The organism is Paraburkholderia sp. GAS82 (assembly GCF_050436285.1).
In the GTDB taxonomy this organism is placed as follows: domain Bacteria; phylum Pseudomonadota; class Gammaproteobacteria; order Burkholderiales; family Burkholderiaceae; genus Paraburkholderia; species Paraburkholderia phenazinium_B.
Map to the genome: position 1 here is coordinate 1 of NZ_JBNDLX010000003.1, position 230686 is coordinate 230686.

General features: G+C 60.8%; 196 protein-coding genes, 3 tRNA genes, 3 pseudogenes and 2 riboswitches (1 of these 204 cut by a window edge). Of the genes and pseudogenes, 93 read left to right on the forward strand and 109 right to left on the reverse strand.

From position 1 onward, the window contains the following. A partial coding sequence (aqpZ, locus tag P3T17_RS10380; protein ID WP_429406507.1) for an aquaporin Z occupies positions 1-598 on the forward strand: 598 nt, incomplete at its 5' end. Positions 599-772: 174 nt separating this feature from the next. Continuing rightward, positions 773-1462: a histidine phosphatase family protein gene (locus tag P3T17_RS10385; protein ID WP_429406509.1), complete on the forward strand. Its 690-nt coding sequence runs from the start codon at positions 773-775 to the stop codon at positions 1460-1462. On the opposite strand, the gene P3T17_RS10390 is transcribed toward P3T17_RS10385, so the two are convergent. Together P3T17_RS10390 and P3T17_RS10395 are read right to left on the reverse strand one after the other, a co-directional pair. Continuing rightward, complete coding sequence (locus P3T17_RS10390) at positions 1459-2277, reverse strand: Cof-type HAD-IIB family hydrolase (RefSeq protein WP_429406510.1); 819 nt, start codon at positions 2275-2277, stop codon at positions 1459-1461. The two genes, P3T17_RS10385 and P3T17_RS10390, sit on opposite strands and share 4 nt — an antisense overlap. A 63-nt stretch (positions 2278-2340) precedes the next feature. Continuing rightward, positions 2341-3234 carry a BadF/BadG/BcrA/BcrD ATPase family protein gene (locus tag P3T17_RS10395; RefSeq protein ID WP_429406512.1) on the reverse strand — a complete coding sequence of 298 codons (894 nt, stop codon included), beginning with the start codon at positions 3232-3234 and terminating at the stop codon, positions 2341-2343. Positions 3235-3406: 172 nt separating this feature from the next. Between P3T17_RS10395 and P3T17_RS10400 the strand changes: the two genes are divergently transcribed. Together P3T17_RS10400 and P3T17_RS10405 are read left to right on the forward strand one after the other, a co-directional pair. Beyond that, entirely contained in the window at positions 3407-4003 is a 597-nt protein-coding gene (locus P3T17_RS10400; protein WP_429287750.1) for a DNA-3-methyladenine glycosylase I, read from the forward strand. A gap of 343 nt (positions 4004-4346) precedes the next feature. Then, entirely contained in the window at positions 4347-4772 is a 426-nt protein-coding gene (locus P3T17_RS10405; protein ID WP_074262889.1) for a hypothetical protein, read from the forward strand. 125 nt (positions 4773-4897) lie between these two features. Here P3T17_RS10405 and rpsU read toward each other — a convergent pair whose 3' ends face one another. After that, on the reverse strand, positions 4898-5110 hold the full coding sequence (gene rpsU / locus P3T17_RS10410) for a 30S ribosomal protein S21 (protein WP_074262890.1): 213 nt from the start codon (positions 5108-5110) through the stop codon (positions 4898-4900). Between the two features lie 237 nt (positions 5111-5347). Beyond that, positions 5348-6301, reverse strand: a complete 954-nt coding sequence (locus tag P3T17_RS10415) for an aldo/keto reductase (RefSeq protein WP_429407178.1) — start codon at positions 6299-6301, stop codon at positions 5348-5350. A 279-nt stretch (positions 6302-6580) separates the two neighbouring features. Here P3T17_RS10415 and P3T17_RS10420 point away from each other — a divergent pair, with 279 nt between their 5' ends. The 8 genes from P3T17_RS10420 to P3T17_RS10455 all read left to right on the forward strand — a co-directional run bounded on the left by P3T17_RS10420 (position 6581) and on the right by P3T17_RS10455 (position 17247). Beyond that, positions 6581-8053, forward strand: coding sequence for a flagellin (locus tag P3T17_RS10420; protein WP_074262892.1), 1473 nt, complete (start codon positions 6581-6583; stop codon positions 8051-8053). 175 nt (positions 8054-8228) lie between these two features. Further along, positions 8229-9746 (forward strand): flagellar filament capping protein FliD, encoded by a 1518-nt coding sequence (gene fliD, locus P3T17_RS10425; protein ID WP_429406515.1) that lies wholly within the window; start codon positions 8229-8231, stop codon positions 9744-9746. A gap of 12 nt (positions 9747-9758) precedes the next feature. After that, positions 9759-10085, forward strand: coding sequence for a flagellar protein FliT (gene fliT, locus P3T17_RS10430; RefSeq protein ID WP_254368724.1), 327 nt, complete (start codon positions 9759-9761; stop codon positions 10083-10085). Between the two features lie 256 nt (positions 10086-10341). After that, the gene (locus P3T17_RS10435) at positions 10342-13209 is read left to right on the forward strand and encodes a tetratricopeptide repeat protein (protein WP_429406517.1); all 2868 of its coding nucleotides are present in this window, start codon (positions 10342-10344) and stop codon (positions 13207-13209) included. 6 nt (positions 13210-13215) lie between these two features. Then, the gene (locus P3T17_RS10440; protein WP_429406519.1) at positions 13216-14106 is read left to right on the forward strand and encodes an NAD-dependent epimerase/dehydratase family protein; all 891 of its coding nucleotides are present in this window, start codon (positions 13216-13218) and stop codon (positions 14104-14106) included. Further along, on the forward strand, positions 14103-14879 hold the full coding sequence (gene rfbF / locus P3T17_RS10445) for a glucose-1-phosphate cytidylyltransferase (protein ID WP_074262895.1): 777 nt from the start codon (positions 14103-14105) through the stop codon (positions 14877-14879). Before P3T17_RS10440 ends, rfbF begins: the two co-directional genes overlap by 4 nt. Next, positions 14864-16006 (forward strand): CDP-glucose 4,6-dehydratase, encoded by a 1143-nt coding sequence (gene rfbG / locus P3T17_RS10450; RefSeq protein ID WP_429406523.1) that lies wholly within the window; start codon positions 14864-14866, stop codon positions 16004-16006. Before rfbF ends, rfbG begins: the two co-directional genes overlap by 16 nt. Before the next feature lie 17 nt (positions 16007-16023). Next, a complete protein-coding gene (locus tag P3T17_RS10455) occupies positions 16024-17247 on the forward strand; it encodes a class I SAM-dependent methyltransferase (RefSeq protein WP_429406524.1) in 1224 nt (407 codons plus the stop codon). Between the two features lie 18 nt (positions 17248-17265). On the opposite strand, the gene P3T17_RS10460 is transcribed toward P3T17_RS10455, so the two are convergent. From P3T17_RS10460 to P3T17_RS10490, 7 genes are all read right to left on the reverse strand, one after another. Continuing rightward, complete coding sequence (locus P3T17_RS10460) at positions 17266-17826, reverse strand: dTDP-4-dehydrorhamnose 3,5-epimerase family protein (protein ID WP_074262897.1); 561 nt, start codon at positions 17824-17826, stop codon at positions 17266-17268. Positions 17827-17868: 42 nt separating this feature from the next. Beyond that, positions 17869-19551, reverse strand: coding sequence for a hypothetical protein (locus P3T17_RS10465; RefSeq protein ID WP_429406525.1), 1683 nt, complete (start codon positions 19549-19551; stop codon positions 17869-17871). A gap of 265 nt (positions 19552-19816) precedes the next feature. Next, positions 19817-20794 carry a SphA family protein gene (locus P3T17_RS10470; RefSeq protein WP_429406527.1) on the reverse strand — a complete coding sequence of 326 codons (978 nt, stop codon included), beginning with the start codon at positions 20792-20794 and terminating at the stop codon, positions 19817-19819. A 107-nt stretch (positions 20795-20901) separates the two neighbouring features. Next, complete coding sequence (locus tag P3T17_RS10475; protein ID WP_429287740.1) at positions 20902-22377, reverse strand: DUF1254 domain-containing protein; 1476 nt, start codon at positions 22375-22377, stop codon at positions 20902-20904. A 27-nt stretch (positions 22378-22404) separates the two neighbouring features. Beyond that, a complete protein-coding gene (locus P3T17_RS10480; RefSeq protein ID WP_429406529.1) occupies positions 22405-23820 on the reverse strand; it encodes a DUF1254 domain-containing protein in 1416 nt (471 codons plus the stop codon). Between the two features lie 27 nt (positions 23821-23847). Continuing rightward, positions 23848-24642: a hypothetical protein gene (locus tag P3T17_RS10485; RefSeq protein WP_429406531.1), complete on the reverse strand. Its 795-nt coding sequence runs from the start codon at positions 24640-24642 to the stop codon at positions 23848-23850. Positions 24643-25217: 575 nt separating this feature from the next. Then, positions 25218-25361: a hypothetical protein gene (locus tag P3T17_RS10490; protein ID WP_429287738.1), complete on the reverse strand. Its 144-nt coding sequence runs from the start codon at positions 25359-25361 to the stop codon at positions 25218-25220. Between P3T17_RS10490 and P3T17_RS10495 the strand changes: the two genes are divergently transcribed. Continuing rightward, positions 25360-26292, forward strand: a complete 933-nt coding sequence (locus P3T17_RS10495; RefSeq protein ID WP_429406533.1) for an HAD family hydrolase — start codon at positions 25360-25362, stop codon at positions 26290-26292. The two genes, P3T17_RS10490 and P3T17_RS10495, sit on opposite strands and share 2 nt — an antisense overlap. Before the next feature lie 122 nt (positions 26293-26414). Here the strand turns inward: P3T17_RS10495 and P3T17_RS10500 are convergent, their stop codons facing one another. The 4 genes from P3T17_RS10500 to P3T17_RS10515 form a co-directional block, all read right to left on the reverse strand. Beyond that, on the reverse strand, positions 26415-27086 hold the full coding sequence (locus tag P3T17_RS10500; RefSeq protein ID WP_429406535.1) for an RraA family protein: 672 nt from the start codon (positions 27084-27086) through the stop codon (positions 26415-26417). A gap of 12 nt (positions 27087-27098) precedes the next feature. Next, complete coding sequence (locus tag P3T17_RS10505) at positions 27099-28121, reverse strand: amidohydrolase family protein (protein WP_429406537.1); 1023 nt, start codon at positions 28119-28121, stop codon at positions 27099-27101. Between the two features lie 7 nt (positions 28122-28128). Beyond that, positions 28129-29472, reverse strand: a complete 1344-nt coding sequence (locus P3T17_RS10510; RefSeq protein WP_429407180.1) for an MFS transporter — start codon at positions 29470-29472, stop codon at positions 28129-28131. 146 nt (positions 29473-29618) lie between these two features. Beyond that, positions 29619-30524, reverse strand: coding sequence for a LysR family transcriptional regulator (locus P3T17_RS10515; protein WP_074262903.1), 906 nt, complete (start codon positions 30522-30524; stop codon positions 29619-29621). 233 nt (positions 30525-30757) lie between these two features. On the opposite strand from P3T17_RS10515, the gene P3T17_RS10520 reads away from it, so the two are divergent. The 7 genes from P3T17_RS10520 (at position 30758) to P3T17_RS10550 (ending at position 39523) form a co-directional block, all read left to right on the forward strand. Continuing rightward, positions 30758-31648, forward strand: a complete 891-nt coding sequence (locus tag P3T17_RS10520; protein WP_429407182.1) for a LysR family transcriptional regulator — start codon at positions 30758-30760, stop codon at positions 31646-31648. A 268-nt stretch (positions 31649-31916) separates the two neighbouring features. Beyond that, positions 31917-33083, forward strand: coding sequence for a CaiB/BaiF CoA transferase family protein (locus P3T17_RS10525; protein ID WP_429406539.1), 1167 nt, complete (start codon positions 31917-31919; stop codon positions 33081-33083). Beyond that, positions 33080-33841: an enoyl-CoA hydratase gene (locus P3T17_RS10530; RefSeq protein ID WP_074262906.1), complete on the forward strand. Its 762-nt coding sequence runs from the start codon at positions 33080-33082 to the stop codon at positions 33839-33841. The genes P3T17_RS10525 and P3T17_RS10530 overlap by 4 nt, the downstream gene beginning before the upstream one ends. Positions 33842-33867: 26 nt before the next feature. Beyond that, the gene (locus P3T17_RS10535) at positions 33868-35172 is read left to right on the forward strand and encodes an MFS transporter (RefSeq protein WP_429406542.1); all 1305 of its coding nucleotides are present in this window, start codon (positions 33868-33870) and stop codon (positions 35170-35172) included. A gap of 451 nt (positions 35173-35623) precedes the next feature. Continuing rightward, on the forward strand, positions 35624-36364 hold the full coding sequence (locus P3T17_RS10540) for an SDR family NAD(P)-dependent oxidoreductase (RefSeq protein WP_074262908.1): 741 nt from the start codon (positions 35624-35626) through the stop codon (positions 36362-36364). Positions 36365-36767: 403 nt separating this feature from the next. Next, entirely contained in the window at positions 36768-37328 is a 561-nt protein-coding gene (locus P3T17_RS10545; protein WP_429406543.1) for a hypothetical protein, read from the forward strand. A gap of 446 nt (positions 37329-37774) precedes the next feature. Continuing rightward, positions 37775-39523, forward strand: a complete 1749-nt coding sequence (locus P3T17_RS10550) for an ATP-dependent nuclease (protein ID WP_429406545.1) — start codon at positions 37775-37777, stop codon at positions 39521-39523. A 510-nt stretch (positions 39524-40033) separates the two neighbouring features. Here P3T17_RS10550 and P3T17_RS10555 read toward each other — a convergent pair. The 3 genes from P3T17_RS10555 to P3T17_RS10565 all read right to left on the reverse strand — a co-directional run bounded on the left by P3T17_RS10555 (position 40034) and on the right by P3T17_RS10565 (position 42473). Then, positions 40034-40423, reverse strand: coding sequence for a response regulator (locus P3T17_RS10555; protein WP_429406547.1), 390 nt, complete (start codon positions 40421-40423; stop codon positions 40034-40036). Positions 40424-40640: 217 nt separating this feature from the next. Further along, complete coding sequence (locus P3T17_RS10560) at positions 40641-40991, reverse strand: response regulator (protein ID WP_074262914.1); 351 nt, start codon at positions 40989-40991, stop codon at positions 40641-40643. Positions 40992-40997: 6 nt separating this feature from the next. Beyond that, positions 40998-42473 (reverse strand): RAD55 family ATPase, encoded by a 1476-nt coding sequence (locus P3T17_RS10565; RefSeq protein ID WP_429406548.1) that lies wholly within the window; start codon positions 42471-42473, stop codon positions 40998-41000. Positions 42474-42645: 172 nt separating this feature from the next. Here P3T17_RS10565 and P3T17_RS10570 point away from each other — a divergent pair, with 172 nt between their 5' ends. Then, positions 42646-42894: a BrnA antitoxin family protein gene (locus P3T17_RS10570; RefSeq protein ID WP_429406550.1), complete on the forward strand. Its 249-nt coding sequence runs from the start codon at positions 42646-42648 to the stop codon at positions 42892-42894. 95 nt (positions 42895-42989) lie between these two features. Here the strand turns inward: P3T17_RS10570 and P3T17_RS10575 are convergent. Next, a tRNA-Arg gene (locus P3T17_RS10575) sits at positions 42990-43065 on the reverse strand. Between the two features lie 286 nt (positions 43066-43351). On the opposite strand from P3T17_RS10575, the gene P3T17_RS10580 reads away from it, so the two are divergent. Next, positions 43352-44263 carry a c-type cytochrome gene (locus P3T17_RS10580; RefSeq protein ID WP_429406552.1) on the forward strand — a complete coding sequence of 304 codons (912 nt, stop codon included), beginning with the start codon at positions 43352-43354 and terminating at the stop codon, positions 44261-44263. 148 nt (positions 44264-44411) lie between these two features. Here P3T17_RS10580 and P3T17_RS10585 read toward each other — a convergent pair whose 3' ends face one another. Continuing rightward, complete coding sequence (locus tag P3T17_RS10585; protein ID WP_074262917.1) at positions 44412-46496, reverse strand: UvrD-helicase domain-containing protein; 2085 nt, start codon at positions 46494-46496, stop codon at positions 44412-44414. 145 nt (positions 46497-46641) lie between these two features. On the opposite strand from P3T17_RS10585, the gene P3T17_RS10590 reads away from it, so the two are divergent. The 8 genes from P3T17_RS10590 (at position 46642) to P3T17_RS10625 (ending at position 58048) form a co-directional block, all read left to right on the forward strand. Continuing rightward, complete coding sequence (locus P3T17_RS10590) at positions 46642-47694, forward strand: oxidoreductase (RefSeq protein ID WP_429406554.1); 1053 nt, start codon at positions 46642-46644, stop codon at positions 47692-47694. Between the two features lie 229 nt (positions 47695-47923). Further along, positions 47924-48271, forward strand: coding sequence for a hypothetical protein (locus P3T17_RS10595; protein WP_074262919.1), 348 nt, complete (start codon positions 47924-47926; stop codon positions 48269-48271). 154 nt (positions 48272-48425) lie between these two features. Beyond that, positions 48426-48529, forward strand: a riboswitch (glycine riboswitch). Positions 48530-48575: 46 nt separating this feature from the next. After that, positions 48576-48737: riboswitch (glycine riboswitch) on the forward strand. Positions 48738-48821: 84 nt separating this feature from the next. Next, positions 48822-49940, forward strand: a complete 1119-nt coding sequence (gcvT, locus tag P3T17_RS10600) for a glycine cleavage system aminomethyltransferase GcvT (protein WP_429406556.1) — start codon at positions 48822-48824, stop codon at positions 49938-49940. Positions 49941-50004: 64 nt separating this feature from the next. Then, positions 50005-50385 (forward strand): glycine cleavage system protein GcvH, encoded by a 381-nt coding sequence (gene gcvH / locus P3T17_RS10605; protein ID WP_074262921.1) that lies wholly within the window; start codon positions 50005-50007, stop codon positions 50383-50385. A gap of 75 nt (positions 50386-50460) precedes the next feature. Beyond that, complete coding sequence (gene gcvP, locus P3T17_RS10610) at positions 50461-53391, forward strand: aminomethyl-transferring glycine dehydrogenase (protein ID WP_429406559.1); 2931 nt, start codon at positions 50461-50463, stop codon at positions 53389-53391. A 165-nt stretch (positions 53392-53556) separates the two neighbouring features. Then, entirely contained in the window at positions 53557-54651 is a 1095-nt protein-coding gene (locus P3T17_RS10615) for an alginate lyase family protein (RefSeq protein WP_429407184.1), read from the forward strand. A gap of 27 nt (positions 54652-54678) precedes the next feature. After that, positions 54679-56067, forward strand: coding sequence for an L-serine ammonia-lyase (locus P3T17_RS10620; protein WP_429406562.1), 1389 nt, complete (start codon positions 54679-54681; stop codon positions 56065-56067). Between the two features lie 268 nt (positions 56068-56335). Next, the gene (locus P3T17_RS10625; RefSeq protein ID WP_429406565.1) at positions 56336-58048 is read left to right on the forward strand and encodes a thiamine pyrophosphate-binding protein; all 1713 of its coding nucleotides are present in this window, start codon (positions 56336-56338) and stop codon (positions 58046-58048) included. Between the two features lie 57 nt (positions 58049-58105). Here the strand turns inward: P3T17_RS10625 and P3T17_RS10630 are convergent, their stop codons facing one another. Together P3T17_RS10630 and P3T17_RS10635 are read right to left on the reverse strand one after the other, a co-directional pair. Next, positions 58106-58726: a hypothetical protein gene (locus P3T17_RS10630; RefSeq protein ID WP_429406567.1), complete on the reverse strand. Its 621-nt coding sequence runs from the start codon at positions 58724-58726 to the stop codon at positions 58106-58108. Between the two features lie 8 nt (positions 58727-58734). Next, the gene (locus tag P3T17_RS10635) at positions 58735-59034 is read right to left on the reverse strand and encodes a hypothetical protein (RefSeq protein WP_429406569.1); all 300 of its coding nucleotides are present in this window, start codon (positions 59032-59034) and stop codon (positions 58735-58737) included. Positions 59035-59681: 647 nt separating this feature from the next. On the opposite strand from P3T17_RS10635, the gene P3T17_RS10640 reads away from it, so the two are divergent. Together P3T17_RS10640 and P3T17_RS10645 are read left to right on the forward strand one after the other, a co-directional pair. Then, positions 59682-62549 (forward strand): glycoside hydrolase family 19 protein, encoded by a 2868-nt coding sequence (locus tag P3T17_RS10640; RefSeq protein WP_429406570.1) that lies wholly within the window; start codon positions 59682-59684, stop codon positions 62547-62549. Positions 62550-62554: 5 nt separating this feature from the next. Beyond that, a complete protein-coding gene (locus P3T17_RS10645) occupies positions 62555-63049 on the forward strand; it encodes a hypothetical protein (RefSeq protein WP_429406572.1) in 495 nt (164 codons plus the stop codon). A gap of 295 nt (positions 63050-63344) precedes the next feature. Here the strand turns inward: P3T17_RS10645 and P3T17_RS10650 are convergent, their stop codons facing one another. Continuing rightward, the gene (locus P3T17_RS10650) at positions 63345-64493 is read right to left on the reverse strand and encodes a branched-chain amino acid ABC transporter substrate-binding protein (RefSeq protein WP_429407186.1); all 1149 of its coding nucleotides are present in this window, start codon (positions 64491-64493) and stop codon (positions 63345-63347) included. A gap of 88 nt (positions 64494-64581) precedes the next feature. After that, entirely contained in the window at positions 64582-68511 is a 3930-nt protein-coding gene (putA, locus tag P3T17_RS10655; RefSeq protein ID WP_429406575.1) for a trifunctional transcriptional regulator/proline dehydrogenase/L-glutamate gamma-semialdehyde dehydrogenase, read from the reverse strand. Between the two features lie 293 nt (positions 68512-68804). On the opposite strand from putA, the gene P3T17_RS10660 reads away from it, so the two are divergent. Beyond that, a complete protein-coding gene (locus P3T17_RS10660) occupies positions 68805-68954 on the forward strand; it encodes a hypothetical protein (protein WP_166660776.1) in 150 nt (49 codons plus the stop codon). Positions 68955-68963: 9 nt separating this feature from the next. On the opposite strand, the gene P3T17_RS10665 is transcribed toward P3T17_RS10660, so the two are convergent. The 4 genes from P3T17_RS10665 to hemE all read right to left on the reverse strand — a co-directional run bounded on the left by P3T17_RS10665 (position 68964) and on the right by hemE (position 74664). Further along, entirely contained in the window at positions 68964-69206 is a 243-nt protein-coding gene (locus P3T17_RS10665; protein ID WP_429406578.1) for a hypothetical protein, read from the reverse strand. After that, positions 69203-70648: a YeiH family protein gene (locus P3T17_RS10670; RefSeq protein ID WP_429406580.1), complete on the reverse strand. Its 1446-nt coding sequence runs from the start codon at positions 70646-70648 to the stop codon at positions 69203-69205. Before P3T17_RS10670 ends, P3T17_RS10665 begins: the two co-directional genes overlap by 4 nt. Positions 70649-70831: 183 nt before the next feature. Then, positions 70832-73096, reverse strand: a complete 2265-nt coding sequence (locus P3T17_RS10675; protein WP_429406583.1) for a primosomal protein N' — start codon at positions 73094-73096, stop codon at positions 70832-70834. Positions 73097-73551: 455 nt separating this feature from the next. Then, positions 73552-74664 carry a uroporphyrinogen decarboxylase gene (gene hemE, locus P3T17_RS10680; RefSeq protein WP_429406585.1) on the reverse strand — a complete coding sequence of 371 codons (1113 nt, stop codon included), beginning with the start codon at positions 74662-74664 and terminating at the stop codon, positions 73552-73554. Between the two features lie 193 nt (positions 74665-74857). Here hemE and P3T17_RS10685 point away from each other — a divergent pair, with 193 nt between their 5' ends. Beyond that, complete coding sequence (locus P3T17_RS10685) at positions 74858-75679, forward strand: transporter substrate-binding domain-containing protein (RefSeq protein ID WP_429406588.1); 822 nt, start codon at positions 74858-74860, stop codon at positions 75677-75679. 800 nt (positions 75680-76479) lie between these two features. Here the strand turns inward: P3T17_RS10685 and P3T17_RS10690 are convergent. The 25 genes from P3T17_RS10690 to P3T17_RS10810 form a co-directional block, all read right to left on the reverse strand. Beyond that, complete coding sequence (locus tag P3T17_RS10690; RefSeq protein ID WP_429406590.1) at positions 76480-78210, reverse strand: AMP-binding protein; 1731 nt, start codon at positions 78208-78210, stop codon at positions 76480-76482. Between the two features lie 296 nt (positions 78211-78506). Continuing rightward, positions 78507-78932, reverse strand: a complete 426-nt coding sequence (locus P3T17_RS10695; protein ID WP_074262935.1) for a F0F1 ATP synthase subunit epsilon — start codon at positions 78930-78932, stop codon at positions 78507-78509. Between the two features lie 200 nt (positions 78933-79132). Next, complete coding sequence (gene atpD, locus P3T17_RS10700) at positions 79133-80527, reverse strand: F0F1 ATP synthase subunit beta (protein WP_074262936.1); 1395 nt, start codon at positions 80525-80527, stop codon at positions 79133-79135. A gap of 85 nt (positions 80528-80612) precedes the next feature. Next, positions 80613-81497, reverse strand: coding sequence for a F0F1 ATP synthase subunit gamma (gene atpG / locus P3T17_RS10705; RefSeq protein ID WP_074262937.1), 885 nt, complete (start codon positions 81495-81497; stop codon positions 80613-80615). A gap of 187 nt (positions 81498-81684) precedes the next feature. After that, entirely contained in the window at positions 81685-83226 is a 1542-nt protein-coding gene (gene atpA / locus P3T17_RS10710; RefSeq protein WP_429406593.1) for a F0F1 ATP synthase subunit alpha, read from the reverse strand. A gap of 58 nt (positions 83227-83284) precedes the next feature. After that, a complete protein-coding gene (locus P3T17_RS10715; protein ID WP_074262939.1) occupies positions 83285-83824 on the reverse strand; it encodes a F0F1 ATP synthase subunit delta in 540 nt (179 codons plus the stop codon). Positions 83825-83826: 2 nt separating this feature from the next. Then, the gene (locus P3T17_RS10720) at positions 83827-84297 is read right to left on the reverse strand and encodes a F0F1 ATP synthase subunit B (protein ID WP_074262940.1); all 471 of its coding nucleotides are present in this window, start codon (positions 84295-84297) and stop codon (positions 83827-83829) included. 137 nt (positions 84298-84434) lie between these two features. Then, complete coding sequence (atpE, locus tag P3T17_RS10725) at positions 84435-84704, reverse strand: F0F1 ATP synthase subunit C (RefSeq protein WP_007180033.1); 270 nt, start codon at positions 84702-84704, stop codon at positions 84435-84437. Between the two features lie 94 nt (positions 84705-84798). Beyond that, the gene (gene atpB, locus P3T17_RS10730) at positions 84799-85650 is read right to left on the reverse strand and encodes a F0F1 ATP synthase subunit A (RefSeq protein WP_074265883.1); all 852 of its coding nucleotides are present in this window, start codon (positions 85648-85650) and stop codon (positions 84799-84801) included. A 154-nt stretch (positions 85651-85804) separates the two neighbouring features. Further along, on the reverse strand, positions 85805-86347 hold the full coding sequence (locus P3T17_RS10735; protein WP_074262941.1) for an ATP synthase subunit I: 543 nt from the start codon (positions 86345-86347) through the stop codon (positions 85805-85807). Positions 86348-86627: 280 nt separating this feature from the next. Then, a complete protein-coding gene (locus P3T17_RS10740) occupies positions 86628-87734 on the reverse strand; it encodes an SLC13 family permease (RefSeq protein WP_429287816.1) in 1107 nt (368 codons plus the stop codon). A gap of 58 nt (positions 87735-87792) precedes the next feature. Then, positions 87793-88680: a ParB/RepB/Spo0J family partition protein gene (locus P3T17_RS10745; protein ID WP_074262942.1), complete on the reverse strand. Its 888-nt coding sequence runs from the start codon at positions 88678-88680 to the stop codon at positions 87793-87795. Between the two features lie 38 nt (positions 88681-88718). Next, positions 88719-89489 carry a ParA family protein gene (locus tag P3T17_RS10750; RefSeq protein WP_074262943.1) on the reverse strand — a complete coding sequence of 257 codons (771 nt, stop codon included), beginning with the start codon at positions 89487-89489 and terminating at the stop codon, positions 88719-88721. A gap of 63 nt (positions 89490-89552) precedes the next feature. Continuing rightward, a complete protein-coding gene (gene rsmG / locus P3T17_RS10755) occupies positions 89553-90248 on the reverse strand; it encodes a 16S rRNA (guanine(527)-N(7))-methyltransferase RsmG (protein WP_429406595.1) in 696 nt (231 codons plus the stop codon). Further along, positions 90245-92212 (reverse strand): tRNA uridine-5-carboxymethylaminomethyl(34) synthesis enzyme MnmG, encoded by a 1968-nt coding sequence (gene mnmG / locus P3T17_RS10760; protein WP_429406598.1) that lies wholly within the window; start codon positions 92210-92212, stop codon positions 90245-90247. Before mnmG ends, rsmG begins: the two co-directional genes overlap by 4 nt. A 174-nt stretch (positions 92213-92386) precedes the next feature. Beyond that, positions 92387-93139, reverse strand: a complete 753-nt coding sequence (locus P3T17_RS10765; RefSeq protein ID WP_429407188.1) for an ABC transporter ATP-binding protein — start codon at positions 93137-93139, stop codon at positions 92387-92389. Positions 93140-93150: 11 nt separating this feature from the next. Beyond that, positions 93151-94935 carry an ABC transporter permease subunit gene (locus P3T17_RS10770; protein WP_429406601.1) on the reverse strand — a complete coding sequence of 595 codons (1785 nt, stop codon included), beginning with the start codon at positions 94933-94935 and terminating at the stop codon, positions 93151-93153. Positions 94936-94939: 4 nt separating this feature from the next. Further along, positions 94940-95995, reverse strand: a complete 1056-nt coding sequence (locus tag P3T17_RS10775; RefSeq protein WP_429406604.1) for a branched-chain amino acid ABC transporter permease — start codon at positions 95993-95995, stop codon at positions 94940-94942. 44 nt (positions 95996-96039) lie between these two features. Further along, positions 96040-97200: an ABC transporter substrate-binding protein gene (locus P3T17_RS10780; RefSeq protein ID WP_429406606.1), complete on the reverse strand. Its 1161-nt coding sequence runs from the start codon at positions 97198-97200 to the stop codon at positions 96040-96042. Positions 97201-97988: 788 nt separating this feature from the next. Next, positions 97989-98960 (reverse strand): branched-chain amino acid ABC transporter permease, encoded by a 972-nt coding sequence (locus P3T17_RS10785; RefSeq protein ID WP_429406608.1) that lies wholly within the window; start codon positions 98958-98960, stop codon positions 97989-97991. Further along, positions 98960-99844, reverse strand: a complete 885-nt coding sequence (locus P3T17_RS10790; protein WP_074262951.1) for a branched-chain amino acid ABC transporter permease — start codon at positions 99842-99844, stop codon at positions 98960-98962. The genes P3T17_RS10785 and P3T17_RS10790 overlap by 1 nt, the downstream gene beginning before the upstream one ends. A 153-nt stretch (positions 99845-99997) precedes the next feature. After that, positions 99998-101212 (reverse strand): ABC transporter substrate-binding protein, encoded by a 1215-nt coding sequence (locus tag P3T17_RS10795; RefSeq protein WP_429406610.1) that lies wholly within the window; start codon positions 101210-101212, stop codon positions 99998-100000. Between the two features lie 56 nt (positions 101213-101268). Then, a complete protein-coding gene (locus tag P3T17_RS10800) occupies positions 101269-102027 on the reverse strand; it encodes an ABC transporter ATP-binding protein (RefSeq protein ID WP_429406613.1) in 759 nt (252 codons plus the stop codon). Beyond that, on the reverse strand, positions 102024-102803 hold the full coding sequence (locus P3T17_RS10805) for an ABC transporter ATP-binding protein (protein WP_074262954.1): 780 nt from the start codon (positions 102801-102803) through the stop codon (positions 102024-102026). The genes P3T17_RS10800 and P3T17_RS10805 overlap by 4 nt, the downstream gene beginning before the upstream one ends. Before the next feature lie 245 nt (positions 102804-103048). Then, positions 103049-104755, reverse strand: a complete 1707-nt coding sequence (locus P3T17_RS10810; RefSeq protein WP_429407190.1) for a GMC family oxidoreductase — start codon at positions 104753-104755, stop codon at positions 103049-103051. 721 nt (positions 104756-105476) lie between these two features. On the opposite strand from P3T17_RS10810, the gene P3T17_RS10815 reads away from it, so the two are divergent. Both P3T17_RS10815 and P3T17_RS10820 read left to right on the forward strand, forming a co-directional pair. Next, the gene (locus P3T17_RS10815; RefSeq protein WP_429406616.1) at positions 105477-106376 is read left to right on the forward strand and encodes a LysR family transcriptional regulator; all 900 of its coding nucleotides are present in this window, start codon (positions 105477-105479) and stop codon (positions 106374-106376) included. A gap of 226 nt (positions 106377-106602) precedes the next feature. After that, positions 106603-107139, forward strand: coding sequence for a class IV adenylate cyclase (locus P3T17_RS10820; RefSeq protein WP_074262957.1), 537 nt, complete (start codon positions 106603-106605; stop codon positions 107137-107139). Between the two features lie 33 nt (positions 107140-107172). Here P3T17_RS10820 and P3T17_RS10825 read toward each other — a convergent pair whose 3' ends face one another. Continuing rightward, positions 107173-107682, reverse strand: coding sequence for an Lrp/AsnC family transcriptional regulator (locus P3T17_RS10825; RefSeq protein WP_074265885.1), 510 nt, complete (start codon positions 107680-107682; stop codon positions 107173-107175). 338 nt (positions 107683-108020) lie between these two features. On the opposite strand from P3T17_RS10825, the gene P3T17_RS10830 reads away from it, so the two are divergent. Beyond that, positions 108021-108320, forward strand: coding sequence for a 4a-hydroxytetrahydrobiopterin dehydratase (locus P3T17_RS10830; RefSeq protein ID WP_074262958.1), 300 nt, complete (start codon positions 108021-108023; stop codon positions 108318-108320). 86 nt (positions 108321-108406) lie between these two features. Here P3T17_RS10830 and P3T17_RS10835 read toward each other — a convergent pair whose 3' ends face one another. Then, complete coding sequence (locus tag P3T17_RS10835; protein ID WP_074262959.1) at positions 108407-108631, reverse strand: DUF3717 domain-containing protein; 225 nt, start codon at positions 108629-108631, stop codon at positions 108407-108409. A 121-nt stretch (positions 108632-108752) separates the two neighbouring features. Between P3T17_RS10835 and P3T17_RS10840 the strand changes: the two genes are divergently transcribed. Further along, positions 108753-109439, forward strand: a complete 687-nt coding sequence (locus tag P3T17_RS10840; RefSeq protein WP_074262960.1) for a response regulator transcription factor — start codon at positions 108753-108755, stop codon at positions 109437-109439. A gap of 152 nt (positions 109440-109591) precedes the next feature. Further along, positions 109592-111083: pseudogene (locus P3T17_RS10845) on the forward strand (sensor histidine kinase N-terminal domain-containing protein); the annotation flags it as partial. A 71-nt stretch (positions 111084-111154) separates the two neighbouring features. On the opposite strand, the gene P3T17_RS10850 reads toward P3T17_RS10845, so the two are convergent. The 7 genes from P3T17_RS10850 to mnmC form a co-directional block, all read right to left on the reverse strand. Next, positions 111155-111637, reverse strand: a complete 483-nt coding sequence (locus P3T17_RS10850; RefSeq protein WP_074265886.1) for an SET domain-containing protein — start codon at positions 111635-111637, stop codon at positions 111155-111157. A gap of 220 nt (positions 111638-111857) precedes the next feature. Continuing rightward, positions 111858-112970: an NADH:flavin oxidoreductase/NADH oxidase gene (locus P3T17_RS10855; protein WP_429406618.1), complete on the reverse strand. Its 1113-nt coding sequence runs from the start codon at positions 112968-112970 to the stop codon at positions 111858-111860. Positions 112971-113104: 134 nt separating this feature from the next. Next, positions 113105-113818: a glutamine amidotransferase gene (locus P3T17_RS10860; RefSeq protein WP_074262962.1), complete on the reverse strand. Its 714-nt coding sequence runs from the start codon at positions 113816-113818 to the stop codon at positions 113105-113107. 117 nt (positions 113819-113935) lie between these two features. Beyond that, complete coding sequence (locus P3T17_RS10865) at positions 113936-114574, reverse strand: MarR family winged helix-turn-helix transcriptional regulator (RefSeq protein ID WP_074262963.1); 639 nt, start codon at positions 114572-114574, stop codon at positions 113936-113938. Positions 114575-115195: 621 nt separating this feature from the next. After that, a complete protein-coding gene (locus P3T17_RS10870) occupies positions 115196-116311 on the reverse strand; it encodes a YbdK family carboxylate-amine ligase (RefSeq protein WP_074262964.1) in 1116 nt (371 codons plus the stop codon). Positions 116312-116451: 140 nt separating this feature from the next. Beyond that, entirely contained in the window at positions 116452-117654 is a 1203-nt protein-coding gene (locus P3T17_RS10875) for a cation:proton antiporter (RefSeq protein WP_429287696.1), read from the reverse strand. 866 nt (positions 117655-118520) lie between these two features. Then, a complete protein-coding gene (gene mnmC / locus P3T17_RS10880; protein ID WP_429406620.1) occupies positions 118521-120488 on the reverse strand; it encodes a bifunctional tRNA (5-methylaminomethyl-2-thiouridine)(34)-methyltransferase MnmD/FAD-dependent 5-carboxymethylaminomethyl-2-thiouridine(34) oxidoreductase MnmC in 1968 nt (655 codons plus the stop codon). Between the two features lie 445 nt (positions 120489-120933). Here mnmC and P3T17_RS10885 point away from each other — a divergent pair, with 445 nt between their 5' ends. Beyond that, positions 120934-121212: an HU family DNA-binding protein gene (locus tag P3T17_RS10885; protein ID WP_074262967.1), complete on the forward strand. Its 279-nt coding sequence runs from the start codon at positions 120934-120936 to the stop codon at positions 121210-121212. 66 nt (positions 121213-121278) lie between these two features. Here the strand turns inward: P3T17_RS10885 and P3T17_RS10890 are convergent, their stop codons facing one another. Both P3T17_RS10890 and P3T17_RS10895 read right to left on the reverse strand, forming a co-directional pair. After that, complete coding sequence (locus P3T17_RS10890; protein ID WP_429406622.1) at positions 121279-122574, reverse strand: GTP-binding protein; 1296 nt, start codon at positions 122572-122574, stop codon at positions 121279-121281. Between the two features lie 130 nt (positions 122575-122704). After that, positions 122705-123151, reverse strand: coding sequence for a lytic transglycosylase domain-containing protein (locus tag P3T17_RS10895; protein WP_074262969.1), 447 nt, complete (start codon positions 123149-123151; stop codon positions 122705-122707). A gap of 519 nt (positions 123152-123670) precedes the next feature. On the opposite strand from P3T17_RS10895, the gene gspD reads away from it, so the two are divergent. The 3 genes from gspD to gspF are packed head-to-tail and all read left to right on the forward strand — an operon-like array spanning position 123671 to position 128830. Next, positions 123671-126058: a type II secretion system secretin GspD gene (gene gspD, locus P3T17_RS10900; RefSeq protein WP_074262970.1), complete on the forward strand. Its 2388-nt coding sequence runs from the start codon at positions 123671-123673 to the stop codon at positions 126056-126058. Beyond that, a complete protein-coding gene (gene gspE, locus P3T17_RS10905) occupies positions 126055-127608 on the forward strand; it encodes a type II secretion system ATPase GspE (protein ID WP_429406624.1) in 1554 nt (517 codons plus the stop codon). The genes gspD and gspE overlap by 4 nt, the downstream gene beginning before the upstream one ends. Positions 127609-127612: 4 nt before the next feature. Further along, positions 127613-128830: a type II secretion system inner membrane protein GspF gene (gspF, locus tag P3T17_RS10910; RefSeq protein ID WP_074262972.1), complete on the forward strand. Its 1218-nt coding sequence runs from the start codon at positions 127613-127615 to the stop codon at positions 128828-128830. A 68-nt stretch (positions 128831-128898) separates the two neighbouring features. Here the strand turns inward: gspF and P3T17_RS10915 are convergent, their stop codons facing one another. Next, entirely contained in the window at positions 128899-129321 is a 423-nt protein-coding gene (locus P3T17_RS10915) for a type II secretion system protein N (RefSeq protein ID WP_254368734.1), read from the reverse strand. Between the two features lie 207 nt (positions 129322-129528). On the opposite strand from P3T17_RS10915, the gene gspG reads away from it, so the two are divergent. The 8 genes from gspG (at position 129529) to P3T17_RS10955 (ending at position 136187) form a co-directional block, all read left to right on the forward strand. After that, on the forward strand, positions 129529-129993 hold the full coding sequence (gspG, locus tag P3T17_RS10920; RefSeq protein ID WP_429406626.1) for a type II secretion system major pseudopilin GspG: 465 nt from the start codon (positions 129529-129531) through the stop codon (positions 129991-129993). A gap of 43 nt (positions 129994-130036) precedes the next feature. Further along, positions 130037-130612 (forward strand): GspH/FimT family pseudopilin, encoded by a 576-nt coding sequence (locus tag P3T17_RS10925; RefSeq protein ID WP_429406628.1) that lies wholly within the window; start codon positions 130037-130039, stop codon positions 130610-130612. Positions 130613-130625: 13 nt separating this feature from the next. Continuing rightward, a complete protein-coding gene (gene gspI / locus P3T17_RS10930) occupies positions 130626-131033 on the forward strand; it encodes a type II secretion system minor pseudopilin GspI (RefSeq protein WP_429407191.1) in 408 nt (135 codons plus the stop codon). Continuing rightward, entirely contained in the window at positions 131011-131688 is a 678-nt protein-coding gene (locus tag P3T17_RS10935) for a PulJ/GspJ family protein (protein WP_074262974.1), read from the forward strand. Before gspI ends, P3T17_RS10935 begins: the two co-directional genes overlap by 23 nt. Before the next feature lie 547 nt (positions 131689-132235). Further along, a complete protein-coding gene (gspK, locus tag P3T17_RS10940) occupies positions 132236-133453 on the forward strand; it encodes a type II secretion system minor pseudopilin GspK (protein WP_429406630.1) in 1218 nt (405 codons plus the stop codon). A 28-nt stretch (positions 133454-133481) separates the two neighbouring features. Further along, positions 133482-134885 carry a type II secretion system protein GspL gene (gspL, locus tag P3T17_RS10945; RefSeq protein WP_429406632.1) on the forward strand — a complete coding sequence of 468 codons (1404 nt, stop codon included), beginning with the start codon at positions 133482-133484 and terminating at the stop codon, positions 134883-134885. After that, the gene (gspM, locus tag P3T17_RS10950) at positions 134882-135385 is read left to right on the forward strand and encodes a type II secretion system protein GspM (protein WP_074262976.1); all 504 of its coding nucleotides are present in this window, start codon (positions 134882-134884) and stop codon (positions 135383-135385) included. Before gspL ends, gspM begins: the two co-directional genes overlap by 4 nt. Before the next feature lie 22 nt (positions 135386-135407). Next, positions 135408-136187 carry a type II secretion system protein N gene (locus tag P3T17_RS10955; RefSeq protein WP_074262977.1) on the forward strand — a complete coding sequence of 260 codons (780 nt, stop codon included), beginning with the start codon at positions 135408-135410 and terminating at the stop codon, positions 136185-136187. A gap of 133 nt (positions 136188-136320) precedes the next feature. Here P3T17_RS10955 and P3T17_RS10960 read toward each other — a convergent pair whose 3' ends face one another. Both P3T17_RS10960 and P3T17_RS10965 read right to left on the reverse strand, forming a co-directional pair. After that, on the reverse strand, positions 136321-137856 hold the full coding sequence (locus tag P3T17_RS10960; protein WP_429287688.1) for an efflux transporter outer membrane subunit: 1536 nt from the start codon (positions 137854-137856) through the stop codon (positions 136321-136323). Between the two features lie 208 nt (positions 137857-138064). Further along, the gene (locus P3T17_RS10965; protein WP_429287824.1) at positions 138065-138322 is read right to left on the reverse strand and encodes a hypothetical protein; all 258 of its coding nucleotides are present in this window, start codon (positions 138320-138322) and stop codon (positions 138065-138067) included. Between the two features lie 258 nt (positions 138323-138580). On the opposite strand from P3T17_RS10965, the gene P3T17_RS10970 reads away from it, so the two are divergent. Together P3T17_RS10970 and P3T17_RS10975 are read left to right on the forward strand one after the other, a co-directional pair. Further along, positions 138581-139102: a MarR family winged helix-turn-helix transcriptional regulator gene (locus P3T17_RS10970; RefSeq protein ID WP_074262980.1), complete on the forward strand. Its 522-nt coding sequence runs from the start codon at positions 138581-138583 to the stop codon at positions 139100-139102. 214 nt (positions 139103-139316) lie between these two features. Further along, on the forward strand, positions 139317-140879 hold the full coding sequence (locus P3T17_RS10975) for a DHA2 family efflux MFS transporter permease subunit (RefSeq protein WP_429406634.1): 1563 nt from the start codon (positions 139317-139319) through the stop codon (positions 140877-140879). A gap of 52 nt (positions 140880-140931) precedes the next feature. Here P3T17_RS10975 and P3T17_RS10980 read toward each other — a convergent pair whose 3' ends face one another. From P3T17_RS10980 to ada, 4 genes are all read right to left on the reverse strand, one after another. Next, on the reverse strand, positions 140932-141429 hold the full coding sequence (locus P3T17_RS10980; RefSeq protein ID WP_429406635.1) for a hypothetical protein: 498 nt from the start codon (positions 141427-141429) through the stop codon (positions 140932-140934). Positions 141430-141578: 149 nt separating this feature from the next. Continuing rightward, positions 141579-143195, reverse strand: coding sequence for a glutamate--cysteine ligase (gshA, locus tag P3T17_RS10985; protein ID WP_429406637.1), 1617 nt, complete (start codon positions 143193-143195; stop codon positions 141579-141581). A 250-nt stretch (positions 143196-143445) separates the two neighbouring features. Continuing rightward, positions 143446-144363 (reverse strand): DNA-3-methyladenine glycosylase family protein, encoded by a 918-nt coding sequence (locus P3T17_RS10990; protein WP_429287684.1) that lies wholly within the window; start codon positions 144361-144363, stop codon positions 143446-143448. Next, positions 144360-145574, reverse strand: coding sequence for a bifunctional DNA-binding transcriptional regulator/O6-methylguanine-DNA methyltransferase Ada (ada, locus tag P3T17_RS10995; protein ID WP_429287683.1), 1215 nt, complete (start codon positions 145572-145574; stop codon positions 144360-144362). The genes P3T17_RS10990 and ada overlap by 4 nt, the downstream gene beginning before the upstream one ends. Before the next feature lie 396 nt (positions 145575-145970). Here ada and P3T17_RS11000 point away from each other — a divergent pair, with 396 nt between their 5' ends. After that, positions 145971-146384, forward strand: a complete 414-nt coding sequence (locus P3T17_RS11000) for a VOC family protein (RefSeq protein ID WP_074262984.1) — start codon at positions 145971-145973, stop codon at positions 146382-146384. Positions 146385-146413: 29 nt separating this feature from the next. Here P3T17_RS11000 and P3T17_RS11005 read toward each other — a convergent pair whose 3' ends face one another. The 3 genes from P3T17_RS11005 to sap1 form a co-directional block, all read right to left on the reverse strand. Next, on the reverse strand, positions 146414-146968 hold the full coding sequence (locus tag P3T17_RS11005) for a YaeQ family protein (protein WP_429406639.1): 555 nt from the start codon (positions 146966-146968) through the stop codon (positions 146414-146416). Positions 146969-147207: 239 nt separating this feature from the next. Beyond that, on the reverse strand, positions 147208-148185 hold the full coding sequence (locus tag P3T17_RS11010; protein ID WP_074262986.1) for a LysR family transcriptional regulator: 978 nt from the start codon (positions 148183-148185) through the stop codon (positions 147208-147210). A gap of 339 nt (positions 148186-148524) precedes the next feature. Beyond that, a complete protein-coding gene (gene sap1, locus P3T17_RS11015; protein ID WP_074262987.1) occupies positions 148525-148866 on the reverse strand; it encodes a surface attachment protein Sap1 in 342 nt (113 codons plus the stop codon). Positions 148867-149367: 501 nt separating this feature from the next. Here sap1 and P3T17_RS11020 point away from each other — a divergent pair. Beyond that, positions 149368-150012, forward strand: coding sequence for a LysE family translocator (locus tag P3T17_RS11020; RefSeq protein WP_429406641.1), 645 nt, complete (start codon positions 149368-149370; stop codon positions 150010-150012). A 115-nt stretch (positions 150013-150127) separates the two neighbouring features. On the opposite strand, the gene speG is transcribed toward P3T17_RS11020, so the two are convergent. Then, a complete protein-coding gene (speG, locus tag P3T17_RS11025) occupies positions 150128-150670 on the reverse strand; it encodes a spermidine N1-acetyltransferase (RefSeq protein WP_429406643.1) in 543 nt (180 codons plus the stop codon). A gap of 318 nt (positions 150671-150988) precedes the next feature. On the opposite strand from speG, the gene P3T17_RS11030 reads away from it, so the two are divergent. Then, positions 150989-151153 carry a hypothetical protein gene (locus P3T17_RS11030; protein WP_167379356.1) on the forward strand — a complete coding sequence of 55 codons (165 nt, stop codon included), beginning with the start codon at positions 150989-150991 and terminating at the stop codon, positions 151151-151153. Between the two features lie 118 nt (positions 151154-151271). Here the strand turns inward: P3T17_RS11030 and P3T17_RS11035 are convergent, their stop codons facing one another. Further along, complete coding sequence (locus P3T17_RS11035; RefSeq protein ID WP_429406644.1) at positions 151272-151703, reverse strand: HIT family protein; 432 nt, start codon at positions 151701-151703, stop codon at positions 151272-151274. Between the two features lie 200 nt (positions 151704-151903). Between P3T17_RS11035 and P3T17_RS11040 the strand changes: the two genes are divergently transcribed. After that, a complete protein-coding gene (locus tag P3T17_RS11040) occupies positions 151904-152104 on the forward strand; it encodes a hypothetical protein (protein WP_074262991.1) in 201 nt (66 codons plus the stop codon). Between the two features lie 66 nt (positions 152105-152170). Here P3T17_RS11040 and P3T17_RS11045 read toward each other — a convergent pair whose 3' ends face one another. Then, positions 152171-152338, reverse strand: coding sequence for a hypothetical protein (locus P3T17_RS11045; protein WP_167379364.1), 168 nt, complete (start codon positions 152336-152338; stop codon positions 152171-152173). Between the two features lie 217 nt (positions 152339-152555). On the opposite strand from P3T17_RS11045, the gene P3T17_RS11050 reads away from it, so the two are divergent. Then, positions 152556-152714, forward strand: a complete 159-nt coding sequence (locus P3T17_RS11050) for a hypothetical protein (protein WP_167379365.1) — start codon at positions 152556-152558, stop codon at positions 152712-152714. Positions 152715-152753: 39 nt separating this feature from the next. Here P3T17_RS11050 and P3T17_RS11055 read toward each other — a convergent pair whose 3' ends face one another. The 3 genes from P3T17_RS11055 to mnmE form a co-directional block, all read right to left on the reverse strand. After that, positions 152754-152879, reverse strand: coding sequence for a hypothetical protein (locus P3T17_RS11055; protein WP_302050848.1), 126 nt, complete (start codon positions 152877-152879; stop codon positions 152754-152756). Positions 152880-153442: 563 nt separating this feature from the next. Next, on the reverse strand, positions 153443-154672 hold the full coding sequence (locus P3T17_RS11060) for a tyrosine-type recombinase/integrase (RefSeq protein ID WP_429406646.1): 1230 nt from the start codon (positions 154670-154672) through the stop codon (positions 153443-153445). 168 nt (positions 154673-154840) lie between these two features. Beyond that, positions 154841-156241 (reverse strand): tRNA uridine-5-carboxymethylaminomethyl(34) synthesis GTPase MnmE, encoded by a 1401-nt coding sequence (gene mnmE, locus P3T17_RS11065; protein WP_429406648.1) that lies wholly within the window; start codon positions 156239-156241, stop codon positions 154841-154843. 371 nt (positions 156242-156612) lie between these two features. Between mnmE and P3T17_RS11070 the strand changes: the two genes are divergently transcribed. After that, the gene (locus tag P3T17_RS11070; protein WP_122152983.1) at positions 156613-157020 is read left to right on the forward strand and encodes an XRE family transcriptional regulator; all 408 of its coding nucleotides are present in this window, start codon (positions 156613-156615) and stop codon (positions 157018-157020) included. A 132-nt stretch (positions 157021-157152) separates the two neighbouring features. On the opposite strand, the gene yidC is transcribed toward P3T17_RS11070, so the two are convergent. The 4 genes from yidC to rpmH form a co-directional block, all read right to left on the reverse strand. Then, the gene (gene yidC, locus P3T17_RS11075; RefSeq protein ID WP_429406650.1) at positions 157153-158808 is read right to left on the reverse strand and encodes a membrane protein insertase YidC; all 1656 of its coding nucleotides are present in this window, start codon (positions 158806-158808) and stop codon (positions 157153-157155) included. A gap of 30 nt (positions 158809-158838) precedes the next feature. Next, complete coding sequence (yidD, locus tag P3T17_RS11080; RefSeq protein ID WP_074262996.1) at positions 158839-159069, reverse strand: membrane protein insertion efficiency factor YidD; 231 nt, start codon at positions 159067-159069, stop codon at positions 158839-158841. Positions 159070-159190: 121 nt separating this feature from the next. Continuing rightward, on the reverse strand, positions 159191-159688 hold the full coding sequence (rnpA, locus tag P3T17_RS11085; protein WP_074262997.1) for a ribonuclease P protein component: 498 nt from the start codon (positions 159686-159688) through the stop codon (positions 159191-159193). 14 nt (positions 159689-159702) lie between these two features. Beyond that, a complete protein-coding gene (gene rpmH, locus P3T17_RS11090) occupies positions 159703-159837 on the reverse strand; it encodes a 50S ribosomal protein L34 (protein WP_004198824.1) in 135 nt (44 codons plus the stop codon). A 382-nt stretch (positions 159838-160219) separates the two neighbouring features. Between rpmH and dnaA the strand changes: the two genes are divergently transcribed. The 6 genes from dnaA to P3T17_RS11120 all read left to right on the forward strand — a co-directional run bounded on the left by dnaA (position 160220) and on the right by P3T17_RS11120 (position 171219). Beyond that, entirely contained in the window at positions 160220-161800 is a 1581-nt protein-coding gene (gene dnaA / locus P3T17_RS11095; RefSeq protein WP_429406652.1) for a chromosomal replication initiator protein DnaA, read from the forward strand. 305 nt (positions 161801-162105) lie between these two features. After that, on the forward strand, positions 162106-163209 hold the full coding sequence (gene dnaN, locus P3T17_RS11100; RefSeq protein ID WP_429406653.1) for a DNA polymerase III subunit beta: 1104 nt from the start codon (positions 162106-162108) through the stop codon (positions 163207-163209). Positions 163210-163323: 114 nt separating this feature from the next. Beyond that, complete coding sequence (gene gyrB / locus P3T17_RS11105; RefSeq protein ID WP_074263000.1) at positions 163324-165795, forward strand: DNA topoisomerase (ATP-hydrolyzing) subunit B; 2472 nt, start codon at positions 163324-163326, stop codon at positions 165793-165795. Positions 165796-166621: 826 nt separating this feature from the next. Then, positions 166622-169405 (forward strand): type VI secretion system Vgr family protein, encoded by a 2784-nt coding sequence (locus tag P3T17_RS11110; RefSeq protein WP_429406655.1) that lies wholly within the window; start codon positions 166622-166624, stop codon positions 169403-169405. A 3-nt stretch (positions 169406-169408) separates the two neighbouring features. Then, positions 169409-170812, forward strand: a complete 1404-nt coding sequence (locus P3T17_RS11115; RefSeq protein WP_429406656.1) for a LysM peptidoglycan-binding domain-containing protein — start codon at positions 169409-169411, stop codon at positions 170810-170812. After that, positions 170809-171219, forward strand: a complete 411-nt coding sequence (locus P3T17_RS11120; protein ID WP_429406658.1) for a hypothetical protein — start codon at positions 170809-170811, stop codon at positions 171217-171219. The genes P3T17_RS11115 and P3T17_RS11120 overlap by 4 nt, the downstream gene beginning before the upstream one ends. A gap of 80 nt (positions 171220-171299) precedes the next feature. Here the strand turns inward: P3T17_RS11120 and P3T17_RS11125 are convergent. The 6 genes and pseudogenes from P3T17_RS11125 to P3T17_RS11150 all read right to left on the reverse strand — a co-directional run. Beyond that, a pseudogene (locus tag P3T17_RS11125) lies at positions 171300-171455 on the reverse strand (IS21 family transposase); the annotation flags it as partial. A gap of 289 nt (positions 171456-171744) precedes the next feature. Then, on the reverse strand, positions 171745-172032 hold the full coding sequence (locus P3T17_RS11130) for a PAAR domain-containing protein (RefSeq protein WP_429406659.1): 288 nt from the start codon (positions 172030-172032) through the stop codon (positions 171745-171747). 96 nt (positions 172033-172128) lie between these two features. After that, complete coding sequence (locus P3T17_RS11135; RefSeq protein WP_429406661.1) at positions 172129-173121, reverse strand: hypothetical protein; 993 nt, start codon at positions 173119-173121, stop codon at positions 172129-172131. A gap of 87 nt (positions 173122-173208) precedes the next feature. Continuing rightward, on the reverse strand, positions 173209-174066 hold the full coding sequence (locus P3T17_RS11140; RefSeq protein ID WP_429406662.1) for a hypothetical protein: 858 nt from the start codon (positions 174064-174066) through the stop codon (positions 173209-173211). Beyond that, positions 174056-176878 carry a hypothetical protein gene (locus P3T17_RS11145; RefSeq protein ID WP_429406664.1) on the reverse strand — a complete coding sequence of 941 codons (2823 nt, stop codon included), beginning with the start codon at positions 176876-176878 and terminating at the stop codon, positions 174056-174058. The genes P3T17_RS11140 and P3T17_RS11145 overlap by 11 nt, the downstream gene beginning before the upstream one ends. A 72-nt stretch (positions 176879-176950) precedes the next feature. After that, positions 176951-179483: pseudogene (locus tag P3T17_RS11150) on the reverse strand (type VI secretion system Vgr family protein). A gap of 1079 nt (positions 179484-180562) precedes the next feature. Between P3T17_RS11150 and P3T17_RS11155 the strand changes: the two are divergent. The 4 genes from P3T17_RS11155 (at position 180563) to P3T17_RS11170 (ending at position 183648) form a co-directional block, all read left to right on the forward strand. Then, a complete protein-coding gene (locus P3T17_RS11155) occupies positions 180563-181297 on the forward strand; it encodes a hypothetical protein (RefSeq protein ID WP_429406666.1) in 735 nt (244 codons plus the stop codon). 9 nt (positions 181298-181306) lie between these two features. Next, positions 181307-181921, forward strand: a complete 615-nt coding sequence (locus P3T17_RS11160) for a DUF4123 domain-containing protein (protein ID WP_429406668.1) — start codon at positions 181307-181309, stop codon at positions 181919-181921. 76 nt (positions 181922-181997) lie between these two features. Further along, a complete protein-coding gene (locus P3T17_RS11165; RefSeq protein ID WP_429406670.1) occupies positions 181998-182492 on the forward strand; it encodes a DUF3304 domain-containing protein in 495 nt (164 codons plus the stop codon). Positions 182493-183066: 574 nt separating this feature from the next. Next, positions 183067-183648, forward strand: a complete 582-nt coding sequence (locus P3T17_RS11170; protein WP_429406671.1) for a hypothetical protein — start codon at positions 183067-183069, stop codon at positions 183646-183648. A 33-nt stretch (positions 183649-183681) separates the two neighbouring features. On the opposite strand, the gene P3T17_RS11175 is transcribed toward P3T17_RS11170, so the two are convergent. The 4 genes from P3T17_RS11175 to P3T17_RS11190 form a co-directional block, all read right to left on the reverse strand. Continuing rightward, positions 183682-185286 carry a tannase/feruloyl esterase family alpha/beta hydrolase gene (locus P3T17_RS11175; RefSeq protein ID WP_429406673.1) on the reverse strand — a complete coding sequence of 535 codons (1605 nt, stop codon included), beginning with the start codon at positions 185284-185286 and terminating at the stop codon, positions 183682-183684. 132 nt (positions 185287-185418) lie between these two features. Next, positions 185419-185730: an AtuA-related protein gene (locus tag P3T17_RS11180; RefSeq protein WP_429406675.1), complete on the reverse strand. Its 312-nt coding sequence runs from the start codon at positions 185728-185730 to the stop codon at positions 185419-185421. A gap of 1 nt (position 185731) precedes the next feature. Then, a complete protein-coding gene (locus P3T17_RS11185; protein ID WP_429406677.1) occupies positions 185732-187090 on the reverse strand; it encodes an acyclic terpene utilization AtuA family protein in 1359 nt (452 codons plus the stop codon). A gap of 15 nt (positions 187091-187105) precedes the next feature. Then, entirely contained in the window at positions 187106-188410 is a 1305-nt protein-coding gene (locus P3T17_RS11190) for a CitMHS family transporter (RefSeq protein ID WP_429406679.1), read from the reverse strand. Positions 188411-188509: 99 nt separating this feature from the next. Here P3T17_RS11190 and P3T17_RS11195 point away from each other — a divergent pair, with 99 nt between their 5' ends. Beyond that, complete coding sequence (locus P3T17_RS11195) at positions 188510-189421, forward strand: LysR family transcriptional regulator (RefSeq protein ID WP_429406680.1); 912 nt, start codon at positions 188510-188512, stop codon at positions 189419-189421. Between the two features lie 342 nt (positions 189422-189763). Here the strand turns inward: P3T17_RS11195 and P3T17_RS11200 are convergent, their stop codons facing one another. Then, positions 189764-190618 carry an AraC family transcriptional regulator gene (locus P3T17_RS11200; protein WP_429406682.1) on the reverse strand — a complete coding sequence of 285 codons (855 nt, stop codon included), beginning with the start codon at positions 190616-190618 and terminating at the stop codon, positions 189764-189766. Positions 190619-190947: 329 nt separating this feature from the next. Between P3T17_RS11200 and P3T17_RS11205 the strand changes: the two genes are divergently transcribed. Further along, positions 190948-192342 (forward strand): ethanolamine ammonia-lyase subunit EutB, encoded by a 1395-nt coding sequence (locus tag P3T17_RS11205; RefSeq protein ID WP_429406684.1) that lies wholly within the window; start codon positions 190948-190950, stop codon positions 192340-192342. Further along, on the forward strand, positions 192339-193133 hold the full coding sequence (eutC, locus tag P3T17_RS11210) for an ethanolamine ammonia-lyase subunit EutC (RefSeq protein ID WP_429406686.1): 795 nt from the start codon (positions 192339-192341) through the stop codon (positions 193131-193133). Before P3T17_RS11205 ends, eutC begins: the two co-directional genes overlap by 4 nt. A 20-nt stretch (positions 193134-193153) precedes the next feature. Here the strand turns inward: eutC and P3T17_RS11215 are convergent, their stop codons facing one another. The 3 genes from P3T17_RS11215 to P3T17_RS11225 form a co-directional block, all read right to left on the reverse strand. After that, positions 193154-193546: a DUF779 domain-containing protein gene (locus P3T17_RS11215; RefSeq protein ID WP_429287661.1), complete on the reverse strand. Its 393-nt coding sequence runs from the start codon at positions 193544-193546 to the stop codon at positions 193154-193156. A 66-nt stretch (positions 193547-193612) separates the two neighbouring features. Further along, positions 193613-195133 (reverse strand): aldehyde dehydrogenase, encoded by a 1521-nt coding sequence (gene adh / locus P3T17_RS11220; protein WP_429406688.1) that lies wholly within the window; start codon positions 195131-195133, stop codon positions 193613-193615. Between the two features lie 318 nt (positions 195134-195451). Next, positions 195452-197725, reverse strand: a complete 2274-nt coding sequence (locus P3T17_RS11225; RefSeq protein WP_429406690.1) for a heavy metal translocating P-type ATPase — start codon at positions 197723-197725, stop codon at positions 195452-195454. A 79-nt stretch (positions 197726-197804) separates the two neighbouring features. Here P3T17_RS11225 and cadR point away from each other — a divergent pair, with 79 nt between their 5' ends. The 3 genes from cadR (at position 197805) to dbpA (ending at position 199953) form a co-directional block, all read left to right on the forward strand. Continuing rightward, on the forward strand, positions 197805-198236 hold the full coding sequence (gene cadR, locus P3T17_RS11230; protein WP_429287658.1) for a Cd(II)/Pb(II)-responsive transcriptional regulator: 432 nt from the start codon (positions 197805-197807) through the stop codon (positions 198234-198236). A 97-nt stretch (positions 198237-198333) separates the two neighbouring features. Then, positions 198334-198519, forward strand: a complete 186-nt coding sequence (locus P3T17_RS11235; protein WP_074263018.1) for a hypothetical protein — start codon at positions 198334-198336, stop codon at positions 198517-198519. A 21-nt stretch (positions 198520-198540) separates the two neighbouring features. Next, entirely contained in the window at positions 198541-199953 is a 1413-nt protein-coding gene (dbpA, locus tag P3T17_RS11240) for an ATP-dependent RNA helicase DbpA (protein WP_429406691.1), read from the forward strand. A gap of 35 nt (positions 199954-199988) precedes the next feature. Here dbpA and P3T17_RS11245 read toward each other — a convergent pair whose 3' ends face one another. The 5 genes from P3T17_RS11245 to P3T17_RS11265 form a co-directional block, all read right to left on the reverse strand. Further along, positions 199989-200300, reverse strand: coding sequence for a hypothetical protein (locus P3T17_RS11245; protein ID WP_254368739.1), 312 nt, complete (start codon positions 200298-200300; stop codon positions 199989-199991). Continuing rightward, on the reverse strand, positions 200300-202012 hold the full coding sequence (locus tag P3T17_RS11250) for a methyl-accepting chemotaxis protein (protein ID WP_429407193.1): 1713 nt from the start codon (positions 202010-202012) through the stop codon (positions 200300-200302). Before P3T17_RS11250 ends, P3T17_RS11245 begins: the two co-directional genes overlap by 1 nt. Positions 202013-202221: 209 nt before the next feature. Continuing rightward, positions 202222-202626 carry a DUF2471 domain-containing protein gene (locus tag P3T17_RS11255; RefSeq protein WP_429406693.1) on the reverse strand — a complete coding sequence of 135 codons (405 nt, stop codon included), beginning with the start codon at positions 202624-202626 and terminating at the stop codon, positions 202222-202224. A gap of 39 nt (positions 202627-202665) precedes the next feature. Then, a complete protein-coding gene (locus P3T17_RS11260; RefSeq protein ID WP_074263022.1) occupies positions 202666-202944 on the reverse strand; it encodes a hypothetical protein in 279 nt (92 codons plus the stop codon). 296 nt (positions 202945-203240) lie between these two features. Next, a tRNA-Lys gene (locus tag P3T17_RS11265) sits at positions 203241-203316 on the reverse strand. 200 nt (positions 203317-203516) lie between these two features. Here P3T17_RS11265 and P3T17_RS11270 point away from each other — a divergent pair. Further along, positions 203517-203921 (forward strand): PaaI family thioesterase, encoded by a 405-nt coding sequence (locus P3T17_RS11270; protein ID WP_074263033.1) that lies wholly within the window; start codon positions 203517-203519, stop codon positions 203919-203921. A gap of 34 nt (positions 203922-203955) precedes the next feature. Next, the gene (locus P3T17_RS11275) at positions 203956-204822 is read left to right on the forward strand and encodes a patatin-like phospholipase family protein (RefSeq protein WP_429406695.1); all 867 of its coding nucleotides are present in this window, start codon (positions 203956-203958) and stop codon (positions 204820-204822) included. Between the two features lie 77 nt (positions 204823-204899). Here P3T17_RS11275 and P3T17_RS11280 read toward each other — a convergent pair whose 3' ends face one another. Continuing rightward, on the reverse strand, positions 204900-205913 hold the full coding sequence (locus P3T17_RS11280; protein WP_429406697.1) for a D-2-hydroxyacid dehydrogenase family protein: 1014 nt from the start codon (positions 205911-205913) through the stop codon (positions 204900-204902). Positions 205914-206288: 375 nt separating this feature from the next. On the opposite strand from P3T17_RS11280, the gene P3T17_RS11285 reads away from it, so the two are divergent. Beyond that, positions 206289-208145, forward strand: a complete 1857-nt coding sequence (locus P3T17_RS11285; RefSeq protein WP_429406699.1) for a phosphoenolpyruvate carboxykinase (GTP) — start codon at positions 206289-206291, stop codon at positions 208143-208145. A gap of 341 nt (positions 208146-208486) precedes the next feature. Further along, positions 208487-209584: a LysR family transcriptional regulator gene (locus P3T17_RS11290; protein ID WP_074263037.1), complete on the forward strand. Its 1098-nt coding sequence runs from the start codon at positions 208487-208489 to the stop codon at positions 209582-209584. A 157-nt stretch (positions 209585-209741) separates the two neighbouring features. On the opposite strand, the gene P3T17_RS11295 is transcribed toward P3T17_RS11290, so the two are convergent. From P3T17_RS11295 to dprA, 3 genes are all read right to left on the reverse strand, one after another. Then, a complete protein-coding gene (locus P3T17_RS11295; RefSeq protein WP_074263038.1) occupies positions 209742-212408 on the reverse strand; it encodes a DNA topoisomerase III in 2667 nt (888 codons plus the stop codon). 228 nt (positions 212409-212636) lie between these two features. Beyond that, positions 212637-213014: a thioredoxin family protein gene (locus P3T17_RS11300; protein ID WP_074263039.1), complete on the reverse strand. Its 378-nt coding sequence runs from the start codon at positions 213012-213014 to the stop codon at positions 212637-212639. A gap of 80 nt (positions 213015-213094) precedes the next feature. After that, positions 213095-214279: a DNA-processing protein DprA gene (dprA, locus tag P3T17_RS11305; RefSeq protein ID WP_429406701.1), complete on the reverse strand. Its 1185-nt coding sequence runs from the start codon at positions 214277-214279 to the stop codon at positions 213095-213097. Positions 214280-214535: 256 nt separating this feature from the next. Between dprA and def the strand changes: the two genes are divergently transcribed. The 14 genes from def (at position 214536) to P3T17_RS11375 (ending at position 227436) form a co-directional block, all read left to right on the forward strand. Then, positions 214536-215039 carry a peptide deformylase gene (gene def, locus P3T17_RS11310; protein WP_074263041.1) on the forward strand — a complete coding sequence of 168 codons (504 nt, stop codon included), beginning with the start codon at positions 214536-214538 and terminating at the stop codon, positions 215037-215039. 31 nt (positions 215040-215070) lie between these two features. Next, complete coding sequence (fmt, locus tag P3T17_RS11315; protein WP_429406703.1) at positions 215071-216048, forward strand: methionyl-tRNA formyltransferase; 978 nt, start codon at positions 215071-215073, stop codon at positions 216046-216048. Positions 216049-216242: 194 nt separating this feature from the next. Next, entirely contained in the window at positions 216243-216893 is a 651-nt protein-coding gene (locus P3T17_RS11320) for a LysE family translocator (RefSeq protein ID WP_074263043.1), read from the forward strand. Between the two features lie 106 nt (positions 216894-216999). After that, positions 217000-217857 (forward strand): zinc metalloprotease HtpX, encoded by an 858-nt coding sequence (gene htpX, locus P3T17_RS11325; protein ID WP_429406705.1) that lies wholly within the window; start codon positions 217000-217002, stop codon positions 217855-217857. Between the two features lie 256 nt (positions 217858-218113). After that, positions 218114-219541 carry a 16S rRNA (cytosine(967)-C(5))-methyltransferase RsmB gene (gene rsmB, locus P3T17_RS11330; protein ID WP_429406707.1) on the forward strand — a complete coding sequence of 476 codons (1428 nt, stop codon included), beginning with the start codon at positions 218114-218116 and terminating at the stop codon, positions 219539-219541. Then, positions 219538-220128, forward strand: coding sequence for a DUF4390 domain-containing protein (locus tag P3T17_RS11335; RefSeq protein ID WP_074265898.1), 591 nt, complete (start codon positions 219538-219540; stop codon positions 220126-220128). The genes rsmB and P3T17_RS11335 overlap by 4 nt, the downstream gene beginning before the upstream one ends. Continuing rightward, on the forward strand, positions 220118-222523 hold the full coding sequence (locus P3T17_RS11340; protein ID WP_429406709.1) for an ATP-binding protein: 2406 nt from the start codon (positions 220118-220120) through the stop codon (positions 222521-222523). The genes P3T17_RS11335 and P3T17_RS11340 overlap by 11 nt, the downstream gene beginning before the upstream one ends. Continuing rightward, positions 222524-223213 carry a response regulator transcription factor EsaR gene (gene esaR, locus P3T17_RS11345; protein WP_429406711.1) on the forward strand — a complete coding sequence of 230 codons (690 nt, stop codon included), beginning with the start codon at positions 222524-222526 and terminating at the stop codon, positions 223211-223213. It begins immediately after the preceding gene. 99 nt (positions 223214-223312) lie between these two features. Then, positions 223313-223388: transfer RNA gene (locus tag P3T17_RS11350), tRNA-Phe, on the forward strand. A gap of 408 nt (positions 223389-223796) precedes the next feature. Continuing rightward, entirely contained in the window at positions 223797-224531 is a 735-nt protein-coding gene (queC, locus tag P3T17_RS11355; protein ID WP_429406713.1) for a 7-cyano-7-deazaguanine synthase QueC, read from the forward strand. Positions 224532-224609: 78 nt separating this feature from the next. After that, on the forward strand, positions 224610-225242 hold the full coding sequence (gene queE / locus P3T17_RS11360; RefSeq protein WP_074263048.1) for a 7-carboxy-7-deazaguanine synthase: 633 nt from the start codon (positions 224610-224612) through the stop codon (positions 225240-225242). Between the two features lie 9 nt (positions 225243-225251). After that, positions 225252-225695 (forward strand): 6-carboxytetrahydropterin synthase QueD, encoded by a 444-nt coding sequence (gene queD, locus P3T17_RS11365; protein ID WP_429407195.1) that lies wholly within the window; start codon positions 225252-225254, stop codon positions 225693-225695. A 251-nt stretch (positions 225696-225946) separates the two neighbouring features. Further along, a complete protein-coding gene (locus P3T17_RS11370; RefSeq protein ID WP_429406715.1) occupies positions 225947-226729 on the forward strand; it encodes an HpcH/HpaI aldolase family protein in 783 nt (260 codons plus the stop codon). Then, positions 226726-227436 carry a tetratricopeptide repeat protein gene (locus tag P3T17_RS11375; RefSeq protein ID WP_429406716.1) on the forward strand — a complete coding sequence of 237 codons (711 nt, stop codon included), beginning with the start codon at positions 226726-226728 and terminating at the stop codon, positions 227434-227436. Before P3T17_RS11370 ends, P3T17_RS11375 begins: the two co-directional genes overlap by 4 nt. A 67-nt stretch (positions 227437-227503) precedes the next feature. Here P3T17_RS11375 and rodA read toward each other — a convergent pair whose 3' ends face one another. Together rodA and mrdA are read right to left on the reverse strand one after the other, a co-directional pair. Beyond that, positions 227504-228652, reverse strand: a complete 1149-nt coding sequence (gene rodA / locus P3T17_RS11380) for a rod shape-determining protein RodA (protein WP_074263052.1) — start codon at positions 228650-228652, stop codon at positions 227504-227506. Between the two features lie 10 nt (positions 228653-228662). Continuing rightward, positions 228663-230686: the 3' portion of a penicillin-binding protein 2 gene (mrdA, locus tag P3T17_RS11385; RefSeq protein WP_429406718.1), read on the reverse strand. 373 nt of this gene lie beyond the right edge of the window; only the last 2024 of its 2397 coding nucleotides appear in the window; the start codon falls outside the window, past its right edge; it ends in the stop codon at positions 228663-228665.

The window sequence follows — 230686 nt, forward strand, 5'->3', positions numbered from 1 at the left end:
TTGCGCACCTTCGACAAATCGCCCCATCTGCGCCTCTCATTCCAGCAGGTTGATTCAGTCTAGGCGATCATTAGAGTTTTTACACAGCCTCGGCCGCTTTCCGGCACGTGACCTCGTACCGTATATCGTTGCGCAGGTGGTCGGCGCCGTGCTCGGCGCCTTCGTGCTGTCGTTGATTGCCAGCGGCAAACCGGGCTTCGACCTCGTGTCGAGCGGCTTCGCCAGCAATGGCTACGGCGATCGCTCGCCCGGCCACTACTCGCTGATGGCGGCGTTCATCTGCGAAGTGGTCATGACCGGCTTCTTCCTGTTCGTGATTCTCGGCGCCACCGACAAGCGCGCGCCGGCTGGCTTCGCGCCGATCGCCATCGGACTGTGCCTGACGCTGATCCACCTGATCTCGATTCCAGTCACCAATACCTCCGTCAATCCAGCCCGCTCGACGGGTCCGGCGCTGTTCGTGGGTGGCGCAGCTGTCGACCAGCTCTGGTTGTTCTGGGTTGCGCCGATCCTCGGCGCTGTGATTGCCGGTCTCGTGTATCCGGTTGTCGCGGCAAGCCGTGCGCCGCTCGAGTCGCGCTCTGCGCTGGCCGATTGACGAATCCGTAGCGCCAAAGGGCGCATCTATCTGCAAAGCGGGCGCTGTGGCGCCCGCTTCTGCTTTACGGACGGCCTCACGCACAGGCGGCCCTCAGTGCGAGCGACGCGCGGCAAGGCGCAGCGCCACTGCTAGAATCGTCCGACTTTCACACGGCTCGCAAAGAGGCTCCCGATGAACCGTTCCCGTCGATTCCTGCAAGGCGTCGCATTCTGGCTCGCGGCCTCGTGTGGCACCGCCATGTTGCCCGTCACCGCGCATGCGGCCAGCAGCCAGGCGGCCGGCCCCGCCGTTGAAACGCTGGTGTTTGTCCGTCACGGCGAGAAGCCGGCGCAAGGGCTCGGTCAGCTCAATTGCCAGGGTCTCAACCGGGCGCTAGCATTGCCTGCGGTAATCGCCGCCAAGTTCGGCAAACCTGACGCGATCTTCGCGCCGGATCCGGGCGAGCAGAAAAACGACGGCGGCCATCCTTATTACTATGTGCGCCCGCTGGCCACCATCGAACCCACCGCCATCCAATTCCAGATGCCGGTGCAAACGCCTTATGGCCTGACGCAGATAGACCGGCTCAGCGCCACGCTGATCGATCCGGCATATCGCAACAAGCTGGTGGTGGTGGCATGGGAGCACAAGCTGATCGAGAAGCTGGTGCGCCAGATGGTGAGCGCTCACGGCGGCAACGCCGCAGACGTGCCGAAGTGGCACAGCGACGATTTCGACAGTATTTATATCGTCAAGCTCGACTGGCAGGGCGGCTCGCCGCGTGCGAGCTTCCAGCATAGCGACGAAGGGCTGAATGGGCGGTCTACGGATTGCCCGTGCGCGGCGTTGGCGCCCGCGGCGGCTTCAGATGCGGTGCATTAGGCAAGCTCATCGTCCATGGCGAACAGCTTGCGCAGGTGACGAGCGACGCCTGCTTCGAAGTTGTTGCCGATTCGCGGCACGTTCGGCAAGCGCGTGATCAGATCCGGGTTGGCGTTTTTCATCATGAACGGATGGCCAGCGGTTTCGAGCAGGTCGATGTCGTTCATGTTGTCGCCGAACGCGATACAGCGGCCGGTCTCTACGCCGAGGCGGTCGAGCACGAACTTCAGCGCACGGCCCTTCGACACGTTCGATGTCATGACCTCAAGGCAATCGGGCAGCGAGTAGGTGACATAGAGGGCGTCGCCGAACTCGCGTTGCAGATTGGCCGCGACCGGTGCGAGATCGGCCGGCTCGCCAATATAGAGCGCCTTTGCAATGCCTTCGCCGTGATGCCGACGCAGATCGGTCACTTCGTAGCTAAAGCCCGAATCCTTATGGAGACGCAAAAGTTCTGGCGCGTCCCGATCGATTAGCCAATCGTGATCTGCAAACAGATTGACGATCACCCGCCCATGCGCGCCCGCGATTTCCGGCTGCACGAGCCGGTGCACGGTGGCGGGCGGAAGATCGTCCCCGTAGATCATGGTGTCGTCCGGCGCATGCACGCGTGCGCCGTTTGACGTGACCAGGTACGGCCGGATGCCCAGCAGATCGCGGATGCCCGCCGCGTCGCGGTAATGGCGGCCGGTTGCGATGATGAATTGCAGGCCGTCCGCCTCCAGCCGCCGAACCGTGGCAACGGTGAATGGGTCGAGTTGATGGTCTCCGTCGAGCAGGGTGCCGTCGAGATCGGTGGCAATGACTTGGTACATGGTGTGAGCAGCCGGCAGCATCGAAGGCGCTATTTTATCGTTGCTTGCGATGCTTTCCCCGGATTAGCCCGCCAGATTCAAACCGAGCCGCGCGGCTTCCTGCTGCGCAAGCTGCCACGCACCGTGCGCCGAATCGCCCAGCGGCGCGCGCAGCCGGGCCTGTAAATGCTGCGGTACGTAGTCGCGCAACGGTTGGCCGAGGCCACCGCACAAGGCCACCGGCAGCTCTCCGGACGCGTCTAGCGCTGTAATCATCTTGCCAATTTCTTCTCCGGCCTCTTTGAGCAGGCGCGCGGCGAAGGGATGGCTGGCATGCGCGATGACGATGGGCGCGAGACTCGCGTAGGCGGTCTGATTGGCGTTGCAAAGCCAGACAATCAGGCCGTCGCGGTCCTGCGCGCCCACCCGTTCGAGCAGTGCCTGGGCCAGTGCATCCAGCGGCGCGCGGCCGTCCAGCGCCTGCTGCGCGTACACGACTATGCGCAAGCCGAGCCAGGCGCCACTTGCCTCATCACCAGACGGGAAGCCGAAACCGCTGGCGATCCGGTACTCGCCGACACCATCTGCCGCGGCAGCCACGCTGCCGGTGCCAAGCGCCACGATGACGCCGTGCGCCCCGCCGTGCGCGCCGAGCAGGGTCGTGTAGGCATCGTGTTCCACGGCGAGACCCGCTAGCTTCGGCGCCTGGGCGTGAAACGCAGCAAGCCAGTCCGGGTTGTTGAATCCCGCCAGCCCGCAGCCCAATACGCAACGCTCCCATTGCGGGGCGACCCCGGCCTGCCGGAAAGCCTCGGTGCAACCTGCCAGGATGGCCTGCCAGGCACGCTCGATACCGAGGCCCAGGCCGGACGGGCCACTCGCCGCCAGAGCCAGTTCGCGGCCGTGGGCGTCACCGAGTACGACACGCGTGCCGCTGCCGCCGCCGTCGACGCCGATCAGAAAGAGGTCTGTATTCATCAAGTGAGTGTGGGTGAAAAGAGTTGCCGAACCGGAATGCCGCATAGCGTGGCAGACCAGCGTGGATCCGGCAACTGGCCGAACGGCCGGCTTGCGATGCGCGGGCGTTCCGCTATGCTGGCAAAGCCCGGACGCGCCGGGATTTCGACACATCAAATGCAGGAGCCGGAACGTGACACAGCGATGCAACTGGGTATCGAGCGAAGCGCTCGCACACTACCACGACACCGAGTGGGGTGTCCCTTCGCGCGACGATCAACATCTCTTTGAAATGCTGGTACTGGAGGGCGCCCAAGCCGGTCTGTCATGGTCCACGATCCTCAACAAACGCAGCGGCTACCGTCGGGGATTCGCCAACTTCGATATCGACAAGGTGGCCCGCTTCACGCCAAAGCATGTCGACGCGCTGGTCGCCGATGAATCGATCGTACGGCATCGCGGCAAGATCGAAGCGGCCATTACCAACGCGCGCGCCGTGCAACAGATCCAGGCGGAACACGGGTCGCTGGCGCAGTTCATCTGGTCTTTCGTTAATGACACGCCCATCCAGAACGAATGGACCTCGTACCAGCACGCGCCGGCCTCAACGGAGATTTCCGACGCGCTGAGCAAGGGACTCAAGCGCTACGGCTGCAAGTTCGTCGGTTCGACGATCTGCTATGCATTTATGCAGGCTGTCGGCATGGTGAACGACCATCAGACCGACTGCGATTGCTACGCCCGCTGCGCCGCCCTCGGCAAAAAGGGGCGCAAGCGGAAGGCCGGCTGAGGCGCATCCGCGAGTTCCGAGGCCTAAGGTACGCCAGGCGCGTCGCCGGTCTCGGATCTGCGCCCCGGCCTCGTGTGGTTTTCGCCACACTTCGGACGCAAAACCCAGCGTCTGCGGGAAAGTCCTGAGCGCGCCCGTGCCGCCCCCTCACAGCCTTACCCAGCTTGGCTTTGCGGGCACTCCACCACCTGCAGATCTCTCGAATCGTGTCAAAATTGCGGACTTGCGCGCTGCACCGCTACGTTTTTACCTGATTCAGTCGTTATAACGATTGAAGGGACAACAACTGCGCTTGAACCACCCATGAATGACCGCTGCGCGTAGACGCAGGGGGAGAACAACCATGAAAAATCCAAACTTCCTGACGTATCAGGAGATTTTCGACAAAGCCGTCAGCCATCTTGACGGTCAGGGGCGCGCCGCACTTCTGCCGCGTGGCGGCGGAGCCTATCGGGGTTACTGCGGTGGCTGCCCGGTCGGCAGCTTTATCAAGCCGCGCGACTATATGACGGCAATGGAAGGCATTCCGGTGCGCTATATCGGCAAAACCCCGATCGAAGTGCCTGCCTATATGGATGTCGGAGTGGCCGCACTCAAGAAAGCGCTGCTGCGAGCCCATATCAATATCTTCGACCCCGCCACCATCGACCTGCTAAGTTGCCTACAAAACGTGCACGACGTATTCGGCACGTGGGAATGGCAGGAACGGCTGGTTTCGATTGCCCGTCAGTTCGGCTTGTCCACGGCGCAGCTGAAAACCGCCGCCTGAGCCGCCATAAGGCTTCCCAGAAACATCCTCGGAAGCCTCGCTGGAATTGCTCCCCCAAATACAAAACGGCGGTGTGGCTTCTTGCGAAGCTCACACCGCCGTTCGGCTGTGCTTGAAAAGCGTGCTTAGTGCAGCTTTTTCGGCAGTTGCTGGCTACGCAGGCGCTTGTGCAGGCGCTTCACAGCAGCGGCCTTCTTGCGCTTGCGAGCCGTCGTCGGCTTTTCGTACGATTGGCGTTCACGCAGTTCTGCGATCAGGCCATTCTTTTCGATTGCGCGACGAAAGCGGCGGATCGCCACTTCGAACGGCTCGTTTTCCTTCAGAAGAATCGTCGTCATGTAATTCCTAACTAAATCGCTGGATACGGGTAATTGCGCAGTGGTGTGTGCCACGTACGCGCCGGCCTCCGGTCATTTCGCAACATGGCCAATAACAGGCAAACGAAACCATGAACGAAACGAAAGGCAAAGCGGCCACGGAGGCCGGAAAAGAGAGGTGGGGAGTTCACCACGAAACAGGCAAAGATCTCAATTCACTCCCGATGATATCAGGAAAATACCGTGCCTACCACCATTTTAGCCATTCCGCCAGGCACTTGCGTCATCCAGCAGACGCATGTCCGAGCCGGTCAGCATCAGGTGGACTGACGCCGCAAGGCTCTCGAGTTGTTGCACGGAAGTCGCGCTGGCGATCGGCGCCGTCACGCTGGGACGGGCGATCAGCCATGCCAGCGCCACCGTGGCGGGCGTGGTGCCGTGCTGGTCGGCCACGGTATCGAGCGCATCGAGGATGCGCGTGCCGCGTTCGTTCAGATACTTTTTGATGCCGCCGCCACGCGCGCTTTTCGCCAGATCCGCGGTCGAACGGTACTTGCCCGACAGAAAGCCACTTGCAAGGCTGTAATACACGACCGCACTGAGGTGCTCTTCCAGAATGACTGGTTCGAGATCGGTTTCATAAGCCTCGCGGTCGTACAGATTATATTCGGGCTGAATAATCTGGTATTCCGGCAGACCGTGCTGCCGCGACACCGCCAGCGCCTCGCGAATACGCGCGCCGCTGTAGTTCGACGCCCCGATCACCCGCACCTTGCCGGCCTCGATCAGGCGCTGATAGGCGCCCAGCGTCTCGGCGAGCGGGGTATCGGCCGCGTCCTTATGCGAAAAATACACGTCGATGTAATCGGTTTGCAGACGGCGCAGCGAATCTTCAACGGCCGCCTGGATGTTGCCGGCGCTCAAACCCTTGCGCTCCGGGTGGTTGCCCACCTTGGTAGCCAGCACGATCTGGTCGCGCTTGCCGCTGCGGCGAAACCACTTGCCGAGAATCGTCTCGGACTCCCCGCCCCGATTACCGGGCACCCAAGCGGAATAAACGTCGGCGGTGTCGATAAAGTCCAGACCGGCGTCGACGAAGGCATCGAGGATCGCGAACGAGGTCGTCTCATCGGCGGTCCAGCCAAATACATTGCCGCCGAACATGACCGGCGCCACCTGCAATTCCGAATTGCCAATCCTGCGTCTTTGCATGATTTCTCCAGGGAATGCGATTTGGAAAGAAAAAGAATACGCCGACTTTTCAACCTCCGTCGTCGGCGCCAACAGCCTGCCAACAGGCCGCTTAAACCGGCTTTCGACCGTCCGGCACCGTAATTCCTGGTAAGACAATTAGGTCCGAGTTGAACAAAGTCCCTCAAGTTTTTTTTTCTCACGCCGACATCCTGCTCAGAGGCGGCCAGCAATGAACGAGTGCACCGCCCATGTCAACGTGGCAGTAACTTTAGGGCAACAGCCTCTTGGGAGATTTTCATGCTCAGCATTAACAGTAATATCAGCTCGCTGGTGGCTCAGGAAAACCTGAACAGCTCGGGCGATGCGCTCCAGCAAGCTATCACTCGCCTCTCGTCGGGTAAGCGTATCAACAGCGCGGCAGATGACGCTGCTGGCCTGGCAATTTCCACAACGCTGCAAACGGCAATCAACGGCCTGAACCAGGGCGTGTCGAATGCAAACGACGGCGTGTCGATGGTGGAAACGGCTTCGACCGGTTTGAGCCAGATCACGCAAAGCCTGCAAACGATCCGCTCGCTCGCCAACGAGGCAGCAGGTGGCTCGCTGTCGTCGACCAACCAGGCAGCCCTGCAACAGGAAGTGGCGCAGCAAGTTGCTGAAGTGAACCGCCTGGCTTCGCAAACGACGTACAACGGTATCAACCTGCTGAACGGTTCGGCTGGCCTGATCAACGTTCAAGTCGGCTCCAACGTCGGCCAGACTGTTGCCCTCGACCTGAGCCAAGGCGTGTCGGCTGCTTCGCTGGGTGGTGGTTTCGTGCAAGCCGGCAACACGCTCGGCACGATCACGGGTCTCGACCTGACCTCGACCGGCGCAGAAAACACCAGCGGTGCTGCTGGCGCGATCACGCAAATCAACGTGGTGTCGAACGGCACGGGCGGCTTCACGTTCACGGACCAGAACAACCAGGCTTTGTCGAGCACGGCTGTTTCGAACCTGTTCGTGACCACGACGTCGAGCAGCGGTATTCAGTCGCTTTCGCTGGCAACCAGCGCCGCCGCAACCAACGGCCTGAGCCTGACCGGCGAAATGACCGGCATTCAGACTGCTGCGGCTGCTTCGTCGTCGACGACGGCGGCTGGCACGGTGTTCGGCACGATTTCGGGCATTGACGTCGATCCGGACACGGGCCTTGACGCTGCAGCTGGCACGGCTAACGCAATCACCTCGGTTACGGTCGAAGCAAACGGCAACGGCGGCATCGAGTTCGTCGACCAGAACGGCAACCAGTTGACGACGGGTGCGACGGCCGGCCTGTTCACCACCAGCGGCACGGGCATCTCGTTCGCCACCACGCCGACCAGCACGTTCGGCAGCACGGCTTCGGGTACGGGTGTCGGCGGCGGTCAAACGTCCGGTACGCTGCTGTACAGCGTCAACGTCAACAACGCACCGACGTCGGTTTCGGCGATCAACATCAGCACGACGCAAGGCGCCAACCTGGCGATGGAAACGGTCGACAACGCACTGGCTACCATCAGCAACATTCAGGCAACGCTGGGTGCAGCACAGAACCGCTTCACCGGCATCTCGACGTCGCAGCAAGATGAGTCCACCGACCTGTCGAGCGCACAATCGCAGATCACCGATGCGGACTTCGCGCAAGAAACGGCTAACCTGAGCAAGGCGCAGGTGCTGCAACAAGCGGGTATCTCGGTGCTGGCACAAGCCAACTCCAACCCGCAGCAAGTTCTGAAGCTGCTGCAGTAATCGGTAAGTTAGCAATAGCGTGAAGCAGTAGACGCGGGTGAGCCGGTCGTTACACCAACCGGCTCATCCGCGAAAGCATTTGCAACGGGAGGCTTGTCCTCCCGCCTCGCATACGGACCCGACACCTTAGACACGACACCAGTCGCGTGGTCCACGCCACGTACGGAGTTTATTCATGTCAACTATTTCGAGCGCGACGTCTAGCGCATCCGCCGCCGCCTCCGCGGCCCTGGCAGAAGCGGGACAGTCGCTCATTTCCGGTTCGACGGGCAATTCCTCGCTGGATGTCAACTCACTCGTGTCGACACTCGTCAACGCGAAGGTTGCGGGTCAGACAGCAGCGCTGGAAACCGAATCGGCAAACGACACAGCTCAGCTGTCCGCGATCGGATCGCTCTCGGCCGTGTTGTCGGAACTGCAGATCGGTCTCGCGCCGCTCTTCAACGGCTCGCTGCAGTCGAGCTTTACCGCGACCGCGAGCGGCACGGGCATCACGGCAACTGCCGGCACCGGCGCCGCGGCCGGCACATACACAATGGTCGTGTCGCAGGTCGCAGCCTCGCAGAGCATGTCGTCAGGCGCCTTCAGCACCGACCAGGCTGCGGCCATGGGCACCGGGACGCTGGCCGTGTCGATCGGCGGCAAGTCGATGAACGTCAATATCACCTCGTCGGACGATTCGTTGAGCGGCATCGCTGCCGCCATCAACAGTCAGGCCTCGACCTCGGGCGTCGCCGTCTCGGCCTCCGTCGTCACCGGCTCGAATGGTTCCCACCTGGTGCTCAGTTCGACGGCGACGGGCGCATCGAACGTCATCAACGTCAGCGTCAGCAACGTGTCCGGCGACAATGGGATATCAAGCCTCGGCGTCACGTCGACCGCGGGCAATGACTCGGGTACCTCGTCGTCAGTTACCTCCGCGGGCAGCATTGCATGGACCCAGAATACATCCGCAGCAGACGCCGAGTTCACGATCAACGGGACTGCAGCCACTAGCGCCAGCAATTCGATCACGTCGGCCCTGTCCGGTGTGACGATCAATCTGACGGCCGCCGCAGCCGAGTCGGCTAACTCGACGCAAACAATCACCGTCGCAACGGACACGTCGACCCAGATAAGCGATATCGAGAACTTCGTCACGGAGTACAACAACGTCGTAAGCGCCATGTCGTCGCTGTCGTCGTTCTCGTCGGCTGGATCGAGCGCGAACGGGGCACTGGTGGGCGACTCGATGCTCACCACGATCCAGACCACGTTGGGCAATATCGTGAGCGGCACCACCGGGGGCTCGACGCTGGGCGCACTGGGCATTTCGCTGCAATCGGACGGCCAGTTGACGATCGACACGACCACGCTCACCAACGCGGTCACCAACGATCCCGCGCAGGTTGCGTCGGTTTTCAACGGGACGAACGGCATCGCCGAGCAGTTGAACACCAGCATCAACGCGTTCACGGGGACGAACGGCGTCATTGCCGACCGTTCGACCGAGCTCAGCGACGACATGACGAGCGTTCAGACCCAGCAGACGGCGTTGGCGGCTTACACGGCGCAATTGACCTCGCAGTACAACAACGAGTTCACCGCGCTGAACAACCTGATGGCGACGACCAACTCGGATTCGGAATACCTGACCCAGTTGTTCGGCGGTGCTAACAGCGCGGGCGCCATGGCAACCGCAAGCTCGGAGTAAAGGAGCCCTTAAATGACGGCAGAACGCAACGATATGGACCAGACCCAGCTCGTCGAGCGGGTCTACGAACTGACTCTCGCTATCGGCCATGCAGCGAGCCTCGCCGACTGGCAGGAAGCATCGCGTCTGGCCGACGTGCGCTCGCCGTTGTTGATGTCGATCCGCGCACAGCAGACCACGGCTTCGCTCGAACTGATCCGCCGGATCCAGTCTCTCGACAACGCACTGATGCAAGACGCCAGGTCATCGCGAGACGAAATGGAAACGGAATATCACGCGGCGATACAGCGCAGCCGTTCGGCGAGCCAGTATCAAAGGATGGCGCTGCTGCGGAGATAGAACAGCCGCTGTTCCATAGGGTTTTCCATCGCAGAATAACAACAACACGCTGTCGTTCAGGCGTGCTCGTTCGCCTCAAGCCCGCTTCGCGCGGGCTTTTTTTCGTCCTCCGTCAGCACGGCTGAAACAGGCGGGACCAGGCGCGAAAAGCGGGCAAATCTGCCCTTTACTCGCCGGATCGCAGAAACCGAAGATCTCTAGACTCTCTACATCAAGATCGCCGTACGACTGTTCGGGCGCGCCAGAAAGGGAAACAATGAGTACCGATGTCGACTTGCAGATAGCGGTGGTCCACCATCGAGCAGAGCAGTTCCCGGAAGCGGAACAGCTCTATCGCGCCATCCTCAAGACCCAGCCGAACCATCCGGAGGTGAACCATAACCTCGGGATTCTCGTCGTCCAGCTGAAGCGGCCCGCGGAGGGTCTGCGTTTCCTCGAAACCGCGGTTGCCCTGTGCCCTGAACGGCGCGACTACTGGGCCGCCTATGCCGATGCGCTGGTTCTCGCAGGACAACGCGAGCGGGCAGCTCAGGTGCTTGAATCGGCGCGGGAGCATGGTCTGGTATTCGACGCCATTGCCGCCGCCCCGGAGCAGTCTGGCGGTGAACCGGCCGCCGAACCGATGGATGCGGTCGCAAACGAATTCATTGCGACGCTCGAAACGCTTTCCGCCAAGGGACTCAACGACAGCGTCGAGCAACTCGCGCAACAGATGGTGCAGTTGCTGCCAGAGCACGGCTACGGCTGGAAGACGCTCGCTTATGCGCACCTGCGACGAGGCGACCTCGCCGGAGCACTGTTGCCGCTTACCAGAGCGACTTCCCTCCTGCCGTACGACGACGAACTCAAACGCTACCATCGGGCGGCCGCCGCGATGGAGGAAGGCCTGGCGCTCGACGCGAAGCGGGACTTCGTCAATGCCGGCAAATCCTTGCAGGAAGTACTCGCCGTCTATCCCGATCATCCGGATGCCAATCACAAGCTGGGCGTCATCGCCATCCGGCTGGGGCAAGCCGAGGCTGCTGTGCCTTACCTCGAGCGGGCGTTGGGAAGCGACCCGAACAAGATGCAGTATTGGGCCAATTACGTCGACGCCCTGGTGCAGGCCGGGCAGATGAAGGCGGCCTGGATGGCGTTGCAGATGGGACAGCAGCGAGGGCTGAGCGGCCCTGCAGTGGATCAGCTGATTGCGATCATGACGGCGATGTCGACGACGGGTTCCTACAAGATCCGGCCGACGCAGCCCTCCACGAATGCGGACACGGCTCCGGCTGCAGATGCCGCACCGGAATCCGGACCCACGCCCGAAGCCGCCTCGTCCTCAGCGCCGGAGGCTGTGCCAGACAGAAAAGAACTCGAGGGCTATGCCGCGCTCTACAACACCGGACGCACCGACGAAGCGCTCATCGCCGCGCGAGGACTCGTCAAACGCTATCCCAGCCACGGATTCGGCTGGAAGCTGCTGACCCTGATCCTGTACAGCCTCGGCAAGTACAACGAAACGATGGAATACATGCCCACGGCTCTCAAGCTGTGGCCAGACGACATCGATCTTCTGCAAGCGTCGGCCGCGATCCATGAGTCAAGAGGTAAGCACGTCGAAGCTGAAGCAGCGTTGAGAAGCCTGTTGAAGCTGGACCCGAATCATCTGGAAGGGCTTCGCGTGCTGAGCATCGTGCTGATGTCTCTCTCGCGCGTGCTGGAAGCGGAAGAGGTCTGTCTCAAGGCGATGCAGGTAGCGCCGAAATCCGCTCTTGCCCATTGCACGCTCGGCGTGCTCTATATCAAGCTCGGTCGACTCGTCGAAGCGAGCGACTGTTTCCGCCGTGCCATCAAGCTCGATCCGGATCACGATCTTTCGTACAACAATCTGGCGTTCTGTTACACCGCGCGGGAAGATGTCACGCCTGCCGAAGTATTTGCCGAACACATCCGCTTCGGCGACCACTTCGAGCGGCCGCTCAAGCCTCATTGGCCACAGCACGACAATTCGAAAGACCCCGATCGGCAACTTCGGGTCGGCTTTATCTCCGGTGACTTCTGTCACCACGCGGTCGCCAATTTTATCGAGCCGCTGCTGATACACCTTTCCAAAGACCCGAGTCTCTCGCTGTACGCGTACTCGAATACGCCGCGACGCGACCATGTCACGGAACGGATTTGCACACTCTTCGGCACCTGGTACGACCTCTTCGGTCAGAAAGACGATTACGTGACGGATCTGATTCGCGGGGATCAGATCGATATCCTTATCGATCTGTCCGGACACACGGCGAATAACAAGCTGCTCACGCTCGCACGCAAGCCAGCGCCCGTTCAGGTCTGCTGGATCGGCTATCCGGGCACAACGGGCCTGAGCGCGGTGGATTACTTCCTCGCCGACCGGTTCTGGGTACCCTCCGAGCAGTTCAGAAACCAGTTCACCGAGAAGATCGTGTATCTTCCCGCGGTCGCGCCGTTTCTGGCGGACCAAATGAGCCCGCCGCCCAACCTGCTGCCGGCGATGTACAAAGGGTATGTCACGTTCGGCAGCTTCAACCGTGTGGACAAGATTCGCCGCGAGGTGATCTCCCTGTGGTCCGAATTGCTTCACGCCGTACCCAACTCCCGGATGATGATCGGCGGTATGCCGGGCGACGGCAGCCGCGGCAAGTTCACCGAATGGTTCGCTGAGGACGGCATTGCGGCTGAGCGCGTCGAGTACCAGGCGCGTGCAAGTGTGCCGGTCTATCTTCAGCAGCATCATCATGTGGATATCTGTCTCGACAGCTTCCCGTACTCTGGCCTCACCACCGTCCTTCACTCGCTATGGATGGGTGTACCGACACTCACAATGCCCGGCCAGACCGTACCCGGTCGCAGCGGACTGACGGCAATGTCTCACGTCGGACTCGAAAACTTCATCGCGACCGACAAGCAGGACTATGTACGCCGCGGTGTCGCGCTGGCCTCGGATGTCGCGGCACTCGCCGTGCTGCGTTCGGGCCTGCGCGCGCGCTGCCAGCAATCGCCGATGTTCCAGCCGCAGATCATCGCCGAAAGTGCCACACGGGCACTGCGTGTGATGTGGCGGCGGTGGTGCGCCGGCCTGCCCGCGGAATCCTTCGACGTGTCCAACGTCTGACGCACGATGATCAAAGTCGCAATCACCGGCGCCACAGGATTTGTCGGCCGACACGTACTCACCGCACTCGCCGCGCATGACATCGAAGTCGTCGCGACAGTTCGAGGCGAGCGCCCGGATACGCCACAGATCCGCAACGTCAGATGGGTGACACTCGACGTCGCGTCGGCGCCGCCCAATGCATTTGAATTGCTTGGGAAGCCTGACGTATTGATTCACCTCGCGTGGGGCGGTCTGCCGAACTATCGCGCGCTGCGTCATTTCGAAGTGGAGCTCCCGGCGCACTATGCATTCCTTCGGCAACTGAGCGCGGCCGGCCTGAAGTCGTTGCTGGTTGCCGGCACGTGCCTCGAATATGGATTGCGCAGCGGCGCACTCAGCGAGACGGACCCGACATCGCCCATCACGCCGTATGGATTCGCCAAAGATGCGCTGCGTCGGCAGCTCGAATATCTGCAGCGCAATGGCGAGTCCAGCTTCGCGCTAACGTGGGCCCGTCTGTTCTTCATGCATGGCGAAGGGCAAGCCGCTACGTCCCTGCTTCCGCAACTCGAGAAAGCCGTTGCGCAAGGTGACGCAAGCTTCCGGATGTCGGGTGGCGAACAGTTGCGCGACTACCTTCCCGTGAATGAGGTCGCGGCAAAACTGGTCGCACTGGCGCTCAGGCAGCAGAACGTCGGAATCGTCAACGTCTGTTCCGGCACACCGCGTTCCGTGCGCAGCCTCGTCGAGCAATTCCTGCAGGAGCGCCAAGCGAAGATTGCGCTCGAACTCGGCCACTATCCTTACCCTGACTACGAGCCCATGGCTTTCTGGGGCGCGCGAGACAAACTCGAGCGCGCACTGAAGGACTCAGGTACGGCTCAATCGTCATTCTCATCAAGCGAACCAACATGAAAGTCGTGATTCTCGCTGGCGGGCTCGGCTCGCGACTGTCCGAAGAGACGCAGTCCCGGCCCAAGCCGATGGTAACCGTCGGCGACCGGCCGATTCTCTGGCACATCATGAAGATCTACGCCTCACATGGCATGACGGACTTCATCATCTGCTGCGGCTACAAGGGCTATGTCATCAAGGAGTATTTCGCCAACTACTTCCTGCATTCGTCCGACGTCACCTTCGACCTTGCGAACAACAGCATGGAGGTACACCAGCGCTACGCCGAACCATGGCGCGTCACGCTGCTCGACACCGGCGAACACTCGATGACAGGCGGCCGTCTGAAACGCGCATCGCACCTGCTGCGGGACGAGCAGGCGTTCTGCTTTACATACGGCGACGGCGTAGGCGACGTCAACATCACCGAACTGGTGCAGTTCCACAAGCGCCACGGCCGTCTCGCGACCGTGACCGGCGTGCAACCGCCGGGACGTTATGGTGTCCTGCAGTTCGCAGAAGACGAAAACGCCGTAGTCGGCTTCGCGGAAAAGCCGCAGGATGGCTCTTCGTGGATCAACGGCGGCTACTTCGTGGTTTCGCCGCGCGTACTCGACTTCATCGAAGGCGACTCGATGCCCTGGGAAGACAAGCCGATGCAACAACTCGCCTCAGCGGGCGAACTGCAGACGTATCGGCACGACGGCTTCTGGCAACCGATGGATACGCTGCGCGACAAGATGCAACTCGACGCGATCTGGGCGACCGGCAACGCGCCATGGAAGACCTGGTGATGATGACGCCGAGTTTCTGGTCCGGACGCAGGGTCTTCGTGACCGGCCATACCGGATTCAAGGGAAGCTGGCTGTGCCTCTGGCTGCAGCGGCTTGGCGCGCACGTGACCGGGTTCTCGCTCGATGCGCCGACGCAGCCGTCCCTTTTCGAAGAGGCCGAAGTCGCGCGTGAAATCGAACACATTGTGGGCGACGTGCGCGATGCGGCTGCGCTGCGCAACGCGATACAGCATGCGCGCCCTGAGGTCGTCTTCCACCTCGCCGCGCAGTCGCTGGTCCGGCAATCGTATGCGGACCCGGTCGAAACCTATTCGACGAATGTGATGGGCACCGTCCACGTGCTCGATGCCGCGCGTCATGTCGAGAGCGTGCTCGCCGTGGTCAACGTCACAACGGACAAATGCTACGAGAATCTCGAGACGCGCCGCGCGTATATTGAAAGCGACACGCTCGGCGGCCGCGATCCGTATAGCAACAGCAAGGCCTGCTCGGAACTCGTGACAGCGGCGTTCCGGCAATCGTTTTTCGCACACGGCCACGGCCACAATGACGGCACTGCAACGCGCGCTGGAATCGCTAGTGCGCGGGCCGGCAATGTCATTGGCGGCGGCGATTGGGCAGTCGACCGGCTGGTGCCGGATCTGCTGCGCGCGTTCGACCGTGGCGAACCGGCCATCGTGCGCCGCCCTCACGCAGTGAGGCCGTGGCAGCACGTGCTTGAACCGCTTGCAGGATATCTGGCGCTTGCCGAACGTCTGCATGCTCAGCCTGAGCACTACTCGGGCGCGTGGAATTTCGGGCCGCGTCCCGACGATATGCGAGCCGTCGACGAGATCGCCGAGGCATTGACCTCCGCGCTCGGCGAAGGCGCAAGTTTCGTCGTGCAGCCCGAGGCCGATGCACCGCACGAAGCCGGCCTCCTGCTGCTTGACGCCAGCAAGGCGCGCGGCGAGCTCGGTTGGGAGTCGCTGCTCAAACTGGAAGAAGCGCTCGTCTGGATTGCGCAGTGGCACCGCGCGCGGCAACGCGGCGAAAGCGTGCGACACATCACGCTCGAACAGATCGGGCAATACGAAGCCAGGATCGGCAGGATGACGGCCCATGGGGCCACGTTCGCTGCCGGGTAATTGCGAGGATTGAAGTCTTGAACTGCCGCCACTGTGGTCAACCCCTTACGTTCCCGTTTCTCGATCTCGGCTTCGCACCGCCTTCGAATGCCTATCTGACCGAGGCCGATCTGACGCGGCCGGAACGCTACTATCCGCTCAAGCTTTTTGTCTGCGACGCCTGCTGGCTCGTGCAGACGGAAGATTACGCCGCGCGCGAGGCGCTGTTCGATGCGGACTATGCGTACTTCTCTTCGGTATCGGAAAGCTGGCTGGCGCATGCGCGGCACTACGCTGCGTCGATCACCGAAGAGCTGTCGCTCGGCCGCGACTCGTTTGTGATCGAGGTGGCGTCGAACGACGGCTACCTGTTGCGCAATTTCGTCGCAGCGCAGATCCCTTGTCTGGGCATCGAACCGACCGCGAGTACAGCGGCACGCGCGGAGGAACTCGGCGTTCCGGTGCTACGCGAATTCTTTGGCGAGCAACTGGCGCGTACGTTGGTCGAACGTGGTCAACTGGCGGATCTGATCGTTGGCAACAACGTGTTCGCCCATGTGCCGGATGTCAACGACTTCACCAAGGGTCTGAAGACTGTTCTGAAACCCGGTGGCACCATCACGCTGGAGTTTCCGCATCTCGTCAACCTGATCGACGAAGTGCAGTTCGATACCGTTTATCACGAGCACTTCTCGTACTTTTCGCTGCAGGCTGTCGAACATATTTTCCGTGCGGCGGGCCTGCGCGTCTGCCGTGCCGATCAGCTGAAAACGCACGGCGGAAGTCTGCGCGTATTCGGTTGTCATGCCGACGATCCACGCGTGGATGACGTTTCCGTCGAACGCATTCGCGCGCTCGAACAGGAGCGCGGCATCACGCGGCTCGACACCTATCGGGATTTCCAGCAACGCGTCGACGAAGCCAAGAACGGTCTGCTACGCTTTCTGCTCGACTGCAAGGATGCAGGGACCAAAGTCGGCGCCTATGGAGCAGCAGCGAAGGGCAACACGTTCCTCAACTATGCCGGCGTAAAACCGGATCTGCTGCCCTATGTGTGCGATGCGGCGCCGTCCAAGCAGGGCAAATTCATGCCCGGCAGCCACATCCCGATCATCTCGCCGGCAGAACTCGCCCGAGCGAAACCGGAAGTGGTATTGATCCTGCCGTGGAATATCTCGGATGAGGTCGTCGCACAACAGAAGCCGGTGCTCGGTTCAGAGGTGCGATTCGCGGTAGCGTTGCCTCGCGTCAGGTATCTGTGACGCGAACGGTGCGGCGGCTTAGCCCGCCGCCTGACCGAATAACGTCTGCACCGTTGGCAGCGCGCGATCCCGATCCGACAGCAGCGTCACCTCGCGTGGCCATGCAATGGCGAGTTGAGGATCATCGAAGGCAACGCCCCGCTCGGCCGCCGGCTTGTAAAAGGCGGTGTGCAGATACAGCAGGCGGCTGTCGGGCTCGAGGCTCTGAAAGCCATGTGCGCATCCTTCCGGAATGAACACGGCCCGGCAATTCTCCGGGGACAGTTCCACGGCTTCCCATTGCATAAACGTGGCGCTGTCGGGGCGGAGATCGACGATCACGTCCCACACGCGGCCTTCTACGCACCGAACCCACTTCGCATCCGCGTCGGCACCGTGCTGAAAATGCAATCCCCTCACCGTGCCGGCCAGGGCCGTGTGCGACCAGTTGATCTGTACGATCTGCCGCGCACCGTGAGCCTCGGCGAAATCGTTCGCACAGAATAGCCGCATGAAACTGCCGCGGGCGTCGCCCCTTGGGGTGCTTTGGGCTACAAATGCGCCCGCTATGGACAGTGCGCTTAACGGGTTATCTGCCATACGTATGGTCTAAAGAGTGGCCGGAGGTTCGTTCGATCTGTTTCAAGCCACGTGCATGGTGCGGCGATCGCCAGTCACCAGGTTGAGCTGGCCAATGAACTTCTGCTCCCAGACCTTTGCGTCGTAGGTCGCGGTGAGATGTTTCAACAGAAGATAGCTACCTAGCCGTTCTGCGCAAAACGCCCAGGCGCGCGCCTGGTAACCCGGCCGCTTTCCAGGAAAGCGTGCGAAGCATGCCCGCACGACCGATTCGATCGACGTCATGGTGCGTACCCAGAAATCCATGGGAAAAACGCCCAGCTCGATGCCGCCTACGATGAACACCTCGCCATTAACGAACTTCGGCACATCGACCGGCTGCAGCACACCGAGTTCCACCGCCTCTGCCGCAAAACGCAGGAAGTCCTGCACGAGGTGAAATTTGTTGTACTGGTTCAGGCATCCGCCTTCGAGCAACGCGGGCCTCACAAGGAGGAAGTCGCGCTCGCCGGGCGCCATGAGTTCGGCAAGCGGCACATCGTCAAGCGCGTGACAGTCCCAGCTATCGCCCACCTGAATAGCCTTGCCAGGTGTCGCGTCGATCCGCGTCGCAGTGACAAATTTCCGGTACTGGCAAATGCCGACATGCCGCGCCTGAATCTGATTTTCGACGATATAGTTTTTCAGCGCGAAGCTGCCCGCAACCCCGCCTAGTTGCGGGTGATACGGTTCCCACTCGGGCGCGAGATCGCGCAGATTGGTCTTACCTGGCCCCTGAGCTCCGCCCAGAGAAAACGTCGAAACATACGAGGGGTACTCAACCGGCTTCGCCACGTGAGTGAAGCAGACATACAGCATATCGTGCGAAGCCCGCAGCGGGGTTTCCAGAAACCCGTCCTTCGCCCGTGCCAGCCGTTTGCCCTCGCACACCTGCAGGACGGCCCCTCGAAGTGCATAGAAACTGTCCAGCCGACTTTTCTCCGGTGCCGACTGATACTGCACCTTCAGGTCGTTGAGAAACACCAGTTGATCGTCATAAGTCCGATAAGCCGGATTCGACGAGGGCATCAGATTCGCGTCGTAGGCGCAAACCTTGATGTCTGGACACAACGTCAGCACGAGGGAGGCGATTCGCTCCATCAACAGCACCTGCATCGCAACCTGCGGACGATGCGGCACAAGTGCACGGAATTGCGCGCGGAACGTGGCGTCGTCGCCTTCGAAAAGGTCGTAGAGCTTTTCCGTGAGCGCAAACCATGTCCGCCAAAAGGACGGCCTGGCGACGAAATAATTGAAGTGCACCGTGGACCGCGAATCCATCGACAGCGTTCGCAGATCAACATCAAGGCCCACGGCCTGCAGATAGATTTCGGCCGCCTCGACGAGACCCGGGTAAAGACGATTACCCTGCTCGAACACATTCAGATAGCACGCGCTGTCCTGAAGGGATGGCGAAAAGGTGTACACCTCACCATCAGGATTGCTGCTGATAAATTCACGCACGCCCTGTGCGGTGAGTCCGGTTTTATCGGCGAAGTCCGGCGAAAGGAAACCGTAGAGTTCGTTCTCATCTACGGAGCGGTTCAGGAAGAAATCGCGGATGGCCGAGTACTCGCGCCAGTCCGGCTTGAGACTCGCGCTATTGTCCAGTTCGCTGAAACCATGATCCAGCCGTTGACGCTCAGACTCGTCATGGAAGACCTGAAAAATATTCGCGTTCATCTCCACCTGACCGTTCGTCGTCATTGTTGCTCCCCGCAACTCAATCAGCGACCGCTAACTGGAGCTTCCGCCCACGCGTCGCCAGCCCATACCAATCTGCATTCTCCGTAGTATGGCCGAGACCCAGGCGCTGCCAGTCGTCAAACTGACGGCAGATTTGGGTCCAATTTGGGCGATGAGACGAGAATGGGGGTGCTCTCCGATACGCCTTGCTGACGGGCGCAAATCATCGTAATTCGAGGCCCAGTCGTGCCCAGTCTGGATGTGGCGTACCGGCCCGCGGCCCCCCCTACTGGAACGTCGCATTCAACGACAATTCCACGGAATTCCCCTTCGGCCGGTTGCTCACATTGAATTCATTCACCCAGCGCAGCGTCGCGCCGACCGGGGTTTTGCTGATCTTGCCGTTCCACGTGACCATCGGCCCGATGCCCACCGAATGCCCTTCGGCCCCGCCCACGAAGTCCGCGATCCCGCCGCTGTCGTGACCGAACTGCTGAATATAGCCACCCACCACGCCGACACCCCAGCCCGAACCGAAGCGTTTGAGCGCCAGCAGATCGAGCACGCTGATCGGTGCGTTGTGATATTGCGTCTGGTTATTGACGGTGTAGAACTCGACCCCGTAATTCAACGACAGTTCGATGTTCTCTTTCGGCAGCAACCTGGTGTACGCGAAGGTCGGCGTGAACGTCCACGTATTCTGCCCGGCGTTGGCGAGCCGGCTGGTGTTGTACGCCCCGGTGGGCGCATAGATCTGCACGCTCAACGCGATGTGGTCGGTCTTGGTCAGGTGATAACCAGCCACCACCGGAGTAAAGAAGATATCGGCAAACTGCGTGGCGTGGTCATCGGGCAAGCGGCCGTGAAAGGAAGAAACATCGGTGTACTGCAGCGGCACGCCAAACGACGACGCAAAATTCCACCCCCCTGCGGTGATCCCCCAGGTCTTGATCGCGTTCACGATGTTGTACGAGATGTGGTAGTCGAGGCCGGCCGTGACCTTCCCGGCGATCGGCAACGTCTTGCTCGCGCCAAGCGAGCCCTCGTAGTAGATCGAGGTGACCGAGATGATCCAGTCGTCCGTGGGCGGCACGATACCGGCATACGGCGCGATCTGCATGCCGGTGATGGGGCGTCCGACACCGCCTTCAGTCGCCAGCGCCCGCGGTGAAAAAGCCAGGCCGGCGGCGGCAACAGCAAACGCGCCAGCAGAAAACCGCGCGGCAAGATAACCACCGCGAAACACGAGACGACGCTTATTCATGGCGATCCTCACAAATTTCGCCTGACCTCCCGTGGTCAGGACAGTTGCCCGCATCGTTATTGTTTACTTCGTATCCCTTATGGCATTTCCAACTTAAACCCGATCTACTACTGTGCTTCGTGCACAACGCCGGGTGGCGTCCACGTGCCATCCAGCGCCGCCGGTTCCGGCCAATAGGCCCGCACGTAAAGCGAAAAATCTTCGTTGGCCGGCGCTGGCAGCCAGTTGCCTTCCTTGCCGGCGCCCGGCGTCGAACTCTGCACGTAGATCGTCAGCGAGCCGTCGTCGTTGTACTGCAGGTTCTTGTTCTTGGTGCCCAGTGAATAGCGCTTCTGATCGTTCGGCGAGAAGAAGTGATGCGCGTTGTACAGCGTCAAGGACCAGAAGCCCTTGACCGGCGGCAGTTGCCCCTTCGGGAAAGTGACCGTATAGCGCTGCGCGCCGTTGAGGCGCGCGCCGGATGCGTCGGAGTCGGCATAGAAGTATTTCGTCTCGTTGGGCTTGTTGACGAAAATGTTCGACTTCGCCACCGCCGTGCGCGTGAAATAGTCCGTACCGAATTCCGCACCGTTGCTGATGGTGTTCCAGTGCGCAGGCAAAGGCTTGCCGAACGTGTTGAAGTTGAAGAGCGGCGCGACCAGCCTGGCGTCCGTCTGCGCAGCCTCGTCCACGATCGCGGACTTGATGGCAGGATCTTTCTGCGCGGCAGCCAGCAGCGCTTTCGCCTGGGCATACAACGCCTCCTCGCCAGGTTGCGGCGGGGTCTGCTCGAGCACCGTCGGCAGTTCGTCCCAGAACTTTGCAGGGTCGACCCATTTGATCTCTTCGGCACTCGCGTCACCCGAGCCGAAGCTCGGCAGCTTCGACCAGTCGGTCACCTTCATCTTGCCGTCGTACTCGCTCAGCGGGTACAGACCCACCTTGCTGATGACCGCCTGAACGGCCACCCGGTCTTCCGGTGTGTCGTCCATGAATACGCGCGGAATGAAGCTGCCCACCGCCGTGCCGGAGCGAAACACCTGGCGGATGCCCTTGGGCACCTGTCCATGCCAGTCAGGCCCGACGAACAGATAGAAGCCTGGCTTCGTACCGTACAGCTTGCCGAGACTGGCGAAGCCATCGGTACGCAAGTCAACGGCCTGATATACCCAGAAGCGCTCGCCGAAATCCGGCACCTGCACCACCACGGGCGTCTGGTTCAGATCGAAGATGGCCGAGCCGTACACCACATCCTGATTCGGACACGCGACGAAGCGCTCCTGCGGCTCGATATAGTCGTGCAGCATCGACAGGTGGTTAGGCGGCGCAACCGGCACGATTCCGCCATTCAGGCCCGACTGCGGCACCTTCTGCATGGCCAGCAGACGGTTGTAGACGTTGACCATCGGCCACGCCCAGAAATAGGTCTGGCGCGCCACCAGCCGGGCGTAGGCCTCCGAGATGGCATAGCCTGGAACCGGGCCCGGAACCGAGAGCGCGGTTGCAGCCTGCGCCTGCGAACCGCTCGGCGCTCGCGCGAGGATCGGGCTGGCGAGCGACGCCAGCACCGCCGCGGTGACCCACGTTGCAGCTTTCTTATTCATGTCGGGCTCCGACTCGTCCATTTGAGTTCATCGCTTTTGCGGTGCCGGGAATTTCCAGGTACCGTCGAATACCGACGCGTCCGGTCCATAGATGCGCGCAATCACGTTGTAGGCACCCTCGGGAGCGGGCAACCAGTTGGACTCCTTATCAGCACCGGGCGTGGTGTGCTGGACGTAGATATCGAGCGAGCCGTCGGGGTTGTATCTGATGCCCTTGGTACGGTCGCCGATCGAATAGCGGTTGATCGGGTTCGCCACCAGATGGCGCCCCGGCAGGTCGTACATCGTCATCGACCAGAAGAACTTCGCCGGCGGCAGGTCTTTCTTGTCGAAGTGGATAAGGTAAGGTTGCGAGCCCAGCAATTGCTCGTGATCGGCATTAACACGTGTGCCGACGTAGACCGCTTCTTCTTTCGTGTTGCCGTAAATGCCCATCCCGGCGGCTACCGCGCGTTTCATGTAATCGCCGTTCAGATCCTGCCGGCTGCCGAAGAGATCGTAAGAGCTGGTCGTGTGTTTCTCGGCGTCGGCCAGCGCCGCTTTGCCGTCGGCGACGCCCTGTTCGATGGCCTCGCGCGTCGCGGCAGGCAGCGCGGCGGGATCGAACGGCTCTCCCGGTGCGATGCCGATCTTCGCGAAGCGCTGCATCAGATCCACTTCAGATGGCGCCGTCGGCTGCGTGAACTGCAGCATGAAATTCAGGTACGAGATGAAATCGATCGAGGTCGCTTTCGCCTCATCCCACTTCGGGAACGTGACCTTCGGCGCGGGTGGCGGTGCGCTGGTATGTTCGAACGCGGAAAGCGGCGTGAGCTGGTATTGCTTCTGGATCGCCTGGACGTTCTTCACATCGGCCGGGCCACTCAAGGCAGTGCGGCCCAGGGTGAGGATGATGTCAGTCTCCGAGCGGAACACCTTGTCGATGCCCTTCGGGGTATCGCCGTGCCAGTCGGGGCCTGCAAACAGGTAATGACCCGCGCCGTTGCCCGTAGCGCGCGAGCCGACATAGGCAAAGTTATACGTGAACAGGTCGATCCACTGGAACACGTAGTAGCGGTCGTCCTTCACCGCCGGCACCGTCAACACCCAGGGCTCGCGACGCAGATCGAGCCACGCCCACGAGTACGGCGTGTCGTTGTTCGGCGTGACGATCTCCTTGTTCTCGGGACCGTACGGACGCGAATAGTTGCGAAATTTGCCGAAGCCACCTACGTAGGACTTCGAGCCAGGATCGAGTACCTGCTCGTACAGCGTCTTGTAGTTGAACAGCATCGGGTAGGCGTAGATGTACGCATCTTTGGCGATGCCGCGCGCCTCCTCGGGTGATGCGGTTATCGTCGCTGCAGCGGTACTCGCCTGAGCACCGGCGTACTGGTGCGACAGCGTCATGAGCGTCATCCCTGCCGATATCGCGCCAAGGCGCAGGAGCCTGGATATTTTCATGGATAGGCATCTCCCAGAGGGGGTTGGCTACTTGCCGAACGTCAGGTTGATTCCGGCAAAAATCGTCACTTGCGGCAGGCCCGCACCGGAATGGGCGACGGAATACTGCGGTTCGATGAACGCGTTGTAGATGGTCGAACCGCTCTTCCATGCCTTGCCCGCGCCAAGGCCGACGGGGATGTAGTACGTGCCGTGCTGCAGGTCGAAGCTCCAGATACCGGTGGAACGGATGTACCAGCCGCCGGGCAGGTTGAAGATGGCGAACGGCTGCGTGGTAAGCGACTGGGTAGTCGGCCGGCCGGTTTGACCGGCAAACGAGTGTTGCCACTGAACCAGCGCGCCGAGCAGATGCGCGGGGGTCGCATTGACGGCGACGGCTGCCAGACCGCCTTGCCATTTGCCGGTGCCGAGACTTGGGTCGGTGGCCGTGGGCGCGGTGATCAGTGGACCGACGCCAATCTGCACGTCCGATTGCGACAGCAGAAAAATGTCGAACAGGTTGATGTCGCCGAGGCCGGTGTTGTAGCCGCCGGTCGGGTCCGGGCGCGTGCTGATCGGCACCGTCGCGCGGAAAATCTCCGGCACTCCGATCGGTCCGAGCGGCCCCACCGGAACGGTCGGCCGCAGCAGCAGGTCGTTGGTGTGACCGCCGACGCCGAACAGGCTCGGGGTGTAGTAGTCCTGGATGTTGAATGAGGGCGCCAGATTCAGCGGGTTATTGCTCTTGTTGGCGTCGTCTGCCGAAGCCTGCGCATAAGCGCCTGACGAGAATGCCGCCGCCCACAACATCGTACTCGCTGCAAGACATCGCTTCGTGGTCATTGGATTTTCCGGCTTTAGGCAATGGACAAACGAGCGTATCCATTTGCATGACGCAAATAGAAGTCTGACTATTAAATCGGGTATTCGGTTAATACTGGATCAAGCGCTAATGGCCCCTTCTCACTTGCGCGTGGGGGAATGGTCTGAAAGCCAAAGCACGCCCCGTACGAGTCTCGCGGGGGCCAAAAATAGATGCCAGGAGTTGTAGTCGATCACTGTCATCGCCTGAAAATACTAGCAAACGTTTTCAAAAAATATGGAAATAAATTTGTAACACGAACGAAAGCCTGTCTTTCCAGTTTTTATTATGCTTAAAAACGGCCAAAACAAATCTCCTTTTGAAATAGCGACATCAATTTCAAGGAATTGATTCGAATATAAAAACAATTTGTCCCGGCGCGTGTGGCAACCCGGCCAGGGCGGGCGAACCAGGGTCTGAACTCGACGTGCAGGTGTCCACCGCCACCCGGCGTCGGCAAAATACGTGACAAACCGTTAAATAAACGCGCCGGATGTGCTATCTAGTAGGCGCGAAAAGACTAGCGGCGCACCGAGCGCCGCACGACATCACATACTCACGAGGCTTTCATGATTGGCTTGATGCGCAGATCCTGGATCGGCTTGACCGTCGTCGTTCTCTGCGCGTGCACGACCACGCCCCACCCGAGCGGGACGCAAGGGTCGCGTCCCGCCCGCGCGCCTTCCAGCAATTCGACCATGGCATCGTGGAACGACACCCCGGCGGAGCGTTCGATCATCGATTTCGTCACGCGCGTGACGACGCCCGAATCGAAGGACTTCGTGCCGCGCGCCGAGCGGATTGCAGTGTTCAATCTGGACGGCACGCTCTGGGTCGAACAACCCGCCTCCGTGCAACTCGTCTTCACCTTGCAACAGGTGAAGACGCTTGCGCCGCATCATCCTGAGTGGAAACGCCAGGAGCCGTTCCGGTCGATCCTGCGCGGTAATCTGAAACCGGTAGCAAGCAGCGGCAACGCCGGAGCGATGAAGCTGCTGGCTGCCACCCACGCGGGTATGACGACGGACACTTTCGCCTCGATGGTGCACGACTGGTTCGACACCGCGAGCGATCCGCGCTTCAACCGGCCCTATACGGCGCTCGCGTATCAGCCGATGGTCGAGTTGCTCGCTTACCTGCGAACCAACGGCTTCCGAACGTACATCGTCTCGGCCGACAGCGTCGAATTCGTTCGCACGATCTCGCAGAGCATGTACGGCGTGCCGCCTGAAGACGTGATCGGAAGCACGGTTCGTTATCAGTACGGGCTGACGAACGGCACGGCGACACTGACCCGGCTCGCGCAGGTCGATACGCTTAATGACGGCGCGATGAAAGTGCAAACCATTCAGGCTGTGATCGGGCGCCGGCCGCTAATGGCGTTCGGCAATGCCGACGGCGACCTGCCGATGCTCGAATGGACCACCTCGGGCAACGGTCCGCGTTTTGCGGCCCTGCTGCATCACACAGACGCGCAGCGCGAATATGCCTACGATCAGACGGCACGCAGCGGGAAGCTGGATAAGGGACTGCAGGAAGCGAATGTGAAGGGCTGGCTGCTGATCGATATGAAGGACGACTGGCGGACCGTATTCAAGGGCGATGCGGACGCGGCAGCAACGGGTAAATGAAGGGACGGTGATGGGCGGCGCCGCGCGCCGTACCCTACGCGATGCCGTACGCAATGACGCATCGGCACGCGCGGCCTGACCTGCCCGCCGCCGCGCCGCGTGCCGGGCGGTTTTTCCAAGGCTCAGCCGCCCATCATCCGCGTTTCATGCGGAACGACCCACGAGCGGTCGAACTCACCTCTCGCGATAGATTGCAGGGCCGCCTCCTCCTTCTCCCCCTGCTTCTTCGCCCCGGCAATCACCGCCTCGACTTCGGCAACGGGGATCGCCAGCACACCGTCTTCATCGCCGACGATGATGTCGCCGGGATGCACGACCATGCCACCCACCGACACCGGCACATTGATCTCACCAGGCCCGTTCTTGTACGGACCGCGGTGTGTCACGCCACGCGCATACACGGGGAAATCGCCCTGCCGAAGCGCGCCGACGTCGCGAATGGCACCGTCGATCACCAGACCTTGAACCCCCAGGCTCTCGGCAAAGCTAGACATGATCTCGCCCATCAGCGCCTGCGAAAGGTCGCCGCCGCCGTCGATCACCAGCACATCGCCCGGCCGGCAAAAATCGAAAGCGCGATGAATCGCGAGGTTGTCGCCACCGCGCGTGCGGACCGTCACTGCGGTTCCAGCCATCGGCCTGGGCCGGTGATAGGGCTGCAGCCCGACTGTGCCGCTCGCGCGCGCCATGTTGTCGCTCAGCAGCGAAACGGCCAGGCCACGCAACGTCTCGAGAATCTGCGGGCTGGCTTGCGGCGCGGATTCGTTGTGGTGCCATCCAATGGGGTTCGTCACAGGAGTCTCCTTTCAGGAAAGCTGGCGTTCGAGTTGACTGGACAGGCGCCCATACACCGCGCGCGCGTTGTCCTCGAAGATACGTTGCCGGTCCGCGGGCGTGAGCCACGGAATCGCGTCGATATAGCGCCGCGTGTCGTCGTAGTAGTGACCGGTCTCGGGATCGATGCCCTGCACCGCCCCGATCGTCTCCGAGGCAAACAGGATGTTCCCGACCGGAATCACCTTGGCGAGAAGCTCGGCCCCTGGCTGGTGATAGACGCACGTGTCGAAGAACACGTTTTTCATCAGGTATTCGGTGAGAAGCGGCCGCGTCATGTCCTGAGCAAGGCCGCGATAGCGTCCCCAGTGATACGGAACCGCGCCGCCGCCGTGCGGGATGATAAAGCGCAGCGTCGGGAAATCGGCGAACAGATCGGCGCTCAGCAACTGCATGAAGACGGAGGTGTCGCCATTGATGTAGTGCGCGCCCGTAGCGTGAAAATTCGGGTTGCACGATGACGACACGTGAATCATGGCCGGCACGTCGAGCTCAACCATCGCTTCATACAGCGGGTACCACGAGCGGTCGGTCATCGGTAAGCCGTTCCAGTGACCACCGGATGGATCGGGGTTGAGATTGCAGCCGATAAAACCCAGTTCCTCCACGCACCGACGCAACTCGACGATGCAATTTGCCGGCGCTGCACCGACCGCTTGCGGCAACTGGCAGACACCGACAAAGTTGCGCGGAAACAATCCGCACACGCGATGGATCAGGTCGTTGCATTCCTGCGACCAGCGCGCATTCGCGTCTTCCGTGCCCAGATGGTGGCCCATCCCGGCTGCGCGCGGCGAGAAGATGGTGAGGTCCGTGCCACGTTCGCGCTGAACGCGCAGCTGTCCGCGTTCGATACTCTCGCGAATCTGCTCGTCCGTGATGGCCGGACGGGGCGGCACCGGCGTGCCGTCCTTCAAGGCTGCGATCTGTTTGGCGCGCCAAGCTTCGTGCTCGGGCGGCGAGGTGGTGTAATGGCCGTGGCAATCGATAATCATTGCGGTTTTAAGTGTTGCGGCTGATGGGGAGATTTTCGGGGTGCGTGTCGCTGGGCGGCACCGAATCCAGATCGCTTTCACGCGGCGTCACGCGCATCACCAACGCGATGATCGTGGCGATCACGAGAAACGCGGCAATCGTCAGGAGTGCGAGATCGAATTTGCCCGTCGCGTTTCGCACGAGCCCAATGCTCCACGGACCGACCAGGCCGCCGACCTGCGCTACGGTGTTGATCAGCGCGATCGTCGCGGCGCCCGCAGCGCCGGAGCGGAACGACGAGGCGAGACTCCAGAACAGCGGATTACCCGCGTAAATGAAGAGTCCGGTTACGCAAAGCAGCACGTAGGCAATCACCGGATTCGGCGCATAGGCACTGCCGGCGATGGCGAGCGCGCTCATTCCATACACGAAAGCCAGATGCTTCTTCCGGTCGCCGGTGCGATCGGATCTACGGCTAATGAGGAAGGTGCCCAGTACGCCAAGGAGCGGCGGGACGGCAGACAGAAAGCCGACTTCGATATTGCTCAGGTGTCCGAGGCTTTTGACGATCTGCGGCAACCACAGGAACAGGCCGTAAATTCCGACGAGCGCGCAGCCGAACAGGCATGCGAGACTCCAGACGCGGATATCCCCGGCCACGCGCAGAAAGGAAAAATGCGTCTGTCCGCCAAGCGCTTCGCGCTCCGCTTCCAGCGTGGATTCGAGCCACTGTTTCTGTTCAGGTCTGAGCCACGCCGCCTCCGCCGGGCGCTCGGTCATGATGCGCAGCGTCAGCAGACCGAGCAGCATGGCAGGCACGCCCTCGAGAATGAACATCCACTGCCAGCCGTTGAGCCCTAGGATGCCGTTGCCGTAGGTCATCAGCGTGGTGGAGATGGGACCGCCCAGCACGGCAGAGAACGAGCCGGCAATGATGTATCCGCCCACCGCCCGGGCCCGGTAGCGCACCGGAAACCACTTGGTCAGATACACCGCCACGCCGGGCAGAAAGCCCGCTTCCATCACGCCCAGCAGGAAGCGCAGGATGTAAAAGCTGGAGTCGTTGAAAACAAATGCGGTGGCGGCCGCTACGGCGCCCCAGGTCAGCAGAATGCGCGCTATCCAGCGACGGGCGCCGACGCGATGCAGCAGCAGGTTGCTCGGAACCTCGAGCAGCATGTAGCCGAAGAAAAAGATGCTTCCGGCGAAACCGAACACGGCCGGGCTAAAGCCCAACTGCTTGTTCATGTCGAGCGCGGCGAAGCCGATATTGATCCGGTCCAGGTAGTTGAAGAACATCATCGCAAACAATAGGGGCATCAGCCGCCTATAGACTTTGCGCATGGTCTCCGCTTCGATCGCATCGGTCATCATCGTCTCCATCATGTTTCTGCGCGCCTGTTTATTCAGGCGTCGGTCGAACAACAGTACTACCTTGACGCGAGTCCAATCCCATCATAAGGAACCGGGCCAACGGGCGTCCAAGACGTGTTCCTTATTCTTGTATAAGTTTTTTCTTATAGTGCGACGTTTTCCTTGCTGTCGCACTCGGGCAGGCAATCGAGGAAAGCGCGCAGATGCGGCGAGGTGTCGTCCGTGCGAAAGCGTGCGGTGAGCGTGGTGATCTGCGACGAGACCGGCCCGTCAAGGTGACGATAGACCACGTCGGAGCGGCCATGCCGCGCGACGGATTCACCGATAAAGGTCACGCCGAGTCCTGCGGCAACGAGCGCGATGGCCGTCTGAATCTCGTACGCCCGATAGCCAACAGGCGGCGTAATGCCGGCGTCGCGGTACAACGATTCGACGAATCGCGAGAACTGCGCGTGCGGGTACTTCGGATACAGGATCAGCGGGGTGTCGGCGAGATCGGCGATGCGCACGGTTTCTGACGCGGCCAGCGGATGCTCGGGTGCAAGCGCGACCACTACGCGCTCATGCAGTAGCGGCAACGTTGTACATCCGGGGAGCACAGTGGCCTGTCTGCCGATTCCGATGTGAATCCGCTGATCGCGCAGCGCGTCGCCTTGCTCCTCGGTCAGCATTTCGAAGAGCTTGAGTTCGACCTGGGGATAGGCCTGGTGAAACGCTTTCAGCGCAGGCGGAAGCACGCTATACATCGTCGAACGCGTGAAGCCGATGCTGAGCCAGCCACGCGATCCAAGGCCAATTTCGCGAGTGCCAAGCGCGACCTGCTCACAGGATGCGAGGATCTGCCGCGCCTCTGTGCATAGATAGCTGCCGGCTTCGGTCAAGCGTAACGGCCGGCTGCCCCGGTCGACGAGCTGCGCGCCCAGTCGTTCCTCGAGGCTGCGAATCTGCTGGCTCAGCGCGGGCTGTGCCACATGCAGTCGCTCCGCCGCCCGGCTGAAATTCAACTCCTCCGCGAGGACGACAAAATATTGCAGGGCTCGGAGATTCATGGCGTAGGTATTCCTGTCCGGTTGGTCCGGCCCACGAACGCGGGTGAATGGTGCACCGCGCAACGGGCGGATGATTCTGGCCCAGCTTGGCATAGCGGCTCTTGAACGGTTTGGGCCGCTATGCCCAGAGCGGAGTTCAAATCACCGCCCTCTTGCAAAATGCTACTCTGCGACGTCCTATACCTGCGGCCACGGCTGAACAGGGCCGAACCGCTTCAGCAACTTTGACAACAGTGAAATTCGACACGACGACAGTCCGGCTGATTCTGGCCATCGCGGATGAAGGCAGCATTTCCCGGGCCGCCGACAAGCTCAGCCTTGCGGTGGCTGCTGCGTCCCGGCGCGTGTCGGATCTCGAAGCGCAACTGGGCATCAAACTGTTCCAGCGCGTGCCGCATGGCGTTGAGATCACCGAGTCCGGTACCAAGCTGCTGGACTACATCCGGCAGATCGACAACCTCATCGACCGACTTGAAGGCGATGCAGGGGCGCTCAACGAAGGGCTCGACGGGCGCATTATCATCGGCGCGCCCAAGGCGGTCGTCATCCAGTTTCTTGCTCGTGAGATTGCTGCGATCCAGCGCAAATTCCCGCGCATCTCGCTGAAGGTTGTCGAAGAGAACAGCAAGATCGTGCAACAGCTGCTGCGCGACAAGGTGATCGACGTGGGGATCTACGAGAACAAAAGCGGGTTCCTGGATCTGCCGAAATTTCCGTACCGGGAGGACCGGCTGGTTCTGGTCTATAGCCGCGCGCATTTCCGGTTTCGTGACGCGCCAGTTAGCATCGACGAGTTTCTCGATTTGCCCGTTGTGAGCCTCGGCAAGGGGTCCGCTGTGTTGTCCGCCGTGCAGCGCGCGTATCGCAGCCGCGGGCGGGAGTTTCCCAACAATTTCACCGTCACCGGCTTCGACACGATGCTGGCGCTTGTGCGCAATGGACTCGGTGTGGGATTGATGCCACCTGACGTATTGCGCAGTTTTCATCCTGAAGAGGCGCTGGCGTCGGTGGAACTTGTCGGCGACTGGCATCAGCGCAACTACGTTCTGTCCTGTCTCGAAGGGCATGCGCAACAGCAAACCCTTCACAACGTCGTGGACGAGCTTCTTCGCAAACCGGCGTAGTTCGACCTCCCCGGTTTCGCGAGGCGCGAAACCAGACATGATTCCCTCATCCTTGCGGCGGCTCCCCCGGTAGGCGACAGTGATCGCATAACGACTACCTGGAGACGAGATGCCATTGCGCGTCCTCATTGCGGCTATCGCCGCTGCCCAAACCTCTTTCTGACCCCTTGTTGCAGCTGTGGCTGGCGCTATGCGTGCCGCCGGGTTGCTGCTTCGCGCGGCTTTAACGCCGTGCCTCCACTGAACATTTTTTCCGAGGAAACATAAGATGACGCAATCGACGCATCTACCGCTGCAAGGCATCCGCGTGCTGGACGTCAGCCAGGTCATGGCGGGACCGTTTTCCTGCATGCTGCTCGCGGACATGGGCGCTGACGTGATCAAGGTGGAACCCCTCGAAGGCGACCAGACGCGCGGCGCGATGGGCTTCAAGATGAAGGGGCCAGACAGCATGGGCTTCCTGAACATGAACCGCAACAAGCGCTCGCTGACACTGGACCTCAAGAGCGACGAAGGACGTGAGTTCTTCTACGAGCTTGCCAAGACTGCCGACGTGATCGTGGAAAACTACCGGCCAGGTGTCGTGCAGCGGCTGCGCATCGACTACGAGACGATCAGGGAGATCAATCCCAAGATCGTGTACGCCAGCATTTCGGGCTTCGGTCAGAGCGGACCGTGGGCGTCGCGACCAGGCTTCGATCTGATGGCGCAGGCCATGTCGGGCGTGATGAGCGTGACCGGCTACAAGGGTGAAAAACCGGTTAAGGCGGGCGTGCCGGTGGCAGACATCGGCTGTGCGCTGTTTGCCGTGTACGGCGTGCTTTCGGCGTACATAGGCGCCCAGAAGACGGGCGTGGGACAGCATATCGACGCCTCGCTGTTCGATTCGGTGATGGCGTTCTCGATCTGGGACATGTCGGAATACTGGGGCACCGGTGTGCCGCCGACCCCGCTCGGCACCAGCAACAAGATGAGCGCCCCCTATCAGGCCGTAAAGGCACGCGACGACTACTTCGTGATGGGCGCGACCAACCAGAAACTGTGGAAGAAGCTGTGCGAGTTGCTGGAGCGTCCTGATCTGGTCAGTCATCCTGACTATGCGAGCGTGTCGTTACGATTGAAGAATCGCGAGGCGTTGATCGAAGCGCTGGAGCAGGAATTCGGCAAGCGCGACAGCGCGGAGTGGGTCGACGTCATGCTTGCCGCCGGCATTCCGGCCGGCCCGATTCTGTCTTATCCAGAGGCGTTCGAGAGCGAGCACGCCGTGCATCGTCGCATGTGCATGGAGATCGATCATCCGAACGAAGGCAAGGTCAAGAACATCGGGTTTGCCGTCAAGATGCTCGGCACGCCACAGACGGTGCGTCGTCATCCGCCGCTGCTAGGCGAGCACAACGACGAGATCTACGCCGAAATCAACGGGACCAAGCCATGAACGAACCCGTCAGATTGACCGTCCATGAGTCGGGGGCGGCTGAGATTGTGATCGACCGGCCTGAACGGCATAACGCGATGACGATCGCGATGTATGAATCGCTACTGGCGTTGGTCAGCGAGTGCGAAAGCGACGATGCCGTGCGCTGCATTCTGTTCCGTGGCGCGGGCGGTAAGTCGTTTATTTCGGGCACCGATATCTCGTACTTCAAGGACTTCCGCGATGGACGCGATGGCGTCGCTTATGAGGCGCTTGTCGAGCGGGTCATCGATGCGGTGGAGCGGATCCCGGTCCCTACGGTTGCTGTGATCGATGGGTGGGCCGTGGGCGGCGGCCTAGCGCTGGCGACGGCTTGCGATTTTCGCGTGTGCAGCGGTGCCTCGCGGTTTGGCGCGCCTATCGCCAAGACGCTTTCCAACACGCTGTCGTCGCGCAATATTGCGCGGTTGCACGCGGCTTTTGGCGTGCCCAGGGTCAAGAAGATGTTGATGCTCGCCGACTATCTCTCGGCTGAGGAAGCCTTGGCGTGCGGGTATGTCTATGACGTTTGCGGACAGGATGAACTGGGCAACGCTGCGCATGCGTTAGCGGAGCGGCTTATTGCGTTGTCGCCGGTTACGCAGAAAGCGGTTAAGGAGAGCCTGCGGCGCATTGTCGTCGAACAGCGGCTCGATGATGAAGACCTGATCGAAGAGGTTTACGGCAGCGCCCGCTTCAGGGACGCCGTGGTCGCTTTCACCTCGGGCTCAAAGAAATAACGACACGGAAACGTGAGGAGACCGACATGAAACGATTCCAGCTCAAGGCGACCACCACCGTCCTTGTGATGCTGTGCCTGATGTACTTCATCACCTACGTCGACCGCGTCAACATAAGTACCGCCGCCGGGCAGTTCAAGTCTGAACTTGGGCTAAGCAATACGCAGTTGGGTTTTGTCTTTTCGGCGTTTGCGTATCCGTATGTGGTGTTTCAGTTTATCGGCGGGTGGGTTAGCGATCGGTTTGGAGCCAAGCGGACGTTGATCGCCTGTGCCTTGATCTGGGCTGTGGCGACAACGCTGACTGGATTGGCGGGTGGGTTCGGGACACTTGTTGCGGCGCGGTTGCTGTTGGGGCTCGGCGAAGGGGCTACGTTTCCGGCGTCTACGAGTGCGATGGCTTCGTGGGTGACGCGCGACAGACGCGGGTTGGCTCAAGGGATTACTCACTCGTCGGCGCGGTTAGGGAACGCGGTGGCGCCGATGCTCGTGCTCGCGTTGATGACCGCGTTTAACTGGAGGTTTTCGTTTTATCTGCTCGGTGCGCTTAGCGCTGGGTGGTTGGTGCTTTGGTATGTGACTTATACCGAGAAGCCTGGGGATCATCCGCGGATTACTGCTGCCGAAATCAGTAGCTTGCCGCCGCCGACGGTTCGGCCCGCGGAAGTACCGGGGACATGGTTGCGGTTGTATCGGCGTTTGTTGCCGGTGTCTGGGGTTTACTTTTGCTACAACTGGATTCTCTGGCTGATGCTCGACTGGATGCCGCTTTACTTCATGCATAGCTTCCATCTCAACATCAAGAAGGCGGTGCTGTTTACTTCTGGGGTGTTCGTTGCGGGGGTGTTTGGGGATCTCGTGGGTGGGTTGGTCAGCGACCGGTTGCTAAGGCGTACTGGGAATCTGAAGCTGGCGCGCAGTTATATGGTTGCGGTTTGTATGTCGTTGACGGGGTTGTCGTTGCTGCCCGTGCTGCTGATACATGATCCGATGTATTCGCTGGTTTTTCTCGCTGCGGCGATGTTCTTCAATGAGATGAATATCGGGCCTATGTGGGCCGTGCCGATGGATATCGCTTATGACCGGTCTGGGACAGCGAGCGGGATTATGAGTGGGACGGGGTTCACAGCGGCGATTGTTAGTCCGGTTGTGGCGGGGTATCTGGTTGACCGGTCGGGGAGTTGGGATGTGACTTTTTTGCTTTCTATCGGAGTGATGGTTTGTGGGGTGGGGATGACGTTTTTTATGAGGCCGGGGGTGGTGTTTGGGGCGCAGCGCAGGAACGCGGGGCGAGTGGGGAGACGTGCTGCGCTGCCGCTTGTGGATGAGTAATGAGAAGGGGCGATGTGAGTCGCCGCCTTGTTTGGCTGGACCCTGCATACGCTGAAAGGACTTAAAAAAACACCGTCGGGTTCTGAGCGCTTGCGCCTGTCTCGCGGCTATCTATCACGGATATCGCCCGCTCCTGCTATGCCTGAAAGGCATGTCCCCCTACCCACAAGGTCTTTGTTGCGCCTTCTGCGGAAACCTATAGTCCTTGCACGGCCACCGGTTAAAGGTGGCGCTACAAAGCTCTTTGCCTGATTGCTGGAACCCTCGCGGACGAATGCCGTACTGCCGTCGACGTTCAAAGCGTACGAAGATGGTTTTCGTCGATCTCTGCGATGGTGCGGAGCCAGGAAGGTACTCGTTCTAAAAGTGCTCCGGGCGAAGATAACGGGCAATGAATCGTCAACCGAATCAGTGACGCGATGAGTCGCGTACGGACTCCTTAGGAAATGACATGTCTAACTTAGCTCACAAAGTGGCCCTCGTTACCGGCGGTTCACGCGGTATTGGTGCGGCAATTGCGAAACGCCTCGCCGCGGATGGGGCGAGCGTGGCCCTCACATACGCGAAGGACGCGAACGCGGCTTCGGCCGTGGTCAAAGAGATTGAACTCAGCGGCGGGAAAGCTATTGCGATTCAGGCTGACGCTGCTGATGTTAACGCTGTCGAGGCTGCGGTTGAAAAGACCTTTACGACCTTCGGCCGGCTTGATGTGCTCGTGAACAATGCCGGTACGGCCATTCCGAAAACGTTCGAAGACACGACGCTGGAGGAGATGGATAAAGTGATCGACATCAACATCCGCGGCGTATTCGCTACGACCAAGGCTGCGCTGAAGCGTTTGAGTGACGGTGGCCGCATCATCATGATCGGTTCGGCGGTGGGCGAGCGGGCTATTACGCCGGGGCTGGTGCCTTACGCCGCTACCAAAGCGGCTGTCAGGATGTTCACTCAGGCGCTTTCTAGAGAGGTTGGGGGCCGGGGTATTACGGTCAACAACGTTCAACCGGGGCCGATTGATACGGACCTGAATCCCGCTTCGGGCGATTGGGCTGTGCCGCAGAAGGCTGCCACGGCGCTTGATCGATATGGGCGCGCTGAGGAGATTGCTGCGATGGTGGCGTTCGTTGCTGGGCCGGAGGGGTCGTACGTTACCGGGACGAATCTTACGGTTGATGGGGGGATGAATGCTTGAGGTGGGGTAAGTGTTCAATGTCCGGGTTTGGGCAGGGTGATGGCCGTGTGGGCGGGATGGCGAGTCGATGGACCAACGGAGTCGGCTCCTCTCGGCGAGCGACCGCCGACAACACAAGCGGTTATTGAATGCAGCAGCTATTACAGGCTGCAGTCAACTTATGTGCAAGGCATATTCAGCCCATTGCCATCATTCGATTCGCCTGCGCACACCCGCCCTAAAAACTCTATGATTGTTTGCTCATGCATGGTCGGCCGCGGCCTCTCGGGCAGAGGGGACGAGCGTGGCAGAATGAATCAAGCGTAATTGCCCGTTATCGACAGGTGTGCGGCGCACTGGCACTCGCAACGGGTTATATCGTTGCAAACGGGTTACGGAGATTACGCAGCACTGGGGAAAGGACGTGAAAGAGGATTCTGATCCATCGTTTTCCCAAGAACTTGCTGGCCTAGCCGAGTGGGATCGAGCTTTTTGGCTCTCGCGCGCGTTCCTCGAAGCGAGTCGATGCTTGTGCGAAAGCATGTCCGAAGGTGGTTTCAGTTCTCAGTATTCCTCGAGTCGAGTCATATTGCACCTAGCTCGCCAAGGCGTTGAGTTGTTCCTGAAAGGAGCGATTGCCGCTGTTTCTGGGCAAGGCTCAGCGCCGAAGACCCACGACTTAAGCAGACTCTTCCTCGACTATCGTCGCCTTTATCCCGAGTTAAGGTTTTCTTTCAAAGTCCCACCCCGCTTCAGCGTCAGCCTAAACTTCGACCTATTTCCGGAGGATCAGGAGCGGTTCCATTCGACATTGGATCAGCGCCATAGATATCCCTCGGATCGAAAGGGCAACACGTTTGCCACCAAGGAGGTGTTTGATCCGATAGAGACGTTGAAGGAACTCGAAGAACTTGATCGCGAGTTGAAAGTCTTGGAGTGGGCACGCATTCGACCGCATTTACGTGGCGAACCCGAGATCAAGTAGAAATCCTGCGGCGCGGCCAGCGACTTTGGGTTAACAATCGAGACATCGTGGCCATGCGTATCGCAGGGCACAGTGCTGCCGCGCGGATACGCGGATCGGCACTCTGGTCGTCTCAACACCGGGTTCCCTGGACGAAAAAATCCCGCAACGCCCTATCTGGCGGTGATTTTTCAGGATTCAGGGAATAACCGTCCCAAACTTTGCTTTGCCCACGGAGCGGTTCTGCCGTGACAACCGGGGTGCCTGTCGGCTACTGCTGAGTGGCCGCGTGTCGTCTTGCACACCACCAAATCTTGCCGTGACTGCGCAGATGATTCTCGTCCAATTGTTCGTGGTCGTTGATTTCCCGGTCCTGCAACCACAGAATGGCTTCGCGGCTCCCCTCGACAAGTCGGGTGGATGAATTCCGCATTCCAAAAAACATCACAATATCTAATGAGGGCCATATGCGTTTAGAGGAAGTCGTAATCCATAACTATTGTTCATGCTCGTCGGTTCGAGTTTCCCTTTCCAGCTTTAATCCTATAATTGGATACAACAATTCTGGAAAATCAAATATATTGCGAGCTATCAGCTGGCTCCTTCGTAAATCCGTTCTGCCTACTGCCGCATTTCACAATTCCACAGTTCCGGTGATCGTGGAGGGACTAATATCTGCAGTCAATGTTAATCTACTCCCCCCAAACCAACGCAATCAAATCGATCCTTTTATAACACAAGGGCAGCTGCGATTTAGGCGACGTCAGGATATTCCAAATGCACCCGCAGGACAGATTAAAGTGGACGTACTCAATCCACAAACCGGACAATGGGATGCAAATCCAACAGGCCTAGACAATGCCATTGGTGTCTTGTTTCCCGATCCCCTTTATATAGAAGCAATGGACGACGCCGCCGACGATATCAGCCGCTTCGCAGCAAAAAATACAATAGGATTGCTTCTAAAATACACACTGGACCAAATCCGCGCGAATAATGCGGCAGCTTTAAATAACGTTTTAACAGATCTGCAATCCGTGGGTGCACACCTACATGGTCCCACCCGGATACAAGAAATAAATACCCTAGAAGGCGACGCAACTCAGGCGATCGACGATTTTTTTCCAGGACTTTCACTTCACTTGGATATTCAGGCGCCCTCTTTTGACGACTTAATCAAGAGCGCAACGATCTCACTCTCTGACGCTCCCGGACTTCAACGTCCATTCACTTCGTTCGGGCATGGTGCGCAACGCACGGTACAAATGGCGCTGATAAAATTGCTGGCATCGCAAATTAATCAGCAGGCTGCAGCAGGCTCAATTACTGTGTTACTTATCGACGAGCCCGAACTTTATTTACATCCACAAGCAATTGAGCTTCTACGAGAATCACTCAAATTACTTTCTCAGCAAAATTTTCAGGTTATTTTTTCAACGCACTCACCCCTACTCCTAGGCGCAGACGACGTGCTCAACACGAGCATGGTCTATAAAACGGTGGCTAGTGGAACCGTGGTTCGGGACAAACTAGCTGATGCGGCAACTACGATAGCTGCTAACCCACATCACACAAGTGTAGTTTTCGCAATTCAACACGCCACATATCTAATGTTTTCCGAGACGGTCCTTCTCGTCGAAGGAAAGACAGAAATGATGATTCTTCCGACGCTATACAAAGCGATCAAGGGAAGGACACTGGCTCAAGACAAAGCTTGTCTAGTCGATGGGTCAAGTAGCACCTCCATTCCACCAATGATGCACGTCTTGCGGGCTGTGGGTTTCTCACCAAAAGCCGTCGTCGACCTAGATTTTGTGTTTAGGGTAGGACTTCGCTCCGGTTTGATAACTAACACTGACGCGGACTTTGCCGCATGTCACGCTTGGTTCGCCGCAAATCAGCCAGCGCAAAACTTTCAACTCGATCCAGACGGCTTGCCGGCCAGAAGAAGCGCGGCGGGCGTAGTCGCAGCCGTCGGACCAGAGAAAGCGTTCGGTCTAATGGCGGCAGCAATGAGCGCTGAGGTGGCGCGTCTATCTGCCCACTTCCGCGCTCACGGGATCTGGGTGTGGGAGAGAGGAGCGATTGAGGCTCATCTGGGTATTCAGAAGAGTGATGCTGCCCGGATGGCCTTCATAGGGGCCTTGCAGGCAAATGGGGATGCTAATCACGCAACCCATGAGCAGGACCTTGTCGACTTCGTGGCTTGGATCTAAAGAAATCGGATAGAGGCGATCGAGGGCGCGTCAAAATGCATCAGCTCTCTGTCGCGGCACGTTCGTGATTTCCCCCTGGATCGCCTTAGTCGATTCGCTTTAGATGAATTGCCTGATGCATCAAAGCCAGCGGGTCAAGCGCAACTCGCAGGCGAGGAGGGGACTGCAAAAAAAGAAGAGCTATTTTTGAGTGATGGTGGCCGGCCCCTTCGGACCAACGATACGGTCACTAGCCTTTGAGCGCTACGCCGCTCCAGCAACACCGATCATCTTAGGCGTCCAATCGCCAGCCGACCTGTTTGAGCCAAAGGCCGCGGTCCCTCAAAAACCTCTCCTCCGCTCCGACGAGCTGACGGGCCGAAATAGGTAGGCTGCGGCGCTTCACATTCCGCAGCAGCTGGCGCTTTTTTGGAGAGTTGCAATCCGCGAATGCCGCGACTATTGTGGCCTTGTCTCCTCTCCATATCGCCTGCTGATATGGAATTGCCCGTCCTTGAGGCGGGCGTTTTTTTACAGGCTTTCGTCTGCACCGTCGGGATCCGTTAGAGGGCGCGTGCACAAGTCGCTAACGGTTGTAAGAAAGAGCGCCACGGCCACTGGCTTCTTTAAGCAGAGATCCCAGCCGGGCTGGAGAAAATCCGGTGGTGGCGTGGCTGACTGTCCGAGAATCGGGATATGTGCGAGATCGGGTCGAGCCCGAATCGCGCGGCTTAGGGTCAGCCCGTCCATCAATGGCATTATCCAGTCGGTGACAATGAGGTCGGGCACGTCGTGTTTGAGGCATTCGAGCGCCTCGATGCCATTGCTCGCGCAAGTCACCCTGTATCCTTCGTTGACAAGGATCAGGGACCAGACGGTGAGAAGCTGCGGCTCATCATCCACGAGCAAGATAGAGTACATCTGTGGCCACCGATTGGTCAGTTTTCGTTTTTCGCTGCCGCCACATTGCGCAAGAAACGGTCCCAAAGAGCGCTCGCCACCACAACGCTTGTTTGTGTCTCGCAAGTTTCTATATGCGAGGGGCGCGCAAACATAGGTGCCTACTTTGGGACGCTCTGCACGCGGTGGGGCGCGAGCGATCAATCGACCAATTCATGCCCTCGCCAGGGGCCCAGGCTCAAGGCAGCATTTTCTCGATGATCGGAAGCAGCATGTCGAGTGAGAGAGGCTTGCGGCAATAGGCGATCACGGGATTGGGCTGTCGCGGTATGTCAACGGCTGCGCTGCAAAGGATTATCGGGATTGACCGCAGGTCCGGATCTGCGAAGAGGGCAGCGCATAGCTCTGGGCCGGACATGACTGGCATCATGCAGTCACTGAGGATGAGGTCCGGCCTAGCCTTGCGGATCAGCTCAAGCGCGACCGCACCGTCGGGCGCTGTCATGACGGCATAGCCGACCTGTTCGAGCAGCAGGCTCCAGATAGTCAGAAGATCGAACTCATCATCCACGACCATGATCGTTTTCATGGCGCGTCAACTGTCGAGCCGGCCAACAACCCCTGCGGCGGCCCCGCGGCCACCGAGCAAACCCGCCGCACCCGGAAAAGCGTCGACAACATCGAGTCCCTTCTCGGTAATGACGAGCTCCCGAAGCGAAGAATCGTGCGCGCTTTCGCGCTGTTTGACCACGGAGATCATTCGATGCAGACCCGTGTCGGTTTCCGCATAGCGCAGCAAAATGAGATTTTCAGTCATGGCCGAGAGACGCATTCCGCGCATAACGGAGGGATCGGAATTGAACGGCACTTCTTCTGTGAGAAGCGTTGTCACCCCTGCGGCGCGTAACTGATGAGTCAATGCGTTGAGGAACAGACCAAACCGGCCAGTGCGCATTGCTGAATCACGAAACCCGTCGATACCGTCAAGCACAAGTCGCGTCGCGCCGGTCTGCTTCACCGTAGCGAGAGCGGTGGCTGCCAGTTCGTCTATTGCCAGTTCAATAGCCGGTTGCCACTGGACGGTCAGCCGCCCGTCGTCGCACGCCGCCTGCAACGGAATTGAAACGGATTCAGCCTTGCCGATGAGCCGTTGCGGCGACTCGTAAAAGCCAAGATAGACGGACTTTTCGCCGCGTTGCGCACCGGCCGATAGAAACTGCAGCCCAAGCAGCGTCTTGCCGATTCCCGATGCGCCCATCAGGGTGGTCGTGGAGCCCTTTATAAACCCTCCGCCGAGCAACTCATCAAGACGTGGAATACCCGATCCGAGGCGCGCCTTGAGGTCGGCCGGTCCAGGCTGCTCCGCACATCGTGCTTCCAGCCGTGGAAACATGACATGGCCGCTGTCCGTTATACGAAAGAAATGCTTGCCCAGCATGTGATCGCGAGCACGCATCTTGTGGACTTCAATTTCGCGCGTGCGACGCATGCCATCGCTGTAACGGTTGAGCTCAATCAGGCCGTCGACGAGCGTATGTTCGGGATGCGGCTCGTTACCCGACAAAGGAGCCAGCAGCAACGTTGTACAGTTCATGGCAGCAACCAGCGCGTTCAACTCATGGATGAATTTGGACAGCGAGAGGTCCGTTTCACTGAACTCGCGTGCGCTGCGAAAGCCATCGACGATGAGCAGACCCGGGCGGTACTGGTGGAGGCTCAAGGCAACCTGCTTGAGGAAGCCATCAAGTCCGCCCTGCATAAGCGCGTGATAGCCCGAGACGAAAAACATTTTCTCCGCGACCGCTTTCTCGTCAAAGAAGCTGAGTGCGCTCAAATGCCCGAGGAGTTTGTCGTGCGATTCAGCGATCAAGGTCATATACAGCACCTTCTCGCCCTGGAGGACACGATGGAAGCCGATCTGGCTCGACAGAATCGTCTTGCCCGCGCCAGCCATGCCTTCTATCAGGTACAAAGCGCCGCCGACCAGACCTCCGCCGAGAATGGTATCGAGGCCCGGTACACCCGTTTCGACGTTCGAATGGCGCGACGCTGGAGATGTGTGAGTTGTCATTTTTGAATCGTCTGCGAAGGTTCAAACAAGGGGCCGCCGCGGAATCAGCAAATCCCCCGATAGAAAGCAAACCGTGTACCTGACTCGCCGCGCCGACAGGAAAGCGCACCCGACAAGGTGCAACGAAATTTTACCTTCTCGGTATCGTTTGTGATGGTCGAAGCATGGAGAGATGGAGCCCGAGTCGTTGGCCCACTGGTGCGTTTTGCGCGCGCAAGTCGAGCATCACGACCGCTTTACATCACAGCGTGACGGTTGCCTAGACCGACTCAGGGATGGGAAGAGGTCGATCAGCTTCAAGGTCGCGGTAACGGTTCGGTACGACGCTGGGATTATCGATCGCTTCCGAGCAAGCGGGGACGGCTGGCAAACGCGGATGAATGACGCGCTGCGCGACTGGCTAAAGACGCACCGCGTATGACGCACACTCCACGCCATACGCGGGCGAGTGGGTGTAATTTAGGTGTAGTTCAGGAAAGCAGAAACAGGCAGATTCGCGAGAACCCCTGTCAAAATTGGTGCGCCCGGCTGGGATCGAACCAGCAACCCCTGCCTTCGGAGGGCAGTACTCTATCCATTGAGCTACGGGCGCATTGACACGAAAAGCGCCGTAAAACCGTGAAACCGGCACCAAATCGAGACCGAGAGGATACCCGGTTTCAGCCGACCCGTCCACCGACCGCCCGGCACACGCCACGGGCGATCCAGCCCATATCCCCCAGCCCAAACCGCCGATAGGGGTAAACGCCCGCTGAATACCCCCCGCCAGCCCTCGCCGCCGCTGAAACCTTCCGTCTATAATCGCCAGTGGCTATAAAGAATAAGGTCGTTGGCGTCACGCTGTACCGCTCACAATACCCACGGGAGACGAGACAAGCATGAGCGAAGCACCAAATCACGAAGCCCCGATCAAGACACCCGGGCAGCTCATTGCCGCCATCATTGCCGGTTTTGCTATTCCAGTTGTCATCATCGTCCTGCTCGCGATCTACGCGGACAACTGGACGCGCACCGGCGCCGGTACCGACAGTCTCTCCGACGCCGAGGTCAGCGCCCGCATCGCGCCGCTAGCCCAGGTCGACATTCGCGACGCCAACGCGCCGCGCGTCTACAAGACCGGCGAGGAAGTCTACAAGGCGGTCTGCTCGGCCTGTCACGCCACCGGAGCGGCAGGCGCACCGAAGTTCACCAACACCACGGACTGGGCGCCGCGCATCGCGCAAGGCTACGACACGCTCGTCCACACGGCCTTGACCGGCACGGGCGCCATGCCCCCGCGCGGCGGCACCAGCCCGGACGACTTTAGCGACTTCGAGATTGCCCGCGCCGTCGTCTATATGGCGAACAATTCCGGCGGCAATTTTGCCCAACCGGCGACCCCGACAGCAGCGCAAGCGGCCTCAGGCGCTGCCGCGGCGGCTGCACCCGCTTCCGGCGCCCCGGCTGACGCTGGCGCGGCAGCGGCGTCCCAGGCAGCGGCCGCGCTTGCCTCGATCGCCAGCGCACCGGCAGCCGCGCCTGGCGGAGACGCAGCGCAAAGCGCGGACGCCTCGCAGGCCGGCAAGGCGCTCTACACGCAGGTTTGCCAGGCGTGTCACGCCGCTGGCGTGCTGAATGCCCCGAAGTTCGGCGACAAAGCGGCATGGGCACCGCGTCTCAAGGATCCGATGGACACGATTTACAACTACGCCCTGCACGGCAAGGGTGCGATGCCGCCTAAAGGTGGATCGAACGCGTCCGATGCCGACGTGAAGGCAGCCGTCGACTACATGGTCAGTGCAGCGAAGTAAGCGGTAACCGGTGCGCAACCTGGGCATCGGTTAAACAAGCAAAACCAAAAGAAAAATCCCTGCACCGTGGCAACACGAGCAGGGATTTTTTACGTTCAGGCGCTGACTAGCGCTACAGCACCGGACGTCACAAAGGCCAAAACCGCCCTCAAGGCTTCTGCAACAACGCCTTCAAACTCGCCAACCTGTCCTTCGGCGTCATCGGCGCTTCCTCCGCCGTCGGCGGCGGTGCCTCGTCCAGTCCCATCTCAGGAATAAACCGCGACGGCTCGCACACCACCGTCTCCCGCGCGCGCTTTCTCTTCTTGCACCAGTTCAGATGCAAACTGCGCTGCGCCCGCGTAATCGCCACGTACATCAGCCGGCGCTCTTCCTCGATACGCGCATCGTCGATCGGCGCGTCGTCCGAGCCGCCGCGGTGCGGCATGATGCCTTCCTCGACGCCCACCAGAAACACGTGCGGATACTCGAGCCCCTTCGACGCATGCACCGTCGAAAGCCGCACCGCGTCCGGATCTTCCTCTTTACCTTCGAGCATCGACATCAGCGCCACCGTCTGGATCAGGCCCAGCAGGTTCTTGCCGGTATCTGCGAGACCGTCTGCGTTGTCGTAGCCGGTCGCCTCGGAGCCCGCTTCCGGCTCAGGCTTGGTGCCCTTGCGCTTCAACCACTCCACGAACTCCAGCACGTTCTGCCATTTCGACTGAGCCTGGCGCTCGTCGAACGCGTCGTAAAGGTAGGCCTCGTAGTGGATCGCGTCCATCAGGTCGTTGAGCACCTCGGTGGCCGGATCTTTTTCCGCGCGGTCGGTGAGGCGCTGCATGAAATCGCAGAAGGTGCGCAGCGGCTCGACCTGGCGCACCGACAGCCGCGCCTCGATCCCGCCCATATACACCGCCTCGAACAGCGACACCTTCGCCTGACCCGCGAACGACCCGAGCGCCTCGAGCGTCGTGTTGCCCACGCCGCGCCGCGGCGTAGTGATGGCGCGGATGAAAGCAGGATCGTCGTCCGCGTTGGCGATCAGGCGCAGATACGCGCAGATATCCTTGATCTCGGCCTTGTCGAAGAACGACTGGCCGCCCGACAGTACATACGGAATCCGCTCGCGCCGCAGCACCTGCTCGAAGATCCGCGCCTGGAAATTGCCGCGATACAGGATCGCGTAGTCGCGGAACTGCGCGCGCCGCTCGAACTTGTGCGCCGACAGGCGGAAGACCACGGACTCGGCTTCGTGTTCCTCGTCATTGCAGCCCGTCACGGTGATCGTGTCGCCCATGCCGTGTTCGGACCACAGCTTCTTCTCGAACAGCTTCGGGTTGTTCGCGATCACGTTGTTGGCGGCCGTCAGAATCCGCACTGTCGACCGGTAGTTCTGCTCCAGCTTCACCAGATGCAGTTTCGGAAAATCCTTGCCGAGCTGCGCCAGATTCTCCAGGGTCGCACCGCGCCAGCCGTAGATGGCCTGATCGTCGTCGCCCACCGCCGTGAATGCAGCACGCGGGCCGGCCAGCTGCTTCAGCAGCTCGTACTGGCAAGCATTGGTGTCCTGGTACTCGTCGATCAGCAGATAGCGCAGCTTGTTCTGCCAGCGGTCGCGCACCGCTTCGTTCTTCGCGAAGAGCTCGGCGGGCAGGCGGATCAGATCGTCGAAATCCACCGCCTGGTAAGCGTGCAGCGTGGCGACGTAGTTGCGGTAGACAATCGCCGCCTGGTGCTCGTCCTCGTTCGCAGCAATCGCCACCGCCTCTTCCGGCATGATCAGGCCGTTTTTCCACAGCGAGATGATCGACTGGATCTTGCGGATGAAACCCTTATCCGTCGAGCCGACCTGTTCCTGGATCATGCCGAAGCAGTCGTCCGAATCCATGATCGAGAACTGCGGCTTCAGGCCCACGTGTTCGGCCTCCTGGCGCAGAATCTGCACGCCGAGCGAGTGGAAGGTACACACCGTCAACTGATTGACGGGCACCTTGCGGCCTTCCTTACCGGGCGTGGTCAGCGTCTTGCCTTCGAGCAGCTTGCCGACGCGTTCGCGCATTTCCGCCGCCGCCTTGTTCGTGAAGGTAACGGCCGCGATATGGCGCGGCTCGAAGCCTTTGACTTCGATCAGGTGCGCAATTTTCTGCGTAATCACGCGCGTCTTGCCACTGCCTGCGCCGGCAAGCACAAGACAGGGACCATCGAGGTAGCGCACCGCTTCGTTTTGAGCGGGATTCAGGCCAGCGGACATCGTGTTTGGGCGGGGGGCGTTGCGGGTTGAGGGTGCGGGCAGGGATGCTAACACGAAGCCGGTGACGGCTCGGACATGCCACAATTACAGGCCGCGCGTCGTCGCCGCGGTGGCAAAGCGGCGCGCATTCTTGCAGGAAACTCACATGTCTGCACCGCTGAAAACAGGATTGATGGGTTACGGTTTTGCTGGCGCCACCTTCCACGCGCCGGTGATCGAGCACTGCGGCCGGGCCACGGTCGCTGCGATCGCGACAAGCAAGCCCGAGCCCGCTCGGGCTGACTATCCGCACGCCAAAGTCGTGCCCGATCTCGATGCGCTGCTCGCGCTCGACGACATCCAATGCGTGGTGATTGCCACGCCAAATGACACCCACTTCGACTTCGCCAAACGCACGCTCGAAGCCGGCAAGCACGTGGTGGTCGACAAACCGGTCACGCTGACGGCCACGGAGGCGCTCACGCTCGCCAACCTGGCGCTGGCGCGAGGCCTCACCTTCGCGCCGTTCCACAACCGTCGCTGGGACGGCGATTTCCTCACCGTTCGCGATCTGCTCGCCAGCGGTGAGCTGGGCCGTATCACCCACTACGAGTCGCATTTCGACCGCTTCCGTCCGGATGTGCGGCCGCGCTGGCGCGAGGAAGCGTCGCGCGGCGGCGGCCTGCTGTTCGATCTCGGGCCGCATCTGATCGACCAGGCGCTGGCGCTCTTCGGCACGCCCGCCACGGTGTCGGCCACCGTCAAAACGCATCGCGATGGCGGGGGCGCCACCGACTACGTTCATCTGCAGCTGGGCTACGCGGATCTCGAAGTCGTGCTGCACGCAACCACCCTCACCGCGCTCGCGCCGCCGCGCTTTGCAATCGACGGCACGCGCGGCAGCTATGTCAAGCGTGAACTCGACACCCAGGAAGATCAGTTGCGAGCAGGTTTGCGCCCGGGCGACGCCGGTTTTGCTGGCGGCAACCCGGCGGGTCTGCTGCGCGTACTGGACGCGAACAATCAGGAAACCGAACGCGCCGTGCCGACCCGCGACGGCGACTATATCGGCTTCTATCGCTCGCTGGCGGCAGCCATCCTCGATGGCGAGCGTTTCCCGGTTAGCCCTCAGGACGCCGTCGACGTCATGACGATCATCGAACTGGCCGCGCGCAGCGAAGAGGAAGGCCGGCGCCTGCCCTTCGAGCGAATCCGCTGAGATCGCCGCGCAAGTCGCAGCTTACATGCTGACAACCGCTGCTAACAGTTCCGAAAGGGACGCTCCGTTACAATATGTTTCTGAATTCAGGTCATCGTGTGGCTGCGGCTAGCCGTTGCTTCACGATATCGATCTAACCGTCGATCAAGACCACGACGACCGCAGGCAACTGCATGGGACCGGAGTAAGCGCTCAAGCGTTAACTCCGACCAACAAAAGGAGAGTACGCATGCAACGTTTCACCCGTGCGCTGGCAAGTCTGGCACTGGTTTCTTCGCTGGCCGCCTGTGTGGTCCCGCAACAGGCACCGCCCCCGGGACCTAACCCGCACGAAATCGCAGTTCAGCGCCTGAATCAGGTTTACGGCCGCGCTGACAACCTGAGCCGCCGCATCGACAATCACGTCAATCAAGGCTATTACCCGCCCCCGCAAGGTGGCGCGCTGCATCACCGCCTCGACGTGATCCGTCAGGAAGCGCGTGACATGTCTGCCCAGCATGGTGGTGGCCTGTCGGGTGAAGAGCAGCGCGTGCTGAACCAGGAACTCGACGGCGCAGCACACGCAATCGGCGAGTAAGCCGCTCAGTCAATCTGTTCAGCAATTCGCCGTGAAAGCACAGGCGCGGGGGTCATTCCCCCGCGCTTTTTTTGGCGCTCGCGCCGCCCGCTGCACCGCCGCATAGCTCTCCAGAGCCTTCATTTGACAAGCCTCGGGGCCTCGCGTACATTCGCCGCACGCGTCGGGAGAGAGCGTTGGCCGCCATGTTTTTTGCGGGCCGCGCCGCCGAAGGGGCACACCCACAAACTCTCAGGCAAAAGGACCGGCTGCGTCGAAGAACCCGTCTGATTCCGGCATCGTCCGAGCTTCATCAGGCACCGGTTTTTCGCACTCTGGAGAGCGGCAGTAGCCACCGGCATCGAACATCATCGAGCCAGGCAGGCTGCCCACCGAAGGGGCGCGCGTTTCACCGTGATGGCTTGCAGTCACTTGCAAACCCGCACGGCAGCGCAATCTCTCAGGTATCGAGGACAGAGGGGTCATGCATGGCATCGCTCGCAGGCTTTTGGCCGCGAGGAATGAAGCCGCATGGCCTTTTTGTTATCCGTCGAGATTGCCTGAGGCCCTGATGACCGAACTCAAACACACCCCGCTTAACGCCACCCATCGCGCGCTGAAGGCCCGCATGGTCGATTTCGGCGGCTGGGACATGCCCGTCAACTACGGCTCGCAAATCGACGAACACCACGCGGTGCGCACCGACGCCGGCATGTTCGACGTGTCGCACATGTGTGTGGTCGATTTCGCCGGTGAGCGCGTCCGCGCGTTTTTCGAACACGCAATCGCTAACAACGTGGGCAAGCTGCAAGCGCCGGGCAAGGCGCTCTACACCTGCCTGCTGAACCCGAACGGCGGCGTGATCGACGATCTGATCGTCTATTTCTTCTCCGAAACCCACTTCCGCCTGGTGGTCAATGCTGCCACCGCAGAAAAGGACATCGCCTGGTTCGGCAAGCTCAACGCCGAAGGCGGCTATGGCCTGACCATCACGCCGCGCCGCGATCTGTCGATCGTCGCCGTGCAAGGTCCGAACGCCCGCGAAAAGGTCTGGCAAGTCGCGCCGTCCACCCGCACCTCCACCGAACTCCTCAAGCCGTTTAACGCCGCCATCGTCGAGAACACGCCGTTCGGCGAGTTGATGGTTGCCCGCACCGGCTACACCGGCGAAGACGGTTTCGAAATCGTGCTGCCTTCCACGTCCGTCTGCGAGTTCTGGGACGCATTGGTGCGCCAGGGCGTGCGCCCGGCCGGTCTCGGCGCACGCGATACGCTGCGCCTCGAGGCCGGCATGAACCTGTACGGCCAGGACATGGACGACAATGTCTCGCCGCTTGACGCCGGTCTCGCCTGGACCGTAGATCTGAATTCGCCGCGCGACTTCGTCGGCAAGGCGAAGCTCGAAGCGGACGGTTGCCAGTGCGCTTTCGTCGGACTGATCCTGCAAAAGGAAAACGGCAAGGCTGCCGGCGTGCTGCGCGCCCATCAGAAGGTCGTCACGCCGCACGGCGAAGGTGAAATCACCAGCGGTACATTCTCGCCCACCATGCAGGAATCCATCGCCTTCGCACGCGTGCCGAAGGACGTGAAGCCCGGCGATGTCGTCCACGTGCAAATCCGTGACAAAGCCCTTCCCGCAAGCGTGGTAAAACTGCCGTTCGTGCGCAACGGCAAAGTTCTTGCTGCTTAAGCTTTCGTTGCGCGCGCTTCCTCCTTTTTAAGTTTTTACCGTACACACCGCACAGGAGCATCCGATGAGCATCCCGGCCGATCTGAAATACACCGAATCGCACGAATGGGTCCGCACCGAAGCAGACGGCACGCTGACGGTCGGCATTACCGACCACGCGCAAGAAGCGCTCGGCGACATCGTCTTCTTCGAGGTCCAGGAACTGGGCAAGACCGTTAGCGCCGGCGACACCGTCGCGGTCATCGAATCCGTGAAAGCCGCCTCCGATATCTACGCGCCGGTCTCGGGCGAAATCATCGAAGCCAACACGGCTGTCGCCGATACGCCTGACTCCGTCAACAGCACGCCGTATGACAGCTGGCTGTTCAAGATCAAGCCGGCAGCCGATGCGACGCATGACCGCCTGATCGACGCCGACGCATACAGCAAGTCGATCGGCGAGTAAGTTATTTCAAACCCGCTTTAACCGTCAGGTGCGGCGTCCGACGAACGCGGATGGCCGCACCGCCAGGAACACCCCATGAAGCTCGAACACCCGGATCGTCTGATGAACCGCACTCCTCTCTCGCTCGCCGCGCTCGAAGTGCATGACGCCTTCGCTGAACGGCATATCGGCCCGGATTCGGCCGACAGCCAGGCGATGCTCGAAGCCCTCGGCTTCGCCTCGCGCGCCGCGCTGATCGACGCCGTGATTCCGAAGACGATCCGCCGCACCGAAACGCTGCCGCTCGGCCCCTTCGCGCAACCGAAGAGCGAGGCCGAAGCGCTCGCCGCGCTGCGTGAGCTGGCCGACAAGAACCAGGTGTTCCGCTCGTATATCGGGCAGGGCTATTACAACGCGCACACCCCGACGGTGATCTTGCGCAACGTACTCGAAAATCCGGCGTGGTACACGGCTTACACGCCGTATCAGCCGGAAATCTCGCAAGGCCGTCTCGAAGCGCTGCTGAACTTCCAGCAGATGATCATCGACCTGACCGGCCTCGCCATCTCCAACGCATCGCTGCTCGACGAGGCCACCGCCGCCGCCGAAGCGATGACGCTGCTGCAACGCGTGGGCAAGCCGAAGTCGAACGTGTTCTACGTCGCCGACGACGTGCTGCCGCAAACCATCGAAGTGGTGAAGACGCGCGCTACGCCGGTGGGCATCGAAGTGAAGGTTGGCCCGGCTGCGGATGCCGCGAGCGCCAACGCCTTCGGCGTGCTGCTGCAATACCCGGGCGTGAACGGCGATGTGCGCGACTACCGTGCCCTGGCTGAAGCTGTCCATGCTGCAGGCGGCTATGTGGTGGTTGCCGCCGATCTGCTCGCGCTCACGCTGCTCACGCCGCCGGGCGAATGGGGCGCGGACGTGGCTGTCGGCAACACGCAGCGTTTCGGCGTGCCGGTCGGCTTCGGCGGTCCGCACGCGGCATATCTCGCCGTGCGCGACGAATTCAAGCGGCAAATGCCGGGCCGTCTCGTTGGCGTCACTGTCGACGCACAGGGCAAGCCCGCGCTGCGTCTCGCGCTGCAAACGCGCGAACAGCACATCCGCCGCGAAAAGGCGACTTCGAACGTGTGTACCGCGCAGGCGTTGCTCGCGATCATGGCCAGCATGTACGCGGTGTATCACGGCCCGCAAGGTCTGAAGACGATTGCCCAGCGTGTGAACCGCGTCGCCGCGCTGCTGGCGGCCGGTGCGAAAAAGCTCGGCTATACGCTCGTCAACGAAGCATTCTTCGACACGCTCACGTTCGAAACCGGCGCCCGCACCCAGGCGCTGCACGACGCGGCGGTCGCCAAACGCATCAACCTGCGCCGCGTGAGCGACACGCGCGTCGGCATCTCGCTCGACGAAACCACCAAGCGCAGCGACCTCGCCGATCTGCTGGCCGTGTTCGCGCAAGCGGCGTTCGTGAGCGAAGTGCCACAAATCGACGCGCTCGACGCCGAACTGCCCGCGGAAAGCTCCGTGCCGGCCGCGCTCGAACGCACCAGCGCGTATCTCACGCACCATGTGTTCAACCGTCATCATTCGGAAACGGAAATGCTGCGCTACCTGCGCAGCCTCTCCGACAAGGACCTGGCGCTCGACCGCTCGATGATCCCGCTCGGCTCCTGCACGATGAAGCTGAACGCGACCTCGGAAATGCTGCCGGTCACGTGGCCTGAGTTCGGTCAGATTCACCCGTTCGCGCCGGCTGAGCAAACTGTCGGCTACCGCGAAATGATCGATCAGCTCGAGCAGATGCTCGTGGCGGCGACCGGTTACGCAGCAGTTTCACTGCAGCCGAACGCCGGCTCGCAAGGTGAGTACGCGGGTCTGTTGATCATCCACGCTTATCACGCATCGCGCGGCGAAGGTCATCGCAACGTCTGCCTGATTCCCGCGTCGGCGCACGGCACGAACCCGGCGTCGGCGCAGATGGCCGGCATGCAGGTCGTGGTAGTCGCCTGCGATGCGCAAGGCAACGTCGATATTGAAGACCTGAAGGCGAAAGCCGCGCAACACGCGGACAAGCTGGCTGCGATCATGATCACGTACCCGTCGACGCACGGCGTGTTCGAAGCCAACGTGCGCGAAATCTGCGAGATCGTGCACGCACACGGCGGTCAGGTGTATGTGGACGGCGCCAACATGAACGCAATGGTCGGCCTCACGGCGCCGGGCCAGTTCGGCGGCGACGTTTCGCACCTGAACCTGCACAAGACGTTCTGTATTCCGCACGGCGGTGGCGGCCCGGGCGTCGGTCCGGTGGCAGTCGGCGCGCATCTCGCGAAGTTCCTGCCGAACCAGACGTCATCGGGTTACGAGCGTGCGCCGCAAGGCATCGGCGCCGTGTCGGGCGCGCCGTATGGCTCTGCTTCGATCCTGCCGATCTCGTGGATGTACATCGCGATGATGGGCGCGAAAAACCTCACGGCTGCGACCGAAACCGCGATCCTCAACGCCAACTACGTCGCCAACAAGCTGGCGCCGCATTATCCGGTGCTGTACTCGGGCCCCGGCGGACTGGTCGCGCACGAATGCATTCTCGACCTGCGCCCGATCAAGGAAACCAGCGGCATCACCGTTGACGACGTCGCCAAGCGCCTCGCCGACTACGGCTTCCACGCGCCGACCATGAGCTTCCCGGTGCCGGGCACGCTGATGGTCGAACCGACCGAATCGGAATCGAAGGAAGAACTCGACCGTTTCATCGAAGCGATGATTGCGATCCGCGAGGAAATCCGCGCCGTCGAAGATGGCCGCTCGGACCGTGAAGACAATCCGCTCAAGCACGCACCGCATACAGCGGCCGTGGTGATTGCGGACGACTGGAAGCATGCGTATGCGCGTGAAACCGCTGCGTATCCGCTGCCGTCGCTGATTGCGAGGAAGTACTGGCCGCCGGTTGGCCGTGCAGACAACGTGTATGGCGACCGCAACCTGTTCTGCTCCTGCGTACCCATCGCGGATTACGAGTAACCGCGTCGCATCCGCTGGCTTGAACCGCGCGCCACCTGACGGTGACGCGCGGTCCTGTCGTTCGTGCCCGGGAACGGCTAACATCACACACCAATCAGCCCAACGAAGGAGTGTCGCATGGTGCGAAAGGTGCTAATGATGGAAAGCCCGAGCTATTCACGGCGCATGCCGTCCTGGCAGGCCGCGGGCACGCCGCTCGCGACGCTGCTGCTGGTGTGCGGCGCCGTCATGCTGCCGGTGCGGCACGCCCGCGCAGCGATGAATTTCTGTGCAGCGCCAGCGCTGCAAACCAGCGAACGCACAAATGCCGATCCGGGCGTCAAGGCACTGGTCGCCAACGTGGAAGCGCATCTGAACGATCAGGCGCACGCGGTGGCGACCTTGCATACCGAAGGCACCTTACCGCACGAAGGGATCTACGATCAGAGCGTCGAAGCCGAGAAAGATCTGGACCTCCTGCGTGACGCGGCGCTCGCCTGGCGCGCCACCAGTGACGACCGCTATCTGAAACTGGTCGACCGTCTGCTGTACGCCTGGGTCACGACGTATCAGCCGAGCTTCAACCCGATCGACGAAACCCGTTTCGAAGGCTTGATCCTCGCCTACGACATGACCGCAAGCGCGTTGCCGGTGAAAACGCGCAACGCAGCGATGGCGTTTCTGACGAAGCTTGGAAACGGTTACATCGCGCAGATCGACGCGCAACCGCGCCCGCTAACCGGCTCGTTTCGCAATAACTGGCAGAGCCACCGGGTCAAACTGATAGCGATGGCCGCCTTCACGCTCGATAACCGCAAGATGATCAACGCGGCGCAGCGTCTGTTTGTCGAACATATTGGCGACAACATCGAGCCGGACGGTTCGACGATCGACTTTAAGGAACGCGACGCGCTGCACTACGTGACTTACGATCTGCAGCCGCTCGTGACCGCCGCGCTGGCCGCGCGCCGTCACAACCGCAACTGGTTGCCGGAGAAGGCCACCAACGACGCGACGCTGGGCACCGCGCTGAACTGGTTGACGCCCTACGCGTTGGGCACCAAAACGCATGACGAATTTGTGCATTCGGACGTCCCGTTCGATGCGAAGCGTCGCGAAGCCGGCTTGCCCGGCTATTCGGGTGACTGGGATCCGAAGAACGCGGCTGAACTGTTTCACCTGGCGGCGCGTCTCGATGGCCGCTATGCGCCGATCGCGCTGCGGCTCGCGCCGACCCCGCCCGCGTGGCTGGCCGTGTGCCTGCCGTTGCCGGCACGTTAACCCCGTTTTTTATATGCAGGAGCAGTAATGGCAGTCAGTGTGTTCGACCTTTTCAAAATCGGCATTGGTCCGTCCAGTTCGCATACGGTCGGGCCGATGCGCGCGGCGCTGATGTTCGTCCAGGGGCTCGAACGCGACGCACTGCTTGCGGGTACGGCTTCAGTGAAGGTGGATCTGTACGGCTCGCTCGGCGCGACCGGCAAGGGCCACGGCACCGATCGCGGCGTGATGCTCGGCTTGATGGGCGACGCGCCGGATACCGTCAATCCCGATACGATCGCGCAGCGTCTCGAAGCCGTGCGCACTTCGCGCTCTTTGCCGCTGCTTGGCACACACCCGGTGCCGTTCGTGCAGAAGGATCACATTTCTTTCTACCGGCAGGCGCTCGCCGAGCATCCGAACGGATTGAAGCTGCACGCGTTCGATGCTCAAGGTCAGACGCTGCGTGAGGCGACTTACCTGTCCGTCGGCGGTGGCTTTGTGGTCACTGCGGGGGCGCCGAATACCAAGGTGCTGAGCGCGGTCGATCAATTGCCGCATTCATTCCGCAGCGGCAATGAGCTACTAGCGCTGTGCAAGGCGACCGGCAAAAGCATCGCGCAACTGATGTGGGAGAACGAGCGCGTTTGGCATACCGAAGAGGAAACGCGCGCCGGCTTGATGAAGATCTGGGACGTGATGCAGTCGTGCGTGGCGCGCGGTTGCGGCATCGGCAATCCGGATGCGGATGGCAATCTCCCAGGTCCGTTCCAGGTGAAGCGGCGTGCGCCGCAGTTGTATCGCTCCCTGTCGGGAAATCCTGAACTGGCGTTGCGTGATCCGCTGTCGATGGTGGACTGGATCAATCTGTACGCAATTGCCGTCAATGAAGAAAATGCCGCCGGCGGTCGTGTCGTGACTGCGCCGACGAACGGTGCCGCCGGCATCATCCCCGCCGTGCTGCATTACTACACGCGGTTCATGTCCGGCTCGAACCAGCAAGGCGTGATCGACTTTCTGATGACCGCAGCAGCGATCGGCATTCTGTACAAGCTGAATGCGTCGATTTCCGGTGCCGAAGTGGGTTGCCAGGGTGAAGTGGGCGTAGCCTGCTCGATGGCCGCCGGCGCACTCGCGGCGGTGATGGGCGGCACGCCCGAGCAGGTCGAGAACGCCGCGGAAATCGGCATGGAACATAACCTCGGGCTGACCTGCGATCCGGTTGGCGGCATGGTGCAGATTCCGTGTATCGAACGTAATGCAATGGCGTCGGTGAAGGCGGTCAACGCGGCACGGATGGCATTGCGCGGCGATGGCAGCCACTATGTTTCGCTGGACTCGGTCATCAAGACGATGCGTGAAACCGGCGCGGATATGAAGACCAAGTACAAGGAAACTTCACGCGGCGGGTTGGCGGTGAATATTGTCGAATGCTGATTTGTGGCCGGGTCGCTTCGTTAGGTCGCTCGACCAGCAGCGGCTCGGTGACTTCATACAAGTCGTAGCCAACGCATCCCTTACAACGCGCCGCCGCTGCCACGCTGCGCGGCGTTGCCTTGGCAGCTTGTGCCAATAGCCCGATTAGCGGCCCGACATTGCCCTTTCCAGTGACACCGGCCGCCGAGTCGGCGTAAGCTGTCGAAGCCCGTCGGCCCCACGTGGCCGACCAGCCGACCGACGAGATCCGACTGGAGGCTTCACCGCAATGCCGCTGACGAATGTTCCCGCTTCCGCCACCACTACCGGTGCGCGCCTTGTAGTCGATGCCCTGCTGACGCACGGTGTCGAACGTGTTTTCTGTGTGCCGGGCGAGAGCTTTCTCGCCGTGCTCGACTCGCTGCACGACGAGACTGAACGGATCCAGACCGTTGTCTGCCGGCACGAAGCGGCCGCCGCCAATATGGCCGAAGCGGTCGGCAAACTGACCGGTCGTCCCGGCGTGGCAATCGTCACGCGCGGACCCGGCGCGACGCATGCGTCGATTGGCGTGCACACCGCGTTCCAGGACTCGACGCCGATGATCCTGCTGATCGGCCAATGCGCGCGCGAGCATCTCGATCGCGAGGCGTTCCAGGAAATCGACTATCGACGCATGTTCGGCCAGATGGCGAAGTGGGTCGCACAGATCGATGATCCGCGTCGCATTCCGGAGTATCTGAGTCACGCGTTCCATACTGCGACGTCAGGACGGCCAGGGCCTGTCGTGCTGTCGTTGCCGGAAGATGTCTTGAGCGACGCGTGTGCGGTGGTGCCAGGCGCGCCGGCTTATCACCGTGTGGCGGCATCGCCGTCTGCAGCGCAGATGGATGAGCTAAGGCAGTTGCTCGAAGGCGCACAGCGGCCGATGGTCATCGCCGGCGGTAGCGGCTGGACATCTGAGGCGAGCGCGGACCTGCAGCGCTTCGTCGAGAACTGGCAGTTGCCGATCGGTCTCGCGTTCCGCTTTCAGGACACGCTCGATAACGAGCATGCGAACTACGCAGGCGATGTGGGACTTGGCATCAATCCCGCGCTGGCCAAGCGCATCGCGGATGCGGATCTGCTGCTCGTGTTTGGCCCGCGAATGGGTGAAGCCACGACCGGTGGCTATACGCTGCTGGACATTCCGAAGACCAGGCAGACTTTGGTTCACGTGCATCAGGGCGCGGAGGAATTGGGCCGCGTGTATTCGGCAGATTTGCCGATCGTCTCCGGAATGCCTGAACTCGCGTCACTTCTCGCGGCCCTGCCGCCTCCTTCTTCAAAACCGGCATGGGCGGGAGCTGCGGAAGAGGCGCATCGCTCCTACCTCGAGTGGCGGGTGCCGCGGCAGATTCCTGGCGACGTGCAAATGGGCGAGGTGATTCAGCAGCTGCGCGCGCACTTGCCCGAGGACGCCATCGTGACCAACGGCGCAGGCAACTACGCGACGTGGCTGCATCGACACTTCTCATACCGGCATTTCCGTTCGCAGCTCGCACCGACCAGCGGCGCGATGGGCTACGGCGTGCCGGCGGCGATTGCGGCGAAATCGCTCTATCCGCAGCGCACGGTGGTAGCGCTGGCCGGCGACGGCTGCTTCATGATGTCGGCCCAGGAACTGGCGACGGCGATGCAATACGACCTGCACGTGCTGTTCATCGTCGTGAACAACAGCCACTTCGGCACGATCCGCATGCACCAGGAGCGGCACTATCCGAACCGCGTGCATGGCACCGGCCTCACCAATCCGGATTTCGCGGCGTTCGCGCGATCTTTCGGCGCACATGGCGAGACGGTGGAACGTACCGAGGATTTCCTGCCGGCGCTCGAGCGTTCGCTCGCGGCGAAACGCGCAGCGGTAATCGAGATTCGCATCCCGCAGGAAGCGAGCACGCCTGGCGCGACTCTGGAGCAGATTCGGGAGCAGGGGCGCAAGTTAAGGGGTGAAGGGAAATAGCTGACGTACGAATGACTCTGTCGGCGCGGCCGCTCGACGCTCTCGCGACGACGGCCGCTAGGCCGAGATCACAGCCAACGCGCCGAGCTCCTTCATCAAAGCCGGCTTGCGCCCCTCGATCACATCTATCTGAATCTGATAGATCACGGATTTGATCACTTCTGTCTGATTCATCTCCGTATCCTCAGTCAGCGTCTTGATGTCTTCGGCGATGCGCGGCGTGACCTTCATGGAGAGACGTCTGCGCGCGGCTCCGCGCTGCTCCTTGAAGCGCGCCACGGCTGAGCGATGCGCCCTCATCAACCGCTCCCGAGGATACTCGCCGGAGGCAAACCGATGCAGATACAAGATCATTAAAACCTTGCGAAACTCGGTTGAGCTCGCGCTATCGATTGTGTACGCAGCAAGATCAAGCATATCCAGATAAATAGCGGGCAACTGCGCCTCGATGGCCTTCACTTCCTTCTGACGGGTTTCGCGAATAGCCGGCGTGGACTGCGCGGGGATGGCGACTACTTCATCGCACACGTCGCAAACTGAGACGAGGATGTCCTTGACCTCACCCTTGCCGTCACTGAACGGCACATTGCGGCGCGCAAAGGTCGAATTCACGAGCTGCTGACAGCTGTGACAGATCGCCTTGCTCTTCTCGCCTTCTTCATACAGTTTTGTGTTCATGGTCCTGCTCACTGGTGAACGCTTATAAACATGGTGTCTGGATCGCCGACGAAGTAAAACTTCACGTACCAGCCACCTGACGCGATGACATGCACATCGATCGACGCGAACCTGTGATGCGGCGACGATACGTATTCAGTGTCATCACTCTTGACGATGACGCGTTCCACTAACTGCGGCGTCACCTCCCCCATAGCAAGAAGGTTTTTGACATCGACGTTACGACGCGACTCATGCTGAAACCTGCCGGACCTAAGCGCGGCGACGACCGCCTGCTTAACCTCGCGATATTTAACTGGTATCGTCAAAAGCACCCCCGAATTATACGACGTTTATCGTATTAAATGTCGATGTGACCGATTTCATACACCATCGCAATTGTTGAGGAGTTTTGATCGACCGACGAGTCATCCAAATGGCCAGGCGTGGAGAGACGAACCGGCAACGCCCGTCCGATGGACTCCAGAGTCGCGGCATCCGAACAGACGAGAGGACAGCAATGCTGGCATTGCGGATATTTTTGCGGACACCGTCTGTATGCGCGGCCAGGTTTGTTCGCCGGCCGAATTGCGCCTCGACTATCAACGACCAATTTGCAGACTTTTCTGCATTGAAGTGGGATGGCACGCGGGGTAAAAATCTTCAGGAGCTAAATAGGCTCCGCATCGCGGCCTCCTAACGTTTGCAGTCCTGCTGAATCAGGTCGCGCCTCTCAAAACAACCGCAGGGAGGCTAGGTCAATGACAGATCTGCAAGACGCACTGCAAGCCCTACCGGGTCGAGAGGCGTATCACCTCGACGTACCCGGCACAGACAGCGTAGAGACGCTCTCAGTCGTATCTTTCGAGGCCACCGAGAAGATGGGGGAGCCCCGACGCTCCCTGCTCCGAATCATCGGCCCGACCTGACGGCACATGCCTCGCGGTTTTCCGGCTAACTTCATCGAATCCGAAAAATGACCCTCCCCCAAAGCCATCCACCGGCCCCGCAGAACCATCCGGCTATCACTCCGGCTGCGCCCGCGGCTGCACCCCAGTCCGCATCGCCGCTGACCTGGCGCTATCCCTTTCCCGCAAGGGACGGTAAGGAGGCCGCCGATCCACAGGTGTTTTACAGCGCACTGGGCGCGATGAGTGACGGCTTCTTCCCTCTCGGTGTCAATGGTTTCCCACACGGCGGCGTTCATTTCGGCCCGGCCTCGGCCTCACGTCTGGAGCAGTCCAAAGGCGTACGCGTGATTGCCGACGGCGATATCGTCGCGTTCAAGCTCGACGATGCGTATCCGCATCTGCTTTTCTCGCAGGATCGTCGCTGGTCCATGTATTCGACCGGCTTTGTGCTGGTGCGCCACCAGATGACGATGCCGGCTGCACCGGGTAGTAACGCGGCGCAGCCCGCCGACGAGACGCTGACATTCTTCAGTCTCTATCTGCACATGGCAGACTGGAGCACCTATCTGTCGGACAGTAAGCTTGTGCGGCCAGGCTGGTGGCCAGGCGTGGACGCGTTCCGTATCGGGGCGAAAGACACGCAGAATGGCGGTGGCGCATCCGGTGCGTTCGTGTACACGGCTCCGACGGTAGGAAAGAACAAAAGCCGGTACATCAAGGGGGAGCGAGTTGGCTTTCTGCCAGAAGGCAGCGAAATCACAATCAGTGAAACGCGTGGGCCGTGGGGGCATATCAAGGAGATCACCGCAGGCAATATGGTTTCGCCCACGAGTGGTGGCGTTTTTGGGTCGGACGACCTGAATGTCCCATGGGTCCATCCAGACGACGACACAACTGGTACAGCACCCGTTACACCTGAAAACGACTGGGGGTGGATCTACCTGCACGATCAGCAGGCCGTGAAAGAGCCGATAGGTGTCGGCACGGTGATTACGCCGTCCGGGACCACGCCGATCCAAGTGAAGGCGGGAACATTGTTGGGCCAGCTTGGGGAATACATCGATTACGAAACCTCGACGCCTTTGCCGCCCGTCCCGAGTCGGCAGTTGCTGCATCTTGAAGTGTTTGCCGACGAAACACTAAAGAGTTTCATCGAAAAAAGTCGCGCACGGGCAACGCAACTGCCGGTAAGTGATCGAACCATCCTTGTTATCCAGGCGGGTGCGAAGCTTGTCGCAAAGCCGACTGACGCCGACCTCTACCTTGGCGCAGCGGTGCAGCTTGCCAAGCTCACCCTCACCTCTACCAGCCCGAAAACTGGGCCCTGGGTTCACGTCCAGCCGTGGATTAATGGTGCAGGTCATGCGCAGCAATACCAGAATCCCGTCTGGATTGCTCGTTCGGGGTTGAGCCGTCTCGATTCTCCGAACGGTCTCCCGGCCTGGAAATCGTTCCCGCTGCAATTGAGCCAGGTGGGTTCACCAGTCAATGCAGATCTGGTGGCATATCCAAGCACGGAGCTTGATTCACTCGGTGATGGAAATGTAGCTGTCGATGACAAGGGAGTAACCTGGTGGCGCCTCGAACTCGGCACGGGTTCGGGACAAACGGCATCGGGTTGGGTTTGTGGTGCGAAGCTGGGCAGTAGTGCAACCCATCCAGGCACACATTGGGAGAGTCCGTGGGCATGGCCGGGCTTTGAAATTGTGGACGCAACAGGGATCAACCTCACCGACGCCTTCAAACGAAATCTTTCGGTCACCGGTTCGGCGAATCCGAAAGAACAGAAAGCATTCGCGCCATCCACTGAGGCGGTAGGCAACAGTGCTCTCCTGTCAAAGCTTGAGCAGACTGTAAGTCGCTTGCCGTCGTCTCGTGGAGTAAAAGATGAACGAGGTAAGGACGGCAGCGTAATTGTGACGGCGGTCAAGTTACGGCAGGCACTTGGACGGCGATGGCTGGCAAGTGATCTGTGCCATGTCATCTTGAAATACGAGAGCGAATGGGGCGGTGGCATGAACCGCTGGGAAGCGCTTACGCCGCTCATGCGTAACGCGGCCGAGAACTGGAAATGCGAGCTGGAGCGGATCAAAAAGCTTCAGTGGTGGGATTCAGTGAAAGATAAGGTGGAAGGTTTTCCGTCCAGCCCAGTGGTGAATCACATACATCCGGTGGCTTTGATTGGGAATTTCTTGCGGTACGGCTTCCGATTCACGCTGGAAATGGTGCAACACATTTTCCCCACAGCGACCGTTGCAACGTTGCAGGTCGTCATAGACGAACTGAATACAAATATTGAATTGTTCAAGCTGGACACATCCCTTAGGCGAGAGCATTTTTTTGCTCAGGTCCGCCGGGAGGCGGGTCCGTCATTGGCGGTCCATGATGGCGAGAGTTTGAACTACCCGCCATCAAGATTGATACAAAAATTCTCGTATTTTCAGCAACATCCTAACGAAGCCGAACAATATGGGCGCACGAGCGCACACTCCGCCGATCAGGAAGCTATCGCGAACCGCGCCTACGGAGGCAGAAACGGCAACGTTCAGAATGGAGATGGGTGGAACTACCGCGGAAGAGGTTTGATACAGATTACTGGGAGAGCGCAATATGGGAAATTTTCAGCGTGGCATCGGCAGAATTCGCATGGATGGCCAAATGAGGCGAATTTAGATTTTCTAGATGATTTCCAATTGGTCGGACAGATCAAATACGCGACAAGGTCAGCGGCTGCCTATTGGGTAGACAACCAAATGTATCAAATTGCGGATGAAGGCACATCAAGCAACGTTGTAGACAATATCACTAAGGTGATAAATCCAGGGCTTTTTTCCCACCGTCTTGGCCAGCCTATTAACGCAGAAAACATGGCCGACATCGTCGATAGACAGAATAATTTTTCCGCCATTCACAGCTGGCAAGGATTGAAGTGATATCTATGAGGAAATCTATTTTTCTTACTTTCACGCTCTGCCTACGCGTCAGTGCGGCGAATGCACAAGTTCAATCTTTGCCAAGCGAAGATTCGCTTTGTCGTGAAGGCGAGGACATTTACTTCAGCTGCCCGCTGGAGAATGGGAAGACAATTTCAGTTTGCGCGAAAAATAACATCAGCCCGAACCAAGGTTACGTTAGATATGAATACGGAAATAAAGAAAGCAGTTTCAATTATCCCCTCGAAAATATGCCACCGGGTGATAGATTTGCGATATCTGACGTTTCCGAGGGAAGCATTCATCGCTTACACTTGAAATTTACGCGCGGAATGTACACTTACGTTGTGTCTTCAGTGTGGCCAGGAGAGCTGTATGTGTCCAAACGCGGGAATATTGCTTTTGACAAGGAGTGTCAAGCCTCGCGCTATAAAAGTTTCTCGAATAAAATTTTCGATGGAATAAGGCAGGTAGCGCCCTCCAAGGTTGATTTTCACTGAGTCAAATCATAGAAAGGTGGCAGACGTGAGCCGACGTCACCGGCGGCGCAGGCGCATTTTAAAAATTCCACCATTGGAATTTTTCCACCAAACGGGTGGCGGTAAGACCGACGTAGCGAGTGGATACTTTCCTAATATCCACCCATAGGGCTTGAGCCTGGCGTTTGCCTTTTCGGCAAAAAAATAAAGCCCTACGAGCCATGAGAGACCCGTAGGGCATAAACACCAAACCAGCCATTAACGCTTGAAAAATCAACTAAACCGAACCATCCTCAAGCGCCGCGAGGCAAAAAGCTCACTTCCCACCAACACTCTGCAAAGTCGTCCACTTCCCATCAACAACCTTGTAAAGCGTAATCCCACCATTCTTAAGATCACCCTTACCGTCATACTCAAGATGAGCCGCAGTAACAGCCGGCATATCCGTCTTGGCGAGGAACGGCAAATACTTAGCCGGATCGGTCGAATTAGCCTTCTTCATAGCAGCGAACATCGCCATAGCACCATCGTATGCATACGGCGAGTACGTCTGCACATCCTCATTAAAACGCTTCTTATACTTGCTGACATAGTCAGCACCACCAGGCATCTGATCAAGCGGCAGCCCAGCCAGCGAAGCAACAGTCCCATTAGCCGCATCGCCAGCGAGCGACAGGAACGTCGGCGTATGAACCATCTCACCGCCCATGAGCGGAGCCTTGATACCAAGCTCCCGCATCTGCTTGACCATCGGCGCAGCTTGCGAATCCGCACCACCGTAATAGATCAGATCCGGATTAACCGACTTCAACTTGGTCAGAATCGACTTGAAGTCAACAGCCTTGTCATTGGTGAACTCACGATCAACGATCGCCCCACCTGAAGCCTTGGCCGCCTTCTCGAACTGATCAGCCAACCCCTGCCCATAAGCCGTGCGGTCGTCGACAATAGCAATCTTCTTCATGCCAAGATTCTTCACCGCAAACGTCCCAGCAACCGAACCTTGCTGCGTATCGGACGTCATCATGCGGAAAGTCGTCTTGAAGCCTTGTTGCGTGTACTCAGGCGCCGTCGCCATGGCGATTTCGGGGATGCCCGCGTTCGCGTAGATGCGCGAAGCCGGGATCGTCGTGCCCGAGTTGAAGTGGCCGAGCATGCCCTTGATGTTGTCGTCCACCAGCTTCTGCGCAACGGTCGTGCCGGTGCGTGGATCCGCCTGGTCGTCCGCCGAATCGAGAACGAAGCGAACCTGCTTGCCGCCGATCATCGGCTTGCTTGCGTTTTCTTCTTCCACAGCCAGCGTGATGCCGTTCTGGAAGTCCTTGCCGTAGTGGGCCTGTGCGCCCGTCATCGGGCCGGCAAAACCGACCTTCACGTCTTCGACCTGCTGTGCGTTTGCTGTCCCCGCCAGCGACATGGCTGCGACGAGCGCGGCGCCTGCCAGCTGTTTCATCTTGTGTTGCATAGCTTCTCCTTGGTACCAGGTGTGAGTGGAGCGGTTTCGGGGTCGCCGTACCGCTTCCATTTAATTGAATCGACCGTTAAAGGTTCGCTCAACCGATCGTCATCAAATTCGCATTGCCGCCTGCGGCTGCGGTGTTTACGCTGACCGAACGCTCCGTCAGCAGACGTTCGAGCGCGTAGTCCTCTTCGCCGCTTTCCAGCGCGCGAGCCGCCACGCCCTGCACTGAGACGATCGGACCCACCCGCTTGGCCACTTCCTTCACCAGCGAAAGCAGTTCATCGCTGTCGCCTTCGAACAGCACGGCGTCGAAGGGCGTGTCGGCGCTCTTCTTCACGCTTGCATACGGCTTGAGTGCCGCAGGCAGCGCCGACACCAGTTGTTCGCCTGCAGCGCCGTCGAACAGCGCGCGGTTGCCCGTGGCAAGCGCCGCAGCAAACTGCACGCGTGCACCGCTCGCCGTCGACGCCACGCACAACACCGTGCCGCGTGCGCCGAGCGTGTAGGTATTGCGCTCGCCGGTCGGGCCAGGCAGCACCGCTGTGGCGCCCGCGAGGCCCTGCGACAGGTAACCGTCGCAACGCGCTGCCAGCGACGCCTGACGCTCGTTAATCAGCCAATCACGCAGCGCCGTCAGCGCCGAGGACGGATTGTCGCCGTTTTCCGTCGCCTGCGGGGCGTCGGCGATCAGCGACTGCGCCAGCGTCTTCGGCAGACCGGCCGGACGCGTCGCCAGCAGACGCTGCAGATAAAGCGCGCCGCCTGCCTTCGGACCCGTGCCCGACAGCCCTTCACCGCCGAACGGTTGCACGCCGACCACCGCGCCCACCACGTTGCGGTTCACGTAGATGTTGCCGACATGCGCGCGGCTGATCACATGCGCGATCGTTTCGTCGATGCGTGTGTGGATGCCGAGCGTCAGGCCGTAACCGGTCGCGCGGATCTGTTCGAGCAGCTTGTCAAGCGCGTTGCGGCGGTAACGCACCACATGCAGCACCGGCCCGAATACTTCGCGCTTCAGTTCGTCGATGCTGTCGAGTTCAATCAGCGTCGGCGGCACGAAAGTGCCTTGCGCGCCACCTTCCGGCATCGGCAGTTGCACGACCTTGCGGCCCTTCTCGCGCATCGCCGCAACGTGCGCGTCGATACCGCGCTTCGCATCGACGTCGATCACCGGACCGACATCAATCGACAAACGATCCGGGTTGCCCACCGCGAGCTCGCGCATCGCGCCGGTCAGCATTTCCAGCGTGCGATCGGCCACATCGTCCTGCAGACAAAGAACGCGCAGCGCGGAACAACGTTGACCGGCCGAGTCGAACGCCGAGTTCAGCACGTCCGCCACTACCTGCTCGGCGAGCGCCGACGAATCGACGATCATCGCGTTCTGCCCACCGGTCTCCGCGATCAGCGGAATCGGCTTGCCTTCTGCATCCAGACGGCTCGAAAGCGTCCTGTTGATCAGGCGTGCCACTTCGGTCGAACCGGTAAACATCACCGCTCGCGTGCGCGCATCGGCTACCAGCGCCGCACCGACGGTTTCGCCGTCACCTGGCAGCAGTTGCACCGCGCCTGCTGGCACACCCGCTTCGCGCAGGATGCGCACCGCTTGCGCCGCGATCAGCGGCGTCTGTTCGGCCGGTTTCGCCAGCACCGTGTTGCCGGCAGCTAATGCGGCCGCAACCTGACCCATGAAAATCGCCAGCGGGAAGTTCCAAGGGCTAATACAGACCACCGGCCCGAGCGGACGATGCGTGTCGTTCGAGAACTCGGTGCGGATCTGCGCCGAGTAGTAGCGCAGGAAGTCAATCGCTTCGCGAATCTCGGCGACGGCGTTCGGCAGCGACTTGCCCGCTTCGCGCACCACGAGACCCATCAACGTATGCATCTGCGCTTCGAGCAGATCGGCCGCACGCGCGAGGCAATCGGCGCGCGCTTCGACCGGCGTCGCTTGCCAGATCGGCGCGGCGGCCACCGCATTCGACAGCGCCGCGCTCACATGTTCCGGCGTGGCTTCGACAACCGTGCCGACGAGATCGCGATGGTCAGCCGGATTGCGTACATCGCGTGCGGTACCCACGGCGATTTCGTTGTCTTCGAGCATCGGCGTCGCGCGCCACGGATGATGCGCGCTCGCCAGCAGCGCCGAAGATAAGGACGCCAGACGATGTTCGTTCGACAGATCCAGTCCCATCGAATTGACGCGTTCCGCACCATACAGGTTGCGCGGCAGCGGGATCTTCGCGTGCGGCGCGCCGAGCGGCACGACCTTCGACGCTTCCTCGACCGGATCGGCCACCAGATCCTTGATCGCCACGTTTTCATCAGCGATGCGGTTCACGAACGACGTATTCGCGCCGTTTTCCAGCAGGCGTCGCACCAGATACGCGAGCAGCGTTTCGTGTGTACCGACCGGTGCATACACACGGCACGGACGATTCAACTTGTCGCGACCCGTGACTTCTTCGTATAGCGGCTCGCCCATACCGTGCAAGCACTGGAACTCATACTGGCCAGGATAGTAGTTCTGCCCCGCGAGGTGATAGATCGCCGAGAGCGTATGCGCGTTGTGCGTGGCAAATTGCGGATACACCGCGTCCGGCGCACCGAGCAGCTTCTTCGCGCAGGCGACATACGACACGTCCGTATAGATCTTGCGCGTGTACACCGGATAGCCTTCGAGGCCGTCCACTTGTGCACGCTTGATTTCGCTATCCCAGTACGCGCCCTTCACGAGCCGGACCATGATGCGATGACGGCTGCGGCGCGCCAGATCAATGATGTAATCGATCACGAACGGACAGCGCTTCTGATATGCCTGCACCACGAAGCCAATGCCATTCCAGCCCGCCAGTTCCGGATCGAAGCAAAGCGCTTCGAGCAGATCCAGCGAGATTTCGAGGCGATCGGCTTCTTCCGCGTCGATGTTCAGGCCAATGTCGTAGCGACGCGCGAGGATCGCGAGCGAGCGCACGCGCGGCAGCAGTTCGCTCATCGTGCGTTCGTATTGCGAGCGCGCATAGCGCGGGTGCAGCGCCGACAGCTTGATCGAGATGCCTGGGCCTTCGTAGATGCCGCGTCCGCCGGCCGCCTTGCCGATGGCGTGAATCGCCTGCTCGTACGACGCGTAGTAGCGCTGCGCGTCGGCTTCGGTGGTGGCCGCTTCGCCGAGCATGTCGTACGAGTAGCGGAAACCGCGCGCTTCGAATTTGCGGCTGTTGGCGAGCGCCTCGGAGATGTTCTCACCGGTGACGAACTGCTCGCCCATCAGGCGCATCGCCATATCGACGCCCTTGCGGATCAGCGGCTCACCGCCCTTGCCGATCAGCCGCGTGAGCGCCGACGACAGGCCCGTTTCGCTATTGGTCGTCACCAGCTTGCCGGTGATCATCAGCCCCCAGGTCGCGGCGTTGACGAACAGCGACGGCGCCTGGCCGACGTGTGATTTCCAGTCACCCTTGCTGATCTTGTCGCGAATCAGCGCGTCGCGAGTGGCGCGATCGGGAATCCGCAGCAGCGCTTCGGCGAGGCACATCAACGCCACGCCTTCCTGGCTCGACAGCGAAAACTCGTGAATCAGCCCTTCGACGCCGCCGCCCTTGCTCTTGCCACGCAGCGTTTCGACGAGCTTGCTCGCCATCGCCTGCACATCATTGGCGAGGTTTGCCGGCAGACGCGCCTGACCGAGCAGGAACGGCACGCATTCCGGCTCAGGACGACGGTAGGCCGCTGTAATCGCCGCGCGCAACACCGATTGCGGTTGCACGTTCTGCGCAAAATCCAGGAACGGGTGCGACGCCCCATCCTCTTCGGATTCGACGCTCGCGCCATCGGCCAGATCGGCCGAGCCGTGCGCGCCCGACAGCTCAGCGGGCAATTGACCGTGCTCGATCCGTTCGAGGTACGCGAAGATCGCCTGCTTGATCAGCCAGTGCGGAGTGCGTTCGAGACGGGTGGCGGCATCTTTCAGCCGGGTACGCAGGAGGTCGTCGACCTTGACGCCAAGGGTGGTGCTAGCCATGTTTCCTTCGTATGCCAGCCAAGCCGCGCCGGCCAAAGACTAAAAAGTTGGCCGAATCGTACGCCTCCCAATAAAAAGGTGCAACCACGCGGATGGCATGGTTGCACCATTGTCAAAACCTTGTGCGACCGGGGTTTGCGGGAGTTGGCGCACCTGCGAGCGATCCCGGAGCCGGATCGGTACTTTCCCCTACGAAATTCTTTTTTGGCGACCCTTATCGAAACGCAGAATCAGGCCGTTATACAGAACATGATGCGCACAAGCGCACGTAACGGGGTTACGGGGTGTTCGAAATGGAAAAGTGGCTGGTACTGGCAGCAATCTGGAGCATGTGCGCAACGTGCGCATATCTGTTCGTCCGCGGCGCGACGTACTCCGACACGCGCGAAGCAGAGGATGAGCTTGCAGTGATCGACAGCGCGCGCCGCGCGATCGGGAAATAAGCCTTCCCCTTACGCGTTTGGCGCGAACTGGTTGCAGGAGTCGTCCGGCGAGACCAGCTGGTCGTGCAGACGGCAGAGCCGGCTCGTGGCTACGCTCGCCCCAAACCCCGAACTGAATACCACGAGGCCCGGGATGCTCTGCTCAAGCGTGTGTCGATCGTCAGCGCGGTATCGGCAACCGGCGCAACTCGGCCGACGCGCACGCAGTGCGCGCGCCGCCGTCTCGGTCCGCTCCTCTGCGGGACTCGTCATGAGCCCTGCCCCAAACTATTCCAATACGATGCGAACACGTGCGCGGACAGCGCGTAGCCGATGGCGACATTGACGACGACGCCGGCCGTGAACGCGAGGAACGGCTTGATGCCGGTGGCCGTCAGCAGGCGCAACCGCGTGGTCAGCCCGATGCTCAGGAAGCAGAAGATGAAGGCCCAGGTGCGCAGCGCAGTAATCGGCGCGACGAACTCCGGTGTCACCACCTTACGGTAGTCCGCCAGCGAATAGTGGCTCGCGATCCACGTCACGAGCGCCGACGCAATCACAAAGCCAATCACGAATTTCGGAAAGCGCGCCCAGATCTCGCCCGGGTTTGCCTTCGACTTGACGCCACTTTCCTGGCTCTCCCAACGGGTCGAGGCGACGAACGCCAGCACGAACGCCCAGATGCCGATCCAGATGTCGCGCCCCACCACCTTCATCAGCGTGAACGCCTGCACGGAGGCTTCGGGCGCGCCGGCGATAGCGCCGCCAGCTTGCCTGGCCAGGTCGCCATAAGCCTGGGCGGCGGCGATGCCGGCCGCGTCCGCGAATTCAGAGGTGCCGATCCACGCGCCGCCGACCGCCGTCGAAAGCCCGAGCGAGCGCGAGGCGAACGGCAACACGAAGATCATGACGATGGCCCACAGGATCACCAGCGTGATCGCCACCGAAGCCTGTTCGCGTTTGGCGCGCACAGCGCCCGCAATCGCGATGGCCGCCGAAACGCCGCAGACCGCGCCGCCCACGCCCAGCACCGCCGCGAAGCGGCGGTCGAGGCCGAAAGCCCTGGCGACGAAGAAGATCACGAAGAACGTCACCAGCGAAACAATGCTTGCCTGTCCGACCGCAACCGGACCGGCCCACACAAGCAACGTCAACGGTAGCGTTGCGCCGAGCAGCACGATGCCCACCTTGATGTAAAACTCGACGCGCAACCCGGCCGAGAACCACTCGGGCAACCCGAACACATTCGAGACCACCAGACCGAGCACGAGCGCAACCAGCGGTGGTTCGAGGTTGTACCGGGAAGCACTGGCCCATGCGCCGAGCGTGAAAATCAGTATCGAGGCGACGAACAGGATCAGGAACGACGGCAGAAAATGCGCGAGCCGTTGCTTTAAAGCCGCGAGGCTGACGCCAAACAGCACCGCGAACACGACGAACAGCGCGGCATAGTTCGGCAGGTGTTTGAGCAGGTCTTGAGCCGCCAGGACCGGATCCGTCCATTTGACCGGCGCAACCGCGAGCCATTTGATGCTGCTACCCGAGGCAAAGAACCCCCACGCGACGACGATCACCAGCAGGCCGATCCACACGGCCCACCAGTCTTCGGTCGCGAACAGACCGCCGCCATGTTTGACGTCGGTGTCACGGTTGGAATCGGATCTGGCCGGTGCTGCTGCTGCGCCCGCCGGCAGGCTGTGATTGGTATCGCTCATCGCAAAGCCCCGAGAGTTGAGGTGCGTCGGCGCGGGAGAGGTTGGGATTGTTGTTAAAACTGCGCCGATTCTGGCGAAATATAGTTGAGCGGCTTTCGGAAATGAAACGACCTTTCGCTCTATGAATATGACTGAAAGGGATTTGCACGTCAGCCGGGTCCGGTAGGCCCGACGACGGCGGCCTCAGATATCGAGCGGGTCGACCTCGAGATTCCAGCGCAACACGCCCTTCAAGCTGCGCAAGACCGGCTGCCAGGCGCGCAGCGTGGCCTGTAGCGCGCCGCGCGAAGCGCTCTCGATCAGCAGTTGCGCGCGGTGCACGTGCATGACCTTGACGATGGTCAGCGGCACGGCGTCGTAGACCGTCACCCGTTCGGCGGACGGCATTTCCGCCAGCGCCACGGCGGCTTGCTGGAGGAAAGCGAGCGCCGCTTCGAGCGTGCGACCTTCGGCGCGCAACAGTGCCTGATAGACAAACGGCGGCAAATGGGCGTCGCGGCGTTCGGCCAGCGTCGAGTTGGCGAAGCCGCCGTAGTCGTGCCGCCCCAGCGCGTGATACAGCGCGTGCCGGGGATAGCGCGTCTGCACCAGCACCTCGCCAGGGAGTCCTGCCCGACCGGCGCGGCCGCTCACCTGCATCAGCTGGGCGAACAGGCGCTCGCCGGCGCGGAAGTCGTGCGAGAACAGCGCCGTATCGGCGTTAAGCACGCCCACCAGCGAAACGCGTTGAAAGTCGTGCCCCTTGGCGATCATTTGCGTGCCCACCAGGATGTCGACCTCGCCCGCGTGCACGTCCGAGAACAGCGCCTGCGCGCTGCCTTTGCGGCGCGTGCTGTCAGCGTCGATGCGCAGCACGCGCGCCCCGGGCACGGCGCTCGCCAGGGTCTCTTCAACGCGCTGCGTGCCACGTCCGAGCGGCGCAATGTCCACGTTGCCGCAGTCAGGGCACGAACGTGGAATGCGTGCTTCCCAGCCGCAGTGGTGGCAACGCAGCGCACGCTCCGGCTTGTGCAACACGACGTAGGCGCTACAGCGTGGACAGCCCGCCACCCAGCCGCAGGCGTCGCAGGCCAGTTGTGGCGCGTAGCCGCGGCGGTTGAGAAATACGAGGCTCTGTTCGCCGCGTTCCAGGCGGGTCTTCAGCGCCGCGATCAGCGGCCCGGACAGGCCTTCCACTGACGCCCGGCCACGTCGCCGTTCTTCTTCGAGATCGATCAGCTTGACGGTGGGCAACACCGCCTCGGCGACCGCCCGCCGCGCCAGCGTGAGTCGCGTGTAGCGTCCCTGGTCGGCCTGCCACCAGCTTTCCAGCGAGGGCGTCGCGGAGCCGAGTACCACCGGCAAATCCAGTTGCTTGGCACGCCAGATGGCCAGATCGCGCGCCGAGTAGCGCAAGCCTTCCTGCTGCTTGTAGGCCGGATCATGCTCCTCGTCGACGACGATGATCGCCAGCTTCGGCAGCGAGGCGAGTACGGCGAGCCGCGTACCGAGCACGATCCGGGCACGGCCGCTATGTGCCGCGAACCAGTTGCGCGCCCGTTCACCCTCGGCGAGGCCGCTGTGCAACGTGACGATCGAGGTGCCTTCGAGCGCCGCAAAGCGCGCGCGGAACGCGGCTTCGAATTGCGGCGTGAGATTGATTTCAGGCACGAGAACGAGCGCCTGGGCGTCGGGCCGCGCCGCCAGAATCGCGGCAAGCGCGCGCAGATACACCTCAGTCTTGCCGCTGCCGGTCACGCCGTGCAACAGGAACGGCGCGAAGCCGTTGGCGTCACGAATTGCTTCGACGGCTGCGGCTTGTTCATCGGTCAGGGTGGGCAGCGGCGGTGCGGCCCGCTGCGCCGCGCTGCCCGGCGACGGCGCGAGCAAAGCCAGTGCCGCCGCTTCGGTCACTTCCCGCTCTAGCCAGCCTTCGGCACGCCACGCCTCGAGGGTCGCGACGGCTTTAGGATGGACGGCGCGGGCGTCGGCGACAAGTAGCGCACCGGCCTCGGCGTCGATGAGCGCCTGCGCCAGTTTTCGTAATGCAGTCGCCCGCGCGGGTAACGCGTCGGGCAGCGCTGCCCGGCCGGCCGGCAACAAACGGTACAGCTCCTGGGGCGCGAGCAGGCGCGCCCAGCGCGACGGATCGCGCAACGCCTGCGGCAAAGCCGGCAATGCGACTTCGCCAAGGCCCCGCTGGTAGTAGTCCGCGGCAAAGGCGGCAAGCGCCAGCCATTCGGCGGACAAGGGCGGACAGGCATCGCATAAGCTGTCCACGGCGCGCAGTTTGTCGGCCGGCACATCACTGTGAGTGGTCACTTCACAGACTAGCCCGACCACCTGGCGCCTGCCGAACGGCACGCTGACGAGCGTGCCCGGCAGCGGCGGCTCGGCGGCGTCGCAGCGATAGTCGAACAAGGTCGGCAACGGATGATCGAGCGCGACGCGGACAAAAACGGGGCTCACGTAGGATTCAGGATCGCAATTGGGTCGGCGCAGGCACTTCGGTCATCGGACCGATGCCCGACGACGAGTCAGTCAACCGGGAGAAGTTAAAGTAAAACATCACTTCCGGCGCTAAGTTTTGGAATCTACTGAACAATTGGTGTTGGCCCGGATGTCCTGTGGATAACTTTGTTGAGAACTCGCTCTGGAAGGCCCGAAAACCGCGCCGTTGCTACGTTGTGTGGGGTACCGCACACTCCTCCCTGATCCGACGAAACCCTTGCCAGTCAAGGCCCTGATCGGATGCGCACGCAACTTGCAAGCAGATTGCCGCGACTAAACCCTCTACCGCGCCGCAGCGTGATGAATGTGTATAAGTCAAGTCTTGACAACTGCGGAAGCGCCGCCTGACGGCCCAGTTGACACTATTTTTCCCTTAGTCCGAGAGCCCACGTCGCCGCACCGCAACAAATCTGTCACGTGTTTGGCGCGGCTCCCGCTGCTCCGGCAGCGCGAATCGCGCGGCTGTGGCGATGGACTTCATCGACCAGTTCGGCGACGTTTTCCGGCGGCGTGAACTGCGAAATGCCATGACCAAGGTTGAAGACGTGACCGGGATGATTGCCGAAGCTGTCGAGTACCGCACGCGCTTCGATACGAATCGCCGAGGGCGGCGCGAACAGCACCGACGGATCGATATTGCCTTGCAGGGCCACCCGACCGCCGACCCGCTCGCGGGCGCGGGCGAGATTCACCGTCCAGTCGAGGCCAACCGCGTCGACGCCGGTGCCTGCAATCTCGTCGAGCCACAAGCCGCCGCCCTTCGTGAAGGTGATGACCGGGACTTTCTCGCCGTCGTGATCGCGTTTGAGCTGGCTTACAACCTGCGCGATGTAGTGCAGTGAGAAACGTTGGTAGATGCCGTCGGCCAATGCTCCGCCCCAGGTGTCGAAAATCATCACCGCTTGCGCGCCGGCTTCGATCTGCGCGTTCAGGTAAGCGGCCACGGACCTGGCGTTCACCTCCAGAATCCGGTGCATCAGATCTGGACGGGCGTACAGCATGGATTTCACTGTGCGGAAGTCGGCCGAGCCGCTGCCTTCCACCATGTAGCAGGCGAGCGTCCACGGGCTGCCGGAAAAGCCGATCAGCGGCACGCGCTGACGGCCTTGCGCATCCGTCAGCGCCTTGCGGATTTCGCTCACCGCGTCGGTCACGTAGCGCAGCGTGGCGCCGATATCCGGCACGGTGAGGCGCGCGACGTCGGCCTCAGTGCGCACCGGATGCGCAAAGCTGGGACCTTCGCCGGCCACGAACTCCAGCCCCAGGCCCATGGCGTCGGGCACCGTGAGAATGTCGGAGAACAGGATGGCCGCGTCGAGCGGATAGCGCTCGAGTGGCTGCAGCGTCACTTCAGTCGCGTACGCCGGGCTCTTCGCGAGGCCAAGAAAACTACCTGCACGAGCGCGCGTCGCGTTGTATTCCGGCAGGTACCGGCCGGCCTGACGCATCAGCCAGATCGGCGTGTAGTCGGTCGGCTGACGCAGCAGCGCGCGCAGGAAGGTGTCGTTGAGAAGGTTATGGGCCACGTTGCGTACGACTGAAGGCAAAGGGGCATTTTACCGGACGCAGCGGGACCGATCCCGCATCTTCGTTGATCGGGGCAATAACGGTCCGCTATGGCGTTGTCCCGCGACCGGCCGTCCGGCTAATGTTCAAGGGCGGACTGGCAGGCTATGATCAGCGGCCTTATGTGGCAATGACGGGATTCGAGGAGATCCGATGAGAAAGGCAGCATGGATTCTGGCTTTGGCGTTGCTCGCTGGTGCAACCGGGACGGCGAACGCGCAGAGCGCGGCGGGCTCGGCCGCGACGGTTGGCGGCAACAGTACGTCCACAGCACCCTCGCGCCTCGACGAGATTCTCGCGCGCGGTACGCTGCGCGCCTGCACGACCGGCGACTACCGGCCGTACTCCTTCTACAAGGGCGACGGGCAGTTCGAAGGAATCGACATCGACATGACCGAATCGCTCGCGAAATCGCTGGGTGTGAAGGCGGAGTACATCAAAACGTCGTGGTCCAACCTGATGAACGACTTTGTAGCGGAGTGCGATATCGCTGTCGGCGGCGTCTCGCCATCGCTCGAACGGCAAAAGCGCGCGTTTTTCACCCGGCCGTATATGGTCGACGGCAAGACGCCGATCGTGCGCTGCGATGACGTGAACAAATATCAGACCGTCGCCGAGATCGATCAGCCCACGACCCGCGTCATCGTCAACCCCGGTGGTACAAACGAGCGCTTCGCGAGGCAGTTTTTCCCGCACGCGAACCTTACCGTGTATCCAGACAACGTGACGATCTTCAAACAGATCCTCGCCGGCAAGGCGGATGTGATGGTGACTGACGCGTCGGAAACGTTGCTGCAACAGAAACTCAACCCTGGCCTGTGCTCGGTTCACCCTGACAAGCCGTTCCAGTACGGAGAAAAGGCCTGGTTGCTGCCGCGCGGCGACGTGGTGTTCCAGCAATATGTCGACCAATGGTTGCATCTGGCGCAAGCTAGCGGCGAATACCAGGCAATCTCCGATAAGTGGTTGAAGTAGCGCGGTCCAATAAGCGGCGCGCATCGACACAATCCTGTAACCGCGTATCTGCACGTAAGTCGATAGGGAATTGCGCGATTGACACCCTCGGCTGCGCGGTCCGACCCGCGCAATGAGCCGGCCGGATTTGAGCGCGCGCCGCGGCGTTACAGGTGCTTTCATCACGCAGGTGCCAAGGTTAATGGCGCCGCATCGGCCATCTGGCCGCTATCCGGCGGGCGTGGCGCGACCCCGGCGGTGGTTTCATGCGGTGAAGTCTGAATCAGTTGCGCTGCACGGAGCGCCGCGGAAGCATCAATTGAACCCGAGTAATGATGGTCAAAGGCATCGGTAGAAATTACGTTTTAAACAGCTTTCAATGGCAATAAGACCCGCGAAGCCTTATCTGGCGGGCGTTACAACCTGAAACACTTTGTTACCGTCATACCGGACTTATTCGCCCACAATGCTTTTCAACGGTTTCAACACGGATGTGGCTGGGTGCGTGGTGTGAGCGGATACGATGCACTTGCCGGTCGGCGTCACGCCGAAGCCCTGGAAAGGGGCATCCCTGCTGGGGCCGTGGTCGACGCGTAGAGCGTCCACCCAGTCGGTTCCTCCAATGGTCTCCTCGCGCTAACCCCGTAGCGTGTGGTTTTTAGCGGGCTCCAGGCCCGCTTTTTTTTTGTTTAGCCAAACGTTTGCGCGCTGCTCTGGTGAGCTCTGCCCGGGCTGCTGCTAGTCAGGTTTCGCGAACGGTTGCGCCTCCCCCCCTCAAACACGGCGGCCCCACGACAACGCGTGGCGCCGCCGTTGTCGTTTCAGGCGGTCTTGTCTTCCCGGATCTTCAACTCCTCGATCATCCGTTCGCGCATCACGAATTTCTGTATCTTGCCGGTGACCGTCATCGGCAGCTCATCGACGAAGCGGATGTATTTCGGCACCTTGTAGTGGGCTATCTGGCCACGGCAAAACTCCTGCACTTCCTCGGCGCTCGCCTGTTCTCCGGCGCGCAGCACGATCCACGCGCACACTTCTTCCCCGTACTTCGCGTCCGGGACGCCAAACACCTGAACGCTCTGGATCTTCGGATGGCGGAACAGAAACTCTTCGATCTCGCGTGGGTAGATGTTCTCGCCGCCGCGAATCAGCATGTCCTTGAGGCGGCCGACGATATTGCAGTAACCGTCGGCGTCGAGCGTCGCCAGATCGCCGGTGTGCATCCAGCCGTCGACGATGCTTTCGTGCGTCTTCGCCTCCTCGCCCCAGTAGCCCTGCATCACCGAGTAGCCCTTTGTACATAGCTCGCCGGTTTCGCCGACCGGAACGACGTTACCCAGCGCGTCGATGATCTTGACTTCGAGATGCGGCTGGATACGCCCCACCGTCGAGGTCCGCTTGTCCAGCGGATCAATCGTCGAACTCTGGAAAGAAACCGGGCTGGTTTCCGTCATGCCGTAGGCGATCGTGATTTCGGCCAGATGCATCTTCGACACGACCTTCTTCATGGTCTCGATCGGGCATGGCGAGCCGGCCATGATGCCGGTACGCAAACGCGTAAGATCAAAACGCGCGAACTCTGGATGATCCAGTTCTGCGATGAACATGGTGGGAACGCCATGCAACGCCGTGCATCTTTCTTCGGCGACGGCTGCGAGTGTCGCAGCCGGATCGAAGGCTTCGCCGGGAAAGACCATGTTCGCGCCGACCGACACGCAGGCCAGCACCGCCAGCACCATGCCGAAGCAGTGATAGAGCGGCACGGGAATGCAAAGGCCGTCCTCTTCCGAGAGCTCCATCGCCATTGCAATATAGCGTGCGTTGTTGACGACGTTGCGGTGCGTGAGCGTAGCGCCCTTCGGGTTGCCGGTCGTGCCGCTGGTGAACTGGATGTTGATTGGATCGTCCGCGGACAACGTGGCATCGATCGCATCCAGTTTTACGGAGTCGAGCGTGGCGCGGCCCTGCTCGATCACGTCGGAGAAACTCAGCATGCCCGGCGTCCCCTGGTCGCACATGCGGATCACGACACGCAACTCCGGCAAACGCACCGCACGCAGATTGCCGGGAGCGTGCGTGGCAAGTTCGGGCGCCAGTTCCTGCAGCATCTGCAGATACATCGACGACTTGAAACGTTCTGCGGCGATGATGGCCTTGCATCCGACCTTGTTTAGCGCGTACTCGAGTTCGGCCAGCCGGTATGCGGGATTGATATTGACCAGTACGGCCCCGATGCGCGCCGTCGCGAATTGCGTGAGTAACCACTCGACCCGGTTCGGCGACCAGATGCCGACACGGTCGCCTTTGCCGATGCCCAATGCGAGCAAACCGGCCGCGAGCACGTCGACCTCTTGCGCGAAAACCGCCCACGTCCAGCGGATGCCCTGCTCGCGGAACACCACGGCAGGTCGGCCGCCGAAGCGGCGCGCCGTGTCGCGCAGGAATCGTCCGACCGTCGCGTCGCTCAGCGGGATATCGGTCGAACCACGGACGTAGGAGAGCCCGTTCATTGGCTTGATGAGTGCGGCTCGACCTGACGCTTGCGTTGCCATGGCGTTGTCTCCGTGAACGGATGCTCGCTCTGTTATGCACCCCCATCAGGATTGCCGCTGCACGCGGGCCCGAGAGGGTCGGGAAATCTTCCGACGGCCTGGCGGTGTTTCTGCGATTTCTGCGAATGGTTGCTGCCGATTGTGCCACCGGGGTATGTCCGCGCGGCATCAAGTGTTACCCGCAGGCAAGCTCGTCGAGTCACGAGCCTGAGCTCGCTTCCCTTGCCGTAAACGTCAATCGCAGTCGAAAAAAAAGCAGCCTCTCGGCTGCTTTCCTTAATGCGCTTGCGACTCGCTTAATTCTGACCGCGCAACTTGCGCAGACGCTGGATCGCAGCGAGCTGCGCCGTCGCATACGCGAGCTCCGCCTGAGCGGTCGCGTATTCGAGGTTCGAGCCCGTGTTTTGCAGCGCTTCTTCTGCACGCTTGCGCGCGTCTTCGGCCTTGGCTTCGTCAAGATCCTTGCCGCGGATAGCGGTGTCGGCCAGAACCGTCACAGCACCCGGTTGAATCTCAAGAATGCCGCCGGCGACGAACACAAACTCTTCTTCGCCGTTTTCAGCTTCGATGCGCACCGCACCCGGACGAATCCGCGTGATAAGCGGCGTGTGGCCCGGCAGAATGCCGAGTTCGCCCGCTTCGCCAGGCAGCGCCACGAATTTCGCCTGGCCCGAGAAGATTTCCTCTTCCGCGCTGACGACGTCTACTTTAATGGTTGCCATATCGACTCCTGTGCCGACCAAAGTTAGCGCCTTAGCGCTTACTTCGGTCCCATGCAAAGCTCGACGAGGGTAGCGCCTTGGCGCTCGCTCTCGTCCCATGCAAGGCGGGTTGAGCGTATTACGAGGCGCCGGTTTCGCAAAAGCTACCCTGAAGGTAGTGCTTGCGGGCAAACCGGCGCCCGCTTCGTTACACCCGACCGTTACTGGATCTTCTTGGCCTTTTCGAAGGCTTCGTCGATCGTGCCGACCATGTAGAACGCCTGCTCCGGCAGATGATCGCACTCACCGCCCACGATCATCTTGAAGCCGCGGATCGTTTCCTTCAGCGGCACGTACTTGCCCGGCGAGCCCGTGAACACTTCAGCGACGTGGAACGGCTGCGACAGGAAACGCTGGATCTTACGAGCGCGCGCCACGGCGAGCTTGTCTTCCGGCGCCAGTTCGTCCATGCCCAGAATCGCGATAATGTCGCGCAGTTCCTTGTAGCGCTGCAGCGTTTGCTGCACGCCGCGCGTGATCGAGTAGTGCTCTTCGCCGATCACGTTCGGGTCGATCTGACGCGAGGTCGAATCGAGCGGGTCGACTGCCGGGTAGATACCCAGCGAAGCGATGTCACGCGACAACACGACGGTTGCGTCAAGGTGGCCGAAGGTCGTAGCCGGCGACGGGTCGGTCAAGTCATCCGCAGGGACGTACACGGCCTGCACCGACGTGATCGAGCCAGTCTTGGTCGACGTAATACGTTCTTGCAGCTTGCCCATTTCTTCAGCCAGCGTCGGCTGATAGCCCACTGCCGACGGCATACGGCCGAGCAGTGCCGACACTTCGGTACCGGCCAGCGTGAAACGGTAGATGTTGTCGACGAAGAACAGCACGTCCAGACCTTCGTCACGGAAATGCTCAGCCATCGTCAGACCCGTCAGCGCGACGCGCAGACGGTTGCCCGGCGGCTCGTTCATCTGGCCGTACACCAGCGCGACCTTGTCGAGAACGTTCGAGTCCTTCATTTCATGATAGAAGTCGTTCCCTTCGCGGGTACGCTCGCCAACACCGGCGAACACGGAGTAACCACCGTGTTCCTTGGCGATGTTGTTGATCAGTTCCATCATGTTCACGGTCTTGCCCACACCGGCGCCACCGAACAGACCCACCTTACCGCCCTTGGCGAACGGGCAGATCAGGTCGATAACCTTGATGCCTGTTTCGAGCAGTTCCGTGGACGGCGACAGTTCTTCGAACGCCGGAGCCTTCTGGTGAATACCGCGCGTCACGTCCGAGTTGATCGGACCGGCTTCGTCGATCGGACGGCCCAGCACGTCCATGATCCGGCCGAGGGTCGGCTTGCCGACCGGCACGCTGATCGGCTTGCCCGTGTTCTTCACCGTCGTACCGCGGCGCAGGCCGTCGGATGCACCCAGACAGATGGTACGAACGACGCCGTCACCCAGCTGCTGCTGGACTTCGAGAGTCAGTTCCGAACCGTCGAGAATGAGCGCGTCGTAAATCTTCGGCATGTGGTCACGCGGGAATTCCACGTCGATCACCGCGCCGATGCACTGTACGATCTTGCCTTCTACCAAAGCAGTAGTACTCATCGCTTTTCCTTTAGATACTCAATTCTTCACTCGCGCAAAGGCGCAGTTTGTAGCGCTCGCCCTGAGGCGCGCCTGACCGTGATGGTCAGACCGCCGCAGCGCCGCCGACGATTTCCGACAGTTCTTTCGTGATCGCTGCCTGACGGCTCTTGTTGTACACGAGCTGCAGTTCGTTGATGACCGTCTTCGCGTTGTCCGAAGCGGCCTTCATTGCGACCATCCGTGCCGACTGCTCCGACGCCATGTTTTCCGCGACGGCCTGATAGACCAGCGCTTCCACATAACGCACGAGCAACTCGTCCACCACCGCCTGTGCGTCCGGCTCGTAGATGTAGTCCCACGACGTGTTCGGCGTCGTGCCCTCGTCTTCCTTGCGCTCGAACTGGTCTGCCGACAGCGGCAGCAGTTGCTCGATCACGGCTTCCTGCTTCATCGTATTGACGAAGCGCGTGTACGCCAGGTACACCGCCGAGATCTTGCCTTCCGAGTACATGTCGAGCTGCACCTTCACCGCGCCGATCAGCTTCTCGAGGTGCGGCGTGTCGCCCAGCGCCACCACGTTCGACGCGACCTTCGCACGCAGGCGGTTCAGAAAACCGAGGCCCTTGCCGCCGATCGCCGTTGCTTCGATCGTCTTGCCCTGGCCTTCCAGTTCCTTGAACTTCTGCAGTGCGGCGCGCAGCACGTTCGTGTTCATACCGCCACACAAACCCTTGTCGGTCGTGACGAGGATCATGCCGGCCGTCTTCGCGCCGTCGTTCGACACCATGAACGGGTGACGATACTCGGGGTTCGAACGGCTCATGTGCGCAGCGATGTCGCGGACCTTGTCGGCGTACGGGCGAGCAGCGCGCATGCGCTCCTGAGCGCGGCGCATCTTCGATGCGGCCACCATCTCCATCGCTTTCGTGATCTTGCGCGTGTTTTGCACGCTCTTGATCTTGCCGCGAATTTCCTTCATTCCAGCCATTGCTTGCTCCTTTGTCGGCCCGAGTTACCGCTTTAGCGGTTACTCGGGTCCCATGCAAAGCTTCGGCCCGAGTCAGCGCTTTAGCGTTACCCGGGTCCCATGCAAAGCGATCGAAGCAGCGCGGGGGCATTCACATGCGGCCCGCGCCGCTTCAAGGTCCGTTTATGCCTTGCGGGTCACTCGCGGATCAATAAGCGCCGGACTTCTTGAAGTCTTTGACGGCCGTATGCAGCAGGCCTTCGTCGTCCTTCGAGAGTTCCTTGGTGTCTTCGATGCGCTTGATCAGGTCAGCGTGCTTCGACTTCAGGTAATCACGCAGGCCCTTTTCGAACGGCAGCACTTGCGCGACTTCCAGATCGTCGAGGTAACCGTTGTTAGCAGCGAACAGCGCGATTGCCAGTTCCCACACCTGCAGCGGCTGATACTGCGGCTGCTTGAGCAGTTCCGTCACGCGGCGGCCGCGTTCCAGCTGCTTGCGGGTGGCTTCGTCGAGGTCCGACGCGAACTGCGCGAACGCAGCCAGCTCACGATACTGCGCCAGGTCGGTACGGATACCGCCCGACAGCTTCTTCACGACCTTCGTCTGAGCCGCACCGCCCACACGCGACACCGACACGCCGGCGTTAATTGCCGGGCGGATACCTGCGTTGAAGAGGTCGGTTTCCAGGAAGATCTGGCCGTCGGTAATCGAGATCACGTTCGTCGGAACGAAGGCGGTCACGTCGCCTGCCTGCGTTTCAATGACCGGCAGTGCAGTCAGCGAACCGCTCTTGCCCTTCACTTCACCGTTCGTGAACTTCTCGACGTACTCTTCCGAGACGCGAGCCGCACGTTCGAGCAGACGCGAGTGCAGATAGAACACGTCACCCGGGTAAGCTTCGCGGCCCGGCGGACGGCGCAGCAGCAGCGAGATCTGACGGTATGCCCAGGCTTGCTTGGTCAAGTCGTCATAAACGATCAGCGCGTCCTGACCGCGGTCGCGGAAGTATTCGCCCATCGAGCAGCCGGCGTACGGTGCGAGGTATTGCATCGCAGCCGATTCCGAAGCCGAAGCAGCGACCACGATGGTGTATTCCAGCGCGCCGGTTTCTTCGAGCTTGCGGACCACGTTCATGATCGACGAAGCCTTCTGGCCGATCGCGACGTAGATACAGAAGAGGTTCTTGCCCTTCTGGTTGATGATCGCGTCGACTGCCACAGCCGTCTTGCCGCACTGGCGGTCGCCAATGATCAGCTCGCGCTGGCCACGGCCAACCGGCACCATGGCGTCGATCGACTTCAGGCCGGTCTGGACCGGCTCCGACACCGACTTACGCCAGATCACGCCTGGGGCAATCTTTTCGATTGCGTCGGTCTTCTTCGCGTTGATCGGGCCTTTGCCGTCGATCGGGTTGCCGAGTGCATCGACCACGCGGCCGAGCAGTTCCGGACCCACCGGCACTTCGAGAATGCGGCCCGTCGTCTTGACGATGTCGCCTTCCGAAATGTGTTCGTATTCACCCAGAATCACGGCGCCGACCGAGTCGCGCTCGAGGTTCAGCGCGAGACCGTAGGTGTTGCCCGGGAATTCGAGCATTTCGCCCTGCATCACTTCCGACAGGCCGTGAATACGCACGATACCGTCGGTCACGGAGATCACGGTGCCCTGGTTGCGAACGTCTGCGCTCGCATCAAGGCCCTGGATCCGGCTCTTGATCAGCTCGCTGATCTCAGAGGGATTGAGTTGCATTATTCGCTCCTGATAGTCAATTCTGTTGCGTGCCAGCCGCTTCAGCGCCTTAGGCGCTTCAGGCCGTCAGAGCCGTTTGCATGCTGGCAAGCCGCGCGCGGACCGAGGTATCGAGCACTTCATCGCCGACTGTCACGCGCACACCGCCGATCAGCGACGAGTCGACCTCGACCACCGGCTTCAGCTTGCGCTTGAACTTGCGTTCGAGACTGGCGACGAGTTCATCCAGCTGCGCGCCTTCGAGCGGGAATGCGCTGACGATCAACGCATCAGCCGCTCCTTCGCGCGCGTTCTTCAACTCTTCGAACTGCGTGGCGATTTCCGGCAGCAACGGCAGACGGTGGTTGTCCACCAGCATTTGCACCAGATTCTTCGCTTGCGCGTTGTCCTTGAGCGGCGACTTGACCGCGGCCAGCAGCAGATCGCTGACCTGGGCGCGGCTTACTTTCGGGCTCGTGGCGATCGACAGCACTTCGGGCAGATGCGCAACCTGTGCCAGCTCCTGCACGAACGTGGACCAGGCGGCGACGTCACCAGCTTCGGCCACGCCAAACAACGCTTCTGCGTACGGACGGGCGATGGTTGCAAGTTCGGCCATGATCAGAGCTCGGCTTTCAGTTGATTCAGCAGGTCAGCATGCGCTGCCTGGTCGACTTCGCGCTTCAGGATCTGTTCAGCGCCCTTGACCGCGAGAGCAGCGACTTCGCCGCGCAGCGCTTCGCGCGCCTTGACGACCTGTTGCTCCGCGTCCGCCTTCGCTTGCGCGAGGATACGAGCGGCTTCAGCTTGTGCCTGGGCCTTGATTTCGTCAGCCAGCGTCACTGCGCGCTTTTCGGCGTCAGCAATACGTTGCTGGCCGTCGTTGCGTGCCTGCGCCAGTTCCTGGTCGACGCGCTTGTGCGCGGCTTCCAGTTCTGCCTTGCCCTTCTCAGCAGCAGACAGACCTTCGGCGATCTTCTTCGCGCGCTCGTCGAGGGCGTTGATCAACGGCGGCCACACGAACTTCATCGTGAACCACGCGAGGATCAGGAACACGACCATTTGCGCAAACAGGGTTGCGTTGAGATTCACGGTGTTTCCTTAAACGTTGCTAGTTCGGAAAGTGAAACGGCAAGGCGCTCATCGATTCTGTATTCGATCAGCGCCAAGTGCCCGTTCCGCCCTGCGCCTTCACCAGTTATAGCTCAGGCGCAAACTTCCGAGGAACCTCAGCCTGCCAGCTTCGACAGCAGCGGGTTCGCGAACGCAAACAGCATTGCCACACCAACGCCAATCAGGAACGCCGCGTCGATCAGACCAGCCAGCAGGAACATCTTGGTTTGCAGCGGGTTCATCAGTTCCGGCTGACGAGCGCATGCCTCAATGTACTTGCCGCCCATCAGGCCGATACCGATACAGGCGCCGATTGCACCCAGGCCGATGATGATGCCGATACCGATGGCGGTCAGACCCTGGATGTTGGCGATGAAAGCTTGCATGATCACTCCTTTGTGAAAAGTCTTTTTGGAACTGGTTGGAACTAGGATTTAAAAAACTAAAAAGCTAAGGCAATTCGTTGTTCGACAGCGCAGGTTAGTGCGTATCGTGTGCCTGGCCGAGGTACACCAGCGTCAGCATCATGAAAATGAACGCCTGCAGCAGCACGATCAGAATGTGGAAGATTGCCCACACGCTGCCGGCGATCACGTGGCCGATGAAGCCAAGCACCGTCGTGTCCGCGCCGAAGCTCCAGATGCTGCCCAAGAGAGCAATCAGCAGGAACAGCAGTTCGCCCGCGTACATGTTGCCGAACAGCCGCATGCCGAGGGAAACCGTCTTTGCGACGAACTCGATGATGTTCAGTGCCAGGTTCGGGATCCACAGCAGCGGATGCGCGCCGAACGGAGCGGACAGCAGTTCATGAACGAAGCCGCCGGCGCCCTTGATCTTGAAGTTGTAGTAAATCATCAGCACGAACACGCCGAGCGCGATGCCGATGGTGCCGTTCAGGTCGGCCGTCGGCACGATGCGGTGGTGCGGGATGACTTGCGAAAGACCAAGCCAGCCGATCACGCGGCCCGGCAGGTCGACGGGGATGAAGTCGAGCGAGTTCATCAGGGCAACCCAGACGAACACGAACAGTGCGAGCGGCGCAATGAAGGTGCGGCTGCCGTGGATCATCGACTTGGACTGATCTTCGACCATCTCGACCAGCATCTCGATAGCGCACTGGAAACGACCCGGCACGCCGGCGGTCGCTTTACGTGCAGCGAGATGCAGGATGAAGATCGTGGCCAGACCGCAAACGATCGACCAGAACAGGGTGTCCAGATTCCAGACGTGAATATCGAAAATCGACGTCTGGTGCGCGGTGGAGAAGTTCTGCAAGTGGTGCGCGATGTACTCGGACGGATCCATCGCGCGCGTTCCTTCGCTAGCTGCCATATCGTTAATGCCACCCAAATTGTCGAAAATCAGTTCGGGCTGTTCCCGCCGCAACACTCTATTGCGGGAACACGCCGGCGCAGGTCATGTCATACCCGCGCGCCTTTTTGCCAGCGCCGCGCGCCAGCCAGTATTTTTTGCGTTACTTCACCGCTCACCGCCAGGCAAGCGCGATCCAGTATGTCTTCAATGCAATGAGGTAAGTCACGAGCAGCGGCACCCAGCGTACGTCGTGATACCAGAAAGCGATGGCTACAAACATCGCGATCGTTGTCCCCATCTTGAGCGCTTCGCCGATCATCCAGCTCATGACTGTTTCGGCGCCGCTCAGTGTTCTAAGGCGTGCCGCGAACATCGCGCCCGGCACCCAGCAGATCGCTCCCCCCAGGAACGCGGACAGCGCAGCAGCGCCCGGCGGCTTGTAGAACAGCCACCACACCAGCGTAGCACCCAGGGACAAAACCATTTGCGCCGCCACGACCTTGAACGGCGTGACGCGCGATGGACGACTCACATTCGGACCGAACAGCTTCTCTGCTTCAGCCCGCGTGAGCGGAACGATATTGTTATCTTGCTGCTCGGCATCCCACGCGTCGTCATGCGTAACGTGCTGGCCGGACGTGGCGGAAAACGTGCGTTCTGCGCGGCCTTCGTCGCGCCGATTTTGGGGCGCTTGATTCGACGTTTTAAGCGCCATCGCAGTATTCCGGAAGTCTCGTGCCGCCCGTCAGCTTACGTGAAGATTACGGGGTTGTCGTGCAATTAAATCCGGGCGATTGTAAGCGATAGTTGCAGGCAATTCAAGACTTTAGGCCTTTCAATAAAGCGCGTGAAACGGCCCGCCATGATGCGGGAAATGGCGCTTCGGAGGTAGGACGACTCCAACTGTAAGGCTGTCGGGGGGCCACGAAAAATGCGGCTTGAATTGCGCTGATTGGCGGTGCTTTGGCTACCATGTGGACGTCATGGCGTCCGTATCAAATATGCAACAGAAGCCAGCCACCTACTGCTCCGGCAGCGAGCCAGAAGGGTATGGCATAGAGATGAAACGGCAGCCACATACCGCGCTGTTTCGACAGACGCACTGCAATCAGATTCGCCAGCGAGCCGATCGCGAAACCGAAGCCGCCTACGCTGACGCCGTATGCGAGCGCACGCCAGTCCTTGGTGAACTCGGCGAGCATGATGGCTGCTGGAACGTTGCTGATGCCTTGCGACAGAATCGCCCCTGCGGCAAAAGCGCGCAGCGTCGTCGCGAGACCTAGTTGGCCGACGAACTGGTGTACCCACGGTAGCGCGGCCACACTACGCAGCACGATGAACATGAACACGAAGATCAGCAGCAGCAGCCAGTCGATCTTGAGGACGATCTCGCGGCGCCAGAGCAGGAAGCCGGCCATGATGCCCGCCAATCCGATGCCCGCATGATGCGTGTCGGCCAACAACACGAATGCGACGAACAGCACGGCCGCGACCCCGAGCAGGCGCCGGTCGACGTCGTAGGCACCGGCGTCTTTCGACAGATCCAGCGCCTTGCCGCGAAAGCTGAACGCCGCCAGCACGTAAAGCATCGCCATCAACGCGGCACACAATGGAGCCAAGGCCGCAACGAAGCCGCCGAAGGAGGCCCCACTGGTCTGCCAGAGAAACAGGTTCTGCGGATTGCCGAGCGGCGTCAGGATAGAACCTGCGTTCACCGACAACGCGATAAAAATCACAAGGCGCTTGAGCGGCAGCGGCGTGAGCTCATGCAGTGACAAGGTGAGCGGCACAACCACAAACAAAGCCACGTCATTGGTCAACAGCGTCGAGAGCGCAGCCGCGAGTCCGATCAGCAAAAACGCCAGACCGCGCTCCGAATGGATGTAATGGACCACGCGGTGCGCCATCCAAATCAGGAATCCTGATAATTCGATGGCCTTGGTCAGGATCAGAAGCCCCGCCAGCGTCAGGACGGTCTGCCAGTCGACGAGCCCCGGCAGCGAAAGCCACGGGCGCGGGTGCAGACACTGCAGCGCGACCAACGCGACGACCAGAACCGATAGAACCGGCTCTTTCGTCGCGAGGGCGATCAGCTTGTGCAGCGGATTGCTACTGGCGGTTTTGGTCGGGCGTTCGGCCGAGGTCAAAGCTATTGATCGCTCACGCGGTCGCGTTGCCGCGCAGGCGGGCAAGAATACCTTCGAGTGCGTCGAGGTCACCGAACTCCACCAGCACCTGGCCGCGTCCCCGGCGGCCGAGCTTGATCTTGACCGTCGAAGCCAGCAGATCCGACAACTCTTCTTCGAGGCGGCGCGTATCGCGGCCACCGTCGTTGTTCGCCTTTGCCTTTACCGCCGGCGCCGCTTTCGTCGTGGTGGTCACCAGCTTCTCGGTCTCACGCACCGACATGCGCTTGTTGACCACCTGGTTGGCCAGCGTGATCTGCGTAGCGGCGTCCACTGCCAGCAACGCGCGGGCGTGGCCCATATCGAGATCGCCGGCAAGCAGCATTGTCTGCACCGGCGCGGCCAGGTTCAACAGACGCAGCAGATTCGACACCGCGCTGCGCGAGCGCCCCACCGACTCAGCCGCCTGCTCGTGCGTAAAGTTGAATTCGTCGAGCAGACGCTGGATGCCCTGCGCCTCTTCCAGCGGATTCAGGTCTTCACGCTGGATATTCTCGATCAGCGCCATCGCGGCGGCGGCCTGATCGGGTACATCGCGCACCAGTACCGGCACTTCGTCCAGACCAGCCAGCCGTGCGGCGCGGAAGCGCCGTTCGCCGGCGATGATTTCGTATTTGTCCGCTGACACCGGGCGCACGAGGATCGGTTGCATCACGCCCTGCGCGCGGATGCTGGCCGCGAGTTCCTGCAGCGCGCCTTCGTCCATGCGCGTACGCGGCTGATACTTGCCGGCCTGCAGCTTGCCGAGCGGCAACACGTTAGGCGCGCCCTCGATCTTCACCGCCTCGGTGATATCCGCACTGCCGCCGAGCAGCGCTTCCAGCCCGCGACCCAATCCCTTCTTTCTTGCTACTGCGTTCATCGTGCTTCCTCGATCAGCTTGGGATGCATGGTCACGCGTCAGATCGCGCGCACCCGTTCAATCATTTCCGCGCCGAATTGCACGTACGCCTGTGCGCCACGTGAGGCCCGGTCGAACACCACACCCGGCAACCCGTAGCTGGGCGCCTCGGCCAGACGCACGTTGCGCGGAATGACGACGTCAAATACCTTGTCGCCGAAATGCGCTTTCAACTGGTCGGAAACCTGTTGTTGCAGCGTGATGCGCGGATCGAACATCACGCGCAGCAGGCCGATCACCTTCAGGTCGCGATTCAGGTTTGCGTGAACCTGCTTGATCGTATTGACGAGGTCCGAGAGCCCTTCGAGCGCGAAGTACTCGCACTGCATCGGGATCACCACGCCGTGCGCCGCACAAAGGCCGTTAAGCGTCAGCAACGACAAGGCCGGCGGACAGTCGATCAGCACGAAGTCGTACTCGTCCTGCACCGGCGCCAACGCGTCCTTTAATTGACGCTCGCGATTTTGCACACTCACCAGTTCGACTTCCGCACCTGCCAGTTCGCGGTTAGCCGGCACGACATCGTACGAAACCGCTTCAGGCCGCACCCGTGCATCTGCAACCGACACTCCATCCACCAGCACCTCGTAAATGGTATTGGTGCAGGCAGCCTTGTCGACACCGCTACCCATCGTGGCGTTGCCCTGCGGATCCAGATCGATGAGCAGAACACGCTGTCCCTGCGATGCGAGGCTCGCGGCGAGATTGACTGCTGTCGTCGTCTTGCCGACGCCACCCTTCTGGTTCGCAACGCAGAAGATTTTTGCCATCGTTGGTGTGTCCCTTTTTGCTGCCTGGATAAATTGGAATGCGCTTATGCCCGGTTCGCGGGGCTAACCAGCGGGATCCTGCTTCACCTCGACGAGGTGGCGCTCGGCATCGAGCGACGGCACCTTGAGCCGGATGATCTGCTTTGCGTGGGAGCCCGCGGGCAGCCGTTCGATCTCGCCGTCGGGTCGAACACCCTTCATGGCCCAGATCGCACCCTGCTCCGCTACCAGATGACGGGCCAGTGTAACGAAATCCGCGAGCTCTGCGAATGCACGCGAGACGATTACATCAAACTTTGCCGGTACTTCCACGCCAGGCTTCAGCGTTTCGACGCGGCCGGTCACCACCGACAGGTTGGCGAGCCCGAGCTCCGCTTTAGCCTGCGCCTGGAATGCAGTCTTTTTATGGACGATGTCATTGAGCGTGACGGTCCAGTCAGGCAAGACGATGGCCAGCACGATACCTGGCAGACCGCCGCCGGAGCCGACATCTAGTGCAGAAGATGGGCCGAGCCCGGAAAGGTGCGGCACGATCGAAAGCGAGTCCAGAATGTGCTGGATCAGCATCTGCCGCGGATCACGGATGGCCGTGAGGTTGTACACGGCGTTCCACTTGGCAAGCAAGGCAACGTAGTCGAGCAGCTTGCCGAGCTGAGCGTCGCTCAGGTCAAGGCCCAGCTCCTTGACGCCCTCGTCAAGCAATGCGGCCAATGCTTCCCTGCTGTCCGCGCCGCCAAACCCCTTCTGCCGTGCCGTCATTGCGTCACCGGCGTGGAGTCGGTGCCGCTATCGGCGGCTCCGGCTGGCTTGGTCGAGCGACGTCCGAGGCCGCGCTTCAGGTGAACCATCAGCAACGAGATCGCCGCTGGCGTGATACCTGAGATGCGCGATGCCTGGCCGATCGTCTCCGGACGGAACTGCGTCAACTTCTGGCGCGCTTCGAATGACAAGCCACGCACTTCGGCATAGTCCAACCCGTCGGGCAGACGCGTGTTTTCGTGCGACTCGTTGCGCTCGATTTCTCCAGCCTGACGCTCGATATAACCCTGATATTTGATGCCGATCTCGATCTGCTCCTTGATCTGAGCCAGCAAGACGTCGTCATCGGCAAGGATCTCGGCCGGTGCGCAAACACCTTCGCGCAAGCCACACACGCCGTCGTACGTCACGCCTGGACGGCGCAGCAGATCAGCAAGGCTGTACTCGTGGTCGATCGGCTTGCCGAGCAAGGCAGTGGCTTCGCCCGCGGACAGCGTCTTGGGATTCACCCAGGTCGTGCGCAGGCGCTCTGTTTCACGTGAAACAGCCTCGCGTTTGCGGCTGAATGCGTCCCAGCGAGCGTCGTCGACGACGCCCAACTCACGACCGAGCTCCGTCAGACGCATATCCGCATTGTCTTCGCGCAGGCTCAGACGATATTCGGCGCGGCTCGTGAACATCCGGTACGGCTCCGACACACCGCGCGTTACCAGATCGTCGACCAGCACGCCGAGATAAGCCTGATCGCGGCGCGGGCACCACGCGTCCCTGCCCTGCACATGCAGCCCCGCGTTGATACCAGCCAGCAGACCCTGCGCGGCAGCCTCTTCATACCCGGTCGTTCCATTGATCTGACCGGCGAAGAACAGCCCGTTGATAACCTTCGTCTCCAGCGACGCCTTCAGCCCGCGCGGATCAAAATAATCGTACTCGATCGCGTAACCCGGACGCAGGATGTGCGCGTGCTCAAGGCCAACCATCGAACGTACCAGGTCCAGTTGCACGTCAAACGGCAGGCTGGTGGAAATCCCGTTCGGATAAAACTCGTTGGTCGTCAGACCTTCCGGTTCAAGGAAAATCTGGTGCGATTCTTTCGACGCGAAACGATGAATCTTGTCCTCGATCGACGGGCAATAGCGCGGCCCCACCCCTTCGATGACGCCCGTGTACATTGGCGACCGGTCGAGCCCGCCACGGATGATGTCATGCGTGCGCTCGTTGGTATGCGTCACCCAACACGGCACCTGGCGCGGATGCTGTTCAACGCGGCCAAGGAACGAGAACACCGGCACCGGATCGAGATCGCCCGGTTGCTCTTCGAGCTTCGAAAAATCGATCGTGCGACCATCGATACGCGGCGGCGTACCCGTCTTCAGTCGGCCCTGCGGGAGCTTGAGCTCTTTAAGACGCGCCGATAACGACACCGCCGCCGGATCTCCCGCGCGGCCACCGGTGTAGTTGTTCAAGCCCACATGAATCTTGCCGTCCAGGAACGTCCCAGCCGTCAGCACGACAGCGCGCGAGCGGAAGCGAATTCCGACCTGCGTCACTGCGCCGACTACCCGGTCCCCTTCGACCATCAGGTCGTCCACTGCCTGCTGGAATAGCCAGAGATTCGGCTGGTTCTCGAGCCGATGCCGGATGGCCTGCTTGTAAAGCAGACGGTCGGCCTGGGCGCGCGTAGCCCGCACGGCAGGACCCTTCGATGAATTCAGGATGCGGAACTGGATGCCGCCCTCGTCCGTGGCTGCGGCCATCGCGCCGCCGAGTGCGTCGACTTCCTTCACGAGATGGCCCTTACCAATGCCGCCAATCGACGGATTGCAGCTCATCTGTCCGAGCGTTTCGATGTTGTGCGTCAGCAGGAGCGTCTTGTTGCCCATGCGCGCCGAAGCCAAAGCGGCTTCGGTGCCGGCATGACCGCCGCCAACGACAATTACGTCAAATTCTGTGGGATAAAGCATCGCGGATCTCACGCCGGGACACCGCGTGAACCTTCTAAGGAAAATGTATGGGCGAATTATAGCGGGTTCGCTTTTGGCCCGAATTTCGTCCGAATGGCCAAGGTATAAAAAAAGCGGTGTGTTTCACGTGAAACACACCGCCCGATACCGCTCAAACCATTGATAGGAAACGCTTTAGGCCACTCTCTTCGTCAAACCAAGATACGTTTCGATCACCCGTGGATTCTGAGCCAGATCGGCAGCAGGTCCCTCGATCGCCAGTTCGCCGGTCTCCAACACGTAGCCGTAGTCGGAAATCTGCAGCGCCGCCCGTGCATTCTGCTCGACCAGCAATATCGCCACACCTGTCTGACGCAACGCGCTGATGATGTGAAAAATCTCCTTCACGATCAGCGGTGCGAGACCGAGGCTAGGTTCGTCCAGCATCAGCAATTCCGGCTTGCCCATCAACGCGCGCCCTACCGCGAGCATCTGCCGCTCGCCACCGGACAAGGTGCCGGCCGCCTGCTTGCGACGCTCCTTCAACCGTGGAAACAAAGTAAAGACGGGCTCAAGCTGATCCAGATAACCGCGTTCGCCCGCCCGCTTGCGCCGGTAGGCGCCCAGCACCAGGTTGTCTTCCACGCTCATCGTCGCGAACAGTTCGCGCTTTTCCGGGACGAGACACATGCCGCGCGCCACCCGCTTTTCAACCGGCACCGCGCTGATATCCTCATTGTGATAAAGGATCCCGCCCTTCGCGCGACCGCTCACCGGCAGCGCACCCATAATCGCGTTGAGTAACGTCGACTTACCCGCACCATTGGGACCGATCACTGAAACGATCTGCCCCGGCCGCACCTTGATGCCGATGTCATGCAGCGCTTCGACCTTACCGTAGCGGACCGATACGCCCTCCACGTCCAGAATCGGCACAGCGGAATTCATCATCGTTCTCATCAGTCCACCCCGCCCAGGTACGCTTCGAGCACCGCCGGATCCTTTTGCACATCTTCCGGCAGCCCTTCGGCGATCCGCGTCCCGAACTCCATCACGATCAGCCGATCGGTCAGATTCATGACGAAATCCATGTCATGCTCGACCAGCAGCACGCTCATCCCCTCTGCCTTGAGCCTGCGCAGCAGGTCGGCGAGTTGCTGCTTTTCCTGGTAACGCAGGCCTGCAGCCGGCTCATCGAGTAGCAGCAGCGTGGGATCGCAGCACAGCGCGCGGGCAATTTCGAGAATTCGCTGCTGACCGAGCGCCAGGCTACCCGCCTCGTCATACATATGCTGTTCCAGCCCCACCCGGCGGATCTGCTGCGCCGCTTCCGCCATCAGCCGCCCTTCTTCCGCGCCATTCAGCCTGACAACGCTGCGCCACACGCCGGCGTGACCGCGCAGGTGTGCGCCGATCGCCACGTTCTCGAGCACGCTCATAACCGGCAATAGCTTGACGTGCTGAAATGTACGGCCAATTCCGCGTTTGACGATCTGACGTGAGGCGAGCGCATCGATCCGTTCGCCCCGGAAGGTGATCTCACCGCGAGTCGCCCGTAGCGCGCCGGTCACCAGATTGAAGGTGGTCGACTTGCCTGCACCGTTCGGTCCGATCAACCCGATGATTTCACCCGCCTTAACCTCGAAGCTGACATCGTTCACCGCAACTAGTCCACCGAACTCTTTGCGCGCCTTATCCACATTCAGGAGCGTTTCGCCGGCCGCCGGTTTGCTGCGCTGCGGCAATGGCTCGGCCTGCTCTGGCACATGAGCCTGCGGTCCGCGCGGAAACAGGCGCGCCACCAGCGGCCAGACGCCCTGCCGCGCATGCTGCAGCAGCAACACCATCAGCACACCAAAGACGATCACTTCGAAATTGCCGCTTTCGCCCAATAGCTTCGGCAGCAGCGTCTGCAAATAGTCCTGCAGGACAGTCAGGATCGCCGCTCCGAGCACCGCTCCCCAAACATGCGAGACACCACCCACAACCGCCATGAAAAGGAACTCGATACCGTGGTTCAAGCCGAATGGCGTCGGATTCACCGCACGCTGCAGATGCGCGTAGAGAAAACCGGAGATGGACGCCAGCACGGCGGCATAAATAAAGATCACCACCCGCATCCACGCGGTATTGACGCCCATCGCCTCGGCCATCGCCCCGCCGCTCCGCAGCGCTCGAATCGCCCGTCCCGGGCGGCTATTAAGCAGGTTCTGAACGGAGACGACCGCGCCAAGCACCACCAGCCAGATCAGGTAGTAGATATGCCGCCCCGACTCGAGGCTGACACCGAGCACGTTGAGCGCCGGAATGCCGTTGATGCCGTCGTATTTGCCGAGAATGTCGAGATTGCCAAACAGATAGAACAGCGCCAAACCCCACGCAATCGTGCCGAGCGGCAGGAAGTGCCCAGAAAGCCGCATAGTCACCGCACCGAGGATCAGCGCAATCAACGCGGTCAACACCACGCCTACGATCAGCGCGAGCCACGGTGACACGCCGTACTGCGTAGTCAGGAATGCGGTGGCGTACGCCCCTACGCCGACGAACGCCGCCTGCCCGAAGCTCGTCATTCCACCAATGCCCGTCAGCAGCACCAGACCGATCGCCACAATCGCATACAGCCCGATGTAGTTGAGCAGCGTCACCCAGTACTCCGGCAGATGCACCGGCTGCGGCAGCACCGGTAGCGCGAAGATCACCACGAGGAACAGCCCGAAGAGCGCGCTGCGCATGATACGTTTCATCGTGTCACTCCTCGTCCTCTTCCGCGTGCGGGCTGGCGAAACTGCGCCACAGCAGCACCGGGATGATCAGCGTGAACACGATGACTTCTTTATAGGCACTCGCCCAGAACGACGAATACGACTCCAGCAGGCCCACCAGCACGGCGCCCGCCGCCGCGAGCGGGTAGCTGACCAGTCCGCCGATGATGGCCCCCACGAAGCCCTTCAGACCGATCAGGAAGCCCGAGTCGTAGTAGATGGTGGTCAGGGGTGCAACGAGGGCGCCGCACAGCGCGCCGAGCCCTGCTGCGAGCGTGAACGCGAGCTTGCCGGCCTGGGTCGTGCCGATGCCGACCAGCCGGGCGCCAACGCGATTGACGGAAGTTGCCCGCAGGGCCTTTCCTGAGATGGAGCGGTCGAAGTACAGATAAAGCGCCGCGATCAACACCAGCGCCGCACCGATCACCCACAAGCTCTGTCCCGAGACCGACAGGCTGCCGACGTTGAAGGTGGCATCCGAGAAAGCATTGGTGCGCGAGCCCTCCGCGCCGAACATCACTAGCCCAAGCCCGACCATCGCAAAGTGCACCGCGACCGCAACGATCAGCAACAGCAGTGTCGTGCCTTCGGCGATCGGCTCGAAAGCCAGCCGGTAGACGAACGGTCCCATCGGGATGACGATCAGCAGCGTCAGGGCAATCTGCGCGAGCATCGGCAGCGGCTGTGCGAAGAGTTCGTGCGTCACCGCGTACACCGCGACCGGGAACAACAGATACTTCGCCACAAGCATCGCCAGCGTGCGCATCGCATGGGCGCGCCGCTCCGGATGCCCCACCATGCCCGCCGTCTCGACCACGAAACACGCCGCGCCCATCGCCATCAGCAGCCAGCAGGTAGCGGGAAACTTCTGCGACTGCACTGCGGCGAGCGTTAGCGCGCCGTACGAAACGAACTCGCCCTGTGGGATAAAGATGACCCGCGTGACGGAGAACACCAACACCAGAGCGAGCGCGAGCAGCGCGTAAATCGCCCCGGTGGTGATGCCGTCCTGCGCCAGGATCGCCGCGATAGATAGATCCATACTTCCTCGTCATGAACCGTCGAAACCTGGATGCTGCGAAGCCGTCACTCGTTCTGCAGCTTCCACTTGCCGTCGACAATCTCCACGATCACGCGCGCGCGCGTGTCGAGGCCGTTGTGATCGGTCGCCGTGGTATTCATGATGCCGTGCGCGAGCGGCAGTTCCTTGATGTTCGCGAGCGCATCGCGCAACGCCACACGGAACGCTTCAGTGCCCGGCTGCCCCTTCTTCAGCGCTTCGGGAATCGCCCGCTGCAGCATCTGGCCGGCGTCCCATGCATGGCCGCCGAACGTCGATACCGAACCCGCGCCGTAGGCCTTTTCATAGGCATTTTTGTATCCCTCGGACGACTGCTTCACCGGGTTCGAATCGGGCAACTGATCGGCCACCAGGATCGGACCGGCTGGCAGCAGTTCGCCTTCGCAATCTTTGCCGCACACGCGCAGGAAGTCGTTATTGGCAACGCCGTGGGTCTGATAGATAGTGCCCTTGTAGCCACGCTCTTTCAGCGTCCTGGCCGGCAGCGCCGACGGCGTGCCCGCGCCCGCGATCAGCACGACGTCCGGATTGGCGGACATCGTCTTCAGCACCTGGCCAGTCACGGATGCATCGGTGCGGTTGTAGCGCTCATTGGCGACGACCTTCAGATGATGTGCGGCCGCGGCGGTGCTGAACACGTTGTACCAGCTCTCGCCATACGCGTCCGAGAAGCCGATGAAACCTACCGTCTTCACACCGTGCTTCTCCATATAGCCAGCAAGCGCGTCAGCCATCAGGCTGTCGTTTTGCGGCGTCTTGAAGGCCCACTGGCGCTTTGCATCCATTGGCGCGATGATTTCCGCCGAAGCCGCCAGCGAGATCATCGGCGTCTTGGCCGCCGAGACCACGTCGAGCATCGCCAGCGAATTTGGCGTCGCCGTTGAACCAACAATTGCGTCGACGTGATCTTCATCGATCAGCTTGTGAGTGTTCTGCACAGCCTTGCTGGTGTCGGTCGCATCGTCGAGCACGATGTACTGCACGCTCTTGCCGGCAATTTGCTGCGGCAGTAAAGCGATGGTGTTCTTCTCAGGAATCCCGAGCGATGCGGCCGGACCCGTCGTCGACAAGGTCACGCCAATTTTCACCTGCGCTACGGCCGTGCCCGCGCCGCATACCAACGCAAGCGCGATGGCCGCGCCTACCCACTGCTTCGTTTTTTTCATTGCGAATCTCCGAACGCTTGACGCGCCCATTTGTTATCCGGTTTATCAGCCGAATGCCTGAATCTGTGACCGGTCCAACGTGACTGCCGTTATTTTCTCTGCCGGTCCCGCCTACGACGATCTGCGATTATGCGCGAGCGACAAAAAAGGCGCGTAACTGCTCGCGCCCTCTCGTTAGTTCAATAGCAGAATTTAACGCGGCATTCATTCCGCGCAATGCCGAATTCATCCTGCTCCGCGCTCGATCGTGCAACTCGCTCGAATGGAACCGGCCAATCTGAATCCCAGCCCGACGCGCGGTGAATGACGAGTGTAGAGGACGCGAGCCGCCTGCGACAAGCGTTGCGCGTGCATCAGCCCGGCGACGAAACACCCAACTGCGGCAGAACCAGCTCACTCGATCAAGCGGAAAATGTGCAAAACTGAATGAGAAAAGCCGCAAGAAAACGCACAGACAAGGCGTAGGACAAATGCGCAAAACGGGTAAATGAATTTCCGAAACCGCAAATAAAAAGCGCTGTTGGATCAATATCCAACAGCGCTTTCGTCTGGGCACTTAGTGCCTCATGTCTCCTCGTTCTCCACCTGCAAATTCGGTGTTCATCAGAACTGCGTGAAGATTAAACAACCGCCCCCATCCGGACAACTAGCATTTACCCTAGTGGTGCATCGCAGCACTGTATTGGGGCACATTTTAAACATTGCGATGCAGCCCTCGCGGCGCAGGCGATTTTGCCTCTTTTACCGATTTGCATCGGACACCGAAGCATCTCGCGATCGCACGCCTGTTACGCGCGCAGCGGGCGAACCCGCGCCACAATCTCACCGACGATGCCACGCCGAAACGCCAGCACGCAGGCGATAAAGATCACGCCCGTCACAATGGTCGCCGACTCGCCCAGCGAATTGAACCACTGCACCCCAGTCGCCGATGCGAGCGCACCGCCGATATCGCCAAGCCGGTCCTCGAGCGCGACGATCAGCGCCGCACCGAGCAGCGGCCCGAACAAGGTGCCCATGCCGCCGACCAGCGTCATCAGAATTACCAGACCCGACATGGTCCAGTACGCGTCGCTCAAGGTTTCGAAACCGAGCACCAGTACCTTCAACGATCCCGCCAGTCCCGCAATCCCCGCCGACAACACGAAGGCCAGCAGCTTGAAGCGATCGGTGTCGTAGCCGAGCGAGACAGCCCGCGGCTCGTTCTCCTTGATCGCTACGAGCACCTGTCCGAAAGGCGAGTGAACGATGCGTACGATCAGCAGGAACATCAGTACCATTACCACCAGGATCACATAGTAAAGCGTGATATCCGACGACAGGCTCAGCAAGCCAAACAGCTTGCCGCGCGGCACGCCCTGCAGGCCATCTTCGCCGTGCGTGAACGGCGCCTGCAGAAACACGAAGTAGACCATCTGCGCGAGTGCGAGCGTCACCATCGCGAAGTAAATGCCCTGCCGGCGGATAGCAAACAGCCCGACGACCAACCCAAGCAGTGTCGCCGCCGCCGTGCCAGCGAGCACGCCCACTTCCGGCGGATAACCGAGGGTCTGGATGGCGTAGCCGGTCGTATAACCGGCCATCCCCAGAAACATGGCGTGCCCGAACGACAACAGGCCCGTGTAGCCGATCAGCAGGTTAAAGGCCGCAGCGAACAGCGCGAAGCACAGCACCTTCATCACGAACAACGGATAGACGCCGATGAACGGCACGGCAATCAACGCGAGCAGCAGCAGCCCGTACAGCGCTTTTCTTTGCATCACTTTTCCTTGCCGAAAAGACCCGCCGGGCGCACCAGCAGAACGAGCGCCATGATGACGAAGACGACCGTCGCCGAGGCTTCCGGGTAGAACACGCGCGTGAACCCTTCGATCACGCCGAGCAGCAAACCGGTGAGGATCGAGCCCATGATCGAACCCATCCCGCCGATCACCACCACCGCGAACACGGTGATGATCATGGGCTGCCCCATCAGCGGCGAGACCTGGATCACAGGTGCGGCGAGCACGCCGGCAAATGCAGCGAGCGCCACGCCGAAGCCGTAGGTGAGCGTGATCATCAACGGCACATTGACGCCGAACGCCTCCACCAGTTTCGGGTTCTCCGTGCCGGCGCGCAGGTAGGCACCGAGGCGCGTCTTTTCGATCACGAACCACGTGGCGAAGCACACCACCAACGAGGCGAGCACCACCCACGCGCGGTAATTTGGCAAGAACATGAAGCCCAGATTGGTCGCGCCCGAGAGCGCGTCAGGCACATCGTACGGCTGGCCCGAAGAACCATAGATGGAGCGGAACACGCCTTCCACCACCAGCGTCAGTCCAAAGGTCAGCAACAGGCCGTACAGATGGTCGAGCTTGTACAGCCAGCGCAACATCGAGCGTTCGATCAGAATGCCGAACGCGCCGACGATCAGCGGTGCGAGCACCAGCATCACCCAGTACGGCAGATTGAAATACGACAGCCCCATCCACGTCAGCATCGCGCCCAGCATGAACAACGCGCCGTGCGCGAAGTTGATCACGTTAAGCAGCCCGAAGATGATCGCAAGACCCAGGCTCAGGATCGCGTAGAACGAGCCGTTCACAAGCCCGAGCAGCAACTGGCTCAGCATCGCCGAGAGCGGAATGCCAAAGATTTCCATTGAACCCCTTAGCCCTTAACCTATCGTCAAGGTGAGATCGAGCTACGCGTGTTTCCGGCGACACGTAGCTCGTACACAGCCTGTGCGCAGCATCGTGAACCGGCCCGTCTGCCGTCCATGCAGAGGACCGGCAAACGGGGTTTCAGCCGAAGCTTATTTCCACAACGCGCAGCGCGTTTCCGCCTTGGTCGTGAACGCCTGATCGCCCGGAATGGTTGCCGTGATCTTGTAGTAGTCCCACGGTTCTTTCGATTCAGCCGGCGTCTTCACCTGCATCAGATACATGTCGTGAATCATGCTGCCGTCTTCACGGATGTAGCCCTTGGCGTAGAAGTCGTCGATCTTGGTCTTCTTCAGTTGGGCCATGATCTTGTCCGGATCCGTCGAACCGACCGCCTGCACCGCCTTCAGATAGTTCGTGACGGCCGAGTAATCGGCGGCCTGCAGGCTCGACGGCATCTTCCTGGTCTTGTCGAAGTAACGCTCAGCCCACTTGCGGGTGGTGTCGTTCTTGTTCCAGTACCAGGAGTCGGTCAACACCAGACCTTGAGTCGTCTCGAGTCCGAGACTATGGATATCGTCGATAAAGATCAGCAGCGCCGCGAGCTTCATCGTCTTCGTGATGCCAAACTCCTTCGCGGCCTTGATCGAGTTGACCGTATCGCCACCGGCGTTGGCAAGGCCCAGCACCTGCGCCTTCGATGCCTGCGCCTGCAGCAGGAACGACGAGAAATCCGAAGCCGACAACGGGTGGTGCACGTCGCCGAGTACCTGGCCGCCGTTTGCCTTCACCACGGCCGCAGTCGCCGTCTCCAGCGCCTTGCCGAACGCGTAGTCAGCCGTCAGGAAGAACCACGTCTTGCCACCCTGCTTCGTCACCGCGGCGCCCGTGCCTTTCGCGAGCGCCGTCGTGTCGTACGCGTAGTGAATCGTGTACGGCGTGCATTGCTCGTTGGTCATGGTGTCCGCGCCAGCGCCGACGTTGATATAGACCTTGTGCTTTTCGCCCGCCACCTGGTTCATCGAGAGGCCGGTCGCCGAGTTCGTGCCACCGATCAGCATCTGGACGCCGTCGCGGTCGAACCATTCACGTGCCCGCGATGCGGCGATATCCGCCTTGTTCTGGTGATCCGCATAGAGCAGTTCGATCGGCTTGCCGTTGACCTTGCCGCCGAAGTCGGCGATCGCCATACGGATCGCTTCGAGGCCGCCCGGGCCGTCGATATCGGCATAGAGGCCGGACATGTCAGTGATATAGCCGATCTTGACCGTGTCGTCGGCAGCTCGCGCGCCGCCCATCATCACTGCGGCGCTGGCCGCGGCAGCAAAGCAGAACGCTGAAAGTCGCGCGAGGGTTTTCATTTTCATTGGTGTCTCCTTGTTTCCTTGCTTGTGGTTATCAGAGGCAATCGGGCGCTTATCGTTTATACGCCCAGCAGATCGTGCAGCGCCGGCATCTTGCTTTCGAGTTCACCCGCCCCGAAGTGCTCGACGATGCCGCCATGCTCCATCACATAGAAGCGGTCGGCGAGAGGCGCAGCAAAACGGAAATTCTGTTCGACCATCACGATCGTGTAGCCGCGCGCCTTGAGCGTCACGATCATGCGCGCGAGCGCCTGCACGATGACCGGTGCAAGACCCTCGGAGATTTCGTCGAGCAGCAGCAAACTCGCGCCCGTGCGCAGGATGCGGGCTACGGCGAGCATCTGCTGCTCGCCGCCCGAGAGCCGCGTGCCCTGGCTCATCCGGCGTTCGTGCAGGTTCGGAAACATCGCGTAGATTTCGTCGAGCGACATCACGTGCGCGGCATCGCCGACCATCGGAGGCAGCAGCAGGTTCTCCTCACAGGAGAGGCTCGAAAAGATGCCGCGTTCCTCCGGGCAATAGCCAATGGCGCAGTGCGCGATGCGATGGGTCGGCATATCGATCGTTTCACGACCGGCGACGCGTATCGAGCCGGTACGGCGGCCCGTGAGTCCCATGATCGCGCGCAGCGTGGTCGTGCGTCCGGCGCCGTTGCGGCCCAGCAGCGTCACCACTTCGCCGCGGTTCACCGTCAGATCGACGCCATGCAATATATGGGATTCACCATACCAGGCCTGCAAGCCCGCTATCTCCAGCGCGGGCTCCGCAACGGCGAGCTCGCTGACTTCGACATTCTCGCGCTCGGCAATCGTGCTCATGCGTGCGCTCCGGCGAGCGCAGCGTCGGCGCTGCCCATATAGGCCTGCATGACCAGCGGACTCCTGGATACTTCAGCGTACGTGCCTTCGGCGAGCACCTCGCCGCGCTGCAGGACGGTGATCGTATCGGAGATGCCGGCAATCACATTCATGTTGTGTTCGACCATCAGAATGGTGCGGCCGCTCGACACCTTCTTGATCAACGCCGTGACGCGATCGACGTCTTCGTGACCCATGCCCTGCGTGGGTTCGTCGAGTAGCATCAGTTCGGGCTCCATGGCGAGCGTGGTGGCGATTTCGAGGGCGCGTTTGCGTCCATAGGACAACTCGACCGTCAGCACATCGGCGAAATCGGTCAAACCGACCTGGGTCAGCAGATCCATGGCGCGATCATCGAGTTGATGCAGCGAACGCTCGCTTTTCCAGAAATGAAACGCCGTGCCCAGGGCACGCTGCAGACCGATGCGCACGTTCTGCAATGCCGTCAGATGCGGAAACACAGCGGAAATCTGAAACGAGCGGATGATGCCGCGCCGGGCGATCTGTGCGGGCCGTTCGCGCGTGATATCGACGCCGTTGTAGACGATCTGCCCGGCAGTGGGTACGAGAAATTTGGTCAGCAGATTAAAACAGGTGGTTTTGCCGGCACCGTTCGGACCGATCAGCGCATGAATCGAGCCACGGCGTACGCGCAGGTTGACGCCGTTGACGGCGACAAAGCCCTTGAACTCCCTGGTCAGCCCGCGCGTTTCGAGAATCGTATCGCCGAGAATCATGTTCCCTTCCATGCGAAGTAAGGCGAAGCACTACGATCTTCCGCGCCAAAGGCTGCGCGACGTTTTGATGGCGACGACACCCCCGTGCCGATCGTTGGCGTGGTGCACCAATGCGGACGGTAATCCATGGCGCGCGACGCAGCATGGCGTCATTGTCGCGCCAATGATGCACCGCATTCATCGGGATTTGCACTTAGTATGCAATTGCGCGCCGCGGGACCCGCGGCGCGCAACGGGCCTGCCTGTCATGCAATGGACATCGAAGCGGTGGAATTTGTCTGCAATGCCTGCGCCGCAGCGCGTGCACGACGATCCTCGCGAATCATGTCGCTCGCGCGCTCGGCGATCATCAGCGTTGGAGAGTTGGTGTTGCCCGAGGTGATGGTGGGCATCACCGAGGCATCGACTACGCGCAAACCCTCGACTCCGATCACGCGCAGACGCTGGTCGACGACGGCGGCGGGATCGTCCGCGCTACCCATGCGACAGGTGCCTACCGGATGAAAGATCGTCGTACCGACCTTGCCGGCCGCCCGCTGCAGTTCCTCTTCAGTCTGAAACTCAATGCCGGGAAGAATCTCCTGCGGCCGATACGGGGCCAATGCGGGCGCCGCAGCGATACGCCGCGTGAGACGCACGGCATTGACGGCAACGTGCCGGTCGTAATCTGTGGACAGGTAATTGGGCGCGATCAGCGGCGGCGCATCGGCCTCGGGCGACGTGATATGAATACTGCCGCGCGAGGTGGGACGCAAATGGCACACCGAGGCGGTAAACGCGTTGAAGCGATGCAGGGGCTCACCGAAGCGATCGAGCGAGAGCGGCTGCACGTGATACTCGAGATCGGGCCGCGTGAGCGAGCGGTCTTCCGGGTCCGACTTCGCAAAAGCGCCTAGCTGTGACGGCGCCATTGCCATGGGTCCGCTCTGAAACAGCGCGTACTCCAGACCAATCATGAGCTTGCCCCACCAGTGCGCGGAGGCGGTGTTGAGGGTGCGCACGCCATCGACCTTGTAGGCCATCCGCAATTGCAGATGATCCTGGAGATTCTCACCTACACCGCGCAGGTCATGGACGACGTCGATGCCAAGGTTTTGCAGACGTACGCCATTACCGATACCGGAGAGCTCGAGCAATTGCGGCGAGTTGACGGCGCCAGAACTGAGGATGACTTCACAACGGGCCTTGGCGAAATAATTGGTGTTATCGCCGCGATATTCGACGCCGGTGCAGCGACGCCCATCGAAGACGACGCGTTGCGTGAGCGCACCCGTAATGATGGTGAGATTCGGGCGCTTCAGCGCGGGCCGCAGAAAGGCCTTCGAGGCGTTCCAGCGAACACCGCGCTTCTGGTTCACGTCGAAATAGCCGACGCCGGTGTTGTCACCGCGATTGAAGTCATCGGTGGCAGGGAGACCGGCTTGCTGCGCGGCTTGCGAGAACGTTTCGAGGATTTTCCACTTGAGGCGTTGTTTTTCGACGCGCCACGGGCCGCCGGAGCCGTGCGATTCGTTGGCGCCGCCGTAGTAGTCTTCGCTGCGTCTGAAGATGGGGAGGACGTTGTTCCAGGACCACGAGGGGTCATTGGTGACGCGGGCCCATTCATCGTAGTCTTCGCGCTGGCCGCGCATATAGATCATGCCGTTTATTGAGGAGCTACCGCCCAGGACTCTGCCGCGTGGGTATGAGAGGGCGCGGCCGTTCAGGCCGGGTTCTTCTCGTGTTTTGTAGAGCCAGTCGGTGCGGGGGTTGCCGATGCAGTACAGGTACCCTACCGGGACGTGGATCCAGTGGTAGTCGTCCTTGCCGCCGGCTTCCAGTAGAAGTACTGATATTTCTGGGTCTTCGCTCAGGCGGTTTGCTAGCACGCAGCCTGCTGTGCCGGCGCCTACTATTATGTAGTCGTATTCGCCCTCCTGCGTTCGGGTAGCGCTCTGTTGGGTTGTGGTCATCGCTTTGTCTCCGTGTTGCTGCTTTTTGTCTGCTTGGCGTGGTTTGTTTTTGCCTGCGGCGCCTTGGTTCGTTGGTGTTACTGTGGTGTTGGCCTTTCCTTGCTTTGTTAGTGGTCTATTGGCTTCGCCCCTGTGCGGGGCGGCACTTACTTTCTTTGCCGCCGCAAAGAAAGTAAGCAAAGAAAGCGGGCTTCCAACCGCTAGCTCGTAGGTGTCCACCACTCGTGTGAACACGGAGTGGTCCGCGCACGAAACGTGCGCTCGCACCACACGAGCTCGTGACAAAGGACTCATCCACCCCACTCCGCACTACGTGCGTCGCGGATGGGTCTGCCGAGGAAAGCAGGGGACGTGTGCGCGCGTATCCGTTTCGCACCCCGCCGTCGCTGCACAATTCCTTGTCCATTCGCTTATCGTGTAACGTCATACTTAGGTATCCAAACACTTTCCGCATTGCCTTGCAAGTCGACGCTCGCACCCCACCCTCGAAGACCCATCCGCCACGCTGCGCGTGGGCGGGATGAATGAGTCCTTTGTCACGGAGGGTGAGCGCACAGGGGCGACGCTAATAGACCACTGACAAAGCAAGGAAAGGCCAACCCCGCAGGAACACGGGCCAGCGCCGCACAGACAACAACAAAACCCAAAGCGTAAGCCCCACCACGACCAAAATCTAATGAGTATTGCTCAACTGCCGTATAAGCCGCGCTAATATCAGCAGATGGACCTAACCCTGCTACGAGCATTCGTCACTGTCGCCCACGAGGGCAACCTCACCCGCGCCGCGGTGCAACTACACCTAACCCAACCAGCCGTCAGCCTACAGATCAAGCACCTGCAGGAAACGCTAGGCCTGACATTGTTTACCCGTACCTCACACGGCCTATCATTAACCCGCGACGGCCAGGCGCTCCTCCCACACGCAGAACGAGCCCTCACCGCCGCCAGCGACGTAGACCGCGCCGCCGCTTCATTACGCCACGAAGTGCGCGGCCGCTTACGCATTGGCACCATCCTCGATCCGGAATTCCTCCGCCTCGGCGGTTTCCTCAAACAACTCGTCGAGACCTGGCCACACATCGAAACAGCGCTTCGCCATGGCATGTCCGGCTGGGTCCTCGAGCAGATCCGTACAGGCGAGCTCGATGTCGGCTACTACATCGGCCAGCCATCGGACGACGAAACGCGTGACAGCGCCATATTCCACGCCGTCACGCTGACGCACTTCCAGTACCGCGTGCTCGCGCCCGCCGGCTGGAAAGACCGCGTTAAAGGGGCGCGCGACTGGCGCGCGCTCGCCGCCCTGCCGTGGATCTGGACGCCGCCCGCGTCCGCCCATCACCGGCTTCTGTCGCGCCGCTTTGCCGAGGCCGGCGTCAAGCCTGTTAAGGTGGCTGAGGTCGATCAGGAGCCGTCGATGCTCGATCTGGTCAAATCCGGCGTTGGCCTGACCCTCGTGCGCGACGCCACCGCCATCGCCGAGGCCCATGCGCACGCGCTCACCATCGTCGAGGGTGTAACGGTGCCGACCCAGTTGAGCTTCGTCACGCTAGCCGCCCGCAAGGACGATCCGGCCATCGCCGCTGCCCTCAAGCTCATCGAGCAGCAATGGGCGATATGAGTCCGGCTCATGACGGCGAGAAGGCTTGCGGCGGCGAATCACATGAATCACCCAAATCACCGCCAACGTAACGCCACGGTCACGCGCTTTTTGCTAGATTCAGGGTTCGCGCACGTTGTCCGCGCAGCGCTTTTGTTTTGAGTTCGTCCGAGTTTGTCCTTCACGGCACGCTTCATCCTGTCCCACCCGAAGCCGCCGAAAATCCATCCTTCCTCAGGAGCCTGACATGGCCCGCAACATCGAAATCAAAGCCCGCGCCCAGCACTTCGATCAACTCAGCGAACGCGCCGCGGAACTGTCGCCCGAGGCTCCGCTGATCTTCCGCCAGCAGGACTTCTTCTACGATGTGCCGCGTGGCCGCCTCAAGCTGCGGCAGTTCGACGACGGCACGCCCGCTGAACTGATCTTCTATCAGCGCGACGACCGCGACGGCCCCAAGGCTTCGTACTACACGCGCAGCCCCGTGACCAATCCGGAAGCCATGCACTCGCTGCTCGCCACGGCATTGACCACACGTGGCATCGTCACCAAGGAACGCCACGTCTACACGATCGGACGTACGCGGATTCACCTCGACCGGGTGGACGGTCTGGGTGACTTTGTCGAGCTGGAAGTGCTCCTCGCGCAGGACGACGAGGAGGAAGACGGGCACGCCGAAGCGCATGAGATGTTTGCGAAGCTAGGGGTGCCGGAGTCAGATCTGGTGGCCGTCGCGTATGTGGATCTGCTCAGCCCGGATAGCGAGCCACGCAAGGTTGCATAGTCCGTCAGGCGGCCAGCGGGACCGCCCGGCGGGTCACCGCCCGCTGCCTGCCTGGCCGGCGGCGGCCCCCGGCGCCAGATGCCCCAACGGCAACGGCCCGTTGCGCTTGAATGTAGTGAGCACGATATTCGAGCGCACACTGTCCACCCCCGGCACGCGCATCAGCTTCTTCATAACAAACGACGACAGCGCGTTCAGATCGGGCGCAACAATGCGCAGCAGATAATCCGCATCGCCGACCACCGCGTGGCACTCGAGCACCTCCGGCAGCATATCAATCTGCTGCTGAAACTGTTCGACGATCGAGTCGCCGTGATGCTTGAGCTTCAGACTCGTAAACGCGGTCACGCCGAGGCCCAGCTTTTCGGGCCGCAGCACCACGCGATAGCCGTCCACCACGCCCAGCTGCTCGAGACGTTGCAACCGCCGGCCAATCTGCGACGGCGACAGCGGTACCTGCTCGCCGAGTTGCTGATGCGTCGCCCGTCCAAAGCGCTGCAAGACCTCGAGCAACGCGAGATCGAAGTGATCAAGTTCAAGCATGATGATTCCCCGCATCAATATATCGTTTAACGCACGATTATTGCATACATAACTCAATCTATGCTTCGTTCACGCTCTCTATAAGCATTTACCGCACCGCACAGCAATGTCTGAGCTGCCTGACACGTGAAGCCGTCGCAACGAGTCCGACCAGCATACCTCTCCTGCGCGGCCGTCACCTCCGCACATGCTCAAACACGCATCGCCCTGCGCCGAGCCTTGATCCGTGAAAAAATAGGCCAATGTCCGCGCAACGCGCGCCGCTCCGATGCGGGCGCGCTACCGGCCGCCAAGACGGTTGCGCTCAGGCGCACCACTGCAGATCAGGAGGTATCCTCATGATTCACAAACTCACTTCCGAAGAGCGTTCCACGCAATTGGGCGAGTTGCGCGGCTGGGTAGCCGTAGCCGGCCGCGACGCGATCCAGCGACAACTCAAGTTTGCCGATTTCAACGAGGCGTTCGGTTTCATGACGCGGGTCGCAATCAAGGCCCAGGAAATGGACCACCACCCGGAGTGGTTCAACGTCTATAACAAGGTGGAGATCACCTTGTCGACGCATGAGGCGAATGGGCTAACGGAACGGGACATTTTGCTGGCCCGTTTTATCGATCAGATCGCCATAGGGGCACAGTAAAACTGGTGGTGAATGTCGTGCATAAAAGTGCGTTTGCAGTACGATGAAAGCGCTTTGCAGGCATTCAGACGCGCAAACCTTCACTTCTACAGGCCATTCTTAAGGCGAACGTAAGAATTCCATGCTTCCCTCGCGGTCTCATCCAAACCTTCCGGTGGTAGCGCGTTCCGACGCTGTACAATCATCAGCGCATACGGCTTGGAGAGCGCGCTTGCCTCCTTGCACAGAACGAGTTCGTCGCCGCTCGAAGGTGAGCGGGCGCGCCAGAAGTTGATCGCGGCTTCCAGTTCGTGGATCGTTATATCGGACATGACTCTCGTGATCGCTCGATGGACGCGCAGGTACGGCGACGCCGCCAGGCACCCTGTGCAGCAGGCGCCCCGGCGAACCGCGTGCCCGAACGCCTAAACCCATTGTACTTGAGCGAAACCCATGCGACTCCTTCTGATCGAAGATGACCGCCCCATCGCACGCGGCATCCAAAGCAGTCTCGAACAAGCCGGCTTCACGGTCGACATGGTCCACGACGGCATTTTCGCCGAACAGGCCCTCACGCAAAACCGTCACGAGCTCGTGATCCTCGATCTCGGCTTGCCCGGCATCGACGGCATGACGTTGCTCTCGCGTTTTCGCCAGAGCAACCGGCATACGCCGGTGATCGTGCTGACCGCGCGCGACGAACTGAACGACCGCGTCCAGGGACTGAATTCCGGCGCCGACGACTACATGCTGAAACCGTTTGAACCGGCCGAGCTCGAAGCGCGCATCCGTGCCGTGATGCGCCGCAGCGGTCCGCACGGCGACATGCCGCGTCCGGAAGTGTCGTTGGGCGGCGTGCGCCTGTCGGGCGTCGATCGCCGCATCTTCAACGACGACAAGCCGCTCGAACTGTCGCCGCGCGAATTCGCGGTGCTCGAAATGCTGCTGCTGCGTCATGGCCGCGTGGTCAGCAAAGCGCAGTTGCAGGATCACCTGACGCACTTCGGCGGCGATCTCGGCGACACCGCGATCGAAGTCTACGTGCACCGTGTGCGCAAAAAGCTCGAAAACTGCCGTGTCGAAATCGTCACGGTGCGTGGCTTCGGCTACCTGTTGCAGGAAATCCGTCAGGCCGCATAATGGCCATGAAGGTCCAGGGTCGCCATCGCGGCCCGATGACCTGACGGCGCTGGGCCGGCATGGCGCATCCATCGCGAGGATGCGCGGTTCGCCGTTGCCCAGCGGCTTTCAGCGGCTCACGTGCCGCTCGGCCTCTTTTATCGCGTTCGACCATGCCCCACCCGGCCGCGAATAGCCTGCGTCGCACGCTGCTGCGCCGCCTTGCCGCTCCCCTCTCCCTGCTCGCTCTGATGAGCGGCCTGATCGCTTACTGGCTCGCGTGGCAGTACACGCAGCACGTGGTCGACCGGTCGCTGGCGGACCTCGCCACGGCCATCTCCAGACAAATCCAGATTGCTGGCCCGAATGCGAAGGCGACCGTGCCGCCGCTCGCCCAAGCCATGTTCTCCGATCCGATCGAGCACCTGATCTACCGGATCAGCGACGGCGACACTGAAATCGCCGGCGATGCCAAACTGCCGCTGCAGGGCAAAAGCGTGCGCATCATGCACTACGCCTACGTGTTCGAAACGCAGTATCAAGGCGTCACGATGCGGGTTGCGCAGGTACGCGTCGATCAGCCAACGGGCAACCCGATCGTCATCGAGGTGGGGCAGCCGGTCGAGCACCGCATCGAGATCGCCGCCGAATTCCTGGTTGCCATCATGATGCCGTTGCTGCTGCTGCTGCTCGCCGGCTGGGTAATCGTATGGCGGGTGGTGAACCAGCAGCTCAACCCACTCACCGATCTGGCCGACTCGCTGAACCGGCAGACCCACACGTCGCTCGAGCCGGTTGACGAAACCTACGTGCCGGTCGAAATCCGTCCGCTGACGGGTGCACTGAACGCGCTGCTCGACCGCCTGAAATCCGCACTCGACGCCCAGCGCAAGTTCATCGCTGACGCAGCACATCAGCTGCGCACGCCGCTTACCGCCGTCAAATTGCATGCGGAACAGGCGGCCATCGCCCGCGATCCGCAACACACGTTGGCGGCCGTGCGTGAACTGCGCGCCGCTGCGGACCGTGCGGTGCGTCTGTCGAACCAGTTGTTATCGCTGGCGCGCGCCGAGCCTGGCGAGCAGGCCGCGCGCTTCGTCAACGTCGACATGGCGGCGCTCGCCTTCGACACCGGTGCCGAATGGGTGCCGCGTGCGCTCGCCGTGCACGTCGACCTCGGTTTCCAGCGTCTGGACGACCCCGCCAACGATCGCCCGCTGATCGCGCGCGGCAACCCGGTGCTGCTGCATGAGGTGATTGCCAACCTGCTCGACAACGCGCTGAAGTATGTGCCGCCCTCGCGCTTCGACGGCGGGCGTATCACGGTCACCGTCTCGCAGAGCACCGTCGGCGATGTGCGGATGGCTGAGATCGTCGTCGAAGATAACGGGCCTGGTGTGCCGCTGGTGCAGCAGGCTGATCTCTTCAAACGGTTTTTCCGCGGCGACGGCCAGAGCGAAAATGGTGTCGATAGCGGCGCGGGCCTTGGCCTCGCCATCGTTCACGACATCATGGTGCTGCATCACGGCAGCGTGCATTACGAGGATGCACCAGAAGGCGGGGCCCGCTTTATCGTGCGGATTCCGCTCATTCGCGCCGAAGCAGTGCGCGACACCGAGAACCGGCGCACCAAAAAAATCGGCGCACCAGGCGCCGATCGATCTGTTATTTCGCAGTAGTTTTCTCGCCCTGGATGGCCGCGCCATGGCCGGCCATCCAAAGGCTGTGCGCGGGCACTACTTCTTCTTTTTCTTGCCCTTCTTGTCGCTCTTTTCCGGCGGCGCCAGCATGGTGCCACGGCACTTGCGCGCGCCGCACCGGCACTCGTACTCCTTCTGCAGCTTCTTGGTCTGACGTGCGTCAATCACGAGGCCGTAGTCGTAGAACAGTTCTTCGTCGGCCTCGATGTCGCGCAACGCGTGAACGTACACGTGCCCGTCGATTTCTTCGGCTTCGCAGTTCGGCGCGCACGAGTGGTTGATCCAGCGCGCGCTATTGCCGTCCACCTTGCCGTCAATGACGCCCCCGCCATCCAGCGCGAAGTAAAACGTATGGTTCGGCTCTTTCGGATTGTGTGGATGACGTCGCAAAGCTTCTTTCCACGAGATCCGCTCGCCCTTGTATTCGATCAGGCGCTCGCCGGCCGCAATCGGTTCGACCGCAAACACGCCTTTGCCATGCACTCCAGAACGGCGCACGGCGATCCTGCGTGAACTCATTGAATGAATCCTTGTGAAGAACTTGAGGTGAACATCCCGGCCCTCGTCAGCACCGGCGACACGCCAGCAGCCGGATTTTCCGACGCGAATAGCAAACGCGGCGCCATGCAGGCGCCGCGTCATCTTGCAACGCACTTGCGTCACATCCGGCATCGTACACGCTTGCTATGGCTTCCTTCAACCGTCAAACAAGCATCAGCATGTTGTGCCGGCGACAGATCTAACGCTGTCCGAACGAAATCTCACCAAACAGCGCTTTCTGATCGCGCGGTTGCGAGCGCCAGTATTGCGGCGGCGCTTCGACTGTCGCGCCCAGTTGGGCCGCGGCATGCCAAGGCCAGCGCGGGTTGTAGAGCAGTCCGCGAGCCAATGCGATCAGGTCTGCGTCCCCCTCTTCGATCAGTTGCTCGGCGTGCAGCGGATCGGTGATGAGACCCACTGCGATCGTGGGGAGGCCCGTAGCCTGCTTCACCGCGCGCGCGAACGGAACCTGATAACCCGGTTCGAGCGGGATCTTCTGCAACGGCGAGACGCCTCCTGACGACACGTCGATCCAGTCGCAACCGCGCTTTTTCAACTCCTGCGCGAAGGCGATCGTGTCGTCGAGACTCCAGCCGCCTTCGACCCAGTCGGTTGCGGAAACCCGCACGCCGACCGGCTTGTCGGCCGGAAACGCGGCACGCACGATTTCGAATATCTCCAGCGGAAAGCGCATGCGGTTTTCACGCGAACCGCCATATTCGTCCTGGCGTTGATTGGCGATCGGCGACAGGAACTGATGCAGCAGATAGCCGTGTGCGCCATGCACTTCCAGCGCGTCGATACCAAGACGCGCTGCGCGTCGGGCCGATGCCGCAAACGCCTCGCGAATGCGGTTGAGACCAGGCGTATCGAGCGCGAGCGGCGGTTCCTCGCCTGCTTTGTGCGGCAGCGAAGACGGTGCGTGGGGCAACCACCCGCCCTCGGCAACCGGAATCAGCTGACCGCCGTCCCATGGCGTGTGGCTCGAGGCCTTGCGCCCGGCGTGCGCGAGTTGCATCGCGACCGGGATCGAGGAGTGTTTGCGGATAGCTGCAAGCACCGGCACGAGTGCGGCTTCGGTCGCGTCGTCCCACAGGCCGAGATCGCCCGGGGTGATGCGGCCATCGGGTTCGACCGCCGTGGCTTCGATGCACAGCATGCCTGCGCCCGATAACGCCATGCTGCCCAGATGGATCATGTGCCATGCGGTCGCCTCGCCGCGCTCGGCGGAGTATTGACACATTGGCGACACAACAATGCGATTAGCAAGTGTCACGCTACGCAGCGTGAGCGGAGAGAAAAGCGCGCTCATGGATTACGCCTTTGGGATTGCGGAAGAGCGAATGAGGATAGCACCGTGCCCGATTCGTTGCTGGACAGCAGTACGTATCCATCAGCCGCGGCACCCGATGCCCGGCCGCTATTGCGCCTGGCACTACGTACGGTTTATGCCTTCTTCTCGACCTGATCGAGCCACTCGCCGAACATCAGGCGCGCGCCCTCTTCCAGGCGCGGACCCAACCGGGCGGTATCGGCACGGAGTTCACGCACATCGATGCCTTCAGAGGCGATTTCCCCGGCATTGCCGATCAGCCAGGGCTCGAAACGGTCGGCCCGGATTTCCGGGTGGCATTGCAGGCCGAGCACATGTTTGCCCCAGCTGAACGCCTGGTTTTCGCAGGCGACTGTGGACGCAAGGTGCGTCGCGCCTGCGGGCAGGTCGAAAGTATCGCCGTGCCAATGAAGCATGGAGGTCAGTGCGCCGTCCAGATGCCGAAGCGGCGACGCGCGTCCGGCTTCCGTCAGCGTGAGCGGCGTCCAGCCAAGTTCGGTCTGAGGTGCGCGGTAGACCCGCGCGCCGAGCGCGCGTGCAATCAGTTGCGCGCCAAGGCAAATGCCGAGGGTCGGCAAACCTGCCGCGATACGCTTTTCGATCATCGACAACAGCGGCGTAATGGTCGGATAGCGCGCATCGTCAATGGCGCTGATCGGGCCGCCGAGAATGACCATCAGCGAAGGCGCAACAGGATCCGGCGCCTCGATGCGGGCAAATCCGACATCGAGATAACGCACCGGCCGGCTGCGCTCGCCCAGCACCAGTTCGAGACTGCCCAGATCTTCGAAGTGGACATGGCGAATAGCCAGAACTTCGTGATTCATCGGCACATCTCACCCTCAGTTTGAACAAAAAATAAGTCGTCCGACGGCACAAAACCGGCCAGGCAGGCCGCGTCGAGCGGCTGCCATGACCGGTTTCGCCTTACAGCAGACCTCGCGTTACTGCGCGTAGATCTTCCAGATTTTCTTCTGGGTCGCGACGTCAGCCGTTTCGTGAACGGAGCAATCCAGGCGCACTTCCGTATCCGACATGTTCAGGTCGAGCAGCTTGCAATGATGCGGCGTCTTCTTCGCATTCTTGCTCGGCTCGAAGTGCGTACACGTCAGACACATGCGGTGCGGCGGGATGTCGTCCTGCTCTTCGAGCTGACGAACCGTCTTCAGCAAGGTGCGGTAGAACAGCGCCTGCTCGTCGTCACGCAGTGTACCGACTGCCTTCGACAGGAAGTCCGGCCATTGCGCAGCGCGCTTGGCTGCCGTGCGGCCACGAGCCGTCAGACGTACCGCGAGGGCGCGGCCGTCGTCGAGCGCACGGCGCTTTTCGACCAGTCCCTTGCTTTCCAAAGTGCTGACTGCGTCGCTTGTGGTCGCGGCCGTCAAAGCCGTTTCACGTGCGATCTCGCCCAGACGCATCGGACCCTTGCGTTGCATCAGCAACACCAGAATCTCGCCCTGGGTCGGCGTCAGTCCCGCGCCTTCGGCCCACTCCCATGCCTGGCTTCGCATGGCCGTGCTCAGTCGCAATAGGCTGTGGGTAACTCGCCCGGTTGCCTGCTCTCCGTATACGCCTTCGCTCATAATCTTTCGTTGGTTATTGACAGCATGCCGCTGTTTAGCTGGCCGTCGGGTGCCAAACACGCCGGCAGCCTGTGTGGGGGCAGCCTCGCCCGAACCACGGACGGACTGAATCAACTATCTCGAAAATGTACCGCTTCGTACGCCATTGCTGGCAAACACTACAACACTTTTTTGCTATCTCCGACACAGTCGCCTCCCTGAAACCGGTCAGCGACTCCACCATGCCGAAGCAGCGAAAACGACATTCTATGCGAGAGCGGCCAATCGTACAGCTAAGTTATTCACGCTCACCTGTGGATAACCACTGAAAAAGGCCCGGGACTGCCTGTGCACCGATTCTTGACAAGCCTTTCGTCCCCTCTGCGCCCGCAAAGTTATCCGGACTTTCCACCCTGGATCCTCGTCCGAACCGCGCAGTTATCATTAACGCATGACTTTGACTTTTCAGGGAATTATTCAGTTGTCCACAGGCCGGTGTCATGCTTGTTAACTACTACTACGTATGTATACGTAAACTTTGGAAATCTCTAAGGAACACTTACTGGAATCAGGACGACGAAAAAAATTCGCAAAAAATTCTCCGTCTGCAGATTCCAGCCGGGCATCGCCGACCTTATTCGCTTACGCGCGCCACTGCAAACATTGTTGCCGAACCGCCTCATGCAACGATTTTTCATGTTCGAAGACCGTGCGTAACCAGGTTGCATCGTTGACCTGACCACGCGCGATCGAAGCGACTTCGGCCAGCGCTTTCCCCGAACCGAGCGCCTCGGCATGCGGCGCGATCCGGTCGAGCGTCTCGAGGATGTCTTCTGAAATCGTTTTACGCTCGCCGGTCTGCGGATCGATACAGGTTCCCTCCAGTCCAAAGCGGCACGCTTCGAAACGATTAAATGTGTAGACAAGGTAATCGTCTTCCTTCGGCGTCAGCGGTTTATCGAGCAGCAGATGACGCGCAAGGGTCTGGATGTAGCAGGCAATCGCCGCGGCCCGATCGACCGACAGCGGCGTGTCCATCACCCGCACCTCGATCGTGCCGAAGCCCGGCTTCGGACGAATGTCCCAGTAAAAATCCTTCATGCTGTTTACGACACCCGTGTGAACCATCTTCGAAAAGTACTCTTCGAAGCTGTCCCACGTCAGCATGAACGGCGCGCGGCCTGACAGCGGAAAGGCAAAAACCGAATTCAGACGCGCCGAATGAAAGCCGGTATCGACGCCTTGCACGAACGGTGAGGATGCCGAAAGCGCGATGAAGTGTGGAATAAAACGCGACATCGAGTGTAGGAGAAACAGCGCGCTGTCCGAATTCGGACAGCCGATATGCACGTGCTGGCCGAACACGGTGAACTGCTTGGCGAGGTAGCCATACAACTCGGAAAGGTACTGAAAGCGAGGCGTGTCGACGATCTGCCTGTCGCTCCATTGCTGGAAAGCGTGGGTGCCGCCGCCGCACAAGCCAACGTTCAGATGATCGGCGGCGCTGACCAGCGTGTCGCGGATCGTGCGCAGATCGGTCAACGCCTGCTCATGCGACGTGCAGATGCCGGTCGAGAGTTCGATCATGCTTTCGGTGATCTCCGGCGTGATGTTGCCGGGGATTTTTTCATCCTTGATGAGCCGCAACAGATCGGAAGCGGCTTTGGTCAGATCATAGTCATGAGTATTGACGATCTGCATCTCGAGTTCGATACCGAAGGTGAACGGTTGCGAATCGACGAAGCGTTCGAGTGACATGGCGTCCCCTGATTCAAGTCCGCGGGACAGGCTAAACCTGCCCCGCCGTTTCAATGTTCAATGTCGCATATGCATGCAGAAATGCGGCGCACAGCATTGCGGCGCGCAGCTTGCGCGCAACACGGCAGCGCGCGAGCCATTCATTCTCGCCGTTCGCCCACCAGCGCAAGTGAGCGATACACGAGCCACGGTCCCACAATCTGTAGTACAACGATCGAACACATCATGATCGCGCGCAAGCCGGGATCCAGATTCGGATAGAGGCTGTAGGTATCGTCAACCAGCAGATAGGCGAGCGCGGACATCGGCGAAAGCGAAAGTCCAAGCGCAACACCCTGCTTCCAGTTCAATCCGCTCGGTTTCGCGAAGGCGAGCACGCCAACCAGCTTGCCAACGAGGCGCGCAAGGATCAGTCCAAGTGCCGCGAGTCCGCCAATGCCGATGTCTTTCCATTCGAACGACGTCAACGTCAGCACGAAAAGAATCACGGTCAGCAACCAGCCCGCAGTGCCGAAATGCTGCGGCCAAAGCTGCGGCCGCGCTTCCATGTTCTTCACGATGATGCCGGCGGCGAGCAGACTGAGAATGGTCGACAGCTTGAACAGATGTGCGATCGCAATGGCCAGCAGCACAAGTCCGAACAATGCGACGAAAGAATGCTCGTCCTGCATGTTCATACGGCGATAGAAAAAGATGCAGGTGCGTGCGAGCGCAAACGCGAGAACCAGTGAGCCGATCAACAGGTAAAGCGGTTGCAGGATCGTGGCGAATGCGTTGCCGTAGGTTTCCTGATGCAACCATCCTGACACAAGTTTTTCGATCACAACCGCGTACATGCTGTTGAGCGCTGTCAAAGTCAACAAACGCTGCGTGACCTGCCCTTCTGCACGCAACTCTGTTTTCAGCTGAATCACCATGGCAGGCGAAGTGGCCATCGCGATCGCCGCGAGCACCAGGGCAACGATTAGCTGGACATGAAGAAACAGCAGAACTGGCAACACCAGCACGAACGTCAGTGTCGATTCCGCGATGCTCGAGAGAATCAACCAGGGGTTGCGGCGGATCCAGCGCAAGTCGAGCCGGCTGCCGAGTTCGAACAGCAAAAGGCCGAGCGCGACATCGAGTAAGGGTCGGGCAGCTTTCGCCGAAACGGTATCGATCACACCGAAGCCTGCGGCACCTGCCACCAGACCAATAACGGCGTAACCGGAAATACGCGGCAAGCGCCACGCGCGATAGCAGAGTTCGCCGCACAAACCAGCGGCGAGCAATGCGAGCCCTGCCCAGAAAATGGCATCAGGTGAGAGCGGCCAGCCGGGGAAGAATGAAAACGCCGACTTCATCTTGGTGGGTTCTCCTTTGTCGATCCGAGTTAGCGCTTTAGCGCTTACTCGAGTCCCATGCAGTTTTATCGCGGTCGACTGGGGTTGGCGCTTTAGCGCCTACTCCAATCCCATGCAACAGAGTTGCTGTGAGCAACGGCAGGCGACACGAACCGGCGGAACACCGGTGACCCCATCAACACACCATGCTTTCATCGCTGCGTGTGTTTTGTGCCGACCAGCGCTGCGAAATACAACGATTGGATGAAAGAGCGCCGTCGATCTGAATCAGAGTCCGATGGACCGGCACCGTTCCATTGGTGCGTCTGCCGTTTGACGGAGGGCAGGACGCGGAAAGAACGGCGATTGTGCCATAGCTTGTCGGGGTCTACGGAAACCACTCGAATTGCGGCCTGAAGCGGTAAAAATGAGCGTATTTCGCCGCAGAACAAGAAAAAGCGACCGGTTTGGATTCTGCTCTGACGCTCAGATGTCTGTCACTTCACCAATCTGCGACGTCGGTGTTTTTTTTTTGCCGAGCCGCAAAAGTCCCTGCGATCCAGGTTTTTGCATTCTCGATAAGCGCCGTCTCACCGCGGTCTTTCTGTTTATTGGTTTACTCGTATGTATACGTAGTAGCAGTTAACAAGTCCGGTCCATTTCTGTGGATAAGTCATGTTTACCGAGCCGAATCAGCGCGTTGTCGAACGCACAACCCGCTGCACAGGATGTGCGGTTGAGGCCAGGAGCCGGGGGTAACTTTTTGCGTTTCTGGTGCGCGACGAAGTTACCCCGTTTACGTCCACACGCCGTCCACATCACTTGCGCCTGCATTCCGACAGGTTATCCACAGTCTGACGTGGATAACTTTTTGCCTGGCTGGCTGGCTATCGGGCTGTTTCCTGACGCAATGCACGTAATAGAAAACGTGCGGGGTCGAGATCTTCGGCGAGGTCGCGCTCGATCGGCCAGGGTTCGCCTTCGATCTGCGAGGCGATCAGCTCGGCGCCGAGGCCGGCCCAGACGAGGCCGCGGGAGCCATAGGCGAACGCACCGTATAAACCGTCCGCGCGCGGCAGATCGAGTGGCCACGCGCCGCGCAGACGCTCCCGGTCCTGGATGGCGGCGGCTTCGTCGGCGAGCGCGCCGATCATCGGCAGGCGGTCGCTCGTTACACAGCGAAATGCGACGCGCCCGGCTAGCGACGCAGCATGCTGCTGGTCAAACGCAGTAGCGAAGCTGGGCAACATCTGTGCGAGACGTTGCAGATTTTCGATGTGTCCTGCAGCCTGCATGGAGCGCTCAGGATCGTCGATATCGTAGGTTGCCCCTGTCAGCGTGACGCCATCGGGCAACGGCACGGCGTAGCCTTCGCCGATCACGGGCAGCGCGGGCGACGGCACGCTGCCGGCGGGCAGCAAGGTCAATTGACCGCGCACGCTTTGGGTTGGCGCGTATCGCAAGCCGGCGACGCGCGCGGCGTCATGTGCGTTTGCAAAGATCACGACCGGTGCGCGCGCAAGCGTGTGTCCATTCGCGTCGAGCACGTTCCATTGATTGCCCGAACGTTCGACATGCGCGGCTTCAACGCCAAAACGACGCTCGAGTCGTTGACCCGCCGCTGCGCATTGAGCCGCGCAAAGGGTAACGGGATCGATCCACCCTCCATGTGGAAACAGCCATCCGCCGTGTGCAACCGGAAGCTTCGCAATCCTCTCTGCCTGCACACGTTCGAGCGGTGTCACGTAGTCAGATGGATAACCGAACGCCGCCAGTGACGCCGCCATCATGCTGGCTTCTTCGTCGGTCGCGGCGAGTTGCAGCAGGCCTTCCGCGCCGCGTACCGGGCGATGTCCCGCGTGCGCCAGCATCGCCCAGCGCTGCAGTGCATATAGAAAGCCGGCGCGTGTGATGCGCGAGGCGACGCTGTCGTCACGCGAGAGCATGGGATGAAATACGCCAGCGGGATTGCCCGAAGCATCGCGAGCCAACGCATCGTGCCGTTCGAGCGAGGTCACCTGCCAGCCTCGTGCGGTGAGGCGCTCGATCAATGCGCAGCCTGCGAGCCCCGCCCCGATCACGACCGCATGCCGATCGTCTACCGCGAGCGGCACAGGCGGTTCGTGCCGCCGCACTCTCCAGCGTGGCGCAAAACGGCCCACCAGCATGGCGCGTTTCCAGCCGAAGCCCTCGACCTTGCGATACTCGAAGCCAGTCTGCGTGAGTGCGCGTTTCACGTCGCCCGAGCTCGTGTAGGTCGAAAACGTAGCATCTTCGCCAGCGAGACGTGCGAGCGATTTGAAGATCGCCGGTGTCCACAATTCGGGATTTTTCGCCGGCGCAAAACCATCCAGATAGAACGCGTCGGCGCGCAGCCACAGCGTCGGCAGAGTGTCGACGGCGTCGCCGAATACCAGTGTCAGCGAGACGCGCCCCTCTTCGAATTCAAGCCGGTGGGTGCCTGGAACCAGCATCGGCCATGCGTCGGCGAGGCTTTGTCCGAGGCCCGTAATCGATGCGTCCGCAACTGTCGCGGCATACGCGCGCAACAGATCAGCCCGTGAAAAAGGGTGTTTTTCCGTCGAAACGAAATGAAGCCGCTCGCACCTTGCGGGGTCGGCGCGCCACGCGGCCCAGGTCGTCAGGAAGTTGATGCCCATCCCGAAGCCCGTCTCGAGCACCGTGAAAACGCGTCGGCGCTGCCATCGTTCCGGCAGGTCGTTGCCTTGCAGGAAAACGTATTGCGCCTGGGCAAGACTGCCCACAGCGCTGTGATAGATGTCGTCGTGGCGAGGCGAAAACGGCGTGCCGTTGTCGCGAAACGCCAGCGTGGCAGGGATCAGCGGATCGGTCATGCAGTGTGAAAAACCTACGGACGAGCAGGTCAAGCGTTGCCGGACGAGGCGCGCCGGCCATCGCGCAGCAAGTCGCTAAAAGTCAGAAGCAAGCCTGCAGCGGCTCAAAACACGGCTGGAACGTTGGCAAAAACCAACGCCAGCCTCATGTAAAGCCCTGGTTAGGCGGCCGTTTCGATTCCAGGAATAGCAAAAATGGTAATTTCACGGCTGGATGGGGCCAACCAGCCTGTATTTCTTCGAAACCCTTGTCCAGATTGGGTTTGCGCTGCGCTATCATAGCAAGCGCCGCGAAGGGAAGCGGCAGCACGGTCGTCATTGCGCAAGCAGCCCGTCGCGTTGTCCGGGTAGCTGCACAGCCGTAGCTGCTCGACGGCGCGGCCCGCGCACGTATAATCGGCGCGTTCGCGCTGTTCGTGTCAACCTAAACCAGAAAGGAACCTTAATGAACAAACAGGAACTGATCGACGCCGTCGCAGGTCAGACGGGCGCCAGCAAGGCTCAAACCGGCGAAACGCTGGACACGTTGCTCGAAGTGATCAAGAAGGCTGTGTCGAAGGGTGATGCGGTCCAGTTGATCGGTTTTGGTAGCTTCGGTTCGGGCAAGCGCGCAGCACGTACGGGACGTAACCCGAAGACCGGCGAGACCATCAAGATCCCGGCTGCCAAGACCGTCAAGTTCACGGCTGGCAAGGCGTTCAAGGACGCAGTCAACAAGCGCTAAGCACAGCAGTGCTCCGTTGTTGAAACCCGCCTCGGGCGGGTTTTTTTTCGTCTGAACGACGCACGCTCAGTGATGGTGATGGACGATTTCACCATCGCCGTGGTCGTGATCATGATCGTGATCTTCTTCGGCATCGAAATCCCAAGCCGGGAATGGATCGGCAAATTGCAGCCATCCTTGCGGACCTAACGCGTATTCGTCGTCGGTGAGCAGGCACGCATCGAACTTTGCGCTCCACACGGCCGGGTCGATACCAACGCCGATCATCACCAGTTCCTGACGCCGGTCGCCGACGCTGAAGTCGTTCGCATCGCCATGCCAGTCGGCGGCGATTTCCGCAGCGAGTTCGTCGTCGCCGTCTGGCCATTCGCTGCGATCCTGGGCGGCCCACCACATTCCCGCTGGGCCGTGGCGGCATGCGCCGCCCGCTTGTGAAAGCGAGCCGGCAATGTCGTTACGCGTGGCGAGCCAGAAGAAACCCTTGCTGCGTAGCACGCCTTTCCATTCTTCATGCAGCAGTGCCCACAGACGCCCGGGATGAAACGGCCGGCGCGCGCGATAAACGAAATTGCCGATGCCGAATTCGTCTGCTTCGCCGCCGTGATCGTGCCCGTGCTCGTGATCATGCTCCAGCGACGCGAGCCAGCCGGGCGCGCTCGACGCCGCATCGAAATCGAAGCGCTTCGTGTCCAGCACTTCTTCGAGCGGCACCACGCCAAAGCGGCTCACCACCTGCACGGCGCGCGGATTGATGCGAGCGAGAATCCGCTGCAGGCGCGTCAGATCGTCCGCACTGACGAGATCGACCTTGTTCACCACCAGTACGTCGCAGAACTCGATCTGTTCGATCAGCAATTCCACCAGCGTGCGGTCGTCTTCTTCGCTCGCTGCAATGCCGCGTTCGGCGAGCGCGTCGGCCGAACCGTAATCGCGCAGGAAGTTGAAGGCGTCGACGACCGTCACCATCGTGTCCAGGCGCGCGACATCGGAGAGCGACTTGCCGTCATCGTCGACGAAGGTAAAGGTTTCGGCGATCGGCATCGGCTCGGCGATGCCGGTCGATTCGATCAGGATCGCGTCGAAACGCTGCTCGCCGGCAAGACGCCGGATCTCGACCAGCAGGTCGTCGCGTAGCGTGCAGCAGATGCAACCGTTGCTCATCTCGACAAGCTGTTCTTCGAGGTGCGAGAGCGCGGCGGCATCGCGCACGAGCGTCGCGTCGATGTTGACGGCGGCCAGATCGTTGACGATCACGGCCACGCGCAGACCGGCGCGGTTGGCAAGAATGTGGTTCAGGAGCGTGGTCTTGCCGGCGCCCAGAAAACCGGAGAGCACGGTGACGGGCAAAGTCGGCTGGTTCATCGCAGTACGGAAACGGAGAGGTAAGGAGGCGTGCCGGGCACTCAAGCGCAGTCGCAGGGCCGATGGCAGCACGAAGCCGCATTGTGCATCAAACCCGCGCCGTTCGCGCAAACTCCGGGCAAGCCACCCCTCAGTGCGACGCTGCGATCAGGTTCCACTTACGCAGGATACCGACAATCTGCTGCGCATACTGGTCGCGCAGCGACGGCGTTTCCGAATGGTAGGCGCCCACCGCTTGCCAGGTGTTGCCGTACTTGTTCATCTGCTGGCGCAGATGCCAGGCGGCAATATAGACGTTCTTGCACGGCTCCATCAGCGTGTTGCTGGAGATGCCATACAGGGCCAGCGTGGGGAGATGAACGGAGTTGATCTGCATCAGGCCGTAGTCGGTCGAGCCGTTGGCGTTCTTATGCAGCGCGTCGGGCCGGTTGTGCGACTCCTGCCAGGCAATTGCCCGCAAGATCAGCGGATTGACCTTCTGATAACGGGCAGCCTCATCGAAACAGTCGGCGTGCGCCTGCCCCGCTGCGAACAGCGTGCCGAGTACCGTAGCGACAGTCAGAAGAGTCCGTTTCATCGGTCAAGATGACTAAGCAATTCACATAGGTAAGATGCGGTAAGGCATTTTGCTCGCGCCTAGCATGCACCTGTGCATGCCCGCAAACCCGCCAACACCGAGCCTGTGGCGGACATCGGGGAAAACCCGCGTAGCCAAACCTGCGTCCGGCAGGATGATCGGCTCGTATGATACCGGCAGGCAGTCGAGCGTCAAGTCGGCTAACGGATATAAGCGCGCTAAAAACGAACCTCGCAGACGGGTCGGGCAAATCCTCACCAAAGCTTTCAAAATTTTTACGTTGTGCGAGCTTGTTTAGAGTAATCACACCGGAGCCGTTGTTTTGTGACAAATCCGACATGAAAAACTGTTACTGTTCGTTTTTTCCGGACATAGGTTGGAAGGCAGTCGGGGTTGTCAGCGCCCGCGGGGGCGATGACAAGCCGTGGGGACCGCTGGTACGCACCTATGTTTGCTGCGCATGACAGCGGGTCGCTTCGGCGGTCGGCATCGACATCAAACTCCATGAGAAGAAATCGTATGGCATTGCGTCGCGTCGCAACGGCGCTGCTGGTGGCTGGCCTGATCGGTGCGCAGACCGCACACGCCCAGGTGACACTCAACTTCGTCAACGCCGACATCGATCAGGTGGCCAGGGCGATTGGCGCTGCAACCGGGAAGACGATCATCGTCGACCCGCGCGTCAAGGGTCAGTTAAACCTCGTCTCCGAAAATCCGGTGCCCGAGGACCAGGCGCTCAAGACCCTGCAGTCTGCTTTACGGATGCAAGGCTTCGCGCTGGTAGAGGATCATGGCGTGCTGAAGGTCGTGCCCGAAGCCGATGCCAAGCTGCAGGGTGTACCGACTTACGTCGGCAATACTCCGGTGGCGCGCGGCGATCAGGTGATCACGCAGGTGTTCCAGCTCAGGAACGAATCGGCCAATAACGTGCTGCCGGTGCTGCGTCCGCTGATCTCGCCGAACAATACGGTGGCGGCCTATCCGTCCAACAACACGATTGTCGTGACGGACTACGCCGACAACGTGCGCCGGATTGCCCAGATCATCGCCGGCATCGACACGGCTGCGGGCACGCAGGTTTCGGTGGTGCCGTTGAGAAACGCCAACGCGCTCGACATCGCACCGCAACTGACGAAGATGCTCGATCCGGGTGCGATCGGTGCGACCGATGCGACGCTAAAGGTTTCGGTTACCGCCGACGCGCGCACCAACTCGCTGCTGATCCGTGCATCTAACGGCGCGCGCCTTGCGGCCGCGAAGGAGCTGGCGAAGCAGCTCGATGCGCCGAGCGCCGTGCCCGGCAACATGCATGTCGTGCCACTGCGCAACGCAGATGCGGCGACGCTCGCGAAGACCTTGCGCGGCATGCTGGGTAAAGGCGGCGACAGCGGCTCATCGAGCGGATCGAACAATGCGAATTCGTTCAACGCGAGCGGCAGTTCAGGCAGTTCGTATGGCAGCAGTTCGACGGGCACCTCGGGCACCCCACCGCTGCCGTCGGGGGGACTCGGAGGCGGCTCGAGTTCGTCGCCGCTCGGCGGAGGCGCCAGCTCGGGCGCAGCCGGCGCTTCTGGCGATACGATCGGCACCGACAAGGACAAGAGCAGTGACGACAACCAGCCTGGCGGCATGATCCAGGCGGACGCGGCAACCAACTCACTGATCATCACGGCGCCCGAAGCGGTCTATCGTAACCTGCGCTCGGTGATCGACCAGCTGGATGCACGGCGCGCCCAGGTCTATATCGAGGCGCTGATCGTCGAGCTGAACTCCAACACGAATGCCAATCTCGGCATTCAGTGGCAAGTCGCGAACAACTCGGTGCTGGCCGGCACCAACCTGGCAACCGGCACTGGCAATAGCATTATCAATCTGACGGCGGCTGCGGCGACGGGCGGCCTGGCCGCCGGCGGTCTCGCCAGTGCGCTTACGACCAGCAACCTCCAGCAAGGTCTCAATGTTGGTTGGGTGCACAACATTTTCGGTGTGCAGGGACTCGGTGCGTTGTTGCAGGCCCTGTCGCAGACCGCCGACGCGAACGTGCTGTCGACGCCTAACCTGATCACGCTCGACAACGAGGAAGCCAAGATCGTCGTCGGTACGAACGTGCCGATCCAGACGGGTTCGTATTCGAACCTGACGAGCGGCACCTCGAGCGCAGCGTTCAATACTTATGACCGCGTCGACGTGGGTCTGACGCTGCACGTCAAGCCGCAGATCACCGACGGCGGGATTCTCAAGCTGCAGCTCTACACGGAAGATTCGGCGATCGTCACCGGCACGACTAACGCGACGACCAACCCGGCGGGCCCGGAGTTCACCAAGCGTTCGATCCAGTCGACGGTGTTGGCCGATAACGGCGAGATCATCGTGCTGGGCGGCCTGATGCAGGACAACTATCAGGTCAGCAACAGCAAGGTGCCCCTGCTGGGCGACATTCCGTGGATCGGCCAACTGTTTCGCTCGGAATCGAAAAGTCGCAACAAGACTAACCTGATGGTGTTCCTGCGTCCCGTGATCATCACCGATCACGCTACCGCGCAGGCCGTGACGGAGAACCGTTACGACTACATCCAGGGCGTGCAGGGTGCGTACAAGTCGGATAACAACCTGATCAAGGACAAGGACGATCCGGTGGTACCGCCGATGCCGATCGGCCCGGCCGAGGGCGGTGCGCCCGCAATGAACCTGTTCAATCTTGACGAGATGCGCCGTCAGCAGATGGCGCCGCCGGCTCCCGCTTCCCGGGCGCCGGTGTCGAATGGCGGTGCCGTTCCGAACGGTGGCGCCGTTCAGAGTGGCGGTGCCGTCCAGAATGGCGGTGCGGTGCCGAATGGTGCTGCAGTCCAGACTAATCCTGTGCCGACCAACTCGCCTGTGACCACGGCGCCGGGAGCGCAGCCGTGAGTACGCCGTCCACACCGTCGTCAGGTTCTGCGTCTTCGGCAGCGACCCGGGCCGGTGCCGCGACGACGCCCGCGTTGACGGTGGAGCCTGCCGAGCGCGGCGCGTCATCGGCAGTCGCCGCACGGCTCGTGCCCTATGGCTTCGCGCGCAGTGGCCAGATTCTGGTTGCGCATCAGCACGCCGACAGCCTCGAAGTCTGGATCAGCGACCGTACGAGCGATGCTGCGCTCGCCGAGGTCGCGCGTAATTTCGGCGCTCTTACGGTAGTGCGTTTGCCCGCTGACGAACTCGCGCTGGCAATCAACCAGGCCTATGCACGCCACGATGGCAGTGCAGCGCAGGTGGTGGGCGAAGTGGAAGGTGAAGTCGATCTGTCGCGTCTGATGCAGGAGATCCCGGAGGTCGAGGATCTGCTGGAGTCGGAAGACGACGCGCCGATCATCCGCATGATCAACGCCCTCCTCACCCAGGCGGCGCGCGAACAGGCTTCGGATATTCACATCGAGCCGTTCGAGAATGCCTCGGTGGTGCGCTTTCGCGTCGACGGTACGTTGCGCGACGTCGTGCGGCCGAAGAAGGCGTTGCACGGCGCGTTGATCTCGCGGATCAAGATCATGGCGCAGCTCGATATCGCCGAAAAGCGCTTGCCGCAGGATGGCCGGATCACGCTGCGCGTGGGTGGCCGCCCGGTCGATGTGCGGGTTTCGACGTTGCCGACCGGGCACGGCGAGCGTGCCGTGTTACGTCTGCTCGAGAAAGACGCGTCGCGTCTGAATCTGGAAGCGCTCGGCATGGGCGCAGACACGCTGGCGAAATTCGATAAGCTGATCGGCCGCCCGCACGGCATCGTGCTGGTGACCGGGCCGACCGGCTCAGGCAAGACAACGACGCTCTACGCGTCGATGTCGCGGCTTGAGACGGCGACGACCAACATCATGACGGTCGAAGACCCGATCGAATATGACCTGTCGGGCATCGGCCAGACTCAGGTCAACGAGCGGATCGGTATGACTTTCGCGCGGGCGCTGCGCTCGATTCTGCGGCAGGATCCGGACATCATCATGATTGGTGAAATCCGCGATCTCGAGACCGCGCAGATTGCTGTGCAGGCTTCCCTCACCGGTCACCTGGTGCTGGCGACGCTGCACACCAACGACGCGGCCTCCGCCGTAACGCGTTTGACCGACATGGGTGTCGAGCCTTACCTGCTGGCTTCGTCGCTGCTCGGCGTGCTGGCGCAACGTCTGGTGCGCAGGCTCTGTCCGGTGTGCCGCGAAGAGCGCCCCGATGCGGACGGGCACATGCAGTGGCATCCGGTGGGTTGCGAGAAGTGCGGCCACTCCGGTTACGCAGGACGGCGCGGCGTGTACGAGTTGCTGCTGATCGACGACACGATCCGCACGCTGGTCCACCGTAACGCGGCCGACTCGGAGATCCTCGCGGCGGGTCGTGCCCAGGGTATGCGGACGCTGCGCGAAGACTCCGACCGCTGGCTCGCTTCCGGCCTGACCTCGCTCGAAGAAGTGATCCGCGTGACGGGCGGAGCATAACCCCATGCCGGCATTTCGTTTCGAAGCGATCGATGCGACGGGCAAGGCGCAGAAAGGCGTACTCGATGCGGATAGCGCGCGCGGCGCCCGCACGCATCTGCGCGGCCAGGGGCTTACGCCGCTGATCGTCGAGCCAGCCTCGACCCGCACGCGCGGCGAGCGCAATCAGCGGCTCTCGTTGGGGCGCCGTCTGTCGCAACGCGAGCAGGCCATTCTCACGCGTCAGCTGGCCAGCCTGCTGATCGCCGGCTTACCGCTCGACGAAGCGCTCGGTGTGCTGACCGAACAGTCGGAGCGCGACTACATCCGCGAGCTGATGGCGTCGATTCGCGCGGAAGTGCTTGGCGGCCATTCGCTCGCCAATGCGCTGCACCAGCATCCGAAAGATTTTCCCGAGATCTACCGTGCACTCGTGGCCGCCGGTGAACATACCGGCAAGCTGGGCCTCGTGCTGTCGCGTCTTGCCGACTATATCGAGCAACGTAACGCGCTCAAGCAGAAGATCGTGCTGGCCTTCACGTATCCGACCATCGTCACGATCATTGCTTTCGGCATCGTCACGTTCCTGTTGAGCTATGTCGTGCCGCAGGTCGTCAACGTGTTTGCGAGCACCAAGCAGCAGTTGCCGGTGCTGACCATCATGATGATGGCGCTCTCCGGCTTCGTGCGGAAATGGTGGTGGGCGGTGCTGATCGCGGTCGTGCTGGTGGCGTATATCGTGCGGTCGATTCTGGCGCAGCCCGGCCCGCGTCTCGCCTTCGACCGCTGGCTGCTGACCGCCCCGCTGCTCGGCAAGCTGGTACGCGGCTACAACACCGTGCGCTTTGCCAGCACGCTCGGCATTCTGACCGCAGCGGGCGTGCCGATCCTGCGCGCTCTGCAGGCGGCAAGCGAAACGCTCAGCAACCGCGCCATGCGCGACAACATCGATGACGCCATTGTGCGCGTGCGTGAAGGGACTTCGCTGTCGCGTGCACTGGGTAATACGAAGACGTTTCCGCCGGTGCTGGTGCACCTGATCCGTTCAGGCGAAGCGACTGGCGACGTGACGACGATGCTCGATCGCGCGGCCGAAGGCGAATCCAACGAACTCGAGCGGCGCACGATGTTCCTGACGAGCCTGCTCGAGCCGTTGCTGATTCTCGCGATGGGGGGCGTGGTGCTGGTGATCGTGCTGGCGGTGATGCTGCCGATCATCGAGTTGAACAACCTGGTCCAATGAAGCCTTCAGGCGCGCGGCCACGATGGACGCGCGCTCGATGCTTGCGAAGCGGTTGGCGGCGGGTTTGCCTAGCGCACGTAGATGGTGGGGCCGGCGGGATTGGCAGGCAGGAACACTTCGGAGCGCACACCGTTGCGGTCGATGATGATCGAACGGGGGCGCACTTCGTAGAGCTTGGCGCCTTGCATGATGGCGCTGCCGAGCGAGACGGCCCGCGGCGGTTCGCCACCCGCGCTGAGGATGGCGGCGCCGCCTTCCTGAAGCGAGAGGATACCGAACAGGCGCACGTCCTGGTTGGCGCTGCGCTGCAACTGGCCGCCGAACAGCGTGGCCGCCTGGTCGACCGAGACCGGTGGGTTCACGGCGGCAGCGGGCAACGGGCCGCCTCGCAATGCGGTGAGCGTGACGACCCAGTAAGTGAGCGTCGCGCAGAACACGGCGAACAGTGCGAGCGACAGAAGGCGAATTTGGATGGCGTTCATGCGCATCATTGTACGGACTATTGTGAAATTTGCGTTGGGGGAAAGTGCCCCTGCCTGGAGGGGGAACGAGAAACCTGGGACGGCCCGGCGTTTTCTCGCAACCCTTCAACTGCATGACATTAAAATGACAGAACGGGAGTGTTAAATCGCACGCTGATCCCGGCTGGCGCGACACTCGCCCGACACGAAAATCTTCCTGAAAAGAGGTAGCAAGCTATGCAAATGTGGACCACTCGCCGCACTGAAATCGCGGGTCTGCGCAACATTCGCCAGCGTGGTTTCACGCTGATCGAAATCATGGTGGTGATCGCGATTCTCGGCATCCTGGCCGCGCTGATCGTCCCGAAGATCATGAGCCGGCCAGATGAAGCGCGGCGCGTCGCTGCGAAGCAGGACATCGGCACGATCATGCAGGCGTTGAAGCTGTACCGTCTCGACAATGGCCGCTACCCGACTCAGGATCAGGGGCTGCGTGCATTGATTGAAAAGCCCTCGACCGATCCGGTCCCGAACAACTGGAAGGACGGTGGTTACCTCGAGCGTCTGCCGAACGATCCGTGGGGCAATGGGTATCAGTATCTGAATCCGGGCGTGCACGGTGAAATCGACGTGTTCAGTTACGGCGCCGACGGCAAACCGGGTGGCGAAGGTAACGACGCCGACATAGGCTCGTGGGAATGACCGGTTGAGTTTATTGCGCGCACTCTCGCTTATCGCCGGCACCATGTCTCTGTCCGCTTGCAAGTCTCGTGTTGCCCCGGCGCATCTGGCGAAGGTGTCGTACGCGGCGTCGCGCGACGCCTGGCAGCAAAGCGTCGCGGCCACGCCGGACGGACGTCGGCGTGCGAGCCGGCAGATTGGCTTTACGTTGCTGGAGATGCTGGTGGTGCTGGTGATTGCCGGGCTGCTGGTGTCGCTGGCGTCGCTCGCGGTGACGCGCAATCCACGCACGGATCTGAATGAAGAGGCTCAACGGTTGGCACTGCTGTTCGAATCGGCTGGCGACGAAGCGCAGGTGCGGGCCCGGCCGATTGCGTGGCAGCCGTTCGATGGCGGCTTTCGCTTCGATATGCACACCGACGACGGCTGGCGTCCTTTGCGTGACGATCTGCTGGGTGCGCGTCGCTGGGAAGGCGGCGTGACGAGCGTGTCAATCGACTATCCGGGTTCGGACGTGCACCCGTCGCGGCTGGTGTTCGGCACGGAGAGTATCGACGCGCCGGTGCAGATCACGCTGTTTTCCGCTGTCGGTCAGGCGCGAATCGTGGGAACGGGCAATGGCCGCTATGAGGTGCGTTGAGATGAGCGGCCGGATGAGGGATGTCGGGTGTGCCCCGATGCATCGGAAGTCACAGGGCGGCTTTACGATGATTGAAGTGCTGGTGGCGCTGGCGATTATCGCGGTGGCTCTCGCTGCCTCGATGCGTGCGGTGGGCAATCTGGCGAACAGCGAGGTGGAGCTGCATCAGCGTCTGCTGGCCGGTTGGAGTGCGGACAACATGCTGGCGCAGTTGAAGCTTGCACATAGCTGGCCGGATGTGGGGTCGAGCAGTTACGACTGTTCGCAGGGAAATCTGCAACTGCTTTGTACGGAACGCGTGACGGCGACACCGAATCCGGTGTTTCGCCGGGTGGAGGTGGCGGTAACGACACCGGGCCGCGCCGGCAATCTTGCCCAGATGGTGACGGTGGTGGCGAATGAAACGAACCGTTCGCTCTGAGCGCCGCGGTCGCCGGACGGCGCGTGGTTTTACGCTGATCGAGCTGCTGGTCGCGATTGCGATTCTGGCGGTGATTGCGGTGTTGTCGTGGCGCGGACTGGATCAGATCATCCGCGGACGGCAGACGATCACGAGCGCGATGGAAGACGAACGCGTGTTCGCACAGTTGTTCGACCAGATGCGAATTGATGTGCGGCATGCCGCGACGGATGACGAGTCGGGGGCCGCCGCGGTGTCGGTGAGCGGGAACGTGTTGCAGATCGTGCGCGAATTCGACATGCCGGATACGGCGCCGCGCTTGCAGGTGGTGCGATACCGGGTGACGGAGGGCCGGGTGACGCGATATGCATCGCCGCCGCTGGGCACGATGGGGGAGTTGCGAGGGGCTTTGCGGAGTGGCGAAGGCGACGGATGGAGTGCGGTGCCATTGATGGGGGGAGTTGGCTCGATCGGTGCGCGGCTGTTTGTGCCAAAGGTTGGCTGGACTACGCAGATGAGCGATGTGCAGGCGGCGATTGCCGAGAACGATAACAATCTCAAGGTTCCCCAGTTGGGGAGTGCGCCGCTGCCGCGGTCGGTGACGGGGCTTGAGGTTGTGATTGGGGCGACTTCGCTGGCGCGGCCGGTTACGCGGGTTTTTCTCGTCGGAGAGTGATTAAGTGGGTTTGGGTTTGCTACCGTCGGGGTTCGGGCTTTCTTTTTCTGCTGCGCAGGCTGGGGGGGTGTTTGCTCTCTGTTCTGGTTTTGTTTGTTTTGGCCTTTCCTTGATTTGCTTTTGGTCTATTAGCGTCGCCCCTGTGCGGGGCAGCACCTACTTTTCTTTGCAGCGGCAAAGAAAAGTAGGCAAAAGAAAGCCGCTCACCCCGCCAGCTTATAAGTGTCCCCCTCTGTCCATAACCCGGAGTGGTGCGCGCACGCAATCATCCCTCGCACCCTCCTCGTTAGTGACAAGGCAGTCATCCGTTCCAGCGTCGCGCTTCGCGCCCCGCCGCCGGGTTCAGCCCCCCGCTCAAGCCGCAGTGGCACTTGCTTCCGCGCCGCGCGCCCAGCAACCCACCAATGGTTGTGCCCAACCGTCACGCACAAAGTGCGTGGGCGGGATGAATGAGTCCTTTGTCACGGAGGGTGAGAGTGCGGGGGCTCATTTCGTGCGCGGACCACTCCGGGTTATGGACAGAGGGGGACACCTACAAGCTGGCGGTGTGAGCCCGCTTTCTTTGCTTACTTTCTTTGCGGCGGCAAAGAAAGTAAGTGCCGCCCCGCACAGGGGCGAAGCTAATAGACCACTAACAAAGCAAGGAAAGGCCAACCCCGCAAGAACACGGACAAGCGCCGCGCAGGCAAACAAGGCAAACAGAAAGGCGCAAACCGGCGTAGCCATAATCACAGCATTACTAGTAGTAGCCCTATCAGCAATCCTTGTCTCAGGCATCCTCTGGCGCCAGCAAGTACAAATCCGCAGGATAGAAAACCAGCGCCTGCTATCCCAGGCCCAATGGATATCAAGAGGCGCCCTCGACTGGACCCGCCTGATCCTGAGATCCGAAGGCGACACCTCCGCAGGAATAACCTACCTGGGCGGGGTCTGGAGCGTCCCCATAGCCAAAACACGTCTCTCTGACTTCCTCGGCCAAATAGGCGAAGTCCGCGCCGCCGAAGGCGCCGACACGTACCTATCAGGCTCGATAGAAGACGCCCAATCCCGCTTCAATCTGCGAAACCTGGTCTCAAGCCCAGCGCCTGGCATGCTGCAATTGAACGTGTCGCAAATCCAGGCCTTCCAGCGTTTGCTCAGCTTGCTTGGCCTCAACGGCTCGGTCGCACAAAATGCCGCGGTGCAGGTTCGCAACAGCCTCGCCCATTCCGCGACGCGCTTCCAGACGACCGCCCTGACCAGCGGCTACACAGCGCCGGCCGTCGTAGGCGGCGCCGTCGGCGGCAATAACTTCACCGATAAACCGGGTATCAGCGACGACGACGACAATCCCTCTGTCGTGCCCCTGCAAATGACGGGCGTCGATTCGCTGCTTGATGTGCCTGGCTTCTCCCCCGACATGGTCGCGCGTCTGCGTCCCTTCGTGACGTATCTGCCCACCACTACCGCAGTCAACATGAATACTGCACCGGCCGAAGTCGTTGCCGCTGTCATCGAGGGTATGAGCCTGTCCAATGCGCAGGCGTTCGTTGCGCGCCGCCAAACCGTGTTCTTTCATAACGTCGGCGATGTACAGTTGGCCTTGCAGGGTGCGGGTGTCCCGCAACTGTCGATCGACCCCAGTCTCTACGACGTCAACACCAGTTACTTTTTTATCCACGGCCGAGTCGATCATGAACGCGCGGAAGTGGATCGTACGACCCTCGTCTATCGCGATGCGCTCACACACACCACCCGCATCGTGAGCGTGCAGGATCAACTATGAATAACGCTTTTCCCGGAGAGAGTGGCCTTTGAGCACACTGATCGTCCTTCTGCCGCCGCGTGACCCGGCGGTGCCATCGCAGGAATGGCAACTGCCGGAGCTGCCGTTCGTGTTGCTCGACAAGTCGGGCCGCACGCAGCGCGCCGGTCGGGCCTCGCTCGCGCTGCTGCCGCGTACCTCGTCGACGGTCCTGATGGTCGCGGCCCGCGACCTCCTGATGATGCCCGCTACCCTGCCCCCGCTGAAGGGACCGCGTCTGCGTCAGGCATTGCCAAACATCGTCGAAGATCAACTGATCCAGGATCCGCAAACCTGTCATATCGCGCTCGATCCGCAACCGCTCGGCAAAGGCCGGCATCTGCTCGCCATCATCGATCGCGGCTGGTTCCGCTTCATCTGCGAAGCTTTCGCTGCAGCCGGTCATCGCAGCGTGCGTGCCGTGCCGGTTACGCGTTGTCTGCCGTCGGCTCCGGTCACCGTCGCTGCCACTGAAACCGCCGCCGCGCTCGCTGAAGCCGAGGCCGAAGCAGCCTCGGCGACGTTGAAACCCGGGGCAGCGGCCAAGCTCGCGGCTGGTCTGCCAATCGAGCCGCCCGCGCCAGTCGTCGCGGCCGTGCTCGGCGCCGTCGTCTCCACTGCGCCCGCCCTGCTGCTCGAGGCGGCGCCGGAGTCCAGCACCACTCGTGTGGAACTGGCGATTGCGCGCGGTCGCCAGGGCGAGGGGCTCGCGTTGCCGGCGACGGCTGTCAACAGTACTCTCGAGGCGCTCTCGGGCGCCGCGCCGGTCACGCTTTATCAGCTCACCGAGGTGCCGGGTAACGAGCCGGGCATGGGTTCGGGCGCGCAGGCGAAACTCGCCGGCCAGGTGCAGGGCGCACAACCGTTGCCGTTCGAGAAGCTCGCGCGCCGCGCACTCGAATGCCGTTTCGATCTGTGTCAGTTCGAGTTCGCTTCGCAGCCTTGGCGGCTCGATCGCGCCACGTTACGGCGTCTGCGTTTTCCGATCGTGCTGGCGGTTGCCGCGCTGGTGGTCGCGATCATCGGCGTCAACGTGCAGTGGATGGTGCTCGCGCATCAGCGCGATGCGATCAACGCGCAGATGACCGAGGTGCTGCTCAACACTTTCCCGAAGACCACCGTCGTGCTCGATGCGCCCGATCAGATGTCGCGCCAGATGCAGCAGTTGCGCGTGGCGGCGGGTGAACTGTCGCCGGACGACTTCCTGTCACTTGCCTCCGGATTCGCGCGCTCGCTCGGACCGTTGCCGGTCAACGGCATCGCGGCGCTCGACTATCACGACCGTCGGCTGGACGTGACGTTCAAACCGGAAGTCAAAGTGGATCCTGGCTTCGCGCAACGTCTGTCAATCAACGGGTTGTCCGGCGCGATCGATAGCAATACCGGCAAGTGGACCATCAGGAGCGGACAATGAAAGCGGAACTTGCTCAAACGTGGGCCGGATTCTGGGACGGACGCACCGAGCGCGAGAAAACGCTGCTGCTTTGGGGGGGCGTGGCCCTCGGCGTGGTGATTGCGTGGTCGATCCTGTTGGCCCCTGCCCTCGACGGCCGCGCGCATTTACGCGAGAGCCTGCCGGCGATACAGCGTCAGCTCGCGCAGATGACGGCGCAAGCCGATGAAGCGCGCAGCCTGTCGTCCGCTGCTCAAGGCGTGGCGCCCACTGGCGGCGCCCTCAAGGATGCGCTCACCGCTTCGCTTACCGAACACGGTCTCGTGCCGCTGCAAGTGCAGTTGATGGGCAACGCTGTGCAGGTCCAGTTGAAGAACGCGTCGTTTCCTGCGTGGACTGCCTGGGTCGACGATGTGCGCAAGCAGTTCAAGGTGCAGATTGCCGAAGCCCATATCACGGCGCTCAAGGACGATGGACAGGTCGACCTGACGGCGTCGCTGCAGCCATCGACCGCCAAATGACGGTGCAGCCACAGGATCTCGCATGAATTTCTGGATGCGGCGCCTGCGCGCTGCCCTGCCGTGGCTGCTGGTCGCGGTGTTGTCGAGCGGTACGGTTTTGCTGGTGCTGTTGCCTGCGGCATGGATCACGCCGCAGTTCACGAAGGCGAGCGGCGGTCACGTCAATCTGGTCGATCCCGCCGGCTCGCTCTGGAATGGTTCGGCCACGCTGATGCTGGCCGCTGGATCGGATACCAGCTCGGCGACGCTTCTGCCGGGCCGGATCGAATGGCACACCGCCTTCTGGCCGCTCTTCACCGGCCGCGTGCAGATGACGATGCTGCAAAGCGAAGCGATGCCCGTTCCTGTCACCGTCGACGCTACCCGTCGCGGCGCCGTGGTGTCGCAAGGTTCGATCGCCGTGCCGGCGACGTTGCTCAAGGGCCTCGGCGCACCGTTCAACACGCTCGATCTGCAAGGCGAAGTGCGGCTTGCGTGGAGCGACTGGCGCAGCTTCGGCCAGGAAGCGTTCGGACAACTGACGGTTACGCTGAACGATGCCAGTTCGCGGGTGTCGCTGGTCAAGCCGCTTGGTTCGTACCAGGTGGTGATTCAGGCGCAAGGCAACAGCTCGACCATCGATCTCTCGACGCTTAAGGGTCCATTGACGCTGAAGGGTCACGGCATGGTGGGGGGCGGTGTGTCATCGTTTAACGGCACGGCGAGCGCCGCCCCCGAGGCGCGCGACAACCTTGCGGGCCTGCTGAATCTGCTCGGGCGGCCGAGCGGTCCGGATACGGTAGCGTTGACCTTCGTGCACTGATCGCGGCACTGAGCGCTACGTGCGGCACTGGCGCTCGTGGTGGAGAAAGGCGAAAGGGGTATGGCCGCGTGACGGTCATACCCCTTCTGTATAAATGCGGTTTGTTTGCTGCCAATCCGACGCGGTTGCTTTCCTAGTCGCTTCTGACAGCCGTCGAAGGCGTTGAGATTGCGGAAGCAGCATCCGGCGGCGCCACGGTGCCGGTTTCTCTCGCCATCTGCGATACATCCCAGCCGCCGCCAAGGGCCTTCACCAGACCCACCGACGACACCATCCGCTCTCCCGACAGCGTGGCCAGTTTCTGCTCAGCGGTGAAGGCGGTGGTCTGCGCGGTCAGCACGCTCAGGTATGCCACGGTGCCCGACTTATACTGGTTCGTGACGATAGCCAGCGCTTGCTGGGCCGAAATGACGGCTTGCTGCTGCACGCCGATTTCCTGCTCCAGAATGCGCTGCGATGCGAGGTTGTCCTCGACGTCCTGAAACGCTGCCAGCACCGTTTGACGGTAGACCGCCACGTCCTCGTCGTAGGCGGCGCGGGCCGCTTCGGTCTGCGCCGAGCGCAAGCCACCATCGAAGATCGTGCCGGCAAGTTGCGGGCCGAGCGTCCAGAAGCGCGCTGGCGCGGTGAGCAATTGCGACAGCACGGAACTCTCGAAGCCGCCGCTCGCGGATAGCGTCAGCGACGGGAAGAACGCGGAGATCGCCACGCCGATCTGTTCGTTGGCGGCCTTGGCGGCGCGCTCGGCCGCCGCGATGTCGGGTCGGCGCTCGAGCAGCGCAGACGGCATCTGCGCGGGCACGGACGGCGGCGTTGCGGTGAGCGGCACAGGCGTAATCGAGAAAGTCGAGGCGGGCTGGCCGACCAGCACTGCAATCGCGTGTTCGTCTTCAGCACGGGCGATGCCATTGTCGATCGCGGCGGCCTGTGCCGATTGCAGTTGCGCCTGTGCCTGAATCACGTCCGAGCGTGCGGCGACGCCCTGTGCGTACTGGTTCTGCGTGAGCTTGAGCGATTTCTCGTAAGCGACAACCGTGTCGTCGAGCAGCTTCTGCATTGCATCGAGCTCGCGCAGCGAGAAATAGGTCTGCGCCAATGTGCCCTGCGCGGACAGCCGCGCATTGGCGAGCGTGGCGGCGGCGCCCTGCTGGCCGGCTTCCTGCGCGCTGACGGTGCGGCTAACCTTGCCCCACAGGTCCGGCTCCCAGCTCGCGTCGAGTGACAGGTTGTAGCTGTTGCTGACGCTCGAGCGCGTCCCCGAGGTCGAGCTCGCTGCCGAGCCATTGCCCGAGCGGGTCAGGCCGGCCGAGCCGCTGATCACCGGGAAATACGCGGCGCGGGCTTCACCGACCAGCGCGCGGGCCTGCCGGTAAGCGGCGGCATATTGGGCGACGGTCTGGTTCGAGGTATTCAGCTTGTCTTCGAGGGCGTTCAGTTCCGCGTCGTCGTAGATGGCCCACCATTGACCGCGGTCGTGCTGATCGGACGGTTGCGCAACCTTCCAGCCTGGCGCCGCTTCCTTATAGGATGCGGGCACGTCGGTGGTGGGCGTCTTATAGTCGGGGCCCACCGCGCAGCCTGTCACCAGCGCGGCGAGCGCAGCGGCAACTGCGAGAGTCAGGGCGCGCGGAGCAACGGCCCGCGCGTGCGAGCTTCGGTCAAACTGCATGCAATCAATTCCTGTCGATTCGGCCGAGGCGCGTTCCTGAGTGACAACGGGATCCCGGGAAGGTCGGCGGGCGGAATGCCCGGATGACAAAGCGAGACGGGACATCGCGACGATCCGGAATGGTAGCGTACGCGATGCCGATGACGCAGAAAATTGAAAGAGTAATGCGCGACGCGCGGTGGGTGTGTAACCGGTCCTGCGGAGACGGTTACGTGCCGTTACGGCAGGGCTGTGCGCCCGTGAGGCCTGGCAGCGTCGGCGACTGTTTGGCCGGCTGGGCCGGGTGGCCGTTGCGGCGACGGTCGATCCACGCAAAGAACAACACCCCGAGCGATCCCCCCGGCAGCACGAACATCACCACGTAGAGCGCGAGTTTCCACCAGCGGTACGGGCCTTGAAAGCTCTGCACTGCGGAGTCGTGAAGCGAGCGGCTCAGGCCGCTCAGGGTGTTTTTCAGGTACAGCATGACGGGGATCCTCTGCGCACCGCCAAGGTAGGGTGCGCGGCAAAGCGGTCAGAACATGGTCTCGGGTGGCGCGAATCGCGCGTAACTCGTTGCCTGTAATAATATTGACTATGCAATTAAATTTCAAGATACTTTGCTGCACGTCAGCATGCCGTGTTGTTTTTTCACCCGCATGACGAAGCGAATTTTCAGATTGACTTGTCTGCTTAGGCAGCTAAAATCCGGTCTGCTTCCTGATGTTTCCAAAGCGAGTTTTCGATGACCGACGGTCCCTATAACGCGGACGAGATTCACCTCGAATCGAGTCTTGGCTATTACCTGTCGAAAGCGCGCAATGTGCTGGTCGAACGGATGGATCGGGCGGTTAAGCCGTTGGGCCTTACCGCGCAGCAGATCGGTGTGATCCTGATGCTGTCGTGCGAGCGGGCCCATACGCCGTATGAGCTGTCGCGCGCCATGTCGTACGACAGCGGTTCGATGACGCGCATGCTTGATCGCCTTGAAAAGAAAGGCTTTATCGTCCGCACGCGCAGCGATGCCGACCGCCGCATGGTCAAGCTCGAACTCACGCCGCAAGGTCGGGAAGTCGCCCGGCAGTTGCCGCGTTTGGGTGCCGCGGTGCTGAACGAACAGTTGCAAGGTTTTACCGCTGAAGATATTGCGACGCTGACGACGTTGCTCGGCCGTCTGATCAAAAACGGCTCGGGGAGCGGGACCGATGACGGATTCATGGCCTGCCCTGGAGCAGGCAATTCACCGTCGCCGGAAGACAGCAAGTAGCCGGGCAAGAAGCCACGATGTAGCCACGAGACGCGTTTTTTCACGCGTCGATGTTTAAGCAGGTATCTGTCTGGGCAGAAAGTGACAAAACATCTATGGCACCGCGTATGGCGGTGAAATATGCATGCTGAGTCAAGCTTTTTGTCCCCGGCAGCTTTGCATGGAGTCGGAGTAAGCGCAAAAGCGCCAACTTCGGCCGACAGGAGATTCGATCATGGCCGCTACGGCTCCCGCAGTTGCCCCACCCGCCGCTGAACCGGCGCCGCTAGCCGGCGGCACGCTGGCGTTGCTCACTCTTGGTCTCGCTCTCGGCACGTTCATGGAAGTGCTCGACACCTCGATCGCCAACGTCGCTGTGCCGACCATCTCCGGAAGTCTGGGCGTTGCCACCAGCCAGGGCACCTGGGTGATTTCGTCGTATTCGGTCGCCTCGGCGATCGCGGTGCCGTTGACCGGTTGGCTCGCGCGACGGGTGGGCGAGGTGCGCCTGTTCACGCTCTCGGTTCTGCTGTTCTCGATCGCTTCGGCCTTGTGCGGCTTTGCGCAGAACTTTGAATCGCTGATCGCCTTCCGGCTGCTTCAGGGACTGGTCTCCGGACCAATGGTGCCGCTTTCGCAGACCATCCTGATGCGCTCGTATCCACCGGAGAAGCGCGGCCTCGCGCTCGGCCTGTGGGCGATGACCGTGATCGTCGCCCCGATCTTCGGGCCGGTGATGGGCGGCTGGATCACCGATAACTATACGTGGCCGTGGATCTTCTACATCAACGTGCCGATTGGCCTGTTTTCGGCGGCGTGCGCGTTCGTGCTGCTGCGCGGCCGTGAGACGAAAACGACGAAGCAGCGTATTGATGCAGTAGGCCTCGCTCTGCTGGTAACCGGTGTGTCGTGCTTACAGATGATGCTCGACCTCGGCAAGGACCGCGACTGGTTCAACTCCACCTTCATTGTGGCGCTGGCGATCATTGCGGTGATTTCGATTGCCTTCATGCTGGTCTGGGAGACGACCGAGAAGGAGCCGGTGATCGACCTGTCGCTCTTCAAGGACCGCAACTTCGCGCTCGGCGTGCTGATCATCTCGTTCGGTTTCATGGCGTTCTTCGGTTCGGTGGTGATCTTCCCGCTCTGGTTGCAGACGGTGATGGGCTACACAGCAGGCATCGCAGGTCTGGCCACCGCGCCGGTCGGCTTGCTGGCGCTCGTGCTATCGCCAATGATCGGCCGCAACATGCACCGTCTCAATCTGCGGATGGTAGCGAGCTTCGCGTTTGTCGTATTCGCGTTCGTCTCGTTCTGGAACTCGACCTTCACGCTCGACGTGCCGTTCAGTCACGTGATCTTGCCGCGGCTGGTGCAGGGTATTGGTGTCGCCTGTTTCTTCGTGCCGATGACCACGATCACGCTATCGAGCGTGTCCGATGAGCGTCTGGCGAGCGCCTCGGGCCTGTCGAATTTCTTCCGTACCTTGTCGGGCGCAATCGGCACCGCGGTTAGCACAACGTACTGGGAAAACGACACGATCTACCATCACGCGATCCTGACGGAATCGGTAAGTACCTACGCTCCGAATACGACCACCTATAGCGATTCACTCACGAGCCTCGGCTTTGCCGGCCAAGGCTTATCTGCGCAATTGAATCAGATCGTGACGCAGCAGGCGTACATGATGGCCACCAACGATTTCTTCCGCATCTCGTGCGCCGCCTTCATCGTGCTAGCCGGGCTGGTGTGGATTACGAAGCCGCGCAAGGGCGCGGGTCCTTCGCTGGGGCATTGAGCGCCATTGAACGGCTTTGAACGGCGCCGTCGGCCGGGGCGGCGCCGTTTGCCTACTGCGACACAGGCACGTCTCCCGGCGTGCTCACCGATTGCGCAGGCGCGGACTCCAGCGGCTGACTGGCCGGCGTGGCCACACCGGTGCCTTGCGGTGGCACGCTGACCGGCGCTCCACTTCTCACGAACTCCTTGAAATCGGCGCCCGCTTCCCACGGATTCGGCTTGCAGCCCAACGAGCTGTCGCAATGTGCCGCGAAGCCGATGGTGGCGGTGCCGTCGTTGTTCGACGTCCTCGTGATCTGATATGCGAGCGCGCGTTTGCCGCCATCGGGGCCGGCGGTCTGGATCAGCGAATCGGTGGCGGCTTCGATCTTGTAGGCGGAATGGCTGCTCACCCAGCTCTGGGCGCGTTGCCACCAGACGCTGCATTCGCTTGTATTCGAACAGGTGAGCGGCGTAGTGGCGATCTGCATGACGTCGGGATTCACCTGCCCGCGCGTCGTGCAGCCTGCGGTCAGAACACACAATGTTGCCAACAGAGCTTTCTTCATCGCGTTGCTTCCTCCCTGCGTGTAGACGACCGGATGCGCGTAGCGCGCGCCGATTGTCATTCAGTGTAAGGGTTGGACCCGTGCAATCGGGTGGCGTTTCATTCGTCCGTACGAGCGCGAATACGTTCGCGCGTGCGCGTGGCTCAAACTCAAACGCTAAAGCGATTCAACGTATACGCGCGATACGCCGCCACGAACGCGTCGAAAGATCCGACCTCTTCGCGCTCGAGTTTCGCCTGCTCTTCCAAAGACTTCACGGCCAACTCGCCGAACGCTTTCTCGACCTTCGCATCAAGCGGCCGCGAGCGGAAATACGCCGCGTGCGCTTCGCTTTGTTCAAGACCGAACTCGAGGAAGCTCTGTTTCCTGTCGCGCAGTGTCTGCAACACGCGCGCGGAAGGCGTTAGCGACGCATCAGCGAGCTTTGCGCGCTGCGCGGCGAGTGCACGTGCGTGCGCATCGCTCCCGTGTAACGCGTCCAGCGCCTTCGCTGCGATCTCGATCTTCGCGAACAGTTCGTCGGCCCATGCGTGCATCGCGACCTGCTGACCGTCGCGCGTCAGTTCGAGGCCGGGCTTGCGCCCTTCCATCGTGACGCGCCCGAAGTTCTGGTTGGCTTCGCAGTAAGCGTCTGCAGGCAGCGAAGGGCTATCGTCGAGTGCGCAGACCAGCAGGTAGGCATCGAGAAAGCGCGCGGTTTCGAGCGCAATGCCAGTCGGTTCGAACGGATCGATATCCATGCAGCGCACTTCGACGTATTGCACGCCGCGCGCGGCAAGCGCGTGCAGCGGACGCTCGCCCGGATACGTGATGCGTTTGGGGCGGATCGTCGAGTAAAACTCGTTTTCGATCTGCAACACGTTGGTGTTGATCTGCACCCACTCGCCGTCGCGCTGCGTGCCGATTTTCTCGTACGGTGGATACGGTTGGCTGACCGCCTTTGCCAACGCGTCGAGGTAGCCTGGCAGCGTGTCGTAGTCGGCCCGCAGCGCCGCCTGGGCGGTGGTGTTCGAGTAGCCGAGATCGCTCATCCGCAAGCTGGTGGCATAGGGGCGATACAGCGTGTCGGCGTCGAACGTCTCCAGCGTATGTTTGCGATCGCGCAAAAAGCGCCGGTCAAGCACGGGCGACGCGCCGAACAGATACATCAGCAGCCAGTTGGTGCGACGGAAATTGCGGATCATCGCGAGGTAACGGTCGGACTGGTAGTCCACCGCGCTCGCCGTGGATTGCTGTTCGGCGTGCAGCAGGCGCCACACTTCTTCGTTCAGCGAATAGTTGTAGTGGATTCCGGCAATGGTCTGCATCGTACGGCCGTAGCGCAACGCAAGGCCCACCCGGTACACGTACTTCAGCTTGCCGATGTTCGACGCACCGTACTGTGCGATCGGGATGCCGTCGTCAGTGGCGGGCAACAGGCCCGGCATCGAGTTGTTCCACAGGATCTCGCCATCGAGCTTTGCGTAGACGAAACGGTGCAGCTCATCGAGCTTCTCGAGCGTGATCGCGGCGTCGTGCTCTGCCGGTGTAATCAGTTCGATCAGCGCTTCCGAGTAATCAGTGGTCAGAGACGGATGGGTGAGCGCCGAGCCGAGCGCGCGCGGATGCGGCGTCATGGTGAGCTGGCCGTCGTGCGTGACGCGCAAGGCTTCCCTTTCGATGCCACGCAGGCCGGTCGTCAGCGCGTCCCGCTGCGGGCCGGCAGCCAGCAAGGCCAGGCGGTGCGAAAGCAGGTCGGTCGGGCGAGAAGGTGTTGTCTTTGGCATTGATGCGAGTCGGACGTTGTCGGCCGCCATGCGCCGCTCACGTGAGGCAATGTGTGGTCGACAACGTCCGGCGGAATTTTCAGTAGCGGGCACTTTAACATCTCGTCACCAGGCCTGCTTGAGGCCCCTTCGAGCGCCTCCTGAGCGGCTTTTGCCGAGGTGCCGCGAGCTGCTGTCGTCCCGTCCACTGTACGCCGCGCAAAGCGCCCGCGCGATGCGCGCTTGCCCCACTCGCCTGCTTTGCGTGGCGCTAGCCGCCGCGCGCCGCGCCCGCGCGGTCCGCCACTTCATTCCACAGATGCATGGCCGCGTATGCGCGCCAGGGCCGCCATGCGTCGGTACGAAGCCGTTGCTGGGTGGGCCGTACCAGAGCCGGATCGCGTGCCGCGATGGATTGCATCAGCACCAGGTCCCAGGCGGGCCAGGCGTCGGCGTCGCGCCAGGCGCGCATCGCCACGTATTCGACGGTCCACGGCCCGATACCGGGTAAGGCCAGCAGCGCGGCGCGTAAGGTGGCGGTGTCGACAGCATGACTGTCGAGCGGCACCGCGCCGCTTGCTACCGCTGCGGCAAAGCCTTGCAGCGCCGCCACGCGCTTGCCCGGCATGCCGATCTGCGCCATGTCCGCGGCGGCGAGGGCGGCCGGCGTCGGAAAGCGCCACGCGGTGCGCTCGTGCGGATGGTCTTCGATACGAAGACCTGCGCGCTGCACCAGCCGGCCGATGATCGTCGTGGCCGCCTTCACACTCACCTGTTGCCCGACGATCGCGCGCACCACCAGTTCGAACGCCGACCATGCGCCAGGCACGCGCAAGCCGGGCGCGGCTTCAATCAGAGGCGAGAGCCACGGATCGGAGGCGAAATGCGCGGCGATCGCCTTTGGATCGGCGTGCAGGTCGAACATCCGGGCAATCGGTGCACCCAACGCCTCCGCGTGCTGGCCGGCAGGACCTTCGATGGTGGCGACCAGACATCGTTTGCGCGGGTGGGGACGGACGGTTAGCGTGCCGCTGTCGCCGGCCCAATCGATGGCGCGACGGTACGCGCCGTCCTCGACCGCTTCGACGCCGGGAGTAGCGCGTCCATTGAAGAATCGCAGGATGCGCGGCCAGTCGAAGGGTGCCTTGAAGGGCAGCTCGAGGATGACGAGGTCGGTGGCAGTGCTCACGCGGCGTGGTCCAGATTGGGGGTGACAGCGGCGGTGGGCTTGGCTTTGCGTTTGCCTGCGGCGGTGCTGGTTGCGCTTGCGTTTGCTGTCGGGGTTGCCTTCGCTTTCATGGCCGCCCCGACGCCCGTTTCGACACCTTCACCCACGCCCGCATGCAGAGCCTCGGCATCCAGCAGCGCAGCCTTGCGGGGCAGTCCCCAGCGATAACCAGCGAGCGCCCCGCCCTTTTGCACGACCCGATGGCACGGAATCGCCAGCGCGACCGGGTTCGACGCGCAGGCGCTTGCCACGGCCCGCACCGCGCGCGGCGAACCGACCGCCTCGGCGATGTCCGAATAACTGCGCGTCTCGCCATAGGGAATGCGCCGCAGCGCGTCCCAGACGCGCTGGCGGAACGCGGTCGCGGCGATGTCGAGCGGCAGATCGAAGCGCTGACGCGTGCCATGCAGATAGGCGTCGACTTGCGCGATGAACGGTGCGAGCCGCTCCGCATCCTCGACCAGTTCCGCGTTGGCGAACTCGCCGCGCAGTTCGCTGGCAAGCGCGATGGGGTCGTCGCCGAAGCCGATCTTGCAGATACCTTTGGCAGTGGCGGCAACCAGCACGAATCCGAGCGACGTTGGCGCGCTGGCGTAATGCACGGTCAAGCCCGCCCCTTTGCGGCGGTAAGCCGACGGCGCCATGCCCAGCTCTCCCGGCGCGCTCTCGTACATACGAGACGGCGACCCGAAACCGGCGTCGACGGTGGCGCGCGTCACGTCCGTGCCGCGCTGGAGCGCATCGCGGAGCGCGGCGCCGCGCTGGGCCGCCTGATACTGCCGCGGCGACACCCCGACCACGCGCTTGAAGAGCCGCTGCAAATGAAACGGGCTGACGTGCACGGCATCGCTTAACTGCGTGAGCGTGAGGCGCTGTTGCGGATCGGCGTCGAGCGCGGCGCACGCGCGGTTGACGATCTCAAGTTCGCGCGGCAGACGGCCTGGCTGACAGCGCTTGCAATCGCGATAGCCGGCGGCGCGTGCGGCGTCTGTCGTAATGAAGAAATCGACGTTTTCACGACGCGGCTGGCGCGACGCGCACGATGGGCGGCAGAACACGCCGGTGGTTTTGACGCCGTAGAAGAAGGCGCCGTCGGCGTGCGGGTCGCGTTGGGTCACGGCGTCCCAGCGTTCAGCGGCGGTAGTCCAGGCAGATGTCACGGTGTGGTTCATGATGTCCTCGAAAAGACAGTTTCGATGGTCACCAATTTAGTTTGCATGGCGTCAGACTACGCTCCGGTTCTTGCTCTGTCATTGCGCGGGCCTTGTGGCGATGGGGTTTTGGGACCGGTTCCGCATCTGTTGCGACAAAACGCCACCCTATCGGGTTTTCCCTTAAAAAGTTATTGCGTCGCACCAACCCCGTGTGTATAGTAGGCCTTGTCTCCTCCATGTCTCCTCCTGATATGGATTCAGCCTGCTCCCTGAGAGCGGGCTTTTTTTTGCCTGTCATCAGCTGATTCGGCCCCGTATTTCTCCGCTCCTGCATTCCAAGGGCATACGCCCAGCAGCCCGCCTTTCTCCTACACTCGAACTGATTGCTAGAGAACCGGCCAAGGGGCGTTTTTCATGAAGATTCACATTCGCGAGATCGACCACGTCGTCATTCGGGTCGCTGATCCCGAGACGGTCACCCGCTTCTACTGCGACGTGCTCGGTTGCAGCGTCGAAAAAGAACAGCGCGATATCGGGCTGATCCAGTTGCGGGCGGGACGCTCGCTGATCGATCTGCTGACGGTCGGCGCCACGATTGACCGGCCCGATAGCGGCACGCCGGGTGAAGGTCGAAATATGGATCACCTATGCCTGCGCGTGGAAAAGTTCGACGGCGAGGCGCTGAAGGCGTATCTGAGTGAGCGCGGCGTACGTATCGGCGAACTGGGCGTGCGATATGGCGCCGATGGTTTCGGGCCGTCGCTGTATCTGTTCGATCCGGAAGGCAATATGGTCGAACTGAAGGGGCCGCCTGAGGGTGCTGCCTGACCGGGCGCGCCTGATTGACCGCGCCCTTCTTAAGCGTTCGCCGGCGCTTTCAACACAGTCCATTCAATCGGCACCGGATCTGAGTCCGCGCTGCCGAGCCAGGCCGCGCCGTCCTGCACCGTGCACTGCAGGCGCATGGTGCGTTCGGCCAGCCTGCCGAGCGCGGCGCCGACTTCCTCTCCGAGCGTCCAGACCGTGACATTGCGCAGCCGGTCCACCTTGTTGCGCACCCCCTGCCACCAGATCTCGGAAGTGCGGCCACCGTAGGCGATCACCACCACCTCGTTGGAGCGGCCGCTCGCCTTGGCGATGCGCCGCTCGTCTGGCTGGCCGACTTCGATCCAGGTCTCGATTGCGCCGGTCAGATCCTTTTGCCAGAGATCGGGCTCGTCGATGTCCGACAGGCCTTTGCAGAACTCGAGGCGTTCCTGTGCAAACAGCGCGAACGCCGCCACGCGCACCATCATGCGTTCGTCGGTTTCCGACGGATGGCGCGCAATAGTCAGCGCGTGATCGGCGTAGTAGTGCCGATCCATGTCGGCAATCTGCAGTTCCGCCTTATAAATCGTCGATTTCAGAGCCATGCCACACCAGGAGCCCGCGCTTGCGGACCTCACAGAAAAGGAATCATCGGCGGCTCGCTGCCGCCTACCGTTTTGTTTGTACATCGCTCGCTCCTCCACAGGGCTGCGGGGCCGGCGCGTGATGCCAGAAAAAGCTGGCAGCGAAACGTCGCCGGCTGGACTGCAGCCGTGGGGTGGCGAGGACGGATCATGCACGAGAACGCCTGCCCTGGCTGCTTTTTTCAGCCATTACAGAGCATTTAGCGTGCCACCGTGGGGTCGAAGGCCGCACCATACACGTCGGCGGCCGCTGTGCGCAAGGCTTCCAGCACCACGGACGCCGCCGGCGACAGCAATTGCGACTGGCGCGTGATGATACCGAACGTATCCATTCTGCACGGTAAATCCACCGGCATCCGTTGCAACATGCCGTACTGTTGGTATTGACGCGCCACTTCGTCCGGCAGGACAGCCAGCATGTCGCCTTGCAATAGCAGGCTCGAAATGGCCAGGAAATTGTTCGTATTCACCACGTCTTGTGGCGGATTGAGTCCAATCTGCGAAAACATCAGGTCAAAACGGTGGCGCAGCACGCTACCAGGCGGATGCAGCACCCAGCTTGCGTTCACAACATCGCGCAGCGTCAAACCTGTCTCATTTTCGAGAGGATGGCCGGTCCGCGCGACGACGCAAAGCGGTTCATCGGCGAGCGGCTCGTAGCGCACCTCAGTCTTGAGCGGATTCTGCCGTTCGAGCACCCGGCCAATCATGATGTCGAGCTCGCCCTCTGCAACCCGCTCGAGCATCACGTCGGACGTTTCCACCTGCAGCCAGATCTGCAACTGGGGGTAAAGCTCTTTCACGCTTGCGATAGCGCGTGGCACCATCGTCGCTGCGGCCGCGGCGATCACGCCGATACGCACCTGGCCGGTCAATCCGGCACGCAAGGCCGATATTTCATCATGCGCGTGACTCAGGTTTGACAACACCATGCGCGCGTGCCGGATCATCACCTCCCCATACATCGTGGCGAGCATACCGTGTGGGGTGCGGTCGAACAGGCTGACACCCAGCATGTCCTCCAGCTCCTTCAGAAGGCGCGACGCGGCGGGCTGGGTGATGCCGAGCGAATCGGCGGCGCGTCGTACGTTGCCCTCCTCTTCCATTGCGGCCAGCAACATCAGCTGCCGGGTTTTGAGTCGCCCGCGCACAAACCAGTTCGAATGACTGCGTGTCATGTTTATCCCGATAGCGTGGCCGAAAGCCGTCTGCCTCATGCGGCGGCTTCGATCATGCCATACCGGAATTGATATTCGGAATGCTGGAAAGCGCTATGAAACGCTATGCTCACCGACGTGGGTGTTTTGCGCATGAGGCGAATCGATCACAATGCGGATCGACGTCGGTCACTGCGAGCGGAGAAAAACAAAACGGCCAGGCGCGGTGCCTAGCCGTTTCCATTTACGTCGACGGACGACGTAATGTGTCTTTAATTCCGCGAACTCACCACCCGGCCCCTTTTAAGGGCCGTGAATTGCAGCAGACTGCCCAGGTTTTATAACCTGGCGGTACAGTCTTTACTGCTTGATGAATCGATCGTTAGCCCAGAGGCCTTCCGTATCGCTATTGCCCGAATTGACGAATTCCACGTCGTGTCCGACGACGCGCACAACGCGGAAACTCGAATTCTCCGGTGTCGAGATGCACTGATAGCCAGAGAAGAATTCCTGCATTTGCTGCTGTTCGCCAGCCTGCGCGTGCTGATCGGCGGCGTCGAGTTTATCCTTCGACAGGCAGCCATAAGCATTCGCTTTGAACTGGATGGTTTGCTGCGGCTTGACCATCGCGTCCTGGGCCTGCACCGCTGATGCGGCCAGCAATCCCGTTACGGCGAAAAGAAGAGCGACTTTCGATTTCATATTTGCCTCCGTGCGGGTTATTACTCAGGTTAGCTATGTATTTAACTTCTAGGTCATACCCGCATCTTGCACTTTAGAAGAACCTGAGCCAGCAGCAAGCACATCTTGTGTGCGCTTGCAACAGTGGCGAATTGCCGCACCCGTTATCGCAGGATAATGCGACGTCCTAAATGATGAAAAAGGCAGGCTTCGTCATGGATTCCTCAATGTCGCCGAACGCGCCTGGCTTTAACTGGCAATGCTCCGCGGGGTATATACGAGTAAACCAGCATCGATAATTAAGCGTCTTAATACGAAAAATCCGGCCGCTTGATGCGCCGCACACAAAGTCATTCACCAGATAATTGGAAATGAGACAAGTATCGGTTTAATTGCAGGACAAAAAGAGTGCCAGGTCTGTCGTGGCGATGTCGGGTGTGATGAAGATTGCCTGGCGAAAAGTCGCTTGCACTCGCCGAAAGTTCATGGATAAATCAGCCGACAACTTTCGGAGATCCTCCTATGACGCTTGCCCACTGGCTGCCCTTTGCGATTGCTTCGGCAATCCTCGTCGCGATCCCAGGCCCGACGGTACTGCTCGTTGTTTCGTATGCGCTGGGACATGGCCGCCGTTTTGCGCTCGTGACAACCGCTGGCGTCGCGCTCGGCGACCTGACGTCGATGACCGCATCCATGCTGGGCCTCGGCGTGATTCTCGCTGCGTCCGCGGCCCTGTTTACGGCGCTGAAATGGGTTGGCGCGGCTTATCTGATCTACCTTGGCATCAAGTTGTGGCGCTCCCCGACGCGCGATATGGAGGCGTCTGATGTGACAGACGCCGCGAATATCGTCGAGACCCGCTCCAGCCGCATTTTCGCGCATGCCTTTGCGGTGACGGCGCTCAATCCCAAGAGCATCATTTTCTTTGTCGCATTCGTGCCGCAGTTCATCGATCCCCATGCGGCGGCGACCTCTCAGATCATCGCTTTTGAAGCGACGTTCGTGCTGCTCGGTACGTTCAACGCGCTTTGCTATGCAATGCTTGCCTCGGTCGCCCGACGGGCGATCCGCAGCGCGCGCGTGCAGCGCGTCGTAAACCGCGTTGGGGGAAGCCTGTTGGTCGGGGCGGGAATTTTCGCCGCCACATGGAAGAAAGCGAGCGCGTGATGGCTCGGTAACGATTTGGCGCGGCGGCGCGAGATCGCTGGACGCGGCAAGCGAACCGCGTTCAGTTGCATCACGTTAGCTACTTCGCTCAACCACGGGCGCGTGACCATCGCGGTCAGTCACGGCGCGGATTCGCTGCGAAGAACTCGTGCTGGAACATGCACATGCGCAACGCATTGTGGTATTTCCCGTTGCCGAAAAACTCCTCGATCAATTCGGCTTCGTGCCGGAAGCCGCATTTCTCGTACACGTGAATTGCGGCAGCGTTCGACTTGTCGACGATCAGATAGATCTTGCGCAGATTCAGCACTGAAAACGCGTAGTCGATGGCAAGCCGGGTCGCAACCGTTGCATGGCCACGGCCCTGTGCCTGCGGGGCAATGATGATCTGGAATTCGCCGCGCCGGTGAATGTAGTCGAGTTCGATCAATTCCGCGAGGCCGACCGTTTCACCGTCGTTATCGATGGCGACGAAGCGCCGTTCGCGCTGATCGTGCACGTGCTGGTCATAGAGCTGCGAAAGCTCCGAGAACGTTTCATAGGGTTCTTCGAACCAGTAACGCATGATCTTGGCGTTGTTGTTCACTTCATGGACGAAGCGCAGATCGTGACGCTCGAGCGGCCTTAACACGAGCCTGGCATCGCGTTCGATTGTCATGAGATTCCCCCCTTGAGAGTTATTGGTTTTAGATTGCGCCGGATTGACCGTGACGGGAAGAAAACAACTGCGATACCTGTACGGCCAGCGAATTCCAGCGAGCCAGGGTTAGTCCCGTGTGCGTCGTGGGAGTTCTTGAAGTGCCGTGTGAACAGTTGCAGCCTGACGTTCGCGGGACAAGGCGTGGCGCGGGTTTTGCAGGAGCAGGGCGTCCGTTTGTCGCAACCGGCGGACAGGTGTCCGTGAGTGCGCCGGCGCACGCTGGGCACGAGAAGTGCGCCTACAATGCAATTACGGATGGGCGAAAGGAGAGCTGTGATGGAGCACCTGGTACTAGGCGCGTTTCTGATCGTGCCGCTGCTGATAGTCGCGTTCCTGTTCTCCGATGAACTGTGGCAGGAGCATCGCCAGCGCGCGCAGAGAGACCACCCGCGGCATATCGACTGGCACCATCCGTTGCGCAGTTTGTTGCATCGCAATTGATGCCGTTCTGAGTTCTTCGTGAATGTCGGCAGCGGTCCTCTCTAAGCGCTGCAGTCCGCGTAGATCTCCTATGGCTCGCCGACGGCCGCAGCGCTCTCTATAGCCGCGCGTATGGGCCTCAGTTGCTCCCACTGGCGAGCTGGGCACGGATACGCTGCGCGAACCCCTCCAGCGTGGCTTGCGGCGCTACCTCACGAGCGTGCAGGCGTAATGGCACACCTTCCCAACGTGGGATGACGTGAAAATGCACATGCGCGACGGTCTGGCCGGCTGCCGCACCGTTGAATTGCCCGATAAACACGCCATCCGGCTTGAGCGCCTTTCTAACCGCGATGGCGATCCGCTGCGTCATGCGTATGCATTCAACGGTCGCCGCATCGGAGAGCTCGAATATCTCGGACGCGCCTTCTTTCGGCACCACCAGCACATGGCCATCTGCCTGCGGCATCAGGTCCATGAAGGCCAGCGTGGCGTCACTCTCGGCAACCTTGATGCACGGTAGCTCGCCGCGCAAAATCCTTGCGAAGGGGTTTGTCTCGTCGTACTTCATGGCGTTCCTCGAAGTGGCGTGCAGGGGTCTTTTTCACTGCCGCATCATGATTCGAGTCGTAGCCGGGCGCAAGCGTGAGCGTGCGTCAGGGGGAGCGCGGGCGAGGGCAACGCCGCATTAGTAGGACCAATCTACGGGGAATATCAGAAATTCGCGTCACGCGTACTAAAGTTTGCGCGGAACAGGCCGACATCCTGGCTATGAACGACGAACAATCCATCCCATTCGGGCCTGGGCATCCGCAGTATCTCGAGGCGCGGGCACTCGCGCTGAGCATCGCGGCAATTCGTAAGGCTCAGGGCAAAAGAAATCCGGTCGATTTTGTGGTTGGTTCTCCCGACTGGGAGCGGGCAGGCGAAGACTTCGCCCGCGACGTGTTGCGGGTACTCAGCCGCGAATAAGCCCGCTTGAGGTTCAACGCGTAGTTTCACGTAGCGGGCCCGTTCTCTGCCCGATTACGCACGGCGTCAATGCCGATGACGCATCCAGTCCACGTGATGCGTGTCCAGCCAGCGTTGCCGGCGCTCTCCACGATCGCCGCCGTCGCGACGGTGATGCGAAGAAACCCACAATGCTATGCCCACCACGGCCATGACCAGTGGTCCGAGCAAATAAGCCATCACCGATTCAGTCATAGGACCCTCCGTCGAGGTCGTGACCGCAACTACAGAGAATGGCTGTATTTTAGGCGATTCGCGAGCGAAAGCATTGCTTTAAACGCCTGAATTCCACGGTACCGATTGGCGCGGTCGGTGGGTCCGGATCAATGTCCTGGTAATTGGACGCTCGCCTGTTAAAAGCGCCAGCCGCGACCTAAGATAAGTATCGGGGGCATACCGATACGAGGTGGCCATGGACGAGACCATGATGGGCGTCGCGCTGGGTTTCTCGGTGCTGTTGATCGCATCGTTATTCGTCGTCGCGCACTACCGGCGTGAACACCTTCGACAGCGTCTGATCCGCAGCATGCACGGGCATCGTCTGCACGACTTCACGCGCTCGCGGCACTGATGCGCGATGGGGAGCGATGACCGCGAGCGTCATCGCGCATCAGCGGATATTGTGCTTCTCAAACCACCTGATGAGCCGATCCCGGTTGATGTGAGTCGCGCGTATCGCGGTGCCGAACACAATGAGAATGGTCGCCATCGAAATGGCCAGCATTGACTCGGTCATGGATGCCTCCCTCAAGCACGTAACCTTGCTTGCAGTTTAGGCGTTCCAGGGGCACCAACAAAAAGGCCGCCAAATCGGCGGCCAAAAAACGGTACTACATGCGCGGGGGATCACGCACGGTAGGGACTCTAAGCCATTGCAAAAGAGGATGTGGCCGAAGCGCCGCAGAGGTCTGAGATTTGTCGGATTCGGACTGCATCCGTGGTCGATCACTCGCACATGCCCGCCAGGATGGCGTCAGACGAATTGATCTGGACCGCTAACGTTTGCGCGAAGGTGTGCACTGCGAAATGTCCGATGAAAGCGGAGAGGTGTCATTCTGGCGTCATTGGGTTCGCGTGTTGCGGAGTTGAGGGAGGTCTTCCTTGCGGGAAGGGTTCGCTAACCATCGGGCATTGCTTGTCGGAGTATTTTTTTTGCCCAAAACATAACCTAGTGAACCCGACAAGAATGCTTATCCGAATTGCGTTTTCTGGATATATGGAATGTCCTGTGTACCAACCAAGACCGCAGCGTATCCGGGTGAACCGCTCACTCCTGGCGCAGCGTAAGGTGGCCAATGCCTAAGAGGCGGCCCCGGATCGATTGCTCTCACTCTGTGGCTCGTCTGCGATCTGCGCTTCTACGAAATCCGCCCATCGTTGCAACACGTTGCGCTGGTTGGCCGCGTCCTCCGTGCGCGTCGGCTCGTTCGCAGCCTCTTTTGAAGCGCGTGCGAGCGCTCTCGCGATGACATCTGCGGGTTGATCCATCGCGAGCAAATGGGCTTCCGCGGTACGCCGGAAATCGTGCAAAACGAAATGCTCAACATCCAGCCCGAGCGCTTTCACCGCCTGATTGAGGGTACTTTTTGCGATGGGGCGATCGTCACCCCTGACGGTGGGGAACACGAAGGTTCGGCTGCTTTTCGTTTCGCGTAGTTCGCGCAGCATCGCCACCGCCTGGCGCGGCAAATACACTTCATGTGCGCGGGCATTTTTCATTCGGGCGGCGGGAATTTTCCACAGGGACGCTTTCAGATCGAACTCGGCCCAGGTCGCTTCAATCAGTTCGGACTTGCGGACCATCGTCAGCACGAGAAGGTGCAAAGCGAGCTTCAGCGGCCGACGGACGCGCGAAGCATCGATCGCGCGCAATGTCGTGCCGAGTTCCTCGGCGGTGAGCACGCGCGTTCGGCTGTCCGGTGTGGCGATGAAGCGCGCGGGAACAGTCGTCGCAGGATTGTGGGTGGCGAGTTGCCGGGCAATCAGGAATTCGTAGAGCCGCCTGATCACGTTGCGCGTATGCAGGGCCATTTTGGGCGACCCGCGCAACTTGATCCGTTCGCAAATCGCGAGGACGTCCTCAGAGGTCACTGCGCCGATCGGCTTGCTGCCGATTGCCCGCAGCACGTCTTTATCGAGCGCGCGTCGTGTGGTGCGCTGATATTCGTCGGACTTGCTCGCCATGGCCGCCGACATATACAGCTCGGCCGCGTCGCGTAGAAGGTCGACGCGTTTCTCGGCGCCGCGGTCGCGGCGGGCGGTTGCCGCCGGCGATACGCCGGCCGCGACCATCTCGGCGTATTTGCGCGCTCGTTCGCGCGCGACTCGAAGCGAAATTCGCCGATAGTCGCCAATGGTGGTCAGCGGCTGCCGTTCGCCGTCGAGCGTATAGCGAAAGCGCCAGACCTTGTTGCCGGTCGGCATGACCTCGAGCACGAGGCCATTGCCGTCAGCGACGGAGTAGCGGGTTGCGCGGGGCTCCATCGCGCGGATCTGCGTTTCGCTGAGGGGAGGGACGATTTTGGGCATGCCTGGATCGCTTTCTTTGGTACACAGTGCATCGAGAAATGCGAAAAAGACACTCTGTGTACCAAAAAGCGCTGTTTGATAATGCCCCGAAGTATAGCGATTGCTTGCTATTTCAGGTCGAAGATATAGGCCTGAAGTGAAAATATGTGGCTGACGCCCGCCCGCTATCTATTTCCCAATACAAAACCGGCTAAAAATCACTCCCAAAAGGTCGTCGGAGGTGAACTCACCGGTGATGGAATTCAGCTGCTCCTGAGCAAGCCGCAATTCCTCGGCGAACAGGTCGAGTGCCTGCGCGTTCTGGTCAGCGTGCTGCGCAGCCGTTGCGAGGTGTTCCTGCGCTGCGCGCAGGGCGATCAGATGCCGCTCGCGTGCGAGGTATACGCTCTCCGCGCCGGCCTGCCAGCCGGCGATCCGCAGCAACTCGGCACGCAGTAACGCGATGCCGTCACCCTGTTTCGCGGACAGTCGCACCTCGCGCAGATCGACGCCTTCCGCCTCATCCAACGTACGCACAGCCGGAGCGACGTCCGTCAGATCGGTCTTGTTCATCACCCGCAGCACCGGCACACCCACCGGAAAACGGGCGGCAATCGCATTGTCCTCGGCGTTCATGCCGGTGCGTGCATCGAGCAGATGCAGCACCACGTCCGCGCGCTCAATCTCGTTCCACGTGCGCTCGATGCCGATCTTCTCCACCTCGTCCTCGGTTTCGCGCAATCCGGCGGTGTCAATCACATGTAGCGGGATCCCTTCAATCTGGATGGTTTGCGCGACCTTGTCGCGAGTCGTGCCGGCGATCGGCGTGACGATGGCCAGTTCGGCGCCGGCAAGCGCATTGAGTAGCGACGACTTGCCGACGTTTGGCTGACCCGCCAAGACCACCGAGAGCCCCTCACGCAGTAGTGCACCCTGACGCGCTTCATTCAGCACGTGGGCGAGCTGGTCGCGGATCCGCGCGAGCTTGCCGCGTGCATCCGCGGCTTCCAGAAAGTCAATTTCTTCTTCGGGAAAGTCGAGCGTCGCCTCGACCAGCATCCGCAGCGTGATGACGTCTTCGACCATGGCGTGGATGTCACGCGAAAACGCGCCTTCCAGCGAGCGGCCCGCCGAGCGCGCGGCCGCCTCGGTGCTTGCCTCGATCAGATCGGCGACAGCCTCGGCCTGGGCCAGATCCAGCTTGTCGTTGAGGAAGGCGCGGCGGGTGAACTCGCCCGGTTCCGCTAGCCGCAGCCCGACCGCGCGGCCGGCGTCGATGCATCGTTGCAATACCAGTTGCAGCACGATCGGCCCGCCGTGGCCCTGCAGCTCGAGTACGTGCTCGCCGGTGTACGAATTCGGCGCCGGAAAGTAGAGCGCGATGCCGCGGTCAAGCGCGTCGCCGTGAGCGTCGAGGAAGGGCACATAGCTCGCGTGACGCGGCGCGAGGATTTGTCCTGTGAGCGCTTGCATGAGCGGCTCGGCCGCAGCCGAGCCGGCACGCCCGAACGAAATCCGGACCACGCCGATTCCGCCACGACCGGGCGCAGTAGCAATGGCAACAATGGGATCGGAATCGGTGGCGAGCATGGGATTGGGCGCGGCAGCAGAGGAAACTGGAAGAACGAAAGGCCCTACGAAGGGCGCGAGGCATTGTAACGCGAGCGGTTCGCGGGGCTTCCGCCGAGGGCGACAACGAGGTATTCCGGTGTATTAGGCGCCTTTTATTAGACAAATACGGATTTATCTCATTTACGATAAGATCAGTCTTCGGACAAATAAGACTATCTGCGTGGATTGGATTCGCCAAACGGCCACGGCAGAAGGAAAAAAGCGCAAACTGAGTAAATTGCGCAAGGCGTTATCTGGCGCTTATCTTGAGCTAAAAATAGCGTAAATGCGCTAAATTGTAGCCTAAGCAGTTGTCCACTGTTGGCGCGCCGGATTGCACAATTTGGCTCATGCCGACCTCCAAAGAAAAATCAGCGTTCGCCAAAAGACTGCAAGATCAGATTGCCCGGAAGAACATCAAGGGTGGGACTCAACTCGCCAGGCAATTCAATCTGCTGCATCGCGGCGAGGCGCCTGTGTCGCCGCAGACCGCGCATAAGTGGCTGACGGGCCGAACCATTCCTACGCCGGACAAGCTGCAGACCTTAGCCGATTGGCTAGGCGTCGGTGTGCATTGGCTGCACTATGGGCCTCCACCGCCGGTGGGCGCGAAGTCGAAGCCACTCGCGCCCGGGGAGAAATATCCCCTTACTCCGGAGGCGATCGAGCTCGCCTCGAAGATCGAAGCGCTGGATCCGAAGGATCGCCATTTCCTCGAAGAGTTTGTCGAGCGGCTTTACGACACCGGCAAAGAGTGACTCCGACGCGCCGGCCGTGTGCGAATCCAATGAAAAAGCCGCCCGGCGCAAACCGGGCGGCTTTTTTTCAACCAACTTGAGCAGAAAAGCGAACCCGCTCTGGGTTCGCTCCGGCAATTCAGACCACGGCGCTTACGCCGTCTTGGCCTTCGGCTTGCCCATCATCCGCGTGATGTAGTACTGCTGGGCGATCGACAGCACGTTGTTGACCACGTAGTACAGCACCAGACCAGCTGGGAAGAAGAAGAACATGACCGAGAACGCGATCGGCATGAACATCATCATCTTGGCTTGAACCGGATCCGGCGGCGTAGGGTTCAGACGCGTCTGCAGGAACATCGAGACGGCCATCAGCACCGGCAGGATGAAGAACGGGTCTTGCTGCGACAGATCGTGAATCCACAGAATCCACGGCGCGCCGCGCATTTCCACCGACGACAGCAGCACCCAGTACAGCGAGATGAACACCGGGATCTGGATCACGACCGGCAGACAGCCGCCGAACGGATTGACCTTCTCGGTCTTGTACAGCTCCATCAGCGCCGAGTTCATCTTTTGCGGATCGCCCTTGAAGCGTTCACGCAGGGCCTGCATACGCGGCGTGATCGCCTTCATGCGCGCCATCGACTTGTAGCTGGCGGCCGACAGCGGGAAGAACACGGCCTTGATCAGCAGCGTCAGCAGCACGATCGACCAGCCCCAGTTGCCGACGTAGCTGTGGATCTTTTCCAGCAGCCAGAACAGCGGCTTGGCGATGATCGTCACCCAGCCATAGTCCTTCACGAGCTCCAGACCCGGGGCGATGCCTTCTAGCATGCGCTCTTCTTCCGGACCGGCGAACAGCCTGGCGGAGACGTCAGCCGACTGGCCCGGCGCGATGGTCGGCACCGCTTCCTTGATGCCCACCCGGTACAGCGACGGATCGATCTTGTTGACGTAGATGTCGCGCTTGACGCCTTGCTGCGGAATCCATGCCGTCGCGAAGTAATGCTGCACCATGGCGATCCAGCCGTTATCGGCCTGGTTCGCATAGTCTTCCTTGTTCTTGTCGATGTCGCTGAACGTCATCTTCTGGAAGTGGTGCTGATCCGTGTACACAGCCGGCCCAATAAACGTGTGCGAGAAGCGCGGCGTTTCCACCGGCTGACTATCGCGCACCAGTTCCATATAGACGGTCGGCGTCACCGGCGTCGTGCCTACGTTGACGATCTTCGTATCGACGCCGATCACGTAGCTGCCGCGCGTGAACGTGTACGTCTTCACGACCTTCACGCCGCCCTTGACCGGCGATTCGAAGCTAAGCGAGAACGACTTGGCGTCGCCCGTCAGATCGTGCGGCTGGTTGGGCGCCGGCGTATAGATGTCCGTGTGGTTCGGGAAATCGCCGCCCAGCAGACCCGTGCGCGCCAGATACGTGTGATCTGCGGTGTGGTCGAACAGGGTGATGACTAGGTCCGGCTGGTTGCCACTGCCCTTGTTGATCAGCGACAGCTTCGACAGCGTACCGCCGCGCGTGTCGATCTCGCCGCTATAGACGTCAGTCGTGAACGGGATCAGTTGGGCCTGGGCAGCGGGCGCGGCGCCCGGAGCGGAGGTGTCGGTCTGCGGCAAATCGGCAGGCTGGGTTCCCGGCGTCGTTGTGCCCGGTGCTGCGCTGGCCGCGGTTTGCGTCGGCGTGGCGTTCGGGAAGAACATCGACGGGCGTCCGTGGTCGCGCTGCCAGTTGTCGAACAGCATGACCGCTGACATGAAAAATATGACCCATAGGACGGTGCGTTTGATATCCATGCGTTGTCTCAGTGTCGATGGAACGGCGCGTCAGCGCTTTTCAGAAGTGGGAGGCGGGACAAGATCGATGCCGCCCGCCGAAAACGGGTGACAGCGGCAAATGCGCCTGGCGGCGAGATAAGTCCCGCGCGCGGCGCCATGATACTGGATTGCTTCGCGCGCGTAATCAGAGCAGGAAGGGTAAAAACGGCACCGGTTGCCGAGCAGGGGACTCACGGCAACCTTGTAGAAACGCAATAAAGCGAAAAGTACCGTTTGCATGACTAGTGCGGCCGAGCGGCGCCGCCCAAGAAGGAATACCGGGTGATGCCCAGGCGACCGGGCCGCTTGACTGGCCCCATGAGCGACCAGTCCATCAGCCGCACGAGCATCTCCATAAGCGTCATTGCGTGGCGGGCGCATCCGCGGGCGGCGCCTCACGACGGGCAATTTCGCGTGCTGCCTTGTCGAGCAGCACCTCTATTTCGTTACGGCACAGCGTCTTCAACGGCAGCGACGAAGCGGCAGGCATTGCCTTCTTGTCGAAACGCGTATGCAAACGCAGCAGCACATCCCAGCCGCCAAAGTCTGCGCGACGCAACCGGAAGGCTTCACGCGCGAGGCGTCGCACCAGATTCCGTGTGACCGCGCGCGGAGCATACTTCTTGCCGATGACGAGACCAAGGCGCGCGTCATTGCCGGTGGGCCGGGCGTACACGACGAAGTGTTCGGTGCGGCGCCACGGGCGCAAACGAAAAACGGATGAGAATTCATCCGTTTTTAGCAGCCTTGCGGCTTTGGGGAAGGCGGCTTGCGCTCGCAACGGAACCGAATCCTGCTGCGGCGCTCCTGCCGTTCCCGCGCTACCGCGGGCATCGCGTTGCACAGACGGAGCGCGCAATCCGCTCGCCAGCCTTAGATGGCGAGGCGCTTGCGGCCCTTTGCGCGGCGTGCGTTGATGACCTTGCGGCCACCAGCGGTCTTCATGCGAACGCGGAAGCCGTGGGTACGCTTGCGACGGGTAACGGAAGGTTGGTAAGTACGTTTCATGTTGCTCTCACTTGGCAGAGAAATAACCGCGCGAGCATCGCGGAAAGTGCAATGGCCGGTGGTTCAAAAATTGGTTTTCGCGGAACCCGCTATTTAAACCGGTTTTCTTTTGGTCGTCAATAGTTTAGCGTCGTATTCCACAGGCTGGGCCGACGGCAAACGTTTGATCCGTCCCTGTGGATAACTCCCTTTCCTGGATGTTTTGGCGGTAGAATCTCGTCCTACTTCCCAAAAATCCTGCACGCCGCTCCGGCTCGCTTGCCCCGCAAACCCTTGTGGCACAAGCGCCTGGAGCCGTTCCGCCTGGCCGCTCAGGGCCTTGTTGTGTATCTGCAACAAGGGGGCGGGCGGGGCGCCGTGTAAACATAACGACAGCAACTCGATGAACGAATTCTGGCAACACTGTTCCGCACTGCTAGAGCGTGAGTTAACGCCCCAGCAGTACGTGACGTGGATCAAACCGTTGGCCCCGGTTGCCTTCGATGCGGCAGCCAACACGCTGAGCATCGCAGCACCCAACCGCTTCAAGCTTGACTGGGTCAAGAGCCAGTTTTCCGGCCGCATTTCCGATATGGCGCGTGACTTTTGGCACGCGCCGGTCGATGTTCAATTCGTCCTCGATCCCAAAGCAGGCATGCGCAGCACGGCTGCCGCGCCGGCCCAGTCGCGGCCGTCGCAGTTTGCCGGAAACGCCGGCACGGCTGCCGTCGATGCAGCCGTCGGCGCGGTTCAAGCCGCGCATGGCGCACGTGCTAATGGCGCCAATGGCGGTGGGCAGGGTGCAAACGCCGGCAACGGCGCGCATCAGAACAACAGTGACGACGGCGGCGATCTCGATCTACCCAGCCTCGACGCGAACGAAGCTGCCGCGGCGCGCCGCACATGGCGGCCGGGCCAGAGCGCCGCGCAGCAAGGCAGCGCGGAGAGCGACTCAATGTACGAACGTTCGAAGCTCAACCCCGTGCTGACCTTCGACAATTTCGTGACCGGTAAGGCCAACCAGCTGGCGCGTGCCGCCGCGATCCAGGTGGCGGACAACCCCGGCATCTCGTACAACCCCCTGTTTCTATATGGCGGCGTGGGCCTCGGCAAGACTCACCTGATCCATGCAATCGGCAACCAGTTGCTGATGGACAAGGCCGGCGCGCGGATCCGCTATATCCACGCGGAACAATATGTGTCTGACGTGGTGAAGGCGTACCAGCGCAAGGCGTTCGACGATTTCAAGCGCTACTACCACTCGCTCGACCTGCTGCTGATCGACGATATTCAGTTCTTCTCCGGCAAGTCACGCACCCAGGAAGAGTTCTTCTACGCATTCGAAGCGCTGGTGGCGAACAAGGCGCAGGTAATCATCACGAGCGATACGTATCCGAAGGAAATTTCGGGCATCGACGACCGCTTGATCTCGCGGTTCGACTCCGGCCTGACGGTGGCGATCGAGCCACCTGAGCTGGAAATGCGCGTGGCGATTCTGATGCGCAAAGCGCAGTCCGAAGGCGTGAGCCTGAATGAGGACGTGGCGTTCTTCGTCGCCAAGCACCTGCGCTCGAACGTGCGCGAACTGGAAGGCGCGCTGCGCAAGATCCTCGCGTACTCGAAGTTCCACGGGCGTGAAATCTCGATCGAACTGACGAAAGAAGCGCTGAAAGACCTGCTGACGGTGCAGAACCGGCAGATTTCGGTGGAAAACATCCAGAAGACGGTGGCGGACTTTTACAGCATCAAGGTCGCCGACATGTATTCGAAGAAGCGGCCGGCGAACATTGCGCGGCCGCGCCAGATTGCGATGTATCTGGCGAAGGAACTGACGCAGAAGAGCTTGCCGGAAATCGGCGAACTGTTTGGCGGGCGCGACCACACGACGGTGCTGCACGCGGTGCGCAAGATTGCCGCCGAGCGTGGCACGGATGCGCAGTTGAACCACGAACTGCACGTGCTCGAGCAGACGTTGAAGGGGTGAGAGAAGGGTAGTTCTTGCGCGTCGCGGAGGCCCGATTTCGGGCTAATGATTCGTGCGAAATCCGGGTCGCGAAAGCGCTGCCTAAAATTTGGGCAAAAAGCAGGAAAAATCGACCTGTTTATTTCGGAACTCGCCCCCATTTTAGGGGAGCGGTTCTGTTTTCAGGCACAATACAGGTTTAACCGCCCGGCGGCTTGGGGCGGATGTACGCCGTGACTGGCGCAGCGTAGCGCCGGCGGGGGCCGGGGCCGCGTGCAGGATTGCCGAGCGAGGCGCGCAGGCCGTCACATCAACGAAGGAAACCTATGCAACTGGTCAAGACCGAACGCGATAACCTCCTTAGGCCGCTGCAAACCGTGAGCGGCATCGTCGAACGCCGCCATACGTTGCCGATCCTCGCCAATTTGCTGATTACCAAGAACGGCCCCGACGTGTCGTTCCTGTCCACCGACCTCGAGCTTCAGATCACCACGCACGGCGACTTCGGCGTGGGCGGCGATTCGGTTGCGACAACGGTAGCGGCGCGTAAGCTGCTCGACATCCTGCGTGCCATGCCCGACGGCCAGGTCACGCTGACGCTGAACGACAAGCGCCTCACCGTGCAATCCGGCAAGAGCCGCTTTGCGTTGCAGACGCTGGCCGCGGACGAATTCCCGACCGTCGCTCAAGCTAGAGACTTCGGTGCGAACCTGGTGGTTCCGCAGAAGACGTTCCGTCAACTGCTCGGCATGGTCCATTTCTCGATGGCCCAACAGGACATTCGCTACTACCTGAACGGCATGCTGCTGGTAGTGGACGGCGACCAGTTGATGGCGGTGGCAACAGACGGACACCGTCTGGCGTTCTCGTCCATGAAGATCGAAGGCTCGTTTGCGCGCCAGGAAGTGATCATCCCGCGCAAGACGATTCTCGAATTGCAGCGCTTGCTGGAAGACATCGACGACACGCTGAAGATCGACATTGCAGCGAGCCAGGTGAAGTTCACCTTCGGTCAGGTCGAACTGGTGTCGAAGCTGGTGGAAGGGAAATTTCCGGACTTCCAGCGCGTGATTCCGAAGTCGCACAAGAACCAGTTCCTGATTGGCCGCGAAGAACTGCAGCGTTCGCTGCAACGCGCGGCGATTCTGACCTCGGACAAATTCAAGGGCGTGCGCTGCATCATCGAGCCGGGCCAGTTGAAGATCATGTCCACCAACGCCGACCAGGAAGAAGCGCAAGAAGAACTGGAAATTGCGTACACCGGCGACAGCGTCGATATCGGGTTTAACGTCACGTATCTGCTCGACGTGCTGGCAAACCTGAAGGTCGACATGTTGCAAGTGAGCCTGGGTGATGCCAGCTCCAGCGCATTGATCACGATTCCCGAGAACGACGAATTCAAGTACGTCGTGATGCCGATGCGCATCTAACGCGTCCAACATCGAGAAGAACACCAAGGGGCGCAGTGCCCCTTTGGCGTTTTTATGGTGTTTTGAAAAGTCCCGAGCAGCAACCAGGCAGCAACGCAGAACCGGAAAAAATCCATGACTGACACGAACAATTCGCAACCCGATAACAGCTACGGCGCCTCTTCGATTCAGATCCTCGAGGGTCTGGAGGCGGTCCGCAAGCGACCGGGTATGTACATCGGGGATACTTCAGATGGCACCGGTTTGCACCACCTCGTCTTCGAAGTGCTGGACAACGCCATCGACGAAGCGTTGGCTGGGCACTGCAACGATATTCAGGTGATCATCCACGCGGACAACTCGATCTCCGTCACCGACAACGGCCGTGGCGTGCCCACCGGTCTGAAGATGGACGACAAGCACGATCCGAAGCGCAGCGCCGCTGAAATCGTGATGACCGAGTTGCACGCCGGCGGCAAGTTCGACCAGAACAGCTACAAGGTGTCCGGTGGCCTGCACGGCGTGGGCGTGTCGTGCGTGAACGCGTTGTCGGCGTGGCTGCGTCTCACCATTCGCCGCGACGGCAAGAAGCACTTCATGGAGTTCCACCGTGGCGTGCCGCAGAACCGCATCATTGAAGAGATCAATGGCGTGGCCGTCTCGCCGATTCTGGTGACCGGCGACACCGAAAACCGCGGCACCGAAGTGCACTTTCTCGCCGACGAGACGATCTTCGGCAGCATCGAATATCACTACGACATTCTGGCCAAACGGATTCGCGAACTGTCGTTCCTGAATAACGGCGTGCGGATTCGCCTGACAGATCAGCGTACCGGCAAGGAAGAAGATTTCGCGTTCGTGGGCGGCGTGAAGGGTTTTGTTGAGTACATCAACAAGAACAAGGCCGTGCTGCATCCGAATATTTTCCACATCAGCGGCGAGAAGGACGGCGTGGGCGTGGAAGTGGCTATGCAGTGGAACGATAGCTATAACGAGAACGTGCTGTGCTTCACGAACAACATTCCGCAGCGCGATGGCGGGACGCACTTGACCGGCTTGCGCGCGGCGATGACGCGCGTGTTGAACAAGTACATCAACGATCACGAAGTCGCGAAGAAGGCGAAGGTTGAGACTTCGGGCGATGACATGCGCGAAGGGTTGTCGTGCGTGTTGTCCGTGAAGGTGCCGGAGCCGAAGTTCTCCGCGCAGACCAAGGACAAGCTGGTTTCTTCTGAAGTGCGGGCGCCGGTGGAGGACGTGGTCGCCAAGGCGCTGGAAGATTTTCTGCAGGAGACGCCGAACGACGCGAAGATCATCTGCAGCAAGATTGTGGATGCGGCGCGCGCGCGGGATGCTGCACGCAAGGCGCGGGAGATGACACGGCGCAAGGGCGTGCTGGATGGCGTTGGTCTGCCCGGGAAGTTGGCGGATTGCCAGGAGAAGGATCCGGCGAAGTCTGAGATTTATATCGTCGAGGGTGACTCGGCAGGTGGGTCGGCCAAGCAGGGACGGGATCGGAAGTTTCAGGCGATTTTGCCGTTGCGCGGGAAGGTGCTGAACGTTGAGAAAGCCCGCTATGACAAGCTGCTTTCTTCGGAGCAGATTGTTACTTTGATTACTGCTCTCGGCTGTGGGATCGGCAAGGAAGACTACAACCTTGAGAAGCTGCGTTATCACCGGATCATCATCATGACCGATGCTGACGTGGACGGTGCGCACATTCGGACGCTCTTGCTGACGTTCTTCTATCGGCAGATGCCGGACATGATCGAGCGTGGCTTCATTTATATCGCGCAGCCGCCGCTTTATAAGATCAAGGCGGGGAAGGATGAGCGGTATTTGAAGGATGCGGCTGAGCTGAATGCTCATATGCTGAAGCTCGCGCTCAATGGGTCGGAGCTTGTGACGGCTGAGGGTGCTACGCCGATCGCTGGGGATGCTTTGGGTGAGCTCGCCCGGTCGTATCTGCTCGCGCAGGGTGTTGTCGATCGGTTGAGCCGGTTGTATGACGCTGGGGCGCTCGAGGCTGTGATGGATGGGGTTGTGCTCGATCTTTCTTCGGAAGAGGCCGCGGAGGCTTCGGCCAAGGCGTTCGAGGCCAAGCTCAGGGATGATGCGCTGAAGCCTGAAGTGCGGGTTACGACTATGTATGACCAGGTGCGGGAGCTCCGGTCATTGAAGGTGTCGCGGACGCATCACGGGAATCAGAAGATTTCCGTTCTGGATGAAGAGTTTCAGTTGACCGCGGACTATCAGCAGCTTGTGACTACGGCGCTGACGTTTAAGGGGTTGATTGGGCCGGGCGCTGTGATCAAGCGCGGCGAGCGGAGTATGGCTGTTAATGACTTCAAGAGTGCTATGAAGTGGTTGATTGCTGATGCTGAGCGGAATGTTTCCAAGCAACGCTATAAGGGTCTCGGTGAGATGAACCCTGGGCAGCTTTGGGAGACTACGATGGATCCGGCTGTTCGACGGCTCCTCCGAGTGCAGATTGAGGATGCTATTGCGGCTGATGGGATTTTTACTACACTCATGGGGGATGATGTGGAGCCGCGTAGGGCTTTCATTGAGTCTAATGCGTTGAGGGCGGGGAATATTGATGTTTGAGGGTAATTTTTCTGCAGGGAAACGGAATCGTTGGACTAACACCAGGTTAACTGGACTCGAATGTACGGGAATGATTAGATTTTCGTGCTCCTCATCAGACAACACCGGACGGTAGGTGCGCGCCGCATGTGTTGAAGGGTGCGGTTCGGCTGTGGTTGGCTCAAATTACCGGATCGCCTAACTCGAAGGGTTGCAGGTGAAAAGCCTGTAACCCTTTTTCGCACTTGGGTCTGGGGCAAAGTCGCCATGGAGGTGGTCTCGATCAACATCGCGGATGTCGATGTCACACATTTAGCGAAAGACGTGCCACAAAAGTGAAAATCGCGTGCTTAATTAGTGAGAATTTCCGTACGGTGTTGCGCGATTTGCAGAGCAACTGCATGCGTGAGAGCTAATGTGAGCCCCATGCATGATGCGGTCCGTGTGTCCGGCGGGAGGACGACGTGACTAAAGATGTCGAAGCATCTAGGACGGCTGAAAGCCCTGTTAGATAGGAACGTGCCCAAGGCGTCCAACACGTCCCCCGGAAAGTCCTCGGCTCCTGTTCACTACATAAAAGCGCCGTTGGGCCGTGACGTTTTCCAATGCCCGCCATCCCCTGCCGACCGAGGATGAGGGTGTATTTTATCGAACAGCGTTGGACATGCAATCGGTACTGATTTTCACGAAATACGAAAAAATTTCCCATTATTCGATTCGCATGAAGGACGCGCGAAATTAATCCCGGGATTTTGTTGTTTAACATTTAATAACTGGCCGATTTTTTCGATGTTCCGTAAAATCGCGCTTATGCGCGGGGGCGCGATAGCCAACAAGAAGAGGCGGTATGGGTGCGCAAGACCTAATCGGGGTAATTACTGGCGGACTCGCCCAGAGTGACCGTCTGCTGAAGCTGGATACTTCACTGGGAAATAATGTCCTGGTGCCTCAGCGCGTCGTGGGTCATTCACGAATTGGTCGCCTCTACGAATTCACGGTGGATGTCGTATCGACATCCGACACGATTGAACTGAAAAGGCTGATTGCCCAGCCCGTGACCCTATGGATTCAGCAAACAGACCGATCCTATCTGCCTCATCACGGCTACGTGCATACAGCCCGTCGCCTTGGGTCCGATAGCGGCCTCACAAGTTTTCAAATCGCGTTTGCATGCTGGATGCATTTCCTGCGTTTTCGCAAGGATGCACGAATCTGGCAGGACAAACCCGCTGACGAAATCCTGACTGATGTATTCAACATGCATCCGCAGGCACAAGGAGCATTCCGTTTCGCGTTGAGCAAGCCGCTGCCGACGCGCTCATTCTGCGTGCAATATGAGGACGACTGGAATTTCGTGCAACGACTCATGGAAAACGAGGGCCTGTTTGGTTTTTTCCAGCAGGCGAGCGATGGCAAGTCGCATACGCTGATCGTTACGGACAGCCTTGATACGTTTCAGCCGCTTTCGCCGCAGACGGTTGATTTCTATCGTGCCGGCACGAACAGCGAAACGGATGCTCTTGTTCAGTGGTCGGGCACCCGGACATTGCAAAGCACGCTATTGACCACCCGCACCTTCGATTACGCGTCGCCCACTTTGCCGTCCAATCCGAAGGGCACGAATATCCCGACGCTTCCCGCTCAGGGGAATCTGCCTCAGCAAGCCGAAGTATATGAATACACGGGCGCCTATACCTACGACAAACAGGACCGGGGCGACAGCCTGTCCAAAATTCGCATGGAAGAGTGGGAATCCCGGGCCAAGCGTTTTTTCGGCTCCGGCGGCGTGCGGGGTGCGGATGCCGGCCTCTGGTTCCAGCTGGACGATCATCCTGCACACGTCACGGATAGCACCCAGAACCGGCAGTTTGCGATTATCGAGACCGCATGGTTCGTTGAGAACAACCTGCCGGCGTCCGGCCAGGCTGTGGATTTCCCTCATAGCCTGAAGAGCGAACTGACGGCAGTCAGGGCAAACCACGCCACCGGAGATGGGGCGAAGGTCAAACACGCCGACGGCAGTGAGGGCTACTTCCTGGTCGAAATCGAAGCCCAGCGCAAGGCTGTGGCGTTTCGTAGTCCGTTTGAGCACCACAAGCCGGAAATGTCGCTGCAGTCAGCAATTGTCGTGGGGGCTGCCAACCAGGAGGTCTACACCGACTCGCTGAACCGCATCAAGGTGCGCTTCCACTGGGACCGGCTCAACAACGGCGACGAAAAGGCATCATGCTGGGTACGCGTTGCCATGTCCGATACGGGCAGCGGATACGGCGGGGTTCACGTTCCAAGAGTCGGCGAAGAGGTCCTGATCAGCTGGGTAGGCGGCGATTGCGACAGGCCGTTGGTGACGGGCAGGGTCTACAACGGTACGACACAACCCCATTGGCATTCCAACGGGTTGCTGTCCGGCTATAAGTCCAAGGAATATCAGGGCAGCGGCTATAACCAGATGGTGATGGACGACGCGACAGGTCAGAATCGCGTTCAGCTTTATTCAACGAGCGCGAATGCGCAATTGCATCTGGGGTACCTCATTGAGCAGTCGGGTAACGCGAGAGGAAGTTACCTGGGTAGCGGCTTCGATCTGAAGTCCGACGCCTACGGTGCCGTGCGGGCGGGTCAGGGCCTGTACGTCACCACCTATCCTGCGAGCAGTCAGCCGCTGGATGCCCGGCAGGCAACCTCGCAACTGGTGAGTTCGGAGAGCGTGCTTGAGACGATGTCCGATGCCAGCACGACGAGCCAGGCAGAAAGCCTCAAGGATGGCCACGACGCGCTGAAGTTGTTCACGGACGCGACGCAGAATAGCGTGTCGGGCTCGTCATCAGGTGGCAATACGGCTGGCGGCGGCGCCGGAAGCGCGAATGCGTTCAAGGAACCGGTCATGCTGTTCGGTAGCCCGTCAGGCATCGCTCTGTCCACTCAGAAATCCGTTCACGTTACGAGCGATGCGCAGATCAATCTTGTCAGTGGTCAGAGCACGCATATCGCAGCCGGCAAATCGCTGATCGCTAGCGTTACGGAAAAGCTCAGCCTGTTTGTGCAGAACGCCGGGATGAAGCTGTTTGCGGCCAAGGGTAAGGTGGAAATTCAGGCCCATTCGGACAACATCGAGGTTACTGCGCAGAAGACACTGAAGTTGCTTTCTGCAACCGAAACGATCGAAATTGCGTCAGCGACTGGCATTCTGTTGACGAGCGGCGGCGGTTATATCCGCATCCAGGACGGCAACATCGAGATCCACACTCCCGGTATGGTCGACATCAAGGGCGCAGAGCACGCGTTTGCGGGTCCGGTGCGCGGCAATTATCCGCTACCGGATCTTCCTCAAACTACGCCAACCACGTATAGCCAAAAACCAAGTTTCCGGGGAATCGATGATGGTAGTTCAATGAGCGAGGTCGACTATCTGCTCTTTACCACTCCGGCGGAAGGCGAGGCAGCAAAGGTTGTCGCCTCGGGAACGTCGTCGGCCGATGGCGCCGAACGCAAGCTAACCGAAGAAAATCCCGATGAACTGGGGCTATTGTTTGGACAGGGTGAGTGGGGCACCTACTACGACCTGGATATCGACCGAAGCGAAGCGGATGCCGCCGATACTGGCGTGACGGATGGTGACGGAGCAATCTGACAAATGGCAACCGAATACACAGTGCAGCCGGGTGACACGCTTAGCGGGATCGCACGTCAAAATGGCGTGAGCGTCGATCAGATAACCAAACTGAATAACATATCGAACCCGCAACTGATTTACCCAGGGCAAAAGCTGAAGCTCTCGAACCCGCCGCCGCAGGAGGGTAGCGACGCAACTTTCAGTGAGGTGATGATCAGGTTTGTCGACGCGATAGGTGCTCCGATTCGCAACATGAAGACCACGATCGCCACAGCCACGAACAACTTCAATTTCACTACCGACCTGGACGGACTGATCCCTGCGGTTTCAACTCAATCAATTGACGAACTGATTCAGGTGTCGGTCGAGAAGATCGGTGGAGGCATCAAGAAGATTGCTACTCTCAAACCGCCAGTGGGTTTGCATCAAGCCACGATTCGTAGTCCCAAGCTCAAGGTCGAAAGTCCGTTGCGTGTTCATCAAGGCGGTGGTGACCAGGTCGAAAGCGCCCCGCTAAAGCTCCAGCCCGGAGATGTCAAGCACGATCGCAACACGGCGGGTAATCCGGTGGTTAACGTTGGCGTGGAATGTCCGAACAAGGATAATCTACGGCTGGGCGCAAACTCGCAATACCGTGCGTTCATCGTTTCGGCCGCCAATAGTTATAGCCTGCTGCCCCAGGGGCTCGCTGCGTTCTGTGAAGCGGAAGCTGCAAAGAAGCCCGGTCCTGTGAAGGAAGTGCCCGTACTCGACAAGCACGGCAAACCGGTGGTTGACAAACAAGGCAAACCAAAGACGAAGAAGGTTCACGGCAGGGCCGTTGAGTGGGATCCAAGCGTTGTCAACGCGATTGGCGCGGGGGGGCTAACACAATTTCTCGTGGGAACGTGGACCCACCAGGCAACGCTCAAGGGAAGCTACCTTTCGAAAAAGGTCGCTGCAGAAGAGGAAACACGCAACGTCAAGACCTTGTCTAAGACGGATATTCTTGCGATGCGTCTAGATCCAGAAACTTCGATCAACGTTGCCGCGGACTACGCGTCGCAGAATTTGGCCAGTCTGACCAAGAGCGGGGTTGACGTGGCAAGTGTGGCGGATGTCGACAAGATGAAACTGGCCTATCTCGCTCACCACGAAGGAGCAGGAGGGGCTGCGGCTATCATCAATGGCACGCTCTCCGACGATCACGCCGACACGCTGCTCCAGTCACAGTTCAAGACGAAGAAAGACGATGGCAAGGATAAGGCGGACGCCTACCGCAAGAAGACCGGCCTTCAGGGTGCTGCTGCGTATAAGAAGTTTCTTTTCGACTATATCGACGCGAAAATTTCCGTCGATAATTTCGCCTGCGATCCTTCGAAGTTTCCCGCCTCCAAACCGGTTGCCGATATCGTTGCAGCCATCCAACCGAAGAAATCGAAATGAAAAACTGCAACACATGGTTCGTGGCATCAATCCTTGTAGTCGTCAGTTTTGGGGTGCACGCGAACCCCACCTTGTCCTGCGACGCCGATAAGGGCAGCATCTCGCATTCGCTTGAAATTACCGAGAAAGGCAGTGGTGTGCCTGATTTCTCGTATCTGTCGAGTACGCCGTCACAAGGACTTGCGCTGAATTGCACGATCGATTCCACGCTTGTGAATGGCACGCCGACCGTCTCTGGCAGCACGGTGACCTATCCTCTTAGCAGCGGCGATTCCTTAAGTATCACGAAGCAGCCGCATGGCTATCTTCTCGATATGTCGAAGATGGATGCTGCCAACTATTGCAGCGGCATCGTAGCGAAGAAGGTGAGCGTTAGCTACGGGAAGAAGAAGTGCGACATCCGTTGACCTGTAGTTATACCGGTGACGCACGGACATGGCGCACGAAAGCGATGAAGCGGCTTGGACGCGAGCGAATCTATGAAACGATAGGAGCGCAGGAAGAAGGCGTGGCCGCGACCGAGCTTGAGATACGCGACCTGCAGCTTGGTGCGCTCGCCATTGATGACGGCCCAGTCCTCGCTCCAGTCGAACGGGAACGATTTGCCGGCCGCAAACCGGAGCGGAACGAGTATCCTCCGACCGATCATCTTCCAGGATGAAGGAGTCTCTTTCGTCGAAGTGCGGCATAGAGTGACTTCTACTGGGCCGTACTCGGCCGAAAGCTGCCGGCCGGCAACGCAGGATCAGCAGTGACATTTTCTTTATGATCTGCCAACGTCGACCGCCAGTGCATTCGCCCGGCGCTCCGGCGAGATACCTTGCTTGACCGCGCGGCGGATCACGTAACGATCCTGAATCGTTGATCTGGTTCAGCCTGTTGTTGTAGGTGTAGATTTCCCCGTCAGTGGCCACCAAGCATGTAGTGATTTATTATGCATCAACCGACATGAACTGTTGCGAAGCAACTAGCCTTGGCGGCGGATCGCACTTGCAGATGCAAAGATCGTCGCTCAAGGCGGCGTGCCGGCCATCGGGCGCGGTCATCACCTGACGGGGACCGTCACATTTGATTTTGCCCGTCGTATCGCATGCAGGACATTGCACGTCATCGCCCTCGTGAGCGACATCGTGACCTTCGAGCCTGATTGTCGTTGGCGTGGCGATCACTGTACCGTTCGCGGTGGTCTTGTCGGCGTTAAGGATTAGATAGCGTTTCATAAAAGGAGGAGCGCTTTTGGTCGTGTGCCGGCTAAATTGCCGATGGTGTACCCGAGGAGTGAAATCACGTCGGGTCTAGGCAGATAGGGGATGGCATCACGGCTTGATCGCTAGTTGGTTGGCTTTGATCCATCGAAGCAGATGTTTGCCAGAAGCGTTGACATAGTCCACATAAGCCCAGCCGGCCGGCGACTGCTTCAATACCCTCACCGCATTGTTCTGGACCAGATAGGCCCGGCTAGCTTGGACATCGTCAGGTGCCATATAAAGCGTTGCTTTTTGCACCAATATGGTCGCCGCACGACGCTCGCGTTCCATAGCTGCCGGCGCTGGTGTACTGACGGTGCCGTCAGCATTTGAAAACGCGGCGTCGATCAGCCGCGCATCGTTTTGCGCACCTGCCGCATGCAGGGCGGCCGCAATCTTTCCATAGGTTTCGCGATTGGTGGACGACGGCGGATCGCAACGCAGGAGATTGTCGGCACCGGAATCGTCGTCAATTACTGACCGGGGCGGCTGACCGGCGCTGATAGAGCTCAGCAGCCGGCTCGCCGATGGACGGTCGTGCTTTAGCATCACGTTCGACTGATCGTCCGTTCCCCACTGTGCACGCTTGCCGGCCTGCCAGCCCGCTCCGCATATCTCACCAGTTTGATCGGCAGTGGTACATCCTGTGCGCACCTCAATGATGGAACAGTATTCCCGACTCAGTGCGGACTCCGCTTGCTCTGGCCCCGCCGACGCCGCTCCCGATTCGACTCGCCCGATGACAACGAATTGTCCAGACGGCGAGATATCGCTCTCGCTCGGCGGTTCAATTTCTGTACCACCCGCGTTCGATTTGCCGGCTCTTGGCAGCAGGCTGAACGTCGCTCCGTTTGGAAAATAAAATATTGCCTGTTGCCAGGTACGTTCGGGCAATGGTGCTCGCGGGTTCGAGGCGTTCCTGTAGAGAATGGCTGCGCCACCCGGCAAAGCGAACCGGAGCGTGGACGATGCTGGCACGGCGGCAGCGCCGGTCAGCAGCGGGACCGTAGCGATCACTGTGCCGATACGAACAGCCTTAAATTTTGAAGTCGTGTTCTTCAAGACGGCATTCCCGCTGTTTGAATTTCGGCGCCACGATTGCTGTCGACGATGATTTGCCGCACACATACTGCCGCCTGCATCAAGTCCTCACGAGCCACCGACAAGATCCGCAGATCGTACCCAACGAACAATCTCGTTGCCGTTGGCCTGCCGATAACGAATCTGCGACCAGTCACCAACCGCGTCAAGCACCACCACTGTATCGCCGCTAATCAGATACCCCATTTTCTTCCCGTCGTCTTTTGGCCTGCCGTATAGATAGGCTCGTTCCGCAGCGACGTGGCGGGTGCTCTCATGAGATGAGTGGGCTGTGTCTGCGTTATTCGGCTCGCGCGACGTCGACGCATATTGATGGATCAGCGCAGCAAGATTCGATTGTTGCTGCTCAGTTGGCAGCGCCCCAAAATAATCCTGATCCGACGCGGCAATTCGTCCTTTGGCAGTGTCGACGGTGATCTGCTCTTTATCGTAATGTACATACGTCGGCTCGAAACAGTAACCGTTTTCTGTGTTTGCGGGTCGCTTCTCCAGCAAAACAAAGGTACTTTCCGAAACCTGCCGCGACGACGGTGGCGTGCAATATGGGCGTGAAGCGAACTTGTCCGGCACTGGGCCGGATGGGTGTTGCAGCAAAAATTGCTTCAGTACAGGGCGGCCGTAAACGAGTTTGCGTGCTTGGTTACCTTCCGCGTCCGAGAGGAAATTTGTGTCTTGTTCTTCCGTCCCGGCGTCCTCACACGTCGTCAAAAAAGCATTCCCGCCAACGTTCCATCTTAGCGTCACTGCGGCGTCGCCACACAGCGCCTCAGCTGCAGGTGGCTTGTCATTGACGAAGACGACGCATTCGTTGTTTGCGCAAGCAGACGCCGGGAGTTCGGCGGCGCCAACCATTTCACATGCGAGCAGACAGACGCCCAGCGTCAGCGCAGAAAGTTTATACGCCACATACCCACCTGTTAAGTTTGTCTTTCAGCAATTTGAACTGTGAATTCGCTCTTGCTACTGTTACGCCGTTTTCCGTCGACGTATAAGTTTGCTGAGTTAAGATTCCCATGCGCCGGCTAACGCATAGGGAAACGTATTGCGATCTCGCGGTTTTTGCCCGCTCAACGACAGCCATCTTGATCAAATCAGATTGAGTCTCGATGCCGCCGGCGGTCAGTCGCTGGCGAATCGCTTCCTCGGCACTATCGAGTGAGCGCTGCTGAATGGCCAAATCGAATAGTGCACAGTAGTTCACCACACTGATTCGTTCCAGCAAATCAGGCGCCAAAGATCGCAACAGTGTCAGGCATTTCAGCAGATCCTCGTGTGTTTGCCTTGCGGCCCACTCCACCTGAATTTCCTTGAATGCTTCGACATCGGCCAATTTCTGGAACGGTACCATCCAATCCGAATTGCTAGCCTGTTGTGCGATAGCCCATGCTTTCAAGGGGCCACCTGACGACGACGACAAGGCCGTGTTGAAGTGATCATATTCAGTCTGTGACGGAAAGGCATCGCGAAACGCTTGCGTATCCGCTGCCTGCATTGCTCTCAATACAGGTCCTAGCGTATTCTGTCCCGCGTTCCACTGCACTAGTCCATAAGACATGCCCTGTTGGTCAAAGTTATTGGCGACCGTCGCATAGCGCATAGGTACGCCACCTTCGAACGTAGTCGAGATCGCCAGAGCAATCGTCTGCACATCGATCAATGGCATGCATCCTGCACTATCTGCGAAATTGCCAACTATTCCAACTGGATGCAAGTGATACACAAATGGTGAGGAAAGTGGCTGCAACGCGCTCGCGCAAGCATCCCACATCTGCAAGAGTTTGATCCGCTCTTTCTCCGTCTTCCAGTACGGGAGTCCATCGTGCATGAATGGATCGAGCGCATCCCATTTGCTCATCTGTCCGCCCCACTCGCTCTCGTATTTCACTACCAGATGATCCACACGGTCCGCGCGCCATTTCAGATTCAATGCGGTGAGCAGATCCTGGCCGCCGACCTTACCTTGTTCCTGGCTTTTTGGCGTCAGAATCTCATCCAGCTTGGCAATTAGCGCATCGCCTTTTGCCGCATTGAAACTGGCTTCGAAAGCAATTTTTTCGTCGGCCGTTGCGTTGTCGCCCTTCAGGTAAAGATATCGCTTGTAGAGATCGGCGGTTGCCAGATTCGACGACAACAGCTCGAAACCAGCCCATGCCCATTTGTTTTGCAGCGAGACATTCGGTTGGCCCGATGCGCAAACGAAGCCGTTGACCGTATTCATAGTGGCATCGCCTGCGTCGACTTCGTACCAGGTTTGCTTCTTATCGTCTACATGCTCAGTAAAACCAGCGATGCTGACAACACGCGTGTAGTCACTGGTTCCGGTCGGCGCTGCAGTCAACGACAAGGGAAAGGAATTCCACGCACGCCGAGTGTCATGGCTCGCCACCTCACTGCGCATAATCCAGTAATTCGTCGCGCTGGCGGCCCCGGCCGCCTTGACCTGCACCTTGGTCCACATACCCGCGTGCGGCGCATCATCCGTGAGCGTGACAGCAGTATTCGCTGGCAGCGTCAAATCGCCGTCAGTCTTATAGGTGTATAGATTCGCACCTTTCGACAGCACCAGCTGGGTCTTCGGCTCTTGCGTCAATTGCGCCGCACGCGCCTGGCTGCGCGCAAGGAACGCCTGCAAATCGTCACCTGCGAAAACCTCGACATGCAGCAATGCCCGTTGCGGGCTGGGCGGCAAGGTCGATGCATGTTCGACATTTTGATATTCGCCCAGATAGCCGATCACTTCGCCGGCACCGATGCGAATGGGCTTGGGGAGCAGATAGATACTGTCGAGCGCTTCGGGATCGATCTCACTATCGAGCCAGGGAAGAAATACCCAACCATGCGATGCGTCTTGGGGCACCGCTTTCCCTGGCACAACCGGGACGATGTCGCCGGAGACGATACTTGAGATGCGCCCCCAGTTCTTCGGCGCATGCGCCGGACGTTGAATCTTGACTTTGGTGCCCGACGGCAAAATGCCGATCTTCTCCCCTGCATGACCATGGTTGTCGCGATGCACATGCGAGCCGGTGACTGGTTCCCCGGCCTTGACGTTCTCCTGCTGATCGGTGGCTCGCTTATCGCTGACCGTGTAAAGCGGCTCGGCGTTGTAGTAGCTCGGCCAATTTTTCTTGTTCTTGTCCTGTTCCGAACGCTTGTACACCGAGCAGGGTGCCAGATGCATATACAGGCTGAAGAAAACTAGCGAATCCGCCGGGTCCGTGCTCAGCTTGTTCGGTTCGTTGTTTGCAGGCGTTGTCGTCGGCGGTTGCGCCGGAGGATTGCTCGGCGGATGAGGTACGTTGTTCGGCGTATTTGGCGAGGTGGGGGCATTCGGCGTATTCGTTGGCGCCGCGGGCAAGGTCAGCTTGTGCTTGACCAATGTGAAGCTTCGCGAATACAGCGCCGTCGATTTGTCTGGATAAGACAAATGCTGGTAGTCGCTGTCGAGCCGGTAAGCCACGACCACACCATCGGCAATGCAGCGCACACCGCCGCTACGGTCCATCGCGCTATCGGCTGCCGTCGGCGACCTGCCAGTCTGATCAAGGTGAATCCCCCCATGCCATAGACCGTTCAAGCCCAGCGGGAAAGGGCCATCGCTCCCCTGGAGCGCGGCCAGATAGGCGTCCGGGTTCACCGTTCCTGTCGCACTTTTCTGCGGAAAAGGATAGGCCCATTGCGAAACCGGGGTTAACGTATCGCCATTGTCGGCTGCCATGCTGTAAGTTTCCTGACTATTCTCATAAAAGCGCTGCATGCGCGCAGGGCACGCAGCCACTTCGCCAAGCGCTTATCCCGAAAACGAGGTCGAACGCTTCGGCTTTCCGTCCGCCGCTACCCACGACGGGAACGTCGTATCCAAGCGCGTCGGTCCCGAAAAATCATGCGATGCCCCCTTCACATCGACCGTCCCCGGCGCGTGGATCTGGATATTGCCGTCAGCAATACGGATATAGGCGCCGCCGCTCGTCAGCAAGATCCCCTTCTTGGCCGTGACCGTGACCATATCGGTTGCCGATATCAGCGTCAGCCCCTTCTGCGCCGTCAGTTCGATCACATCCGACTGCGCCTGCACTTGCACGGGCCCCTTTCCGGCAAACAGTTTGATGCCGGCGTTCTGCACGAACAGACTTAGCTTCTCCGTGACGCTTGCGATCAGCGATTTACCTGTCGCCACATGGGTGTTCTGCCCGCTGACGAAGTTGATCTGCTGGTCTGCTGTGATCTGCGTCGACTGCTGGGTGGACAGCGCAATACCCTCCGGACTGGCCGCCAAGAGAATCGGCTTCGCAAAGCCGTTGGCGTTGCCGGTGCCGCCACCGGCAGTACGACCGCCGCTAATCGCTCCTCCCGGCACGCTGTGCTGGGTCGCATCGGTGAACGCCTTCAATGCGTCCTGGCTAGGTTGCAGAGTTTCTGCATTGGCCGCGACACTGGACTGCGACAGGCTCTCGATCAGGGCTTCCGAGCTGACTAGTTGCTCGCTGGCCGGCGTGGCATTCAGCGGCTGGCTCACGGATGTTGGATGGGTCGAGACGAACAGCCCTTGACCCGCGCGGATTGCGCCATACGATTCCGACTTCAAATCAAAGCCCGTCCCAAGGTAAGCGCCACGCGTGTTATCCGTGTGCTGCACCAGATACCCGAGGTGTAATTGGGAATTCGCCGTGCTGCTCAAGAGCTGCACCCGGTTCTGGCCGCTTGAATCGTCCATTACCATCTGGTTGTAACCGCTGCCGCCGTACTCCTTCGAGCGGTAGCCTGACAGCAATCCGTTTGAATGCCACTGCGGCTTGGCTGACCCGTTATACAGCCGCGACACCACGACCGGCCGGTCACAGTCCCCGCCGATGTGGTCGATCAGTACTTCCTCTCCCACCCGCGGCATGTGTACGCCGCCATAGCCGTTGCCCGTATCGGCCTGCGCTACCCGCACCCAGCACGAGGCTTTCTCGTCACCCCCGTTGATGCGGTCCCATACGAACTGCACCTTGATGCGGTTCAGCTCGTCCGTGTAGACCTCCTCACCTTGCGGGCCCACCACGATCGCCGACTCGAGGTGGGTCTTCGGTTTCCGATGCTCGAACGGACTGCGATACGGCACGCCCGTGCGCTGTGCCTCGATCTGCGTCAGGTAGAAGCCCTCCGAGCCGTCCGCGTGCGTCACTTTGAATGCAGTACTACTAGCCCGACTCGCACGCACCTCGTCTACCGTGGCCTGCAGGCTGTGCGGATAGTCCGGGCCCCGGTTGCCCGCGGGCACGTTGTTCGCGATCACCCACGATGTCTCGATCACCGCGAACTCCTTCTGGCTCGCCTGATCCCGGTCGTGGTCCGGGTGGCCACTCAGGATGAAGCGCCGCCCGGCGTCGATCCTCCTCACCCCCCCCCACGCCCTCAAACCGTTTGGCCCGCGACTCCCATTCTTCCATCCGGATGCCGGAGAGCTGGTCGCCGCGGTCTTGTTTCGGATACGTGTACGCCCCTGTGTATTCGTATATCTCCGCCTGATCCGGTAACGCGCCCTGATTGGGCATCGTCGGCAAGCTCGTGCCTTTGGGGTTGAACTGCGTCGACGGACTTTTGTAATCGAACGTGCGCGTGGTAAGCGTCGTGCTTTGCAGCGTGCGTGTGCCCGACCACTGCGTGAGCGCGTCCGTCTCGCTGCCGGTACCCGCCCGGTAGAACGATACGGTTTCCGGCGACAGCCCATCGAGCGTCGCGAGCCGGTCGGTGATCACCAGCGTGTGCGATTTGCCGTCCCGCGCCTGCTGCCAGAATCCATACAGGCCTTCCGACTCGAGCAACCTGTGCACGAAGTTCCAGTCAGTTTCGTCCTGACGGCAGTACGAACGCGGGGGCAGCGGTTTCGAGAGGGCGAACTGGAACAGCCCTTGGGCCTGTGGATGGGTGTTGAATACGTCCGTGATGATGTCGTCGGCGGTCTTGTCCTGCCAGATGCGCTGGTCGCGGCGGAACTTCAGAAAGTGCATCCAAGAGGCGAAACCGAGCTGGTAGCTTGTCAGTCCGCTGTTCGAGCCCAAGCGCCGGGCAGTTTGCACGTAGCCGTTGTGGGGCAGGTAGGACTTGTCCGCCTGCTGGATCCATAGCGTGACCGGTTGCGCGATGAGCGTCTTGAGTTCCACGCTGCCACTGGTGGACACCACGTCGACGGTGAATTCGAAGTGACGGCCCAGACGCGAGCGGCCCACCACCCGCTGTGGGACCAGCACGTTCGAGCCCAGCGGTGTGTCCAGCTTGAGCAGGCGGTCACTCTGCGACACGCCACCCGTGATCGTGTTGATTAAGTCCTGCGCCCCCATGCTACCCCGCCTTTCTTATTCAATACGCGCCCCCGCGTTATCGCGGCGATTTTACAAAACATTTCGGGAGAGAATCAATTAATGTTGGATTTAAAATGTTAAATCGATACATATTTTAATTCACGACGAATTAATGCGTTTTGCATTTCGGAAAATGTTTCTTATTTGACTGATTGGCTTGGATTGACAGGAAATATTTGCCAGGGTGGGTCGCCGACAGTATTCAAAAAATGGAGCGGTAGTAGTTCTTCGGTCTTCAGTTGAAGAGCGTAGGTGGTGCGTGTGGGTCGCAACTAACCTGCGACCTATTATCGGTAGCGTTGCGAACGACAAGCTTTCGCGTGCGTTCGAGGTCGTCCCACTCGGCCACCGTTAATGACCGTCGGTTGTTCCAGTTACCCACACAGGGCGCTTCGAGTGTGGCTCACTCATGATGTTTCGGTTCCATTTCTATGTGAAATGCCGCTCCGGCAAAAGCTCAAATAAGCATAAAAGCCGTTGGCATCTTGCCGACGCGAGCGGCCGTATACGACCCGAAGCCGCCTGTCGTTGGGTGCTCTGAGACCGCTTACAGTCGGCTAGGGAGACCGTTGGCTCCTTTTCGCCGCTCAGTTCGTTGGACCAGCGGCTTGTCTTTCGGCGCAGTTGTATGGCAGTCTTAGCGAAATAGCAACGACCGCAACTACGAAAAACAATACCAAATGAAAGGAAACACGTGGTTTTGGAAGGTCCGCCGTCCTAGGCCTTACTTGGACGATTGGTCCCTTTGGAGTAATCGAGAAAGTCGTCTTCTTGAGGCGGTCAAACGCAGCGAGAACGTTGGCACCTAGCGTGCATGCATTCAAAGCCGTTCATGGATGACATAGTTGATTCGCTTGGTTTGATCGCGCGGCACGTATATAGCAATGCGAGATCTATTAAGATTAACGCTAGCAGTAACTGGGTTGACAAGACACCGCAAGTATATTGGGGGACGCCACGTCGAAACGTGGAGTTGACGGATCTCTTGGTCGTTGTGACGCGCCGATTGAACCGTCTGCCAGCGACGCGTTACGCAATTCTTCTTCAGGGAAAATGCGTTGAGCGACCTGATCGCCCGAATGCCGAAAACATGTAAATCCGGCAAAGACTCAACCCTAAAAGAGCGCGATTTGCTTGAGATTAGTTCGGGTGAGATCGAACTCATGAACGGAGCGCATTCGATAGGCAAGTACCATCTCGATGCTGAAGGAATATCAACTCGCGGTATTGGGGACTTCGCTAGATATCTCCTTATCCCAACTCGTAAATCGGCGATTCGGGGAAGGTGGTGTCATCCCCATGTGACCCTATGGCCATCGTCGAGAAGGAGCGTTGACGGTCCGCGTACGCGCTATTCCGAGTTGCTTCTTGACATGGCTGGCCTGACTTCGGTCCAGGTTGAGCCGAAGCTGCGTGCCATCAAGGTTGGAAGCGAATGGGAAAGATTGGTCGACGATCTGTTGCAGTGGGCGCAGACAAGGCCAATGAGCACTCGGTTCTCTGGATTTCCGGTCGCTGTCAGTACTGAATGGCAATTTACCCGTCAAAAACAACTCGGAATACACCGCGTTTCACGGGTCATTCACAAGTTACAAAGCGCTTTGCCTTCGCAATGGCAAGAGCGACTCACTCGAACTTTAGCCCCTTACGCTGCGTTTGTCGCACGTCCCGGAAGCAAGCACTTCCCGCCAGATCAACAAGGCGATAGAGAACAAACGCCGGATGGCGGGGGGATGCTTATAGTGCACATCGAATTACTTATTTCGGGCGACGATCACGAAGACCAAGCCTAAAGGGACATTTTGAGAACCGACGATTCCAATGGTCCATTTTTAATTCGTCTTGACCATGATAACGATGCGTCGTTGATTGAAGTACTAGCCTTGTCTTGTATTTCCGATCCCTGCGGAATGTCGTTCATCTTCTCACGACTTTCCACGCTATCGCTGTGCGAGGCGCTGCGGGCTAGACTGGAAGTAAAGTGCGAAGATCGAACGAAGTGGCAATTGAAATTCTTCGACTCGCGCACGCTACCGGTCCTGTCCCGTACCCTTTTCCCCGAACAATTTCAACGTTTCTTTGCCATTGTTTGCGAATGGTTCTATCTCGATCGCGACCTGGCACTGCAGGTAATTGCAGGTAGTGACGAGTTATATGACGCCTACGAAGCGCCGCTCCGTTTGAGCGAACAGCAGGGCGGCTCTTTCGTCGATGCCGCGATGCCTGACGCGATTCTCCATGTGATCAGGACCACCGACGACGATCTGACCGCGGCTTTTGCTCCCAAGGAACTTTATCGCATCGTGTCATCTGCAGTGGCCAACGCAACGGCGGAGGAACGCGACAGCGCTCCCGCGTTAGCGGATCGCGCGCGACGCGCGTTGCTGGATATACTGCCTCAACAGGATAAAGCGTGAAAATCAACGTAATCGCCGAGATCGTGCGCTTTGCTGAAATCGGGCTGCTTGCTTCTCTGGAGGAGCGACAAAAAATATGATGGCTATAAAGCTACTCAAACTCAGCCTATTTGCTGGCATCGGCATGTTGGCACTTGCGAGTCTTAACGGCTGTGCTAAGGAACCTTTCGAACTTGAATTAGTTGGCTATGACTATACGGATCGGGCTATTCTCGATTTTTCGGTCAACGGCGCCTCGGGTGGGAACATCTTCCTTAGTACAAAAACGTCTGGTGGCGGCAAATATGCCTGCTGTGTGGTTCTGGATCGCGCGACGAAGACACCGTTCTGGGTGGATGTCGAATATATGCGAGAGGCACTTGTAGCATATCCGTTAGAACAGATCGTTAAGGCCGCCGACACCGTGCGACAAAAAGCGCGTGTCGAGGTCACAGGTGTAATACCGGACAAGCCAGCCTACCTGGAGATTCATTTTTACCCTGACGGCCATATTGAGGGGGCGTTGTCCGGCGATGATGGTCCTTCCTCACCCCGATTGAAGCTTGAGCGCCGCTTGCCCTACTTACGCTAATCGGATCTCCTCCATGCTTGATGATACGCAAATACCTTCGGCAGCAGGTTTAAGGCCGTTGACCCTCGCAGAACGCAGACAGCGTGCGGAGGCGATGTCGTGCCTCGACCCCGTAAAGAAGCCTGGTTCTTTTGATTGCTCGCAAACGATCTGAGTGTCGATTTTCTTCGACGAAACGGGTAATAATCGTTTCAACGATACGGCCAAGCTTAAGCACAGCGGGACTCGGCTTCACCCCGGGCGGAGAGGCACGCCTGAATAAGGCTCGCGCTGATTTTGACAAACTGGTGGCTAAGGCGAAGGCGCGAGCCAAAAATCCGACGCAGCCGATTCGAATGATCAATCTCGCGCTTATCGGATTTTCCCGCGGCGCTGCTACTGCGCGTGCTTTTGCCCTGCGAGTCGCAGCGGACTGCCGTGAGAAGGCTGGCAGCCTGTCCCTTGGCAAGCTTGACCCGTCGTCCCGCGAGCTGACAATAGTCGAGCGATACACCTCTGTCAATGCTTAGGTGTATCGAGCGTTTCGAGATATTCTTTGACGCGCGCTAACCAATCCGTCACGACGGCTAGAACAATGAAATTCTTTTTCTCTTGTCTGCGCTCCGCGATCCTGGGTCTCGTCGGACTGATTTTTCTATTCATAGGTCTACTCTGCATCGGCGATGCAATCACGCTGCTGCAGGCGCGCAGTTGGCCCGTGGTTGCAGCGCATCTGGACGAATGCACTGCTCAGCTTCGCTATGGAAAATCGGATGCTTCATGGCAGCTGACGGCCGAATTCAGTTATGGACCAAGACTCGCCCAGCATTTCGAAGACGTCTGGACACCCGATGACTCTCCGACCTACACCAAATCGCAAGCCGCGCTGATCAGCGCGAGCGAAGCATCGGCGATCACCAAGCGTTTCTGCGACAGGCAAGCGGCAGCGACGCTGCGCGTGTCGACGACCGATCCGTCGCGTGCACGCAGAAGCGAGGCAGTCGATGCGGGCGACTGGAAAGGGGACCTCGGTGGCGGATTTATCGGCATGCTCATGGGCGGCGCCATGTGTGCGATTGGCTGGACTCTCTTTCCCCGTCAGCCCAAACTGGGGAAGACAATGCGAGCAAGAGCGCGACTCAGGGGAGCTGCGCCGCGCAAGACCAGAACGCGATGATCCACCGTCAACGCTTAGACATTCCGCGGCACATCACTTTGTCGCCACCACACACCTAAAACTACCAGCCACCCTCCGATCCCCACGCCCGTCATACCCCGCCACCTCCGGATAAACACAAAGCCGCCTCTCAAACCGCACTCCCGCCGCCGGCTTGTCATCCACATACTTCGTCGACACAAACTCAGCCGGCGCCTTCCCATCCTCCACCCACCCCTGCAGCGCACTCACCACATCCCGCTGCCGATTCAACACCGTAGGCGGCAACTGCCCCCCAATCGTCCCGGGCCCAGGCCCACCACCGCAATGACTCATTCCCGGCACCATCACCAGCCGGAAAAATCGCTGCGCATTCGGTACGCTTCCTTCACGCGCTGCCACCGCGTCAAAGAATTCAATTGGCAAGGTTTGCGCGTTCAATGAATCAGCCCATCCCTGCGTCATGATCAACTTGCCGCCACGCGCCTTGAAGCGTGAGAGATCCGTGTGCATGGCATCGCTGATGGGCGCGAGCTTTGCATCGACGCGATCTGCATCGGCACCGAAATCAAACGTCGTCCAGTCCCAATCAGGATTGTCGAACACAGTATTCGCGACCAGCGGTTGCGCATAGTTCGGCACTAACGCACCCTGAATCAGGTTCCACTGACTTTCACTGCCTCGCGCAAACCCAGGATAAAGCTGCTTCCCATCGCGAGAATCAAGCACCGGCGAATACAGCCGCTCGGCTTCATGAACCTGGGCCGCGCTCAAACATCGCACGGGGTCATCACCGCTTTTGCACTGCAACTGCGCCGGTTCGAAATGACACGCCAATGGGTTGTCCAGAAAACCGTCCTCGATTGCCGCATCGCCCCCGCAACTCTTGAGCACGGCACGATTGAGCAGCGTGAGCGCCGCCGGTGTCAGCTTCGCTTCAGGCTGCTGCGCGGGCAGCCTGGCGCCCCACAGAAAGCTTTCCATCAGATGGCTATAGCCCATGCCCGGCGACCCAGCATGCACGCCGTCATAGTCATCCGGAAAGTATTCGACTTCTTCCATGGCTTCCGCGCCGCCCGTCGAGCAGCCGCTGTAGTAAGCGTGCTTCGCGCTCTGACCGTAGTAAGCACGGGTGATCGCCTTCGCCGCGACTGTCATCAGGTGAATCGATGTGTGACCCCAATCGCGTAACTGTACGGGGTTGCGGGCCCATTCGAGACGCTGACCGATCGCGCCTTGCGCGCCGCCCTTGTGGCCGGTATCGGTATTGGCCGCGACAAAGCCACGCGCTACAGCGGGCGCCAGTTCGCTGTACACGATCGAACCGCCAAAGCCGCCCGACCCCACGCCGAGCAAACGTCCGTTCCAGCCATCGAGCGGCAGCCACACTTCGATCCCCACCTGTTCGGTGGGTTCGGTGCTCACCGTCGCGACGACGCGGCACACTTTCACCGATGTCGTCACAGGCTTGCCGTCGGGATCCTTGAAGACGCTGCCCGCCGGGAGGACTTGTGCGGACTCGATTCGCGTGTCCTTGATGTTGGTTTGCTGGAGCGCACTGCAGTTTGAAGCCTGCTGCGATTCGTCGGCACGCGCTGCGCTAAATCCCGAGGCTGAATAACACGCCACTGCCGCCGCGATCATTCTGGCAACTTGCAAGGACCGCTTCTTCGATCGCGCAGAAATCTCAACCGCCTGACCGCTATGGCCTACCATCCTGTCTCCTCCGTGTTATCTGCCTAAGTTAATAAGCATTCGGTGTGGCGTGCGCGAGATCCATAGCGCTCGCATCTAGTCCTTAGCAGGAACCTCAAGATTCATCAACGCGGAACTAACCGACTTCCCATGCGCATCGATCGCAAGCGAACGCGTCACACCACCGCCAAGCGCTTCCTTCAGCACGAAGTTCATCGCACCAATCAACGGCAGTTCATAGCGAATCACCTCACCGCGCACCACGTCGCCCAGATGCGCCTTCACCCGTTCTGGCGTGACGTGCTGAAGCAGATGTCCATAGTCACGCCCGTCATAACAGATCACGGATACGTTCAGCGTGTTGCCTTTGTCGCCGGTGCGCGAGTGCGCAAGTTCTCGCAGTTTCATATCAAACCTCCACGATCGTGTATGTCGGCTGCACCAGATCTCGCGGCAGCAGGACCGATTGCACGGCGACCACCTCACGTGTGCTTTTGGTCACGCCGCCACCGCCCGCCGGTCCGTTCGTGTAGAGCGTCTCCACTTCGTTGCAGACACGAATTGCCTCGGCCTTCGAAGTCGTCCGCCCCGCTACACGTGCTCGCACTTCGTACGGTTCTCCGCTGCCACTACCAAGGGAAGGGCCATAAAGCGAATCCATACCAATCAGATCGAAGCGCAATTCGCTCACATCGACACCGGTCATCGTCAGCCGTTCGCGCACAATCTCAAGCGCGAGCCGGCCACGGGCTAACGCCCCTGGCCCGCCGTAGGAAATCTGCCCCTCACCGATATACCCATCCACGTACGCCACCGAAACCTTGAGCGTCGGTGTGCGCGGCGTCCCACGTCCGCCCGTCACACGCACGCGGTCCTTCGCCTGCTCCGCAACTCGTACCTGCGTAAAATCCGCCACTACATCAGGCTGCAGATAACGACTCGGATCATGGATCTCATAGAGCAACTGCTCCTTGCAGGTTGCTTCCGTTACGAAGCCTCCAGCGTGAGCGACCTTGGTGATAACCACCGAGCCATCCGCTGAAACCTCACCAATCGGAAAACCCAGGCGCGCGAGACTGGCAACATCCTTGAACCCAGGATCAGCAAAGTACCCACCGGTGATCTGCCCGGCGCACTCCATCAGATGCCCGACCACCGTTGCCCGCCCGAGTCGATCCCAATCGTCGAAGGCCCAACCAAACTCGTGAATCAACGGCGCGGTGAACAACGAGGGATCAGCTGCACGTCCAGTCAACACAACATCCGCTCCAGCGTCTAATGCAGCCACGATCGGCGCAGCGCCAAGGTAGGCGTTAGCCGACACGATGCGCTCGTCGAAGTCAGCAACCGCGTGCCCCGATTCTTCAAAGCGGAAGGCACCGCTGCGCACGACATCGAGCACATCGTCGCCCGTAACCGCAGCGATCTTCAGACCGCCAAGCCCCAGTTCACGAGCAATCGCTGCCGTCTTGCGCGCCGCCGCGAGCGGATTCGCCGCCCCCATATTGGAGACGATGCGCACACCGTTACGCCTCGCCACCGGCAACACCGCATGCATGCGCGCCTCGAGCAGCGGGTCATACCCACTCTCAGGATCCTGTCGCCGCGCCTGCTGTGCCAACGCAATAGTCCGCTCTGCAAGACACTCGAACACGAGATAGTCGAGCGCGCCGTGCGTCGCAAGCTCCACTGCCGGCTCGATACGGTCACCTGAATAACCGGCACCGGCACCAAGGCGAACCACCCGTGAGGAATCCACTGTATTCATCGCAGCTCAACCAGATCAAAGGGGAAAAATGCCCAACACAACGCACGCAATCGTCATCACGATCGACGCACCGAACAGGAGTGGAAACGTGAATTTCTGGTGATCGGCGAGATCGATGCCAGTCAGTCCGCACACAAGAAAAGTCGCGGGCGTCAAAGGGCTAACCGGGAACCCAGTGGTCATCTGACCCAGCAATGCTGCCTGGCCGATCTTCACCGCTGGCACTCCAAGCTGACCTGCAACCTCAGCAATTACAGGCAGCACGCCGAAATAGAAAGAGTCGGGATCGAACAGCAGGCTGAGCGGCATCGAAACCAGACCGAGCACGACGGGAATATGCGAGGCCATCGTCGCCGGCACGAACCCCACAGCGGTTTGCGCCATCGCCTTGAGCATGCCGCTGCCTTGCATTACACCGGTGAACACCCCAGCCGCGAGCAGAATCCCGGCCATCATCAATGCTGCCCGTGCATGAGCATCGATCCGTTGACGTTGCATATCGACGTTCGGATAGTTCACGAGCAACGCTACGCACAGTCCCACCATGAACACGAGCGCGGGGGGCACTTTCTCCCCCATCACGACCATCGAACCCAACACGATGATGGTCAGCACGATGTTGAACCAGAAGTTGCGCGGTCTGCGCAGCGCCTGCTGTTCTTCGGTGAGTTCGCGCTGCGGCATGGGGACATTGCCGGCAGCAGCTGTCAGTCCGAGCCGCCGTTCTTCGCGCAGCCCAAGCCAGAACGCCATCCCGAAGACAAACACGAGGCCGATGATCTGCACGGGAATCAGCGGATTGAACAGCTCGGAGATCGGCAGATGCAGCGACGCGGACGCGCGAATCATCGGCCCCGTCCACGGTAGAAAATTGATGCCCGCCGCCATCGACGCCGCCGCGGCCAGCACGCGCCGATCCATGTTCAGGCGGTCATAGAGCGGCAGCATCGCGGGAATCGTCACGAGAAAACACACCGCACCCGAACCATCGAGGTGAATCAGCAGCGCCAGCAACGTCGTGCCCATGACGATGCGCGTCGGCCGCGTGCCGACCGTTCGCAGGATGCGATCGATGATCGGATCGAGCGTCCCCGCATCCGTGATCGTGCCGAAATAAAGAATCGCGAACACGAACATGCCGACGACAGGCGCGAGGCTCTTCAACCCGTCGATCACAAACTTGCTGGTTTGCAGCCCGAAGCCGCCAATCAGCGATGCGGCGATCGGCACGATGATCAGCGCGACCAGCGGCGACATGCGTTTGGAAAGGATCGCCGCGAGCAGGACGACGATGGTGGCCAGACCCAGTAATGGCAACACGTGTTTGTCTCCGATCTTGTCTTTTAGTGTCGACAAGCGTAGGTTGCACGCATGAATAGAGCAATTGAAATGATTTGATTGCAGCAATCACACTTCGTAATGGATCTGAACCTTCGCGAAATCCGCGCTTTTATCGCCGTCGCTGAAGCCGGTAGCTTCACGCGAGCCGCCGTGCGCTTGCATTTGTCTCAACCGGCGTTGACGGTGCAGATCCGTCGGCTCGAGGAAACGCTGGGCGCACGTCTCTTCGACCGCAACAGCCGGAACGTCGCGCTGACGCCGGTCGGCAGGGAACTGCTCCCCGTTTTACAGAAGTCGTTGCGGGAGATGGAGCATGTTCTTCTCGACGCACGCGCCTTGAGCGATGGCTCAACCGGTGCGGTCCGCATCGCCTGCTTGCCGTCGTTCGCGGCCAGTCTGCTGCCGGATCTCGTGCGCGATTTCAGACAACAGGTGCCGGGCGCGGCATTCGATATTCGCGACGTGGTCGCGAGCGTCGTCAATCGTCTGGTGCGCAGCGAGGAGGCCGATCTGGGTCTGACGGGTGGCGAGGTGGTCGACCCATCGCTCGAAGTGCTCCACGCGGGTGAAGATCGCCTGTGCATCGTTTGTCCGCTCGACCATCCGCTTGCGAAGAAGCGGCGCATCACGCTCGAGAGCCTCGCAGGCTATCCGCTGGTGCTAACCGCTGCGGGCACGAGTGTGCGAGCTGTCGTCGATGCCGCGTTCGAGCAGGCGGGCGTTGCCCCCGTGCTCACCTGCGAGCCCATGTACATGATGACCGCCGTCGCGATGGTACGTGCAGGTCTAGGGCTGACGATTCTGCCTGGTTCGGCCCGCGAGATTCTTGCGGAGAAGAGCGTCGTGGCGCGCGCCATCGACGATCCTCGTTTTGTTCGCCCCATCGCTCTCGTCAAGAAACGCGGCCGAACCTTGCCGCCGATAACGGAGGCGTTCGTGGCCGCGATCGCGTCGGCGGTAGAAGGGACGCGCAAAGGCAAAGGTAGGTAGCAGGAAGCGAGTTATCCACACACCCGTTTGGACAACACGGGGATAAAGCCCCTAACTTCCTGTGGGTCGAACCTTGATAAAACGCTGGCCCGTCACGGCGAGGCAAAAGTTGTCCCTGGCTTAGACGGCCTGTTCACGAACCGCCCGTAGGGTTATGGAATCCGTAGCGCCTTGATCTGCCAGTGAAGATTGGCGTTGTCCACAGAAAGCGACCGCCCTTGTTAACTATTACTACGTATATATATGTATACAGTGAAAGACATAGAACGCACATGGACCGCATCGCATCGCCTCTGCGCAAAAGCGTAGCAGACAGGCTCACTTTCAACGTCTTCAGCAACGTCAGGCCAAGGGCAAGCAGATCTCCGTCAGCAATTCGGACGGCGCCGTGTCTTTAGGATTGTTCAGATACTCTTCAAAGACAGGCGCATCGGCCGCTTCATGTTCCGATTGCACGAGCCATTCGCCATATAGCCATTGATAGGCCGCGGCCATATCGGCATACGGTCCTTTGTGCTGCAACACCGCATACCGTCCGCCGCGCACGTGCGTCGATGAAACCGGCGCCGCTACCTCAACCGCATCCGGCAGCACCACGCCAGCCTTCGACCGCAACTCCGCTTCGGCCACGATCCCTGGATCGTCATAGTAAATCCCGATCATCCGCATCTCAGGCGAAAGCAGGTTTCGCGCAGCAAGCCATCCGATCAGTGCATCGAAAGCCTTACCGATCTGCATATACGAGCCGACATGATCGATTGTCAAAACCTGCATGGCGGGCACATCCCGAATCACCACTTCACGCATCACCATTTCGTCGTCTCCCGATTGCGCCGGCCGAAACCGGCTATGTGTGCCTTGCTTGCGATATTGCGCCGGCGGCATGCCGAACACCGTCCGAAACGTCCGTGAAAACGACTGCAGACTGCTGTACCCGGAGCGCTCCGCAATCTCTGCAATCGGTAGCGAGCCATTCGCCAGATACCCCGCCGCGCGATGTAGCCGCAACCTGCGCACCGTCGATGCCACGGTTTCACCATGCATCGCCTGATAGATCCGATGCCAGTGGTAGGGCGACAGGCAGGCGATCTCCGCCAGCCTGTCGATATCGAGCGGCTCGTCGAGGTGATCGTAAATATGGTCGAGCACGCGGTTCAAACGCGCTTCGTAGCGTGCCCTGTGACTGAGGTCGTTCATGGTGGTAGCGAAGAGAGCAGGCGTTGAGTACGAACCAAAGTACCACGCCGCGATTTACCAAATCCTGCGGATTTCGCGGAGAGAGTCCAGGAAAAATTTGACTGCATTCAGTGCTGCGATGCAGCAAAAATCCCTCAGCCAACGTAAAATTCGCAACGTCTTTCCCGTTATCGATCTTTGCCGACCTCTGATAACGGCTCGATTAATGGCCTACTACCATTGCTGAGGCCTGTCCGCTCAGGCAGAGCACATGCAGCACGTGCGGCGCGCCATTCGAAGCATGTGACGGATCAACCCGCTGCGCGAGCAGCGGCGACGGAGTCGTAGAGATGAGTTATAGGGAAGTCATCGGCAGTCGTACCTACCTGTTTGCCGATCTGAAAACGCTGATGGCAAAGGCGAGCCCGCTGCGTTCGGGCGACCAGCTCGCAGGCGTTGCCGCAGCCACCGAGGAAGAACGCGTCGCGGCCAAGATGGCGCTTGCCCAGGTACCCTTGCGCACCTTCCTCAATGAGGCGCTGATTCCCTACGAAAGCGACGAAGTCACACGCCTCGTGATCGATGATCACTCGCCCGAAGCCTTCGCCGAAATCGCCCATCTGACGGTAGGCGATTTCCGCAACTGGCTGTTGAGCAGTGAGACGGATGCCGTCGCGCTGACTCGAATCGCAGCAGGACTGACGCCAGAGATGGTCGCCGCGGTGTCGAAGCTGATGCGCAACCAGGATCTGATTGCCGCGGCGCGCAAACGACCGGTGGTCACGCGGTTTCGCAATACGGTGGGCTTGCCGGGTCATATGTCGGTGCGTCTGCAACCGAATCATCCGACCGACGACGTCAAGGGCATCGCCGCTTCGATGCTCGATGGCCTGATGTACGGCTGCGGCGACGCGATGATCGGGATCAACCCGGCCACCGACAGTCTTGCTGCGATCACCACGTTGCTGCTGATGATCGACGACTTCCGGCAGCGTTACCAGGTGCCGACGCAATCCTGTGTGCTGACTCACGTCACCAATACGATCGCCGCTATCGAGAAAGGCGCGCCAGTCGATCTGGTGTTCCAGTCGATTGCGGGCACCGAGAAAGCCAACGCCGGTTTCGGCATTTCGCTCGCACTGCTGCAGGAGGCCTACGAGGCGGCGCTTTCGCTGAATCGCGGCACGGTCGGCAACAACGTGATGTATTTCGAAACCGGGCAGGGCAGCGCGCTCTCGGCGAACGCACATCATGGCGTCGACCAGCAGACCTGCGAAGTGCGCGCCTATGCGGTGGCACGCAAGTTCAATCCGTTCCTCGTCAATACGGTGGTCGGCTTTATTGGTCCGGAGTATCTGTACGACGGCAAGCAGATCACGCGCGCCGGTCTCGAAGATCACTTCTGCGGCAAACTGCTCGGCGTGCCGATGGGTTGCGACATCTGCTATACGAATCACGCGGAAGCAGATCAGGACGATATGGACAACCTGCTGACGCTGCTTGGCGCCGCCGGCATCAACTTCATCATGGGCGTACCCGGCGCGGACGATGTAATGCTGAACTATCAGAGCACGTCATTCCACGACGCGTTATACGTGCGTGAAATCCTGGGCCTAAGACGCGCGCCTGAATTCGAAGAATGGCTGGAGTCGATGCAGATTACCGATACGCGCGGCATTCTGCTCAACGGAGCCACCCGGCAGCCCTTGCTCGAAAGCGCGCATGAATGGATGGGGATCGCATGAGCAAGGATTTCCTCGAAAAGAACCCATGGAACGCGTTGCGTCAGTTCACCAATGCGCGCATCGCCTTGGGCCGTGCGGGCAACAGCTTGCCGACCGCGCCGCTGCTCGCGTTCAATCTGTCGCATGCGCAAGCTCGGGACGCGGTGCATCAGCCGCTGGATGCGGAGTCGCTGCACGAGCAGTTGCGCGCCAATGGTTTCACGACGCTCGACGTGCATAGCGCTGCGCCGGACCGGCAACACTATTTGCGCCGTCCGGACCTGGGCCGGCGTTTGTCGGACGAGAGTCGGGAGGTGCTTAAGCAGGTTGCGGTGGAACCGCCCGAAGTGGTGTTCGTGATTGCCGATGGCTTGTCGGCCTTCGCCGCCGCGAAGCAGTCGATCCCGCTATTGCAGGCGGTATGTTCAAAGCTGGGTGACTGGAAGATCGGACCGGTTGTGATCGCACGGCAGGCGAGGGTGGCGCTTGGCGACGAGATCGGCGAACTGCTCCGCACCAGGCTCGTCGTGATGCTGATTGGCGAGCGTCCAGGTTTGAGTTCGCCGGACAGCCTCGGCATCTATCTGACGTATGCGCCTAAAGTGGGCTGCAGCGACGCGCAGCGCAATTGCATTTCGAATGTACGTCCCGAGGGATTGAGCTATGCGGGCGCGGCGCACAAGCTGCACTATCTGCTGACGCATGCGCGCCGACTGGGCCTGACTGGCGTAGGTCTAAAGGACGATAGCGACGCACTGCTTGAAGCGCCGCCGGCAACGGCCGATATCGCGTTGACATCCGAAAGCGAGTAGTACGGCGCGATGCAATTGCCTCACGCATCCGCCCGTTCAACCGGATGCGTTTCCAGCCACGCATTCTCATCGTCCTCGAAGAGCCGCGAGCGCGTCAGAAACCGCATCCCCGTGGGCCGCTCGAGCGAAAACATCCCACCATTGCCCGGCACGACGTCGATGATCAGCTGTGTGTGCTGCCAATACTCGAATTGCGATTCGCTCATATAGAACGGCACGCCCGCGATCGTGCCGAGTTTCACATCGGATGAGCCGACCATAAACTCTCCCGCCGGAAAACACATCGGCGCGCTGCCGTCGCAGCATCCTCCGGATTGGTGAAACAACACCGGCCCATGCTCGGCCTGCAGTTTCCCGATCAACTCCGCCGCTGCCGGCGTCACGATCACGCGTTCCACTTCCTTGTCGGCCATAACATTCCCCGCTGAAGAAAAGAAAGCGAGCCGCACGATGCGGCCCGCTCACAAGGAACGTCTTGCTCAGAAGAAGCCGAGCGGCTTGTCGCTGTAGCTGACGAGGAGATTCTTCGTTTGCTGATAGTGATCGAGCATCATCTTGTGATTTTCACGGCCGATGCCCGATTGCTTGTAGCCGCCGAACGCCGCATGCGCCGGATACGCGTGATAGCAATTGGTCCACACGCGGCCGGCCTGAATGCCGCGTCCCATGCGGAAAGCGCGCGAACCGTCGCGGCTCCACACACCGGCGCCGAGACCGTACAGAGTGTCGTTCGCAATCTCCAACGCTTCGTCTTCGTTCTTGAAGGTCGTCACCGACACCACCGGCCCGAAGATTTCTTCCTGGAAAATACGCATCTTGTTCTGGCCGCGGAATACCGTCGGCTTCACGTAGTAGCCTTTCTTCAGCTCACCGTCGAGTGCATTGCGCTCGCCGCCGATCAGGCATTCCGCGCCTTCCTGCTTGCCGAGATCGATGTACGAGAGGATCTTTTCGAGCTGTTCCTGCGAAGCCTGCGCGCCGATCATGGTCTTGCTGTCGAGCGGGTGCCCTTGCGTGATTGCGGCAACACGCTTGAGCGCACGTTCCATAAAGCGGTCGTAGATCTTTTCGTCGATCAGCACGCGCGACGGACAGGTACAGACTTCACCCTGGTTCAGCGCGAACATCGTGAAGCCTTCGATCGCCTTGTCGAAGAAGCTGTCGTCGTGGTCCATTACGTCGGCGAAGAAAATATTCGGACTCTTGCCGCCGAGCTCCAGCGTTACCGGGATGATGTTCTGACTCGCGTATTGCATGATCAGGCGGCCAGTGGTCGTCTCGCCGGTGAAGGCAATCTTGGCAATGCGCTTGTTCGACGCGAGCGGCTTGCCTGCCTCGAGACCGAAGCCGTTGACGACGTTGATGACGCCTGCCGGCAGCAGATCCTGAATCAGTTCGAGCAGCACAAGGATCGAGGCGGGCGTCTGCTCTGCCGGTTTCAGTACAACGCAATTGCCGGCTGCCAGCGCTGGAGCGAGCTTCCACACCGCCATCAGGATCGGGAAGTTCCACGGGATGATCTGCCCCACCACGCCGAGCGGTTCGTGGAAGTGGTAGGCCATGGTTTCGCTGTCGATCTCGGAGATCGAGCCTTCCTGGGCGCGCACGCAGCTTGCGAAGTAGCGGAAGTGATCGATGGCAAGCGGGATATCCGCGGCCATCGATTCGCGTAGCGGCTTGCCGTTGTCGATCGTCTCTGCGACGGCGATACGCTGCAGGTTCGCTTCCATGCGATCGGCGATGCGGTTGAGGATGTTGGCGCGATCGGTCGTCGAGGTCTTGCCCCATGCCACTTTGGCGCGGTGCGCGGCATCGAGCGCGAGTTCGATATCGGCTTCGCGCGAACGCGGAATCGACGTGAACGGTTCACCTGTAATGGGCGAGATATTGTCGAAGTACTCGCCGCCAACCGGCTTCACCCATTCACCGCCGATAAAGTTCTGATACTGCTTTTTGTACGGGAATTCGGTGGTCAGAAACTGCATTTCTGCGTGGTTCATCTGTGCGCTCCTCACATGTTCGAATGGTGGAATACCCGGCGCGGCGATCCGCTTGCCGCCCGTCGAATACGCCAGAAGCGTGCCAACGCATGTGACCGGGGACTCAGCGTGGTCCGGTGGACACCATTGACGTACCTCGTTGTTGAAACTGTTCAATGTGCTCAGTGTGGCGCGTGCTGTTTCGGAGCAGAGGGTGTGCAGGGTGTTCAGGAATTGAGCAATCCGCAGAGCGTGAAGACTGCAATGGGTGAGGTGAACACGAGGCGTGAGGCCGCCGCGTACCGCAGTAGCGGTTGAGTGGTTGCGGCGAGTTCAAGCTTACTTGCGCAGGAGTCGCAAGCCGTTGCCCACCACCAGCAGACTGGCGCCTGCATCGGCGAACACGGCCATCCACATCGTGCCGTAGCCCATCAACGTGAGCGTCAGAACCACCGCCTTCAGGCCGAGCGCCAGGGCAATGTTCTGCACCAGTATCGAGTGCGTCGCCTGCGAGAGCCGGATGAAGAGCGGAATCTTGCGCAGGTCGTCGTCCATCAGGGCGACGTCTGCGGTTTCGATGGCGGTGTCGGTGCCCATCGCACCCATCGCGAAGCCGATGTCTGCGCGAGCGAGCGCCGGGGCATCGTTGATGCCGTCGCCCACCATGCCGACCGTCACACCATTGGCCGACAGCCCTTCTACGGCCTTGAGCTTGTCTTCCGGTAACTGGTCGCCGAGTGCGCGATCGATGCCGACCAGGCTCGCGATGGTTTCGGCCGTGTGCGAGTTGTCGCCGGTCAGCATGGCCGTTTGCACCCCCAGCTTGTGCAGGTCGGCAATCGCGGCGCGACTGCTCTCCTTCACCGTATCGGCGACGGCGAAGAGGGCCAGCACGCGTTCTTCGTCCATCAGCATGACGACGGTTTTGCCGTGACGTTCGAGCGTATCGAGCCGTGCTTCGAGCGCCGTCGAGCAGCGGCCGAGTTCGTGGACGAGGCGGTGGTTGCCGAGCAGATACGGCGTGCCGTCGATCATGCCGCGCACGCCGCGTCCGGGAATCGCCTCGAACCCGCTAACCTTCAACCACTCGATACCGTCGGTTTTGGCCGCGCCCGCAATCGCCTGCGACACCGGATGATCGGAGCGACCAGCGAGACTCGCGGCGAGGCTGCGGAAGCGGGTGAGTGCGACATCCTCCACACGCATTTCGAAGTCCGTCTGCACCGGTTTGCCGCGGGTGATCGTGCCGGTCTTGTCGAGAGCGAGCCACTTCAGCTTGCGGCCCTGCTCGAGGTACGCGCCACCCTTGATCAGGATGCCCCGGCGGGCGGCGGCCGCGAGACCGCTCACGATCGTCACGGGGGTGGAGATCACCAGCGCGCACGGGCAGGCGATCACCAGCATCACCAGCGCCTTGTAGACCCATTCGTGCCACAGGCCGCCGAACAGCATCGGCGGGAGGATCGCCACAGCCAGCGCGACGGCGAACACGATCGGCGTGTAGACGCGGGCGAACTGGTCGACGAAGCGCTGCGTCGGCGCTTTGGAGCCTTGCGCTTCTTCGACCGCGTGGATGATGCGAGCAAGCGTGGTGTTGCTGGCGGCGGCCGTCACGCGGTAGTCGAAGGAACCGCTCTGGTTGATCGTGCCGGCGAATACGGCGTCGCCTTCGGCTTTGTCGACCGGCAGGCTTTCGCCGGTGATCGGCGCCTGGTTCACGCTCGAGCGGCCTGCGACGATCTCGCCATCGACTCCGATTCGCTCACCCGGCTTTACTCGCACGATGTCGCCCAGTGTGACCGATTTGATATCGACAGCGCGCCAACTGCCGTCGGGCTGCTGGACGGAGGCTTCTTCAGGCGTCAGTTGCATGAGGCCCTTGATCGCGTTGCGGGCGCGGTCGAGCGATTTGGCTTCGATCAGTTCGGCGATCGTGAACAGCACCATTACCGTGGCAGCTTCTGGCCATTGCTGCAGGACCAGCGCGCCGGTGACCGCGATGCTCATCAGCGCGTTGATGTTGAGGTTGCCATTGCGGATGGCGAGCCAGCCTTTCTTGTAGGTGGTGAGGCCGCAAGACAGCACAGCGACGATGGCCAGCACCGCCGCGAGCCACGCGGGTGCGCCGAGCCAGCTAACCGCTTCCGAGCCCACAGCGGCCGCGCCGGCAAGTGCCAGCGGCCACCACGGCTTGTGCGGCTCGGCGGGTGGGTTCGTGAGCGGGGCGGTTGCGTCGGCCAGTTGAGGTTCGAAATCGAGCGAGCGCAGGCTCGCCAGAATCGAGCCGAGCGCCTCGGGGGCATGCACGACCGTAAGCACGCGCTGCATCAGGTTGAAGTCGAGGCTGCGCACGTAGGGCATCCGGCCGAGCTTATTGCGGATCAACGCCTCTTCGGTCGGGCAATCCATCTGCATGATCCGGATCGCGGTGCGCACGTTAGCGCCGATGGTTTCGGGTCCAGAAAGCTTGGCCAGCGCGACGGGCGCGGCAGAGCAGCAGGCGTCGGCGTGGTTGTGGGAGTGCTCATGCGACGAAACCCGCTCTGAGTGGTTGTGAGCGCACGACTCCCCGTGCTCGTGACGGTGCGTTTCTGCGTGGCTGGCGTGAGGCATGGTGGCTTCCTGGCTGGATTTGTGGTCTAGTAAACACCTTGAAGCCACTACAAGGTCAAGGACGCAATCCGGAGGCTCCATGAAAATCGGCGAACTCGCGAAGATTGCCCACTGCACCACCGAAACCATCCGCTTCTACGAGAAAGAGGGCCTGTTGCCCGAAGCGGACCGCACTGAAGCGAATTACCGCAGCTACGCGGCGCGCCACGTCGAACGTTTGCGTTTCATCCGCAACTGCCGCGCGCTCGACATGACGCACGACGAGATCCGCGCCCTGCTGCGCCTGACCGACACCCCAGCCGACGGCTGCGGCGCGATCAACACGCTGATCGACGAGCACATTGCGCATGTCGATACGCGGATCGACGAGCTCAAGCAACTCAAGGCGCAATTGACGTCGTTGCGCGAGCAATGCCAGATCGAACAGACCGTCGAGGATTGCGGCATCGTCCACGGACTCACCGACATGGAAGTGAGCGCCCCCCGTTCGCGGCATACCCATCTGGGTTGAGCGGGCGCTGACCCGGTCGGACCCATTGCCCGGCAGCACGCGCGCGACGCCTGCTGCCGGGCCGCACCATTAAACGAATCGAAGTTGGAGAATCAACGTGTTCAAGTGTAGAAACCAGTCCTGCGAAGCGCGATGGGAGCAGGCAGACGTCGTCATCAAGAACGAGGGCCAGGGGCTCCTGTTCCGCTGCCCGATGTGCGGCGCACGCAATTACGTCGAGCGCTTCGACGCGGACGATGGCTCGGTGGTCTACGAGCAGATCGATGGCCGTCCCCTCCAGTAAGCCCAGCCGAGCCCTCGACACATGAACAGTCCCACGACCACCGCCGCGCCTCCGGGCGCACCCTTCAGCCTGCTACCGCTGGCGCCGGCGATGCTCGCCAATCTCACGCAGCTCGGCTACGTCGAGATGACGCCGATCCAGGCTGCGAGCCTGCCGATCGCGCTAGCCGGCAACGATCTGATCGCCCAGGCGAAAACCGGTAGTGGCAAAACCGCGGCGTTTTCGCTCGCACTGCTGGCGCGCCTCGACGCGCGCAACTTCGACGTGCAGGCCATGGTGCTGTGCCCGACGCGCGAATTGGCCGATCAGGTCACGCAGGAAATCCGCCGCCTCGCGCGCGCCGAACAGAACATCAAGGTGCTGACGCTGTGCGGCGGCACGCCAATGCGCCCGCAAACCGCGAGCCTGGAACAAGGCGCGCATATCGTCGTCGGTACGCCGGGGCGCATCATGGATCACCTCGAGCGCGGCAGTCTCGCGCTGGGCGCGCTGAACACGCTGGTACTCGATGAAGCCGACCGCATGCTCGACATGGGTTTCTTCGACGACATCGCGACCGTCGTGCGCCAGTGTCCGAAGGAGCGCCAGACGCTGTTGTTCTCCGCGACGTACCCTGATGGCATCGTCAAGCTGAGCCAGCAGTTCCTGCGCAATCCCAAGGAAGTAAAGTTGGAGGAGCGGCATGACAACAGCAAGATTCGTCAACGCTTCTACGAAGTGACGGAAGACGGCCGGCTGCACGCAGTCGGGTTGCTGCTGAATCACTACCGCCCGGTGAGCTCGCTGGTATTCTGCAATACCAAACAGCAATGTCGCGATCTGCTCGACGTGCTGCGTGCGCAGGGCTTTCATGCGCTCGCACTGCACGGCGAACTGGATCAGCGCGAGCGCGATCAGGTGCTGATCCAGTTTGCGAATCGTAGCTGCTCGGTGCTGGTAGCGACTGACGTTGCCGCCCGTGGGCTGGACATCGCGCAGCTCGAAGCGGTGATCAACGTCGATGTGACGCCGGATCCCGAGGTGCACGTGCATCGTATCGGCCGTACGGGACGCGCCGATCAGGAGGGCTGGGCACTGAGTCTCGCGAGCATGAACGAGATGGGCCGCGTCGGCAGTCTCGAGCAGGCGCAGGGTCGTGAGGTGGAGTGGCATCCGCTATCGGAGCTGACATCGACCAGCAATGAGCGCCTGTTGCCGCCGATGGAAACGCTGCAGATTCTCGGCGGCCGCAAGGAAAAGATCCGTCCGGGCGACGTGCTCGGCGCGCTGACCGGCGAAGCGGGTTTCGCCGGCTCGCAGATCGGCAAGATCAATGTGACGGAGTTCTCTACGTACGTTGCGGTTGAGCGCAGCATCGCACGCGATGCGTTGCGCAAGCTTAGCGCCGGCAAGGTGAAGGGCAAGAAGGTCAAAGTCCGCATGATGGACGAGTAAGCATCACGAACGGCGGCGCTTACTCCCGACGACCGCTATCGTCGCGCGCTGCCTTGCTCTTCCAGTGCAGCCAGAAGTGCGTTGGTCTGTTCCAGCAGCGCCGTGTGATAGGCCGACGGCATTTCGACGTCGTCGGTGATCGACATCGTGTCGTTGACGCCGTGGCGGAATATCCGTGTGATCTCATCGCATTGCGCCGCAGTCAGTTGCGGCAACGTCGCGTCAAAGAATCTGCACAGCACCATCGCGCGGGCGCCGATGCGGGAAACCGCGTTGCTGTTCGACACGGCGAAACTTGCGTAGGCGCTCAGAAGTTCACCAGTGACGTTCGTCGTGGTTGTGCTCATCAGAACGCCTCCCACGTTGGATCTGACTTGTGCGGTAGCGCAAGCGGTTCAGCGGCTGGCGAGGTTGCGGGCGCTTGCCGGATTGCTTTTAACCTCGCGGGCGCCTTCGATATCTTCCGCACGGGAACGAGTGGCCGGTTCTCCGCAACCGGCATGCGCGACACGGAGGACTCACGGTCGTCGAGCCTGAACGCCGACACCGCCCCCTGCAGATTGTTCGCCTGCTCTTCGAGGGAATGCGCCGCCGCAGCGGCCTCTTCGACGAGCGCCGCGTTCTGTTGCGTGACTTCGTCCATCTGGCCGACTGCCTGGTTCACCTGCTCAATGCCGCGACTTTGCTCTTCAGACGCCGCAGCGATCTCGCCGACGAGATCAGAGACCTGCTGGATGGCCTGCTTGACCTGGCGCACCGTTGCACTGACTTCCGTGGCCTGTCTGGCGCCGTCCTGAATCGTTGCCACGGACGAGCTGATCAATTCCTTGATTTCTTTCGCGGCGGCGGCCGAGCGCTGAGCCAGACTGCGGACCTCGCTAGCCACCACGGCAAAGCCGCGACCCTGCTCGCCCGCGCGTGCGGCTTCGACCGCTGCATTCAGCGCAAGAATATTGGTCTGGAAAGCAATGCTTTCGATGACGCCGGTAATGTCGGAAATCTTGCTCGAGCTACTGCTGATCTGATCGATCGTCCCGACCATGGCCTGAACGGAATTGTTGCCTGTGTCCGCTATATCGGTCGCGTGCATGGCGAGGGTGTTCGCCTGGCGCGCATTGTCGGCGTTCTGCTTTACCGTCTCCGTCAACTGCACCATGCTGGCAGCGGTTTCTTCAAGCGACGCCGCCTGTTGTTCGGTGCGCGCGGAGAGGTCGGTATTGCCGCTTGCGATTTCGCGTGACGCGACAGCAACCGAGGCCGTAGACGATTTAATCCCGCGAACCGTATCGCTGAGATTCCCGTCCATTTTCCTCAATGCTTCGAGCAACTGACCAAACTCGCCTCGCGAATCGACGGTGACGCGATTTTCCAGTTCACCGTTTGCGATATGGTTCGCTACGTCAATCGCCCTGTTGAGCGGATTCAGAATCGTGCGCAGCAGGTAGGTGGATATTCCCACGGCAACAACAATGCCGGCCACGAGCAGACCGATCGCGATCCAACGCGTAGTCGCGAAGGTGGCGTCGCTGTCGTCGACAAATTGTTTGGCCTGAGCCAGATTGAGTGCGGCGTCCTCGTCCAGAGCATTGTTCATGGACGTTGACACCGCAAGAACGTCTTCGATTGCAGTACCAGCCGCATCGAAATTCCCTGCGCTAGCTGCAGCTACGGCCTGGTTCGTTGACGCCGTGAAGCGCGGCAGCATGTTCTTGATGCGCTCCGCGATCTCATGTTCCTTGTCGCTGGATATCCCGCTTGAATAGTAGTGATTCCACGATTTATTGAGCTGTTCAAAATACGTGGCGATTGCCGCGGCGTACTCCGCTGTCCTGGCCGGATCGTGGAATACCTGAATGCGCCTTAGCATAAGGCGCACATTAAGTTGGGCTATGCGAACTTCCGATAGATCGGAGATCGGAACGGTGTTGCCAACGTATCCGTTGGCGACGTTCGAATTGACTCTGGAAAGCCCGAGTATCCCAAACAGGCCGATAGCAGCCATGAGTACAACGCACGCGCCGAACGCGAAAATGATCTTGATTCTGATTGTTTGCACCAGCTTGTCCGTGTCGCGTTCATCGAAAAATTGACGCCATTTTTTGTCACCGCGAGGTTTTAGATCGCGGTCTGTTACCGATAGTAGCGGTACGGAAACGGCGTGATGCGTTTGGACATGCGTGGTAAGACTTTGGTAGGGGCGTGCTTAATCTCTGGTAGGGATATGCTCGTTGGGTAAGCGCAATGAGGCTTGTGGGTTTTCCGCTTCCCTTAGTCCGACCCACCACCGTCCGTCGAATCGGACTGGATCAGCGCACGGACCGTTAGATAAACCACGGGCAGATCGTCATCGTCGCGTCTCCAGTCGACCGGCTCGTCAAGATCCGAGCCGGCCAGACGGCTGTCGCCGAAACGGACGAACATCTCCCGGACGTGCTCTTTATTCCTCGCCCGGAAGCCGGGATTCTCGAACACCTGTTCGTCGATCGTCTGCAGGGTGCGCCAGGTCGGCAATCCACTGCCGATCGGATAAGCGCGACGACCGCTATTCAGATGACGCCTGGCGACTGTGACAATGACCTGCTGAAGGTCGAGCGATGCGCTGCGGAGCGCGCGTTCGAGGGCAATGGGATCGATGTTTCGGACATCTTCGTCGAAGGCCGTGGCATGGGTCATGGTCTTATTTTCCTTGTAGCGTGGGGCGATGCATTTGCTTCAAAGGTGTTTCGATTGGGGCGGGCAGCGCTGTGCGAGCAACTGGCGAATCTGGGCGAGATGGGTGTCGCCGACCGTGCAGTCTTCGATAGGGCGAAAGCGTTGGCGTGGCATAGGCGGGCGCACGCCGAGATAGCGGCATACCGCGGAGAGGTACGGCTTTCCGTTGCCTCCGAGATGTCGTGCTGCAGCAGCCACCCGAGCGTCGCCGGCATGCTTGCACAGCCAGGCGAGTGTTTCGCGGTCGTCGTCGTTCAGGATGCGGATAAGCTGGTTCATTGCTCTACCCCTGTATGAACATACATACTGTAAATTTATACAGTATTTTGCGAAGATGCAAGGGGAATTGGAGGGCGAGTTACTCCGATCCGACGGGGGGCGGCGCTTTGGCGAAGGGTGGGCGAGCAGCGTTGCAGGCGAAGCGGAACGCTGTTGGCAACAGGCTCGTTTTGTGGACTGGCTTGGAGCACGTCGTCGTGGAGTTGCGCCCCAGGGTATGTGGGCACGCAGTGTCAACGAGTCTCAGAAAGCAAAAAGCCCGGTCGCAAGGACCGGGCTTTTTGCTTGAATTTCTTTGGTGGGGCGTGAGTGACTCGAACACTCGACCTACGGATTAAGAGTCCGCTGCTCTACCAACTGAGCTAACGCCCCCAACAGACTGCGAATTATGAAGGACTTTTTTTAAGTTGCCAAGGCCCCTTTAGCAGATTTCTTAAAAAAATTCGTGACGCCGGTCGTTTGCTTAACCGCCGGGCCCACGATATGCCAAAAACGCGCACTTTCTACCGTCCCGGTATTATGTTGCCAGACCATGCCGCGCGACGCCTCACGCGGTTCAACGGGGATAAGCGATGGACGACAAAGCGATAGCAGAGTTACTCGACCGCGTGCTGGCGCCGTGGGTGCGCACGCTTGCCCTGACCCCCGTGAAGGTCGACGAGGAAAGTGCGACGATGCGCCTGCCGTTTTCCGGCGAGCTGCGCCACTCCGGCGGCGTGATCTGCGGCCAGGTCTTTATGGCGGCCGCCGATACGGCGATGATCGTTGCCATTTCCGCCGCCCTCGACGGCTTCAAGCCAATGACCACCGTCTCACTGAACATCAGCTTCATGCGCGCAGTGCGCAAGGGCGACGTGCTGATCACAGCACGCGTGTTGCGGATGGGCCGCAACCTCGTATTCGGCGAAGTCGAACTGTTCGACGAGGACGGCAAGATGGCGGTCCACGCCACTACTACCTACGCGCTGCTCTCCTAAGCATCGCGCGTCAGATTCCAGGGAAAAACGAAGAATGTTCGATCAGGTTGTATTCGCGGGCGGTGGCAATCGCTGCTGGTGGCAGGCGGGATTCTGGGACATCGTGCAGCCGGAACTGAAGATCCGGCCGCGCGTGATCACCGGAATTTCGGCGGGCGCAGCCACGGCATGCATGCTCTACACGCGCGATTCCGACTGGGTCATGCGCTACTACGAAGACGCACTGCGCCACAACACCCGGAACGCGTACTGGGGCAATCTGCTACGTCGCGAGTCAGTGTTTCCTCACTATCGGATCTATCGCAAGGCACTCCTCGACATCTACGGCGAGAAGCTTGCGTCACTCGCGCAGGCGCCGGAGATCCGTATCGGCGTGTCGCATCTGCCGCGTTGGCTCGGTGCACGCAGTGCGGTCGCTGCGGGCCTGATCGCGTACAACATCGAGAAATACGTCCGCAAGACGCTGCATCCCACGCTCGGTCAGACGCTTGGTTTCCACCCGGAATTCGTGCGGGCGCAGGATTGCGCGAATGTCGAGGATCTCGCGGACCTGATTCTGCAATCGTCGTCGACGCCGCCTTTCACGCCGGTCTTGCGGCGCAACGGCCGGCCGGTCCTCGATGGCGGGATGGTCGACAACGTGCCGGTCGGCGCGCTCGATGAAACGCCGGGCAACGTGCTGGTGATGGTCACGCGCCTCTATCCGCGCCCGCAGATGTTCGTCGTATCGCACGGCGCCCAGCAGCGGCTGTATGTGCAGCCCTCGCGCAAAGTGCCCATCTCCAGTTGGGATTACACGAGCCCGTCGCAGATGCAGCACGCGTACAACCTCGGCCGCGCGGACGGTGAGCAGTTCCTCGAGCACATGCCGCAGTTGCTCGAAGCCGCGCTATACGATTGATCTGACGGCAAAGCCGGCGACGGGAGGGTGCTGGGCGGCCAAGACCAGTACAAACGCAAAGGTCGCGGCCTCGTCCCTTACCGCCGGCGCCCACCCTGCAACGCCTCAGGATTCGCCACGCTTGACGTATCGCCCGCGTCGAACGCCAGAATATTCTGGAACGCCGCGCTGAAATACAGCTCGTAGCTCTCACGCTCGACATACCCGATGTGCGGCGTGCAGATCACGTTTTCCATCCGCAGCAGGCTGTAGCCCTGCAGAATCGGCTCGCTTTCGTAGACGTCTATCGCCACCATCCCAGGCCGGTTGCGCGCCAGCGCATTGACCAGCGCGTTCTCTTCCAGCAGTTCGGCCCGGCTCGTATTCACCAGCAACGCAGTCGGCTTCATCCGCAGCAGGTCTTCCTGCTTGACGATGCCACGCGTGTCGTCATGCAGACGCAGATGCAACGACAGCACATCGCTCTGTTCGAACAGCGCCTCGCGGCTTTCGGCGACACCGTATCCATCGGCACGTGCCGCTTCGAGCGTGCTGCCGCGTCCCCACACCAGAACATTCATACCGAACGCCTTGCCATATCCCGCAATCAGGCGGCCGATCTTGCCGTAACCCCAGATCCCGACGGTCTGACCACGCAGAACCTGGCCCAGACCAAAGTTCGGCGGTAGCGCCGAGGTCTTCAGCCCTGACTGTTGCCAGGCTCCTTGCTTAAGGTTTGCTACGTATTGTGGGATGCGCCGCTGCGCAGCCATGATGAGAGCCCAGGTCAGTTCGGCCGGCGCGATCGGCGAACCGCTGCCTTCCAGAACGGCGATGCCGCGTTCGGTACAGGCGGCCAGATCGACATGGCTCGACACCTTGCCGGTCTGGCTAATCATGCGCAGATGCGGGAGTTTATCGAGCAGTTGCGAGTTGATGCGGGTACGTTCGCGGATCAGCACCAGGGCATCGACTTCCGACAGGCGGCTGGCCAGTTGGCCCAGGCCACGCACGGTGTTGTTGAACACCTTGACGTCATGGTCGGCGAGCAATTGAAAGCAGTCGAGCTTGCGAACGGCGTCCTGGTAATCGTCGAGGATGGCAATCTTCATAGTCTTGGTGTTTTGCGACGCACCATGACGGTGCGGAACGGAGTGTTAAGCTGGCTGTCCCACCATGTGAGGTAGGTCACACGCTGGTTTGGATGGATGCCTTATCGTAGAAAGTGCCGCGAAGATGGCATCACCACGCAAAGGCAAGATTGAGATCGTTTTTAACAGTTTGTTGCGTGTCGATGCAAGCCGCTTTACAGACGGTTGCAGAGGGCTGCTTGCAGACGGCGCAGCGCAACAGGCTGTATGGCCTATCACGACCTGCACAATCGTGCGCCGGTTGGCCGGCGCAACTGGATTGACGCCTCTCGCACGCAGCGTCGTTGGGCCTGTACCGTTTTTCTTTTTGCTTACAAACGAAACGGAGACAGCTCGATGAATCATCCCGCCTTTGCAGGACTTCCGGCCATTGAGGCGCCTGGCTGGGTCAAAAACCGCAAACTGATCGACTGGGTGGAGCGCGTCGCGGCGCTGACCAGGCCAGACCAGATCGTCTGGTGCGACGGCTCGCAGGAAGAATACGACCGTCTGTGCGCGCAGATGGTCGCGGCCGGCACGCTCAGAAAACTCAACCCCGCCAAACGTCCGAATTCCTATCTTGCGTGGTCCGATCCGTCGGACGTCGCGCGTGTCGAGGACCGGACTTTCATCTGCTCGCAGCGTCGCGAAGATGCTGGCCCCACCAACAACTGGATTGCCCCGGCGGAGATGCGCTCGACGCTCGACGGCCTGTTCGACGGCGCGATGCGCGGCCGAACGATGTATGTGGTGCCGTTTTCGATGGGTCCGCTCGGCTCCCCGATTGCTCACATCGGCGTCGAACTGAGCGACAGCCCTTATGTGGTCACCAACATGCGCATCATGACGCGCATGGGCCGCGAGGTGTACGACGTGCTCGGCACTGACGGCGACTTCGTACCGTGCGTCCATTCGGTGGGCGCACCGCTCGCCGCCGGGGCGCAGGACGTGCCCTGGCCGTGCAACGACACCAAATACATCGTCCATTTCCCTGAACAGCGCGAGATCTGGAGCTACGGCTCAGGCTACGGTGGTAACGCCCTGCTTGGGAAAAAGTGCTTCGCACTGCGCATTGCCTCGACGATGGGCCGCGCGGAAGGCTGGCTCGCCGAGCACATGCTGATTCTCGGCGTGACCTCGCCGGAGGGGCGCAAGCACCACGTGGCGGCAGCGTTTCCGTCCGCTTGCGGCAAGACCAACTTCGCGATGCTGATTCCGCCGGACGGTATGAACGGCTGGAAAATCTCGACCATCGGCGATGACATTGCATGGATCAAGCCGGGCAAAGACGGCCGCCTCTACGCAATCAATCCTGAAGCTGGCTATTTCGGCGTCGCGCCGGGCACCAGTGAGAAAACTAACTTCAATGCGATGGCGACGCTGAAGGAAAACGTCATCTTCACCAACGTGGCGCTGACAGACGATGGTGACGTCTGGTGGGAAGGCATGAGCGACGAGGCGCCCGCGCATCTGACGGATTGGCAGGGCAAAGACTGGACGCCAGCTATTGCGAAGGAGACCGGCCGCAAGGCGGCGCATGCAAATGCGCGGTTCACGGCGCCGGCATCCCAATGCCCGTCGATCGATGCGGATTGGGAAAACCCGGCCGGCGTGCCGATCGATGCATTCATCTTCGGTGGACGGCGCTCAACCACGGTCCCGCTCGTCACCGAGGCGCGCAACTGGGTCGAAGGCGTCTATATGGCGGCCACGATGGGCTCGGAAACGACCGCAGCGGCTGCGGGACAGCAAGGCGTCGTGCGGCGTGACCCTTTCGCGATGCTGCCGTTTTGCGGTTACAACATGAGCGACTATTTCGCGCACTGGCTGAAGACCGGCGAGCGGCTTGAGCAACTGAACGCGAAATTGCCGAAAATCTTCTGCGTGAACTGGTTCCGCAAAGGCACGGACGGCAAGTTCGTCTGGCCGGGCTTTGGTGAGAACATGCGCGTGCTGGGCTGGATGGTTGGCCGGATCGAAGGCGTGGCGGAGGGCGAAGAACATGCATTCGGCGTCTCACCGCACTACGAGGACATCGACTGGCGCGGTCTCGATTTCACCAAGGCGCAGTTCGAACAGGTGATCTCGGTTGACGACGCAGCGTGGCGTGCGGAACTCGCCCTACACGCGGAATTGTTCGACACACTGCAGCAAAACCTGCCAACGGCGTTGCGCGACACCAAAACGGCGCTTGAGGAACGACTTACCGCCTGATTATGTGAGCGCTCACTCCTGTACTAAGACCGCCTTCGGGCGGTTTCTTGATTTTCCACCACACGTGCCCCTATTTCAGTCCAATTCAGACCGCTTATCGCGGCGCTTTCGCTGTTCCGGCAATAAACATAGTCCTCAATGCACCGCAGCATATTGTTTCTTCAAGAGGAACAATCGATGCGCATCGACTACGCTAAGGAGTACGGTGATACGAAACCTAATAAAAAACCGTGTTCTTGAGCAACTTCTGCACGAATTCAGGAGTCGTAGGAGAATTCCCAGTTCGCTTCACTGCTCACATTGGTTTGGTCAGGGAGCTGTAACACGGCAGGAGTTGTCTTATGGATCATTTGCAATCAATGCGAGTTTTCGTCCGGGTGGCGGATCTCGGCAGTTTTGCCCGCGCAGCCAGCGCGATGGATATTTCCAACGCTGTGGCCACTCGCCACGTAGCCGATCTCGAAGGCCGTCTCGGTACCCGTCTGCTCAACCGTACAACCCGCAGCCTTTCGCTGACCGAGTCGGGTCAGGTGTACCTGGAGCGCGCCCGCCAGATTCTCGACGAACTGGAAGACGTGGAGCAGATGGTGGTGGCGCGCAATCACGAACCGGTTGGCAGCTTGCGCATTGTTGCGCCGGTGGTGTTCGGGCTGCATAACCTGGCGCCGGTGTTGCAAACCTACGCCGAGCGCTATCCGAAAGTGATTCCCGATGTCACGCTGGTCGACCGTCAGGTCGATCTGGTTGAAGAAGGTTTCGACGTGGGCGTGGTGATCGCGCGGCAGATGCGCAGCGCGAGCATCGTCACGCGGCGTCTGACCACGGGCTGCATGACGGTGTGCGCGACGCCCGCGTATCTAGAGAAACACGGCACGCCGACGCGTCCGGAGCATCTGCTCGAGCACCCGTGTCTGTCATTGCCGTCCGAGTATTGGGGCGATGAGCGGGTCTTTACGGGGCCCGACGGCGAAGTACGGGTGCGTCCGACAAACGTGATCGTCGCCAACAACACGGAAATGCTGCGTCAGTTCTCGCTGCTCGGCATGGGCATTGCGATTTTGCCAAGCTACCTGATTGGCCGCGACATGACGCGTGGCCGGCTCGTGCGTCTGCTGGGCGAATACCGCTTGCCGCAGGTCGAGATCAACATTGCGTACCCGAGCCGCCGCCATTTGCCGGCCAAGGTGCGTACGTTCATCGACCATCTGGTCGAGCACTTCAGCCAGACGCCGAACAGCCTGCTCGGTGAGCAGTGGATCAAGGACGGTCAAGGATGGCCGGTCTCGGTTTCCGGCGTGGATTCGGAGATGATGCCGCCGGAAGCGTTCGACGGTGCGGAGCCCTTGTCGCGGTTGCTGGATAGCGAGATTTCGCCGAAGCTGCCGTCCAAGACGCCGTCTTCACCGCGGGCTCGGCCGGCGGTCCTGTCGCCGCTTTGAGATGCGCTTTGAGTCGGCTCGGTAGGTAAGAAAAAGGCACGGCCTCCTCGCGGAGACTGTGCCTTTTTAGTTTCTGCGCGGTGACTTACGTCACGGACTTCATCGCAGTTTTGAGCGGTGCGGCCGTGCTTGTACTTGCTCCGTGCTCAGGACGCGCTTACGAGCCAGTCTTGCGCGCCGGAGCCTTCTTTGCAGGCGCTTTCTTGGCCGCGGCCGTTTTCGTAGCCGGCGCTTTCTTCGCTGCCGCCTTCCTGGCCGGCGCAGCCTTCTCCGCCACCACTACGTCGTCGTCCGTTTCCGTCGCAGTACCGGCTGCTGCTTTAGCCGCAGCAGTCGCTGCAGTCTTGGCAGCAGTCTTCGCTGACGGCTCCTTCTTCTCGAACTCGAAGCCGATCTTGCCGTCGCTCTGCTTGACGAGGAACGCCTTGAAGTTGCGGCCGGTACGCGACGACTTGAAGTTCGTCAGCAGATCGGTGCGGCCTTCTTCCAGCAGCTTGCCCATCTGCTCGCGCGTGATCTCCTGCTGCAGAATCACCTTGCCAGAGCGGAAGTCGCAAGTCTTCGGATTGGCGACCGAGTTCTCGCAGACGTAGCTCATGCCGTGCTCGAACACATGCGCCTTGCACTTCGGGCACGCGCCTACCGGCTGCTGGTCGGAGAAGTCAGGGACCTCACCGTCTTCGCCGCCGGAATCCTGGCCGAAGTCGAATTCGAGCTTGTAATTCTTGATCTCGTCGTCGAGCGAAAGCTTGAGGATTGCCGAGAACGGTCGCCCCATCTTGCTGCGGAAGCCCGACAGCGGTCCGATGGTCTTGTTCTGCAGCAGTTCTTCCACTTCCGGAATTTCGAATTGGCGCCCGCCGGGAATCTTCGAAATCGAAAACTCGCACTTCGAGCACGCAAAGCGCCGGTAGTTTTCCTTCACCTGACCGCCGCAATTCGGACACGGCGTTTCCAGCGTGGCGTAGTCGCCGGGGATCGTGTCCGAGTCGTACTCTTTCGCGCGCTTGACGATGGTCTGCGTCATGCGGGCGATTTCCTGCATGAACGCGTCGCGATGCAGGTTGCCGCGCTCCATTTGCGAGAGTTTGTACTCCCACTCGCCGGTCAGCTCGGGCGCAGTCAATTCCTTGACGCCGAGCCCACGCAGCAGCGTCATCAACTGGAACGCCTTGGCGGTCGGGATCAGGTCACGGCCTTCGCGGATCAGATACTTCTCGCCAAGCAGACCTTCGATGATCGCAGCGCGCGTGGCCGGCGTGCCGAGGCCCTTGGCAGCCATGGCCTCGCGCAACTCGTCGTCCTCGACCAGCTTGCCCGCGCCTTCCATAGCCGACAGCAACGTGGCTTCGTTGTAGCGGGCCGGTGGTTTGGTCACCAGTTGTTGCGCGGCGATCTTGTCGGTCTTGACCTTCTCGTCCTTCTGGACTGGCACAAGATTGGCGTCTTCACCGCTGATCTCGCGGCCATAGACCTGCAGCCAGCCCGGTTCGACCAGCACCTTGCCTTCAGTCTTGAAGTGATGGCCGACAACTTCGGTGATCCGCGTCGTCACCTTGAATTCGGCGGCCGGGAAGAACACCGACAGGAAGCGCTTCACGACGAGGTCGTAAAGCTTTTGCTCCGGCTCGGACAGATTCTTGGGCGCCTGCAGGGTGGGGATGATTGCGAAGTGGTCGCTGATCTTCGAGTTATCGAAGATGCGCTTGTTCGGCTTCACCCAGCCCTTGTCGAGCACCTGTTTGGCGAACGGCAGGTAGTTGTTGCTTTCTTTGAGCATGCCAAGCGTCTGCTTGACCGTGTCCATGTAGTCTTCGGGCAGCGCGCGCGCATCGGTACGCGGGTACGTGAGCACCTTGTGCCGTTCGTACAGTGCCTGAGCCAGACCCAACGTGTTCTTGGCCGAGAAGCCAAAGCGGCCGTTTGCCTCACGCTGCAAACTCGTCAGGTCGAACAGCGCCGGCGACAGTTGCGTGGTCGGCTTGGATTCTTCCGTGACCGTGCCGGTCTGGCCGCGACAGGCGGCGACGATCGTCTCGGCGGCGGGCAGCGCCCAGAGGCGCGAGTCGCGCTTTTCCGGGTCGAACTCGTCGCGCTTGAATTTCGGGTCGAACCAGCGGCCTTCATAGAAGCCAGCCGCGCAGACGAAGTCCGCTTTCACTTCCCAATAGTCGCGCGGCACGAAGCGGCGAATCTTTTCTTCACGTTCAACCACGATCGACAGCGTCGGCGTCTGCACCCGACCGACCGTGGTCAGGAAGAAGCCGCCGCCCTTGCTGTTGAACGCCGTCATGGCGCGCGTGCCGTTGATGCCGACCAGCCAGTCGGCCTCCGAGCGGCACCGTGCGGCGTCCGCGAGCGGTTGCATTTCTTCGTCGCTACGCAGACGGGCAAAGCCGTCGCGGATGGCCGCAGGGGTCATTGATTGCAGCCACAGACGCTGGACCGGCTGTTTGGCTTTGGCGTGCTGCGCGATCAGGCGGAAAATCAGCTCGCCTTCGCGCCCCGCGTCACATGCATTGATCAGGCGCTCGACGTCCTTGCGCTTGAGCAGCTTGGTCAACACTTTGAGCCGCGATTCGCTTTTTGCGATCGGATTCAGGTCGAAATGCGGGGGGATGACGGGCAGATTGGCGAAGCTCCACTTGCCGCGCTTGACTTCGTATTCTTCGGGCGCGGCGATTTCGAGCAAGTGGCCGACTGCCGAGGAAAGGACGTAATCGTCACTTTCATAGTATTCGTCATGCTTGGTAAAACCGCCCAAAGCCCGCGCGATGTCATTCGCGACGGAAGGCTTTTCGGCGATGATCAGTGCTTTGGACATGACTGGATATGAGTTGGTAGATCCGGGTTTAGGCCTTGGGCTTACGACCCCTAGGTTTGCGACCCATTAACGACCGCTTTATAGCACACGCCGTGAAAGGGGCGTGTCAAGTGCCTTAAAAAGCGGCCCATCATAATTGCGTGTCTATCTATTGGGCAAGCGGCGGCAGACGCACTGCAGACTGTTCGCAACGCCCGTGCCGTAAGACTGCGGGTCAAAATGCGCCGTTCAGGCCACCGCCAGGGCTGGCCTCAGCTTCGGCGCGCCGGTTACGCCGGGCAACGCGGTCAGATCGGCCAGCATCCGGTCGACGATGGCCGCCTGTGGCAGCACGGTGCCGAAAAACCGCGTAGTGATGCCGTCCTCTATCAGAATCGTAGGAAAATTTTCTACGTCCAGGTCGTCGAAGCGGTCAGCGTGGGTTTCGATGTCAATCCATGCGAAACAGATTTCCGGATGCTTGTCCGCCAGCCGATCGAACGCGTCACGGTATTCCCGGCAGGTTCCGCACCACTCCGCGCACAGGCACGCCACGAACAGTGTTTCGTGGTCGTTGACGCGCTCGGCGATCCGGTCCTGGTCGGTGTCGAGGTTCAGCGCGGGCATGTCGGTTCCTTGCGTACTGGTATCAGGTGCTTTGGCGCGAATGTAGCATGGCGCGTACTCTGCCGCGATTAACCCTGCGCTCAGCCGTGGCTCGCCCGGGCAAACTGGCCGCCCGGTAAAACCGTCAGATGGCCGGCCAACTCGAGCTGCAGCAGGGCGCTTTGTAATGTTGCTTCCTGCATGTCGGTGCGGGCGGCAAGTATTTCAAGCGTCGCGGGCGCATAACCGAGGGCCGCGAGGAGCTTTTGCGCCTCTGGAGCGAGCTCTGAGGCGTCGGTCACGGCCGCGGCGGGTTTGGGCGTGGGTGTCTGCCGTGACTGCTTTCCACTTTCGAACAAGGCGGCGACATCGCCTTTGGGCGGCGGTGGTGCGACGAATCCAAGCTCTTCGAGTATCTCCCCCGGCGTCTCGACCAGTTTCGCGCCCTGTTTCAGCATTCTGTGGCATCCGCGCGACAGTGGCGCGTGGATCGAGCCGGGCAGCGCGAACACGTCGCGCCCCATTTCGTTGGCGAGACGTGCGGTGATGAGCGACCCGGAGCGCATCGCAGCCTCGACGATCAGCACGCCACCGACCAGCCCTGCGATTAGCCGGTTGCGCTGGGGGAAGTTGGCTGCGCGTGCAGGCGTGCCGAGCGGCCATTCTGAAACAATGACTCCCTCGGCCGCGATCTGCCGTGCGAGCAACTGATGCGCGGCCGGATAGACGAGATCAGCGCCGGTGCCGATCACGGCGATCGTGCTGCCGCGACCGGTCAGCGCGCCACGATGCGCCGCCCCGTCGATGCCGAGAGCAAGCCCCGACACAACCACCAGCCCGGCCTCCGAGAGCGCGCGGGCGAACCGCTCGGCGTCTTCGACGCCTTGCGGCGTGGCACTGCGGCTGCCGACGACCGCGACGCCCTTCGCGTGCAACAGATCAAGCCTGCCTTTTATATATAGCAGCGCGGGAGGATCTGGCATCGTCAACAGGGCAGGCGGATAGGCCGGGTCGTCGAGCGTCACGATGGCATTGCCGGGCAGCTCGCGCCAGGCAAGCACCGCGTCCAGATAGCACGTGAAATCAGCGCCCGGCGGCGCGAGTGCTGCACGGGCGGACGCCTCGTCGGTAGCGGCCGCGAGTAGCGCAAACGGCTGTTCGAGTATCGCGGCCGGCAGGCCGAAAGCGTTCAACATCGCGCGCAGCGCACCGGGCCTCAGACCGGGCGCCATCGAGAGGCGCAGCCACGCGGCAAGTTCGTTATCTGCTGTAGGGAGAGTCTGCATTGCTTATCCATCCTTGAGCACGGCCAGCGGGCAGGCGGGCGCCATGCTAAAATTTTCATCATCCGAAATCACTACAGCGCCGCGCCCACCCGCGCGGGCTCGTCGTTTGCGCAAAGATTGGCGCGTTGAATCGAACCGGTTCGACACCACCTATCCTCTGCGTAACGCGACGCTCCCACAAGCTAGCCGAATGGCCAGTGACGCGAGTGTTTGACCTTTCCGCCCGTCGGCGGCGCCTAAAACTAACTTCAAGATCATGGCTTTACTGAACATCATCAATTACCCGGACAAGCGCCTGCACAAGATCGCCAAACCAGTCGAAGCGGTCAACGAACGCATCCGCAGACTGGTCGCAGATATGGCCGAGACAATGTACGCGGCACCCGGCGTTGGGCTCGCGGCCACGCAGGTGGACGTACACGAGCGCGTTGTCGTGATCGACGTATCCGACACGCACGACGAACTGCATGTGTTCATCAATCCCGAGATCATCTGGTCGAGCGACGAGAAGAAGATCAACGAAGAAGGTTGCCTGTCGGTGCCCGGCATCTACGACAACGTCGAACGTGCTGAGAAAGTGCGCGTGCGTGCGCTCAATGAGAAGGGCGAGACCTACGAGCTGGACTGCGAAGGACTGCTCGCGGTGTGTATCCAGCACGAGATGGATCACCTGATGGGGCGCGTGTTCGTCGAGTACCTGTCGTCGCTCAAGCAGACTCGCATCAAGAGCAAGATGAAGAAGCTCGCACACGCGATGTAATGCGCGTTCATTCCGACTACCGCCCCTGTACATGAGCCATTCGTTGCGCGTCATCTTTGCCGGTACGCCGGAGTTCGCTGCGGCGGCGCTGGCCGCCATCCACGAAGCCGGTTTTCCGGTGCCGCTCGTGTTGACACAGCCCGATCGCCCGGCCGGCCGCGGTATGAAACTGCAGGCTAGCCCGGTCAAGCGTTACGCCGAGGAGCACGGTCTGAGCGTTGCGCAACCGCCTTCGCTGCGCAGGAACGGCAAATACCCGGCTGAAGCGATTGCCGCCATCGACCTGCTGCGCGCCACGCCGCATGACGTGATGGTGGTCGCGGCCTACGGGCTGATATTGCCGCAGGAAGTGCTGGACATCGCGCCGCACGGTTGCATCAACATTCACGCTTCGTTGCTGCCGCGCTGGCGCGGCGCGGCGCCGATCCACCGCGCCATCGAAGCGGGCGACACCGAAACCGGCATCACGTTGATGCAGATGGATGTGGGCCTCGATACCGGCGCGATGATCTCGGAGACCCGTACCCCGATTCACGACGACGACACCACCGCCACACTGCATGACCGTCTGGCGGAAGCAGGTGCACGGCTAGTCGTCGAGGCGCTGGCCGAACTCGAACGCAGCGGCAAGCTCGTAGCCACACCGCAGCCAGAGGAAGGCTTCACCTACGCCGAAAAAATCGCCAAGCACGAAGCGGCGCTCGACTGGCGGCGTCCTGCTACCGTGCTGGCTCGTCAGGTGCGCGCGTTCGATCCATTCCCGGGTGGCGTGGCGACGCTCGACGACACTTCGCTGAAGATCTGGGCCGCCGCGCCTACTCAAGCCCAAGGCAATGCGGAACCGGGCACGATCCTCGACGTCTCGCCGGAAGGCGTGCTCGTAGCTTGCGGAGAGGGCGCGTTGTGCCTCACGCAACTGCAGAAGCCCGGCGGCAAGCGCCTGCCGGTGCGTGAATTTCTCGCCGGCTCCACGCTTGCCCGCGGGCAGCGTTTCGCGTTGCCGGAATAAGAGTAACAGGCGTTCCGGCGCGCTTTCCATAGGCCATTCGGCCGACTCACGCGGCACGTCCGGGCGCGTTAGAATCATCGGTATTACGTGCCCGTTCCGAGCTCTCACAAAACCTGCCGTCCCGCGCCAGGCGTCGGCGAGCCGCGGACAGCTAGGACGCGACAGGCCACCTGCGTTTTTACCTTGAGGATTCGATGTTCGGCATCAGCCATTTTGGATTTTTCGTCGTTGCCGTTTTCCTGCTCAACGTCACGCCCGGGCCGGATACGGCGTATATCGTCGGGCGCAGTGTTGCCCAAGGGCGCGGCGCGGGCCTGACGTCGGCGCTGGGTATTTCCGCGGGCTGCTGCGTGCACTCGCTTGCCTGCGCGTTCGGGTTGACCGCGCTGCTGGCCGCGTCGGCAACTGCGTTCACGGTGATCAAGTTCGTCGGCGCGCTGTACCTGATGTATCTCGGCGTGCGGCTGATTTTCACCAAGCCCGCTACCGTTGACACGACGGGTGCGGCTGGAGCGGCGCGTGCGGCCGGCGCGCCGAAGTCGTTGCGGCAACTGTTTCTGCAGGGCTTCTGGACCAACGTCCTGAACCCGAAAGTGGTGCTGTTCTTCGTATCGTTTTTCCCGCAGTTCGTGACCACGGGCAGCGATCACAAAGCCTTGGCGTTCCTCACGCTCGGCGCGGTGTTCGTGCTGATGAGCATGGTGTGGAACAGCTTTGTCGCCTACATTGCGGGCAGCGTCACGCAGCGTTTTTCCGGCAAGCCGGCCATGAAGCGTTGGCTGGATCGGGGTGTCGGCAGTGCGTTTGTTGGACTAGGGCTCAAGCTCGCTACGGCTTCGCGGTGATTGAATTTTCCTTGCCCGTCCATATCTAACAATAAGCTTACAATGAAAGCACTGCCATCAGGCGGCAGTGGATATGAACCCGCATTCGGCGCAAGGAGTGGTGAACATGTTTAACTGGGTCAAAACCGCGATGTTGATGGCCGCGATCACGGCCCTCTTTATCGTGATCGGCGGAATGATCGGCGGCTCGCGCGGCGTGATGATCGCGTTCGTGATCGCGCTCGGCATGAACTTCTTCTCGTACTGGTTTTCCGACAAGATGGTCCTGCGCATGTACAACGCGCAGGAGGTCGACGAAACCAGCGCGCCGCAGTTCTACCGGATGGTGCGCGAACTTGCCACGCGCGCCAGTCTGCCCATGCCGCGCGTCTACCTGATCAACGAAGACGCGCCGAACGCGTTTGCCACTGGACGCAATCCGGAGCATGCGGCGGTCGCGGCGACCACCGGCATCCTACGCGTGCTGTCCGAGCGCGAGATGCGCGGCGTCATGGCGCACGAACTCGCGCACGTCAAACACCGCGACATCCTGATCTCAACCGTCTCGGCGACGATGGCGGGTGCGATCTCAGCGTTGGCGAACTTCGCGATGTTTTTCGGCGGCCGCGACGAAAACGGCCGTCCGGCGAACCCGATCGCGAGCATCGCGGTGGCGCTGCTCGCGCCAATCGCCGGCGCGTTGATCCAGATGGCTATTTCCCGTGCTCGCGAGTTCGAAGCGGATCGCGGTGGCGCGCAGATTTCCGGCGACCCGCAGGCATTGGCATCGGCGCTCGACAAGATCCATCGTTACGCGAGCGGCATTCCGTTCCCGACGGCCGAAGCACACCCGTCGACCGCACAGATGATGATCATGAATCCGCTCGCGGGCGGCGGCATGGCCAGCCTGTTTTCGACCCACCCGTCCACCGACGAGCGGATCGCAAGGCTGATGGAAATGGCGCGCACGGGGCGCTTCGAATAAGCCGCGTCGCGCAAGGCGTGCACGAGCGCCAACCGGCACCCGTTGACGGCTGCAGAGCAACAAGCCGGGCAACGACCGAGAAGGGCGAGTTCCAACGGGCTCGCCTTTTTCATTAGCAGATCAAGACTCCACGCATCAAGCCAGTCCCATCGCGCGCCCGCCGCCGTGCGCCCCCAACCGGCCCACCGACCGCGCCAAGCTACAATGTCCGCTGTTTGCGCCGCGCGCACCGTGCGGCCTGCCTTTGCCCTGGTTCATGACTTCAAAGCCTTCCACGCGTCCTGTTTCGCCTTCGCCGCGTCCTCGCGAATCGCGCCTGTCGGCCCTGCATCTCGCGCCAGAATCGCTGGGTTTTGCGCTCGACTGCGCGGCCCAGGCCGTGGGCGCGGTGCGACTCGGCTCGGCGCTTCCCGCCGCGCTGCAGTCGGTCTTCGTGTCGGCTCCTGAAGGCGGCGCCGCCGCAGCACGCGGCGCGGTGCAGGACATCTCGTACCGGACCATGCGCCGCCTGGCAACGGCTGACTGGCTGATTGCGAGGTTAGTGCGCAAGGCGCCGCCGCCGCACGTCGCCAATCTGCTCGCCTGCGCACTCGCCTTGCTCGTAGACGCTGAAGAAACAGCAGCTTACGCCCCGTTCACCGTCGTCGATCAGGCCGTCAACGCAATTGCCGCGCGCCGCGAGTTCTCGTTCGCGAAGGGTCTCGTCAACGCCGTGCTGCGCAGTTTCCTGCGCGAGCGGGAAGCGCTCCTCGCTGCAGCCCAGGACGATGAAGTCGCGCGCTGGAACTACCCGGCCTGGTGGATCGACGCGGTACGCAAAGCGTGGCCCGACAACTGGCAAGACGTGCTCGCAACTGGCAACACGCAGGGACCGCTGACGCTGCGAGTCAACGCGCGCCACTCGACGGTCGACGCCTATCTGCAGGTCTTGCAAAACCACCATATCGACGCCATCCGCTTGGGCGACCACGCGGTGCGTCTCGCGACGCCAATGCCGGTCGACCGCATCCCCGGCTTTGACGATGGCGTGGTCTCAGTCCAGGACGCCGGCGCGCAACTCGCCGCCGAGTGGCTCGGCGCGCGCGATGGCATGCGCGTGCTGGACGCCTGCGCGGCGCCCGGCGGCAAGACCGGCCATCTGCTCGAGCTGGCCAACCTCGAACTGATCGCGCTTGAAAGCGACGCGAGCCGCGCACGGCGTATCGGCGAGAACCTGCAACGGCTCGGGCTGAACGCCGAGGTGCGCATCGGCGACGCCGGCGCTCCGGCGAAGTGGCACGACCCGCTCGACCGCCCCTTCGACCGCATTCTGGTCGACGTGCCGTGTTCGGCCTCGGGCATCGTCCGACGCCATCCGGACATCCGCTGGTTGCGCCGCGCCTCCGATATCCCGGCGCTCGTCGCCGAACAACGGCGCATTCTGGCGGCGCTCTGGCCGCTGGTGAAGCCAGGCGGGGAGTTGCTTTACGTTACGTGCTCGATCTTTCCCGATGAGGGTGAATTGCAGGCGCAGTGGTTTGGAGACAAGTACCAGGATGCGGTACGATTGGACGCGCCGGGGCAACTGCTGCCCAAAGCGGCCCGCGCGCCTGCCGGCGCTCCGGACGGTTCCCGTGCTGAACCGGACGCCGGCTCGAACCCAGATCACGACGGATTTTTCTACGCGCGCTTTCAGAAACGGTGACCATCAAACGCCTTTTTCCGCTTCGGCTCGTGGCCGTGCTCTGGATTGTGCTGGCCTTTTGGCTGAGCGCGCCGGACGCGGCGTACGCCGATTCGATCGCGGTACAGCGCGCGTCGCTGCAGTCGGATGGCGGCGGCTGGAGCCTCGATGCGCGGTTTGACTTCGAACTCAACAGCAACCTCGAAGATGCCGTCAACAAAGGCATCCCGCTCTACTTCACGACCGATTTCGAACTGAGCCGGCCGCGCTGGTACTGGTTCGACGAGCAACCGGTGAGCGTGTCGCAGAGCATCCGGCTGTCGTTTCAGCCGCTTACGCGCGAGTACCGCGTGTCGACCGGCGGCCTGCAGCTCGGCTTCAGCACGCTGAAAGACGCGCTGGCGGTGATCCAGCATGTCACCTCGTGGCATGTGATCGATCGCAATCAGGTGCAGAACGGCGAAACCTATACCGCGTCCGTGCGCATGCAGCTCGACATCGCACTGATGCCCAAGCCATTCCAGATCGACGCTGTGAACAACCGCGACTGGAATCTCTCTTCCGACTGGAAGCGTTTTACTTTCACGGTGACCGAACGTGCTAAATAAAGTACGCGGTACCGCCAGCGTCAGCAGCATCGTCGTGCGCGTGCTGGTGTCGACGGTGGCGGTCACGGCCGTCCTGCTACTGGTGTTGCTCGCTGCGGCGAGTGCGAACACCGAGTTTTTCGACCGTTACTATCAATGGCTGTACGCGGCCAACGTTGCAGTAGCGCTGATCTTCCTGATGGTTGTGACGGCGCTCGTCCTGATCATCATCTACCGGCTGCGCAAGGGTAAATTCGGCACGCGGCTATTGGCGAAGCTGGCGTTCTTCATGGCGCTGGTCGGCGTGGTGCCGGGCGGCATCATTTACATCGTGTCGTATCAGTTCGTCTCGCGCAGTATCGAGTCGTGGTTCGATGTGAACGTCGAGACGGCGCTGACCTCGGGGCTAAATCTCGGGCGCGGCATGCTAGACGCGTCGCTCTCGGATCTGCAGACCAAGGGTCGCCTGATGGCGGAACAGCTTGCCAGTGCAGATGCTGCGGGAACGACGTTGACGCTGCTGCGTCTGCGTGACCAGTTCGGCGTGCAGGACGCGATGATCCTCGAGCCGGGGCGCGGCATGAGCGGCATGAACGTGGTGGCGGAGGCATCGGGCAACTCCGTGACGCTCGTCCCCAACGATCTGCCGACACCGATGATGATCGATCAGGCTCGTGGCCGCGGTTTTGCCGCGATCGAAGGCGAAGTAGATGGCGATCCAAACGCGAATGGTGGCAAGGGCGCGTTGCGACTGCGGATCGTGCAGCGCATTCCTGATTCGAACGCGTCGCTTCTGCAGCCCACTGAGCGCTTTTTGCAACTGACGCAGCCGGTGTCGCCGTCGCTCGCGCGCAATGCGGATGCGGTGCAGCGCGCGTATCGCGAGTACCAGGAGAAGGCGCTGGGCCGCACGGGTCTGCGCAAGATGTACATCGGCACGCTGACGCTCGCGCTGTTCCTCGCGACGTTCATCGCCATGATGCTTGCGCTCGCGCTCGGCAATCAGCTTGCGCGACCGCTGTTTCTGCTTGCGCAGGGGACGAAGGAAGTGACCGAGGGTGACTACACGCCGAAACGCGAAATCAAGTCGCGTGACGAACTCGGCTTCCTGACGCAGTCGTTCAATGCGATGACGCGACAGCTTTCCGAGGCGCGCGCGGCGGTGGAAAACAACCGGATCGCACTCGAGCATTCGAAGGCGTATCTCGAGAGTATTCTCGCCAACCTGACCGCGGGCGTGTTCGTATTCGACCGGCAGTTCCGGCTTACCACCGCGAATCGTGGTGCCGAGCGGATCTTCCGTCAGCAGTTCCAGTCGGCGCTCGGTGCCGCGCTCGACCGCATCACCGTGCTGAGCGATTTCGGCGCGATGGTGCGCAAGGCCTTTGCCGATCGCGAAGCCGCCAGTGGCGACGGTCACGACGACCGCGGCCACTGGCAGCAGCAGTTCTCGGTGCAGGTTCCCGGCGAAACGGAACCGCTGACATTGCTGGTGCGCGGCGCGCGTCTCGTCTCGGCCACTGACCGCGATGCGGAAGACATGCAGACCTCCGGCTACGTGGTGGTGTTCGACGACATCTCCGACGTGATCTCGGCGCAGCGCTCGATCGCCTGGGGCGAGGTGGCGCGGCGTCTTGCGCACGAAATCAAGAATCCGCTCACGCCGATCCAGTTGTCGGCCGAGCGTTTGCAGATGAAGCTGGCGGACAAGCTCGCGCCGTCCGACGCCGACGTGCTCAAGCGCGGCGCGACCACCATCGTCAATCAGGTGGCGGCGATGAAGCAGATGGTGGACAGCTTCCGCGACTACGCGCGCACGCCGCCGGCGGTGCTCGCGAACCTGCAGTTGAATGAACTGGTGAGCGAAGTGCTCACGCTTTACGGCATCGAAGAAGGCAAGAGCGCGATTCACGTGGAGATGGCCACGTTGCCGGTGATCCGCGGCGATGCGACGCAATTGCGCCAGGTGATCCACAACCTGCTGCAGAATGCGCAGGATGCGGTATCGGAGATCGAGCATCCTCGTGTGCTGCTCGAGACGAGGACAGTAGAATATGGCGATCCCGACGCGGAAGGCAAAGTGCGCGTCGCGGTGCGTCTGACCGTATCGGACAACGGACCGGGCTTCCCCGCACGCATTCTGACGCGTGCATTCGAACCTTACGTGACGACCAAGGCCAAAGGAACAGGGCTCGGCCTCGCGATGGTCAAGAAGATCGTCGACGAGCACGGCGCGCGTATCGACATTCGCAACCGTTTGAAAGCAGGCGATGTGATCGAGGGTGCGCAGATTTCGATCCTCTTTCTTCAATTGGCAGACGATGATGCTGCGGCACCTGGGACAGGGCCGCGAACGGCGCATGGCAACGCGTCGCAGGGAATGACAAAAGCAACAGTGCAGACAAGGGCAGCGTAAATGGCAACCATCCTGGTGGTAGATGATGAAATGGGCATCCGGGAATTGCTCTCGGAGATCCTGAGCGACGAAGGGCACGTCGTCGAGGCAGCGGAGAACGCGCAGGAAGCGCGTGAGTTCCGGCTGCGCCAGGCACCCGACCTGGTGCTGCTCGACATCTGGATGCCGGACACCGATGGCGTCACGCTGCTCAAAGAATGGGCCGCGCAGGGGCAACTGACGATGCCGGTGATCATGATGTCCGGTCATGCCACCATCGACACGGCAGTCGAAGCCACCAAGATCGGCGCGCTCAACTTTCTCGAGAAGCCGATTGCTTTGCAGAAGCTGCTGAAGGCGGTCGAACAGGGGCTCGCGCGCGGCAACCCGGCGCCTGCGGCACCTGGCGCCGCGGCGAAGCCTGCCCAGCCGGCGAGTCCGTCTGCGGTGGCCTCGGCCGCTTCGCTGCCGACGCTCGCCAGCGACGGCATCGGCAGCGGCACGCTGGCCGCGCAAACCGCATCGATCTCGTTCGACATTCCGCTGCGCGACGCGCGTGACGCATTCGAGCGTGCGTACTTCGAATATCACCTCGCACGCGAGAACGGCAGCATGACGCGCGTGGCCGAAAAGACGGGGCTCGAACGTACACACCTGTATCGCAAGCTGAAGCAGCTCGGCGTCGATCTCGGCAAGAACAAAGGGGAGTAAGGCCGACGCTGTCGCAGGCTGGGCGGGCGCTTCGGCAAAAATTTTGGGAAGGGGGCTTGAGCGGTAGAAGACCCTTTGATATACTCTCGCTTCTTCGTTGGCCCGGTAGCTCAGTTGGTAGAGCAGCGGATTGAAAATCCGCGTGTCGATGGTTCGATTCCGTCCCAGGCCACCAGGATTCAGCCCCAGGAACTCGCAAGATTCCTGGGGCTTTTCCTTTTCTGATGGGTATCGGTCGCACGGTCTGCGACCACGCTAAGCCGGTGCAATGGACGCGGTACGGGCTCGGGGCGGCGTTGTGCGGCGCGTGATAAAATCGCGCCAGTTCAAGGACTTGCGCGTTCGTCTGACAAGTCCTTTTGTTTTTAGGGGTGGCATCTGGCACGGGCTTAAGGGCCTTGCTGCATCGCGCACGAACCCCTGCGTCCGACGATCAGCGGTATAAGCGCCAGCGACTCTGGGCAAGGATGGCGCGGCCTATACTGCTTGAGCCGGCTGTCACGCCGGCACGCGTCGCGCCGCGTTGCTGCATGGCGCACACCGCGCAGCGCGACGTGGCACTCATCATTCACGGAGTTTCACGGTGATCCGTAAAGACGCTAAGAGTAGCGCTCTGGTGCTGTTTTCCGGCGGTCAGGACTCGGCCACGTGCCTCGCCTGGGCGCTCGAACGATACGAAACGGTCGAGACGCTCGGCTTCGATTACGGGCAGCGGCATCGGGTCGAACTGGAGTGCCGTGAGGGCTTTCGCGACGCTGTCGTGCGGGCCGTTCCGGCGTGGGGCGATCGCCTCGGCGACGATCACATGATCGACCTGTCGGTGCTCGGTTCGATTAGCGATACCGCGATGACGCGCGAGATCCAGATCGAAGCGGCGGCCAACGGTTTGCCGAACACCTTCGTGCCGGGCCGCAACCTGATGTTCATGACGATCGCTGCGGCGATTGCCTATCGGCGCGGTCTGCAGGTGCTGGTAGGCGGCATGTGCGAGACGGACTTTTCGGGCTATCCCGATTGCCGCGACGACACCATGAAAGCGCTGCAGGTCGCGCTCAACCTCGGCATGGATCAGCGCTTCCTGCTGGAAACGCCGCTGATGTGGCTCGACAAGGCCGATACGTGGCGTCTCGCTCATGAGCTGGGCGGCGACGAACTGGTCGAGCTGATCCGCGTCGAGACGCATACGTGCTACCTCGGCGAGCGGGCTGAACTGCATGCGTGGGGTTTCGGCTGCGGCGAATGTCCGGCGTGCCGTCTGCGCAAGCGCGGCTACGAGGCCTATCTGGCCGGCGAGAAGGTCACTGAAGCACCCGTTTGATCCGTCCGCCCACCTGGTGATGCATGGGGCGGCGGCAACCTTAATCAGGCGTCCCTGCGGCGCCAGGCAGAAAGCAGCATGACGTACGCGGTCAAGGAAATCTTCTACACATTGCAGGGCGAGGGCGCGAATGCCGGACGTCCGGCGGTGTTTTGCCGGTTCGCCGGCTGCAATCTGTGGTCGGGGCGCGAGGAAGACCGCGCGGACGCGGTGTGCCGCTTCTGCGACACGGACTTTGTCGGCACCGACGGCGAGAACGGTGGCAAGTACCGCACGGCCGCAGACCTGGTGGCGATGATCGCCTCGCAGTGGCCCGAAGGTGAAGGCGAGCGTTTTGTCGTCTGTACCGGCGGCGAGCCGATGCTGCAGATGGATCAGCCTTTCGTCGATGCGCTGCACGCCGCTGGTTTCGAGATTGCTATCGAGACCAATGGCTCGTTGCCAGTGCTCGAGACGATCGACTGGATCTGCGTGAGCCCGAAGGCGGACGCACCGCTGGTGGTCACCAAAGGCAACGAACTGAAGGTCGTGATTCCGCAGGACAACCAGCGTCTGTCCGAATATGCGGCGCTCGACTTCGAATATTTCCTCGTCCAGCCCATGGACGGCCCGTCGCGCGACATCAACACGAAACTCGCGATCGACTGGTGCAAACGCCATCCGCAATGGCGCCTGTCGATGCAGACCCACAAGTATCTGAACATTCCCTGATTCGCCGTGCTGACGATTACCCGAAAACTCGAATTCGACGCGGGCCACCGCATCCCCGATCACCGCAGCCAGTGCCGCAATCTGCACGGGCACAGGTATGTGCTCGAAATCACGCTGCAAGGCGATCTGGTCGAAACGGAAGGCGCGCCCGATCGCGGCATGGTGATGGACTTTGCGGACGTGAAGTCGCTCGCCGTCGAACATCTCGTCGACAAGTGGGATCACGCGTTTCTCGTCTATGAAGGCGACACGCAGGTGCGCGGCTTTCTGGATTCGATGCCGGGCCACAAGACCGTCGTGCTCGATCGCATCCCCACCGTTGAAAATCTCGCCGCGATCGCGTTCGAACTGCTCGCGAATGTCTACGACGCGCACTACGGCGTGAATCTGCGTTTGCACAAGGTGCGTCTCTACGAGACACCGAATTGCTGGGCCGACGTGGTCCGCGACTGAGCGGCGCGCGAGCGTCATCGAGCCAGCAACAAGCGGGCAATCGCGTGGCAATCACGCGCCGGTAGCCCGGCAACTACGCGGCACGCATTCGGCGCCCCAGCGGCCGCGTTATTGTCACGGTATGATCGTTTCGATAACCACCTGGAGCGAGACATGCCGGTCACCGCACTGCAAAGTGGGCACCCAGCCCGCAGCACCAGCTTCCTCTACCGTATCTCACGCGCTCTTGTGCATCGCCGCGGGGTACGCTCATGAGCACTCTTACGAATCCCCTCAAACAACGTCTCGCGGAAGCCGAACCGCTTTTCGGGCTATGGCTCTCGCTCGGCAGCGAAAGCGCCGCCGAGGCGCTCGCGCACGCCGGGTACGATTGGTTGCTGATCGACATGGAGCACGCGCCTAACGACAGCGGCGACGTCACCGGTCAGTTGCGCGCAATTGCTGCGGCGCACCTGCCGAGCGAACCGGTCGTGCGTGTGCCGGCGAGCGAAGGATGGCTCGTCAAGCGCGTGCTCGACGCGGGCGCCCGTACGCTGATGTTTCCGAATATCGAGTCCGCAGAGGAAGCTACGCACGCCGTGCGCCTCACCCAATATCCGACCGCCGACGCGCGCGACGGCCTGCGCGGCGTTGCGGGTGCAGTTCGAGCCGGCTCGTACGGCATGCGGCGCGACTACGTGCAGAGCGCGAACGCGCAGATCGCCACGATCGTGCAGATCGAATCCGCGAAGGCCGTTCACGAAGTGGAGAAGATCGCCGCCACGACGGGCGTCGACTGCGTGTTCATCGGACCCGCCGATCTCGCCGCGAGCCTCGGCCATCTGGGCGACTCGAAGCATCCCGAGGTGCAGGCTGCGATGAGCCATGTGGTGGCGGCGGCCAACAAGGCCGGGATTGCGACCGGCATTTTTGCCATGGATTCCGCCGGCGCGCGCCAGTATCGCGAGGCGGGTTTTCGTTTTATCGCGGTGGCAGCTGATGTCGTCTGGCTGCTGCGCGCGACGCGCCAGGCGCTGCAGGAGGTGAGGTCATGAAGGGTGTTTCGCAGTTTGCCGTGCGTGCTGCGGTGGGCGTTGTCGCCATTTGTGCTGCGTTCGCGGCATCCGCTGCGCTGAACACGCAGGACAAGCCGTCTCAGGCGGATCCGGAAACGCAGACCGCGGTCGCGGACTATAACGCGGGCAACTTCGGTCCCGCGCTCAGCGAGTTCCACAAGGCGGCCGAGCACGGCAGCCGGCTCGCCCAATTCAACTACGCGATGATGCTGCTCAACGGTGAGGGAACGGCGGTCAACGTCGATGAGGGCAAGAAGTGGCTGCGCAAGGCCGCCGACGCAAACATGTCCCACGCGCAATATGTGTACGGCAAGATGTACGACGATGGCGAATTCGTTGGCCGCGATCCGGCCGAGGCGCATCGCTGGTTTCTGAAGGCCGCGCAGCAGGGGCACGTGCAGGCGGAGCTGGCGCTGGCGAACCAGTTTCTGGATGGCCGCGGCACGGCACGCGACAATCGCCAGGCATTCGTCTGGTACAAGAAGGCCGCGCAAGGCGGTGACATGACGGCACAGTACGTGGCCGGCTCGTTCTATGAGCGTGGTGGAGACGGCGTGGACAAGAACCTGAACGTGGCGCGCGCTTACTATGCCGCGGCAGCGGCGCAAGGCGATCCGGCGGCCAAGCTCAAGTACCAGCAACTCAGTGCGCAATTGCGCGACGAGCACGAGGCGAAGCCGCAGTAGCGCGGCACAGGGTCCGCGCCTTTAAACGCGCAAACGAAGAAGGGGCGCATCTGCGCCCCTTCTTCGTTTAACTCTGCATCAACCGCTTCTGTCGCCCGACACTCATGATGAGGCCGGTCGCAACCCCGAGCGTAATCAACGCCGTGCCCCCGTAGCTCATGAATGGCAGCGGCACGCCGACCACCGGCAAGATCCCGCTCACCATGCCGATGTTGACGAACGCGTAGGTGAAAAAGGCCATCGTTAGCGAGCCGGCCAATAATCGCCCGAATAGCGTGGCGCCGTTGGCCGCTATGTACAATCCCCGCGCGATCAATGCCATATACAGCACGAGCAGCACGATCCCACCCGCGAGCCCGAATTCCTCGGAGAACACCGCGAAAATGAAGTCGGTGTGTTTTTCAGGGATGAATTCCAGGTGCGCCTGGGTGCCCTTCATCCACCCCTTGCCGAGCGGGCCGCCAGAGCCGATCGCAATCACCGCCTGAATGGTGTGGAAGCCCTTGCCGAGCGGATCGGAAGTCGGATCGAGCAGCGTACAGATGCGGTGCTTCTGGTAATCGTGCATCAGCGGCCACTGCACCTCGGGCTGGCAGATTTTGTCCTGAAACACCGCAATCGAGGTGACCGCTATCGCTGCCGCAACGAGCACAGGGACGATCAGCTTGAAACTCAGGCCCGCGAAATAGATGACGAACAGACCCGCTGCGAATACCAGCACCGCGGTCCCGAGGTCAGGCTGTTTGGCGATCAGGCCGACCGGCACGGCGAGAATCAGAAGCCCTACCAGAAAGTCGTACCAGCGCATCACGCCTTCGCGGCGCTGGTAGTACCACGCGAGCATCAGCGGGGTGGCGATCTTCATGATCTCGGACGGCTGGATCACCACGCCGACATTGATCCAGCGCTTCGCCCCCTTGCGCGTGAGGCCGAATAGCGCCACCGCCACCAGTAACGCGATGCCGAAGGTATAAAGCGGGACCGCGAAGCGCATTAGCGTGGTGGGTGGCACATTGGCGAGCGCCCACATCAGCACGAAGGTCAGCATGATGTTGCGCAACTGGTCTTCGACCTTGCCCGGCATGTCGAGCGTGGCGCTGTACAGCGTGACGATGCCGACGCACATCAGCAGAAACACCGCCAGCGCGAGTGGACGGTCGAAGCCGATGAACATCTTCTTGATGCGATCGAGCCAGGCGCGCTTGTCGAATTGCATGCCTTTCTCCTTACTCGTCGATGCCGCCGGAGACCGGCTGGCGGGGTGACGTGGGCTGAATGCTGTCGTCGCGCGACGGCGCGGCGGCGCTCGGCGCCGAATCGCTCGCCGGGCGCGGATGACGCGGACCGGATTTGCGCGGCACGGGCGTTTTCGCGGGTGCCGAGGCGGGGTCATCCAGCATCGTTGTGGCGACGAACGGAGCAGAGGCATCGGCTGCCGTCGCGGCGACCGGTTTGGTGCCTGCCTTGCCTGCTCCCTTCTCTGCAGGTGCTGCGACTACCGGGCCGGCCGGCGCTGCAGGTGTCACGTCCGAGGCGGCCGACGCCGCAGAGGGCGCAGACGCCCCAGCCGCATTCGAAGCGGCGCCGGGTATCGGCAACGGCGTGAAGCCAGCGGCAACCGAAGCCGGTTGCGAGATCTCGACGGAAGTCGGCGCTGCGCCGATGACCGGTGCCGACGCATCCGCCGTTGCCGAAGCCGCCGCGGCGACAGCTGCCGCTTCGGCGCCCGGCTTCTGCCGATCGACGAGGTAATAGTCGAGCACGCGACGCGCGATCGGGCCAGCCACTTCCGCACCCCAGCCGCCGTTTTCGACGATCAGCGCGAGCGCGATCTTCGGATTGTCTGCTGGCGCGAATGCGATAAAGAGCGCGTGGTCACGCAGATTTTCAGGGATTGCGTGGCCCTTGTAGTTGGCGCCCTGCAGCGAATACACCTGGGCCGTACCGGTTTTGCCGGCCGCCTGATAAGGTGCGCCGATGAAAACCTTCGACGCGGTACCGCTGTTCACGACACCGACCATCGCGCGCTTGACGATATCAATATCGTTCTGCGGCACGTCGATGCGGCCATCGTCCTTTGGCACGGTCAGGCGCGTGTCCTTGGTGATCGGGTTTTCGACTTCCTTCACCAGGTGAGGCTTCATCACGACGGCGTTGTTGGCGAGCGTGGCGACCGCATGGGCGAGCTGCAGGATAGTGAACGAGTTGTAGCCCTGACCGATCCCGAGACTGATCGTCTCGCCTTCGTACCAGCGCTGTTGTTCAGGCTTGCGGTAGGCCTTGCGCTTCCATTCGGTGGACGGAAGAATGCCCTTCGCCTCACCGGCAATATCGATACCGGTGAGCTGGCCGAATCCCCACGGTTTCATGAAATTGGCGATCGCATTGACGCCCAGGTCGTGCGCCAGCATGAAGAAATACGTGTCGTTCGACACCACGATGGCGCGGTTCAGGTCGATCCAGCCCTGGCCCGAACGCACGTCGTTGCGGAACGTGTGCCCGCCGAACGTATAGAAGCCCGGATCCTGGAAGCCCCAGCTCGGCGTGCGCTTGTGCAGCGTCAGCGCGGCGAGCGCCATGAACGGCTTATAGGTCGAGCCCGGCGGATAGGTGCCGTGCAGCGGACGGTTCAGCAGCGGGTGATCGGGCGAGTTGTTCAGCTCGTCCCAGGTCTGCTGGTCGATGCCGTCTACAAAGGAATTCGGATCGAAGCTCGGCGCGGAAACGAACGCGAGTACGTCGCCGGTCGACGGCTCGATTGCCACCAGCGCCCCGCGCTTGCCCGCAAACGCCTGCTCGGCGACCTGCTGCAGGCCGATATCGAGCGATAGCACGAGGTTGTTGCCCGGCGTCGCCTGAGTGCGCGACAAGGTGCGCACGGGGCGGCCACCCGCTGTCACTTCGACTTCCTCGAAACCGGTCTGCCCATGCAGTTCAGTCTCATAGCTCTGCTCCACACCGATCTTGCCGATGTAGTCCGTGCCCTTGTAGTTGTTCGCGTCGAGGCGCGGATCGTAGTGATCCGGATCCTTGTCGTTCTCGTCGCTGGCTTCGTCGATGCGGTCCTGATCGCGCTGCGAAATGCGCCCGATATACCCAATCACGTGCGCCGCCGTCGGCCCAAGCGGGTACTGACGGAACAGACGCGCGCGCACTTCGACGCCGGGGAAGCGGAAGCGCTGCGCGGTGAAGCGTGCGACTTCGTCGTCGGTGAGGCGGGTGCGGATCGGCAGGCTCTCGAAGTTCTTCG

Coding starts and splice junctions, on each gene's coding strand:
- P3T17_RS10925 (WP_429406628.1), top strand. CDS start 130,037: ATGTCTCTGTCCGCTTGCAAGTCTCGTGTTGCCCCGGCGCATCTGGCG.
- P3T17_RS11110 (WP_429406655.1), top strand. CDS start 166,622: ATGGGTGCGCAAGACCTAATCGGGGTAATTACTGGCGGACTCGCCCAG.
- P3T17_RS11255 (WP_429406693.1), bottom strand. CDS start 202,626: ATGACCCATGCCACGGCCTTCGACGAAGATGTCCGAAACATCGATCCC.
- P3T17_RS10780 (WP_429406606.1), bottom strand. CDS start 97,200: ATGAAAAAAACGAAGCAGTGGGTAGGCGCGGCCATCGCGCTTGCGTTG.
- P3T17_RS10775 (WP_429406604.1), bottom strand. CDS start 95,995: ATGGATCTATCTATCGCGGCGATCCTGGCGCAGGACGGCATCACCACC.
- queE (WP_074263048.1), top strand. CDS start 224,610: ATGACGTACGCGGTCAAGGAAATCTTCTACACATTGCAGGGCGAGGGC.
- rsmB (WP_429406707.1), top strand. CDS start 218,114: ATGACTTCAAAGCCTTCCACGCGTCCTGTTTCGCCTTCGCCGCGTCCT.
- ada (WP_429287683.1), bottom strand. CDS start 145,574: ATGAACCACACCGTGACATCTGCCTGGACTACCGCCGCTGAACGCTGG.
- P3T17_RS11320 (WP_074263043.1), top strand. CDS start 216,243: ATGTTCGGCATCAGCCATTTTGGATTTTTCGTCGTTGCCGTTTTCCTG.
- atpG (WP_074262937.1), bottom strand. CDS start 81,497: ATGGCTGGAATGAAGGAAATTCGCGGCAAGATCAAGAGCGTGCAAAAC.
- P3T17_RS10480 (WP_429406529.1), bottom strand. CDS start 23,820: ATGAAAATATCCAGGCTCCTGCGCCTTGGCGCGATATCGGCAGGGATG.
- P3T17_RS11070 (WP_122152983.1), top strand. CDS start 156,613: ATGCCGACCTCCAAAGAAAAATCAGCGTTCGCCAAAAGACTGCAAGAT.
- P3T17_RS10785 (WP_429406608.1), bottom strand. CDS start 98,960: ATGCAAAGAAAAGCGCTGTACGGGCTGCTGCTGCTCGCGTTGATTGCC.
- P3T17_RS11060 (WP_429406646.1), bottom strand. CDS start 154,672: ATGCCCAAAATCGTCCCTCCCCTCAGCGAAACGCAGATCCGCGCGATG.
- P3T17_RS11000 (WP_074262984.1), top strand. CDS start 145,971: ATGAAGATTCACATTCGCGAGATCGACCACGTCGTCATTCGGGTCGCT.
- cadR (WP_429287658.1), top strand. CDS start 197,805: ATGAAAATCGGCGAACTCGCGAAGATTGCCCACTGCACCACCGAAACC.
- P3T17_RS10615 (WP_429407184.1), top strand. CDS start 53,557: ATGCCGTCCTGGCAGGCCGCGGGCACGCCGCTCGCGACGCTGCTGCTG.
- P3T17_RS10385 (WP_429406509.1), top strand. CDS start 773: ATGAACCGTTCCCGTCGATTCCTGCAAGGCGTCGCATTCTGGCTCGCG.
- rsmG (WP_429406595.1), bottom strand. CDS start 90,248: ATGACGGCACGGCAGAAGGGGTTTGGCGGCGCGGACAGCAGGGAAGCA.
- P3T17_RS11280 (WP_429406697.1), bottom strand. CDS start 205,913: ATGAAGATTGCCATCCTCGACGATTACCAGGACGCCGTTCGCAAGCTC.
- P3T17_RS10825 (WP_074265885.1), bottom strand. CDS start 107,682: ATGCTTGAACTTGATCACTTCGATCTCGCGTTGCTCGAGGTCTTGCAG.
- P3T17_RS10590 (WP_429406554.1), top strand. CDS start 46,642: ATGTCTGCACCGCTGAAAACAGGATTGATGGGTTACGGTTTTGCTGGC.
- rpsU (WP_074262890.1), bottom strand. CDS start 5,110: ATGACGACGATTCTTCTGAAGGAAAACGAGCCGTTCGAAGTGGCGATC.
- P3T17_RS10935 (WP_074262974.1), top strand. CDS start 131,011: ATGAAACGAACCGTTCGCTCTGAGCGCCGCGGTCGCCGGACGGCGCGT.
- P3T17_RS10535 (WP_429406542.1), top strand. CDS start 33,868: ATGAAACGATTCCAGCTCAAGGCGACCACCACCGTCCTTGTGATGCTG.
- P3T17_RS11285 (WP_429406699.1), top strand. CDS start 206,289: ATGAATCATCCCGCCTTTGCAGGACTTCCGGCCATTGAGGCGCCTGGC.
- P3T17_RS11195 (WP_429406680.1), top strand. CDS start 188,510: ATGGATCTGAACCTTCGCGAAATCCGCGCTTTTATCGCCGTCGCTGAA.
- gspM (WP_074262976.1), top strand. CDS start 134,882: ATGAAAGCGGAACTTGCTCAAACGTGGGCCGGATTCTGGGACGGACGC.
- P3T17_RS11300 (WP_074263039.1), bottom strand. CDS start 213,014: ATGCCCGCGCTGAACCTCGACACCGACCAGGACCGGATCGCCGAGCGC.
- P3T17_RS10750 (WP_074262943.1), bottom strand. CDS start 89,489: ATGGCAAAAATCTTCTGCGTTGCGAACCAGAAGGGTGGCGTCGGCAAG.
- P3T17_RS10470 (WP_429406527.1), bottom strand. CDS start 20,794: ATGAATAAGCGTCGTCTCGTGTTTCGCGGTGGTTATCTTGCCGCGCGG.
- fliT (WP_254368724.1), top strand. CDS start 9,759: ATGACGGCAGAACGCAACGATATGGACCAGACCCAGCTCGTCGAGCGG.
- putA (WP_429406575.1), bottom strand. CDS start 68,511: ATGGCTAGCACCACCCTTGGCGTCAAGGTCGACGACCTCCTGCGTACC.
- P3T17_RS10805 (WP_074262954.1), bottom strand. CDS start 102,803: ATGATTCTCGGCGATACGATTCTCGAAACGCGCGGGCTGACCAGGGAG.
- mnmC (WP_429406620.1), bottom strand. CDS start 120,488: ATGACCGATCCGCTGATCCCTGCCACGCTGGCGTTTCGCGACAACGGC.
- P3T17_RS11130 (WP_429406659.1), bottom strand. CDS start 172,032: ATGAAACGCTATCTAATCCTTAACGCCGACAAGACCACCGCGAACGGT.
- P3T17_RS10765 (WP_429407188.1), bottom strand. CDS start 93,139: ATGAATTCCGCTGTGCCGATTCTGGACGTGGAGGGCGTATCGGTCCGC.
- def (WP_074263041.1), top strand. CDS start 214,536: ATGGCTTTACTGAACATCATCAATTACCCGGACAAGCGCCTGCACAAG.
- P3T17_RS10465 (WP_429406525.1), bottom strand. CDS start 19,551: ATGACGACGAACGGTCAGGTGGAGATGAACGCGAATATTTTTCAGGTC.
- P3T17_RS10505 (WP_429406537.1), bottom strand. CDS start 28,121: ATGATTATCGATTGCCACGGCCATTACACCACCTCGCCGCCCGAGCAC.
- P3T17_RS10870 (WP_074262964.1), bottom strand. CDS start 116,311: ATGTCACTCGAACGCTTCGTCGATTCGCAACCGTTCACCTTCGGTATC.
- P3T17_RS11260 (WP_074263022.1), bottom strand. CDS start 202,944: ATGAACCAGCTTATCCGCATCCTGAACGACGACGACCGCGAAACACTC.
- P3T17_RS10640 (WP_429406570.1), top strand. CDS start 59,682: ATGACCCTCCCCCAAAGCCATCCACCGGCCCCGCAGAACCATCCGGCT.
- P3T17_RS10770 (WP_429406601.1), bottom strand. CDS start 94,935: ATGAAACGTATCATGCGCAGCGCGCTCTTCGGGCTGTTCCTCGTGGTG.
- P3T17_RS11275 (WP_429406695.1), top strand. CDS start 203,956: ATGTTCGATCAGGTTGTATTCGCGGGCGGTGGCAATCGCTGCTGGTGG.
- P3T17_RS10560 (WP_074262914.1), bottom strand. CDS start 40,991: ATGAAAACGATCATGGTCGTGGATGATGAGTTCGATCTTCTGACTATC.
- P3T17_RS10460 (WP_074262897.1), bottom strand. CDS start 17,826: ATGGCAGATAACCCGTTAAGCGCACTGTCCATAGCGGGCGCATTTGTA.
- P3T17_RS10895 (WP_074262969.1), bottom strand. CDS start 123,151: ATGAAACGGACTCTTCTGACTGTCGCTACGGTACTCGGCACGCTGTTC.
- P3T17_RS11005 (WP_429406639.1), bottom strand. CDS start 146,968: ATGGCTCTGAAATCGACGATTTATAAGGCGGAACTGCAGATTGCCGAC.
- adh (WP_429406688.1), bottom strand. CDS start 195,133: ATGAACCACGCAGAAATGCAGTTTCTGACCACCGAATTCCCGTACAAA.
- P3T17_RS10475 (WP_429287740.1), bottom strand. CDS start 22,377: ATGAATAAGAAAGCTGCAACGTGGGTCACCGCGGCGGTGCTGGCGTCG.
- P3T17_RS11030 (WP_167379356.1), top strand. CDS start 150,989: ATGGAGCACCTGGTACTAGGCGCGTTTCTGATCGTGCCGCTGCTGATA.
- P3T17_RS10510 (WP_429407180.1), bottom strand. CDS start 29,472: ATGACCGATGCGATCGAAGCGGAGACCATGCGCAAAGTCTATAGGCGG.
- rfbG (WP_429406523.1), top strand. CDS start 14,864: ATGGAAGACCTGGTGATGATGACGCCGAGTTTCTGGTCCGGACGCAGG.
- P3T17_RS10980 (WP_429406635.1), bottom strand. CDS start 141,429: ATGAAGAAAGCTCTGTTGGCAACATTGTGTGTTCTGACCGCAGGCTGC.
- dprA (WP_429406701.1), bottom strand. CDS start 214,279: ATGCAGACTCTCCCTACAGCAGATAACGAACTTGCCGCGTGGCTGCGC.
- rodA (WP_074263052.1), bottom strand. CDS start 228,652: ATGCAATTCGACAAGCGCGCCTGGCTCGATCGCATCAAGAAGATGTTC.
- P3T17_RS10800 (WP_429406613.1), bottom strand. CDS start 102,027: ATGAGCACGATTGCCGAGCGCGAGAATGTCGAAGTCAGCGAGCTCGCC.
- P3T17_RS10485 (WP_429406531.1), bottom strand. CDS start 24,642: ATGACCACGAAGCGATGTCTTGCAGCGAGTACGATGTTGTGGGCGGCG.
- P3T17_RS10875 (WP_429287696.1), bottom strand. CDS start 117,654: ATGAAGTCGGCGTTTTCATTCTTCCCCGGCTGGCCGCTCTCACCTGAT.
- P3T17_RS10970 (WP_074262980.1), top strand. CDS start 138,581: ATGACCGACGGTCCCTATAACGCGGACGAGATTCACCTCGAATCGAGT.
- gyrB (WP_074263000.1), top strand. CDS start 163,324: ATGACTGACACGAACAATTCGCAACCCGATAACAGCTACGGCGCCTCT.
- P3T17_RS11370 (WP_429406715.1), top strand. CDS start 225,947: ATGAGCACTCTTACGAATCCCCTCAAACAACGTCTCGCGGAAGCCGAA.
- P3T17_RS10645 (WP_429406572.1), top strand. CDS start 62,555: ATGAGGAAATCTATTTTTCTTACTTTCACGCTCTGCCTACGCGTCAGT.
- P3T17_RS10415 (WP_429407178.1), bottom strand. CDS start 6,301: ATGCAAAGACGCAGGATTGGCAATTCGGAATTGCAGGTGGCGCCGGTC.
- yidD (WP_074262996.1), bottom strand. CDS start 159,069: ATGCAAACGGTACTTTTCGCTTTATTGCGTTTCTACAAGGTTGCCGTG.
- mnmG (WP_429406598.1), bottom strand. CDS start 92,212: ATGCTTTATCCCACAGAATTTGACGTAATTGTCGTTGGCGGCGGTCAT.
- P3T17_RS11375 (WP_429406716.1), top strand. CDS start 226,726: ATGAAGGGTGTTTCGCAGTTTGCCGTGCGTGCTGCGGTGGGCGTTGTC.
- atpB (WP_074265883.1), bottom strand. CDS start 85,650: ATGGCAGCTAGCGAAGGAACGCGCGCGATGGATCCGTCCGAGTACATC.
- P3T17_RS10585 (WP_074262917.1), bottom strand. CDS start 46,496: ATGTCCGCTGGCCTGAATCCCGCTCAAAACGAAGCGGTGCGCTACCTC.
- P3T17_RS10490 (WP_429287738.1), bottom strand. CDS start 25,361: ATGGTCGAATTGCTGGAAGGCGCGCGGGCGGGACGCGACCCTTGCGTC.
- P3T17_RS10665 (WP_429406578.1), bottom strand. CDS start 69,206: ATGACGAGTCCCGCAGAGGAGCGGACCGAGACGGCGGCGCGCGCACTG.
- P3T17_RS10565 (WP_429406548.1), bottom strand. CDS start 42,473: ATGACAACTCACACATCTCCAGCGTCGCGCCATTCGAACGTCGAAACG.
- P3T17_RS11215 (WP_429287661.1), bottom strand. CDS start 193,546: ATGGCCGACAAGGAAGTGGAACGCGTGATCGTGACGCCGGCAGCGGCG.
- P3T17_RS10735 (WP_074262941.1), bottom strand. CDS start 86,347: ATGGCGCTTAAAACGTCGAATCAAGCGCCCCAAAATCGGCGCGACGAA.
- P3T17_RS11290 (WP_074263037.1), top strand. CDS start 208,487: ATGGATCATTTGCAATCAATGCGAGTTTTCGTCCGGGTGGCGGATCTC.
- P3T17_RS10695 (WP_074262935.1), bottom strand. CDS start 78,932: ATGGCAACCATTAAAGTAGACGTCGTCAGCGCGGAAGAGGAAATCTTC.
- P3T17_RS10405 (WP_074262889.1), top strand. CDS start 4,347: ATGAAAAATCCAAACTTCCTGACGTATCAGGAGATTTTCGACAAAGCC.
- P3T17_RS10745 (WP_074262942.1), bottom strand. CDS start 88,680: ATGAACGCAGTAGCAAGAAAGAAGGGATTGGGTCGCGGGCTGGAAGCG.
- speG (WP_429406643.1), bottom strand. CDS start 150,670: ATGACAATCGAACGCGATGCCAGGCTCGTGTTAAGGCCGCTCGAGCGT.
- gcvP (WP_429406559.1), top strand. CDS start 50,461: ATGAAGCTCGAACACCCGGATCGTCTGATGAACCGCACTCCTCTCTCG.
- P3T17_RS10495 (WP_429406533.1), top strand. CDS start 25,360: ATGGCATCGTGGAACGACACCCCGGCGGAGCGTTCGATCATCGATTTC.
- P3T17_RS11035 (WP_429406644.1), bottom strand. CDS start 151,703: ATGAAGTACGACGAGACAAACCCCTTCGCAAGGATTTTGCGCGGCGAG.
- gshA (WP_429406637.1), bottom strand. CDS start 143,195: ATGCCAAAGACAACACCTTCTCGCCCGACCGACCTGCTTTCGCACCGC.
- P3T17_RS10715 (WP_074262939.1), bottom strand. CDS start 83,824: ATGGCCGAACTTGCAACCATCGCCCGTCCGTACGCAGAAGCGTTGTTT.
- gcvH (WP_074262921.1), top strand. CDS start 50,005: ATGAGCATCCCGGCCGATCTGAAATACACCGAATCGCACGAATGGGTC.
- P3T17_RS11050 (WP_167379365.1), top strand. CDS start 152,556: ATGGACGAGACCATGATGGGCGTCGCGCTGGGTTTCTCGGTGCTGTTG.
- yidC (WP_429406650.1), bottom strand. CDS start 158,808: ATGGATATCAAACGCACCGTCCTATGGGTCATATTTTTCATGTCAGCG.
- P3T17_RS10840 (WP_074262960.1), top strand. CDS start 108,753: ATGCGACTCCTTCTGATCGAAGATGACCGCCCCATCGCACGCGGCATC.
- P3T17_RS10890 (WP_429406622.1), bottom strand. CDS start 122,574: ATGAACCAGCCGACTTTGCCCGTCACCGTGCTCTCCGGTTTTCTGGGC.
- P3T17_RS10650 (WP_429407186.1), bottom strand. CDS start 64,493: ATGCAACACAAGATGAAACAGCTGGCAGGCGCCGCGCTCGTCGCAGCC.
- rfbF (WP_074262895.1), top strand. CDS start 14,103: ATGAAAGTCGTGATTCTCGCTGGCGGGCTCGGCTCGCGACTGTCCGAA.
- P3T17_RS10830 (WP_074262958.1), top strand. CDS start 108,021: ATGATTCACAAACTCACTTCCGAAGAGCGTTCCACGCAATTGGGCGAG.
- P3T17_RS11165 (WP_429406670.1), top strand. CDS start 181,998: ATGATGGCTATAAAGCTACTCAAACTCAGCCTATTTGCTGGCATCGGC.
- htpX (WP_429406705.1), top strand. CDS start 217,000: ATGTTTAACTGGGTCAAAACCGCGATGTTGATGGCCGCGATCACGGCC.
- P3T17_RS10815 (WP_429406616.1), top strand. CDS start 105,477: ATGGACCTAACCCTGCTACGAGCATTCGTCACTGTCGCCCACGAGGGC.
- gcvT (WP_429406556.1), top strand. CDS start 48,822: ATGACCGAACTCAAACACACCCCGCTTAACGCCACCCATCGCGCGCTG.
- P3T17_RS10835 (WP_074262959.1), bottom strand. CDS start 108,631: ATGTCCGATATAACGATCCACGAACTGGAAGCCGCGATCAACTTCTGG.
- sap1 (WP_074262987.1), bottom strand. CDS start 148,866: ATGAAATCGAAAGTCGCTCTTCTTTTCGCCGTAACGGGATTGCTGGCC.
- P3T17_RS11040 (WP_074262991.1), top strand. CDS start 151,904: ATGAACGACGAACAATCCATCCCATTCGGGCCTGGGCATCCGCAGTAT.
- P3T17_RS10975 (WP_429406634.1), top strand. CDS start 139,317: ATGGCCGCTACGGCTCCCGCAGTTGCCCCACCCGCCGCTGAACCGGCG.
- P3T17_RS10810 (WP_429407190.1), bottom strand. CDS start 104,755: ATGACCACAACCCAACAGAGCGCTACCCGAACGCAGGAGGGCGAATAC.
- P3T17_RS10580 (WP_429406552.1), top strand. CDS start 43,352: ATGAGCGAAGCACCAAATCACGAAGCCCCGATCAAGACACCCGGGCAG.
- gspD (WP_074262970.1), top strand. CDS start 123,671: ATGGCATTGCGTCGCGTCGCAACGGCGCTGCTGGTGGCTGGCCTGATC.
- P3T17_RS10690 (WP_429406590.1), bottom strand. CDS start 78,210: ATGGCAACGCAAGCGTCAGGTCGAGCCGCACTCATCAAGCCAATGAAC.
- P3T17_RS10955 (WP_074262977.1), top strand. CDS start 135,408: ATGAATTTCTGGATGCGGCGCCTGCGCGCTGCCCTGCCGTGGCTGCTG.
- P3T17_RS11115 (WP_429406656.1), top strand. CDS start 169,409: ATGGCAACCGAATACACAGTGCAGCCGGGTGACACGCTTAGCGGGATC.
- dnaA (WP_429406652.1), top strand. CDS start 160,220: ATGAACGAATTCTGGCAACACTGTTCCGCACTGCTAGAGCGTGAGTTA.
- P3T17_RS10440 (WP_429406519.1), top strand. CDS start 13,216: ATGATCAAAGTCGCAATCACCGGCGCCACAGGATTTGTCGGCCGACAC.
- fmt (WP_429406703.1), top strand. CDS start 215,071: ATGAGCCATTCGTTGCGCGTCATCTTTGCCGGTACGCCGGAGTTCGCT.
- atpA (WP_429406593.1), bottom strand. CDS start 83,226: ATGCAACTCAATCCCTCTGAGATCAGCGAGCTGATCAAGAGCCGGATC.
- P3T17_RS11270 (WP_074263033.1), top strand. CDS start 203,517: ATGGACGACAAAGCGATAGCAGAGTTACTCGACCGCGTGCTGGCGCCG.
- atpD (WP_074262936.1), bottom strand. CDS start 80,527: ATGAGTACTACTGCTTTGGTAGAAGGCAAGATCGTACAGTGCATCGGC.
- P3T17_RS10525 (WP_429406539.1), top strand. CDS start 31,917: ATGACGCAATCGACGCATCTACCGCTGCAAGGCATCCGCGTGCTGGAC.
- fliD (WP_429406515.1), top strand. CDS start 8,229: ATGTCAACTATTTCGAGCGCGACGTCTAGCGCATCCGCCGCCGCCTCC.
- P3T17_RS10670 (WP_429406580.1), bottom strand. CDS start 70,648: ATGAGCGATACCAATCACAGCCTGCCGGCGGGCGCAGCAGCAGCACCG.
- P3T17_RS11205 (WP_429406684.1), top strand. CDS start 190,948: ATGAGTTATAGGGAAGTCATCGGCAGTCGTACCTACCTGTTTGCCGAT.
- P3T17_RS11120 (WP_429406658.1), top strand. CDS start 170,809: ATGAAAAACTGCAACACATGGTTCGTGGCATCAATCCTTGTAGTCGTC.
- P3T17_RS10915 (WP_254368734.1), bottom strand. CDS start 129,321: ATGATGCGCATGAACGCCATCCAAATTCGCCTTCTGTCGCTCGCACTG.
- P3T17_RS11145 (WP_429406664.1), bottom strand. CDS start 176,878: ATGGCAGCCGACAATGGCGATACGTTAACCCCGGTTTCGCAATGGGCC.
- gspG (WP_429406626.1), top strand. CDS start 129,529: ATGCAAATGTGGACCACTCGCCGCACTGAAATCGCGGGTCTGCGCAAC.
- P3T17_RS11045 (WP_167379364.1), bottom strand. CDS start 152,338: ATGACTGAATCGGTGATGGCTTATTTGCTCGGACCACTGGTCATGGCC.
- P3T17_RS11185 (WP_429406677.1), bottom strand. CDS start 187,090: ATGAATACAGTGGATTCCTCACGGGTGGTTCGCCTTGGTGCCGGTGCC.
- eutC (WP_429406686.1), top strand. CDS start 192,339: ATGAGCAAGGATTTCCTCGAAAAGAACCCATGGAACGCGTTGCGTCAG.
- P3T17_RS10595 (WP_074262919.1), top strand. CDS start 47,924: ATGCAACGTTTCACCCGTGCGCTGGCAAGTCTGGCACTGGTTTCTTCG.
- P3T17_RS11010 (WP_074262986.1), bottom strand. CDS start 148,185: ATGACACGCAGTCATTCGAACTGGTTTGTGCGCGGGCGACTCAAAACC.
- P3T17_RS10855 (WP_429406618.1), bottom strand. CDS start 112,970: ATGAGCGCGCTTTTCTCTCCGCTCACGCTGCGTAGCGTGACACTTGCT.
- P3T17_RS10965 (WP_429287824.1), bottom strand. CDS start 138,322: ATGCTGTACCTGAAAAACACCCTGAGCGGCCTGAGCCGCTCGCTTCAC.
- P3T17_RS10630 (WP_429406567.1), bottom strand. CDS start 58,726: ATGAACACAAAACTGTATGAAGAAGGCGAGAAGAGCAAGGCGATCTGT.
- esaR (WP_429406711.1), top strand. CDS start 222,524: ATGGCAACCATCCTGGTGGTAGATGATGAAATGGGCATCCGGGAATTG.
- P3T17_RS10685 (WP_429406588.1), top strand. CDS start 74,858: ATGAGAAAGGCAGCATGGATTCTGGCTTTGGCGTTGCTCGCTGGTGCA.
- P3T17_RS11055 (WP_302050848.1), bottom strand. CDS start 152,879: ATGACCGAGTCAATGCTGGCCATTTCGATGGCGACCATTCTCATTGTG.
- P3T17_RS10555 (WP_429406547.1), bottom strand. CDS start 40,423: ATGTACTCTATCTTGCTCGTGGATGATGAGCCGCAGCTTCTCACCGTC.
- P3T17_RS10885 (WP_074262967.1), top strand. CDS start 120,934: ATGAACAAACAGGAACTGATCGACGCCGTCGCAGGTCAGACGGGCGCC.
- P3T17_RS10530 (WP_074262906.1), top strand. CDS start 33,080: ATGAACGAACCCGTCAGATTGACCGTCCATGAGTCGGGGGCGGCTGAG.
- P3T17_RS10390 (WP_429406510.1), bottom strand. CDS start 2,277: ATGTACCAAGTCATTGCCACCGATCTCGACGGCACCCTGCTCGACGGA.
- P3T17_RS10790 (WP_074262951.1), bottom strand. CDS start 99,844: ATGGAAATCTTTGGCATTCCGCTCTCGGCGATGCTGAGCCAGTTGCTG.
- P3T17_RS10850 (WP_074265886.1), bottom strand. CDS start 111,637: ATGAGTTCACGCAGGATCGCCGTGCGCCGTTCTGGAGTGCATGGCAAA.
- P3T17_RS10660 (WP_166660776.1), top strand. CDS start 68,805: ATGGAAAAGTGGCTGGTACTGGCAGCAATCTGGAGCATGTGCGCAACG.
- P3T17_RS11020 (WP_429406641.1), top strand. CDS start 149,368: ATGACGCTTGCCCACTGGCTGCCCTTTGCGATTGCTTCGGCAATCCTC.
- P3T17_RS10515 (WP_074262903.1), bottom strand. CDS start 30,524: ATGAATCTCCGAGCCCTGCAATATTTTGTCGTCCTCGCGGAGGAGTTG.
- P3T17_RS10420 (WP_074262892.1), top strand. CDS start 6,581: ATGCTCAGCATTAACAGTAATATCAGCTCGCTGGTGGCTCAGGAAAAC.
- P3T17_RS10395 (WP_429406512.1), bottom strand. CDS start 3,234: ATGAATACAGACCTCTTTCTGATCGGCGTCGACGGCGGCGGCAGCGGC.
- P3T17_RS11200 (WP_429406682.1), bottom strand. CDS start 190,618: ATGAACGACCTCAGTCACAGGGCACGCTACGAAGCGCGTTTGAACCGC.
- P3T17_RS10620 (WP_429406562.1), top strand. CDS start 54,679: ATGGCAGTCAGTGTGTTCGACCTTTTCAAAATCGGCATTGGTCCGTCC.
- P3T17_RS11245 (WP_254368739.1), bottom strand. CDS start 200,300: ATGAGCACAACCACGACGAACGTCACTGGTGAACTTCTGAGCGCCTAC.
- P3T17_RS11180 (WP_429406675.1), bottom strand. CDS start 185,730: ATGAAACTGCGAGAACTTGCGCACTCGCGCACCGGCGACAAAGGCAAC.
- P3T17_RS10435 (WP_429406517.1), top strand. CDS start 10,342: ATGAGTACCGATGTCGACTTGCAGATAGCGGTGGTCCACCATCGAGCA.
- P3T17_RS11295 (WP_074263038.1), bottom strand. CDS start 212,408: ATGTCCAAAGCACTGATCATCGCCGAAAAGCCTTCCGTCGCGAATGAC.
- P3T17_RS10625 (WP_429406565.1), top strand. CDS start 56,336: ATGCCGCTGACGAATGTTCCCGCTTCCGCCACCACTACCGGTGCGCGC.
- mnmE (WP_429406648.1), bottom strand. CDS start 156,241: ATGCTCGCCACCGATTCCGATCCCATTGTTGCCATTGCTACTGCGCCC.
- P3T17_RS10570 (WP_429406550.1), top strand. CDS start 42,646: ATGGAGCCCGAGTCGTTGGCCCACTGGTGCGTTTTGCGCGCGCAAGTC.
- gspI (WP_429407191.1), top strand. CDS start 130,626: ATGAGGGATGTCGGGTGTGCCCCGATGCATCGGAAGTCACAGGGCGGC.
- P3T17_RS11225 (WP_429406690.1), bottom strand. CDS start 197,725: ATGCCTCACGCCAGCCACGCAGAAACGCACCGTCACGAGCACGGGGAG.
- P3T17_RS10865 (WP_074262963.1), bottom strand. CDS start 114,574: ATGAGCGAAGGCGTATACGGAGAGCAGGCAACCGGGCGAGTTACCCAC.
- P3T17_RS10860 (WP_074262962.1), bottom strand. CDS start 113,818: ATGAATCACGAAGTTCTGGCTATTCGCCATGTCCACTTCGAAGATCTG.
- P3T17_RS10795 (WP_429406610.1), bottom strand. CDS start 101,212: ATGAAAATGAAAACCCTCGCGCGACTTTCAGCGTTCTGCTTTGCTGCC.
- gspF (WP_074262972.1), top strand. CDS start 127,613: ATGCCGGCATTTCGTTTCGAAGCGATCGATGCGACGGGCAAGGCGCAG.
- dbpA (WP_429406691.1), top strand. CDS start 198,541: ATGAACAGTCCCACGACCACCGCCGCGCCTCCGGGCGCACCCTTCAGC.
- P3T17_RS10550 (WP_429406545.1), top strand. CDS start 37,775: ATGCGTTTAGAGGAAGTCGTAATCCATAACTATTGTTCATGCTCGTCG.
- P3T17_RS11170 (WP_429406671.1), top strand. CDS start 183,067: ATGAAATTCTTTTTCTCTTGTCTGCGCTCCGCGATCCTGGGTCTCGTC.
- rpmH (WP_004198824.1), bottom strand. CDS start 159,837: ATGAAACGTACTTACCAACCTTCCGTTACCCGTCGCAAGCGTACCCAC.
- P3T17_RS10820 (WP_074262957.1), top strand. CDS start 106,603: ATGGCCCGCAACATCGAAATCAAAGCCCGCGCCCAGCACTTCGATCAA.
- P3T17_RS10540 (WP_074262908.1), top strand. CDS start 35,624: ATGTCTAACTTAGCTCACAAAGTGGCCCTCGTTACCGGCGGTTCACGC.
- P3T17_RS10960 (WP_429287688.1), bottom strand. CDS start 137,856: ATGCAGTTTGACCGAAGCTCGCACGCGCGGGCCGTTGCTCCGCGCGCC.
- dnaN (WP_429406653.1), top strand. CDS start 162,106: ATGCAACTGGTCAAGACCGAACGCGATAACCTCCTTAGGCCGCTGCAA.
- atpE (WP_007180033.1), bottom strand. CDS start 84,704: ATGCAAGCTTTCATCGCCAACATCCAGGGTCTGACCGCCATCGGTATC.